198 protein-coding genes, 20 pseudogenes and 1 other annotated feature (1 of these 219 only partly in view) are annotated in these 225724 nt (G+C 32.8%); of the genes and pseudogenes, 75 read left to right on the forward strand and 143 right to left on the reverse strand.

What is annotated here, in order from left to right; genetic code table 11:
• The 11 genes and pseudogenes from B5P42_RS19250 to B5P42_RS19305 all read left to right on the forward strand — a co-directional run.
• Positions 1-245 carry the end of an undecaprenyl-diphosphatase gene (locus B5P42_RS19250; RefSeq protein WP_113734955.1) on the forward strand. It extends 355 nt beyond the left edge of the window, so the window shows 245 of its 600 coding nt (coding positions 356-600); its start codon lies beyond the left edge, outside the window; its stop codon occupies positions 243-245.
• A 237-nt stretch (positions 246-482) separates the two neighbouring features.
• Positions 483-2621 carry a penicillin-binding protein gene (locus B5P42_RS19255; RefSeq protein ID WP_113734956.1) on the forward strand — a complete coding sequence of 713 codons (2139 nt, stop codon included), beginning with the start codon at positions 483-485 and terminating at the stop codon, positions 2619-2621.
• Between the two features lie 175 nt (positions 2622-2796).
• Positions 2797-3054: a binding site (T-box leader), on the forward strand.
• A gap of 65 nt (positions 3055-3119) precedes the next feature.
• The gene (locus tag B5P42_RS19260) at positions 3120-4358 is read left to right on the forward strand and encodes an MFS transporter (RefSeq protein ID WP_113734957.1); all 1239 of its coding nucleotides are present in this window, start codon (positions 3120-3122) and stop codon (positions 4356-4358) included.
• Between the two features lie 111 nt (positions 4359-4469).
• The gene (locus tag B5P42_RS19265; RefSeq protein WP_113734958.1) at positions 4470-5495 is read left to right on the forward strand and encodes a serine hydrolase domain-containing protein; all 1026 of its coding nucleotides are present in this window, start codon (positions 4470-4472) and stop codon (positions 5493-5495) included.
• Positions 5496-5559: 64 nt separating this feature from the next.
• Positions 5560-5685, forward strand: a pseudogene (locus tag B5P42_RS19270) (GNAT family acetyltransferase); the annotation flags it as partial.
• 143 nt (positions 5686-5828) lie between these two features.
• The gene (locus tag B5P42_RS19275; protein WP_113734960.1) at positions 5829-6296 is read left to right on the forward strand and encodes a DUF1453 family protein; all 468 of its coding nucleotides are present in this window, start codon (positions 5829-5831) and stop codon (positions 6294-6296) included.
• A gap of 79 nt (positions 6297-6375) precedes the next feature.
• The gene (locus B5P42_RS19280; RefSeq protein ID WP_113734961.1) at positions 6376-6882 is read left to right on the forward strand and encodes a DUF3189 family protein; all 507 of its coding nucleotides are present in this window, start codon (positions 6376-6378) and stop codon (positions 6880-6882) included.
• Positions 6883-7072: 190 nt separating this feature from the next.
• Positions 7073-7879 (forward strand): DegV family protein, encoded by an 807-nt coding sequence (locus tag B5P42_RS19285; protein ID WP_002141971.1) that lies wholly within the window; start codon positions 7073-7075, stop codon positions 7877-7879.
• Positions 7880-8031: 152 nt separating this feature from the next.
• Complete coding sequence (locus B5P42_RS19290; protein ID WP_113734962.1) at positions 8032-9255, forward strand: methyltransferase domain-containing protein; 1224 nt, start codon at positions 8032-8034, stop codon at positions 9253-9255.
• Positions 9256-9368: 113 nt separating this feature from the next.
• A complete protein-coding gene (locus B5P42_RS19300) occupies positions 9369-10673 on the forward strand; it encodes an MFS transporter (protein WP_088033721.1) in 1305 nt (434 codons plus the stop codon).
• 33 nt (positions 10674-10706) lie between these two features.
• A complete protein-coding gene (locus tag B5P42_RS19305; RefSeq protein WP_165497895.1) occupies positions 10707-11006 on the forward strand; it encodes a winged helix-turn-helix transcriptional regulator in 300 nt (99 codons plus the stop codon).
• Between the two features lie 91 nt (positions 11007-11097).
• Here the strand turns inward: B5P42_RS19305 and B5P42_RS19310 are convergent, their stop codons facing one another.
• Positions 11098-11796, reverse strand: a complete 699-nt coding sequence (locus B5P42_RS19310; protein WP_113734963.1) for a hypothetical protein — start codon at positions 11794-11796, stop codon at positions 11098-11100.
• Between the two features lie 516 nt (positions 11797-12312).
• Between B5P42_RS19310 and B5P42_RS19315 the strand changes: the two genes are divergently transcribed.
• Positions 12313-13113 carry a GNAT family N-acetyltransferase gene (locus tag B5P42_RS19315; RefSeq protein WP_113734964.1) on the forward strand — a complete coding sequence of 267 codons (801 nt, stop codon included), beginning with the start codon at positions 12313-12315 and terminating at the stop codon, positions 13111-13113.
• A gap of 46 nt (positions 13114-13159) precedes the next feature.
• A complete protein-coding gene (locus B5P42_RS19320; protein ID WP_113734965.1) occupies positions 13160-14035 on the forward strand; it encodes a glycerophosphodiester phosphodiesterase in 876 nt (291 codons plus the stop codon).
• 102 nt (positions 14036-14137) lie between these two features.
• Here the strand turns inward: B5P42_RS19320 and B5P42_RS19325 are convergent, their stop codons facing one another.
• Positions 14138-14605 (reverse strand): DUF2306 domain-containing protein, encoded by a 468-nt coding sequence (locus tag B5P42_RS19325; protein ID WP_044441601.1) that lies wholly within the window; start codon positions 14603-14605, stop codon positions 14138-14140.
• A gap of 175 nt (positions 14606-14780) precedes the next feature.
• Here B5P42_RS19325 and B5P42_RS19330 point away from each other — a divergent pair, with 175 nt between their 5' ends.
• Positions 14781-15311: a DUF4269 domain-containing protein gene (locus B5P42_RS19330; RefSeq protein WP_113734966.1), complete on the forward strand. Its 531-nt coding sequence runs from the start codon at positions 14781-14783 to the stop codon at positions 15309-15311.
• Between the two features lie 45 nt (positions 15312-15356).
• Here the strand turns inward: B5P42_RS19330 and pdxR (B5P42_RS19335) are convergent, their stop codons facing one another.
• On the reverse strand, positions 15357-16790 hold the full coding sequence (pdxR, locus tag B5P42_RS19335; protein ID WP_060751178.1) for a MocR-like pyridoxine biosynthesis transcription factor PdxR: 1434 nt from the start codon (positions 16788-16790) through the stop codon (positions 15357-15359).
• A gap of 152 nt (positions 16791-16942) precedes the next feature.
• Here pdxR (B5P42_RS19335) and B5P42_RS19340 point away from each other — a divergent pair, with 152 nt between their 5' ends.
• The 14 genes from B5P42_RS19340 to B5P42_RS19400 all read left to right on the forward strand — a co-directional run bounded on the left by B5P42_RS19340 (position 16943) and on the right by B5P42_RS19400 (position 27645).
• Complete coding sequence (locus B5P42_RS19340; protein ID WP_113734967.1) at positions 16943-17854, forward strand: DMT family transporter; 912 nt, start codon at positions 16943-16945, stop codon at positions 17852-17854.
• Positions 17855-18137: 283 nt separating this feature from the next.
• Complete coding sequence (locus tag B5P42_RS19345) at positions 18138-19061, forward strand: nucleoside hydrolase (protein WP_113734968.1); 924 nt, start codon at positions 18138-18140, stop codon at positions 19059-19061.
• A 77-nt stretch (positions 19062-19138) separates the two neighbouring features.
• Positions 19139-19603 carry a GNAT family N-acetyltransferase gene (locus B5P42_RS19350; protein ID WP_002168287.1) on the forward strand — a complete coding sequence of 155 codons (465 nt, stop codon included), beginning with the start codon at positions 19139-19141 and terminating at the stop codon, positions 19601-19603.
• A gap of 183 nt (positions 19604-19786) precedes the next feature.
• A complete protein-coding gene (locus B5P42_RS19355; RefSeq protein ID WP_113734969.1) occupies positions 19787-20356 on the forward strand; it encodes a DUF4256 domain-containing protein in 570 nt (189 codons plus the stop codon).
• Positions 20357-20728: 372 nt separating this feature from the next.
• The gene (locus B5P42_RS19360; RefSeq protein ID WP_113734970.1) at positions 20729-21160 is read left to right on the forward strand and encodes an NUDIX domain-containing protein; all 432 of its coding nucleotides are present in this window, start codon (positions 20729-20731) and stop codon (positions 21158-21160) included.
• A gap of 214 nt (positions 21161-21374) precedes the next feature.
• A complete protein-coding gene (locus B5P42_RS19365; protein WP_001001869.1) occupies positions 21375-21650 on the forward strand; it encodes a heterocycloanthracin/sonorensin family bacteriocin in 276 nt (91 codons plus the stop codon).
• Positions 21651-21763: 113 nt separating this feature from the next.
• Complete coding sequence (locus B5P42_RS19370; RefSeq protein ID WP_113734971.1) at positions 21764-22792, forward strand: serine hydrolase domain-containing protein; 1029 nt, start codon at positions 21764-21766, stop codon at positions 22790-22792.
• Between the two features lie 31 nt (positions 22793-22823).
• The gene (locus B5P42_RS32070; RefSeq protein WP_002013225.1) at positions 22824-22967 is read left to right on the forward strand and encodes a hypothetical protein; all 144 of its coding nucleotides are present in this window, start codon (positions 22824-22826) and stop codon (positions 22965-22967) included.
• 278 nt (positions 22968-23245) lie between these two features.
• On the forward strand, positions 23246-24454 hold the full coding sequence (locus tag B5P42_RS19375) for an L-lactate MFS transporter (RefSeq protein WP_002032385.1): 1209 nt from the start codon (positions 23246-23248) through the stop codon (positions 24452-24454).
• 180 nt (positions 24455-24634) lie between these two features.
• Positions 24635-25051 carry a GNAT family N-acetyltransferase gene (locus B5P42_RS19380; RefSeq protein WP_016095453.1) on the forward strand — a complete coding sequence of 139 codons (417 nt, stop codon included), beginning with the start codon at positions 24635-24637 and terminating at the stop codon, positions 25049-25051.
• 184 nt (positions 25052-25235) lie between these two features.
• Positions 25236-25679 carry an NUDIX hydrolase gene (locus B5P42_RS19385; RefSeq protein ID WP_002085308.1) on the forward strand — a complete coding sequence of 148 codons (444 nt, stop codon included), beginning with the start codon at positions 25236-25238 and terminating at the stop codon, positions 25677-25679.
• A gap of 30 nt (positions 25680-25709) precedes the next feature.
• Complete coding sequence (gene dnaN / locus B5P42_RS19390) at positions 25710-26840, forward strand: DNA polymerase III subunit beta (RefSeq protein ID WP_113734972.1); 1131 nt, start codon at positions 25710-25712, stop codon at positions 26838-26840.
• 22 nt (positions 26841-26862) lie between these two features.
• On the forward strand, positions 26863-27360 hold the full coding sequence (locus tag B5P42_RS19395; RefSeq protein WP_113734973.1) for an NUDIX hydrolase: 498 nt from the start codon (positions 26863-26865) through the stop codon (positions 27358-27360).
• 39 nt (positions 27361-27399) lie between these two features.
• A complete protein-coding gene (locus tag B5P42_RS19400) occupies positions 27400-27645 on the forward strand; it encodes a hypothetical protein (RefSeq protein ID WP_113734974.1) in 246 nt (81 codons plus the stop codon).
• Between the two features lie 58 nt (positions 27646-27703).
• On the opposite strand, the gene B5P42_RS19405 is transcribed toward B5P42_RS19400, so the two are convergent.
• On the reverse strand, positions 27704-28666 hold the full coding sequence (locus tag B5P42_RS19405; protein ID WP_113734975.1) for an MBL fold metallo-hydrolase: 963 nt from the start codon (positions 28664-28666) through the stop codon (positions 27704-27706).
• A 296-nt stretch (positions 28667-28962) separates the two neighbouring features.
• Between B5P42_RS19405 and B5P42_RS19410 the strand changes: the two genes are divergently transcribed.
• The 4 genes and pseudogenes from B5P42_RS19410 to B5P42_RS19430 all read left to right on the forward strand — a co-directional run bounded on the left by B5P42_RS19410 (position 28963) and on the right by B5P42_RS19430 (position 31723).
• Complete coding sequence (locus B5P42_RS19410) at positions 28963-29964, forward strand: LAGLIDADG family homing endonuclease (RefSeq protein WP_113734976.1); 1002 nt, start codon at positions 28963-28965, stop codon at positions 29962-29964.
• A gap of 147 nt (positions 29965-30111) precedes the next feature.
• Positions 30112-30817, forward strand: a pseudogene (locus tag B5P42_RS32805) (hypothetical protein).
• A gap of 48 nt (positions 30818-30865) precedes the next feature.
• Positions 30866-31256: pseudogene (locus B5P42_RS19425) on the forward strand (histidine phosphatase family protein); the annotation flags it as partial.
• Positions 31257-31327: 71 nt separating this feature from the next.
• Positions 31328-31723: pseudogene (locus tag B5P42_RS19430) on the forward strand (RidA family protein).
• A 711-nt stretch (positions 31724-32434) separates the two neighbouring features.
• Here B5P42_RS19430 and B5P42_RS19435 read toward each other — a convergent pair.
• The 6 genes and pseudogenes from B5P42_RS19435 to B5P42_RS19460 form a co-directional block, all read right to left on the reverse strand.
• Positions 32435-33256, reverse strand: coding sequence for a YwqG family protein (locus tag B5P42_RS19435; protein WP_113734977.1), 822 nt, complete (start codon positions 33254-33256; stop codon positions 32435-32437).
• A 78-nt stretch (positions 33257-33334) separates the two neighbouring features.
• Positions 33335-33742, reverse strand: coding sequence for a DnaJ family domain-containing protein (locus B5P42_RS32810; RefSeq protein ID WP_002136558.1), 408 nt, complete (start codon positions 33740-33742; stop codon positions 33335-33337).
• A gap of 21 nt (positions 33743-33763) precedes the next feature.
• Positions 33764-34939 (reverse strand): annotated as a pseudogene (locus tag B5P42_RS19445) (alpha/beta hydrolase-fold protein).
• Positions 34940-35026: 87 nt separating this feature from the next.
• A complete protein-coding gene (locus B5P42_RS19450; protein ID WP_002127600.1) occupies positions 35027-35389 on the reverse strand; it encodes a hypothetical protein in 363 nt (120 codons plus the stop codon).
• A gap of 266 nt (positions 35390-35655) precedes the next feature.
• A complete protein-coding gene (locus tag B5P42_RS19455) occupies positions 35656-36027 on the reverse strand; it encodes a YxiJ-like family protein (RefSeq protein ID WP_113734978.1) in 372 nt (123 codons plus the stop codon).
• Between the two features lie 12 nt (positions 36028-36039).
• Positions 36040-36891: a patatin-like phospholipase family protein gene (locus B5P42_RS19460; RefSeq protein WP_113734979.1), complete on the reverse strand. Its 852-nt coding sequence runs from the start codon at positions 36889-36891 to the stop codon at positions 36040-36042.
• Between the two features lie 179 nt (positions 36892-37070).
• Between B5P42_RS19460 and B5P42_RS19465 the strand changes: the two genes are divergently transcribed.
• Positions 37071-37448 carry a PH domain-containing protein gene (locus B5P42_RS19465; protein WP_002065713.1) on the forward strand — a complete coding sequence of 126 codons (378 nt, stop codon included), beginning with the start codon at positions 37071-37073 and terminating at the stop codon, positions 37446-37448.
• 121 nt (positions 37449-37569) lie between these two features.
• Here the strand turns inward: B5P42_RS19465 and B5P42_RS19470 are convergent, their stop codons facing one another.
• The 5 genes from B5P42_RS19470 to B5P42_RS19490 all read right to left on the reverse strand — a co-directional run bounded on the left by B5P42_RS19470 (position 37570) and on the right by B5P42_RS19490 (position 41337).
• Positions 37570-38094, reverse strand: coding sequence for a GNAT family N-acetyltransferase (locus tag B5P42_RS19470; RefSeq protein ID WP_113734980.1), 525 nt, complete (start codon positions 38092-38094; stop codon positions 37570-37572).
• A complete protein-coding gene (locus tag B5P42_RS19475) occupies positions 38034-38555 on the reverse strand; it encodes a YfiT family bacillithiol transferase (RefSeq protein WP_088033757.1) in 522 nt (173 codons plus the stop codon). Before B5P42_RS19475 ends, B5P42_RS19470 begins: the two co-directional genes overlap by 61 nt.
• Positions 38556-38578: 23 nt before the next feature.
• On the reverse strand, positions 38579-39100 hold the full coding sequence (locus B5P42_RS19480; protein WP_113734981.1) for a GNAT family N-acetyltransferase: 522 nt from the start codon (positions 39098-39100) through the stop codon (positions 38579-38581).
• A gap of 63 nt (positions 39101-39163) precedes the next feature.
• Positions 39164-40486 carry an FAD-dependent oxidoreductase gene (locus B5P42_RS19485; RefSeq protein ID WP_113734982.1) on the reverse strand — a complete coding sequence of 441 codons (1323 nt, stop codon included), beginning with the start codon at positions 40484-40486 and terminating at the stop codon, positions 39164-39166.
• Positions 40487-40557: 71 nt separating this feature from the next.
• The gene (locus B5P42_RS19490) at positions 40558-41337 is read right to left on the reverse strand and encodes an undecaprenyl-diphosphate phosphatase (RefSeq protein WP_002085334.1); all 780 of its coding nucleotides are present in this window, start codon (positions 41335-41337) and stop codon (positions 40558-40560) included.
• A gap of 132 nt (positions 41338-41469) precedes the next feature.
• Between B5P42_RS19490 and B5P42_RS19495 the strand changes: the two genes are divergently transcribed.
• The gene (locus B5P42_RS19495; protein WP_002141925.1) at positions 41470-41676 is read left to right on the forward strand and encodes a hypothetical protein; all 207 of its coding nucleotides are present in this window, start codon (positions 41470-41472) and stop codon (positions 41674-41676) included.
• 49 nt (positions 41677-41725) lie between these two features.
• Here B5P42_RS19495 and B5P42_RS19500 read toward each other — a convergent pair whose 3' ends face one another.
• From B5P42_RS19500 to B5P42_RS19540, 8 genes and pseudogenes are all read right to left on the reverse strand, one after another.
• The gene (locus B5P42_RS19500; protein WP_001048946.1) at positions 41726-42106 is read right to left on the reverse strand and encodes a nucleotide excision repair endonuclease; all 381 of its coding nucleotides are present in this window, start codon (positions 42104-42106) and stop codon (positions 41726-41728) included.
• 77 nt (positions 42107-42183) lie between these two features.
• Positions 42184-42747, reverse strand: coding sequence for a GNAT family N-acetyltransferase (locus B5P42_RS19505; RefSeq protein WP_002141923.1), 564 nt, complete (start codon positions 42745-42747; stop codon positions 42184-42186).
• Positions 42748-42815: 68 nt separating this feature from the next.
• Positions 42816-43388: a YybS family protein gene (locus B5P42_RS19510; protein WP_113734983.1), complete on the reverse strand. Its 573-nt coding sequence runs from the start codon at positions 43386-43388 to the stop codon at positions 42816-42818.
• 198 nt (positions 43389-43586) lie between these two features.
• Positions 43587-45017: a PQQ-dependent sugar dehydrogenase gene (locus tag B5P42_RS19515; protein ID WP_113734984.1), complete on the reverse strand. Its 1431-nt coding sequence runs from the start codon at positions 45015-45017 to the stop codon at positions 43587-43589.
• A gap of 91 nt (positions 45018-45108) precedes the next feature.
• Positions 45109-46827 (reverse strand): alpha-keto acid decarboxylase family protein, encoded by a 1719-nt coding sequence (locus B5P42_RS19520; RefSeq protein WP_113734985.1) that lies wholly within the window; start codon positions 46825-46827, stop codon positions 45109-45111.
• Positions 46828-47206: 379 nt separating this feature from the next.
• The gene (locus B5P42_RS19530; protein ID WP_044441669.1) at positions 47207-49081 is read right to left on the reverse strand and encodes an ABC transporter ATP-binding protein; all 1875 of its coding nucleotides are present in this window, start codon (positions 49079-49081) and stop codon (positions 47207-47209) included.
• Entirely contained in the window at positions 49078-51324 is a 2247-nt protein-coding gene (locus B5P42_RS19535) for an ABC transporter ATP-binding protein (RefSeq protein WP_002013271.1), read from the reverse strand. Before B5P42_RS19535 ends, B5P42_RS19530 begins: the two co-directional genes overlap by 4 nt.
• A gap of 162 nt (positions 51325-51486) precedes the next feature.
• Positions 51487-51591, reverse strand: a pseudogene (locus B5P42_RS19540) (IS6 family transposase); the annotation flags it as partial.
• 533 nt (positions 51592-52124) lie between these two features.
• On the opposite strand from B5P42_RS19540, the gene pssA reads away from it, so the two are divergent.
• Positions 52125-52616, forward strand: coding sequence for a CDP-diacylglycerol--serine O-phosphatidyltransferase (pssA, locus tag B5P42_RS19545; protein WP_002085344.1), 492 nt, complete (start codon positions 52125-52127; stop codon positions 52614-52616).
• A 446-nt stretch (positions 52617-53062) separates the two neighbouring features.
• Here the strand turns inward: pssA and B5P42_RS19550 are convergent, their stop codons facing one another.
• Both B5P42_RS19550 and B5P42_RS19555 read right to left on the reverse strand, forming a co-directional pair.
• The gene (locus tag B5P42_RS19550; RefSeq protein ID WP_088033777.1) at positions 53063-54178 is read right to left on the reverse strand and encodes an NAD(P)/FAD-dependent oxidoreductase; all 1116 of its coding nucleotides are present in this window, start codon (positions 54176-54178) and stop codon (positions 53063-53065) included.
• Positions 54179-54304: 126 nt separating this feature from the next.
• Positions 54305-54958 (reverse strand): YdeI/OmpD-associated family protein, encoded by a 654-nt coding sequence (locus B5P42_RS19555; protein WP_088033779.1) that lies wholly within the window; start codon positions 54956-54958, stop codon positions 54305-54307.
• Between the two features lie 143 nt (positions 54959-55101).
• On the opposite strand from B5P42_RS19555, the gene B5P42_RS19560 reads away from it, so the two are divergent.
• Positions 55102-55284 carry a hypothetical protein gene (locus B5P42_RS19560; RefSeq protein WP_113734987.1) on the forward strand — a complete coding sequence of 61 codons (183 nt, stop codon included), beginning with the start codon at positions 55102-55104 and terminating at the stop codon, positions 55282-55284.
• A 19-nt stretch (positions 55285-55303) separates the two neighbouring features.
• On the opposite strand, the gene B5P42_RS19565 is transcribed toward B5P42_RS19560, so the two are convergent.
• The 3 genes from B5P42_RS19565 to B5P42_RS19575 all read right to left on the reverse strand — a co-directional run bounded on the left by B5P42_RS19565 (position 55304) and on the right by B5P42_RS19575 (position 57463).
• Positions 55304-56071 carry an arylamine N-acetyltransferase family protein gene (locus tag B5P42_RS19565; protein ID WP_060751159.1) on the reverse strand — a complete coding sequence of 256 codons (768 nt, stop codon included), beginning with the start codon at positions 56069-56071 and terminating at the stop codon, positions 55304-55306.
• A gap of 190 nt (positions 56072-56261) precedes the next feature.
• A complete protein-coding gene (locus B5P42_RS19570) occupies positions 56262-56630 on the reverse strand; it encodes a DUF4180 domain-containing protein (protein WP_113734988.1) in 369 nt (122 codons plus the stop codon).
• 155 nt (positions 56631-56785) lie between these two features.
• Entirely contained in the window at positions 56786-57463 is a 678-nt protein-coding gene (locus tag B5P42_RS19575) for an HAD family hydrolase (protein WP_113734989.1), read from the reverse strand.
• 462 nt (positions 57464-57925) lie between these two features.
• On the opposite strand from B5P42_RS19575, the gene B5P42_RS19580 reads away from it, so the two are divergent.
• Both B5P42_RS19580 and B5P42_RS19585 read left to right on the forward strand, forming a co-directional pair.
• Positions 57926-58591, forward strand: coding sequence for a response regulator transcription factor (locus B5P42_RS19580; protein ID WP_000800741.1), 666 nt, complete (start codon positions 57926-57928; stop codon positions 58589-58591).
• Positions 58584-60056 (forward strand): sensor histidine kinase, encoded by a 1473-nt coding sequence (locus tag B5P42_RS19585; protein ID WP_088033785.1) that lies wholly within the window; start codon positions 58584-58586, stop codon positions 60054-60056. Before B5P42_RS19580 ends, B5P42_RS19585 begins: the two co-directional genes overlap by 8 nt.
• A 57-nt stretch (positions 60057-60113) precedes the next feature.
• On the opposite strand, the pseudogene B5P42_RS19590 reads toward B5P42_RS19585, so the two are convergent.
• The 3 genes and pseudogenes from B5P42_RS19590 to B5P42_RS19600 all read right to left on the reverse strand — a co-directional run.
• Positions 60114-60659, reverse strand: a pseudogene (locus B5P42_RS19590) (hypothetical protein); the annotation flags it as partial.
• 492 nt (positions 60660-61151) lie between these two features.
• The gene (locus tag B5P42_RS19595; protein ID WP_000447830.1) at positions 61152-61829 is read right to left on the reverse strand and encodes an ABC transporter ATP-binding protein; all 678 of its coding nucleotides are present in this window, start codon (positions 61827-61829) and stop codon (positions 61152-61154) included.
• An 11-nt stretch (positions 61830-61840) separates the two neighbouring features.
• Positions 61841-63271, reverse strand: coding sequence for an ABC transporter permease (locus tag B5P42_RS19600; RefSeq protein ID WP_113734990.1), 1431 nt, complete (start codon positions 63269-63271; stop codon positions 61841-61843).
• 478 nt (positions 63272-63749) lie between these two features.
• Here B5P42_RS19600 and B5P42_RS19605 point away from each other — a divergent pair, with 478 nt between their 5' ends.
• From B5P42_RS19605 to B5P42_RS19620, 3 genes are all read left to right on the forward strand, one after another.
• Positions 63750-64211: a GNAT family N-acetyltransferase gene (locus B5P42_RS19605; protein ID WP_002032325.1), complete on the forward strand. Its 462-nt coding sequence runs from the start codon at positions 63750-63752 to the stop codon at positions 64209-64211.
• Positions 64212-64605: 394 nt separating this feature from the next.
• On the forward strand, positions 64606-65607 hold the full coding sequence (locus B5P42_RS19610; protein ID WP_113734991.1) for an alpha/beta hydrolase: 1002 nt from the start codon (positions 64606-64608) through the stop codon (positions 65605-65607).
• Positions 65608-66456: 849 nt separating this feature from the next.
• Positions 66457-67413, forward strand: coding sequence for an alpha/beta hydrolase (locus B5P42_RS19620; protein WP_113734992.1), 957 nt, complete (start codon positions 66457-66459; stop codon positions 67411-67413).
• Positions 67414-67501: 88 nt separating this feature from the next.
• On the opposite strand, the gene B5P42_RS19625 is transcribed toward B5P42_RS19620, so the two are convergent.
• From B5P42_RS19625 to B5P42_RS19655, 8 genes and pseudogenes are all read right to left on the reverse strand, one after another.
• Positions 67502-68956 (reverse strand): pyridoxal phosphate-dependent decarboxylase family protein, encoded by a 1455-nt coding sequence (locus B5P42_RS19625; protein ID WP_113734993.1) that lies wholly within the window; start codon positions 68954-68956, stop codon positions 67502-67504.
• A gap of 55 nt (positions 68957-69011) precedes the next feature.
• A complete protein-coding gene (locus tag B5P42_RS19630; protein WP_113734994.1) occupies positions 69012-76022 on the reverse strand; it encodes a non-ribosomal peptide synthetase in 7011 nt (2336 codons plus the stop codon).
• A 32-nt stretch (positions 76023-76054) separates the two neighbouring features.
• Positions 76055-77032 carry a SagB/ThcOx family dehydrogenase gene (locus B5P42_RS19635; protein ID WP_044440879.1) on the reverse strand — a complete coding sequence of 326 codons (978 nt, stop codon included), beginning with the start codon at positions 77030-77032 and terminating at the stop codon, positions 76055-76057.
• Positions 77033-77543: 511 nt separating this feature from the next.
• Positions 77544-77627: pseudogene (locus B5P42_RS33550) on the reverse strand (DM13 domain-containing protein); the annotation flags it as partial.
• A gap of 276 nt (positions 77628-77903) precedes the next feature.
• The gene (pulA, locus tag B5P42_RS19640; RefSeq protein WP_113734995.1) at positions 77904-80474 is read right to left on the reverse strand and encodes a type I pullulanase; all 2571 of its coding nucleotides are present in this window, start codon (positions 80472-80474) and stop codon (positions 77904-77906) included.
• 482 nt (positions 80475-80956) lie between these two features.
• Positions 80957-82660 carry a M4 family metallopeptidase gene (locus B5P42_RS19645; RefSeq protein WP_044439877.1) on the reverse strand — a complete coding sequence of 568 codons (1704 nt, stop codon included), beginning with the start codon at positions 82658-82660 and terminating at the stop codon, positions 80957-80959.
• A gap of 676 nt (positions 82661-83336) precedes the next feature.
• Complete coding sequence (locus B5P42_RS19650; protein ID WP_113734996.1) at positions 83337-85283, reverse strand: bifunctional metallophosphatase/5'-nucleotidase; 1947 nt, start codon at positions 85281-85283, stop codon at positions 83337-83339.
• 541 nt (positions 85284-85824) lie between these two features.
• Positions 85825-86340, reverse strand: coding sequence for a DinB family protein (locus tag B5P42_RS19655; RefSeq protein ID WP_107886887.1), 516 nt, complete (start codon positions 86338-86340; stop codon positions 85825-85827).
• 536 nt (positions 86341-86876) lie between these two features.
• On the opposite strand from B5P42_RS19655, the gene secY reads away from it, so the two are divergent.
• A complete protein-coding gene (gene secY, locus B5P42_RS19660) occupies positions 86877-88181 on the forward strand; it encodes a preprotein translocase subunit SecY (RefSeq protein ID WP_002141891.1) in 1305 nt (434 codons plus the stop codon).
• Positions 88182-88262: 81 nt separating this feature from the next.
• Positions 88263-88706: a carboxymuconolactone decarboxylase family protein gene (locus B5P42_RS19665; RefSeq protein WP_002189701.1), complete on the forward strand. Its 444-nt coding sequence runs from the start codon at positions 88263-88265 to the stop codon at positions 88704-88706.
• A 215-nt stretch (positions 88707-88921) separates the two neighbouring features.
• On the opposite strand, the gene B5P42_RS19670 is transcribed toward B5P42_RS19665, so the two are convergent.
• On the reverse strand, positions 88922-89839 hold the full coding sequence (locus B5P42_RS19670; RefSeq protein ID WP_044442047.1) for a DMT family transporter: 918 nt from the start codon (positions 89837-89839) through the stop codon (positions 88922-88924).
• 148 nt (positions 89840-89987) lie between these two features.
• On the opposite strand from B5P42_RS19670, the gene pdxR (B5P42_RS19675) reads away from it, so the two are divergent.
• On the forward strand, positions 89988-91427 hold the full coding sequence (gene pdxR, locus B5P42_RS19675) for a MocR-like pyridoxine biosynthesis transcription factor PdxR (protein WP_113734997.1): 1440 nt from the start codon (positions 89988-89990) through the stop codon (positions 91425-91427).
• Between the two features lie 340 nt (positions 91428-91767).
• On the opposite strand, the gene B5P42_RS19680 is transcribed toward pdxR (B5P42_RS19675), so the two are convergent.
• From B5P42_RS19680 to B5P42_RS19700, 5 genes are all read right to left on the reverse strand, one after another.
• Positions 91768-92190 (reverse strand): DUF3995 domain-containing protein, encoded by a 423-nt coding sequence (locus B5P42_RS19680; protein ID WP_113734998.1) that lies wholly within the window; start codon positions 92188-92190, stop codon positions 91768-91770.
• 158 nt (positions 92191-92348) lie between these two features.
• Positions 92349-92882, reverse strand: coding sequence for a TetR/AcrR family transcriptional regulator (locus B5P42_RS19685; protein ID WP_044442053.1), 534 nt, complete (start codon positions 92880-92882; stop codon positions 92349-92351).
• Between the two features lie 236 nt (positions 92883-93118).
• Positions 93119-93622, reverse strand: coding sequence for a DUF421 domain-containing protein (locus tag B5P42_RS19690; protein WP_044442055.1), 504 nt, complete (start codon positions 93620-93622; stop codon positions 93119-93121).
• Positions 93606-93800 (reverse strand): hypothetical protein, encoded by a 195-nt coding sequence (locus B5P42_RS19695; protein ID WP_309251505.1) that lies wholly within the window; start codon positions 93798-93800, stop codon positions 93606-93608. Before B5P42_RS19695 ends, B5P42_RS19690 begins: the two co-directional genes overlap by 17 nt.
• A 154-nt stretch (positions 93801-93954) precedes the next feature.
• Positions 93955-94881 (reverse strand): zinc-binding dehydrogenase, encoded by a 927-nt coding sequence (locus B5P42_RS19700; protein WP_113735000.1) that lies wholly within the window; start codon positions 94879-94881, stop codon positions 93955-93957.
• 119 nt (positions 94882-95000) lie between these two features.
• Here B5P42_RS19700 and B5P42_RS19705 point away from each other — a divergent pair, with 119 nt between their 5' ends.
• Positions 95001-95243, forward strand: a complete 243-nt coding sequence (locus tag B5P42_RS19705) for a hypothetical protein (RefSeq protein ID WP_113735001.1) — start codon at positions 95001-95003, stop codon at positions 95241-95243.
• A gap of 35 nt (positions 95244-95278) precedes the next feature.
• On the opposite strand, the gene B5P42_RS19710 is transcribed toward B5P42_RS19705, so the two are convergent.
• The 3 genes and pseudogenes from B5P42_RS19710 to B5P42_RS19720 all read right to left on the reverse strand — a co-directional run bounded on the left by B5P42_RS19710 (position 95279) and on the right by B5P42_RS19720 (position 97963).
• A complete protein-coding gene (locus B5P42_RS19710) occupies positions 95279-95482 on the reverse strand; it encodes a hypothetical protein (protein ID WP_000290880.1) in 204 nt (67 codons plus the stop codon).
• 452 nt (positions 95483-95934) lie between these two features.
• A pseudogene (locus B5P42_RS19715) lies at positions 95935-96347 on the reverse strand (VOC family protein).
• A gap of 245 nt (positions 96348-96592) precedes the next feature.
• Entirely contained in the window at positions 96593-97963 is a 1371-nt protein-coding gene (locus tag B5P42_RS19720) for an aminotransferase-like domain-containing protein (protein ID WP_107886891.1), read from the reverse strand.
• A gap of 124 nt (positions 97964-98087) precedes the next feature.
• Here B5P42_RS19720 and B5P42_RS19725 point away from each other — a divergent pair, with 124 nt between their 5' ends.
• Entirely contained in the window at positions 98088-99026 is a 939-nt protein-coding gene (locus tag B5P42_RS19725; protein ID WP_044442080.1) for a DMT family transporter, read from the forward strand.
• Positions 99027-99043: 17 nt separating this feature from the next.
• On the forward strand, positions 99044-100735 hold the full coding sequence (locus B5P42_RS19730; protein ID WP_113735002.1) for a M3 family oligoendopeptidase: 1692 nt from the start codon (positions 99044-99046) through the stop codon (positions 100733-100735).
• A gap of 68 nt (positions 100736-100803) precedes the next feature.
• On the opposite strand, the gene B5P42_RS19735 is transcribed toward B5P42_RS19730, so the two are convergent.
• Positions 100804-101880: a helix-turn-helix domain-containing protein gene (locus B5P42_RS19735; protein ID WP_113735003.1), complete on the reverse strand. Its 1077-nt coding sequence runs from the start codon at positions 101878-101880 to the stop codon at positions 100804-100806.
• Between the two features lie 397 nt (positions 101881-102277).
• On the opposite strand from B5P42_RS19735, the pseudogene B5P42_RS19740 reads away from it, so the two are divergent.
• Positions 102278-102627, forward strand: a pseudogene (locus B5P42_RS19740) (protein kinase); the annotation flags it as partial.
• Between the two features lie 114 nt (positions 102628-102741).
• On the opposite strand, the gene B5P42_RS19745 reads toward B5P42_RS19740, so the two are convergent.
• From B5P42_RS19745 to B5P42_RS19780, 8 genes and pseudogenes are all read right to left on the reverse strand, one after another.
• The gene (locus tag B5P42_RS19745) at positions 102742-103197 is read right to left on the reverse strand and encodes a cupin domain-containing protein (RefSeq protein ID WP_002127529.1); all 456 of its coding nucleotides are present in this window, start codon (positions 103195-103197) and stop codon (positions 102742-102744) included.
• Between the two features lie 246 nt (positions 103198-103443).
• Positions 103444-104823, reverse strand: a complete 1380-nt coding sequence (gene lpdA, locus B5P42_RS19750) for a dihydrolipoyl dehydrogenase (RefSeq protein ID WP_113735004.1) — start codon at positions 104821-104823, stop codon at positions 103444-103446.
• Between the two features lie 201 nt (positions 104824-105024).
• Entirely contained in the window at positions 105025-105621 is a 597-nt protein-coding gene (locus B5P42_RS19755; protein WP_113735005.1) for a TetR/AcrR family transcriptional regulator, read from the reverse strand.
• 156 nt (positions 105622-105777) lie between these two features.
• The gene (locus tag B5P42_RS19760; RefSeq protein WP_113735006.1) at positions 105778-106485 is read right to left on the reverse strand and encodes a phosphotransferase family protein; all 708 of its coding nucleotides are present in this window, start codon (positions 106483-106485) and stop codon (positions 105778-105780) included.
• A gap of 116 nt (positions 106486-106601) precedes the next feature.
• On the reverse strand, positions 106602-107396 hold the full coding sequence (locus B5P42_RS19765; RefSeq protein ID WP_113735007.1) for a VOC family protein: 795 nt from the start codon (positions 107394-107396) through the stop codon (positions 106602-106604).
• A 117-nt stretch (positions 107397-107513) separates the two neighbouring features.
• A pseudogene (locus B5P42_RS19770) lies at positions 107514-108347 on the reverse strand (alpha/beta hydrolase).
• A 136-nt stretch (positions 108348-108483) separates the two neighbouring features.
• The gene (locus B5P42_RS19775) at positions 108484-109236 is read right to left on the reverse strand and encodes a class I SAM-dependent methyltransferase (RefSeq protein ID WP_002085407.1); all 753 of its coding nucleotides are present in this window, start codon (positions 109234-109236) and stop codon (positions 108484-108486) included.
• A 287-nt stretch (positions 109237-109523) separates the two neighbouring features.
• Positions 109524-109871: a winged helix-turn-helix transcriptional regulator gene (locus B5P42_RS19780; RefSeq protein WP_002085409.1), complete on the reverse strand. Its 348-nt coding sequence runs from the start codon at positions 109869-109871 to the stop codon at positions 109524-109526.
• Between the two features lie 186 nt (positions 109872-110057).
• Here B5P42_RS19780 and B5P42_RS19785 point away from each other — a divergent pair, with 186 nt between their 5' ends.
• Positions 110058-110774, forward strand: coding sequence for an SDR family oxidoreductase (locus B5P42_RS19785; protein WP_061690195.1), 717 nt, complete (start codon positions 110058-110060; stop codon positions 110772-110774).
• A gap of 128 nt (positions 110775-110902) precedes the next feature.
• Here B5P42_RS19785 and B5P42_RS19790 read toward each other — a convergent pair whose 3' ends face one another.
• From B5P42_RS19790 to yqeK, 9 genes are all read right to left on the reverse strand, one after another.
• Positions 110903-111727, reverse strand: a complete 825-nt coding sequence (locus tag B5P42_RS19790; protein ID WP_113735008.1) for a MerR family transcriptional regulator — start codon at positions 111725-111727, stop codon at positions 110903-110905.
• Positions 111728-111910: 183 nt separating this feature from the next.
• Positions 111911-115081, reverse strand: a complete 3171-nt coding sequence (locus B5P42_RS19795; RefSeq protein ID WP_113735009.1) for an ATP-binding cassette domain-containing protein — start codon at positions 115079-115081, stop codon at positions 111911-111913.
• Between the two features lie 79 nt (positions 115082-115160).
• Positions 115161-115640 (reverse strand): SRPBCC family protein, encoded by a 480-nt coding sequence (locus tag B5P42_RS19800; protein ID WP_002127512.1) that lies wholly within the window; start codon positions 115638-115640, stop codon positions 115161-115163.
• A 439-nt stretch (positions 115641-116079) separates the two neighbouring features.
• Positions 116080-116643, reverse strand: a complete 564-nt coding sequence (locus tag B5P42_RS19805; protein ID WP_033728073.1) for a class I SAM-dependent methyltransferase — start codon at positions 116641-116643, stop codon at positions 116080-116082.
• A gap of 192 nt (positions 116644-116835) precedes the next feature.
• Complete coding sequence (locus B5P42_RS19810; protein ID WP_113735010.1) at positions 116836-117684, reverse strand: GNAT family N-acetyltransferase; 849 nt, start codon at positions 117682-117684, stop codon at positions 116836-116838.
• Positions 117685-117711: 27 nt separating this feature from the next.
• Entirely contained in the window at positions 117712-118452 is a 741-nt protein-coding gene (locus tag B5P42_RS19815) for a class I SAM-dependent methyltransferase (RefSeq protein WP_113735011.1), read from the reverse strand.
• Positions 118453-118500: 48 nt separating this feature from the next.
• On the reverse strand, positions 118501-119211 hold the full coding sequence (gene mtnN, locus B5P42_RS19820) for a 5'-methylthioadenosine/S-adenosylhomocysteine nucleosidase (RefSeq protein ID WP_044440808.1): 711 nt from the start codon (positions 119209-119211) through the stop codon (positions 118501-118503).
• 24 nt (positions 119212-119235) lie between these two features.
• A complete protein-coding gene (locus B5P42_RS19825; protein ID WP_113735012.1) occupies positions 119236-119910 on the reverse strand; it encodes a DUF3885 domain-containing protein in 675 nt (224 codons plus the stop codon).
• A gap of 13 nt (positions 119911-119923) precedes the next feature.
• A complete protein-coding gene (yqeK, locus tag B5P42_RS19830) occupies positions 119924-120532 on the reverse strand; it encodes a bis(5'-nucleosyl)-tetraphosphatase (symmetrical) YqeK (protein ID WP_113735013.1) in 609 nt (202 codons plus the stop codon).
• A gap of 197 nt (positions 120533-120729) precedes the next feature.
• Here yqeK and B5P42_RS19835 point away from each other — a divergent pair, with 197 nt between their 5' ends.
• The 3 genes from B5P42_RS19835 to B5P42_RS19845 all read left to right on the forward strand — a co-directional run bounded on the left by B5P42_RS19835 (position 120730) and on the right by B5P42_RS19845 (position 123770).
• Positions 120730-121425, forward strand: a complete 696-nt coding sequence (locus tag B5P42_RS19835) for a response regulator transcription factor (RefSeq protein ID WP_002016575.1) — start codon at positions 120730-120732, stop codon at positions 121423-121425.
• Positions 121415-122572, forward strand: a complete 1158-nt coding sequence (locus B5P42_RS19840; RefSeq protein ID WP_002085430.1) for a sensor histidine kinase — start codon at positions 121415-121417, stop codon at positions 122570-122572. Before B5P42_RS19835 ends, B5P42_RS19840 begins: the two co-directional genes overlap by 11 nt.
• A 181-nt stretch (positions 122573-122753) precedes the next feature.
• Positions 122754-123770, forward strand: coding sequence for a D-alanyl-D-alanine carboxypeptidase family protein (locus tag B5P42_RS19845; RefSeq protein ID WP_113735014.1), 1017 nt, complete (start codon positions 122754-122756; stop codon positions 123768-123770).
• Positions 123771-123827: 57 nt separating this feature from the next.
• Here B5P42_RS19845 and B5P42_RS19850 read toward each other — a convergent pair.
• The 4 genes and pseudogenes from B5P42_RS19850 to B5P42_RS19865 form a co-directional block, all read right to left on the reverse strand.
• Positions 123828-124061, reverse strand: a pseudogene (locus tag B5P42_RS19850) (DinB family protein); the annotation flags it as partial.
• 20 nt (positions 124062-124081) lie between these two features.
• Positions 124082-124642, reverse strand: coding sequence for a nucleoside/nucleotide kinase family protein (locus B5P42_RS19855; RefSeq protein WP_002168334.1), 561 nt, complete (start codon positions 124640-124642; stop codon positions 124082-124084).
• 49 nt (positions 124643-124691) lie between these two features.
• The gene (locus tag B5P42_RS19860) at positions 124692-125204 is read right to left on the reverse strand and encodes a GNAT family N-acetyltransferase (protein WP_113735016.1); all 513 of its coding nucleotides are present in this window, start codon (positions 125202-125204) and stop codon (positions 124692-124694) included.
• Positions 125205-125328: 124 nt separating this feature from the next.
• Entirely contained in the window at positions 125329-125685 is a 357-nt protein-coding gene (locus B5P42_RS19865; protein ID WP_107888196.1) for a hypothetical protein, read from the reverse strand.
• Between the two features lie 461 nt (positions 125686-126146).
• Here B5P42_RS19865 and B5P42_RS19870 point away from each other — a divergent pair, with 461 nt between their 5' ends.
• Positions 126147-126449, forward strand: coding sequence for a hypothetical protein (locus B5P42_RS19870; protein ID WP_172798757.1), 303 nt, complete (start codon positions 126147-126149; stop codon positions 126447-126449).
• 107 nt (positions 126450-126556) lie between these two features.
• On the opposite strand, the gene B5P42_RS19875 is transcribed toward B5P42_RS19870, so the two are convergent.
• Both B5P42_RS19875 and B5P42_RS32075 read right to left on the reverse strand, forming a co-directional pair.
• A complete protein-coding gene (locus B5P42_RS19875; RefSeq protein WP_002127497.1) occupies positions 126557-126937 on the reverse strand; it encodes a hypothetical protein in 381 nt (126 codons plus the stop codon).
• A gap of 166 nt (positions 126938-127103) precedes the next feature.
• Complete coding sequence (locus B5P42_RS32075; RefSeq protein ID WP_181458814.1) at positions 127104-127277, reverse strand: hypothetical protein; 174 nt, start codon at positions 127275-127277, stop codon at positions 127104-127106.
• A 328-nt stretch (positions 127278-127605) separates the two neighbouring features.
• Between B5P42_RS32075 and B5P42_RS19880 the strand changes: the two genes are divergently transcribed.
• Both B5P42_RS19880 and B5P42_RS32815 read left to right on the forward strand, forming a co-directional pair.
• Positions 127606-127974: an FtsB family cell division protein gene (locus tag B5P42_RS19880; RefSeq protein ID WP_113735017.1), complete on the forward strand. Its 369-nt coding sequence runs from the start codon at positions 127606-127608 to the stop codon at positions 127972-127974.
• Between the two features lie 198 nt (positions 127975-128172).
• Positions 128173-128229: pseudogene (locus B5P42_RS32815) on the forward strand (exosporium leader peptide-containing protein); the annotation flags it as partial.
• A gap of 17 nt (positions 128230-128246) precedes the next feature.
• Here the strand turns inward: B5P42_RS32815 and B5P42_RS32820 are convergent.
• Together B5P42_RS32820 and B5P42_RS32825 are read right to left on the reverse strand one after the other, a co-directional pair.
• Positions 128247-128495 (reverse strand): hypothetical protein, encoded by a 249-nt coding sequence (locus tag B5P42_RS32820; protein WP_258397512.1) that lies wholly within the window; start codon positions 128493-128495, stop codon positions 128247-128249.
• A 45-nt stretch (positions 128496-128540) separates the two neighbouring features.
• A complete protein-coding gene (locus B5P42_RS32825) occupies positions 128541-128756 on the reverse strand; it encodes a hypothetical protein (RefSeq protein WP_002085442.1) in 216 nt (71 codons plus the stop codon).
• A 317-nt stretch (positions 128757-129073) separates the two neighbouring features.
• Here B5P42_RS32825 and B5P42_RS19890 point away from each other — a divergent pair, with 317 nt between their 5' ends.
• On the forward strand, positions 129074-129271 hold the full coding sequence (locus B5P42_RS19890) for a hypothetical protein (protein WP_044440827.1): 198 nt from the start codon (positions 129074-129076) through the stop codon (positions 129269-129271).
• 442 nt (positions 129272-129713) lie between these two features.
• Here B5P42_RS19890 and B5P42_RS19895 read toward each other — a convergent pair whose 3' ends face one another.
• From B5P42_RS19895 to B5P42_RS19955, 13 genes are all read right to left on the reverse strand, one after another.
• Positions 129714-131654, reverse strand: a complete 1941-nt coding sequence (locus B5P42_RS19895; protein ID WP_044440829.1) for an AMP-binding protein — start codon at positions 131652-131654, stop codon at positions 129714-129716.
• A 47-nt stretch (positions 131655-131701) separates the two neighbouring features.
• Positions 131702-133243: an acyl-CoA carboxylase subunit beta gene (locus B5P42_RS19900; protein ID WP_107888194.1), complete on the reverse strand. Its 1542-nt coding sequence runs from the start codon at positions 133241-133243 to the stop codon at positions 131702-131704.
• A gap of 2 nt (positions 133244-133245) precedes the next feature.
• A complete protein-coding gene (locus B5P42_RS19905; RefSeq protein ID WP_002017012.1) occupies positions 133246-134034 on the reverse strand; it encodes an enoyl-CoA hydratase in 789 nt (262 codons plus the stop codon).
• Positions 134035-134038: 4 nt separating this feature from the next.
• Positions 134039-134950: a hydroxymethylglutaryl-CoA lyase gene (mvaB, locus tag B5P42_RS19910; protein WP_044440836.1), complete on the reverse strand. Its 912-nt coding sequence runs from the start codon at positions 134948-134950 to the stop codon at positions 134039-134041.
• A 21-nt stretch (positions 134951-134971) separates the two neighbouring features.
• Positions 134972-135187 (reverse strand): acetyl-CoA carboxylase biotin carboxyl carrier protein subunit, encoded by a 216-nt coding sequence (locus B5P42_RS19915; RefSeq protein ID WP_113735019.1) that lies wholly within the window; start codon positions 135185-135187, stop codon positions 134972-134974.
• 26 nt (positions 135188-135213) lie between these two features.
• The gene (locus B5P42_RS19920) at positions 135214-136551 is read right to left on the reverse strand and encodes an acetyl-CoA carboxylase biotin carboxylase subunit (RefSeq protein ID WP_044440840.1); all 1338 of its coding nucleotides are present in this window, start codon (positions 136549-136551) and stop codon (positions 135214-135216) included.
• Positions 136552-136566: 15 nt separating this feature from the next.
• Positions 136567-137712, reverse strand: a complete 1146-nt coding sequence (locus B5P42_RS19925; RefSeq protein ID WP_113735020.1) for an acyl-CoA dehydrogenase — start codon at positions 137710-137712, stop codon at positions 136567-136569.
• Between the two features lie 216 nt (positions 137713-137928).
• Positions 137929-138897, reverse strand: coding sequence for a YbgA family protein (locus B5P42_RS19930; protein WP_107888192.1), 969 nt, complete (start codon positions 138895-138897; stop codon positions 137929-137931).
• A 4-nt stretch (positions 138898-138901) separates the two neighbouring features.
• Positions 138902-139555 (reverse strand): TetR/AcrR family transcriptional regulator, encoded by a 654-nt coding sequence (locus B5P42_RS19935; RefSeq protein ID WP_002065518.1) that lies wholly within the window; start codon positions 139553-139555, stop codon positions 138902-138904.
• Positions 139556-139579: 24 nt separating this feature from the next.
• The gene (locus B5P42_RS19940) at positions 139580-140599 is read right to left on the reverse strand and encodes an ABC transporter permease (RefSeq protein ID WP_033709125.1); all 1020 of its coding nucleotides are present in this window, start codon (positions 140597-140599) and stop codon (positions 139580-139582) included.
• The gene (locus B5P42_RS19945) at positions 140596-141321 is read right to left on the reverse strand and encodes an ABC transporter ATP-binding protein (RefSeq protein ID WP_002032219.1); all 726 of its coding nucleotides are present in this window, start codon (positions 141319-141321) and stop codon (positions 140596-140598) included. Before B5P42_RS19945 ends, B5P42_RS19940 begins: the two co-directional genes overlap by 4 nt.
• A gap of 184 nt (positions 141322-141505) precedes the next feature.
• Positions 141506-141757, reverse strand: coding sequence for a hypothetical protein (locus B5P42_RS19950; RefSeq protein ID WP_002017002.1), 252 nt, complete (start codon positions 141755-141757; stop codon positions 141506-141508).
• Between the two features lie 216 nt (positions 141758-141973).
• Positions 141974-142816, reverse strand: a complete 843-nt coding sequence (locus B5P42_RS19955) for a metallophosphoesterase (protein ID WP_113735021.1) — start codon at positions 142814-142816, stop codon at positions 141974-141976.
• A gap of 600 nt (positions 142817-143416) precedes the next feature.
• On the opposite strand from B5P42_RS19955, the gene B5P42_RS19960 reads away from it, so the two are divergent.
• On the forward strand, positions 143417-143986 hold the full coding sequence (locus B5P42_RS19960; protein ID WP_113735022.1) for a methyltransferase: 570 nt from the start codon (positions 143417-143419) through the stop codon (positions 143984-143986).
• A 421-nt stretch (positions 143987-144407) separates the two neighbouring features.
• Positions 144408-145823 (forward strand): phosphatidylinositol-specific phospholipase C, encoded by a 1416-nt coding sequence (locus B5P42_RS19965; RefSeq protein WP_113735023.1) that lies wholly within the window; start codon positions 144408-144410, stop codon positions 145821-145823.
• A 153-nt stretch (positions 145824-145976) separates the two neighbouring features.
• Here B5P42_RS19965 and B5P42_RS19970 read toward each other — a convergent pair whose 3' ends face one another.
• A complete protein-coding gene (locus tag B5P42_RS19970) occupies positions 145977-147353 on the reverse strand; it encodes a lytic polysaccharide monooxygenase (RefSeq protein ID WP_088034822.1) in 1377 nt (458 codons plus the stop codon).
• 288 nt (positions 147354-147641) lie between these two features.
• Positions 147642-148217 carry a TetR/AcrR family transcriptional regulator gene (locus tag B5P42_RS19975; protein WP_002085457.1) on the reverse strand — a complete coding sequence of 192 codons (576 nt, stop codon included), beginning with the start codon at positions 148215-148217 and terminating at the stop codon, positions 147642-147644.
• A 147-nt stretch (positions 148218-148364) separates the two neighbouring features.
• Here B5P42_RS19975 and B5P42_RS19980 point away from each other — a divergent pair, with 147 nt between their 5' ends.
• A complete protein-coding gene (locus B5P42_RS19980; RefSeq protein WP_113735024.1) occupies positions 148365-149492 on the forward strand; it encodes an alpha/beta fold hydrolase in 1128 nt (375 codons plus the stop codon).
• 211 nt (positions 149493-149703) lie between these two features.
• On the opposite strand, the gene B5P42_RS19985 is transcribed toward B5P42_RS19980, so the two are convergent.
• Positions 149704-149925 carry a helix-turn-helix domain-containing protein gene (locus B5P42_RS19985; protein WP_088034820.1) on the reverse strand — a complete coding sequence of 74 codons (222 nt, stop codon included), beginning with the start codon at positions 149923-149925 and terminating at the stop codon, positions 149704-149706.
• Between the two features lie 1075 nt (positions 149926-151000).
• On the opposite strand from B5P42_RS19985, the gene B5P42_RS19990 reads away from it, so the two are divergent.
• From B5P42_RS19990 to B5P42_RS20005, 4 genes are all read left to right on the forward strand, one after another.
• A complete protein-coding gene (locus B5P42_RS19990) occupies positions 151001-152044 on the forward strand; it encodes a Fic family protein (protein ID WP_016091364.1) in 1044 nt (347 codons plus the stop codon).
• Positions 152045-152893: 849 nt separating this feature from the next.
• Complete coding sequence (locus tag B5P42_RS19995) at positions 152894-154402, forward strand: spore germination protein (protein ID WP_088034819.1); 1509 nt, start codon at positions 152894-152896, stop codon at positions 154400-154402.
• Entirely contained in the window at positions 154389-155492 is a 1104-nt protein-coding gene (locus B5P42_RS20000) for a GerAB/ArcD/ProY family transporter (protein ID WP_002136423.1), read from the forward strand. The genes B5P42_RS19995 and B5P42_RS20000 overlap by 14 nt, the downstream gene beginning before the upstream one ends.
• Positions 155489-156616, forward strand: coding sequence for a Ger(x)C family spore germination protein (locus tag B5P42_RS20005; protein WP_088034818.1), 1128 nt, complete (start codon positions 155489-155491; stop codon positions 156614-156616). Before B5P42_RS20000 ends, B5P42_RS20005 begins: the two co-directional genes overlap by 4 nt.
• 502 nt (positions 156617-157118) lie before the next feature.
• Here the strand turns inward: B5P42_RS20005 and B5P42_RS20010 are convergent.
• Positions 157119-158555, reverse strand: coding sequence for an MBL fold metallo-hydrolase (locus tag B5P42_RS20010; protein ID WP_016101976.1), 1437 nt, complete (start codon positions 158553-158555; stop codon positions 157119-157121).
• 66 nt (positions 158556-158621) lie between these two features.
• The gene (locus tag B5P42_RS20015) at positions 158622-159821 is read right to left on the reverse strand and encodes an NAD(P)/FAD-dependent oxidoreductase (RefSeq protein ID WP_016101977.1); all 1200 of its coding nucleotides are present in this window, start codon (positions 159819-159821) and stop codon (positions 158622-158624) included.
• A 523-nt stretch (positions 159822-160344) separates the two neighbouring features.
• On the opposite strand from B5P42_RS20015, the gene B5P42_RS20020 reads away from it, so the two are divergent.
• Complete coding sequence (locus tag B5P42_RS20020) at positions 160345-160599, forward strand: DUF5065 family protein (protein WP_078177185.1); 255 nt, start codon at positions 160345-160347, stop codon at positions 160597-160599.
• A gap of 681 nt (positions 160600-161280) precedes the next feature.
• Here the strand turns inward: B5P42_RS20020 and B5P42_RS20025 are convergent.
• From B5P42_RS20025 to hblC, 4 genes are all read right to left on the reverse strand, one after another.
• Positions 161281-163890, reverse strand: a complete 2610-nt coding sequence (locus tag B5P42_RS20025; protein WP_113735025.1) for a putative mucin/carbohydrate-binding domain-containing protein — start codon at positions 163888-163890, stop codon at positions 161281-161283.
• Positions 163891-164401: 511 nt separating this feature from the next.
• A complete protein-coding gene (gene hblA, locus B5P42_RS20030; protein ID WP_113735055.1) occupies positions 164402-165535 on the reverse strand; it encodes a hemolysin BL binding component B in 1134 nt (377 codons plus the stop codon).
• Between the two features lie 31 nt (positions 165536-165566).
• Entirely contained in the window at positions 165567-166796 is a 1230-nt protein-coding gene (hblD, locus tag B5P42_RS20035) for a hemolysin BL lytic component L1 (protein ID WP_142674053.1), read from the reverse strand.
• 62 nt (positions 166797-166858) lie between these two features.
• Positions 166859-168178, reverse strand: a complete 1320-nt coding sequence (gene hblC / locus B5P42_RS20040; protein ID WP_142674054.1) for a hemolysin BL lytic component L2 — start codon at positions 168176-168178, stop codon at positions 166859-166861.
• Between the two features lie 603 nt (positions 168179-168781).
• Between hblC and B5P42_RS32830 the strand changes: the two are divergent.
• Positions 168782-168871, forward strand: a pseudogene (locus tag B5P42_RS32830) (undecaprenyl-diphosphatase); the annotation flags it as partial.
• Positions 168872-168878: 7 nt separating this feature from the next.
• On the opposite strand, the gene bla reads toward B5P42_RS32830, so the two are convergent.
• On the reverse strand, positions 168879-169805 hold the full coding sequence (bla, locus tag B5P42_RS20050) for a class A beta-lactamase Bla1 (RefSeq protein WP_370445721.1): 927 nt from the start codon (positions 169803-169805) through the stop codon (positions 168879-168881).
• A gap of 434 nt (positions 169806-170239) precedes the next feature.
• Entirely contained in the window at positions 170240-172375 is a 2136-nt protein-coding gene (locus tag B5P42_RS20055; protein ID WP_002085480.1) for a peptidoglycan D,D-transpeptidase FtsI family protein, read from the reverse strand.
• A gap of 400 nt (positions 172376-172775) precedes the next feature.
• Between B5P42_RS20055 and B5P42_RS20060 the strand changes: the two genes are divergently transcribed.
• A complete protein-coding gene (locus B5P42_RS20060) occupies positions 172776-174536 on the forward strand; it encodes a peptidoglycan D,D-transpeptidase FtsI family protein (protein WP_113735027.1) in 1761 nt (586 codons plus the stop codon).
• Positions 174537-174547: 11 nt separating this feature from the next.
• On the opposite strand, the gene B5P42_RS20065 is transcribed toward B5P42_RS20060, so the two are convergent.
• From B5P42_RS20065 to B5P42_RS20110, 11 genes and pseudogenes are all read right to left on the reverse strand, one after another.
• Entirely contained in the window at positions 174548-175375 is an 828-nt protein-coding gene (locus B5P42_RS20065; protein ID WP_113735028.1) for an SH3 domain-containing protein, read from the reverse strand.
• Complete coding sequence (locus B5P42_RS20070; RefSeq protein ID WP_002127457.1) at positions 175365-175898, reverse strand: RNA polymerase sigma factor; 534 nt, start codon at positions 175896-175898, stop codon at positions 175365-175367. The genes B5P42_RS20065 and B5P42_RS20070 overlap by 11 nt, the downstream gene beginning before the upstream one ends.
• A gap of 803 nt (positions 175899-176701) precedes the next feature.
• Positions 176702-178675 (reverse strand): penicillin-binding transpeptidase domain-containing protein, encoded by a 1974-nt coding sequence (locus B5P42_RS20075; protein WP_113735029.1) that lies wholly within the window; start codon positions 178673-178675, stop codon positions 176702-176704.
• Between the two features lie 451 nt (positions 178676-179126).
• The gene (locus tag B5P42_RS20080) at positions 179127-179720 is read right to left on the reverse strand and encodes an SGNH/GDSL hydrolase family protein (RefSeq protein WP_113735030.1); all 594 of its coding nucleotides are present in this window, start codon (positions 179718-179720) and stop codon (positions 179127-179129) included.
• 169 nt (positions 179721-179889) lie between these two features.
• Positions 179890-180921: a VanZ family protein gene (locus B5P42_RS20085; protein WP_044440859.1), complete on the reverse strand. Its 1032-nt coding sequence runs from the start codon at positions 180919-180921 to the stop codon at positions 179890-179892.
• Between the two features lie 162 nt (positions 180922-181083).
• A pseudogene (locus tag B5P42_RS32835) lies at positions 181084-181215 on the reverse strand (Fic family protein); the annotation flags it as partial.
• An 89-nt stretch (positions 181216-181304) separates the two neighbouring features.
• Positions 181305-182462 carry an acyltransferase family protein gene (locus tag B5P42_RS20090; protein WP_113735031.1) on the reverse strand — a complete coding sequence of 386 codons (1158 nt, stop codon included), beginning with the start codon at positions 182460-182462 and terminating at the stop codon, positions 181305-181307.
• Between the two features lie 142 nt (positions 182463-182604).
• Positions 182605-183120: a transglycosylase SLT domain-containing protein gene (locus B5P42_RS20095; protein WP_002127445.1), complete on the reverse strand. Its 516-nt coding sequence runs from the start codon at positions 183118-183120 to the stop codon at positions 182605-182607.
• A gap of 754 nt (positions 183121-183874) precedes the next feature.
• A complete protein-coding gene (locus B5P42_RS20100) occupies positions 183875-185188 on the reverse strand; it encodes a D-alanyl-D-alanine carboxypeptidase family protein (RefSeq protein ID WP_107888184.1) in 1314 nt (437 codons plus the stop codon).
• 953 nt (positions 185189-186141) lie between these two features.
• Positions 186142-186291: a hypothetical protein gene (locus tag B5P42_RS32080; RefSeq protein ID WP_002069316.1), complete on the reverse strand. Its 150-nt coding sequence runs from the start codon at positions 186289-186291 to the stop codon at positions 186142-186144.
• A 359-nt stretch (positions 186292-186650) separates the two neighbouring features.
• Positions 186651-188120, reverse strand: coding sequence for an aminoacyl-histidine dipeptidase (locus tag B5P42_RS20110; RefSeq protein ID WP_016102002.1), 1470 nt, complete (start codon positions 188118-188120; stop codon positions 186651-186653).
• 251 nt (positions 188121-188371) lie between these two features.
• On the opposite strand from B5P42_RS20110, the gene B5P42_RS20115 reads away from it, so the two are divergent.
• On the forward strand, positions 188372-188761 hold the full coding sequence (locus B5P42_RS20115) for a YxeA family protein (protein ID WP_113735032.1): 390 nt from the start codon (positions 188372-188374) through the stop codon (positions 188759-188761).
• 19 nt (positions 188762-188780) lie between these two features.
• On the opposite strand, the gene spoIISB is transcribed toward B5P42_RS20115, so the two are convergent.
• The 5 genes from spoIISB to B5P42_RS20140 all read right to left on the reverse strand — a co-directional run bounded on the left by spoIISB (position 188781) and on the right by B5P42_RS20140 (position 191718).
• Positions 188781-188957 (reverse strand): stage II sporulation protein SB, encoded by a 177-nt coding sequence (gene spoIISB, locus B5P42_RS32085; protein ID WP_002017052.1) that lies wholly within the window; start codon positions 188955-188957, stop codon positions 188781-188783.
• Between the two features lie 75 nt (positions 188958-189032).
• On the reverse strand, positions 189033-189158 hold the full coding sequence (locus B5P42_RS20120) for a hypothetical protein (RefSeq protein ID WP_000588712.1): 126 nt from the start codon (positions 189156-189158) through the stop codon (positions 189033-189035).
• Positions 189159-189270: 112 nt separating this feature from the next.
• Positions 189271-190011, reverse strand: coding sequence for a type II toxin-antitoxin system SpoIISA family toxin (locus B5P42_RS20125; protein WP_002032139.1), 741 nt, complete (start codon positions 190009-190011; stop codon positions 189271-189273).
• A 339-nt stretch (positions 190012-190350) separates the two neighbouring features.
• On the reverse strand, positions 190351-191088 hold the full coding sequence (gpmA, locus tag B5P42_RS20135) for a 2,3-diphosphoglycerate-dependent phosphoglycerate mutase (protein WP_002032137.1): 738 nt from the start codon (positions 191086-191088) through the stop codon (positions 190351-190353).
• Positions 191089-191241: 153 nt separating this feature from the next.
• Positions 191242-191718, reverse strand: a complete 477-nt coding sequence (locus B5P42_RS20140) for a MarR family winged helix-turn-helix transcriptional regulator (RefSeq protein ID WP_002017049.1) — start codon at positions 191716-191718, stop codon at positions 191242-191244.
• A gap of 274 nt (positions 191719-191992) precedes the next feature.
• Between B5P42_RS20140 and B5P42_RS20145 the strand changes: the two genes are divergently transcribed.
• Positions 191993-192625 (forward strand): type 1 glutamine amidotransferase family protein, encoded by a 633-nt coding sequence (locus B5P42_RS20145; protein ID WP_002017047.1) that lies wholly within the window; start codon positions 191993-191995, stop codon positions 192623-192625.
• A gap of 176 nt (positions 192626-192801) precedes the next feature.
• Here B5P42_RS20145 and B5P42_RS20150 read toward each other — a convergent pair whose 3' ends face one another.
• The 9 genes and pseudogenes from B5P42_RS20150 to B5P42_RS20190 form a co-directional block, all read right to left on the reverse strand.
• Complete coding sequence (locus B5P42_RS20150; RefSeq protein ID WP_113735034.1) at positions 192802-193215, reverse strand: VOC family protein; 414 nt, start codon at positions 193213-193215, stop codon at positions 192802-192804.
• Positions 193216-193333: 118 nt separating this feature from the next.
• Positions 193334-194044: a class I SAM-dependent methyltransferase gene (locus B5P42_RS20155; RefSeq protein WP_044439620.1), complete on the reverse strand. Its 711-nt coding sequence runs from the start codon at positions 194042-194044 to the stop codon at positions 193334-193336.
• A gap of 106 nt (positions 194045-194150) precedes the next feature.
• A complete protein-coding gene (locus B5P42_RS20160; RefSeq protein WP_113735035.1) occupies positions 194151-194912 on the reverse strand; it encodes an ABC transporter ATP-binding protein in 762 nt (253 codons plus the stop codon).
• 12 nt (positions 194913-194924) lie between these two features.
• A pseudogene (locus B5P42_RS20165) lies at positions 194925-197239 on the reverse strand (ABC transporter permease).
• Positions 197240-197245: 6 nt separating this feature from the next.
• On the reverse strand, positions 197246-198508 hold the full coding sequence (locus tag B5P42_RS20170) for an MFS transporter (protein ID WP_254904890.1): 1263 nt from the start codon (positions 198506-198508) through the stop codon (positions 197246-197248).
• Between the two features lie 46 nt (positions 198509-198554).
• The gene (locus tag B5P42_RS20175; protein ID WP_113735036.1) at positions 198555-199190 is read right to left on the reverse strand and encodes a TetR/AcrR family transcriptional regulator; all 636 of its coding nucleotides are present in this window, start codon (positions 199188-199190) and stop codon (positions 198555-198557) included.
• Positions 199191-199585: 395 nt separating this feature from the next.
• The gene (locus tag B5P42_RS20180) at positions 199586-200065 is read right to left on the reverse strand and encodes a DUF1648 domain-containing protein (RefSeq protein ID WP_113735059.1); all 480 of its coding nucleotides are present in this window, start codon (positions 200063-200065) and stop codon (positions 199586-199588) included.
• A 276-nt stretch (positions 200066-200341) separates the two neighbouring features.
• The gene (locus B5P42_RS20185; protein ID WP_044439603.1) at positions 200342-201694 is read right to left on the reverse strand and encodes a DEAD/DEAH box helicase; all 1353 of its coding nucleotides are present in this window, start codon (positions 201692-201694) and stop codon (positions 200342-200344) included.
• 73 nt (positions 201695-201767) lie between these two features.
• Positions 201768-202037 (reverse strand): hypothetical protein, encoded by a 270-nt coding sequence (locus tag B5P42_RS20190; protein ID WP_044439601.1) that lies wholly within the window; start codon positions 202035-202037, stop codon positions 201768-201770.
• Between the two features lie 18 nt (positions 202038-202055).
• On the opposite strand from B5P42_RS20190, the pseudogene B5P42_RS32840 reads away from it, so the two are divergent.
• Positions 202056-202244: pseudogene (locus tag B5P42_RS32840) on the forward strand (hypothetical protein); the annotation flags it as partial.
• 216 nt (positions 202245-202460) lie between these two features.
• Here the strand turns inward: B5P42_RS32840 and B5P42_RS33155 are convergent.
• The 4 genes and pseudogenes from B5P42_RS33155 to B5P42_RS33160 all read right to left on the reverse strand — a co-directional run.
• Positions 202461-202656 (reverse strand): annotated as a pseudogene (locus B5P42_RS33155) (N-acetylmuramoyl-L-alanine amidase); the annotation flags it as partial.
• A gap of 66 nt (positions 202657-202722) precedes the next feature.
• A complete protein-coding gene (locus B5P42_RS20205; protein WP_113735037.1) occupies positions 202723-203496 on the reverse strand; it encodes an exosporium leader peptide-containing protein in 774 nt (257 codons plus the stop codon).
• Positions 203497-203538: 42 nt separating this feature from the next.
• Positions 203539-204542 (reverse strand): annotated as a pseudogene (locus B5P42_RS20210) (N-acetylmuramoyl-L-alanine amidase); the annotation flags it as partial.
• Positions 204496-204754: pseudogene (locus B5P42_RS33160) on the reverse strand (hypothetical protein). The pseudogenes B5P42_RS33160 and B5P42_RS20210, both read right to left, overlap by 47 nt.
• 218 nt (positions 204755-204972) lie before the next feature.
• Here B5P42_RS33160 and B5P42_RS20220 point away from each other — a divergent pair.
• Complete coding sequence (locus B5P42_RS20220) at positions 204973-205302, forward strand: YkvA family protein (protein WP_002035120.1); 330 nt, start codon at positions 204973-204975, stop codon at positions 205300-205302.
• A 247-nt stretch (positions 205303-205549) separates the two neighbouring features.
• On the opposite strand, the gene B5P42_RS20225 is transcribed toward B5P42_RS20220, so the two are convergent.
• On the reverse strand, positions 205550-205762 hold the full coding sequence (locus tag B5P42_RS20225) for a hypothetical protein (protein ID WP_000416118.1): 213 nt from the start codon (positions 205760-205762) through the stop codon (positions 205550-205552).
• 343 nt (positions 205763-206105) lie between these two features.
• Between B5P42_RS20225 and B5P42_RS20230 the strand changes: the two genes are divergently transcribed.
• On the forward strand, positions 206106-206243 hold the full coding sequence (locus tag B5P42_RS20230; RefSeq protein ID WP_002127410.1) for a DUF3956 domain-containing protein: 138 nt from the start codon (positions 206106-206108) through the stop codon (positions 206241-206243).
• A gap of 127 nt (positions 206244-206370) precedes the next feature.
• On the opposite strand, the gene B5P42_RS20235 is transcribed toward B5P42_RS20230, so the two are convergent.
• The 7 genes from B5P42_RS20235 to B5P42_RS20265 all read right to left on the reverse strand — a co-directional run bounded on the left by B5P42_RS20235 (position 206371) and on the right by B5P42_RS20265 (position 212744).
• The gene (locus tag B5P42_RS20235) at positions 206371-207954 is read right to left on the reverse strand and encodes an aminotransferase class V-fold PLP-dependent enzyme (protein ID WP_113735039.1); all 1584 of its coding nucleotides are present in this window, start codon (positions 207952-207954) and stop codon (positions 206371-206373) included.
• 69 nt (positions 207955-208023) lie between these two features.
• Complete coding sequence (gene plsY, locus B5P42_RS20240; RefSeq protein ID WP_113735040.1) at positions 208024-208572, reverse strand: glycerol-3-phosphate 1-O-acyltransferase PlsY; 549 nt, start codon at positions 208570-208572, stop codon at positions 208024-208026.
• Between the two features lie 135 nt (positions 208573-208707).
• Complete coding sequence (locus B5P42_RS20245; protein WP_113735041.1) at positions 208708-209607, reverse strand: BadF/BadG/BcrA/BcrD ATPase family protein; 900 nt, start codon at positions 209605-209607, stop codon at positions 208708-208710.
• Positions 209608-209625: 18 nt separating this feature from the next.
• The gene (gene anmK, locus B5P42_RS20250) at positions 209626-210777 is read right to left on the reverse strand and encodes an anhydro-N-acetylmuramic acid kinase AnmK (RefSeq protein ID WP_113735042.1); all 1152 of its coding nucleotides are present in this window, start codon (positions 210775-210777) and stop codon (positions 209626-209628) included.
• Positions 210778-210798: 21 nt separating this feature from the next.
• Positions 210799-211065 (reverse strand): hypothetical protein, encoded by a 267-nt coding sequence (locus B5P42_RS20255; protein WP_002136308.1) that lies wholly within the window; start codon positions 211063-211065, stop codon positions 210799-210801.
• Positions 211066-211143: 78 nt separating this feature from the next.
• On the reverse strand, positions 211144-212427 hold the full coding sequence (locus tag B5P42_RS20260) for a PTS sugar transporter subunit IIC (protein ID WP_061689421.1): 1284 nt from the start codon (positions 212425-212427) through the stop codon (positions 211144-211146).
• Positions 212428-212438: 11 nt separating this feature from the next.
• On the reverse strand, positions 212439-212744 hold the full coding sequence (locus B5P42_RS20265) for a PTS sugar transporter subunit IIB (protein ID WP_000865888.1): 306 nt from the start codon (positions 212742-212744) through the stop codon (positions 212439-212441).
• 226 nt (positions 212745-212970) lie between these two features.
• Between B5P42_RS20265 and B5P42_RS20270 the strand changes: the two genes are divergently transcribed.
• A complete protein-coding gene (locus B5P42_RS20270; protein WP_113735043.1) occupies positions 212971-214530 on the forward strand; it encodes a glycoside hydrolase family 10-like protein in 1560 nt (519 codons plus the stop codon).
• 57 nt (positions 214531-214587) lie between these two features.
• Here B5P42_RS20270 and B5P42_RS20275 read toward each other — a convergent pair whose 3' ends face one another.
• From B5P42_RS20275 to B5P42_RS20285, 3 genes are all read right to left on the reverse strand, one after another.
• Positions 214588-215421: a DUF3974 domain-containing protein gene (locus tag B5P42_RS20275; protein WP_002085563.1), complete on the reverse strand. Its 834-nt coding sequence runs from the start codon at positions 215419-215421 to the stop codon at positions 214588-214590.
• A gap of 24 nt (positions 215422-215445) precedes the next feature.
• Entirely contained in the window at positions 215446-216558 is a 1113-nt protein-coding gene (locus B5P42_RS20280; RefSeq protein WP_002085564.1) for a toxic anion resistance protein, read from the reverse strand.
• Between the two features lie 348 nt (positions 216559-216906).
• Positions 216907-217500, reverse strand: a complete 594-nt coding sequence (locus tag B5P42_RS20285) for an O-methyltransferase (RefSeq protein ID WP_113735060.1) — start codon at positions 217498-217500, stop codon at positions 216907-216909.
• Between the two features lie 305 nt (positions 217501-217805).
• On the opposite strand from B5P42_RS20285, the gene B5P42_RS32090 reads away from it, so the two are divergent.
• Positions 217806-217964 (forward strand): hypothetical protein, encoded by a 159-nt coding sequence (locus B5P42_RS32090; RefSeq protein ID WP_002085567.1) that lies wholly within the window; start codon positions 217806-217808, stop codon positions 217962-217964.
• 34 nt (positions 217965-217998) lie between these two features.
• Here the strand turns inward: B5P42_RS32090 and B5P42_RS20290 are convergent, their stop codons facing one another.
• From B5P42_RS20290 to B5P42_RS20300, 3 genes are all read right to left on the reverse strand, one after another.
• Positions 217999-218868 (reverse strand): sigma-70 family RNA polymerase sigma factor, encoded by an 870-nt coding sequence (locus B5P42_RS20290; RefSeq protein ID WP_113735044.1) that lies wholly within the window; start codon positions 218866-218868, stop codon positions 217999-218001.
• Positions 218846-220156: a phytoene desaturase family protein gene (locus tag B5P42_RS20295; RefSeq protein ID WP_113735045.1), complete on the reverse strand. Its 1311-nt coding sequence runs from the start codon at positions 220154-220156 to the stop codon at positions 218846-218848. Before B5P42_RS20295 ends, B5P42_RS20290 begins: the two co-directional genes overlap by 23 nt.
• A 224-nt stretch (positions 220157-220380) precedes the next feature.
• A complete protein-coding gene (locus tag B5P42_RS20300; RefSeq protein ID WP_016120195.1) occupies positions 220381-221913 on the reverse strand; it encodes an SMI1/KNR4 family protein in 1533 nt (510 codons plus the stop codon).
• Between the two features lie 246 nt (positions 221914-222159).
• Between B5P42_RS20300 and B5P42_RS20305 the strand changes: the two genes are divergently transcribed.
• The gene (locus B5P42_RS20305) at positions 222160-222792 is read left to right on the forward strand and encodes a cupin domain-containing protein (RefSeq protein ID WP_113735046.1); all 633 of its coding nucleotides are present in this window, start codon (positions 222160-222162) and stop codon (positions 222790-222792) included.
• 400 nt (positions 222793-223192) lie between these two features.
• On the opposite strand, the gene B5P42_RS20310 is transcribed toward B5P42_RS20305, so the two are convergent.
• Positions 223193-224464, reverse strand: coding sequence for an exosporium glycoprotein BclB-related protein (locus tag B5P42_RS20310; RefSeq protein WP_181458815.1), 1272 nt, complete (start codon positions 224462-224464; stop codon positions 223193-223195).
• Between the two features lie 477 nt (positions 224465-224941).
• Between B5P42_RS20310 and B5P42_RS20315 the strand changes: the two genes are divergently transcribed.
• Positions 224942-225232 (forward strand): DUF4183 domain-containing protein, encoded by a 291-nt coding sequence (locus B5P42_RS20315; RefSeq protein WP_113735047.1) that lies wholly within the window; start codon positions 224942-224944, stop codon positions 225230-225232.
• A gap of 62 nt (positions 225233-225294) precedes the next feature.
• On the opposite strand, the gene B5P42_RS32845 is transcribed toward B5P42_RS20315, so the two are convergent.
• Positions 225295-225724 (reverse strand): DUF4183 domain-containing protein (locus B5P42_RS32845; protein ID WP_258397514.1); only part of this gene is annotated, 430 nt, incomplete at its 5' end.

The following is a 225724-nucleotide window of genomic DNA, read 5'->3' on the forward strand; positions in this document are numbered from 1 at the left end:
TTAGAGGAGAAAAACTTAAATATATCGCGTTAATATGGGCAGTATTAGTCGGTATATCACGCATGTACGTAGGCGTTCATTATCCTCTAGATATACTTGGTGCTGCGTTCTTAACATTTATTACAAGTGGATTAGTAATGCAAAGTGCACGTATATTTGAACCGTTAGTTCGTTTTATTTTCAAAATGTATGCACTAGTAGCAAAACGAGTTCCTTTTTTAGCGAAATATAACCATATAGCTTAATAAAAAGAACCTACAAAAAGTAGGTTCTTTTTATTTGAAAATTCTTAAATTTCACTTACCGTATTTTATGTTAAAAAACATAGAATTAATAAAAAACAAATAGCAACAGAACTGGTTTTCTTATTGTTATAGAGGAATTAGTAAAAAAACTTCGAAAAATATAGTATCTACTATATTAAAGAACATATTTAGTAGCGCATCTTCGCATTAATGCATTGTAAAGGAAAGGAGATTAGTATGCATAAACTTCAAACGAATAAAGGCGCACGATATATGATGATTGCTTTTATTGTTTTATTTCTTACTATGCTTTTACGTATATTTTATATTCAAGCAGTAGGAGTCGTGCATAATGTTAATGTAAAGGATCTTGCGAAGGAACAACAAAACAAAAATGGAGTTTTAGAAGCAAATCGCGGGACAATTTATGATCAAAACGGTAAAGTATTAGTCCAAGACTCAACGACATATCGCATCGTTGTAAACTTAAAAGGAAAAGATAAATTAAAAGATAAAGAAGATACTGCACAACGTTTAGCAGATGCGCTTGAAGTTGATAAAGAGGAGATTATGAAAAATTTTCATGAAGGACGTACGCAAGTTGAAATTGGTAAAATTGGACGTAACTTATCTAGAGAAGCGAAGGAAGAACTTAAAAATTTGAAAATACCAGGTGTATCGTTTACAACAGAAAAAGCCAGAGTATACCCAAATGAAGACTTCGCCTCGTATATACTTGGTTTTGCAAGACCAGACGATAAAGGTAATGCGGAGGGCAAGTTTGGGCTTGAAGAAAGTTTGGATAAATATTTACGCTCTACAAACGGAAATGTAAAATATGTAGGTTCACGAAATGGAATCCCACTTACAAATGATATAGGAAAAATAGAACCTGCTAAAAATGGAAATAACGTATACCTTACGCTTGATAAACAAATTAATAGTTTTTTAGAAGATGCGATGAACAAAGCGGAGCAACACTATGACCCTTCTATGTTAGTAGGAATTATTGCAGATCCAAAAACAGGTAAGATTTTAGCAATGTCTAGTAAGCCTAGTTATAATCCTAACAAAGGAGACATTGAATATTTTTTAAACGATCCAATTGCGAATGCATTCGAACCAGGGTCTACAATGAAAGTTTTTACATTAGCTGCTGCAATTAATGAAGGTGTATATAACGGGAAAGAATATTTCCAATCAGGAAAATATGCAGTTGGTTCAGCAGAGATTAAAGATCATAATGGCGGCTATGGATGGGGTTCAATTACATTTGATGAAGGGTTTGAACGGTCATCGAACGTTGCTTTTTCTATTTTAGAAGATCAGTTACTGAAACCAAATAAATTCAAGCAATATATGAATTTGTTTGGTTTCAATCAAAAAACAGGGATAGATTTGCCTGGAGAAAGTAAAAATACATTATTGTTAAATACTCAAATTCAACAAGTTACTACATCTTTCGGCCAAGGCTCAACTGTAACTCCTATTCAAATAGTACAAGCGGCCACAGCTATAGCAAATGACGGGAAAATGATGCAACCTTATATTGTTGATAAGGTTGTAAATCCAACAAATAAACAAGTTATTATGGAAAATCAACCTAAAGAAATAGGGAATCCGATTAAAAAAGAAACTGCAGATAAGGTAAGGAACTTAATGGAGCGAGTTATTACTTCATCTAAAGGAACGGGAACGTTGTATAAAATTGATGGTTATCCGATTGGTGGTAAAACAGGGACAGCGCAAATTCCGAATCCTGAAAATGGACGATATATGGAAGGGAAAGATAATTATATTTTTTCATTCTTAGGAATGGCTCCAATTGATGATCCGCAATTAGTCGTATATTTAGCCATTAAGCAACCTAAATTAAAGGGGAATGAATACGGTGCTCAGCCTCTTGCTGAAATTTTTAAACCAGTTATGAAAAATAGTCTAGAATATTTAAAAGTGAAACCATATACAGAAAAGAAAATGGCAGATGCAACAAAGCAATCTGAAATAAAAGTACAAAATTATGTAAATCAAACGATGGATACTGTAAAAAACATTGCAGAAAAAGAGAAACTTCAGCCGGTATTATTAGGAGAAGGAAAGATAATAAAACAATATCCACAGACTGGCGAGGTAATGAGTGAAGGAGATCGCATACTTCTAGTAGGAAGTAATGTGAAAATGCCTAACCTAAAAGGTTGGTCAATGCGTGATGTTATGTATTTCTCCAAGCTATTAAAATTAGATTTAAAAACTTCAGGTATAGGCTATGTAACGAGTCAAAGTATTGAAAAAGGACAAGATTTACAAGAGGGTGATACTTTAGAACTAGAATTAGAACCACCGCTACAACCGTTAGTAGAGGCAAATACGAATTAATTTGGACATTTTGAAGGGCCTATATATAATTGGCTCTTTTTTTAGAGATTCAACTAATTTCACGCACCGTAATTTTTAGAAAAAATAATAAATAAGACTATTAACATTGGCATAACTTGAAATATCTGATTATTTGTTATTTACAGTTAAATGGATATGTGATAATATGAAAAAACCAAATGCAGTGAAGAGAAGAGTAGATAAAATGAATTTTTCACAGAGAGCTCCATTTAGCTGAAAAGGAGTAAAAATTCTTTATTGAATCAAGCCTCTGAGCAGCACATCGGAACCTTTTAAAAGTGGATGGTGTGACGGGAGCTCCCGTTATAGAGCTAAGGTATAAGCATGAAAATAGTGCAGTACCTGATAAGGTTAATATGGCGACATATTAACAAACTAGGGTGGCACCGCGATGATAAATCTCGTCCCTAAGACTAAAAGTCTTGGGGGTGGGATTTTTTTATTGTTTTAAAACAATTTAGAAAGCGGGTGCCTAAAGTGAAAAAATTACTTGAAGATTGGAAATATCCTTTATTACTATTGTCCGGAGTTGGTATTGCGAATTTAGGTGCATGGATTTATTTAATCGCACTGAATGTACTTGTCTATAATATGGGTGGCTCAGCCTTAGCTGTCGCTACTTTATATGTGATAAAACCATTAGCCACTTTATTTACAAACGCTTGGTCAGGAAGTATGATAGATCGTTTAAATAAACGAAAGTTAATGATTCACCTCGATATATATCGAGCAGTATTTATCGCTATTTTACCCTTGGTTCCATCCCTTTGGATTGTCTATCTCTTAGTATTTTTTATAAGCATGGCCAGTGCGATTTATGAACCAACTGCTATGACATATATGACGAAATTAATTCCAGTAGAGCAAAGACAACGTTTCAACTCACTACGTAGTTTAATAGGATCTGGTGCATTTTTAATTGGTCCAGCAGTGGCGGGGATATTATTAATAACTGGTACACCAGAGTTTGCTATATATATGAATGCTATAGCATTTCTGTTATCAGGGTTAATTACATTACTTTTACCTGATCTTGATAAAAAATACGATTCTAATACATCAAGTGATAAGTTATCTCTAACTGTACTAAAAAAAGATTGGAACATAGTTTTAAATTTCAGCAAAAAATCTGTGTATATAGTATGTGTTTATTTCCTATTCCAAGGAATGATGGTTTTAGCTACCGCTATAGATTCACTTGAACTATCGTTTGCGAAAGAAGTTTTATTGTTAACAGATAGTGAATATGGCTTTTTAGTTAGTATCGCTGGAGCGGGTTTTATTTTAGGAGCCATAACAAATACAATTTTATCAAAAAAATTAGCACCTTCATTTCTAATTGGGATAGGATCATTATTCATTGCAATCGGATATTTGATTTATGCTTTTTCAAGTGAGTTTTTAATAGCTGCTATCGGATTCTTTGTTTTATCTTTCTCTATGGCATATGCAAATACGGGATTTTACACATTTTATCAAAATAACGTTCCGGTTCATATGATGGGACGAATCGGGAGTATATACGGGCTCGTTTTAGCTGTTTTTACAATTTTTATAACGATTCTGTTCGGCGTTGCAACTCAATTCACTTCTATACAACTTGTAGTCATTGTAGGAGTATTGGTAATGCTACTTATTACTATCATATTGTGCGTGTATACTTTATTACCATCGCGGTCTAAGGTATATTCCGCTGAATCAATAAATTCGAAATAGTTCCCTTGGTTTTCATTTGAAAATTAGGGGGTTGAATAGGAGGTTTCTTTCCCCTATATATGGAAAAGTAATAAGGGGAAAGAACAATACCAATAAACAAGGGTGGTTATTATGATAAAAACAAAAGATCAAATAGAGAAAATTGTAAAAGAAATACATCGGAATATAGATTTTTCTGGGGTAGTCTTAATAAAAAAAGATGATGATATTATTTATGAAAATTCATTTGGATATGCTAACCGAAGTGAATGTATAAACAATACACTACAAACAAGATTTGGAATTGCCTCAGGATGCAAATTATTTACTGCTATCAGTATCTGTCAACTTGTTGAAAGCGGTGTAATTACTTTTCATACAAAGTTAAAAGATTGTCTACATATTAAATTCCCAAACTTTAATGAAGATATTACAGTACATCAACTTTTAACGCATAGTTCGGGTATTCCAGATTATTTTGATGAAAGTATCATGGATAACTTTGAAGACCTTTGGAAACAAAATCCTATGTATCTATTAAAAAGTTTAAAAGACTTTTTACCATTATTCCAAAACAGTAATATGATGTTTACACCAGGAAGTAAGTTTTACTATAATAATGCAGGTTTTATTATACTTGGATTAATTATAGAACAGCAGACAGGACTTGAATTTACGGAATATATAGAAAGAAACATATTTGTTCCAGTTGGTATGAATGATTCAGGCTATTTCTCTTTAGATAATTTACCAAAACATACAGCTCTCGGATATATAAAGGATGTAAATAGTCAAAAATGGAGAACAAATGCATACTCTATACCCATAAAAGGAGGTTCTGATGGCGGTGCTTACATTACTGCACCAGACATGGTGAAATTTTGGGAAGCTCTATTTAACAACGAAATATTAAGCCGCGAATATACGAAGTTACTTTTTACTCCTCATATTTTGGTGAATAATAGCCAGTCTTACGGCTATGGAATATGGATTGAGAAAAGACAAGAAAATATTTTTAAATATCATGTAATGGGATATGATCCAGGCGTGAGTTTTCGCTCGGCCGTATACCCAGAATTAGGAATTACATTAGTTATTCCATCAAATAAAGAGGCAGGACCTGAAAAACTAATGGTGGAAATAGAAGGAGCTTTTTAATTACATGGATATAAAAATTAGAGCATATAAAAAAGAAGACGAAATAGGCTAGGTACGTTGCCGTGTGTTATCTTTTTTAGATACAGCATATTATGACAATGTACTTAGAGAGAAAGAAAAATATGAAAATCCCGCAATTGAACTAGTTGCTATACATGAAGAACAAGTAGTAGGAGACGTACGAGTAAAAAGTACGTCTTTTTACTTTTATAAGTAATGCTTAAGGCTGATGGGAAATCACATTCCATATTATACAAATTAAAGTATCTATCGTATTTCAAACAGAGATGAATATAATTTTCAAAGGTAAACAAGTATATAGGAGGACTCTAAATGGATATTCTATTTGTTATTCTACTTGTTATTCTTATAATTGTATTAATTCAAGGTAAGGAATACAAAGTGAATATTAATCGTATTTGGCTCATTCCGGCTTTGCTGTGCTTTGTAACAATCCAGTCCATTATTCATATGGGACAATTAAATATATTGCACGTACTACTATTCGTTGCAATGCTCGGAATGGGATTGGGTCTAGGAGTTATTAGGGGAAAAGCTTTAACATTTCGATTAGATAGTGAAACAGGTCATGTATTACGAAAAGGAAATTGGTTAAGTACAATTATTCTCCTTGTTATTTTAGGTGCAAAGGTTTTGATTAAGCAAAGTATGTTTCCTGGCAGTACTCACCACACATTAATGGTTGTAACGAATGCCTTTTTATGTATCACATTAGGTACCGTAATTAGTAGACGCTATTATATTTGGAAAAAATATAATGAGTTAATACAAAAAGTGTAAATACATTTATCCCTTGTTTAACAACGCTGTGAACGGTAATACTAAATAACATTGAACTTTTACAACAAGGGATGATAATATGATATTCATTTACACAGATTTCGGCGGAACACATTCAACTGCACTCGCTGCAGCTTATCATTTAAATAAATTACCAACAGATCGTAAGTTAACGAAAGAAGAAATATTAAATGTAGATTACTTTAATAAATTGAAAACAGAGGATATGGGAAAGATTATTTTTCATGGACAAGATGAATATGGGAATCCTGTATATACAATTGGGTGCGGGGCATCCAAAGTCGTTGTACCTGCGATGAAGCATTTAGGAGAGATTCTGCAAAAACATTATCAAAGCCATGAAAAGATTATTTTTTCTAATACATCACCAACAGTTCCTTTACCAATGACTTTCGGTGGTCTGTTTTCTAGAAGGTTCCACATCGACTTTATCGGCGTACCATTACTCGTATGGGGAGCAAAACTTAGCTGTGATAACATACAAAGGCTTGTTAATTATACGAAAGAAGCTGGCCGATTGACGAATGATTATGTTGTAATTTTAGATAACGAAACATTTAAGTAATGTTAAAAAAAGACCGCAAAATTTCGCGGTCTTCTTTTTTTGAAAAATAGACAAAAAATATTCACATTTATTATACATCTTCTATAGCTAAAATATTAAAGTCCTGTTACTATTACAGGGGATATTCTCTTTTCGTAAGATAAATATATAGAAAAGTCAGAAAAGAGGAACAGAATAAGGGAGGAACAACATGAAGCGTGTTGCTTGGTTTACTGATAGTACAACTGCGAGTTTTACAACAGATGGTGATAACTTTGTTATCCCAATTGAAGTTATTATTGATGGAGTGTCTTATAAGGATTGTGAAGAAGGAGTTCATAAACGTCTTTATGAAGCGTTAAATGATGGAAGAACAGTTACTACTTCGCAACCTAACATAGGGGAAATGGTAGAATTATTTACTAAATGCAAAGAAGAATATGAAGAAGGCTTTGCAGTTGCTATTAGCGGAAAAGTAAGTGGGACCTATCAAAATATGAAGCTAGCTGCTGATATGGCAGGTTTCCCTTTAACTGTATTAGATAGTGAAACGACAAGTTATCCAATGGATGAACTTTTGAGAAAAGCTAAAACGTTATACAATGATGGTATGACTTTACAAGATATACATAAAACATTAGTAGATGAAAAAAGAAGGCCTTTTTATGTATTTCCAAAAAGCTTAAAAGGTTTATATGCAAGTGGTCGAGTAAAGGGAGTTCAATTTTTACTTGGAAGTTTATTAAGTGTCAACTTAATCTTAGAAGTAAAAGGCGGAGAACTTTTACTTGAAAAGAAAGTGCGTAAAATCCAAAAATGTAGAGAATACATTAAAAATGAGCTTGAAAAAGAATTACCAAAAGTACTTCATATGTTCTATGCTAACGATAAAGATGGAGCTGAAGAATGGATTTTAGATATTAAACAAGCATTCCCTGAAATGGATTTCAAGCTTTATCCATTGCCGATTTCATTTGCTGTTCATGCAGGTGAAGGAACAATAGCAATAAGTTATTAAGAGGAAAACCCGTGAATAATTCGCGGGTTTTTTTATTATATAAAAGCTTCATTACATCATTCCCGTATCATAAATAATAATGTATAGATAAAAGGATTTTCTACTAAAAAAAAGAAGTATGTATAAACAAATATTATAATGGTAGTGATATTATGAAAATCGGAAAGTTTGGAGAAAAAAATAATATAAGTATAGATACAATTAGACATTATATGGATCTCGGACTAATTATTCCTGAAAAAAAGGGTAGCCATTATTTTTTTGATGAGTATTGTCAAAAAGATATAGAGCTTATATTAGAGTACAAATGGCTAGGTTTTAGTTTGAATGAAATTAAAGAACTTTTTCTTTATCAAAATTTAGCAAAATCTATGAATTACGAAAAAGATACTCTTTACCAATCTTTATTTAAATCGAAATACGAAATGTTTGAACAAGAAATACAAATTTTAGAGGAGAGAAGGGATAAATTAAAAGAAGTGTTAAATGATTTATCGCTAACAAATGAAACTCCGAATTCTATTATTGGGATAGATTTAAGCGTACTTCATTTACTTACATGTTCTAAGTGTAGCAAAAACCTAATTCTTCAAAATGGAATTATTAATTGCAATCAAATTACAGAGGGAAAGTTAATTTGTAACTGTGGGGAAGAATACATTATTACTTCAGGTATTCTAACAGCTGGCAATTTATTTAAAGCATATGAGCGATCTTCACTTGAAAGTTCTATTTCAGATTATATTCATGAAACTGATACTGCATATTTGGAAAATATGCATAGAGAAGGAGAATGGGCGAAAAAGAAACTAATGCAATTAGATTTAAATAACAAAATACTACTTGATATAGGATCGGGTCTTGGGTTCTTTTTGCGAAATATTTATGAAGAACTACCCGAGGATTGCTTATTTATTGCAGTTGATCGAGATTTGAATAAACTACTATTTTTAAAAGATGTATTAGAAAGAAGAAATCCGAAAAGAAACATTCTCTTTATCTGTGCTGATTTTTTAAGTATACCTATTCAGAATCAGTCTGTTGATATTGTAATTGATCACTCTGGTACGAGCAATTATAGTTTTGAGCATGAGGATTTTTTACTTCACGAATTAAATCCACTTTTTAAAACGGATTGTTATTTATTAAGTTTATTTATTTTATTTAAAAATTTTAGCATAAATAGCCAAATTACAACTAGATTTCGAGATAATTTTACGTCTTCAAAAGTGAAGAGAGAAATCCAAAAGCTACAGTTTAATTCCATAGATGAAAGAACTTCAGAATATATAGAACGAGGAGGGAAATACGAGGATTTCTTTGTTCAAGGAGAAGAAATTTATACATATTCATTTTTCGGAAAAAGATGGGTTTAACCCCATCTTTTTTAATTTTTCTTTTAAAAGTTTTTAATAATAGCATATTGATATTGGGTTAACCCGAGAACTTACACTGTACGTAATACAAAGTTCAGCGGGAGGGAAATGTTATGGGAAGTTTACGATTACATATAGAAAATAAAAAAAGAAACCAAGAACTAAGAAATATTTGTTTATATTCAATTGCAAAAACAGTATCAATATCCGGTAGCTCTATATATAGTTTCGCATTAGGATTATATGTTTTACAAATAACCGGATCTGCGTTAAATTTTGCGATTACGCTCATTTTAGGAACGATTCCAATGATTGTTATGAATCCATTTGCCGGTGTAATTGCTGATAAGGTTGATAAAAAGAAACTGGTTATTTGTATGGATTTACTAAGTGGATGCTTATTAATAACTGTTTATATATTAAGCAGCTATTATGGATTAAACTTATTCATCATTTATACTACTACCTTTCTTATGACGGTATTTACAACATTTTTTGGAATAGGATTAGAAGCCGCAAAACCAAATATCGTCTCTAAAGAGCGGCTTATGAGTATTAACTCTATAAGTAAAATTATCGATTCTGTATCTTTAATTCTCGGTCCTATGTTAGGTGGCATCGTTTTTGCAGTCTTTGATATTAAAATTTTTATAATTATAAACGGTATTTCATTTATTCTTTCGGGTATATCCATATTATTTATTCATTTTAAACTGTTCGAGTTCAACATAAATGAGGAATGCCCAAAAAGGAGAATTAATTTTATTAAAGATATAAAAGAGGGGTTTTCATACTTAATTGAAAAGGAAAGCCTAAAGAATACGTTTCGAATTTTAATTTCACTTAATTTCTTCTTAGGGTTTGCTGTAACTGTTCCATTGCCATACATTATTAACACAGTTCTCAATCTTAGTTCTAAGCAATTTGGTATCATTCAAGGGACTTTTCCAGTAGGGATGATAATTGGTGCAATTTTAGTAAAAAAGATAACTAATCGTTTTTCTTACTCTTATCTTTTGAAAAAGCTAAGTTCAATGTTGGCAGTTTTTATGATTATTTCAGGAATTCCAGTTCTATTCAAAAGTTTTGAAGTAAATGATTTTGTATACGTTATTACGTATTGTGTTGTTATGTTTTTTTTAGGGCTAATAATAGCGTTAATTGATATTCCTTTAATTTATTTCATGCAAAAAGAGATTCCTGATGAATATAGGGGGAGGGTACTCAGTATTGGATTAAGTATAGGTAAAATGATGCAGCCAATAGCATTGGCATTATCAGGTCTATTATTAAATTATATTCCAGCCTATACACTTCCAATTGCAGGAGGGATAGTATTTCTTATTTTGAATAAGGCTTACTCAAATAAGTTGAATTTAGAAATTCATTCAAAAGATTACAGTGTTTTGCGTAGCTAAGTATATTGTCCATTAACAGTTACCCAAAATGCAATTGCAGGAAGATGGAAAATCGTGATTTTGTGGCATTTAAGCAAAAATGAAATTATTAGGTTTAATGAATTATTGAGGATGTTACCTGGTATCTCAAAAGGAATCTTAACTAGACAATTAAGAGAGCTTGAAGAGGACGAGTTAGTACACAGAGAAGTTTATAAAGTTGTTCCACCAAAGGTAGAATATTCTTTAACAGAGCAGGGGAAAAAGTTTATACCTGTATTAGAAGCAATGCAAGTCTGGGGTAAAGATTTACTAAATAAAAAAATAGAGATGTATGAAAAGCATAAGGACTAATAAATTATTAATACCTTCCTATTGGTAATAGGAAGGTATTAAGTTCAAATTAAATACTGAAAAATTTATTAATGTAAGTTGTACTGGAAAACTATCGTAATTCAGCCGTCTTTCTAATAACAATCTTATCAATATCATCCTCTTCATCACCAATAAATAACCTTCGTTCTTTTAAGTATGTTTCAAAGTATAAATCTGCTTCTGCACGTTCATCATATGGCTTTACAGATAGAACGAAACCTAATTTATTTTGCTCCTCTAAATGAGAAGTGGAGATGTAAGCCGGTACATTGTGGCGTAAAAAGAGCTCTTTAACCGGAATAATCATATCTTTCATTAATTTCGTTAGCATACCCATTTCAAACTCAAAATTAAAGCGATCTATACTAGATAAATCCGCGAATACTACACCAATAAAACCTGTATTAAATACTTCTTGATATTCTACTTCTTCGTTACCGTAAAAATTCTTTTCAATTAAATAATTTATAAAATAAGAAACACCATCACTTTGTTCAAAAGGTTTTGTTGAAAGAACGAAGCCGATTTTCTTTTGTTTATGTAAATACACACATGACATGTATGCAGCGATATTATGTTCTTTAAATAATGCACTCGTTGCTCCAGATAGACCATCTAGTACGTGATGTACAATTTGAAGTTTTTTACGAGCGAAATAATAGGATTTCTTTTGTAACTCCAATGTATCAATAAAGACAGAGCCGATAAAGCCTGTATTTGAAATAATAGGTGTTTGCTTTTTTCTTCCTCTGCGCTTTGCTTGAGTCATTGTTGAAATCATCCCTTCATGTACAAATAAATTAAAAAGAACGTTTGTTCGTATATTTATATTTTACTATTAAAACGCACTAAAGTAAAGGGTTTTTGACGAAAAAACAATAAAAAAGACACCTATAAAAGGTGCCTTAAACGTTGCAGGGAAGAGGTTTCATCCCATTATTTATATTAAGATACAGATACAATCTCTTCTGTATCTTCTACATCTAAATGACAGTCCATAGTACGAACATCTTGATCTTCATGACTTCCGAAATAAATAGTAATTTTCATATGTATCGCTCCTTTATTCTAGGAATACCTAAAATAATTACTAGTAATGTTAATATTTATTATATACCACTTTTTTCATTCCGACAATGTTATATCATTTTTAATTCTTATTATGCTACATTGTGTGATATAAAGGGGTTAAAAAGGGGAATATCATTGATTAAGTGAAATTTCTTATATGTTATATTTAATATAGGTGTTATTTAATTACTATTTTTTAAAAGGAGCATAATTGATGAATTATCAAAAGTTACTTATAGATAATTTTATATACAAAACTTCATATATTGCTCGTCATGTGCAAGGGATGAGTGTAAAGAAAACGAAGAATTATATTGCAGTTAACTGTGGTTTACCTACAGATACATTTAATATTATTACTTTATTAAACAGTAACTTAACGGAAGAAAACGAGGAATTATGTGCGGAGATAGAACAATTTAATCAAAAAGGGTTTCCTATAAGTGTTTGGTATTGGGATGCAAAGCGAGAGAATACACTTAAGTACGAGTTACTAAAACTTAGATTAATAGAAGCGGAAAATAATATTGCAATGGTTGCAGATTTACAAACAATTCATCCTACATTAGACATACCAGCAAGTTTTATAATACAAAAAGCAACTTCGCCGTTACAAATACAAAAATTTGGCGAAACGTTAGCGGTTTTATTCGGTACATCAGCGGAAGGCTCTAATGTTCAATCCTACTATAATCAAATTTCTTCTTTAGATTTATGGAATAGCGATGAAATGCAACTATACTTAGGTCTTTATAAAGGTGAGGTAGTATCTGTTGGCTCTTTAGTATGTACGAAAGATAGTGTCGGTATTTATGATATAGCGACTAAAGAAGAAATGAGAGGAAAAGGTTTTGGCTCTACTATGTTTAATTTCCTGCTGCAAGAAGCAAAACAATTAAAAAATATGTACTGCGTACTACAAGCTTCACCTGATGGAATTAACATTTATGAAAAATCTGGATTTAAAGCTGTAGGACAAATGACTGTTTTTGAAAACCGGCATTTATTTGGATAATTCATCCAAATAAAATTGCTTTAAATATAGGAGTTAACATACCGTTATGAAAAAAATATCTCTAATTACACTCATATGCTTCTTTATGGTAATAAGCATCTTTGTTTTTCAGCAAATAAATGAACATAAATACATTAAAGCTACTAATACATTAAATCATATAAAAAACATTGCACATAGAGGTGCATCTGCATATGCACCAGAACATACAATAGAAGCTTACAAATTAGGACAACAATTAAAGGGAGACTATATAGAAATAGATCTTCAAATGACAAAAGACGGACGTTTAATAGCTATGCACGATGAAACATTGGATCGTACAACTAACGGTACTGGATTAGTAAGAAATCATACATTAACAGAAATAAAACAACTTGATGCAGGCAGCTTTTTCAATGAAAAATACCCCGATTTAGCAAAAGAAGAATTTAAACATGCTAAAGTTCCAACATTAGCAGAAATTATTGAAACGTTTGGACATAATGCTAATTATTATATCGAAACAAAATCACCTGATGAATATCCTGGTATGGAAGAAAAATTATTAGAAATGATTAATCACTACCACATAAATGATAAAGTAATTATTCAATCGTTTAGTGAAGAAAGTCTGCAAAAGATTCATAGTTTAAATACCAATATATCTCTAGTACAATTATTATCATATAAAAAAGCAGTTCAATTAACAGAACTAGAAATTGAGAATTATAAAAAATACTGCATTGGCCTAGGGATGAACTTTAAATATATTGATGCAGCCTATGTAAAAAAAATAAAGAAATATGGATTAGAAGTGCATCCATTTACAGTAGATAATGAAAAGGATATGAAAAAGTTACTTATATGGGGTGTAGACGGGATGTTTACTAATTATCCGGATCGTTTACATTCAATAAAGCCTTTAAAAAAACAGAAATAAAAAGAATCCAATAAAACTTGGATTCTTTTTATTTCTGTTCTATGTCTTTACTACATTAAATATCATTTTTACAAAACAAACTAGAAAGTAACCAAAATGTAATTAATTTTTCCTTTGTTTTTTATATTTTTTTGATACACTGGCTACGAGAGGAATACCAATTATAGTAGGTAAGAACCAAAACCATATTGGTGGAAGTAGATTTAAAATAGGGATATACATACCAATGTTTACTAAAAGTGCGGTAACTGCACCAATATAAGAGCCTAACATACCTCTAATATGGTGTTGCAACCAATTTCTCCATCGTTTTTTTCTTGCGAGATATCCGTAAATCGCAAATGAATAGGAGATAATTGCTACATAAAATAAATATGCGATTTTATCCCAGTTTAAAATAGACAATATAATTGCAGTAAGGGTTATGACAACATAGGACGCATGGTATATTTCGCCCCATTCCGTATGTTTTCCTTTCTTTTTTTGAGCAAACATCGCTACAATTCCAGTGATTAAACAGATCGTTCCAAATAAAATATGAATGGTCAAAAGGATATTAAAAATACTCATAATAATTCCTCCTTTTTTATTTTTATAGTATTGCAGTATAGGAGAAAAGTTGAAAAATATAGTTAGTTCGGCTTAATATATTGAAATATAGGTACTCCTAGAACAAAATGGAATGATTAAATTTTTTCTCAAATTTAGTGAGACGAGTATTACGTTAAATGAAGGAGAGACTTCTATGTTTACATCTATTACATATTTACAATCTGGGAATGATAAGCAACAAAAAGTTTACGAAGTTATTAATAAACTAAACATAATGGAGGATTTAGCTTTATATAGCCCTGTACTTTGCGGGACAATCCCTATTAGAGTTGATACCCTTTATTCTGACTTAGACATTGTAATGGAAGTACATAATTATGATTTTTTTGAACAGGAAATTAGATCATTGTATGGCTCATACGAAGGGTTTGAAATGAAAAAGAAAATCATTAAAAATATCTTAACAATAAAGGTGAATTTTCAATTTGAAGGTTTTGAATTTGAATTATTTGCTCAACCGCGGCCAGTACGTAACCAAAATGCATATAAACATATGATAGTGGAGCACATGCTATTAATGCAGCACCCACACATTAGAGAAGAAGTAATTGAATTAAAAGAACAAGGCGTAAAAACAGAACCGGCTTTTGCGCAGGTATTAAAAATTGATGGTGATCCCTATAAAGAACTTATTTTATTAGGACAGGAAATGAGATTATGGTAAAAAAGGCACACAAAAAATCCTCTTTATAAAAAGAGGATTTTTTTATTATGCCATTAACTTACGAATCAAATTACTTAATATAATAATACCTTGAGTAATTTGTTCAGGGGAAGAATACCCATAAGATAAACGTATAAACTGATCTGATTCTTCCTCATAAATACGTCCCGGGTTAATAAGAACTCCCTTTGATTGAGCCTCTGAAAATAGTTTTTTCATCGAAATGTTAGGCACTACCCTTAGCCATATAAAAAATCCACCACTAGGAATATCCCATGTAGTAATGTCAGCACAGTACATATTTAATGCTTGTATCATTATTTGTCTTCGTTCTTTTAGATGAATCCTTACATTGGCTACGTGCTCCTCATAAAAACCTCTACTCAACCATTCTGCAGCAACTCTTTGAGATAAAGAACTTGACCCATAGTCAGTTTGCATTTTTATGTCTGATAATCTCTCAATAACAGGCTCTGGTCCGATAATCCAACCAATCCTAAGTCCTGGGCTAAGTGTTTTAGATAGACTACCGATATATAAAACATGTCCATATTTATCCATCGACTTTAAAGGAGGGGGCGGTAGTTCATCCATCCATAACTCACGGTAAATATCATCTTCAATGATAGGCAATTGTTCTTTTTCGCATATTCTTAGTATTTCTTTTCGTCGATCCTTGGACATTAATACACCCGTCGGATTTTGAAAACAAGGAATCGAATATAAAATATTTTTCTTTTGACTATAATTAATTCTTCTTAACAAATCATTAGGGATAATTCCATGTTGATCCATCTGTATTCCAGAAAGGTGAATATTAGCCGATTGAAATACGTGAAGAGAATATAAGTAAGAAGGTCGTTCAAGTAAAACAGTTGACTCTCTATGTAAAAGACCGATTGATATTAATTGTAATGCCTGTAATGCACCAGAGACTATTAATATAGAGCTTGGTGATGTATTTATTCCAAATGATTTTACATAATTACTTATTGCTTCACGTAAAGGGAGATATCCTTTTTGTTCTTCATATCCGAAATAATCTAGTTCCTCACATACGTTACGCATAATGAATTGCATAGTTTCTAACGGGAAAAGATGAGGTGCAAGTTCTCCTTTACTAAGATGAATCAATTTTTTATTTGCTTCTGCTTCATTTATTTCCCGTACCATTAACTTGCTTGGTTTATGAATACCAGCCTTTACATATTCACTCCAATCGGGCGGGGGATTGGTGGCTAATAATGACCATGTATTATTCGTTACAATTGTTCCTGACCCGATTTTCCCTTGAATTAAGCCATCTGCCATAAGTTCTTCTAGTGCGGTTATTACAGTACTACGATTTACATGAAATAATTTCGCTAACTGCCGCTGGCTAGGAACCTTACTTCCAATCGGCCATTCTCCGTATTCAATTTTTTCTTTCATATAGTCTATTATCTGCCGATATTTAGGCAGTTTTTTATCAGTAGACATATTAAAAACTCCCTCATTCATTTTAAAAATGCAAAGTGGTTGGTTTTTTCGAGGATTAACTGGTTGAAGACATTGTATCAACTATTAAATATGATGAAAAGAAATAATTGGTAATTAGAAAATGGCTGGTTTATTGGAGAGGGAGAGAAAATATGCATAATAAAAAATGGGATTTTCGTATTGTATGTGCTCACGCTTTTACGATTCTTATATGGGGAACAGCTTTTCCAGGAATTCGGATGGGGCTTGAAGCTTACACCCCTGAACACCTTACTTTGCTACGATTATTAATTGCTTCTTTGATTCTTTTTCTGTTTTCACTTATATACAAGTTACGTTTACCTGATTCGAAAGATATTCCAGTAATTTTTATATTTGGTGCTCTTGGATTTACAATTTATCATATTGCACTGAACTACGGTGAAAAGAGTGTGAATGCTGGACCTGCTAGTTTAATTGTATCAGTAACACCTATATTAACGGCAATTCTTGCTTCTGTTTTTTTGAATGAAAAAATGAAATTAAATGGTTGGATCGGTGGTGTAATTAGTTTTGTAGGAATTGCTTTTTTATCGTTAAGTCAAGGAGATTCCATTCAATTGAATAGTGGGGGATTACTAATATTATTGGCGGCAATTTCAGAAAGTCTATTTTTCGTTTTTCAAAGGCCATACTTAAAAAAGTACGGTTTCTTGCCATTTACAATATATACAATTTGGTCTGGTACTGTATTTATGCTTATTTTTTTGCCAGGGATTTATCAAGAAATCGTAACAGCTCCTATAGAAATTACTTTGAGTGTTATATATTTAGGTGTGTTCCCGACAGTACTGCCGTATATTGCATTAGCATATATTACATCCCATGCCAGTGCTTCTGAGGCAACAAGTTCTCTATATTTAACACCAGTAACTGCATGTATTATCGCTTGGATATGGTTAGGTGAGGTGCCAACCTTTGTTTCGATAATTGGAGGGGGAATTACTATACTTGGAGTTGTGATTGCTCATTTAACATTTAATAAAGATGATTATAAGCAAATTGAGAGTGAAAAGGTATGGTAAGACATCCCTACGAGTATTTGCAATTTGAATGCAAAATTTCGGATTAATAACAGGTTTTCAATTCTATAAATATAGTGAAAAAAATCTATATTAAAATCAATTAGTCCAATATTTGTACGAGATTTAATTAAACTGGTAGATTATTTATCTGCAAAAGAACTAGCATAATGCTAGTTCTTTTTTATCAATACATTACTCACCATTAATATTTGCTTAGAACTGTATAGATTTAATTTTTTTCCACATATACATAATTATCTTACCTATGAAAGGAGTGCATTTCTTGGAGAAGGTTTTATTTTTTGGAGACCCAGGTATTGATGATTCGTTTGCAATTATGTATGGCTTACTGCATCCTGAAATTGAAATTGTTGGTATCGTAACTGGATATGGAAATGTTGAACATATACATGCCGCTCATAATGCCGCATATATTTTACAGTTAGCAAACAGACAAGATATTCCTGTAATTAGCGGTGCAACAGGCCCGCTTACAAATGAAATTACAACGTATTACCCTGAAATCCATGGACCAGAAGGATTAGGGCCCATCCATGTACCGGAAAGTGTGTTATCTATTCCTATATACAATTTTGGTAGTATTGCTGCGATTCTTGTAAAGTATGGAGAAGATTTAACAATTGTCGATGTAGGAAGATCTACCTCGTTAGCGATTGCTTTTAATTTATGGAACGACTTGATGTTAAATATAAAAGGAATTTATTTTATGGGTGGTGTCTTTTTAGAAGCAGGGAATGTTACTCCATTAGCAGAGGCAAACGTGTACGGAGATCCTATAGCAAGTCAAATTGTATTTCAGCAAGCGAAAAATATAACGTTATTCCCTTTAAATGTAACAAATAAAACGGTTTTAACCCCAAGTGTATTTACTTACATTTTAGTTAATACACAAAATCCATTTAAGTCGATTATGAAACCCCTGTACGATTATTATTTATCAGCATACCAAAAACTCAATCCATCTATTGAAGGGCCATTATTACACGATGTACTTGCTATAAGCGGTTTAGTGAATCCTACATTTTTAAATTATACATCTCGAAAAGTGACTGTAGACATATGTGGCGAAACGAAGGGACAAACTTTTGCTGATTTTCGCCCACACTCTAAATCTGAAGGGGCGCGTATAGCGTTACAATTAGATGAGGAAAAATTTATTCAGGATTTTATGAAAATCATGTTATAAGTTGATGTCGAAAAAGGGAATCATTTCACTCCGTTGAATATAAAAGATAAATTCTCTTTTTAAAGGAGCTTAAAATAGTGAACGTCCAATTAAAAATTGTTACGAGAGAAAATTGGGAAGACGCATTAAAGTTACGAGTTAAAGAAAATCAAATCCATCTTGTTCCCGCAGTGGCAGTATCACTTGCTAAAGTATACATAAAACCAGATGGTGAAAATGTCGAATATATTCCATTCGCTATATATGATGGTGACCTTATAGTTGGTTTTATTATGCATGCTTTTGTACGAGAGTCAACAGATATGTATTGGATTAACGGATTTATCATTGATGAAAAAGAGCAAGGAAAAGGATATGGAAAAGCAGCATTACAGGAAATCATTAACTTAATAAAAAATAACTTTAAAGAGTGTGAGGAAATTAGATTAACTGTCCATAAAGATAATATTTCTGCAAAGAAACTATATGAATGTTATGATTTTAAACCATTAGGAAATGTATATGACGGTGAGGAAGTATATCGCTTATTGTTGTTGAAATAAAGATGTACTGTTTTGAAACAATAAGTTGTTCCGTTAAAGGGTCATATTGCGGAGAATTGGTTGTACTAATTCATATAAATTATCGCAAACTCAATTCACGCAATTATTTAAACATTTTATTATAAAACAGTATTTATATATACTTAAACTATCATTAATAAAAACATCAATGGAGGAACTAATATGAAAGAAAGCAATAAAAAAGAGTTGTCACTAGAGCAACGTGAAAAATTACTACAAACATTGAAAGATCGTTTTGAGAATAATATGAACCGTCATAAAGGTTTAGAATGGGCTAATGTTCAAAAAAGGCTGGATGCTAATACTGAAAAGTTGTGGTCGCTCAACGAAATGGAACGAACTGGTGGCGAACCTGATGTTGTTGATTTTGATAAAGAAAAAGGCGAATATATTTTTTATGATTGTTCAGCAGAAAGTCCTAAAGGTCGTAGAAGTGTTTGTTACGATCTTAAAGCGCTAGAATCAAGAAAGAAACATAAACCAGAAAATAACGCTATTGATATGGCAACTGCCATGGGTATTGAACTATTAACGGAAGAAGAATATCGTACATTACATAATCTTGAAAATTTCGATATGAAGACGTCGAGTTGGGTGCAAACACCTTCTGATATTAGAGAACTTGGCGGTGCCCTTTTTTGCGATTATCGCTTTGGACACGTCTTTGTGTATCACAATGGGGCAGAATCTTACTATGCCGCAAGAGGCTTTCGTGGTTCGTTAAGAGTCTAAAATTTGTACAGGCAGGTAAATTTGAAGTAGAGAATAGATTTGCTTAGGGAATAGTAGTGATTGCATACTTTAGCTACGGATTCGATTTTGAGGCCGCAAAGAATAGGGCTAATCAAACCTTATTGTAAAAGAATGAATCAACTAAAAATATTAAGAGTATGTTTTGATAATTTTCATCATAAACATACTCTTTTTTAGAATCATTTATCAAAATTATTAGTTTTAATTAACGTATAAACGAGAACTTGTAAAAGGTACTCTTGCAATTATCAATGAAATTCACCCATATGAAACACCTATGATTTATATTATCCCGCTTTTAAATGAAAATTTTCGAGCAAGTATAAAGTGAATGATTAGGAGGAATACAAAATGAAAAGTAAATTCCATCATATTGTACGAGCTATCATGATACAAGATGAAAAACTACTAGTTGCTGAATACATAGGCCATCACTATTTTTTACCCGGTGGTCATGTTGAAATTGGGGAATCAGCAGAGAATGCACTAATAAGAGAGTTACGAGAAGAACTTGGAGTAACTTGCAGTATAAAACAATTTTTAGGCGTCATAGAAAATCAATGGCAAGCCAAAGAAACTCTCCACCATGAAATTAACCACATTTTTGAAATAGATTCAAATGAGTTAAAATCCGATTTCACTCCAATATCTAAAGAGTCCCATTTAGCATTTCACTGGATTGATTTTAATAAAGAAAATATAAATTCCTATACAATAATGCCAACACCTTCAGTAAAAGAATTACTAGAAAGAAAATTAAGTGATGAACTATTAACTTGCTAGATTAGTAACTTTTAATTGTCTCTATTTATATTAATTCCGTCCACTAAAAGAATATAAAGAAAATAGGCTCATAAACAAGGTACATCACCTAGTGTAAAGTCATATTTTGTTGATGTACGCATTTAGTCTATAGCCTTATTTCTACTTTATTTTTAAAAGTAAATAAACTCGAAAATTTGGACGGAATTTACATTTGTAAATGGAGGGTTTCATAATGAATGAGTTTCAACAAGAACTACAAGCGTTAAACCTTAATGCTTATCAACCTGGTAATGTTGTGTATTGGGATCAGCAACAAAATCAATATCCATATTACTACATTCAAGACGATGCACGTCGTTGTGGCGGATGCGGTGGCGGCGGACGTTGTGGCGGTTGTGGTGGTCGCTGTGGTGGTTGTGGCGGCGGACGTTGCGGCGGTTGCGTAGGTTGTGTAGGCTGTGTTGGTTGTTTCAGCTGTTCTAATTGCTGGAACTGGTGGTTTATTTAAGTATTATAGATCTATAATATTTCACATGAAAGAAAAGTGCAGATGCAAAGTTATAATGTATTGAAACTTTTCTTTCATGCTGTCATTTTTATATGTTTTAGGGGGATATTTATTTGTACAAATATGAAAAATTAATTTCATGGGTAGAAAGCATTAAAGAGACCAATCAAAGTTCTGCGGCAGCACTTTGTATTATTAAAGATAATAAGATTGTACTAGAGCATTATAGTGGAACGCATTCAAATACTCCTACTAGTAAAAAAGTAACTATATCTTCACAATTCAATGTCGCTTCCGCAAGAAAAAGCTATTTAGGATTAATGGTAGCTTATGCAGTTTATGAGGGGAAAATAAAATCTCTTGATGACGAGGCAGTAAATTATTTTAAAGAATATGATCCTTCATTACTTGGAAAGACAACGATAAGACATTTAGTAACTCATTCACACGGTTTAAATGAAACCGATGATGGGACAGCTTTTCGTGAATTTGAGCCGGGACAAGCTTGGGCGTACAGAGATATTAATGTAAGAATGGTGACGCAGCTTATTTATCAACTGTATAATAAGAGTTTTCCTGAACTATTAAAGGAGCGTGTATTCATACCTGCTGATTTCAAAAAAACTGGATGGAGAATAAAACAAGATGATAATTTAGTTAAGGTTGTTGTAAACCCAGATGAAGATGCAATAAGTAGTGTTGGTGCAGTAGATGACGGCTCCGAGAAAAATCTTTTTGTCTCTGCGAGAGAATTTGCCTACTGGGGGAACCTGCATTTAAATAAAGGGTTTTTAAATGGTAAACAAATTGTGCCAAAAGAAGTTATAGCACTTGCTACGAGCTTACAAAGTCCAGAGTATACAAATAAAGAACTACCTCAAAACGGGTTGTTTTGGTTCGTTCAAAATGAACCTGCTTTATTTAGCGAACTTGGTGAGCGAGTTCCTAAAGGTTCCTATCAAATATTAGGAATTACAGGACCAACGATATTAGTCATTCCAGAATATAATGTCGTCGTTGCTAAAATGTACAATAAAAGATACAACTATGGTGGGGATAATTATTTATATTATTTACGTGAATTTAGCAATTTAGTCGCTGATACATTTAGTAGCAGTAAAAATACTATGGTTAGGGTATAACTACTCCTATAATAAAAAGGAGTGAACTTTAATGAAAAATGAAGTGAATAAAAATAAAAAGCAAAATATAAAGGATGTAAACACAGAACAAAACGCGATTTATAGCGATCCGAAAGATGCAGCTAATATGCAAACTGTACCGCAGCCGAAAGACTTTGAGGAAATTGAATATTAATTTTCTCTCCGACTTATTTATGAAAGAAAAATACGTCTTAAGTCTCATCACTTTCAGCAAATTATTTGATAACATATATACATAAGCATTCGAAAATGTCTTATCTTAACAAAGCTTTCTTTAAATGCTGTATATAACCTACAAAAAGGCACTTCTTGATGAAGTGTCTTTTTGTGTAAGCTAACTCAATTTCCATTTTCCGTACAGTATCTTGCAATTTATCATGGATATACTAACTGTGAAAATTCATGTCATGATAAAAGAAGGGGACAGTTAGCATGAAACAAACATCTATAAATCCATTGCTAATTGTTCTAGGTACAATCATTGTTCAAATTGGCCTAGGAACAATTTACACATGGAGTTTATTTAATCAACCCCTTGTAAGTAAGTTTGGATGGAACCTCAATTCAGTCGCGATCACGTTTTCAATTACGAGTTTTTCTTTATCATTCTCAACTCTATTTGCAGGAAAGCTACAACAAAAATTTGGACTTCGTAAACTTATCGCTACTGCAGGAATTGTTTTAGGACTCGGTTTAATACTTAGTTCACAAGTTTCCTCATTACCATTACTTTATTTATTAGCCGGTGTTGTCGTTGGATACGCTGATGGAACAGCATATATTACATCACTATCTAATTTAATTAAATGGTTTCCAAACCGTAAAGGACTTATTTCTGGTATATCTGTTTCGGCATATGGAATGGGAAGCTTAATCTTTAGATATATAAACGGAAATCTTATCAACAGTCTTGGAGTATCACAAGCATTTTTATATTGGGGTATTATCGTCTTACTATTAGTGTTGATAGGATCATTCTTCTTACGTGAAGCAATTGTAAGTAACACTGCAACTGAAACATTACACAATGATTATACGCCGCGTGAAATGATGAAAACAAAACAAGTATATCTCTTATTTTTCATGTTATTCACATCATGTATGGGCGGACTGTATTTAATCGGTATGGTAAAAGACATCGGGGTGCAGCTCGTTGGTCTTAGCGCAGCGACTGCCGCTAATGCCGTCGCAATGATCGCAATCTTTAATACAATAGGTAGAATTATTCTTGGAACGTTATCAGATAAAATAGGTCGATTAAAAATCGTCTCTGCTACATTTATTATTATTGGATTGTCCGTCTTCACTTTAAGTTTTATTCCACTAAATTACGGGATTTATTTTGCTTGTGTAGCAAGTGTTGCCTTTTGCTTTGGTGGTAACATCACTATCTTCCCAGCAATTGTGGGAGACTTCTTCGGATTAAAAAACCATAGTACAAACTACGGGATTGTTTACCAAGGTTTCGGATTTGGTGCACTTGCAGGATCATTCATTGGAGCACTACTTGGCGGATTTCAGCCAACCTTCATTACAATCGGTGTTCTATGTGTTATATCTTTCGTTATCTCTATAGTAATCCGCCCTCCAAATGCAGAAAAGAAGAAGGAAATCAAATCGTTAAATCGAAAAATAGCTTAATGCTAAGAAAGAGTCCTTATACTAGGGCTCTTTTGCTTTACAAAAAAATGTATAAACAATGGATGACATTCAAAAAATCTAATTTTTTCCCTGTACTTATTTCATAATCTAACATTAAAGAAGATAGGACATTCCGATTATTAAATTGAATAAATAATGTAAAGGGGCGTGATAGTTAAAATGCAAATAGTAAAGCAATGGGTACAAGAAGATAGTGATTACATAAGAGAAAAAGTAATTGAATATAACCAAAAACAACTTTCAAATGAAGAAAAAACACCTTCAGAAAAGATTAGTTTTATAGTGAAAAATGAAAAAGAAGACATAGTAGGAGGGATAACGGCAATCACATTTTGGCACCATGTACATGTTGACTTCCTATGGGTTTCAGAAGAATACAGGCACGAAGGTTACGGAAGCAATTTAATGAATCTTATTGAAGAATTTGCAATTAAAAAAGAATGTAGGCTAATCAAATTAGATACTTTTAGTTTCCAAGCCCCTAATTTTTATAAGAAACATGGGTATAAAGTGATAGGGGTAAGTGAAGATCATCCTAAAGGGCATAATCATTACTATTTAGAAAAAAGGTTATAAATGAATCATTAAAGAGTGTATTATGATTAATCTTTTTCAAAATATGCTCTTTTCTTTTGTGTGTCTATGAACACGATATCGTTTCGTATTAGTTATTTATTCAAATTACTTTTTATGAATCCAAACAATTTAATGATAGAATGAAATAAAGACAGAAAATTTTTACCATTCAAGGGGGTTACATATGAAAAAAGTAAATGTTACATACGCACTTCTATATGATGAAACTCATGAAAAGCTATTAATGGTTAAAAACAAAGGGGAAAATGGTTCTTATTACACTTTACCAGGTGGAGCAGTTAAATTCGGGGAAACGTTAGAAGAGGCAGCAATTCGTGAAGTGAAAGAAGAAACAGGGCTAGACATATCTGTAAAAGGGGTTTGTTCCATTAGTGAAGCCTTTTTTGAGGAGAGAGGACATCATGCAATCTTCTTTAATTTTTTAGGAGAAATAACCGGAGGGGAAATCTGTATATCACGGCCAAAAGAGATTGAGGAGATTACCTGGATGGAATTAGATTCAGCAGAACCTTATTTACGTATACCAGAACACTTAAAAAGCCTTTTACAAAAGAAAGAAACAGTTCCTTATATTTTTAATGGAACTATTATTCATCAATCTTCATAAAGATAGTATTTCATTTAAGGCGGGGGAAAAATGGAGTTTATCGTTAATCACAAACAATTTACACAAGCTCTTTCAGAAGTAAGTAAAGCTATCTCAACAAAAACTTTAATTCCTATATTATCCGGAATAAAGATAACAGCAGATCAATCTGGAATTACTTTAATCGCAAGTAATTCGAATATTTTCATTGAAAAATTTATACCTATTTCAATTGAAGACGAACAAATTACAACTATTTTAAAAGCAGGGAGTATTGTTGTACCAGCAAAATATTTCATTGAAATTATTAAGAAAATGCCAAGTGATATTTTAATAAAAAGCATGAATGAGCAGTTGATTACAATTCAATCTGATGAAATTACTTTAAACTTAAATGGACTCTCGGCAAATGAATTTCCTAATGTACCATTTTTAGACGCACATACAGAAATACAAGTAGAGACGGAACAATTAATTGAAGTCTTTAAACAAACTGTCTTTGCAACTGCTAAAAATGAATCTAGACCAGTTCTTACTGGCGTACATTTCGTTATTGATCATAACAAATTAATTTGTGCTGCTACTGATTCGCACAGACTGGCTTTACGTGAAATACCCATTTCTTCACATGCGAAATTAAATTGCATTGTACCAAGTTCCACTATTAGTGAACTAATAAAATTAATGAACAGTAACTCAAATTTAGTATACATATATCTTTCAGAGAGTCACATTATTTTTAAATTCGGTACAATTACGTTGTATTCAAGACTTATTGAAGGAAAATATCCTAATATATCCGGCCTAATTCCAAATGAATCCCAAACGGTTATTAATATAGATAGAAAAAAGATTTTACAAGGTGTAGATCGGTCAAGTTTATTGGCTAGTGAATGGGCAAACAACAACGTTAACTTAGAAATCATCGACGAATGCACAATACAAATCTCTTCTAATGCTTCTCAGATTGGTAAAATATCCGAGAAACAACAAATAGATGCGATTCACGGTGAAAAGCAATTAAATATATCTTTCGACGGACGATATATGGTCGATACTTTAAAAGCAATAAAAGAAGATAGAGTTACTTTAAGTTTTGGCGGTTCCATGAGACCGATATTAATTGAAGCAGGTGAACAATCTGCAGCAGTATATTTAATATCGCCTGTTAGAACTTATTAAGAACAAAGGAAGGAATTAAATTATGTACAAGCACACTTTATGTTTTATAAAAAGAAATGAAGAAATACTTATGTTAAATAGAGAATATGATCCTGTAAAAGGATTATGGAACGGTGTAGGAGGGAAGATAGAAAAAGGAGAAACACCGTTAGAAAATGCAATTCGTGAAATAAAAGAAGAAACAAATATAGATGTTGAGCAAAATCAAATTCAATTTAAAGGCATTATTAAATGGGAGGATTCCTCATATTCTGGTGGCATGTATGTCTATTTAGTAGAGCTACTTAATGAATTTACATATCACACTCCAAAAAAAGTCTCAGAAGGAATTCTAGATTGGAAAGAGGTATCTTGGATTCTAAGTGACTATAATTACGGCGTAGGAGAGATGATACCTAAATTTTTAACTGAAGTACTTTATAATGAATTAATATTAGAGCACTCTTGCGTTTTATCAAATCATAAATTAGTAGAGTATAAGAATAAAGAATTAGCTAAGCAGACCAGCATAGTAAAGTAGTAATTAGGGGAGATTAGTATGTAATAGAAGGAGGAGCTCATGAAAAAAGGAAATCACTTATTTTGGATATATATAACTAGTATTACTATTATAATACCCTTAATTATTTACTTAGCATTGGCAACCTCTAGCGAAAAAGATACTCTTACTCAACTAAAAAAAGCCCCCGGTATCCCATCTGCTATTCAAGATTCAAACGATATAGAAGACCCTACAGGATATTGGACAACAGAAAAGATGAAAACCGCAATTCCAGTAGATAAAACAGAGAATTTTAATAGATGATTCATAAATGAATAAAAAGCGAACCATCAATATTAAATCGGTTCGCTTTTTATTATAATCACACTTCTCGCCACCAAGCTGACGTAGGATATTCTCTAGATTGTAACGCAATAGCTTCACCGATTTGTGGCGTTGAAATATTAACCCCTAAACGATTTGCTTCTTTCGTAACACGTTCAATAGGATCACTCCATTCATGTAATGCTAACGTAAAAGCACCCCAATGAATAGGAACGAGCAATTCTCCTTTAACGTCAATATGAGCTTGTACTGTTTCTTCTGGCAACATATGAATTGCAGACCATCTCGTATCGTACTGCCCGCATTCCATTAAAGTAAGATCGAATGGACCATATTTATTACCAATCTCCTTAAAGTGCGGAGCATAGCCACTATCACCGCTAAAGAAAACTTTCGTTTCTTGACCAATAATAAGCCATGAACACCATAAAGAACGATCTTTATCTGTCATACTTCGTCCAGAGAAATGCCTTGCAGGAGCGCAAACTAACTTAATATTATCAAACGTAATTTCATCCCACCAATTATGTTCACTAATTTTATTAGGTGAAACACCCCATTTAATAAGATAACGCGCAACTCCAATCGGGACATAAAAATGCTTCGCACGATCTTTTAACCGCATAATACTTTTGTAATTTAAATGATCATAGTGATTATGAGAAATGATAATCGCATCAATTTCCTTGAAATCTTCACGTTCTAAAGAAAAAGCACCACTATAACGTTTACTATTAAAAACAGGGAACGGGGAAGAGGCATCGCCAAACATAGGATCTAACAACAGCTTTTTACCTTCTATTTTCAAAAGAGAAGCAGAGTGACCAAACCATGTAACACTCTCTAAAGACCCATTATCTTTATTCGGTAAAACGATAGGTAAGTCTTTTATAGGACGTAGCTTTGTTTTCATTTTAAAGTAATCAGTCATTAAACCGATAATATCTTTCGGATTAAAACTTACATCAGTCGGAATTTGATTCATATATTTCTTTTTCATTAGTTCTCCTTTTTACGTTTAACAATATACGTATGTTGTTATTGTAGCTAATTGTAGTTTAAACGAAATCATTTTACCTTTCATCTTAAATGCAGTACATTTCATAAATTCTTCAAATTTATTATTTATATATAAAAAATAGAATTCATTTAGCAGCAGCTAAAACTAATATTATGTATTTGTAAATTGTTTTGTTTAAGTAAATTCTTTCTCATAAACAACAAAGAACGTACGTTTCGTTATATGTTATAGAAGCAGGTAGGTAACTAATTATCCAAAGGAAGGAGAGTCTATAAATGCTTGAAGAAAGAAAAAAGAAGTCAAAATGTAAACTATCAAAATCTGAAATGATTCAGCTTTATACAAAAGGGAAGAGCACCTCAGAAATAGCTGTACTTGCCAATGTGTCTGCTGGATATATTCGTATGGTTTTAAAAGAAAAAAACGTGCCCAGACGAGCTATAGGTAGTTGGAAGAGAAAGTATGATTTAATAGAAGATTATTTTAAAACTTGGTCAAATAACATGGCTTATATTTTAGGATTTATAACAGCAGACGGTGTTATACCAAAAGAAAATCAATGTGTCAGTATCTCGCAAAAAGAAAGTGACATTCTACACGATATAAAAAAAGAATTAAACACAAACCAGCCGCTTTATCAAAACAAAAAAACAGGCGTATATATGTTAAACCTCAATAGTAAAACAATTAAAGAAGATCTTATGAATATTCACGGAATCAAGCCTTGTAAATCATTTACTGTAGAATTTCCATTCGTACCAGATGAATATCTGCATCATTTTATTCGAGGGTATTTTGACGGAGATGGTTATGTCAATTATGAAGCATATACAGTAAGTTTTGTAGGAGGATCATATAATTTTATGAACTCTCTAAACCAAGTTCTGCAAAATTACAACTTAAATTCTAACCTTTTAAATCAAAATACACATTATCGTGTCATGCTAACTGGGAGAAAATCAATTCAGCTTTTTGCAAATTGGATTTATAAAGACAAAGATATATATTTGCATAGAAAATATGAAACATTTCATAAAGAACATGTAAGTTTAGAACAATTACAAGATCGAAAATTAAAAAGAACTCAAGCTGCAGTTATGCAAAGAAAAGAAAACTTCCTTAAAGATTATGAGAAAAACAAATGTATTACTACCGCATGTTCAAATATAAATATTAATGAATTAACATTTAAACGTTGGATAAAAAATGATAATCAATTTAAAAAAGAATATGAACAAATTAATTTGGCATATACAAATAGCAATAATACAATATAAAATTCTAGATAACCTTAGTATAGGTATTAACATAGCTATACTAAGGTTTTTTATTTGAAATCATTAAAGGATACTTATTTTTATTTATAGAACATAGTAAATACATAGATTTTACAATTAAATTACTAAAAAAGAAGGGATTTTAAAATGCATGCTAATTATTCTCCCGAGAAAATACTTAAAACAACTTATGAGACAAAAATGATTTCATCAGGTGACAATTATCCAACTCTAAAAATAAGCGGAACAAACCTTCAATATTTACTTGTAATGCTCCATCTGGGCATAGAATCAAATACTATAAAAACGAAGCTAAATTGGACTAACGAGGAATTCGAAAAACAAATGCACGCATTAGAACTAGAAGGTTTATTGAATGAGACAGAAGGGAGTTACTATCCAACATGTATGGTTATAACAGCTTAGAAACAGAATGGCCTTTGAGAAACAATAAAAGATATTATTATGCGATTCTAGAACAAGAACAAACAGACAAAGAGTCCTTTGGAATGTATGGTAATACGTATTTAGATTTAGGAGAAGTTCAAATTGGCCTTTATAGAAACACACGATATACAACTTTGAATTTAATAACTGCGAATAAGGAAATACTTGAAGAATATTTTGCGGAATCGCTAACACAATTAGTGAAGAATTAATCTTATTGTTAAAGGAAAATGATCAACCTCTTAAAGAATATTATGTAAGCAACAGATACTCAATGGAAATAACCTATGAAGAATTTTTTATATGGTGGTATCACTTTTTCTATACAAAAGTAACTAATGAATTAATAAAACAAGACGTAATTAGAAGCAGTTCTCGAGGAAATCAAACATATATAATTCTTTAAACTGTATGTATAGAATTTAACTTCATATTGTAGCAGGAGGATACGTGTATGACTGTTATATGCTTAGTTAGGCACGGGGAAACTGAGTGGAATACTATTGGAAAGCTCCAAGATCGTGAGAACATTAAGCTAAATAAAAATGGTATACAACAAGCTGAAAAATGCGGTTTGTATTTACGTGAAAAACAATGGGACATTATTATTTCTAGTCCTTTATCAAGAGCAAAGCACACAGCTGAAATCATAAATACATACATGTTAATACCAGTAGATCTTATTGAAATGGATAATTTTATAGAACGCGATTATGGTATGGCTTCAGGATTAACGACAGAAGAGCGAAACGAAAATGTTTCCAAATCGTAATTATACAAATCAAGAACCAAGAAGATTTCTAAAAACAAGAATTATAACCGGTTTAAATATAATCCAGAAACAACAGATAATAGTTCAGGAACTAATTAGAATTAAGATATACAGAAAGTATGATATTAAAAGGAGAGAAGTACATTGCAAAAGAAATTTATCAATCCGGAAACTATGCCAGCAACTTTTGGATACTCACATGTAGTTGAAGTTAGTAATGCTAAACGAACCATTTACATATCAGGATAAGTAGCAATTAATACTGACGGTCAAATAGTTGGAATTGATGATTTAGCTACACAAACACGACAAGTATTTGAAAATATTAAAATCGCATTAAAAACTTCAGACTTAAATTTTAATGATGTAGTAAAATTAACATTTTTCTTGACGGACATTTCTCAAATGGCCATTGTTAGAGATATTCGAGATCAATACATCAACACAAACAATCCACCAGCAAGTTCAGCTGTAGAAGTTAACAAATTGATTAACAATAAATTATTAATCGAAATCGAAGCAATTGCTGTAGCAAACTAATTTTAAAAACTTATTCTTAATCATATCAACGCAATTCGTTCACTTTAAACGAATTGCGTTTTTTATTAACTAAAATATAAATTATACACGGAAACATTCTTATCAATAACACAACATAAATAACTTAAAAAACAAATAACCACACAATCTACAACACATTATGAACCCAATTAAAAAGGGGAGCCTAACAACCGTAACTAACATATAATAAGTTTATTACTTTTTACTAGTTAACATAATATATATTATACGAAGTTGTATAGAGTAAGTGTTTACCTGTATCAAAAACCAAGTAAACTATACTTAATGAGACGAAACGGGTATTTTTAATGAGATTCACATAAAATCTTATCTAAATGAATTTCTACAGTTTTTATCGTTTATTTTGCTATAAATTAATCACAGCAAATCTTAATCGATTAATTATCGTTTAACGAGTCAAAAATAATTTTGATTAGCACGGAATTTTTTTTATGCGAAATAAATTTTTCTATACAAATGATAAATTTCATTTTATGTTTTGCTTTATAGATTTATTGCTAATTACATATGTTTTATTATTTTATATTTTTGTTGTTATTTCTTTTATTTACGCTTGACTTTCATTGTATTCTTCATTCTAGTTAACATAACGTTTATTTTTAACGTAAAAAAATCCTCCTCACCTTCAGGAAGATTTCTTTTGCTAGCTAGTAATCCATTTATCTATTTTTAGTAACAATCCCAATTGTAAATAACATTGGAAAAATCTAGATTTAATAAATCGTCTTTCTTTATAAAGAAATTAGCAACACCAGAATCTCCCCACATAATATTTAATGAATCATCTGTATCGATTTGCAGCAATAATATATCATGTTGCTGGTATTTTTCTTCCCATTCCCTTGGATCTGTCTGTGTGAAAAATGGATAACCACCAATTTTATGCCCTTGATCTTTACATAAATCATCATACAGTTCGCCTAATTCTGTATTATTTTCTTCATCAACAATTTCTTCCCAATCAATTTCCTCACTAAACATCTTTTCAAATCGATAATCCCTTGATGTTACGGGCTGATAACCCAATTCAAACTTTAATTTCGCTGCTTCAGGTATGATAAAGTCCTCTAATTCTGAAGTGTTTAAATAACTAAAATCAGTAATAACCTTATTTAAATCTTCTATAATTGTAGAATGATAAATAATTCGAAAGTCTTTTTGGATTGTTGGATGATCAAAATCTGCTCCGTAAAGCTCATCTTCAGCACTTACGAAAAACTGTAGCATACCCTTTTGAGGCATATATTCAACATGCGGCATTTCTTCAAAGTTTAGCTGCGCAAGTAACATCATAGGTTGTCCATTTGAATCTTTAGGATGCTCTTGATCTATAGGTAAATACGGATAACCACCAAATTTACTCTCAAAAAGCGTTGTCTCTGCTAATGTTCCAGACGCTTTAATATAAGGTTTCACACTTTCTTCTAAAATACTACGATACTGCTCTAGTTCTTTCGGAATTTGAATTTGAAGTTGATACGTATTCTTCATTACATTTGCCTCCCCTTAATAATGAATTGAAAATGCCTTACTTAATTATATAGCAACAGATAACTTCATTGAAAATCGTTAAATATCCGTTTTAACCCTCATTTTTTGCGCACTTGGCGGACAAAGTAAATTATGTTCTGAGACCTTTTTATTAATAGTTGTAATTAACATAGCTGCTTCTACATTATCCGTTAGTTCTTTTAAATTTTCTTTTAGATGATCTATTTCCTTTGAAAGTTCAATCCACCTAGGCAAAACATGATTATTTTTCAAAGTTCTATAAAGTTGCTTGTCAGGATTATACGAAAGATCTTTATCAAGATTAAGAGGTTTCCCTTTCCCAGGTAAATCATTAAACGCTCCTGTCTTTTCTGCCTGTTTAACGATAGAGCTAATATGATCCTCATACGTGAACGACCAAACTTTTTCATCTTTAACTAAAATTTCTTGTTTTTTAAGTTTTTTATCTAGCTCATCTTGATTCATAGATTCTCTCTCCTTTTTATTTTATAGTGTGGTTTTTGTATGTTTTAATGCTTTCAACCCATCAAATAACTTTTCTCGCCACCAAACACCGTCATGACCGCCTTGAAACTCTTCATAAGTAATTTGGTATCCTTTTTCTTTTAAAGCTTTATACAGGCGTCTATTAGCCGTTAAAAGAGGTTTGTTTTCAAGTTCTCCTGCTGCTATGTAAAAATGAGGTTGACTCGTATTAGAATCTATAGATGAAATTTGATTTTCATAACCATCCTTTTTCCAATGCACGGATCCAGACATTGACAACACGTTTCCGAAAACATGTGGATTTTGAAGCGCTGCATAAAAAGCTGCTAAGCCACCAAGACTGAAACCAGCAATTGTTGTATGATTCTTTTCTTGATATACGTGATACCTAGCTTGAATCCATGGAAGTAGTTCCTCCGTTAAAAATGTATTCATTTTATCGTTATAAGTTAGCTCTTCTAGTCGATCAACGGGTTCTATTGCAACAGCAATACAAGATGGGATTTCTTTTTCGTATATTAAATAATTGAGTGTTCTTGCGATTGAAAGGTTATTAATGAATGAATTCCCATCAAACACAATGAGAAGTTCTTGAAGATGTGAAGTGTGAGAATAGTCATGAGGCGTATAAATATAAATTTTACGTGTGTCATTTAAAATCGTACTATGAAAAGAATATGTTTCAATTTTTCCAGATGGATAATGATCTGAAGGAAAACGACTGCTATACTGTACTTCCATTCCTATGTTTAACACAGACGCTTTATTGGCATCTTCTCCAAATGTATTTTTATTAAATCAATCTAGTTGGTACTTTTCACTGCGCTTTATCCAATCATTTTCGAAAAAATCGTTTACTGAAAAATAGTACGTTGAAATAAAACTCTCATCCGTCCTAAACGTTACATACCAAATATCTGTCTGTAACAACCGTTGTAGTTGATTTACAGACAGATCCCAACCAGGAAAACTACCGAATACATAAACGTTTTCAGTTTTTTGATCCCCTAACCATATATACGTTATAAGCTTATACTGATTTTCTACAGGACATTGTTCTATTAGTGGCGTATTATTTGACTTTATTTCATGCAAAAAAGTATAAATTGCTTTCTCGTTTCCTATTTTTAATTGATTATTAAGCTCCTCTAACTTAGGACTAATTATTGAAGTCACCCATCTGCCTCCTTTGTATTTCTTTCTTTTCACTAGATTGCTTTTATAAAATTTAGGATTAGTATGTTATGTATTTAGATGAGTTATTTATTTAGAAGGTTTATCAATTGCCTGAATAGAAAGTTCCAACGCTTTTATTCTTCTTTCTAAAAGTGTTCTTTGAGGACTACCAGCCTTAGACTTATCATAGGCTCTCTCAATTGATGGAAGCAAACCAGCAAGGATATTACGAGCTTCTGCTAACTCTTCTTGGCTATACCGATGACTTTCTTGATTCCACACGTTCTCTAACACTGCTAGCCCTATACAAACGGCTTTAAGCCTTTTTTTCACTAAGGTAGTATTTGCTCCTTTTTGAGTCATCTGTGAAAAAGCATTTTCAAGTTTACGAATTGTCGATTGTAAAGATTTTATTGATTCCAATTTATCTATATTTGACACGTTTTCCATGTTACTATTGTTCCTCCTGGCTTAGCTTATTTAATACTGGATATAATAAGTACTTGATTTCACTCGAAATATTTTATCATAAATAACTATATTCGAATTGGATAATGGATTAAAGGAAAACGGTATCTAAACGCCTCTCCCTCCTTTACATCATTCTATATGTACTTCTTTCTTCGTATTAGAATCCCTATATAAACAAGGTATTAAAATTGTATTTTTTATGAACAAAAAAACGCACAAGCAGCATAACTTGTACGTTTTTATTTTTATTCAGTAAGATAATACAGTAATAGTTTCCGGGCCTTCTCATAATTCATGAAATCTCTATACAAAATGGGATACTTCACAATTTCTGTTTCTATAAAACGATATTGCGGAAAACATTCAAAAAACGATTTCTTTAGCCACTTTATTTGATCAAACACAATCTCCTTTTCGTTGTTATTAAGTATGTAACTTAAAGTACCTGCTGTATGCATCCAATAATAATTTAAATCAGCGCTTATGCAATCATCTTCTGTAAACATATTATTAAAATCTTTTCGTATTTTTCGAAGGTCACAATTCGGAAACGGTTTAAGCAGCGGACAATGCATTTTCTGCAATTCATTAAAAATAACCTTTTTACCTAATAGCAACTTTCCACCCCTTTATTTCTCTATCCAATTTAATAATTTTTCATAATGATATTGAGCATCTGTATAGCCGAGATTATATAAATTAACGAGTTTTTCTTTATTTCTTTCTATTCCGCTTATAGGAAGCTGTACGCTAGGCTGAATGATATAAAAATTGTCTTTTTGTTCTATTTGATTCATATAAGTTATCGTCTCATTATAAAAACGATAATGTTCTACTAAAGATTGTGCGATATTCGGATATTTTCTATATAACATTTTAGCCAGCCCAGAAAATTTATTCCGCTGCTTCTCGTATCCATCCGGCTTTGTCATAATAACAACATTCTTTTGGTAACCATCATTTTGCGCTTTTAATACTGGAATAGGATCTATAATCCCTCCATCTAACAATTTTCGATTATCATATTCTACAGCAGGTGCTATAAACGGCACAGAGCTTGATGCACGAATAATTTTTAAAATATCATTTCCGTGTTCTATTTTATTATAATAAACTGCTTGTCCTGATTCGCAATCAGTCGTTCCGATTACAAACTGTTCATTTGAATTTAGGAAAGTTTGAAAATCAAACGGTACAATTTTGTTTGGTACTTCATCAAATAAAAAATCCATTCCAAATAATTCACGTTTTCTAATTAAGTTTCGATAAGATATATACCTGTGATCTGCTACTAGCTCTGTATTCACTTTCTTATTTCTTCCTTTTTGACGTGATAAATAGGTTGCTCCCATACACGCTCCGGCGGATACACCGACTACATACGGAAAGAATAAGTCCCTTTCCATAAAATATTCGAGTACTCCTGCAGTATATAATCCTTTCATTCCGCCGCCTTCTAATACTAAACCGATATTTTTCATGCTATATCCCTCTACTTCTGTTTTCTTAATTATATGTTAGCACAAGATTTTAGGATGAGGTTATATAAATTGGTTGCAATAATAACAAAAAACTATTGAAGCAATGTCATAATCTATTAGCCATTCGCATGGTACAATATAAGAAACTCATTCCACATATTATAAAGGAGGAATTTCATATGGGTTTATTTAGTGGTATTTTAGGAAATGCATCAAGTGCGAGTACAGAAAGCGTTGAACGTGATTTAGAAAAAATTATGCTAGACGATGAGAAAGTTGAGCATGCTTATAAATTAATTCGTGATTTAATCGTATTTACAAATCGTCGTCTTATTTTAGTAGATAAACAAGGAATATCAGGTAAAAAAACAGAGTATCATTCTATTCCTTATAAAAGCATTACACAATTTAGCATTGAAACAGCTGGGCATTTTGATTTAGATGCAGAGCTTAAAATTTGGGTATCTAGTATGGATGATCCAATTACGAAAGAATTTAAAGGTGACGATAGTATTTTAAGCATTCAAAAAGCGTTAGTAACATATACGACGAAATAACGTCTTTCTGTATTTTTATTCATTATCGAAATTACTAACCCGAGTATTTTGGAAGAATATGCATTATTTTTGTATATTTAATCTAAAATAACATAAAAAGGTAAAGCGTATTTCAAATGCTTTACCTTTCTTTTTTGTAATAAATAAGTGTAGTTTTATCATTTAATTTCTTTATTACTTCTGTTCTTTTATACCCCATTTTTTCGTATAGAAAACAATTTCTTTCTTCTTCTAAAATCGTAGCCAGTTCAAAACTCCGTGCTTCTGGAAACATCTCTTCAATTAAAATAAGTACCTTCTTAGCGATTCCTTTCCCTTGATAGATTGGATGAATGAACATTGGACTGATCCAAAATTTATAAGGTCTTTCTTTTTGGGATATACATATCGCTCCAACAAGGTTCGAATCTATTATCATCTTATAAAAGTTGTTGCTCGGATTATTTATTCTTAAAATAGTTTTTTCAATAGATTCATTTGCTGGATTTGTTTCATAGTCTTTATATTTATTTAATAAAGGACTACATGAGTCTATTTGCATTTGAAATAAAACTGCTGCATCAATTTCTGTCGCCTTCTCTAATGTTACCAATTTAAACGCTCTCTTAAAGAAGTAATATGAGCTGTATGATGACGACCGTGCCATGCATATAGTCCAATTGCAGCAGCAAGTTTTGTTTCTCCTGATTCAGGATGATTAAATGTCTTTTCTAAATCTGCCGGTTCTAAAGAATATAATAAGTTAATCCATCTTTTATGTAATGAATCTAGCATTACAAGTGAAACATCTACTGGTAATTTCGAGTCAGGTAGCTCTGCCCATTTTTCTTCTTTGTACGGTTTAATAGTTGGATTCTTTTCTGTCAGTGCTAATTTAAAGCGTATGTAGCTATTCATATGACTATCAACAACATGATGAACAACTTGGCGAACAGTCCATCCACCGACGCGATACGGTGTATCTAACTGCTTCTGATCTAAATCTTTTATCGCTCTTGCTAGTTCATTAGGTAAATCCTCTATTTCTTGAATCCATTTATCAATTATTTCTTCTGTAATAGTTCCTACGTAAGTAAATCGACCTATTGGATAACGTAAATCCTTCATGTACATGTCCCTCCCTATTATTTTTAACCCTTAGTAGTCCTCCAAATATAATGTACGAAATTTACGTTTTCCCCGTTTAAATCTACAGTAGTTGTCTCCGCTTCCTTTTCACGAGAAAATCCGTTCTTTTCTAATACAATTTGTGAAGCTATGTTATTTGTTGTTGTCATAGCATGTATTTCATTAATTTCATAGACTCTTGCTTGAGCCAAAATCAATTTTACAGATGATGCTGCAACTCCTTTTTTTGTAAAATCCTCTCCAACTCGGTAGCCTAACGACCCAATTCGTTTTTTCTTATCTACATCAACTAAATTGATACGTCCTACAATTTCTTTTTCTGTATTACGTATGAGATGAAAATAAGAAATCCCCTCAGTTTGTTCTTTTAATAGTTCGTCAAGTTGCTTTTGAAAGTATTCATACACGTAATAATTAGAGCCACGACTTGGTACCATTGTTTCAAAAAATGATTTGTTCGTGAGTTCAAAGTTAAATAAATCTTCAGCGTCTTGTTTCTTTAATTGTTCTATGTATATTTTCATCTCGCTTACTCCTTCTATATCTACTAACTGTTATATATTCTTTTTTAACCGATTATTTTCCTGCTATTTCTTTCGCATCAGTAATACAGCGAGTAGCACTTTCGGATGAAATAGGTGAAATGGACTACGAATTAAATTCATCACTCTTACTAATCGAATATAAACGTCAGAGTCACTTGCAGATAGTTGATATATTTGTTTCGTATACCATAGCTGAAATTTTTGCTTTATCGTTAATTTTCTTTTTAGCTGAGGATGACGTGATATTTCCGTTGTAGTCATTTCCCAAGGAGTTTGTATGATATTAGCAGTTTCTTTATAAAACTGCTGTGTAAATGCTTTATCAAGCCTTTGTCTCCGTTGTAAAAGCAACTGCAATTGGTGAGCTTCCATAGCCGCAACTGAAACTCCTTGCCCAAAAACGGGATCAAAACGACATTGTGCATCTCCGACTACTAACAAGCCTTCTGGTAAATGATTAACTAAATCAAATCGCCGACGTACTTGATAAGGAATTTTGTATGTTTTGATATCTGAAATTGCCTCCGCTTTGTTTAGAAAATCTGTCACGTTAGGGATTGATAGATTTTCAGCGAAATCATAAAACTCATCATCTGTTTGTGGTGCTTTCTCATTTGCGTATCCGCTGAAAGTAACAAAATAACGATTATCCTCAATCGTTTGAATAAGTACACCATACGGATTGTCCGGGAAACTTGGAGACATTAGCATATTACAGCAGTCTAATTTCTCATTTTCTTTGAGTTTAAACATTTTAGTTGCGTAGAATAAATCGATACGCACTTTCTCTTCTTGCACTTCGATATTGTATTCACGTAACCACGCTATACTTTTTGAACCAAATCCACTCGCATCAACAACAATATCTGCTTGAATTTCTTCTTGCGTGCCAGTCTCTAAACATTTAGCTTTTACTCCACATACTTTGTTAAGCTTTCCATCTACTAATAACCCTTCAACCAATGTTCCAAATTTAATGATTACATTTGAAATTTGATCAATTCTTTTTTGGATATGCCATTCAAGCAAAAGCCTACTTTGTTGAATCATATGCACTTCTCCTATGAATGGTTGTTTCCATAAACCAAATTGATGCCATTTTATATCACGAGTAAAGTTATTTACGATGCTGCCTGCTTCTATTAATTCATTAGTAATAGTAGGAAACAATTCCTCGATTGCATTTTCTCCACCTTTTAATAACACATGAGGATGATTACTTTGTGAAACTCTTTTTCTCAAAGCTTTTCCATCCCATCTTTCGCTGACTTCTATAATGATTACTTCTTTAAAAGAAGTTGATAATGCTTTTGCTGCGAGTTTTCCTGCTATACTTCCGCCAATAACGATAGCCTTATTAAACATATTTACCCCCTTAATGAAAAAAGATCCTGCCTTGTATGAATGAAACAGGATCTAAACGAAGAATTACTAAATTAAAACACATGAGTAAATTGCAACGTTAAAATTAAAATACCTAATCCCCATACGTAATACGCGAATACTTTTAAGGAGTGACGTTTTAAATATTGAATCATCCATGAAACAGCTATGTAACCAAAAAACGCTGCTGATAACGTGCCGACAATTAAAGATGTACTAGAAATAGATTCTGCTTTCCCTTGATAAACATCTGCAAATTGCAAGATGATTGCTCCGACTATTGCTGGCGTAGATAATAAAAACGAAAAATATGCTGCTGTTTCACGGTCTAGTTTTCTCCATAAAGCAGCGACGATTGTCATACCAGAGCGAGAAATTGCTGGGAAAATAGCAGCCGCTTGAAATGAACCGATGATAAATGCATCTTTATATGTAATGTCATCCATTTTTTTACGACCGTTTTTTTGTTTATCGGCCATGTAGAGAAAGAAACCTGTCACTAAAAACTCCCATCCAATCGTAATACCTGTTTTTGAAATATCTTCAAAGAAGTCTTTAAATAACAATCCGATTACAACTGCAGGTATCGTCCCAACAATAAGCAATAACATTAGTTTTGAAAATGGATTTTTAATTAAGTATATAAATTCTTTTTTGTAATAAATAAACACTGCAAGCAAAGTCCCGATATGCAGCATCGTATCTAAAAACAATCCAGCTTCATCTAATTGAAACAAATGCCTTCCTAAATAAAGATGTCCTGTACTACTAATCGGCAAAAACTCTGTTAAACCTTGTATTATCCCTAATATAAAAGCTTCTAACCAATTCATGATGGTCCCCTTTCTCGTTTGCTTGTACCAATATATGAAGGTTCAATTTTCGATATGAAAAAAACTATTTTTCTCTATGAATTTACTTTCATTTTATGGATATATATGTAAAAAGGAGTGAGGAGGGTTACTATGTGGCAACATACAAAATTCGGCAATATATTACTTTGGGCAGGACCTATCCTTGTGTTTATTGGGTTATGTATGACAAATGTTATTTCGGATATTCCTTTTTTTGAAGGGAAACATAAAACGCTTGGAATAATAACATTATTTATAGGGCTTTTCTGTTTAATTGCTGCTAATCATTTTAAAAAAGGAGAAAGAAATGAGGAATGAAACACAAAAAAACAATCCCAGTATATGTGCTAGGATTGTTTTTTGTTACTTATTTATAGAACACTTTATCAACGTTATATTTTGCTTTATATTCATTAATAATGTAAGTTTCGTAAATTTCTCTTTCTGTTGGATCTTCTACGATACATGCATCAATGCGGTATACTTCATCACGGTGATTTTTAATTGGTGAAACATTATCTTCAAAATGCTTTTTAATACGTTGTCTAATTTTACGAGCTTTACCTACGAAAAGAAGTTCGTCATTAATATTGTAAAACATAAAAATGCCGCCTTTATCTCTAGGGAACAAGTGGAAATCGATAAAACCGTTAATTGGAGTAATTAATGGCTCGTCTCCTTTAATAACTTGGTTACGTTCAGTAATGGAAACATCAGCTTCAGGAATATTAATTTTAATCAAGTTCATTCACGTCCTCTTTTATTATAAAGATAAATAATAGCATAAGTATGTAAGAAAAGCTATGTTAAGAGAGATATTTTATTTTATAATTCAAATATTATAGGTATATCATGTAAACTTTTTTTCCAAATCATATGATCGTTTGATTCGCCCCAATAATCCTTCAGCACATAACTAGGTTTTCCAAACTTTTTTGTCCATATACTTTGTGCTTTTTTGTATCCACTATCTAAACAGCATTCGGTTATTCCTCTGCTAAGTAATGTAAGATACATTGTATTTAGTAGTAAACTCCCTATACCTTTTCTTTGATACTCCGGAAGTATAAATACAGTTCCTATTTCATACAAATCCTTAAGTACACCGTCTGTACAACTATTAATCAATGCACTTGCTGGACCGATTTCAATCGTTCCAATGATTTTATCGTTACTTGTATCTATCGCTAATAAAAAATAACGATTTTCTCCATTACTATCAAAATCATTTTTTAAATATTTCTTTTTCGAGTTAATTTCATTTTCTATGTCATCTAATAGATGTGATAAGCCTTCGTTTTTAAATGTATTAGTAATAACAAGACGAAAAAACAAATGTAATTCATCTAAATCATTCGAATTCGGCCTTCTAATTTCAATGTTATACATGGCTTACATCTCCAATTTTTAAAAATATATGAGAAAGTGTATTTGTTCAAAAAGATTTTATGCAATTGTTAAGACCATACTTTATATACTCTATTCATTATTATTCTACACAACTCTGCATAGATCCAGCAGTATAAAAAACTCAGTATAAATATTAATGTAATAACTTTTATATCCATAGTCGTATGAATAGTAGGACCAAGTACAGGAAAACGGAAGATATCGAGAATGATCATAATTCCTATAAGTAGACATATCGCTGAAAAGGAAATTACCCAAATCCTCCTCTTGAATTGTAAAAAGGATACTCCTAACGCTATACCTAATAAGCCTGTAGTAAAGGGAAAGACAATTAGTTCACTTGGCTCAATAATGAATAATAGGAAAATAGTAAGAATATAAGAAAGTACTCCCTCACGAATAGAATAACAAATAGCCAGAAAAATCGGTAGCGTCGCGAAAGGACTAATAAATAACCCAATTCCAGGGATTAAGTTCCCCGCAGATTGAAAAATAGCAGCAAATGAACCGAGTAATGCTGTAATGACTAACCTACTTGCAGGCGTCACCTTTTTTTTATGAACAAAATTCGCATCCTGCTCTATCATCCATTGATACCAATAGCTTCTAAAGCGATTCATCAAATTCCCCCCTAAAGAGACCTAATTCACCACTTTCTATTTTCATTCAAATACTTATTGGTTATGTTTTACTTTCTGCTTGTTAGGAATCACTATACAATAGATGTTTATCCATAGAAGGTTTTTTAAGAGGCGCTAAGTCGTGCGTTTGAAAAAGTATGAATTCCATATATTTTTAGACTAAGAGTTTATACCGTATCATGGAACAATTTCAAAAATAGTACCTTTGTTAAAATCCGTTACTTTCATAGATCCATAAACCCCTAAATATAATCTAGTTTGATCTCCATTTGTTCCCAAGCTCATATAATAAGCTGCTTGAGAATCAAAATCATAATTGGTTTCAATAACATGAAAATCATTACGTTTATCGTCTATACTTGCCCTAGTATATGCTAAAACACCTTTAACTGGAGACTGAGATTCTTCTTTCTTAGCAAGATCAGTAAACACGATACTACCAGTTAAACTAGGAATTGTAGTTCCCATATATGGTTGTACTCCTGTAAGTGAGGTTCCTCCAAACTTATCTGCTCTGGAATCTTTATGAAAATAACTAATTAGGGGCTGTATGCGCCTCACTGATGTTTCTATTGTTTCATTATAATAAGCCATTGTTCTCTCATCCAAAGTAGGATTCTCAGAACAGTGCCTTATAAAAGAAGTAGGAAATTCTCCTTCCCATCCTCGCCAACCAAAATTAATAAATCCATCTTGATTGGGAGTGGATCTCATTAAATGCGTTTGAACAAGTTCGGTAACCGGTATGGGTTTATAATGAACAAACGAAAAAATAGACTCTACAATATCCTGCCCGACATTTCCAGCATATTTGATATATTGATTATAAAACCTTTGAAATGAAATACCTGTTATATTCCGAACTCCTTTCGCAATTACTGTAAGTGTTTCTTGTATAGATAAAGGAAACTCATTAAAGCGTGTAACTACTGGAGGGTTATTTATGAATGTATTTTTACTTACATCAATTTCAATTATTTTGCCCGCTATTTCTAAATCATCCTGGCTTAAATTAAATGGATCATAACCCGATCCACCATCTCCATTTGTAAAAACAAGTTTTCCACTCTCAGGTGAAAAGTTTAAACTATTGACTCCGTTATGATTAAAAAAGGGCCTTCTTATGTTAAGTAATGTCCGCCGTTTTTGAGGTTGACTATGTGATTGTAAAATCCATTCCTCAACCGTATCAATATGATCATATTGAGTATCTCTATTTACCCACTTTAAGTTTAAAGTTTTCGGATCACACGGATTAGGTTTAAAAGGTTCAGAAAGGGCACCCGGACCTTGAGTGCCAGCTACTGAATAATGAAGGTAAAATAAACCGTTTTGATAAAATTGTGGATGAAACGCTAGTCCTAGCAATCCGCGTTCATCATAACCGCTACTAGAGACACCTTCTTCAAACGTGCCTAATTTGATAATTCGCGGGCGAATATCTAAAAAATTCCTTATAACTCCGTCTCCTATGTAAAAGATTTCTCCTACCTGGGTTGCAATAAATAACCTTTCAATTGAGTCACCTGGTAGTATAGTTGTTTTTAACACAGTAGGTAAATTGAACTTACTTGCAATGGGTCGTAAACTAACCTTAACTTTTGTCAACTTACTTTACACCCCTTTAATTGCGTTTTATTAAAAGAATATGATTAGAACTGTTCAATTAGTATCCAATTAGGGACTAGAGAATTGGATATTATTTCTGGCTGCGCTGCATTTCCTGCTTCTCCATATAACTGCGCATCCGTCGCATATATTCAGGTGCGTCCATTCGATTACCTGCGATCATTTCAATTATACAGAGTCTTTCGGCGCTTTCCTTTTCAGCATGGATTATAGCCTGATCAAGCTCTCCATAGGTCCGGACCGTAACGGTAAATGCGTTACCTCCAAAAACTTCGGCCAGCTTGGTGTAAGACCATCGAGGGATTTGGTTGTACTTTTGATCCTCTGTTTTGACATTTAAATATTTCTCAATTGTATAACCATCGTTGTTCAAGACAAAGATTATGGGCTTGCAGCCGTAATAGAGCATAGAACTGATTTCCTGTGCCGTTAGCTGCAAGGCACCGTCACCTGTAAACACCAATACTCGGCGTTCCGGCGCGGCCATAATAGCACCAAACGCCGAAGGGATTGCGTAACCGATGGACTGCCATCCACCTTGTCCAATATATGTTACATTGCCCGGCAGTCTTACCTCTCCCATTCCATAATAGAACGTTCCGGTCTCGGCGATTACAATATCACCCTCTTTCAGCATACGCTGAAAACGCGGATAATAGCCGTCAGCCATTAGAGGTCCGTCGGCAGTAGTTGTGAATTGCTCATAAGGGAATGACAATTTTTTTGTCAAACCTTTGCCCTTATAATTCACCTTCTGAACGGCAAGTAGCATGTCGGCTGCAAGAACATTCGGATATTCCGCCTCAGCGATTTTAACTATATCTGGTTGAATATTGACAGTTATCAGTGGGTTCAGCTTTGCGGTAAAACTTGCGGTGTTTGTATCCGCCCATACCATACCAATCGCAATGATACAATCTGCATTCTCCACTGTACTTTGGACTTCAGTCCTCCCGAAAGAGCCTAAATACATTCCGATATAATTTGGATGGTTCTCGTCGAATCCGCCCTTCCCGTAAATCATCGTTACAACAGGCACATTCATTGCATCGGCTAGCTGCTGAGTCGCTGTCTGAAGGCCGAATCGCATCGTTTTCACATCCACCAGGATAACCGGTCGTTGGGAACGTTCCAAAAGCGGACGGACATGATTCACTGCAGCCTGAAGGGTATTCGGATTGGATGTTGGACGTGGTGGTACCGGTTCTGCCCAGACTTTAATTGGCTTGGTCACTAAATCATTAGCCACAACCAGGTATACCGGCTTTTTCTTTTCCTTAGCAATGCGAATCGCAGTCTGAATTTCAATCTTGGCATTTTCCGGCGTAAGCACCGCGGTATATGCCGTAATCTGCTCATACACCTTGCGAAAAACGTCAAAATTCCCATCCATTAAGGTGTGATGCATAAGCTTATGCTCTTTTTGATCCTTCTCAGGAGGCGCACCCACAATGTGTATAATTGGCACATGCTCGCTGTTGGCTCCCGCTATCGCATTGCATGCACTGAGCTCCCCGACCCCAAATGTCGTAATAAGAGCCGATATTCCTTTGATTCTTGCATAGCCATCTGCAGCGTAGCCCGAGTTTAGTTCATTTCGTCCTTCTATAAAACGGATGCCGTTATAACACTCCAAAGTATCAAGAAGTGTAAAATTATAGTCCCCTGCGACACCAAAAATTTCGGTAATGCCCTCGAGTTTCAGGCAATCGAACAAATACTGGCCAACCGTTTTTTGATCAGGTCCCCTTTGTAAACCAAAGCTGCCCGTATTAATCATGTTGTCCATCGCTTGCTCACTCCTTATCTATTTCTTTGGCTTGTTCTATTTTATAGTACCCTTTTTGATAATTCCCTTTAATTAAACCGGTTATCCGTTGTGCAACAATTAATCGGGAAGAAATGCTCCTTATCTTTGGAGATATTCATAAAACAAGAGAAGGAGGAGAAACACTAAAACATTACAAGAATGTATTAATTAATCTTCTAATGTTCTTTTTAAATTGTTTCCCTTTAAAACATCCCATTTATCATTCTCCTCACTCTGTTTTGCAAAAGTCTAGCTTACTTTTTAAAATTTTGTAACAGAACCTTAAAAATAATAAAAATCCACGAAGAAAATGCATTTTCTTCGTGGGTTTAGTTATTTAAATGGACTTTCACCTAACTCAAGAAGCATCCGCACCTTCAAACTGACTATTATAAAGCGAAGCATAGAAACCATCAGCTTTCAATAACTCTTCATGATTACCTTGTTCTACAATATCTCCGTCTTTCATGACAAGGATTAAATCTGCATCACGTATTGTTGATAATCTATGAGCGATAATAAAGCTTGTTCTACCTTCCATAAGGTTTTCCATCGCTTTTTGAATCAGTACTTCTGTACGAGTGTCAATGGAGCTTGTTGCTTCATCGAGTATTAATATTTTCGGATCCGCTATAAGGGCACGTGCAATTGTTAGTAGTTGCTTTTGTCCTTGGGATACGTTGCTTGCTTCTTCGTTTAGTTCCATTTGATATTTATTTGGTAATGTTTTTACGAAGTTGTGAACGTGAGCTGCTTTCGCTGCTTCAATTACTTCTTCGTCTGTAGCATCGAGTCTACCGTAACGTATATTTTCCATGATGGAGCCGTTAAATAGCCAAGTGTCTTGAAGTACCATACCAAACATGTTGCGCAGGTCTTCTCGCGTGAAGTCTTTTATATCGTGACCGTCGATACATATTGCACCGCTGTTTATGTCATAGAAACGCATTAACAGTTTTACAATCGTTGTTTTACCAGCTCCGGTTGGTCCGACGATTGCTACCTTTTGTCCAGGTTTAATGTTAGATGAGAAATTATTGATGATGATCTTATCTGGATTGTATCCAAATTGAACATCTTGGAAGGTAACTTCTCCTTGAACTTTTTGCAGCTTCACTGGATTTTCTGCTTCTGGCACTTCCTCTTCTTCTTCTAAAAATTCGAAGACTCTTTCTGCAGCAGCTGCAGTAGATTGAAGTACGTTCGCGATTTGTGCTACTTGAGCGATTGGTTGCGTAAAGCTTCTAACATATTGCACAAAGGCTAAAATGTCTCCAACTGCGATGGTTCTCTTTACCGCAAGCCATCCACCTAAAATAGATACAGCGACGTAACCGATATTACCGATAAATGTCATAATCGGCATCATCATTCCAGATAAAAATTGAGATTTCCATGCGGAATGGTAAAGGGTATCATTTACCTTTTCGAATTTTTTCACTTCTTCTTCTTCTTTGTTGAAGGCTTTTACGATATTGTGACCACTATAAATTTCTTCGACCTGACCGTTTACGTGTCCTAAATATTCTTGCTGGGATTTGAAGTATTTTTGTGATCGTTTTACGACTGCCATGATGAGAATCATCGATACTGGCAATATTAAAAGCGCCACTAATGTCATTTGCCAGCTGATTGATAACATCATGATAAGTACACCGATGATTGTAATAACGGATGTGATGATTTGCGACATACTTTGGTTTAAAGTTTGGCTCACCGTATCTACGTCATTTGTAATTCTCGATAATACTTCGCCGTGCGTTGTTTTATCAAAGTATTTCAGCGGCATACGGTTAATTTTTTCATCGATTTCTTTTCTGAAGTTATAAGATACTTTTTGAGCTACTCCAGAAATAATGTACCCCTGGATAATACCAAACACAGTGCTCAGTATATATAATCCAAGGAGTAAAATGACAATGTTTCCGATATAGGTAAAGTCAATGGCCGCACCGGGTGCTCCTGATACTTTGCTTACGAGTCCTTCGAAAAGTTTTGTTGTCGCGTTTCCTAAAATTTTTGGACCAACGATTGTAAAGGCTGCACTGCCGATTGCGAAAAGGATAACGATTAAGATTGATAATTTATAGGGATTCAAGTATTGAAGGAGTTTATTCATCGTTCCTTTGAAGTTTTTTGCTTTCTCAATCTTTCTCATGCCGCCGCCCATATGACCGCCACCGCCAGGACCAGGGCCGCTTTGTTTTCTATTTTCTATTTTTCTATCACTCATGATGACAACTCCTCTCTTGAAAGTTGTGATAAAGCAATTTGCTTATAAACTTCACAGTTTTCCATAAGCTCTTCATGAGTACCAGTTCCAATTATTTTTCCTTCGTCAAGTACAATAATCTTATCGGCATTCATGATTGTACTGATTCTTTGGGCAATAAGTAAAATAGTACTTCCTGTAATCTCATTGTTTAAAGCTCTGCGCAATGCTGCGTCTGTCTTAAAGTCAAGAGCTGAGAAACTATCATCGAATATGAAGATTTCCGATTTTTTCGTAAGAGCACGCGCAATAGAAAGTCTTTGTTTTTGACCACCGGAAACGTTCGTACCACCTTGTGATATTTCTGTGCGGAAGCTTTCAGGCTTCGCGTTAATAAACTCCATAGCTTGCGCGATTTCCGCCGCTTTTTCGAGTTCTTCTTCAGTTGCTTCTTTTTTACCATATTTCAAATTACTCTCGATTGTACCTGAGAAGAGAACTCCTTTTTGCGGTACATAACCAATTTTCTCTCTTAATTCCTTCTGAGATACTTCTCTAATATCCGTGCCATCTATTAATATTTGGCCGCTTGTGACATCGTAAAAGCGTGGAATTAAGTTGATTAATGTTGATTTACCACTACCTGTACTTCCGATGAAAGCTGTCGTTTCACCAGGTTTTGCAGTAAAGGTGATATTGGAAAGCACATCTTCTTCTGCACCTGGGTATCTAAAGCCAACATTTTTAAATTCAACGTAACCTTTCTTGTCTGAAGCAAATGTTTTCGGCTCTTTTACATCACTAATGGTAATGTCAGTATCTAAAACTTCTGCGATACGTTGTGCGGAAACTGAAGCACGTGGAACCATAATAGATACCATTGAAATCATTAAGAAGGCCATGATGATTTGCATTGTATATTGCATAAATGCCATCAAATCACCAACTTGCATATGTCCCATATCCACTTGGTGTGATCCAACCCAAATAATAAGTACAGTAACGGCATTCATGATAAACATCATCATTGGCATCATAAATGACATTAAACGGCTTACAAATAAATTTGTTTTTGTTAAATCTTGATTTCCTTTTTCAAATTTCTTTTCTTCATGTTTTTGAGTATTAAAAGCACGAATAACGAGCATACCGGTTAAAGATTCACGAGTGATTAAGTTAATTTTATCTACTAACTTTTGGATACGCTTAAACTTAGGAATCGCGATGCTAAATAAACCAATGACTAGACTTAAAATCGCAATTACCGCAACTGCGATAATCCATCCCATTGAAAGGTCTGTAGTAAGTACTTTAATAATGCCGCCGATACCTAAAATTGGTGCATAGAATACAATGCGAAGCATCATAACCATAAGTGTTTGAACTTGTTGGATATCATTTGTACTTCTTGTGATTAGAGATGCAGTGGAAAACTTATCAAACTCCGCATTCGAGAAGTTTGTAACTTTCCGGAATACTTTCTTTCTAAGGTCTCTGCCGAGTCCTGCAGCTACTTTTGCAGCAAGTAAACTCACGATAACGGTAGCTGCCATACTTACTAAGGATAAAAGTAGCATTTTCCCGCCGGAAGTAAGGATGAAATTGGATTGAAGCTTATCTATATTGATACCGATCTTTTTATACTCATTCTCAATGAATGAAACGGCTGATTGCGTTACCATGCTGCCTGGCATATTCTTAAACTTTTCATCTGCCTTTTCTTTCATTGCATTGATTTGATCTTGAGGAAGTTTCGCAATGATTGCAAAAGGATCTGAATTTGGCGGAAGTTTCGCTGGTGTGTTGTTGTCACCTGTCGCAGCAGGAGAGAAAGCAGATGAGCCACCTTTTTCAATTCCTTGTGTAATTAACATTGGTTTCCCAAAGATATCGTTAAGTTCGTTAATTATTTTTTTATCTTCTGTATGTAACTTATAAAGTGGCTCTTTATCAAGCTGCGGATAATCTTTTAAGTCATTTTTTAGTTCACTTTGAGAGAGGTTGTTCTTATCTAAAAGCACATAGTTGTCAGCAACTTTTTTCTTCTCATTTTCATTCATAAAGAGCGTAAGTTTATCCATTTCACTTTTACGAATAACCTCAGGTACTGCATTTTCTACACCTTTTTGTTGAATCCCTACATTGACAATGTTAGACATGTAGTCTGGCAGTGATAGATCGCATACTGCCTGTACAGTTAAAAGACATACAACTGCAATGATGGAAGCAATAAATGGTTTTAAATGTTTGATGATCTTTAACATTTAGTTCATCTCTCCATTTTCTTTGTCTAATTTTTTTAGTTTTTACTCCGCTTCTCTCCTTTATTCTTCGTATTCTAAGTAATTCATTCTAGCAGCTCTTTACGTATTTTCGACTACAAATTAATTTTATGACTATATGAAGATATGATGCATCTTTTAGTGTGTAGATGTTGTTTTATAGGACTTAAATCCAAGAATAGAACGCACATGTTTCTTAATAAAACGATGATCTTGTTCCACTATATAATTAATATATCTAACTAATCTTTTCTGGCGGAAAACCAGAATTTCGTAAACTACCTGAATTGATTGATGAATATCGGATTAATATGTTTCCTGTAGTCTTAGGCAGTGGACTACCTTTATTAAAGAAATTACGGACAAAATTAACCTTAAACTTATAAAAAACAATACATTTAAAACCGGAGCGGTTGGTCTTATCCACCAACCGGAGGAAAATGCTTGACTACTCGGCACTTCAACTATCGGGTGCTAATGTTCAACAACGCGTACCGAAAATAATCAAACATATTTTATAAAAAGTGATTCTATAAAATATGTTTAGAGCCTATTTTGATAACTCTTTTTTTCAAAAACATGTTTGATCAAAGGTAAATCAGCAGTAATAGACTTACCTTTGATCAAACATGTTTATAAACCAACATAACGTACAGGAAATCGGTTTTTCTCTTGCCGAAATTTACTTAGCATACAGTGGTCATATTTTTTCAAGAATAACGGAAGAATATATAGAAAATGCTACATAAACGTGAAGTTTGATCAACTTAGGGGGGACAACCTTGTTCAATCAAATAGTAAAAGCTGTACCCAATTTATTTACGATTGGAAATTTATTGTGCGGTGTTTTTTCAATTACCATGAATATGAGTGACTATTTGGAAGTGGCCTCCATTTTTATTTTCTTTTCAGCTGTTTTAGATCTCCTTGATGGAAGAATTGCGAGGAAATTAAAAGTGAACAGTGAGTTTGGTGTACAATTGGATTCCTTAGCTGATATTGTTAGTTTCGGAGTTGCTCCTGCACTTTTATTTCATTCGATAGCAACACCTTCTATTTTAACTTCTTTGGCATTTATCCTTTTCCCAACGATGGGTGCTTTAAGATTAGCTAAATTTAGTGTAAAACCAACCATTGGATATTTTAAGGGATTACCTATTCCAGCTGCTGGATTACCATTGGCCGGTATGGGATTGTTTTCATATAGCAATGCATGGATTACATTAATCCTCGCTCTCTTAATGGTAAGTCCAATTAGGTTTAAAAAACTTTAATTGGGATCCCGTCTATCGCTTTAATTTCATTTGTGGAACGGTTCGCTAATATCCATCAAGTTGAGGGTTTTGATGTTATTCATCATTTTACGAATGCAGCGATGGGACAGACTTTAAAGAGCTTACCTATTGTAATTGCTCATAATAGATTGTGAAATTGAATAGCCTCCAGTTTTTGAGGCTATTGTTTATATTTCTGATATGTATTTTCGCCTCTATATTGAACGAATCCCCCTTTCTTCTCTAATACCTCAAACGATAAAAATGCACTTCGTTGCTATAAAGAGCAAAAAATTTTCGTTTTGTGGATTATTTATTTTTTTAGCTTGATAGCGATGTGGTGATCCCACTTGTTTAAAAGAACTCCTACCTCTCAAAATACTTAGTTACGCCCAAATAACATAACAAAAAGATTAGGAAATCACTCCTAATCTTTTTGTTTATTACTATTCCATTGCCCCAGCAACATCATAATCATTTAAATCTAATTCAATCGGTTGCCCTAACGCAAGTTTCGCAAGTTCTGATCCTAAGTATGGACCTGCTGTTAATCCTGAAGCACCTAATCCGTTTGCAATGAGTATGCCTTCAAAATTAGGGAGTGGGCCAATAACAGGTAAGAATCCTGGCGTAAATGGCCTGAAGCCAACTCTAGTTTCAAGCATTGTACCATCTTCTAAACCAGGCGCTACTGTTAACGCTTTATGGAATACTTCATGTAAACCACCAGCTGTTACACGGTGATCGAAACCAGTATCATTCTCATGCGTTGCACCAATTACGACATGGCCATTGTCAAATGTTAAAATATATTGATCGTTCGGCGGCATAACAACTGGCATATTTTCTGTTGCTGTATTTTCAATTTGCAAATGAACAATTTGTCCTTTTTGGAATGTAACTAAGAAATTAATTCCTAACGGATTCAAGATTTCATTCGCCCATGCGCCTGCAGTTACAATTACCTTTTCTGCTAAAATTATTTCATCGTTTACTGTAACTCCAGTAATACGATTACCTTCACGAACTAATACAGCATCTCCTTTTATAAAAGTAGCACCATGTTTTTTCGCAGCACTTATTAATGCGTTACGTAATGATCTTCCATTTACTCGTGCAGCGCCACTAATATGAACAGAACTGTATTCTTCTGATAATGCTGGGAATAATTTTTTCGTTTCTTCAGCTGATAAGCGAGTGATTTCACCGATCTCTGGTGCATCTTCACGTCGTTTATAAGCTCGTTCTTCCATTTGATCTAGTTTTTTCTCGTCAGTATGTAAACTAATTGCACCTACACGGTTGTAACCTGTATCCGTTTCACCGTCTTCTTCTAATTGCTGGATTAACGAAGAATAGTAACGTGCACCGCCCTTAACGATTTTATACCACGCTTTATTACGACGCTGCGAAAGCCAAGGACAGACGATACCTGCTGCTGCATCAGTGGCTTGACCTAAATCTTGACGATCTACAATAGTAACCTTCGCACCAGCCTTAGCAAGATGATAGGCAGTAGATGCCCCTAAAATCCCAGATCCAACTACAATATACGATTTCATTTCAAACACCTTTTCTCTTTTGCTAATTATTTAAATATAAGAACATACTTTAGTATACTGAAAGGAATCCTTTTTTCAATGTGCTCAACGTAATTAATTGTTGCATCATTGTGACGTTCCTAATCATTATTTTTTCTTCTTACGGAATAATTCAATTGTTTTATAGCCTTGTGAAAGGATTTCAATCATTTTCTCAAGACGTTTATCGCGTGTTTTTTCTTGTTTCACTGAAAATAAATTACGTGCCCAATCTTTTTGATAACCAGGAGTTAAACTTTGATAAAAATTAAGTTCAGCTGGATGATTAGCCAATAATGCTTCAACATCTTGAATACGATCTGCATAATCAGCAACACATTGACTCGCTGCAGGTGTTTTCTTCGCTTTTTTCTTTTCACGTTTTAAACCTACAACTGTAAAGACATCATCCATACTTACCATTCGCGCAAATTTAATTTCGCTTTCCCCAACATATCCATCATCTCCAACGTTTAATGCCGGAAACATCTCATCACGGTGAATAAACGTACTGTAACGAGCATTACCTTTTTTCGGATATGCGAAAAACACGTAACCTTTTTCAATTAGTAATTCTTCATTACTAATAATAAAATTCGTTTGTTTCACCATTTCATCAAGTGTTTCAACAAAAATAAAAATAGCATCATGTTCTTTTGAAAATGAGGTTTCTTTACCTGTGAAAATGTCATAATCACTTGGTTCGTTAATTACGACCATATTTGTATACTTATTTAGTTTCAATTTATCAATAACTGACATTATAATCTTCCTTTGCATCCAATATTCATTTTATATACTTCTTTATACTGTTCTAGTGTATTATATCTATTAAGAAAATTAAACTTGAAATCGTATCATTCTGTTTCAATAGACCATAATTTTTTACTATAAGGAGTGGTTTTATGCCATATGTAATCCGAGATGAAGGGCTAGTTTTGCAAGGAGATAATGGAAAAGAGCCAGTTTTTCATACATATGAAGAAGCTAAGGAAACGTTAAAAACGTTAACTATACCGCAGTTTCCGAAACATATTAGACGAAAACCATTTAAACCAAAAATAATAAAAATAGCCGATTCTGAATAAGAACCGGCTATTTTTATATTCACAACTCAATAGCAAATAAAGTATATAAAAGCTCTTTATATTGATTTTCTGTAATTTCACGCTTCGTTTTTTCTCCATAAATAATTTCAGTTAAACTAGTATTCGTTAATGAGATATGGCCAAAGTTCGTCAATTTTACTGCAATGGGTCCTTTATTGAAAATAGATTTCTCATCTTCTATCACTCTTCTTTGAACATCGTTTACTACTGTCTCATCAATAATATGTTTATAAAAAGCATGACAAACTTTCCATTCTCCATCAACATCTATTCTTTCTAGAACATAGTTTCCTTTACTCGTATCTTTTTGTCTTACTCGATACGAACCGTTTTTAGAAGAAACAAGTTCGCCAGTAAACGGTACTGGCACAAGAGGTACTAATGAAGCAATACCTACATCAATTAAGTACCTTACGTTTTCGTAATTTAAAATAATTGTTATATGCCCATCTTCAAGTGCCCAATCGTTTATATCATTTTTATATACGGTACCTAGTGCGAGTTGTACATCATAACCACTATCTTTTAAAAAATAGTAAAAAAGAGTATTTAATTCATAACAAAGCCCACCTCGAGAACTAGTTAAAATTTTCTCTTGTAAGTTTTTCATAGAAATTGTATTCGCATTACTTGCTATTACATTTAAATTCTCAAACGGGATTGTGTGGGCAAATGCAAAGAGTATTGTACTTAATTCTTCAAATTTTATTTCAGTACGTTTTTCAAGGTTTAATCTTGTAAAGAGTTGATCTTGTAACTTTGTCATATTCAGCACCCCTTAATAAGTTATAAGTTAAAATACTATATGCTGATTGTAAATTTGAAGGGATATTGTAACAATGTACATTTGCAGTTACTGTACCGGTACAAAATTTAAATTTGAAAAACATTTTTATATAAAAATACAAATAAGAGGCACCATCACGGATGCCTCTTTCGAATTACATTTTATATCTTTATTTCAATGAGCTTAATTTTTCAATTGCTTGTTGCTCAGTTGCTAATAAAAAAACATCCTTACCTTTATTACATTCATAAATGAAATCTTTTAGGCTTTTACTAGTGTACATAGAAAAATCCCCGATAATAGCAATTTTCACGCTGTAATTAATAAACTTTTGAAGAATATCACCCGCAAGCCGTGTTTTTAGGTCAAAGAAGCTTTCACTTATACATGATTTATCAATAATAATATGTTTGGCATCCACTTCATATTGAACTGTTGCCATAAGATCCAATGCAGTTTGAACATCGGAAATTACTACCTTATCGTTTTTTATGATCGCAATATTTATTTCATCGATAACTATTTTCTTTATTTCCATAGTATCACTCCTCAATAATTTTCATATCATGCTTTGTTAGTTCATTTGAAAATACTAATGTTTGTAGCAGGAAGAGATTTAAGTGCCTCTTTATTTTTATTTTTTATTTATATTACGGTGAATGAAATCTTTTTAATTATTACTCCATAGCATTTTCACTTATTATAAAAATATTGTGGAGTTATATAACTTAATAAACTATCAAAAGTATCAATCTCAGAATACGGTTTTATTTCAGTTTTATTCATGATTCCATGAGGATTAAACCATATACCTTTTATATTTGCATTTTGACAACCGGCAATATCCTTTTCTAAGTCATCTCCAACAAATAGTACATCTTCTGATTGTACATTTAGCTTATTTAATGCTAGTTCGAATATACGTTTATCAGGTTTACTAAATCCCACTTCTTCAGAAATAATAATCGTATCAAAATACTCATTTAAACCCGTATTCATTATTTTAGCTTTTTGCCTCTGAGTTGAGCCATTTGTAATAATTCCAACTTTAAAGTGCCTCTTTATATGATTTAAGAAAAGAATAGTATTTTGGTCAATTGAAAAACATTTAGGAAAGTTTTCATTCCAAAAATCTTGGATATAATTGCGTGGCAATCTATATTTCGGCGCGAATTCATCAAATAATGATTCTAAAACTATTGTTTTATCACTAATGCCATATTCTCTTTTATCATATTCTTTGAATTTCTGTAACATATTGTTTTTGACTGTATCACTAACATCCTCATAACGCTTCTCTAAAACTAATAAAAATAAGTTATCTACTGCCTTATCCCTATCGAGTAACGTATCATCTAAATCAAACAGCATAGCTTTATAACTCCTCAAATAATTTCACAACCTTTCTCACATGATTTAAATAATCCCTTATTCGCACCTTAGGCCTTTACTAAATTAGCAAAAAAACTACAAAGTTTGTGGCGTACGCTCTAGAATTTCGCTGGCTTCTTTTATATTTAAATTCATCTCCCTTTCCCCTTCTAGTAAAGTATCGAAAGTATATTTTCAAACAGTTAAAAAAACTACATACAATTTACATTATTATACATTAGTTTTTTGTAAATATTAATCGTTCAGCTTTTTATATGATAAGTTTTTTCAAGCACACAAATATTTTTCCATAAAAAAGGAATATGGGTAATAATCCTTTTTTACGGAGAATACACAATCTTGAAAATGGAGTTAATACGTTAAATGTCCTATGAAGTTTCCTACTGTATCTCCACATAAACTCCAGATAGTAAGGCTATAATGACTACCAGAGGTGATATTATGAAAAACTATCATATTCTCGTGGTAGAAGACGATCAAGAAATTCAGGAATTAATTAAACAATTTTTAATGACACAACAGTATACAGTTGTAGTTGCATCAGATGGATTAGAGGGTATGACACAATTTAATAAGCAATCCTTTGATTTAATTCTTCTAGATGTAATGATGCCCAATCTTAATGGATTTGAAGTATCCAAGATGATTCGAAGTCAGTCAAACGTACCAATTATTATGCTAACTGCATTGGAAGAAGAGGAAGATCAAATGAAAGGGTTCGATCTTGGAATCGATGATTATATAACAAAACCCTTTTCGTTTCATGTTTTGATTAGACGAGTCGAAGCTGTACTTAGAAGAAGTTATGATAAAAATGTAAATAATCATTTGGTATTTAAAGAAGTGCGTATCGATGTTGATGCATATAGAGTATATGTAAATGACGTTGAAATTTTATTAACGACAAAAGAGTTTGAAATTCTACAACTACTATTTCAAAATGAGAGAAAAGTACTCACAAGAGAAAATATCGTAGAAAAAGTTTGGGGGTACGATTATTTTGGAGAAACACGAATAATTGATACACATATTAAAAACCTACGTAAAAAGCTAGCTATCCCTTATATTAAAACAATAAAGGGTATTGGTTATAAAATTGATGAATAGTATTGTGAAAATCATGAAGATGAAGCAAATTACTTATAAACTCTTTATGACTACCTCTCTCATTTTGTTATCCTTTGCAGTATTGATTTATTTAACTTTATACTTCTTTCTCCCTACGTTTTATGAGCAATACAAAACAGATCAACTTCAAACAGGGATAAAAGAAATCATTGATAAATCTAAAGATCTTACGTTTCAAGATGCGATACCACTTTTTGATGAATATGCAAAAAAAAATAATGCGATGCTTTATCTTCAAAATAATGAGGGAATAATTAAATACTCTCCTTCATTTTCTTTTACTCAAAATGGTTCGCAAACAACAGTAGTTACTAGAGCCACACGGTTCGAGAATGCAGGTACCCTTAGCAATTCATATAACCTTACGCAACCAATTCAATTTCAAGATGGTAGTTTAACACTTATAGTCTTTGCTACATTTCAACCAATTGATGAAGCTTCACAGGTTTTAGTACGCTTTCTCCCCTATATTAGTATCATTGTACTCGTAATTGGTGTAGGGAGTGCTTATTTCTATTCCAGGTTTATTACAAAACCACTTATTTATATTAATGAAGGTGCACAAAAGATGGCAAATTTAGATTTCTCCGAAAAAATTGAGGTTCGCTCTACAGATGAGTTAGGAGAATTATCTAATAGTTTGAATGACATGTCTATTAACTTACAACAAGCTATGTTTGATTTAAAAAAAGCAAATCAACAATTAAAAAATGATATTGAAAAAGAACGAGAAATAGAAACAAAACGCAGAGAGTTTTTTGCGATTGTAGCACATGAATTAAAGACCCCTCTTACTGTAATGAAAGGATACTTAGAAGGGATGATATACAATATTGGCCCTTATCAAAATCGTGATCAATATTTAAAGAAAAATCATCAAATTATTGAAAGTATGGAACAATTAGTTCGTGAAATTTTAAGCATGTCGAAATTAGAACAACACACCTTTAAACTAAAAGTAGAAGAAGTTAATCTTTCGAAGTTAATAGATACAATCACAAAAGATCTCGAATTTTTTGCTTCTCAAAAAAGCATCCAAATAATAAAAGAAATTGATTCTGATCTTTCTGTTTATACAGATCGTGTTCTTTTTGAAAAAGCATGTAAAAATATTATCCATAATGCGGTTATGTATTCACCACATAATGAAAAAGTCTATATAAAGTTAAGTGAGGATTCTAAACAAGGTCAAATCAAAATGCAAATTATGAATACAGGTGTCAATATTAAAGAAGAGGATATACAACAAATTTTCAAACCATTTTATCGAATTGAAAAATCAAGGAATCGAAATACTGGAGGAAGTGGTTTGGGGCTATATATTGTTAAACAAATTCTTGAAACGCTAGATATAAAATATTCTATAAAAAATATGGAACATAGTGTACAATTTTGCATGAACATTCCATTATCTAAACAAAAAACAAACAAACTCCCCTCTTAGTAGGACGAGTTTGTTTGTTTTTTGTAGTTTTAGTATTGATATTTTTCGAGTTACTTTTTAAGCAATATTGGGATTAGCTTTTTTACCAATCCACATACCTAAGCCCACCATGCCAAGCCAACAGCAAATTGCTAACATAAACATCAATCGTTGTACGGATAACCCTTCAATCTGCATTTGACCCTTCCCAACAATTGTTTGGAAAAGTTGCGACCATTCGACATCGTAAAACACCCCTACTCCCACAATCACAATCAATATAAAAAATTGTAAAAATATATTCCCCATATTTCTCCATGTTGTGTAAATGAGTAAAGAAAGCTCTCTATGTGTAGCATTCACCATATATACTTTCATATTATTTTGAGAAGAAATACTATTAATGGCATAGCTCCCAAATGTAACGCTAAGGACTATAAATATTGGAGAATAAAACCCGAATATCATGATTAAAGTACTTACTAAAAATAAATGGATTGGATTAACTTTCTTAGCAGCTTTGATATCTAAAAATATGGACATCAAAATCCCTAATAGGTATGGTCCAACTACAATGAAAATACAGGTTAACATGTTATAGAAAGTAAAACTATAAAAAATACTACCAATGAGTATCATAGAAACTTGAAATAAAGTAATTGTTTGCTTAGTCATACATACCACCATATTTTGTAATGAATAAATATTACATAGTATAACTGATACATTGCATCTTTATTCCAAATGGTTAGTGCTTAGAGCCATGGACAATTAAACGCTCTTATTTATAAAATCTATCACATGAGATGTAAGCTAGTTCCTTTTTACAGATAAATAATTAAACGGGACAGTATTTAGATCATACACCTAAATACTGTCCCGTTTTTTATATGCAATTCTTCAATGATATAGTAAACCGATCATAACAAAAAGAACCTGTAGAATATACTACAAGTTCTTTTTCAAAAATTGTTAAAAAGGGAATAACAAACTATCTTAACATTCAATACAGGGAGACCATTTTAATTATGGCTTGGTTATATTGTATATCAAATATAAATATTTGAAGAAACTAATTTCGAAAATTATGTGAATTAAAAAACTAGGGTGTTTATATTAAATTTCGTTTACTACCAACTTCTTCTTACTTAAATAGACTGCACGGTCTGATTTTTTAGCAACTTCCTGTGAGTGCGTCACAACAATAATACATTTATTTTCTTTATGTGCAAGTTCTTGAAACAGTTCTATTATATCCATTGCCGTTTCTTCGTCGAGGTTTCCTGTCGGCTCATCCGCAATCAGTAAATCAACATTACAAGATAACGCTCGAGCGATTGCAACACGCTGCTGTTGCCCGCCACTTAGTTGCAGAACATTTCGTTTCGCTTCTACTTCTGTAAGTCCTACTTTCTCTAATAATTCTAACGCCCTTGCCGTTTTATTTTGCACTTTAACACCTGTAATTTCCATTGCTGTTAAGACATTTTGAAGAGCAGTCATATAGGTAATCAAATTATAAGATTGGAAAATTACCGATACATTTTGATTACGGTACCGATCCAAACCAATTTTTCGAATATCCTTTCCATTAAATAGTACATAACCATTTTTAGGTATATCTAGCCCACAACCTAAGCTAAGCGTAGTGGTTTTACCAGATCCGGATGGTCCTAGAATCGTGTAGAAATGTCCTTTTTGAAAAGAAAAGTTAACATTTTCCAGTATCGCTACTTTTTTTCCGTTACTTTCATAATAATAATCTAAGTTTTTAAATTGTAAAATCGTCTCCATATCGAGCCTCCTTATTCATCTTTTAAAAGAATTTGTTTTGGATTCAGGCGTAGAATAGATAATGCTGGAAGAAGCGTTGCTAATATAGCAATAGCTAGTCCAATCCCCCCCATTTTCCCTACATCTTCGCCTGTTACACTTACATTAATTTTATCAATTGGATCCTCTTTTTGATTTTGTACAGTTCCACCAGGTCCAGCTACCATTACAGTTCCATTTTGTGAGGTGTTTGTTTCTTCTCCTGCTGTAGCAATTTCACTCGAAAGTAAATTATTCCCTATGAATTGAGAAATTTTTGCTCCTGTTGTTATAGATAATCCAAATGCTAAAATAGCGATACATACTACTTCTACTACGAACTGCGCCATCAGTTTCCACTTTTTCTCTTCAATGGACAATAGAATCCCCATTTCCTTACGACGTGCTTTAATCGATAACATAATGATTAACCCTAAAATAATCGCACCTGCAATTGATACAATATAAATAATCATTTGAGAAGTAGATGAGATATTTTCGATAGGCCCAATCATTTGTTTGTACAACGAATCATGTGCATCTAATTTATAATAATTAAAATCAATATCAGATTTTTTTGCTTCTTCTTTAAATGCTTCAATGTTTTGTGGATCTTTCAAGAAATACACGACTTGAATGCTACTTATACCTTGATCTATTTCTAATTTTTTCATAGTTGAATGCGGCATATATAGTTTATTAGCTGGATCCATTATAGGAGGAGCTTGTTGCCCCATTGCTTGCTCATTCGTTTCGTAGATACCGATAATTTCAACCTCCAGGGTTTCCTTCTTATCCCCTGATTGCACTTTAACTTTGTCTCCTACTTTCAAGTTGTTTAATTCCGCTAATCGTTTTTCCATTAAAGCTACATTCTGATCTTTCATCTGTTCTGTAATTGGTTTCCCATCAATGATTTTACTTTTTCCATTCTTAGAGCTTTCTTGTAATGCAGTTTTGCGAACTCCCTCAATCATAAAAGAAGAATTCATATCTATTTCTGTACCGGAGCCTGAACCGCCTCGTACAGCCGCCATTCCCACCTTACCTTTTCCTTCTTCTTCTCCTTCTGAAGCTCCTACTAGTTTAAGTCCGTCAGAAATTCCGAGAGTGCTAGTTATGTAATTATAGTCTTTTACATACTTTGACTTCGCTAATTGATCTGATTCTTTTGTATTAAGCTTCGGTGGATTAGGCATCTCTCCAGTTTCCCTAGCTTGTTGACCTAATTTGTCAAAATCAAGACTTAAAGTAACATCTGCACCGAGTTTTTTTCTTGCTGCATCAGCAGCTTTTTTTGATGCATTTTGGATTGTGAATCCTGCCAACACTAAATTTGTAACAATTAGGAAAACTGCCATCAAAATTAATGATGTTCCTACTCTTTTTTTCATACTGAGAATTGCTCGTTTCATAAAGTTCATTTTTTCTTACCTCCTTGATAACTTGTATTCTATATAGGTTATCTAGAGTCTATATGGAGCTAATCGGTAGTTTATCTAGAGATATAAGGAGTTTATGTGTAGTTATTCATTGACCTGGTCAAGAAAAACCGGAATATGTGCAAATATGGCTTTAGATAGCATTGAATGAGAGCATACAAATCCATGCTTATTACGTAATTTCTATACAACAAATAAAAATCACCCTATTTGGATGGTTATATGTGTGCTTGTTAAATATGAAAATTCATTAAAGAATATGGAGGTTTATTGAAGTTGGTCGGATTCTCTAATAATAATATTGTGTTAAAAAGCCTAACTTATAATTTTATAAGTTAGGCTTTTATGCTATCTATAAGAAAAAGTTATAGAGACTCATAATATTTTATAATTTAACCTTTTGTATTTAAACAAGTAAAATAAAAGTAACAAGTGCATACATTAAGGAGGTTTTTTGATAGTGACAGAAACTATAACATTTAGGATTGCAACGGCAGATGATTTAGATGAAATTGTAAAAATGCTTGCTGATGATGTTTTAGGAAATAAAAGAGAGCGCTATGAAACACCACTCCCTGATAGTTATATAAGAGCATTTCATGCTATTGATTGTGATCCAAATAACGAGTTGATTGTAGCGTGTGATGGGACGGAGATTGTCGGTATTCAACAAATTACATTTACGCCTTACATTGTACGTCAAGGGGGTTGGAGAGCTACAATTGAGGGTGTACGGACGGCCTCATCAAAACGTGGTAAAGGTATAGGAAGTAAACTTATTAAATGGGCTATTCAACGTGCTAAATTACGGGGATGTCATTTAGTACAGTTAACAACAGATAAAGAACGACAAGAAGCTTTACACTTTTATAAGAAATTAGGTTTTAAAGATTCTCATGAAGGATTAAAACTCTTTCTCTAATGAATATAGCTATTTATATACCAAAAAGACGTATATTGTAAGGTTAATTAACTATAGGCTTCGAAAATTATGGTAACTATCACTGTATTAAATATACAAATTGACACATTGTCTTTCATATAAATTACGTCACTTCAAAAGGTGTACCTTTTGATACGAAAATAAGCAAGTTAATGTTCTCTTTTATGAATGAGAATATTAACTTGCTTTTTAGGTTTTTGTAAAAGATATTTATAGTTTTATTTTATTGATAGCTTTATAATATAATATACAAATTCCCCACCTGTTTTATAATTCAAGCATCTACTATTAGGAAAAGAGAATATTTTACAATTAATTTACAGCATAAATTTTGTCCATCTTTTAGACGATATGTATTTTGGAGGAGGTTAATTTGATTTTTTCAAAACTCATTGATCGATACGCCTTGTATGATTTGCACAAAAAAAGAAGTGTAAAGTTTCAGTATACTTCTCTTTCTAACACCTCACTATATATAAAGGACATAGAATTTTTTTATAAAGTAAAACCATCTCATATTCATTTTAACATTAAGCATTTAAAACAAGAAAAGGAATACATGGTTGGACAATTCAAATATAAAAGCTCGGTTCAATCTGGTGATTCACGCAACGATTCTGTCACTGGGGAATTATTTTTACATAAAAATGAAGATGCACCTCATGTCATCTTTGTTCACGGTTGGAGAGTGGATTCTAACGAACGTGTAAAAAAAATATTCCACGACCATATGACCAACTTGAAGTGGAATATGTATTATTTCACTTTACCATATCATTTTGACAGAAAACCGAACCAATCCCTATACAGTGGAGAGTACATGGTAAGTACCAATGTTGAACGAACTGTAGAAGCAACTAGACAAGCGGTAGCTGATTTACGAACTTTGATCAAATGGATTAAAGAAAATAAAAATGGCCCCTTGGTTTTAATAGGAATCAGTTTAGGTGGAGTTATTACTAACTTAACATCTCTTGTTGAACCAGAAATTGATGTGTTAGCATCCATTTTCTACGCGAATCGACTCTCTTATTCAATTTGGAAGACAAATCCAGGTAAATTTATTAGAGAAGATTTGGAACATCATGGTGTTACGTATGATGATTTAATAGCTTATTGGAAAATCACTGAACCGAGTCAAGCGTTACCAAAAGTAAAAAAAGAAAATATTTTATTAATTTCAGGTAAGCACGATCTATATGTGCACTCTGAGGATACGGACTATTTGTGGGAATCCTGGGAAAGACCTACAAGATATATTTATACATGTGGACATGCCGGGATTGTTCTTAAACGTAAAAAAATTGCAACTGATACTATCAATTTTATTCAGAATCGATTGAACTCCTCACACTTCCCCAAAAACATACCTTAAAGTGAGGGATTACTAAGTATAGAATCTTATACTTGTAATCTTTCATTTTATACCAAGTTCATTTCATATGGAAAAGGGTTACTCATCATTTTCACCAGGGGCTTATTTTTATAAAAAGAAATTATTGTTGTTTACCCTTTATATGCAATATTACATATAAAAATCTTTAATTGTTCTGTTATAATTTTAAGAGTAAATTATTCATCCATTAATTTACACCATCCATATCTACAGTTATGGAAACCCTAATTACATATAAAAAAGAGAAGAACCTTGGTGAGTTCTTCTCTTTTTTATATTTTTTTAAGATTACTATCCAAAGTAATTATTGCAATTACTTTAAGCTGGCTTTTGAATTATAAATTCTGATTTTCATACTTCTTCATGAGTCTAGATAAGAAAAAAGAATCTACTCCTTTTCTAGCCAAATAAAAGGAATTTTTTTAAACAGTTATTTTAATTTGTACTGTTCTCCTATATTAATGCCTGCCCATGAGTATTTCCCTGAATTATATATTAAGGAATGAAAATGTATTAATTCTTTCCGAGTATGAATTCGAATAGGTATCACTTGCAATATGTCATTAAAATAAAAAGGATTATCACTTGGTTTAATTAGAAAACTAAGTGTACATAAATACAACGACATGAAAACACTTTGCTCCTAAATCCACTACTTGTATAATTGGTTGCGTGAAACTCCTTCTTGAGAAAGGTTTTAATTTCCGAATATTCTGTTGACTGTTGTCGCATATCCAATTTACAATTTAATTGTGATATTTTTTCACAATTAAACTACTTAGAATACACTTCATTTATTTGAAAACAATTACAAATAGAGGTGCTAAAATGAAAACAAGAGTAAATCCAGAGTTATTACAAGGGTTAGAGATGTTTCCAAATCTCGATTTACACCCGGAAAACTTGCAATCAATCAGAGAAGGAATAGCTCAAATGAGACCACCTACCGTTGTTGATGAATCCCTTTCATTAACAGATGAAGTCATTGTTGGACCTGATGATAATCCGTTACCATTAAGAATTTATCGTCCAAAATCAAATAATGAGCCTTTACCTGTCTTATTATGGATACATGGTGGTGGTTATATCTTAGGGTCTATAGATGATAACGATGATACTTGTATGAGGTTTGCAAAAGAAGCTGGCTGTGTGGTCGTGTCTGTAGACTACCGCTTAGCACCTGAACACCCTTACCCAGCACCAATTGAGGATTGTTATTCAGCTTTAAAATGGATTGCTGATAATGCGAAGTCATTAAACATTGATTCGAATCGAATTGGGGTTGCAGGAGTAAGCGCTGGAGGTGGACTAACAGCAGCATTATCATTATTAGCCCGAGATCGAAAATATCCTTCAATTTGTTTACAGATGCCACTCTATCCAATGATTGATGACCGAAATAATACACCTTCAGCGAATGAAATTAAAGAAGAATTTGTTTGGAATCAAAAGGCAAATGAAGCTGGTTGGAAAATGTATTTAGGAGAAATGTATGGAACAGATCAAATCCCTGTCTATGCAGCGCCTTCTCGAGCAGAGGATTATAGTGATTTACCATATACTTACACATTTGTTGGTCAATTAGATCCATTCCGCAGTGAAACATTAACCTATGTAAGCAAACTAGCGCAAGCTGGTGTTGATGTCGAGTTTCATTTATATCCAAATGCCTATCACTGGTTTGAAGGGTTAAATCCAAATGCCGATGTATCTATTTACGCTGTAAACGAAATGGTACAAGCAGTAAAGACTGGTTTCAAAAGAGTCTCTAAGGTTAAGGCTTAATCCCTTTACAAGAAAAACACTCGTAAATAGTATAATAGCCGATTCTCATTTAGAATCGGCTATTAATATGTAAAATCCACCTAATATATCAAGGTTGAGAAACAGATATAAGATGTTTAGGCGATGTGTTTATTTCCTCTGCCAACGCCTTAATGCTCATCATGATTTGAATTATTTCTTCTAATGTTGTCCTCGGGTTGATAGAGCAAAGTCGGATTACTACTTTTTCTTTTAATTTAGTCGTACTTAGCATAGCAAATCCTCTTTGATTAATTTCTTCCACCAGTTTTTTGTTTATTTCATGAATTGTTTCTGTAGACGTTCGCTTACAAGGAATATAACGAAAAGTAACAATTCCTAATTGGGCAGGTGTTACTACTTCCCAATCTTTTTCTTTCCTTAAAAACTCTTCAACTTGTTCAGCCAACATAATGCCATGATCTATTGCCTCACGAAAAGCTGTGACTCCAAATGCTTTAAAAGAAAGCCATACCTTTAATGCCCTAAATCTACGAGAAAGTTCAATTCCACGCTCCCCAAAATTCACTTTTTCTTCTATATTAGTTTCCGTATCCTTAATATACTCTGGGATCATACGGAACGTTTTACTTAAATATTGGCTATTGCGAATGAGTACACAACCAACATCATAAGGCTGAAAAAGCCATTTATGCGGGTCTAACGTCAAAGAATCAGCACGATGAATTCCTCTTAACACCTCCCTTCCTTTTTCACTGAGAATTGCTGCAGCCCCATAAGCACCATCCGCGTGTAGCCATACATCTTCATCACCACATAGATCAGCCAATTCATCGAGGGAGTCCACCGCTCCGCAATTCGTTGTCCCTGCACTAGCAATAACACAAAATGGTTTTTTCCCTTTTAATCGATCTTCTTTTATTTGCTTTCTTAAAGTACTAACTGAAATTCTTAAATCTTCATCTGTTTCAATTCGGCAAATTTGATGATGTTTAAAACCTAATACTTTAAGTGCTCGATCTACAGAAAAATGAGTTTGGTTAGAAAAATACACAACCGCATTTTCTATGTCATTATTCAGCTTGACCTGTCTCGCTACAGTAAGTGCAGTCAAATTAGCCATGGAACCGCCACTGACAAATAACCCTTCAGCTGAATCAGGGAATCCTAGCATTGATTTTAACCAGTTGATTGTCGTTAATTCAATTTGTTCAGCACCTGCACCTACTATCCAAGCTGTAGGAAATACATTAAACCCACTTGCTAAAAAATCTGCTATTACACCAACATAATTATTAGGACCTGGCACAAAAGCCATAAAATGAGGATGATCCACATGAGTAATTTGATTAAACACATTGTTATTAAGAAAATGAAGTAACTCTTTTGGATTGGATCCGTTTTCTGGAATCGTTTCAATTAGCTTGTCTCTAAAAATATTACTATCAATCGTTTCCGAAACTGGTTTACTTTTTAAATGATTCATATGATCAACAATCAAGTCCACCGCTTGATATCCTAACTGACGCATCTCTTCGGCTGATAACTGCAAGTTTTTTGTCATTTGGTTTACTCCTATTCTATTTAAAAAGGCGAGTTCTTGCTCGCCTTTTCATTTTTTATAATTTGTAATCACCGATTGCCTGTATTGGATTTTGAAGAATCATGTTGATTAACTGATGGATGTGATTCAATATTTCCTGTATTTTCTCCGCTTCATATACGGTTTGATCATATCCAAACTTTATTGTAAGTTTCTCTTCAGGGAAGCACATAATTCCATACTTTACATGAGGCTCATCAACAACTTCGTAATCTGTGATGGCAAAATTTCTGTTTTCATTTGAAGAAAAGATAGCTGAGTTAGTCGGATAGTTTTCAAAAACCCAAAGATGGTCAGTCAACTCAGTTTTTAATTCACTTTGTTTTTGTATATCAACAAATGAATAGTATGCATACTCATTACATTTCAATGTTTCTAGTTGTACTTTTTGCAGGAAGTCCACAAAAGATTGCGTTTCTGTCCATGCTAGTCGGATAGGCAAAACATTTGTGAACAGACCGAACATATTTTCAATCCCTTCTACTTCGGGAGGTCTGACTGATACTAGATTAGGTAATACTACTTCTCTCATTCCGTTGTATTTGCCAAGCAATATTCCCCATACAGCTAGTAATGCCGAATTCATAGTTATATTGTTTTTAGTTACAAATGTCTGTAACTGATTAGTCAAATCCTTATCTAATGTTAAATCCATAAATGTGAAATTTAACCCTTCACTTTGAGTTGGTACTTTCTTTTTAGGAATACTAATTTTCCGATTGTATCCTGATAAATAATCCCGCCAAAAATGACGTGCTTTCTCATGATCTCGTGCTACAGTCCAATCTATGAATGTCTCAAAAGGTTTCACCATAGGTAACTCTGCCCTAGTTCCCGCATTTATTGTTTCATAGAGCTGGAATAATTCGTCTATCAAAATGCTGACGCTCCAACCATCACATAATAGATGATGGGAACTCCAAACCACCTTATGCTCGTTATTTTCTAGTTGGAATATACAGAGACGGGTCATGAGTTCATCATTTTTGAATCCTTGACTTAAATTTTCATTCATCCACTGGTCTAGGAATTCTTGCTGTTCTTGTTTCGTCATCTCAATCAAGTTTTTTATCTCTGAAATCATTTGAACATCATGTAGAACAGCTTGCCAAGGTTGTGCTTGTTCATCTTGCACAATTATCGTTCTTAAAGAATCATGACGATCAACTAATTGTTGGAAACACTGAATAAAGAGATTAATATCCAGCTCCCCCTCAAGTGCCCAAATTGTTTGTTCGAAATATGCATTTGTATCAGGTTCAGTCGCAGCATGTTCATAAATAACTTCCTGGAAAGGTGCCAATGGGTAAATACGTTCTATTTTTATTTCTGGCATTTTTTCTTGTATTTTGATAAGTGTATGTTGATTAAGTTGTTTATCTTTAACATTTAGTAATGTAACTTTATTATCGTTCATTTTGTTTACATCACTTGTTTGCGAATTTGGAAGATGATCAAGCTTTTTAACAAATTGAACCATGTCTCCTAATATAGGAAATGAAAATAAATTTTTTGGCTCCAGCTCAAATCCTTGTCTATACAGTCTGACGGAAACTTGAATCGCTTTTATCGAATCTCCACCTAAGGCAAAGAAATGATCATTTACTCCAATCCGATTTACTTTGAGTACTTCTTGCCAAACACTAGTTAATATTTTTTCCATTTCCGTTTTTGGAGCAATAAATACTTCATTTGTTTGTTTCTCCGGAGTAGGGAGCGTTTTTCTATCTAATTTCCCGTTTGGAGTCAAGGGCAATTGTTCCAAATAAACAAAATAAGAAGGAATCATGTAATCTGGCAAGTGATCTCGCAAATGCTTTCGAAGTTCTGTTGTGCTAATATTTTTCTCAGTTACTACATATGCGACTAAAAATTTTATACCATACTCATCTGTCTGATCAATCACTACTGCATGTTCGACTTGTTTGTAAGTGAGAAGACAATGGGCGATTTCTTCTAACTCTACTCGATACCCTTGAATTTTGACTTGATAATCTTGGCGGCCTAAAAATTCAATATATCCCTCAGGATGCATTTTTCCACAGTCTCCTGTCTTGTAAATAAGACCAAAATCAGGATGTGATACAAATGCTTCATTTGTTTTCTGTTCATCATTTAAATATCCTTTAGCAAGGCCCACTCCCCCGATATATAAATCTCCAATTACACCAACAGGGCACATTTTCTTTTCATAGTTCAACACATAATACGTTTGGTTTGCCAAAGGTATCCCGTATGGAATACTCTTCCAATGCGATTCCACCTGTTTGACCGGATAATAAATTGACCAAATCGATGCTTCTGTTGCTCCTCCGAGTGAAACTACTTCCGCAATCGGAAAATGTCGCTTTATTTTTTCTGGTAAAGAAAGTGGAATCCAATCTCCACTATGTAAAACTAAACGCAAGGAAGAATGTTCAAAATGAGAACCTACTTGATCTAATGCCAAATCCATAATTGCAGGTACTGTATTCCAAATTGTAATTCCTCTACGTTCGACAGTACGGATTAATTCTTGCATGTCCCTTGGGTCACGAATCATTACCAACATTGCACCTGTGCTTAACGTTCCGAAAATATCGTATACAGATAAGTCAAAACACATAGAAGAAATACCAATAATACGATCATCTTCATTTACCTGATATTTTTGATTAATATCTTGAATGGTATTTGCAACCGCTTGGTGAGTAATAATTACTCCTTTCGGTTTCCCTGTACTTCCTGAAGTGTAGATAATATAGGCAAGATCTTCCGGACCAGCAATAGCAGGCATATCTTCTGTTGTGTATAATGACAAGTGGTTTTCTGCATAAAGACTAGGTTCTAATAAAAGTTTGCATGAGCTATTTTCTAAAATATATGTTTGGCGATCTGAAGGATGGTCGGGATCAATCGGAACATAAGCGGCACCTGCTTTTAAAATACCTATCATATTAGCAATTGTGTCAACTCGTCTTTGTGCTAAAAGACCAACCTTGTCACCTAGACCAATTCCTTGTTCTTTTAAAAAGTGCGCAACTTGATTGGAGCGCTTATGAAGCTCCGAGTATGTTAAGTAGTCTTGTTCAAAAACTACTGCTACTTCATCCGGTGTACGTTTTACTTGGTCTGTAAATAATTGATATAAAGTAGTCGACGGTATTTTTTCTGTTGTCTCATTGTATTGCTCAATTAAAGCATGGTCTAACTCTTTCATCTGCAAAGATGTTACGTCACTTTGTTTCACTAATTGTTCCAATAAGTCAACAAATTGGTGAAACATCGCTTCTATCACATCAACATCAAACAATTCTTCAACATAGTTCCAGCTAATTAATAACTCTCCATTTTTTTCAATTACCACATTATCCAAATACACTTGTGGAGTCCGAGCATGAATATGGCGAAGTGAACCAAGTTGTTCCCAAGCAAAAGCCCCCGCACCTGCTAGCATCGAGGTGAAAACAATTGGCATAACTGCTTTTGGCGTCATTTGATGATATCGAGTAAAATCTCGAATGAAATTAACTCCATCGTAATGGCGATGTTCGAGACCATCTAATAAAGTAGATTGCGTTTCTTTTACTCTAGTAAAGAAAGATTGATCTGGATTCACATCAACATCCAACAAGATGAGTGAAGTGAAATCTCCCACAATTTGCTCTACTTCTTCATGAACAGGATAACGGTTAAATACAGTCAAATTAATTGCCAATCGACGTTGATTACTCCAATATGCCAATACATCACCATATATTGTACAAAGCAGAGCCGAAGGAGTTACTTCTTTCTCTTGTGCTAACTTTCGTAGCTTTGTCCATATTTCATTGTCCAGGATCTTATTAAGTGATTGGAACTTAGGAGTAGCAATCTCTGCTGGATCCTTTTTTAACAGCAAAGAAGGCGCAAAGGGAAAGTCAGGAAGCTTACTTGTCCAATAATCTTTTGCTGTTTTATATTCTGTACTTTGTTCCAGTTCATCATAGATAAACATGTAATCTTGAAAATCAAAAGATAGAGGTTCTAACCTTTGCTCTGGTTTATAATAATAATGAAACAAATCCTGTCCAACGATGTTCATGCTTGCTCCGTCCATTAATAAAGCATCGTATCGAAAACATAATAAATACGTGTCTTCTTTTAAAAGAAAGGCTTTTAATTCAAACAAAGGCCATTGCCCTAAAGGAAATACATGATTAGTCATTCGAGAACGTTCTTCTTGTAAGCGAGCATTTTGATTCCTATCATCTAAATCTATGAGACTTACTATTTCAATCTCGTAATCAGGAACGCTTTGTAATATTTGCTGTTCTCCCTCTGGTAAAATTACAGCTCGTAACATCGGATGACGTTGAATTACCTTTTGAAAACTTTTTGAAAGACGATTGATATTCAATTCTGTTTCATATTCAAAATAAGTTTGAGGTGAAATACCACTTAATTCAAACTGTGAATTCCGTCCTAACATGTACGCTGTCTGAACCTCTGTTAAGGGAAATGGCTTAGACAAATCTTTAACATGGGTTGGTCTATTTTCAAAGTTTTCCGTTTTATGCTCTAACTTTACACAAGTACTAAGTTGAGCAATCGTGGGATGCTTAAAAAAATCTGTTGTACTTATTTTTAAGCAGTCTTTTCTTAATAAATTAATTACCTGAAGTGCTTTAATCGATTCTCCTTTTAAAGCAAAAAAATTATCATGAATACCGATTCCCTCAATCTCCATAACTTTTTCCCATGCATGCACCAATTTTTGTTCAATTTCATTGCGCGGGGCAACGTATGGAATTGATACATAATCTGTTTGTGTTATATCTAATAACCTTTTCCTATCTACTTTCCCATTTGGATTCAACGGAATCTCTTCCACCTGAATCATTTTTTCAGGAATCATAAACTCAGGTAATTTATCACTTAAATATTTTCTGATTTCATCAAAAGAGACCTTATTATCCGATACATAGTACGCAGCTAATAATTTCCTATTTCCATATACTTGATCAACAACGATAGCTTGGTTTATTTCTGGATATTCCCTTAACTGGCTTTCGATTTCTCTTAATTCAATCCGATATCCCCGAATTTTCACTTGATGATCCATTCGACCTAGATATTCAAGTTCTCCATTAGGCAACCAACGAACGAGATCACCCGTATGATACATCATTTCTCCTGCCGTAAAAGGACTCGGTACAAACTTTTCATCTGTCAGTTTAGATTTCCCAAGATACCCTCGTGCTACCGCCACGCCACCAATGCAGAGTTCACCCGGAATTCCAAATGGTTTTAATTGACCATACTTATTCAATATATAGGAATGATAATTCGGGTTGGGACTTCCAATCGTAACTTCTTTGGCAGAGCTCAAATCTTTTACTGTTGCACAAATGGTTGTTTCTGTAGGACCATAAATATTTAAAATTGTCGCTTCACTGATGCATCGAATTTTTTCAACCAAATCAATGGAAAATGCTTCTCCTGCTAACAAAATAGATTTTAAATCGTTTAGAAAATTTGCCCCTTCTGGATCACTCAAAATCACTTCCATTCGCGATGGCGTTGATTCCCATAAATCCACCTTATGTTCTTTGACCAAATAAGCCAATTCTTTTGTTGCGAACTGATCCTCTGTAGCAATAACTACTTTCGAACCTTGTGTTAAAGGCAGACATATTTCTAACAAGGAGATATCAAAAGAAACACTAGCAAGAAACAAGAATGACTGATTATCTTTTACTTTTTCTCTCATTACACTTAAAAAATGGACAAGAGATTTCTGTTCTACCATTACCCCTTTTGGATTCCCTGTCGATCCCGATGTGTAAATAACATAAGCTAAATCATTAGGATAACTTTCTCGAACTAAATTACTTTCCTCACCTTGGAAGAGATATTCCTCATCAAGATACAGCACTTCACCCGCAAATTGCGGCAATTCTACTTCTGTTCGCTTGCTCAGTAAACATTTCGCTTGACTATCTTGTAACATATATTCAATTCGTTCATTTGGATAGTTAGGATCGATTGGTAAATACGCTGCTCCTGCTTTTAAAATCCCCACCATGCCAATGATCATTTCCAATGACCGATCTACCATAACCCCAATAATACTTTCTTTCGAAACACCCTTACTTTGAAGAATAGAAGCCAATTGATTTGCTTTTTTATTCAATTCTCTATATGTCAAAGATTGATCATTACAAACAACAGCAATTTGATCTGGGGTTTTTAACACTTGTTCCTCAAACAAATCTTGAAATGATTGAGACAATTCTATGTCCGCCTGACCTTGATTCAATTCTTCTAGCAACTCTTTCTCTTCTTCTGAAATGATACAAATATCTTTCACAGCCAAATTCGAATTTGTTGACACTTGCTTTAAAACATAAAGATATGAATTTGCAAACTGTTGCAAAGAAGAGAATGAATGAGACTTGAAAGAAATTTGAATTTCAGATTCATTATGTATTTCATTCCATTTTCTTTGTATCCAGATGGCTAAATTATTCTCTGCATATTCTTCTATCGAATTTTTATTATGTAATCCTTCCATCCCAATAACAATTTGAAAAGGAGTTAAATGGTGTTTCGCTAATAATTCAGAGAGTGGATAACTCTGATTGTCATACCCGAATAAAGTCGTTTGTTCAATCTGATTTACTACTTGTTTAAAGCTGTGATGCGGATGGATTTCACTTCCTAAAGGAATCAACTTATTAAGATTCTCGCTTTGTTCAATATTCTTTTCAATTACAGGAATACCAATAGTAATCCTTTCTTGATCTGTATAGTGTGCCAAACAAATCCTTAACGCGGCCTGTAACCAGCTAAATAATAATAAATCTTGAGACTTAATTACTTTTTGTATACTTTTACTAAACTCTACATTCATTATGACTTGAACGTGCTCGCAAGGATTTTCTTTATTTAGTTGGTAACCGCTATTAAATACAGAAAAATCGAGAACCTCGGAAGATAACTGCTCCTTCCAAAAAGCCTCTACCCCTTTATTTTCATGAATCGAACTTCGATCTTTAATGTGCATTTTTATCTTTATCCCCCTAATATTCATTTCATCTATTCGTTAATTTTCAAGCCAACTTCAAGCCCATGGAGAAATACTTGATGGTTATCCAAACATAAAAATTGCTGAATCTCTTCAAATTTCATATGACCAACTGAACAAACGCCTAAATTCAATGTCTCAGCCACCATATTTAAGGTAGCAGTGATAATACCAGACTCAATACAAGCAAATAAATATCCATCTGAACCGTATTTCGGGATGGAAGCGTTCGCATTATAAACCAAATAAACTGAAAAGGCAGACTGAGTAAATAAATCTTGGTTAATTGACTCATGATCACTTTTGATTACTTGATCAATATTATTTACAATAACAAGACAGTTTTTTGATGGGTTATAATAATAAAACCCAGCTTTCATACCTTCTATACGTTTTGGTTTTATATAAATAAAGATATCAATAGGGTAGAGTCCGCCTGCACTTGCGTAATGATAGTATATATTTTCTTTCCTAACCTGTTTTAGAGTTGATATGAATTGGGAAAATTCTAAAAAACTAATATGTTTTTTCATATCAAATTGGCGACAAGACCTACGTTCCTTGATTATAGTGGGTAACTCATTTGTTGTTTCAAGTTGAATTTCGGTTGACCGCACAGCATGGTGTGTTCGATTCAATTGTTGACTCATATACTTATCTAAATCTTCTTTAGAAAAGCGAATCTGGTTGCTATATGGATTCGGAAAAATCTTTTCTTGTGTGGAAAATACTTCTCTTGGGGGTAATATGTTACTTACTAACACACGATTTTTTATCATAAGCTCTATTGTTTTTTGTGTCTCTTCTACATTTCCTAACGAAAAGTGCTCTACTAGTTCACTAATTTTCACACCTTTTTGAGTCAAAAAATAAAACTCAGGAAACCATTCAGACAGAACGCCTGCAAATCTTGTTTCTCCTATCAAAATTTCATTATGCAACTTCTCCCAATGCTTAATAGGAGACCAGTAATAAATTTGCTCGCTCATATAACCCTCCATAAATGTTTTACTTATTTTCAAAATACAATTTTCTAATCTACAAAAATAATCTTTAGATTCTGCCCCTTGTCTCATAGTGATTATAAATACATGTACTTCAACGAAGCTTGAGAATAATAAAATAACTTTTTCTTCATTAAATTTTTTTATTTCATCATAAAAAATGATTTTTTATTAGACATTTCACATCCTTTCCCATAGTAATCCTATAAGGTATAAAACATTTAGAACATTGAGAATTTTAATGTATTTCCAATGTGAAATTATTGTAATGGATTGGAAAGCAGATGGAAATAGTTATTAAACAAAATAATATTGAGAAAGTTTTATTTGTTATAGCGATAAAATTTTCTAATGAGATTTATTACAAATAGATTAAGAAAAGAATTTGAAATTTTTCTTTAGAAGTTAGTGTAAAAATGCACATACTATTACATACAAGTGAGTTACTAACATATCGGATTTAAAATAGAGAAAAGACNNGTCTTTTCTCTATTTTAAATCCATATACTTTTGCATCTTTGCTATTTTTTAAACGATTTGTAGGAATTAATACAACTCGAACATCTAGCCCGTTAGATGTTCGAATATATAATAAAAATTATATAAATTAAGAATGTGCTTCAGATAATTTTATAAATAAATACAAAGATATCTTCTCCTCCTACTGTTACAATAGCAATAATCTCTTGTCTATTTTCGTTATTAAATTGTAATATAATTACAGTATGTGAAATTATATTACTTTAACTTTAAAAGCGAAGTGAAAACAACCTTCACTTCGCTTTTTTCATTTGCAATCCCTTGCAATCCCTATTCAATTTGCTCAATTCAGTATATACTTTCACATTATTTGCTTTTATTTAATCGGTTTCTCTGTTTTTAAAACTAGTGAACTTAATGCAGGAACTTTAATTTTATTGTCATGGACAACGTAAAGTGTTTTACTTCCCGCCTGATTCTCGTTTACTAGCACTTTCCATGGACCTTTCGATGGAAGTGTTATGTCAACGGCTTCCCTATTTGCATTGTGAGCCACCATAAAGTATTCGCTTTTATTCCCACTTCCCTTTCCATCTATTGTATAAGCTACAACATTTTTGGGAACATCGATAAAAGCTACATACTTTTTAATTTGCTCTGCAGAAGTCATACGAAAAGCTGAGTATTTTTTTCGTAAATCTATTAAGCCCTTCATATACTCTACTTCATTATTAAATGCTGCACGGCGTAACCAATCCATCTGGTTAATAGAATCAGGAGATTTGTAACTATTATGATCACCATATTTTGTGCGCATAAACTCTTGTCCTGCATGTAAGAATGGAATACCTTGTGATGTTAATAAAATAGAAGAAGATAATTTATGCATTTGTTTTCGCATTTCTTCACTGTCACCTGAATTAGTCAACTCAAGTTTATCCCATAAAGTATGATTGTCATGTGCTTCCACATAAGTTAGCACCTGCTCCGGATCTTGATAAGTAGACGAATTTGTATCATAGTCAATACCGGCTGTAATGCCTTTTTTAATACGTTCTTCCATGTTTTGCTTTCCATTTACAAAACCATCTTCTTTCTCCTCAAATACACTACCTTTCAATCCATCACGAATATTATCGTTAAAATGAGCAATCCCTTTCATTTTCTCCGCATTTTTTTGATTTGCTTTCAATTCAACTGCAAGAGGTGTATTTAAATCCCAGCCTTCTCCATGCAGAATAATAGAAGGATCAATTTGATTAACAGCTTTACGTATCTCATTCATCGTTTCATAATCATGAATACCCATTAAATCAAAACGGAACCCATCTAAATTGTATTCTTTTGCCCAGTATGTGACGGAATCTACCATAAATTTTCTCATCATCTTTCGTTCTGAAGCGGTATCATTCCCTACTCCAGTTCCATTTGCTAATGTTCCGTCTTCATTGTAACGATAATAGTAACCTGGAACTAACTTATGAAAATTTGATTCAGCGGCATTATACATATGGTTATATACTACGTCCATCACAACACGAAGATTATTATCATGCAGCGCTTGAATCATTTGCTTTAATTCAGTTATTCGAACAGTCGGCTCATAAGGATTTGTAGAATAGGAGCCCTCTGGGACGTTGAAATTTTTCGGATCATATCCCCAGTTATATTGTGGTTCATTTAAAGTTTCTTCATTTACTGAAGCATAATCAAATATCGGTAAAAACTGAACGTGAGTAACACCAAGATCTTTCATATGATCAAGTCCTGTTTTTACACCTTCAGGCCCTTTTGTTCCTTTTTCTGTTACACCTAAATATTTCCCTTTTTGCTTAATACCACTTTCAGGTTGGATGGAAAGATCGCGTACATGCAATTCATAAATAATAGCATCTTCCGGATTTTTAAATTTCGGTTTTTTGTTTGCTTTCCATTTTTTCGGATTTGTTTCTTCTAAATCAACAACTGCACCTTTATCTCCATTTACAGAAGCAGCACGCACATACGGATCAACCGCTTCAGTCCACTTATCCCCAATTTTCACCTTATACGTATAAAAGAGACCTTTTTGGTTCCCTTTAAGTTCTGCTTTCCAAGTTCCCTTTTCACCTTGTTGCATGTTTATTTCAGTACCTATTTTATCGCTCCATTTTTTATATGTAACTAACTTCGCTTCACTCGCAGTAGGAGCCCATAAACGGAACTTTGTATGTTGCGGAGTATATATATTCCCTAAATCATTACCACCATAATAAAATAAATTATCAAATTCCTCGCTACGAATGACTTTACCGATTTCAGTATTCGCATCAGCTAAGTTTGCTATTTTAACTTTGTATGTTTGTTTTAAATCAATTTTCTGTTCCGTAATTATTTTAACCTTATTAGTAATATCTCCACTATTTTTATCATAAGGACTAATTCCCTTAATTTTAACGCCTTCAATTTCAATTTTCTGTTCCTTACTATTAAACGGAACATTAGTCGTTACAGTAATTTCATTAAAACTATCAATAGTAGCTTTTTGAATTGAGAGATCCGAAGAAGGCTTAGAGTTATATACTTTTTCATCACCCGAAAGGATCCATACTTCAGCACGACCATCCCTTATATTTTCAACCCAGTGATCACTTCCATCTTTTTCCCATTCATTGGTACGAACTATAAATCCTACACGATTATAGTCACCATCTATTTTTATCTTAGCGTATTTTCCAAATTCATCTTCACCAGTAAATTCATAAGATTTACCGTTTGCATTTTCTCCCCATACCCAAAGATTCCAGTCTTTTGTATTTCCAGATTTCTCTTTGTAATGAATGATAACTTCAGTTGTTTTCGAATTTGAAACTGCCTTCACACTCTGAAAAGAGAAAACAGATGATAACATAACGATTATGGCAAGTAATAAAAATGATTTGTTAATTAATCTTTTTGTCATTTGCACCACATACACCCTTTCTTTAAATAGTACGAGCTATTTATTATGCTCATACTAAATTACACTGCTTAAATTAATGTAGAAATCTCTTTTACTTCACCCCCATATTGACTATTTTCACGTATGTATTTCAATGATCTTTTAATACGAAAACGTTTGCATTAATGCTTAAAAAAATAGATTTTTTTGCCTTCATATAGTTGTAAATACTAAAAGATCAGGGAAATCATTTTAAAGCAATCGTTTGTTATCGCTTTCATTTTATAGCACTTACTATTAAAAGGTCAATATATTATTAATTTTCTGTTTTATATCCTTGAAATCTTATATATTTGTCGTAACTTATTGAAGATAGATGCCTGATTATTGCTTAGTAAGTTTATTTTCACTAGTTTATTGCTACGTAAAAAAACAGCTAATATCCTTAAAATGATATTAGCTGTTTTTTCATAATGTATTAATATATGAATGAAAACTATATTTCTAACTTACTTAATTTTTGCTGCATCAAATGCCTTTTGCACCGCTTGAACTTCAGCTGTATTCGCCCCATATTTATTAGTTGCCACTCGAATACATGCTGATTTCAATTCTTTGAAATTAGATGTCATGTTTAATTCATCTGTATTTGCATAATAGAAAATATCAAACATTTTATCTTCACCAATTCCTTTAACAGTTACCCCGTTATGCGTTCCACCTTTTGCAATGAGATACGCAACTTTATTAATAATGCTTGAATTAAAATGAACGCCGCCTTGATCCCATCCATTAAAATCGTTAAATTCACTGTAATCATCTGGATAAGGTACTCCAAGTGAAGATGGAACAGAAGCTGGGTTTTCCATATCACGGAAAACAGATCCAGTTTGTTCTCCCATTGTCCAGTTAAAGCTTCCATTATTTACGTATTTCTCAATAGATGTTCCCATAATATCAGATAGCGCTTCATTAATCGCACCAGATTCACCGTAATATTCAAGATTAGATTCGCTAGAAGTAACAGCATGTGTAAATTCATGTCCAGCTACGTCATATGCCTTGACAATAGGATCACCATATACAAGCATACTTCCATTATTAGCACTTAATGCATTTTGCCAATTTTTCGGATCGTTCGTATCTTCAGAATCCCAAGCATGTACAACTGAAACTACCTTTTGTCCCTTATTATCAAAACTATTACGCTTGTATTTATCTTTATAAAAATCAAATACCTTTGTTGCTAAGTAATGAGCACTTACTGCTTTTGGATCGTTAAATGTTGTTGAAGTGCTGGTTGCTAGTGTACCAGGATAATAGCTTTCTTCTTTAGTAATATCTCTGTAATTCACATCATATGTTTCAATTCCTTGCCCTCTTGTATAATCAGCAAGTGCATATTTGCCATTACTTTGTTTAGAAATACCAAATGAACGAGATATACCTAAATCATCTTTTCCTGTTCCAGTTAATGATGTAAGACTACTTTTTTTACTTTCCTTTAAAGCTCCAACTAGTTTTTCACTTGCTTTTAAGTTAGATTCTTGTACCATATTTTTTAACATATCACCATTTTGTGCATTTACTAAATAAGTTCCGGAAACATAGTTTGGTGTTGCCGCTTCAAAGGTAACTTGGTATGCATTGCTAGCTTGTCCATTATTTTCATCAACAAAAATAACTTCCTTAACTTCTGGCTCAGAAATAAACTTGATATCGTTCCCGTACTTCGTATAAATATATTGTTTCGCTCCATCTTTTGATAGATTAATAGGCTTTTTCAATTCTTCTTGTTTTAAATTTTGCGCGCTATCGCCTGAAACACTTTTAATAACACCCTTATTATCTACGTGTGCAGTTAATTGATGGCCATATATTTCTTTTCCTTCGTATGTTTGCTGCATACGCACAAGTGTTGTTCCATCATACGAACCACGTTTTTGAAGAACTTTATAATCTACTCCTGTTTCTCCATTGACTTGATTTGGAGAAAGAGCTTGTTCAGCTTTCTCCTTAAGAGCATCTTTTACTACATTCTCTGGTGTTTTTTGTGACGGTTGTGTAAGTTCACCTGAACGGAATGAGTCCTCCTGAATTTGAACTTGAAGTTGATCTGTTTCCTCTGCATGACCTATTCCGTATGGTGCCACAGCTGTTAAAGCTAATCCTGTTGTTAATGCTACTTTAGTTAATGTCTTTGTGTTTTTCATTTTTTCACCTCGTATAATTTTTGGAATAGAAAGCTTGTACAAAGTATACTGTCTATTTATGTCGAAAAAAAGAGAAAATACAAAATATATGTAATATTATGCAAAATTACATATATGTGGTCGATAAAATAAAAAATGAGCCCTTTTAGGTGCTCATCCAATTGGTTAGTCGTTAATTATCTATATTCATTCTAATCAAAGTACACTTATATCTTATTAACAACATAAAAAACCACTCTTTACTATTTTCAGAATAGTAGATAAATACTTTAGTGAGGCAACGCATATACAAGTTAGATTTTTCAATATAATTTTGTTATTTATGTCTATAGCTGCATGGATTGTAACGTTTTGAGACTGCTGAAGTCTTATATGAGTTTCATCTTGTCAAAAATATTTTTCAAAGATAAATTTGTCTCCCCATTTAAATATAGAAAAGGACATATCTATTGCATGTTATTAACTTAAGGTATGTTCTTTTAAAGCATATTATAAATATACATAGTGAGAAATGAAACGATAATTATTCAAATGAAAAATCCCCTAAATTTTTAAAGCGATTCAGGGGATTTTTTACCGATGATTTTCTATATTTCCATACCGATCACAAACTTTTTTAGGATAATGGTATGTCCAAGTTTAATAGTTTTTTGCACGAGAGCCATCTTTTTTATATTTATTTAATTATCCTACTAAGTTTTTTGTAAAATTCACCTTTTCTTTTTACATGATTAAACTGATTTGGATTAATATTAGCTTTTTGTGAGAGTGCTACAATCTCTTCTTTTGTAATTGAATCTTTAGTATTTATAGATGCTATATTTGTATATTTTCCATCTTCTGTTTTTGGGATTTCTAAAATCCCTTCATTTATAAGATCAACTACAGCCTTATGCTCTGAAGAATGTGTATCTACACCAGTAATTTTCCAATTATGCATAGCTTTTGGCGTGTATACACCGTTCTTTACCTCTTTTAAATATGTAATAGCAAGGTTACGAATGGTTCCACCTGTTTCTCCGAATGCATTCTCTTGTTTAGATGACCAAGTTTGTTCAAATTTACGTCCCTCTAAAGCTCCCCCTTTTGCCTGAAGAGCCTCCATTCTATACGCATTCATTCCTAGCGTCATAACATCGCTCATTTTGATTGGTTTATTTGTACGAATAGAGCGTAAATTTGTAATTCTACTACCATATGGTTTTGTTAAGTCAATTTCGTATTTTACGCCTCCAAAGAAATCGTTCGTACTGTATTTAGACGCACGACGGTTTTTATCAAAGCTAACTGTTACATCTCCGGCACGAGATGAGTTAAAATATCCTGCTGCCCATTCCATATAGTCTTTTAAATCTTTTCCAGTTACCTTATATACTGTAATTTCTCCCAAAGCATATTGATAATTATAAGCAATATCTTTCTTCTTTATAGGACCTATATCCAAACGGGCATAATCATTATCAATTTGATGGGCTACTACATCCGCCTTACTGTAATGGAGCATGACTTCATGAAAGAAATCTGATAAAGGTGTCTCTTGAATCTGCACACTTGGAATACCCTTTATTTCATTTTCAGGAACAAGGTTTCTACCCTTTAATTGGGCGACTACAACATTTGCATCTCCTCTCGCATACTCATGAAAAGGTGTTAGTGTTTCTTCAAGTGTAGAATCAGATAATACTGTAGTTCCATCAGCATTTTTTACAGGTATAACGGTAGCTGTTTTATCTTTTAAAACAAGCTTCCCATCTTGCTTTGTAAAAGTAAGGTCAATACGTGAAATATGCGTTCCGTATTTATCTGGTTCTGTAATAATTACGCCATTTACAACTTCTTTTTTTACAAGTTTATGCATATGAGCCGCAAAAATAGCGCTTAGTTCCGGACAAGCATTCGCAATATCTTGAACACCAGTACCTGGGATTCCATTCTCATTTTCTAGTCCCATATGCATAACCCCTACCATTACATCTACTTTATCTTCTAATTCTTTAATAGCCTTTTTTGTCTCTTCTACTGGATTTTTCACTACTAAACCATCCAAATGATCTGTCCCTTTTTCAAAATCACTAATCATTGGTGTATTCATACCAATAATCCCGACTTTAATTCCACCTTTTTCAACAATCGTATATGCAGGAAGAAAACGCTCTCCATTTTCCTTATAAATATTTCCTGCTAACGTCTTTCCCTTGTATTGCTCACTAACTTTTTTCAATGTATCTAATCCAAAGTTGAATTCATGATTTCCAAATGCCCAGGCGTCATATCCCATTGTATTCATTGCTACCATCATTGGCGATTGTGGCTTATCGTTGAATAATTCTACTGAGTTTCCTTGAATTGTATCCCCGGCATCTACTAATATGGTATTTGGATTTTCTTGACGTACCTTCTTTATAACCGTATAAAGCTGCGTCAAACTTCCACTCATATTTGCTCCATCAAGCGCATAATCCCAAGGCATAAATCTACCATGAATATCTGCAGTACCTAACAATGTAATATTAACATTAGATTCCTCAGCCTTAGAAATAGCTGGTTTGACTGTTACTGCTGTTACAAGAAGCATAAGAATAATAAAATTGCATACATAGTTCTTCCATTTCATTTTTTGCATAATAACAATATTTCTCCCCTTTTTGTACTGTCATAAAGTTGCTTGAACTTTAAAAATGTAACTTATTATTCAGAGAAATTCAACTACAAAAGATAATTTTGGAGGTGGTTTTGCTGTGAAAATATAGAGAATAAAATGCATATATCCCCTAACAGAATAGTATTTTATCGTTTTCTAATAAAATACTTTTTCCTCCAACGTGTGAAGAGCGCTAAACCCACGGTAGATGTATACGTACTTTCAAAATTTTGGACATACAACTCATTTTCGGATTTTATTTCTAATTTTTTCCTTCTATATGAAAATACTGAGATCACTTCCAAAAATAATAACCCCGCTCTTCATTTAAGACGGGGTTACACTTATACAGCAAATCGGATTCAGATTTTTTTCAAATGTTCGTTTCCTCTTCAGGAGTAAAATCTGCTAGTTTCGTATTTTTTTCTGCTTATTAATTCATCATAATTTTAATCAGGACTTATATTTTATCACTCGAATCCTTGATGCTATCCCAAATCGCTCAATAAATAGATAATGATTTTTACTTTTCAACCTCACAAAGCAATTTTATCTCTTTGATTTGTTCTATATGACGCTGTTCATGCAAATAGATCAGTTCTATCCACTGATCAAGGAGTAATTCTCCAAGAGCTGGATGCATCACTGATTTTTTCGCTAATATAGATTCATCTTCTATTGTACTCAGGAAACGCATCAATTCTTTTCTAGAGTTGTTTAACAAATCAACCATTTGCTGCACTTCAAATGGTTCTATACTTGGTTCAATCATTTCTGGGGCTATAAATTTTATCGATCTATCTAATAAAATAGTGTGAATTTCTTTACGCTCATTTAAGATACTATCCATCTTTTTTAATCCCGATGAAATAACTGTTATAACTCTCTCATCTAATAAAACTAAGTGATGACAAACTTGTGCTATACTCCATTTATCCTTATCTGGTTTCCTATTAAATTGAGCATCACTTAACAAAGTAATTTCCTCAAATAATTGATTTCTAGTTTCATAAAACTTGTCATTTACAAATGTATTCATGTGAATTCTCCTTTCGCTAGAACCTACATACTTAAATTCCTACGCTAGAAATATTCTCTATGGAAAAAAGATTTTCCTTCACTATTATTCCAATCCAATCTTTTCTTTCTTTAGTAGGTTCTCTAATTCATGCTGAAATGTATGAGTTCTCTCAACATCCTTGAAGATTTCCTTGAGGTTATTATGCGCTACAGCTACATCATAATACTTTCAACAGAATCCTTTCAATATAACTACATAAAACGTTCCTAATTATCAATCTAGCATTAAATATATGTAAAAAATCAACCTATTCATTCATTTTTAATGCTTATGTATGTACATTTGTTAATTTATTAGTTATATTATGGGTATTGAATGATTACGAAAAGTTAATAAATCGCTTGTATAACACCTTATATTTTTATATCCGTGAAAACTACAAAATGTATAAAATTCCATTTGTCAAATGAATTTAATGCGGAAGGAGGTTTGTGGTTACTTCATCGGGATATAATAATCAGTTTTGAACTGATAAAAATATAGGAGGCGACATAATGTTTCGTACGATTTCAAATTTCATGAGAGTAGCTGAGATAAGAAACAAAATTCTTTTTACACTAGCGATGCTAATTGTTTTTCGAATTGGCACGTTTATTCCAGTTCCTCATACTAACGCAGAGGTATTAAAAGTACAAGATCAAGCTAACGTTTTAGGCATGCTGAACGTATTTGGCGGAGGAGCACTGCAACACTTCTCAATCTTTGCTGTAGGTATCACACCATATATTACAGCTTCTATCATTGTACAATTACTACAAATGGACGTTGTACCTAAATTTACAGAATGGGCAAAGCAAGGAGAAATGGGCCGTAAGAAATCAGCTCAATTTACTCGATACTTTACAATCATTCTCGCATTCATACAATCCATTGGGATGTCTTATGGTTTTAATAATATAGCAGGTGGACAATTAATTACAGATCAAAGCTGGACTACATACTTATTTATTGCGACAGTTTTAACTGCTGGTACTGCATTTTTACTTTGGTTAGGTGAACAAATTACCGCTAATGGCGTTGGTAATGGAATCTCAATGATTATCTTCGCAGGACTTGTTGCGGCGATTCCAAATGTCGCTAATCAAATTTATTTGCAACAATTCCAAAACGCAGGCGATCAGTTATTTATGCACATAATAAAAATGGTTTTAATTGGACTCGTAATTTTAGCGATAGTTGTTGGTGTTATTTACATTCAACAAGCTGTTCGAAAAATACCGATTCAATATGCAAAAGCTGTTTCAGGAAACAATCAATATCAAGGAGCAAAAAATACTCATTTACCTCTTAAAGTAAATAGTGCAGGTGTAATTCCTGTTATCTTTGCTTCAGCCTTTTTAATGACGCCGCGTACAATTGCGCAGCTCTTCCCTGACTCGAGCGTATCTAAATGGCTAATTGCGAATCTTGATTTTGCACATCCGTTTGGAATGGCGCTTTATGTTGGTCTTATCGTTGCTTTCACATACTTCTATGCATTTATTCAAGTAAACCCTGAACAAATGGCTGAGAATTTGAAAAAGCAAAACGGATATGTCCCGGGTATTCGCCCAGGTAAATCTACAGAACAGTATGTAACAAAAATTTTATACCGTTTAACATTTATCGGTGCGATTTTCTTAGGAGCAATTTCAATATTACCGCTCGTATTCACGAAAATCGCAACATTACCACCTTCTGCCCAAATCGGTGGCACAAGCTTACTTATCATCGTAGGTGTAGCATTAGAAACGATGAAGACGCTCGAAAGTCAGCTTGTGAAACGTCATTATAAAGGATTTATTAAAAAAGTAAATTAATTATGAAAACACACTAGAAGTCCCTATCGCGACCTAGTGTGTTTTTATTATAAAAACTTATAATAACGGAGGTTTTGTCTTATGAGTCAAAGAATGTCTTATTATGATATTTCGCCTGATGGTATGAAAATTATGATGGATATGGAGAAATACACGAAGAAATCTTCAATTAATCGAGCTGTTAGAGAGCTTATAAAAATTAGAGTCTCTCAAATTAACGGCTGTGCTTATTGTATCGATATGCATACTTCTGACGCCCGAAAATTGGGTGAAACCGAGCAAAGAATTTATTGCTTAAATGCTTGGGATGATTGTGATTTTTATACTCCTGAAGAAAAAGTTGCTCTGGAACTATCGGAGCATATTACTCTCATTCCTACTAAAAGAGTTCCTGAAAATCTATATAACCGAGTACGTGAACACTTTGACGAAAAACAATATGTTGACCTTGTGTTAATCATTAATCAAATAAACAATTGGAATCGAATTTCTATCGCAATGGGCAATACCGTAATAAAAAAATAACACTTATCCACCAAACAATATGCGACCGATTTAGTTAAGTGTAAAATAAAATACACCCTATATAAAAACACAGTTGGTTATTTCTCCAACTGTGTTTTTGATTCTACTATCCCTAATCTATATTCTAATGTGTTAATCACTTTCTCTAAATTAACTATTTTTCCTTCTAAAGTTTGAATACGTTTTTCGCTGTTTTCTACATCATTAAACTTTAACTACATCTCTTTTTTTAACAACCTTCCTTGCTTAAAATAAACTCCAAGTGTAGAACGATTCGCTAAAAATACACCAATCAAGATTAAACAAGCTCCAATTCCCATTGCAGGATTTAATGGTTCTCCTAATACAAAATAACCTACAATAACAGCGATTAATGGGGATACATACAACCATGTTGATGGAAATATTGGATTTGTTTTTGATAAGAGCCAATAATATAAACCGTGCCCACCGATTGATCCTACAAATATGAGATATAAAATTGGCCATTGTACATTCCAAGATGTTAATACAGCTAAATTCGGCTGTTCCATTACAACAGATACAATTAATAGCAAAACTCCTCCATAAAACATTTGAATGCCGTTAATGAGAAATGGTGATACGTTAGGTAAATCTGAAAGTATCTCTTTAGAACGAATAGAACCTATTCCATAAAACAACTCTCCTACTAATATAACAAGGCATGCAATACTCCATATGAAAGTAAGTTCTTGATGCATGCCAGGTAAAGATATAAACAAAACTCCTGTAAGTGCTATAACTAAAGCAACAAGTTGTTCTTTTTGCAATTTTGTTTTATTTCTCTTTGATTGTAATAGCAAAATCATCATTGGGGCTGTTGCAGATAGAACTGCAGCTAATCCAGAAGAAATATATTGTTCAGCCCAGTAAAGGGTCGCGAATGTCATAAATGTTAAACAAAAACCAGCATATATAATACGTTTCGATAATAAGTAGGGCATAATATCCTTTCGCTTTAATTTAAAAATAATAATGAGAATAAGGCCCGCCAAAAAGAAACGAATTCCAGCTGAAAATAATGGTGGTGCGCCAGCTTCTATTCCAATTTTTATCGTTAAAAATGTCGTTCCAAAAATAATACATACTAAAATATAATTTAAAATGACCATTTTCCTTCCTCCTTTTTACTCTTGAAATGAGTATAGAGGATATGCTGTATAACAGTGTATCCACGCATATAACAGTTGAATAAAAATATAGTTGATTGTCAGACTGTTTTTCGCTTTAATTAAATTAAAAAGAAAAACAGGTGATTCTATGAAGATAGTACTATGTAAAGAATCCAACATACCATATTACCAACAAATATATATGCAAATTGTTGAGAGAATTCAAAGCGGGATGCTTTCACATGGCGATTACCTCCCTTCTTTACGTTCTATGGCCGATGATTTGCAAATTAGTTTATTAACTGTTCGTAAAGCTTATAAACAGTTAGAAACGAAAGGTTATATACGAATTGAACAAGGAAAAGGTGCCTATATACATAAACGTGTGAATAAAGATTTCAAACCAATCCCATATCAATGGCAACAAACGAAATCCATTAATGTTATGCGTTCTCAATATGTAATGAACCAACATCGTAAATATTTTGATTTTTCACAGGCTGTCCTTTATCCACGTTTATTACCAAATCCGTTTCTTTCAGATGAAATGCACAAATTACTTAATAAGGATCAAATGATACTGGCAACATACGGACCTGTTCAAGGTGACAAAGAACTTAGAGTGGAAATAACAAACTACTTAAAAGAACACCAACAATTAGTTACAGATCCATCTCAATTATTAATTACAAGTGGTGCCCAGCAAGGAATCGATTTAATCGCCCAAACATTATTAAAGCCTGGAGACATAGTGTTAGTAGAAAGTCCGTGTTATGGAGCGGCGCTTGATGTATTTGTTAATAAAGGAGTTCAAATTATCCCTGTTAGTCTTGATAACAACGGCATTCGCTCAGATCTAATCGATGATATTTGTCAAAGAAAGAATCCTGTTTTGTTATATGTGAATCCTACTTTTCAGAATCCAACGGGCACAGTAATGAGTAAAGAAAGAAGAATGGAACTTGTAGAACTAGCAGAGCTATATAACTTCTTCATTATTGAGGATGATTCTTTCGGAGAAATTTATTTTGAGGATTTTAAAATTCCCCCTCCAATAAAAAGCTTTGATACAAATGGTCATGTTATATATTTAAAAGGATTTAGTAAAACGTTAGCACCAGGTCTTCGCATCGCGGCACTTGCAGCTGAAGGACATATCTTTGAATGGTTATACGCTGTGAAGGCTTCTATGGATATTGGTAGCCCTTTATTAACGCAGAAAGCACTACTTCCTTTTTTACGAGCGGAACGAATGAAAAATCATTTAGAAAAATTACGTACAGCTTTACAAATTAGACGAGATTTAACAATTGGTATATTATCTCCATTAAAAGAATTAGAATTTGAAATACCTAATGGTGGATTTAACTTATGGGTTACACTCCCACAGTCAATCGATCCTTTTACATTATTACAAAAAACAAATGAAGTAGATGTTTCTTTTTTACCTGGAACAGCTTGTCTATTAAACCATGAAACTCAATATAATCATTTACGAATTAGTTATTCAATGTTAAATGATAAAGATATGTTGATTGGATTAGAAAGGTTACATGATACCATTGCTAAGTTTAAATCATTGATTTAAACTCCAAAACAACAACTAACCTATTATTCACACAATAAAAAACCAACACTTTAAAATTTTATTAAAAGTCAAGATATAAGCTGAACCTATTATTAATAGTGAATTCTTATCTAATGTCATACATTAGATTTATAAAAATTAAAAGGATAGAAGAGCTTGAATAAATTCGCCCTATCTATCCTCTTTTTAAACACAAATGACTAATCATAGCGGACTTCGCTGTCACCAGAACCCGTATTGCTCTATTGCTATGCTCAAACTTCTTTTTATTGCTACTTGTTCAATAAGAGCTGTTTTCTTCCTGCATAAAATTTATTTTATAGGGAATTCATTATACTTATTAAAACAACAACATGATATAGACAAAACCAAAGAATAAACATAATGGACTATAGAACCAAGTGTCATATCTAGCAAACTGAGAATGTTTAATTTTTTTGAAAAATCCAACAAACTTAAAATCACCAATTGCCCTAATAATGAAAACTAAAGCACAGACAATACTTCCGATTTTAGATAAACTATTTGCTTCGAACCCCTGCAAATAACCTACTTGAACAACAATAATGACACTAGCTAATAGAATAAGAATGGCTACGAATAATGTTCCCCATATTCTCGGAGTAAAAGCAGGCTTATGTTCTCCCTCTTTTACTGGGATAACAGCAGCAGAACCCCATCGACCTCCAAAAGCCCAATAAATATGCAAAAAACTGATAAACCACAGAAGCCTCACAGCTACTACTATTAATAGTAATTTCATTTATTCGCCCCCAATTTCGTAACTTCAAAGATAACATACACTAACGTATGTTATAGTGAAAATTTTGTCCCTTCAGGTTTTATAACCATATTAGGGACATTTATTATCGAATAATCAATTATGCCTCAGCATAATTGCGTCCGGAGGCTTTACTTTTTTCAGTGGATGTTTGGACACCCGCTGAAAGAAGTTAAAAGCTCAACCATTTTATCAATATCAAAATTAAGATTTGCTTCAAACCTTGTCATCCATCCTACATACGTTAAATAGGCAAGTCTCGCTCGATCAATTGATTCAGTTTCGTCTACGCCCATTTTTTGATACAATTTTGCAACACAAGAAATTCTTTGTTCTTCTATATCTACTAAACGTGTTGCCACAACAGGATCATATTTAGCCCAAGCATAAATACCATTCTCAATTTTTTTATCTTGATTAAAACTAATCTGTAATAGCTGTTCTAAAGAGGCATCCTGTTGCTCCATACTTTGAACAATCAGCTTTGTTGCATGCACTTCCCAAAAGTCGAGCATAGAATCTAAAAGCTCTTGATGGTCACGAAAATAGTGATAGAAGCTTCCTTTGCTTATTTTTAGCAATCGAGCAAGTGCTTCAATGCGAACTTTATGTATACCTTCATTAGCTAATTGTTGTAATCCTACTTTTATCCAGTCTTCCCTCGTTAATTGCATATCATCTCTCCAATAAAATACGGTAGCGTATGTTTTACGTTAGATTACTACTATTCTCATTTTTTGTCAATTATTCATTCTGTTTATTTTTATGAACTTTAATGTTGTTGTTAATCGTAATATTAATCATCATCACCCTCGGTAAATTAGATAACACGAAAGTCCCTTCAGGATTACTGAAGGGACTTTTACACGTTTGCGAAAAGTGCCTTTATGTACAAGAAGCGCTTTTCAGTCTAAAACTTTTTTTTCAGATTGCATTGCTCTAGAAGCTTTTCTAGCATTTCCAAAGTAACTGGTTGTGCTTTAGTAGTTAGTTGATACCCAATCCGTCCATTCGTTTCTACAGTTGCTTGTTGTAAATTCTTGATTTCATGTATACCTTTTTCTCTCAGATGCATAAATAATTGTTGTTCTGACATTTTCGCGCGTAATAAATTCTTTTTTAAGATTTCTCCGTTTTCTATAACAATAATGCTATTTCCATTTAGAAACTTTTCTACTTTTCGTGATTTCAATTCAAAAAAATGAATAATAAGTAAAACACCCGCAAAAATAAACGCAGCAAAAATAGATGGGCCTACTTTCCTACTTAATATAGGTTCTACAATAATACGTCCTATAGAAACCACAATAATAATTTCAGCTCTCGTCATTTGGCTAACAGATTTACTACCTGTCAATTTTAAAACAATAATTCCAGTGAGGATTAAAATAATGCTTTCAAAAAGTATATTCATTACAGCCCAATCCTTTAATTGTGAGTGTTACTAGTATTCCCATTAAAGGATTTTTATGATATTTTAAAGTATCCATTCTCTTTACGTGCCTTATTCTTTGAAGCACCTCTCTCTCAGCTAGTACTGGTAAAGCATCAACTTTCTTCATTGCTTCTACTTGTGATTCGTTACGAATCATTGCATACACAGTATGACCTTCTTTTATTGGTATTAAAGAACGTGCTATTACACCTGCTACAAAAATTTGTAAATGTGTTTCTTCTTATTTTAAATATCATAATTGAGACAAAACATATATAAGGTATGTGACAAATATTTGGTTAGTTTTTTCATTATTCATATGAAACGTATACTTTTAAAGGATTAATTATCTCTTGACTCAGTTTCTCAAAACATTGTATGAGTGCAGTATAATGTATTTCATGTTGAAAAATTTCTTCTATAAATGGTGTTTGTTCTATTTTTCTAAAAAACCAATCTGCATGTTTTTGATAATCATATCCGTCACTTGACCCAATGATTTGCAATTCTTTCCGATAAAAGTCGGCGGTTAATGTTAGTTCTTCTTTATTACCATCTGAAAGCATACATATTACACCATTACTATTAAGAGCTTTTTGCAATGTACGAAATCCGCTATGTGTAGCTGAGCATTCGAAACCGTAACTATATGTTTCTATTATTCGCTCTTCTGAATCATATATGTTTTTTGCTCCAAATTTCTGTGCCAATTCTCTTCTATTTCTATTAGGTTCAACAACATCCACATGATCCACACCTGCATAGTATTTTAAGAAATAACATGTGAGTAAACCCATAACTCCCATTCCAGTTATAAGTACTTTTTTATCCTGTTGTGGGTTTAGTTTTAATACTCCTTTAGCGGCATCACATGAAAGAATGGATAATAAGGCAACTTTAGGCTTTATATAACTAGGTATTCGAATTACTTTATGTCCCTTAACTATTCCTATCGTTTGATGCCCATAAAAAGAAACCACTTTATCGCCTATGTTTAAATTTGTTACTTTATTACCAACTTGAATAACTTCACCATAACTTTCATATCCAGTTTCTCTTGGATAAAAAGGATTTGTATCTGTAACATCCGATTCTTTATACTGTGGTAACTCTGCTCCAATACTAATTGCACCTGCGATTGTTTTAACGATAATTTCATCATCCTGTAAAGACCTAATTTTATCCGTTTGCCACTTCAGTTGTTTAGGCCTTTCTAGAACTAATTTATATTGTTCCATTACTACTCTCTCACTTTATAAAAAATATATTCTCACTAAACTTTAAGCTATAATAATCAATAGGAAAGATTCATCCAAAATTAAAGCTATAATGTTGGCTAGCACTCAACAGTGATAACATGATAATTGAATTTGATGGATATGGAATTAATGAGTATGTTATTGGTCATAACTGTTCTATCAGTAAGTTAAAAAAAATGTATTTTAACGTAAAAAATGAAGAGTTATCTAATGAGGAGCTTATAAATTTATTTTGTGTACGTTATCATTTTGAAAACATTCCAAAGTCATTACAAGAAGACATTAAGAGCGATGTCGTCATTGACTTAGATACGGACTATATTTATCTCCCTAATAGATAACAATAACCCAGTAAACTAAAATGTTTTAATGTAACTTACGATTCAGACAAGAATTTAATAAAATAAGTAATTGCCCAAATGGAAGTCGCGAATTGAGTGACAAAATACATTGTCCATTCGAAAGAAGTCAGTTTTCTCTCACGTTTAATCTTCTTTAAGTATCTGTAAAATATTAATGTACTCAAAAACATAAGTAATAAAGAGAATTGTTGTAAATCATCGACTATACGTACCGCCATAGATTTCATCACCCTCCTATACAAAATTAAAAACCTACTTTAAGGATATCATTAATTTAGTAATAATTCCCTATCTTTTGATAAACTTCAAAAAATGTTTTGTATATGTGCAAAGATAAATTATTTGTGTACAGTATAAAGAAAAAGAGCACTCAACTCCTGAGTACACTTTAAACTTTAATTTAATACATTCTTTTCAAAATATTTCCCCTTATTTTATAAAGTAAATATCTACTATATATATTAATATTAGGTTGTATTATAGAAAATGAAGGTAAACTGTTATTTAAAAGCTTACTCTGGGGTATTTTTTACTATATATCTTGGAGTTACTTTACGTTTACGAACCTAAAACAAGCATAACCCCGTTCTTTTTTTAAGAAAGGGGTAAAATAATATGAATTAAATTTGAGTAGCATTGCACCCTATGCCTCGTGGTGCAACAGCGAGGTTCACGCTTTTTTGTTCGAAATCAGCACATCTAAATAGTGCTGATTGTACATAATGCCTAATATGTTTCCGAAGGGATCAACTACAGAAGCGGTGGTGAATCCCACGCCGCGCTCTGTAGTTGCCTCATACTCTTTCGCTCCCATAGACATCAGCTTATTGTAAGTTGCTGTAACATCATCAACATGCCAATACACGATAGCACCAGCTGGACCGGTCACTGTACCAACTGGCGCATAACGACTATCGAACCTAGCTCATGTTGGTAGTCTCCAAGGCGAAATTCGGCATATCCTGGGCGTTCAAAGTATGGTTCGCTTCCTAATAGCTCAGCGTACCACTTCTTCGCAGCTGCTAGATCATTTGTCCAAAAACTAACTGTGGTTAGCCCTCGTAATGTCTGTGTATCGCTCATAATTAATCTCCTCCATGTTGAGTAATACTTCCTTATACTAAATGAAATAACACCCTCTGAATTACCTTAAATTCACATATACATAACCCGTTCTCTAATTCAAATTCAAGAAAACGGCCTTTTAATGGTATATCATGAATGGAACGATGTTTTTGTAATTAAACATTATTATTGTGACTCAACCAGAGCAGTACATACAAACAATGCAATTATTTTCTTTTTCATATTACGCCTCTTAATAAACATTATTCTTTTTTAAACTGAAAATCTACACGGTTCATTCGTTTTATTTCCTCAATTACTTTCCCAATCCCTTCTTCAATCTTTTCTTCTTTTACATTAGATACATTTAACTTTAACAATCTCTCTTTATGAAAGTTACTTAAATAATTTTTATCAATAGAATCTATGCTTATTTGACTCTTGCTTAAATTTTTAATAAATGTGTCCGTGACTATATTTTTTTTCAACTGTAAACAAGTGTGTATTCCAATTGGATCTACTGTTCTAGAAGTAAACAAATGTGGATTTTCATTTTGAACACCTTCTACTACTGCCGCTAGTTTTTTTGACCTATTGTAGTAAGATGCTTTTATTTTATGTTTATGCCGATCAAACATTCCGCTCTTTATGTAAATTTCTAAAGCAGCTTGCGAAATCATAGGACTATCGATATCTAAAATCTTTTTATACTTATAAAAGGCATCTGCAATGGATTGCGGGATGACTGCAACACCGACTCGCAAACCAGGAAAGATGATCTTCGAATAACTTTTTAAATATATAACATGATTACAATTATCTTGGCTGTAAAACGGATCTACTTTTGAATCAGTTTCTAAATCTGCTAAATAGTCGTCTTCTACTATAAATACATTATATTTCTTCGCAAGTTTAATAATCTTTTCTCTCTCTTTTTTAGAATACGAAGTTCCAAGTGGATGATGAAATCTTGGAGTTGTATAAAAGAATTTAATTTTTTCTGTGCTGAATATCCGCTCTAGTTCATTTAAATCTATCCCCTCATGCGTACGCTTAATTCCGATTACAGGAATGTTATTTGTTTCTACATATTCAATATATAAATGGTAACTTGGCTGTTCAATTAGAATCATATTATGTTCATTCGGAAATGGTATTGAAGTTAATATAGCAAGTGCTTGCTGCACACCTGACGTTATAAATATATTATCTTCCTTTGTGAAAACTTGATAGTTTGCTAACTGTTTTTGCACAACCGAAATTAAAGATGGTAACCCTTTCGGTGTTCCGTATATAAACAAATCATTCTTATAGGTATCAATCGCTTTATTAATGCAATGCTGAAAATCTAAGTATGGAAAAACATCTGGATCTGGGGCCGAAGAAGCGAAATCAATAATCTCGTTACTTTCTACGTAACTTCCAGATTTCTTAACAACGTAGTATCCACTTTGAGGTACAGAATAAATAATATGACGCTTTTCCAATTCATGCAGCGCTCGTATTACAGTCGCCTTATTACATTCATATTGTGTAACAAGCGACCGTATAGACGGTAATTTCTTTCCTTCTTTTATCTCACCATTTTGAATCATACTTTCTAAGTCGTTCAAAACATGTAAATATTTATACATCATTACACCTCCTATTTTTTTGTACCGGTACAGTTTGTATTTATTCACATTGTAGCACTAGATCAGAAGGATTACTATGTACGTATACTGGCCAGTAAGAAATCAACTACTATGAGGTGGAATTATGACAAATACAACAAAAGCATATATATCAGCATTACTCTATTCATTTATTATTGGATTTTCATTTATGTTTGTGAAACTAGCACTAACCATTACGAGTCCTCTTGATACTCTGGCTCACCGTTTTACAGTTGCCTTCATAGCAGCAACCATTCCGGTTATTTTCGGTTTTGTAAAGTTAAATATATCATTTAAAAACATACTTACACTTTTACCACTCGCAATATTTTATCCAGCATTGTTCTTTGCTTTCCAAGCATTTGGCTTAGTATATACAAGTTCATCTGAAGCTGGAATTATACAAGCAGCGATCCCTATATTTACGATGATACTAGCTTCCTATTTTTTAAAAGAATATACGAATACATGGCAAAAAACATCAGTATGTATTTCTGTCATAGGTGTCATTTATATATTTGTTATGAATGGTATAGGGGCTCATGAAACGAGCTTTATCGGTGTTATTCTCATTTTATTATCGGCATTATCATCTGCTTGCTACAATGTATTAGCTCGAAAAATGACAAAGAAATTCAAGCTGATGGATTTAACATACACAATGACAGCAATCGGTTTTATTAGTTTTAATTTTATCGCAATCATTGACCATATGAACAAAGGTACAATAACTGTATACTTTAAGCCATTTACGAATGGAACATTCCTTATCTCCATTTTATATTTAGGATTACTATCTTCCTTACTGACAGCATTATTATTAAACTATTCATTATCTTATATTGAAGCAGCCAAAATAAGTGTTTTTAGCAACTTATCTACACTTATTACAATTATCGCAGGCGTTGTATTCTTACACGAGCAAATTGCCTACTATCATATTGCCGGTACACTTATGATTGTTCTTGGAGTAATAGGCACAAATTTTCTAGGAAAAAAAGGAATCATAGCGAAAAAGAAGAATACCTCCTTGAGTAAATAAAAAGTGAGGGGTAAATAATGCAGAACTCTAATACGATCGATATCCGTAATATACATGAGCTAGAGAACGAATTATCTACTTTATTAAGTAAACCCATTTCTTCAGGAGAAGATTTAGAAAATTGGCTGAAAATACAGTCGAAATTAATATGGGAAATCGAAGAACAATTGAGATCACACTATATTGACTTTCAATGTAATACAGATAACAAAGAAATAAAAGATACGTTTGAATATGATCAACAATATGTAAGGCCTCTTTTGAAACGTTATCAAAATTCCTTTGATAATAAATATTTAGAGTCACCATTTCGAATGCAACTTGATCCAAAAACTTATAGCTTACTAGATAAAAAAATAAAAAATGCGCAAACATTATTTTGTGAAAAGAACATTGATTTAGAAGTAAAAGAAGACAAATTAGTAACCGAGTACTTCGAAATTACAGGCAGTTTGACTGCACTATGGGATGGCGAAGAAAAAACAATTACTGAACTACAGTCTTACTTACAAAATCCGAATCGTGATATACGAAAAAAAGCAAAAACGCTCATTTCTGAAAAATTCTTATCTGTTGAAAATAATTTACAACATATTTTAAATGAATTAATTGCAATCCGTCACCAAAAGGCAAAAAACATTCAATTAGATAATTATCGTGATTATATGTTTAAAAAATATGAACGTTTTGATTATACGGCTGATGATTGCTATGAACTTGCAGAATCCGTTCGTAAATACGTTGTGCCACTTATTGATAATATATTTAATGAGAAAAAAGCTGAACTTCAAGTAGATACACTTCGTCCGTGGGATCTAAAAGCAGCCGCACCAAATCAAAAAGTATTAAAACCCATTGAAGACGAGAGTGATTTAATCGAAAAAAGTTCTCATATTTTACAAAAACTAGACCCAGAATTTTCTGCATTATTGAGCCGTATGCATAAAAATGATTGCTTAGATTTAGAAAGTCGTAAAGGAAAAGCACCTGGAGGATTTTGCGAACACTTACCTGCTTCTCAATTATCTTTTATTTTTATGAATCTCAATCATACACATTATGATGTTACTACTTTCCTCCATGAAATGGGCCATAGTATTCATAATGAATGTATGAAGAAGCTACAGCTACAAAAATATTTAGAAATCCCTTCCGAATCAGCTGAGCTAGCCAGCATGACAATGGAATTGTTTTCGATGGAGTATTGGGATACATTTTATGAGAATACAGAAGAATTTATAAAAGCAAAATCAGATTTCTTTAAAGATATTGTTAAGTATTTACCACAAATGCTTATCGTTGATCAATTCCAACATTGGATGTATGAAAATCCAAATCATACTGCTAAAGAAAGAAATGAAAAATATTTAGAATTACATAACACTTACCAATCGAATGTGGTAAATATTGAAGGTTATGAAAACTGGATAGCAACTGGCTGGTTACCTGTACTACACATATTCGAAATACCATTCTATTATATCGAATATGCAATCGCGCAACTTGGTGCATTGCAAATGTATAAACAATATAAAGAGAATCCTAAACAAGCACTACAAAATTACAAAAAAGCATTATCTCTAGGTAGCTCTGAATCCTTACCAGAGGTATATGAAGCAGCTGGAATTCGTTTTGATTTTTCTAGTGAGACAATAAAAGAATTAATGGCATTTGTAGAAGAGGAATTGGAATTACTTAAACAAATATAAATAAAAAAATGCATCTGTCCTTATAGGTGCATTTTTTATTGTTTTTTTATTCAATACAAATTGAATCTTTATCTCGCTTTATTAATAAGCTCTATATATTGTAGGTCCCCATATCCTATTGTTGGAAAAAGATTAAACAACCTTTTTAGTAACTCTTGTGTTGGTAAATCTTTATTTTTGGAGATATACTTTACTACTACATTATTTTCTTTTAGCATCTCTAAATATAAATCTATCGCCTGATACATTACAGGTAGTATCTCATGAGATGGTTTTTTATGATTTACTAGTACTTCATTGTAAACAGAAAAATAGTTCCCTAATTCAAGTTCAATTTGACTTACTTTAAATTCATCCTCTCTGAAGCTATTTAAGTATACTTTTCCCTTATAATCAGACTGTTCAAGGTAAGAAAGTACGGTAAGTAGATTCATTTGGCAAAACATATCCTCACCAAACCATAAAACGATACATTTATACTCTTTCTTAAAAAGATTCTCTAAAGGATGAATAACCTTTTTCATATAATTTTCTACAGTACCTTGATGTCCTTCTGCCCTTGTTTTAATAAACTCATCATCAAAAATCTGTGCAGTAGTCGCATTTACACACATAGCTTCATTAAATGGAGCGTGATCAGACTCTCCCATTAGTCTTTCACTTTTAAATTCTTCATACATAAATTGACCATTTAATATGTTTAGTACATCTTTATCAAACAGCTCACTCTTCGCATTTCGTAACTGATTAACTTCAATTTTTCTAGAAAAATTCATTCTATCCCACTCCTTGCCATCATTGATTGAGAGTTTAATAAATGATTGAACCGGTATTTTGTTAAGTTGGAATTTTCCTGGGGTGATACCAAAAACAGTTTTAAATGCTCTACTATAAGCCTCTTGCGAAGAGTAATCGTAATCAAATGCGATATCAATTATCTTTCTATCATTCGTCAAATCTTCCGTTGATAAATACAATCTTCTAAGAAGAATATATCGTCTAATACTTATCCCTGTTACTTGATGAAATTTAAACGAACAGAAGTAAGGAGAATACCCCATATAATCAGATAATTCATCTAATGAAAACTCCTTTTTTAAATTGCCCTCAATCCATTCAATCATTAGCTGTATATGTTCATTCATTTATCTCCCTCCTCACTAAATATTATAAGAAGTATCCACTTCTTTCTTTTGATATTTCTTGTGGTTTATAACATTAACCACCCTCTAGAACCTTTAAATATCATATGTAATTACTCATTTCATATTTTTTCAGCTATCTTATTTTGACATACATTTACTTAACTTTCTAATAAAGTGAAACTTTAATCAGTGGGGAATTTGTTCCTCCCCACTGATTATTATCCCATACTAATCGGACTTTTACGGGATAAATCTTTTTTAAAGGATTCTACCAAATAAAACACGAAATTTGTAAGTTAAGGAACTAGTAGTTTTGTGAGTGGAAAATTTATGTTTGGAAAGGAAGTTAAAATGAATAATATAGAAAAAGAGATACTTAAACTAATTAATAAACTATATCCAAATGATTGATTTTCAAGACTGTGAAAAACATTTTTACATATTCGATTTAGCTGTTCCAGTCTATAGCGCGATAGAATATTCTTTCGTTGGGAATGGCAACATAGTCGACTATGAGAATTCTATTACAAAAGCAATAATCGACGGATACCAGGAGGAAAATGATCTACCTACAGAAATGATAGAGCAGCTTCCATTGTTTATTAAATTAAAGGAAATATTCGAATATAGTTTAATGCATATGTATTGGAATAAAGAAGAGTTAACTGAGGAACAAGTACGGATAATGAACCTTTATAGAATAAAAATTGAAAAAGCCATTCTTTAAACACAGTTGGTTTCCTATGAAGTACACCCAATTGTTACATTCAGTTTAACAATTGGGTGTACTTTTCTATAGATAAGTTTTCTTCAAAAGACAAAATACAAGGAGCGAAACGATATTTAATCGTACAGTGGCACCTATTTTTCAATCCATTCAACGGATTTATCTAGCTTAATACCATCCTCGATATTACTTTCTTCCAAAGTATTTGCCCTAGCTTGAATACAAATAAAATAGAGAGGTTCACTTGAATTGTTACGCCAAATTCTTTCCCCCTCTTGTGCCACCCTTATGACAGTACCCTCTTTGATTTCAAGAATTTCATCATCAATCTTGAATTCCCCTTGTCCTTTGACGAAAATATACAGCTCTTCATTTTCTCTATGCTTATGATAAAAGGGCATTGAAATGCCTGGAGGGAAAACATTTAGTGAAACTTCCATCCCTGTACATTGTAAGTCATCTTTAAGAAATACCTTTCCAGGAGCTTTAAATGGATTTCCATTTTTATATTGAAGCAGATCCTCCCACTTTCCTACTTGAACAGCACTAAAATTTTTACCTTCCATTGTTGAATTAACAAATTGACTCATTTGTATTCTCCTCACATATTCATTTTCCATAATTTGACTTTTAATTCTCTAATGAATGAATAAATCTTCTCACAAAAAGAAACCGAATAGTCTCTTTTTTACGGTAAAAAAACGGCTCAATTAGCCATAATATGTTATTAAGAAGTTTATTAGTAAAGATTGTTTTTTACATATTTATTTATCTCTACATTTATTTTATTTAGAAATTCTAAAAAACGAAGCAATCCAATTTTTATTAATTAATATTTATTTAAAATTGTAAATTAAGGCCTCAGCAGCTTCCATCACAATCTCACTTAAAGTTAGTTGAGCATGTGGTGTTAATGCAATATCTTCAACTGTCATGCCTGATTCAATTGCTAAACCCATTTCGGCAATTATTTCTGATGCACCATTACCCACGATTTGAGCACCTACTAATACACCATCTTCTTTACGCACCAATAGCCTCAAGAACCCTTTTCCTTCATTTGATACAAGTGCACGACCGTTTGCTGAAAATGGGGATTGAATCACTTTTACTTCCATGCCTTCTGCCTTTGCTCGCTCTTCAGTATAACCAACTGTAGCTAATTCAGGATTTGTGAAACAAACTGCTGGAATTGCCAAGTAATCAACACATGATAGTTCACCAGAAATAGCTTCAGCAGCTACTTTTCCTTCGTAAAATGCTTTATGTGCAAGCTGTGGACCAGCAATAATATCACCGATAGCAAAAATGTTCGGAAGGTTAGTACGGCATTGTTGATCAACTTTTAATAAACCGCGGTCAGAAAACTCAATACCGATTTTTTCAAAACCCATATTTTCAGTATTAGGACGACGGCCAACCGTTACTAATACGTAATCAGCGTCAACTTTCTTTTCTTCACCACCAATTTCGTAGGTAACAATTACACCATTTTCAACTTCTTCAACACCTTTAGCGGATGCATCTACTATTACTGTAACACCTTTGTTTATAAGGTCTTCTTTCACAATTTGAGTCATTTGTTTATCGAAGCCAGTTAAAATATCTTTACCTCCTTCAATAATTGTTAATATAGAACCGAGGGAAGCGTAAGCAGAGCCCAATTCAGTACCAATGTAACCACCACCGATTACAACCAATTTACTTGGTACTTCAGTTAAACTAAGTACACCTGTAGAGTTAATCACACGTTTTGTAAATTTAAATGTTGGAATTTCAACTGGGCGTGATCCAGTAGCTATAATTGCATTTTTAAATGTATATGTTTGAGCTGCATCTTTATTGGTTACTCGTATAGTGTTAGCATCCATGAAATAAGCTTCACCTTTTATCACTTCTACTTTATTGCTTTTTAATAACCCTTCTACACCACCTACTAATTTCTTTACAACGTTGTTTTTAAATTCTTGTACTTTTGCAAAATCAACATTTACACCAGAAGAAAAAATACCCATATCTTCTGAATGCTTTGTTTCCTCAAAGCGATGACCTACAGAAATAAGTGCCTTAGATGGAATGCAGCCAACGTTAGCACATACGCCACCAAGATTCTCTCTTTCTATAATTGCCACTTGTTTCCCTAATTGTGAAGCTCTTATTGCAGCAACATATCCTCCAGGTCCAGAGCCAATTACGATTGCTTCTATTTCTCTCATATCCTTTTTCACACTCCTCCAAAAATTAGAAACAGGTAGGCCGAAATCGTTCATACTCTACACATTTTTCAATTTACTATTTTGTATTAGTACCATTCTTCTCTCATCCGTTTTTTCATAGTTCCGTTATGGAATTTCTATTAAGTGATCACCCTCAAAAAAGAAATCGAACAGTCTCTTTTTAGCGATAAAAATTACGGCTTACTTGGCCGTAATTTGTTTTTCCAATTCATCTAAAAGTCGTGACGATATTGTATCAATATAGACTGTATCTTGGTATAAGCGTGACAAGGCAAGTGCTCCTTCAAGAGAAGAAATCCAGATGATAGCAATCTGTTTTGCTTGAGTATCTGGTTTTAACTCTCCTTGCTCAATTCCATACGTAATAATCTTTTCAATTATTCCAAGTAATTGATTCATCGCTATCTGTGCTTGTTCTGCCATGAGAGGATGGGAATCATCTGCTTCTAACGTTACGTTCATGATTGGACACCCTCCAGGAAGAGGATCATTATGAATGAGAGATGTAAAAACTGAAATAAAAGTTTTTAACTTATCCAACGTATTGGATTCTTTTTTTATCTCTTCGGCATAACGCACTCCCATTTGTGAAGTTGCATGCTGAAAGGCTTGAACAGCCAAGTCATCTTTATTTTTAAAGTGACGATAAATACCACCCTTCTCTAGCCCAGTCTCTCGCATAATATCAGAAATTGAAGAACCACTATACCCCTTTACATTAAACAGGGCAGAGGAACGATCAAGAATCATTCTTTTTGTTAATTCACCTTTACGCATTGTGTCCTCCTAAAAGAAAACGTTTGGTCTCTTTTAAGTATATGACAAACCGAAAAGAATTAGCAAGAAAAATAACGGAGAGAATCAATGAGTAAAAAAATAAATGATTCACTATTTTAATAGGGATCAAAATAAATACTTGCAAACATCTTTTATTTACAGAGGTGTACTCTCTGCCAATCTAGCTGCGTTAATAATAGGAGCCCACTGGAAAATTTCATCTCTTAATAAACCTGTTTTTTTGCAATATATATGTAAATACATTTCAGCTAATTCCACTGAATTCTGTGAATACAATAAGTATGTCCGAAACACATCTGCACGAATATCACCTGAACTAGCATCAACCCAATCTATAATTTTTACATCACCATTACTCATAATTAAATTAAACGGATGAAAATCACCATGACATAATCTAGGTTCAAATGTGATTGAATCTAACTTTTTTAATATATTTCCCTTTTGTTTTTCATCCAGATCATGTATGGAGTTAATTTGACGATAAAGCCTTTCTTCCATCGGTTCTATTTCATCCGAGCTCACAGATATAGCATGAATTTTTTGTTGTACACTAACACATATACTTATGTAATGCTCCGCTTTACTCAAATTATTAAGCAAAAGCTCGCCAACACTTTCCCCTTCTACATATTCCATAATAATAGCTCGTCTACCTTGTATCTCTGTAACTTCAAATACTTTAGGAACGTGTAAACCACATGAATATGCATACTTTTGTTTTTGTGCTTCGTATAGAGATTCTGTATTAGGGAGGTATTCTTTAAACAATTTCACAACTTTATTATCACAAAGATAAATTTCAGCCGTATTTCCTTTGGCTATCGGATTTCCTAGATTCAATTCATTTCTCTCCTTACAGTAAATTAGAATAACGCCTTATAGTCCTCTATAAATTCAGTGTAATTATACTGAAACCCTTCTTCATGAAAACGAAAAAAACTTACCCCTACCTATAATTATATAGAAAGTGGTAAGTTTAATTTTCTAGGAATATCGGAATGAAACTCCGGTATATGCAAAACAGAAAATGAATACCCTTGTTGAATAAACAATACTTCAGTATGTTTACTTTCAAATGGAACACCATTTTTCTTAAAGTTATTTTGGATTTGTTGTAAAAACGCATGATCCGGTGTTCCGAATGAAACATGTACTTTCGGTGGTAAAGCTTTCATCGCAATGGGAATCCAAGGTCGCTGCCACCAGGTTGCGATGATATATGCAGTGCCACCTATAACAAAGTTGAAAATATCCCCATCTTCCTTCGTTTTCATGTCTAGATTTGATTTCAACCATTCCGTAAATACAGGTACACTTTTAACCGGAAGACCAATTTCCCTTACGTATAAAATGTTTAACGGTGAATGCGGGACTAATACCTCTTCTTTAACATAACTATGTGCGATAATTTCGAGAAGATTTCCATCACCATCTTTAAAGTATAAATTGAATCGACCATTTTCCTCATCAATTGTATGACCATCTTTCCATTTCACAATGAGTAATCCAGAACCTTCAAGCCATCTTACTGTTTCATGAAATTTTGAATATGGAATCTCAAAGGCGAAATGTGCAGGTGCAATCGGTTCATATACTTCCTGGAAACTAATTGTTGTGTAAGGTGTGACTTCAAATTGAATAAATGTTGCTGTTTCTGTTTTTATCGGAAAAGATAATATGTCTTTATAGACTTGTTTTATCCCTTCTGTGGAAACCGTTTGTAGTTTTATATCTGATATATGTGTAATCACACTACATTCCCCCTTGTTTCTTACTATCTATTCGTATTGTATTACAATTATAAATAGATAAAATCAAACGGAAGGATTGATTTTTTATATAAAAACTACAACTTTAGTATGAATATGTTAGCTCCAATTACTTTTTATTTCCTCTATAACCACTTCTGGTTTATCCCAGTGTAACAAATGTGTAGTATCAGAGATTAATTTTACTTTCGCGCCAGTTTTTAACTTGAAAATTTTCACTGTTTTATCTCTATATTCATCCCATATTTGTGGAACTGTAGCTCGAAGCAATATAATATTAGCCGGTAACTTCTCGTAAATATCTATCGTTTCATCTTTATGCATACCTCTTATTATATTACCAGCTATTGTACCTCTCGCATGCCAACATACTTCATTATCCATTTCAATCCCTAGGTCTTTTACAGCAACTTCTAATAATGGAGACCACCTAGTATATGCTTCTTTTTCACTTTTGAAAAATCCATCCCAATTATTAAAAATATATTCCTCAAAATCCTTTTCGTAATACGCGATTTCCTCTTCAAGCGTTTCTTCTTGAAGCCTTTTTGTTTGATATCCTCCATCAATAAGAATGCTTCCTAGTACTTTTTCTGGATTATTTAATAAATAAAATAGTGCTACAAAACTTCCCCACGAATGTGATAAAAAATAGAAATGTTCAATTCTCAGTTCATTTATTATTTCATTTAACCAGTTTGCTAAATTCAGCATCTCATAATCTTCCGTTCTTTCAAAGGGCGGTGTTTTACCATGCCCAGGTGCATCAATGGAGATAAATCTATACTCTTCCTTTAATTATTCTGCAATTTCTATAAAACTTAAACTCGTACTACCTAACCCATGTAAACAAAAGATAACAGGCTTTTCATTATTTCCCCACTCAGTAATATGTGCGTTTATTTTTTCGTTGTTAATATAGTAACGTTTCAAAATAATTATCCCCTATATTCCAATTTTCAGATTACCACTTTACCTATTTCTATGATTTTTAAGTTTTCCCTGCATTCTTTTCCACAAAAAAAGCTGATTTTCTTTTAAAGAAAATCAGCTTTTACGTTAAAATACACTATGATTTAACAGCAATAATCATAAACCTTTTTGAATTCGTACGAATACCTTTTTCGGAACTATTAGCGTCAATGAACTTTTGCAAAATATTAAAGTCCTCTTCTTTTTCTCCAAATCTAGGAATAATAGGCGTATGTTTTAATAAAAAAATAAGATCCTCAGGAGTACTGTAATAATCAGTAACATCATATTCACGTACTTGTACGAGTTCAAATCCTGCACTAATAAGTTCACCCATATAATTATCTTTTAACGTACCATCTCTTTCACCTAAACATTGCCCTCTACCAAATGCTTCTTTAAGATTTAATTTATCATGTTCGCTAACTTGTTGTGTTAAGAAAAAAGCACCTTTTTTCATTACTTTTGCCAATTCAGATGCTACAAACGGCGCATGACAACTTGAAGTAATATCAAAATGAGCATGCGGAAACGTTAAAAATTCCGAATCCATTTGAAGAAATTCAACATTTTGTACACCTGCTTTATTCAAATTGGAATGTGCTGTTTTGATCATTCCATTAGAATTATCTATTCCAATCAGTAATGCAGCTGAAGATGCTATTTTTAATATATTCTCTCCTCCACCTGTGCCAACATCAAGTAGAATATGTGATGGTTTACATCTTTCTTGCACTTCGCCATAAAAGTCCCAAGTGTCACCTACAGTTTCACACTTTAGCTTACTAAAGTCCCACCCATTTAATCGTCCCACTTTATCATAAAAACTTTTATACTCTAATTCATTCATTTTATTATTTCCCCTTTGTAAAAATGCATTAACTGTTTAGATGATTCTCGAAATAGACTCATAGTTGATATTATCGTGAAAGGGCCTACGTCTTCTTTTATATCTGCTACGCATTTTTTCAGCCCCGAACAACTAGTTACTTCGAACGATACAGCATTTCATCTATATCACCTCATCTGGAAGACTGCATATATAATAACCTATAACACTATTTAATTATATATTATAAAATACAAATTATTAAAACGATATGTTTCGACAAATCCCATTTAGTTTACATAATAATATTATAGTTTGTTTTTATCGATATATTCTAAATGTCCTCTTCCCCAACCACACATACTATCCAAAACAATACTGACTGTTTTTCCATGCTCAGTTAAGCTATATTCCACTTTAGGTGGTATTTCTTGATAAATTTCGCGTTTTATTAGTTGATCGTGCTCTAATTCACGAAGCTGCTTCGCTAATGTTCCTTGAGAAATGCCTGGTATTAATCGCTTTAATTCACCAAACCGTTTCGTTCCATCTGTTAATAATATAAATAAAATGAGTGGCTTCCATTTCCCACCGATTATTTGTAATGTCGCTATTACCCCTTTTAATTTCGGTTCCTCTAAATTCACTTTCCTCACCACTCCCCTCAAATCATAAATTATAATGAGTAATTTTTTATATTATGTATCCATATAACAAGCGATTAGTACGAAATTTGCGACTATGTACATATAAAGTGCGTACTTTTCACTTACAATCTTTTAGCAAATAATAAAAGCATAGCAGTTTTATTTTAAAGTTTTTATTAAAGGAGGGGCTAAAATATGTCTATTACTACATTAAAAGATACTCGTATCGTTATCATTGGTGGAAGCTCTGGTATTGGATTAGTAACAGCAAAGCAAGCAATCGAACAAGGCGCACATGTTATTATTGCAGGACGCTCGGAAGAAAAATTAAAAATTTCTCGAGAATTAATAAATAACAACCATCTTCAAACTTATGTATTGGATAATCAAAATAAAGAGCAATTACAAGATTTTTTCAAGACAGTTGGGAATTTTGATCATTTATTCACACCGGGAGCCTCTTACACACTTGGACCAATAACCGCTACAGAGGAAATTGCTGAAAGCAGCTTTATCGGAAAGTTTTGGCCACAATATTACGCCGTAAAATATGCGATTCCTTTTCTTTCAAACTCTGGATCTATCGTGTTAATGTCCGGTGCATTTAGTCAAAGACCACTTAAAGGTGCACCTGCTTATGGCGCTTGTAATGGTGCTATTGAAAGCTTAGGGAAAGCTTTAGCTGTTGAATTAGCTCCTATTAGAGTTAATGTTGTTTCTCCTGGAACGATACGAAGAGAGAATGAACAAAATGAGAAAAGACTAGCTGCTTATGAAGATTATAAATCTCTTTCTCTTGTACAGAGACCTGGGTATAATGATGAAATTGCACATACTGTCCTGTATTTAATGCAAAATGGTTTTACTACAGGTAATGTATTATTTCCTGATGGAGGATACACATATCATTAATTTATAACAATTCAATGCCTCCTTAGATTAACTAGTATTAAGGAGGCTATTATGGTTAATCAACGAGTCCTTTGTGCTAAATATTTTCAGATGGAAATAAAGTAAAAAAGGCATATACGATGCCTTTTTTACTTTATTGTTAATTTGTTTATCGGATAACAAACCTCTGTAACCCACTTATTAGGATCCGATTCCATCGCTGGGCTAACATGATAAATATTAAACATCGGGCCTGCTATTTCATATCCTTCCGCCTCAATCCATTTTGCGGCTGCTTCATTTACGTTTGTCATTTGTTCATAACTTCCGTTTACTGTTATAGATGCTACCTTGATTGGCTCTATCTTTTTAAAATGAACATCTTTTTTATTTTCATACTTCCCTAAAATATTTAGCTGTATTTCTACATCTACATCATTTTCTTTATATTCTTGATCATGGAAGACAGCAATACTATAACTCGGATTAGCTATACTAATATTTTTAACATTAATTTCTTGCATTAATATACTCCATAAATCACCTTCGCAATTATACGATGGAATAACCTTTCTAACACTTGCTATATTTCTTTCTGGCATTTCCTTTAATGAAACATGATAGTTCATTTCAATAACATCCTCTCTCATCATTTTCATTGAGTCTTCGAGGAGACGTAATTGTTTTTTGAGATCGTCCATTTCTTCCTTTATTTGAGCACTACGATTTTCAAATTGTGACTTTATTACTTCAATATTTTCACTCTCTACTAATTCTTTAATAGTGGCAATATTAAATCCCATATCTTTTAACACTTGAATTTGATTTACTTTCTTTAATTGGGCTGCTGAATAAAATCGATAACCACTCTGCTCATCGACTTTTACTGGTTGTAATAATTCCACTTTATTATAGTGTCTCAACATACGTATACTAATGGAAGATAGTTTTGAAAAATCTCCTATTTTAAACATCATTTCCTCCTATAAGTTACATCTACTTCGAAGCTCATTTTTATCTTAAACAATGACATTGTGTGAGAGTCAACTATTTTTAATGATTCAAATAACAATTAAATATATTATATTTACATAATTAAAATTGCGTATTTTCGTTTTTATAACAAATTAATTTAATCAATATACTAGTTGTTCAGTTTAATTATTTTTCTCAAGACATTCATAAACCGCCATCATATCTCTTTTATTCAACTCACGAATTCGATTAAATATTAGAATGTCTGCAACATCCTCAGTTCGTAAGCTTTCATCCACAACATCACTAACTTTTCCAGTTAACCATGTTTGTACATCTATGCCATCAACAATTTCTTTAAGCCCTTCATCATTAATACCACTTGCATTACAAGTTATACATGGAATTGTTAATTTAAACACGCCATCATGTAGATTATCCTCGGTTATAACTTTTTTTCCGTTACAGAATGGACATGGGTTGCTTTTTTTAATTTTATTAATTTGGGTAACTAATTTTTTATAACCAAATGCTTCATACACATATGTTAATTTTTTATATTTTCCATTTGTGAAATACTTATCTATGATAGTTTCTCTTGTTTCATTGATATTTTGGAAATCACAAATAGTCACCTTATTATTATTGCTGATTGATTCGATATTACCTTTAATTTGGCTCCAGAATGGTAAAACATTTTGTAACACCATTTCATAATTTGAAAAGCTTGCTTGTTCTAATTCAAACATTTTCAGTGCAACTTGTGTTTTCCTAGGCAGTAAAGAGACATCTTCTGTCATAATCATATTGTCACCTACGATAGATTTCAATTTGATGAGTACAGGTAAATCTCCTACAATTTTTATTATTTCATTAAGCGGCTGATTGATAATTTCACGAATATCTGTATCTCCAAATTTAAGCGGTTTTTGGTGATTTAATACAGTTGCCTCACAAATTGGACATGTCATCATTTCTTTAGAAGTCTTAATATCTTCTTTAATAGCTGCTTTTGAAATAACAATATATCCGCCAATAATTGTATTAAATCCTACCCATGTTCTACGTGTCTTTCCTTTCTTATCATAAAAGGACTTATCAAAATAGCCGTACCAAAATGTATGTTTTTCTTCCTCAGACATATCATTATAGCTTTTCGTCAAATCATGACCAAGCTCATTTTTAATTTCTTCAAATAGAAATTCTATTTTTTCATATTGATAAAATTTTAATACTTTCATGATTTCCGGATCGAATAGACCATCCCAAAATGGAACATTTTTATCTTGAATTGTAATTTCTTTATCAAAAACTTCAATTTGAAGACGTCCCGAACATGATGGGCAATGATTATCCTGAGAATAGAAATCGAAGCTCCTCGTATCTTTATTAGTCGGATGAGCAGCTACAATATGATTGATCAATCCACCAATTTCATATAAGAAACTATATTGACTATACAAATGTCTTTCGAGATCAATAGCAACTACAGGTGCAATTGTATCAGATTCGTATTCACCGTAAATTAAACGAGCCATTGATGATAAACTTTTTAATATGCCACCCTTATAGATGTTTTCTGCATTTTTAAAATAATCAATATGATTTTCTTCTAAGTAATTAATTCCATTTTGTTGATTCAGTGTTGAAGAAATATGTATTTGCTCAGCATTATTCACACTGCTTTTTTGACGATAATAATCATCATGACTTACTACATCAAGATGCTCTATAGATTCAAGCTGTCTTTTCCCAAAATCGACAATATAATCAGAACTTTCTAGCATATAACTGTTATGCTCAATCATTATGATAGAGACTGATTCATCTTGTAATATCCCTCTAACACTATCTATAAATTGATTTAAAATATTTTGCGATAAACCTTTTGAAGGCTCATCAAAAATAAACAATGTATGTGGATTTCTTATTTTTGCAAATAACTCAGAAACTAAATGAACACATTGAAACTCACCCGTTGATAATGTTTGTGTTTTTCGTTCTAATGTTAAATAGCCCAGTCCTAATTTGATTAGTAGGCTCAAGCGTTTATACGCAATATCTTCGTTTGGAATTTCATCAATAATATCCTCAATTGAGCGCTCAAAAATATCATCAATTCCTTCACTATACTTTGTCAGTTTCTTTTTAATATCTAAGAAAGTTGCTACAGTTGATCGACTTGTAATCGATTGGTTTCGATCTTGCCCTACCATAACTAGTTTATCTTTTGGATATCGTTTCAAGAAATCTGTAGCTAAACACTCATTGACAAGTGTAGATTTCCCGCATCCAGACTCTCCTGTAACAGTTACAAGTCTATTTTTAGGAATCTGAAACTCAGTCATTTGGATATTTCGGCAATATAATTCATGGAATGTATAATATTCTGTTGGTATTTTGTAATTTCGTTCCGATAGTATTGGCTTTGGCCTTGGTGATTCTTTTACGATTTTTCCACCATATTTTCCACTACCAGGTCCGAAGAACATTTGCTCATCCGTTGTATCCAGTACTGTATCTGAATGATCAATGAGCCAAATTTGATTTTTGTACCCTAATTTTTCGATTTCTTCTAATATTTGTAATAATGTTTCGTGATCAAGCCCCACGGAAATCTCATCAATAATAATTACAGCATTTTCACTAACTGCCATGAATTCAGCTAAGTAAAGTCGTGTTAATTCTCCACCTGACAACGTACCCATAATTCGATTTAATGTTAAATAACCAATGTTCATATTGATAATATTTTGCAGTATATGTTGTTTTGCTTCACTAATATTTAATTCTTCTGCTAGTGAAAGAATAGATTCAACACTTAAATCGTTAATATCCGAAATTGTATGTGATTCAGCAAATAACTCAATAGTACGTTGTTCAACTTCTTCACTATAACGTTTCCCCTTACATTTTTTACACTCAATATTTTTAGTAGTACCACGCCCTTTACAGCCAGCACACCAACCTAATTGATTATTAAATGAAAAGACTTCAGGAGAAAGATTAAATTCTTCCGCTAATTTTTCACGAATCTCTTTAAAAACACCTGTATGAGTACCAATCGTCGAACGCGGATTGGAAGAAATTGATGATTTCCCTAAAAAAAGTACTAAAGGCATTTCTTCCATTTTAATTGCACTAAAATTAGTTTCCATAATATTAGGAAATAAATATTGATATTCAGCCTTTGGCAATAAGGAAACTAGACGCTTCTTTGATTCTTCACCAATTGTTTGACAAAGAGTTGTTTTTCCAGATCCAGATAAACCAGCAATACCAAGTGATTTATTAAACGGAATAACAGCATCAAGTTTATTTATGTTATTAGCAATTAATTGATTTACTTTCATATTAACCTCTATTCTTATTTTTCCACAAAATCATTTTTACAATATAATAATTACATAATGAATATTACCTATTATACAATTATCCTCTCACTTCTTGAATCTTATCCTTGTATTTTTCGAACCATTGTTGCCATTCGTTTTTAGAAAATTCCTTCTCTTCCTCTTCTAAAACTGAAGAAAAAAGGTCAAGACAAATATGCCAACCAGCTATATCTTTTGGTGTATGATCAGTTAATTCATGAATGTATTCTTTAAGTAGTAAAAGAGAACCATTTTCCTCTTTATGTATTTCAAATCTGACACGATCTTTATCCCATGTGAATTCAAGTACTGAATTTAGTTGGCACTCTAAAATATCAATATTTAAAAATGAACCATCCATCATGTCAAACTTTATAATTCCACCTGTTTTAAGGTTTTCAATCTGTAAATTAGACATCCATTTTTTAAGCTTGCTGTTTTCAGTTAAAACAGACCAAACTTCCTCTATTGTATTGGGAAATTGGCGTTCAAATTTTATAATATAGCCATCAGTTTGTTTCTCTATTTGAGCTAACATATTTATTTCCTCCTACTCTTGTACAGAATGTATGTTCTTGTTTTATTTTACACGAATTTATGTATAAAAGAAATCTCTATGGCAATGAAATATTAATTTAATGTGTGAATGGTATCTTGAACATTGATTGATTTATTATACTCCATGTGTTTATTACAATAGGCGTACCTCAACATTTCCGCAAAAAAATTCAACATGAGAAAACGTTGATTTATTTACTTTATATGATATTTCCATTAAATATTTAAAAGCAATTTCCTTTAAGATAAATGGTGTTAATAAGAGCTAATATAGTATTCAAATCAAGTTATGTAATGTTCAAAATCACTTATTATGTATGTCTAATTCCTTGCTAAACGTAGGTTTACAAAACAAATAAAAAAAGCCGCATTTGCGACTCATGAACTGATAGAACTAACACCTATTTTAGGTGAATGACTTACCTTTTAATCGCGTCAACAATTAGCGATGGAAAACCAAGTTTATCGCCTCTATTTCTAGAATCATACCTTTTCGAACGGAAAATAACGCCGTCATTCGCATCCCATTCTGTGTAATAAAATTGACCATTTTCATCACAATATTCAAGTAAAACTACCTCAAATCCAGCAATTTCAAACATTTTCGTTAATGTTTTATAATTATGTACGATTTTATGGCTTGCAGCTGGGTGGTCTTTCGGGCCAGGGCCGCCTATTTGAACTATATTTTGGTAGGTTTCATCTCGGAAAAATGCATCAGGCACTCCGCACCGAATATGACCTGATGGCTTTAAAAATTTATAACAAATTTCAGCTGCTTTTACACCTTCTTCAAAAGTAAGATGTTCCCATACATGCTCTGCTAAAATAGCTGAAATGGAATTGTATTCAAATCTTTCTTCCCAAGTGGTATTGTCTAGTAAATTAAGTTCATCTTCTTGCGTTTGAACCCAACCTGGATTATTATTAAATACTCCAGCTCCGACTACTACTTTAATTTCGTCTTGCTTAATTGCCATCACTTTCACCTCATAAATCTTTTAATGTATTAATATATTCTATGTTTACTATACATTTTCCTTTTTCAACTAAAGTGCCAGTTAGCTCAATAAGATAGGTAACAAAACTTCTGTTGTTTTTACTTATCCTCCCACATACAGCAAAAACGTTTATAGTGCAAAATAAAAAGCGAAAAGAATAGTTCCTTCCGCTTTTTATAGCAATAAATACATTTCATATTGTGCTAAAGAATTCTTTTCAAATCCAGATTTCTTTAAAAACCCTTTCAGTAAATTGTTGTTTGGAAACCCAATTGATAAACTTGATAACTTTAATTCTTCACTTGCTACCTGTAATAATTTCGTCCCAACACCAATATTTCTATAATCTTTGTCTATGAAAATAAAACTAATTTTACCTTGTTCATTTACACATACAGAACCTTTTATATCACTATCAACATATGCACCGTAAAATGTATGATTTGTTTTTTCGATATAATCAATATCATTTTGCCAATTTATATGGAAGTTTAACCATTTCTGAATTTCAACTTTAAATGTTGGGAATTCTAATTGTTTTACTTCAATATTTTTATTACCTTTATTCATTATTTCAGTTAAATCATTTAAATTATAATAAGAAAGTTCATATACTTTTTCATAACCAAATTTATTATAAAAATTAATCGCTCGGTCATTACCTACAATTACTTCAAGAAAAAGTTGCTTGCATCCATTTTGAATTGCTTCTTCTTTATGCAGTTCAAATAACTTTTGACTTACACCAATGCCGCGATAATCCGGATGAACAGCTAAAGTTCCGCAGCGCATTGTTTTTATACTTTCATAAACCTTTATACCACCAAGTATTACACCAACAGATTTGTCATCATCTAAAGCAAGAAAGGAGTGTTCTAGCGAATTCCCTTCTGGCCCAAAAAATCTTTTTATAAAATCTTCTTTTGAAACTTCCATTTTAATGATGTAATCTGAAAATCCATCCTTAAAAGCTTTATACACTAAATCTATACTTACTTCACTACATCTTTTGTATTGAATCATATAAGTATAATCCCCCGCTTTGACTTGTTATAAACTGCATTCAAATACATGAAATGAATTCCCTTCACCATATCCATCTTTTATTTCATGAACAACAATTTGACTAAACCCATTAGTAATAGGTATATTTTCAAATTCTTTTAAATCATATAGTCTTATAGGAAAATCCATAATCTCAGTTTCTTTTATTTTCTCATCATGAATGATTTCATATTTCAGTATAATATTTAGAAGTTCTTGCGCCTTATCATATGAAACTTTTCTATACTCCACAATTAATTCATTGTTAATTTCTTTTCTATTTGTCTCTATCCAATCTGAAATTTGTTCTATTTCACTTCCACCTTGTACAACTGTAAGAAGTAATTTTCCATTTTCCTTTAAGTTGTTTTTCATATTTTGAAGACTATTGTCTACTAAATTATTTGGTAAAAGTGAAAATGAACCGATAGGAATCATAATAAGATCGTATTTTTTATCACTATGATATTCTTCTATTCTTCCTTGTGATACAACCGGTTTTAAGTTTAATTTTTCTGCTTTATCTTTACAAACTTTAAGCATATCTTTCGAAATATCGAACCCTTCTATATTCACACCATTTTGCATAAAGGGAATTAACATTCTACCATTTCCGCACATTGGTTCTAACACATGTATATTTTTATCTTTTGCAAAAGAAAGATAAAAATCCAATTCTTTTCCACTCGCAATTGATTTATCACTTTCATATATCTTTGTACAAAGTTCTCCATAATACGTATGCAATTATAATTCACCTCTTAATTTGAAATGAGTGGGATATTCCCCCTCTTGTTATCTATTGTTAACTACAGTAATCTCATAAACACGTAAAAAAGTAATTAAATGCTCACATGCTCGTTCACATGCTAACATTTTAAAAACCTTTTGTTCTTCTTTCGTTTTGTCATTCGCTTGATCTGAGGCAGCTTTTAAACATAGAAATGGTTTTTTATTTACATGACATACATAAGCAAATGCTGCCACTTCTTGATCAACGGCTAAAGCACCGTATACAGTATGCAGTAAATATCTCATTTCTGAACTTCGAATACGTTGATCTCCAGATAGAAATGTACCAAAATGGACCGGGTCATACGAACGCAATTTCTTCATCCGTTTTACAAGTGATTTAGTTGTTTCAATGGGTGCTGTTCTACCATCATATAGATTGAAACTATCTTCGCCTGAACCAGCCGCAGTAACATCATGCTGCAAAGTATTAAGAGCTACAACGATGTGTCCATTTTTCACCTTATCTGATAAACTCCCGCAAATCCCTGTCATAAATAACTGATCTGGCTGGAATTCACTTATTAATAGTTGTACACAACTAGCACAACTTACTTTACCGACACCAGTTACAACTGAAATAACTTCTAATTCATTAATAGAATGAAAATGAAATTCCCAAGCTGCTATTTTTTCTACACGCTCACTTGGATAATGTTGATGCAAATACGTAAGCTCTGGTTCCCATGCAGATACAATTGCGATCCTTTTCATTACACACTTCACTTCCTCCTATTTTCATGTAAATAAGTCATCTATACTCTCTCGTTCATATTCTTGTATCCACTCTTTATACTTCTCATATAAATCCCGTATCTTTTCTTTATTCTTCGCAATTACTTCACATCCTCTATCATCGTAAATAAACATGATAATATCCTTTGTTACATTTATAAAAAATACATCTGGATATGAAATTTCTTTTTTTCGTCCTAAGCGTGGACGTAGGTCAGGGAAATCCTCATGATTAACAGCTTCAATAAGCGGTTCATATTTAATATCTTCTGCAAAACATTGTAAAGAAAATTGATATGTACAATATAAGTCAGCTTCTTCATCTTCAAATAGAAAAGGGAATGTTTCTTGTCTTATATGAAACTTTAAATCCCTCTTTTTAATAAACCTATTGTATACATTTATTTTCTGCGCATTTTTTATATTTTCCTGTTTAAATCGATAAACATTTGTGACTAAAAAGACGGTATCTTCTTTTGAAAATATATCTTTAAATAGACTTTTATTATACCTATATAGTTGTGTGAAATATTCCATATTATACGTGTTACCATCTTCTTTGAATTGATATTTATCTTTCCCAAAATCAAAATGAAGATGATTTTCCCACTGAGAGTATATGTACGGTACTAGCGTAACTCCTGGAAATGTTTGATTCATATATTCTTTAAATTGCATTTTTATACCCTTTCTACTCTACAATTTCTTTTAAATACCAATATGCTTCTTCTAACCACGGGTGTATGACTTTTAATGTATCTTTTCTTTCCCACAAATATGAAATATATACAAAAGCAGCATGTTCTAAAGAATTTCCTAAAGCTTTTTTTACATTTATTAAATATGGAGGTGTCCCTATTTGATCCCATTCTAATTTATCAGCAATAAATAATACTAAATCCATCTTCGTTGCATATTTATGCAAAGTAGTGTGGCAACTGATTGCATTTAAAACTTCTTCATCCTCTATTTTGAATATCTCTTTTGCAATTACACTCGATAATTTTTGATGAATAATCATTGGAAACTCTCGTTCTTCTTGTAATATTTCTATGCCAAATTCTTCAGCAACTGCAATCCGCTCCTCATTCGGAAAGATTGCACTAATATCATGTAAACACCCTGCAATCGCTGCTTTTTCTTCATCTTCATAAAATATTTCCGCAATTTTTCTCGCCTCATTTGCCACGCGAATTGAATGTTTATATGTAAATTCTTTATTGTATTTTAATAGAAAAGCTTTAATATCATTTTCTATTTTTCCAGTTGGAGTAAATGAATATATATCATTATATAACATAGCAAGCCCCCCTTATAACTAACTTTCAATATAATGTGAAATTTAAATCTCCTTCTTATTTTGTATTCGTTATAATTGTATTAATTCCTTTTTAATACGATACATGAAATTTTATGTAGAAACATTACTACAAAATACATAAATGTTTGATATTATAGTAATGTTGATTAATTGTAAGGAAAGGAACTAACTATAAAATGAATAAAAACATATTAATTATTGATGATGATAAAGATATTGTAGAATTACTGGCTGTTTATTTACGAAATGAAGGCTATAACATTTATAAAGCTTATGATGGTGATGAAGCATTACAAATGATATGTACATATGAAGTTGACCTTATGCTTTTAGATATTATGATGCCAAAACGAAACGGATTGGAAGTTTGTCAAGAAGTGCGTGAAAATAATACTGTACCTATCCTTATGCTTAGTGCAAAGGCTGAAGATATGGATAAAATTTTAGGACTTATGACCGGTGCAGATGATTATATGATTAAACCGTTTAATCCACTAGAATTAGTGGCTAGAGTGAAAGCTTTATTACGAAGATCCTCTTTCCAAAATGCTACTTCCCAAAAGAATGAAGATGGTATTATTCGTATTCGTTCTGTTGAAATACATAAACATAATCATACTGTTAAAGTAAATGGAGAATATATTAAACTCACCTCTATCGAATTTGATATTTTATATTTACTAGCGAGTAATACTGGAAGAGTATTTAGCTCTGAAGAGATATTCGAACGAGTTTGGAATGAAGACGGTTATGGTTCTAATAAAACGGTAATGGTCCATATTAGTAATTTACGCGATAAACTTGAAACCGTAATGAATGGTGAAAAACTAATTCATACGGTTTGGGGAGTAGGATATAAAATTGAGAAATGAAGCATTTGATATATTAAAAGATATACCAAAGTGGAAGCTTATTTTTTGGCTTTTATTAGCTATCACTCTTACACCAATTACCGAATTAATTATATTTCGCCTCGTAACGAGTGTAATTGAGAGTTCACTTACTCTAAGCGAACTAGGAAAAGAATTCATTAGAATTTTTGGCCATGAAAAATATATTGGATTAAAAGAGTCTTTATGGATGATGATTGTATCTTATTTGTTTTTATTTTCTATTTTCTCATCCTATTTATACATTTTTTATCGTCATGAAAGAAAGGTTTACTATGAAACTTGTATAAAAAAAATGATTGAAGAGATTCGGTATATTGCAAGTGGAAACTTTAATCATAAAGTTTCCATCGTACACCATAATTATTTAGAAGAACTGGCAACTGGGGTCAATCAAATTATTGAGCAATTAAAAGTATCAATTGATGAAGAAAGACAGGCAGAACAAGCAAAAAGCGAACTTATTACAAATGTATCACATGACTTACGAACCCCTCTTACATCTATAGTTGGATACGTAAATTTAATCCATCATGATAATTATAGAGATGAAGTAGAATTACGATACTATATTCAAGTCATTTACGATAAAGTAACTCGTCTTAATGCATTAATGAATGACTTGTTTGAATATACACGCGTTCAAAATAAAGAGTTAAGTTTATATTCTGCTCCCATTGATATTGTAGAATTGCTTGGACAATTAACTGTCCAATTTCGGATACAGCTTCAAGAAGCTAATATTGAATGTCGCCCTTCTTTCCCATCTCAAAAGCTAATGGTACTAGCTGATGGGGATAAATTAGTACGTGTGTTTGAAAATCTAATCATAAACGCTATTACTTATGGAAATGATGGAGATCATATTGATATTACCGCTTACGAAAGCAATAACATGATTACAATTGATATAACAAATTACGGACAACCTATCCCTAGTACTGATTTACCTCATATTTTTGAACGTTTTTATCGTGTTGAAAAATCACGTTCAACAAACACTGGTGGATCTGGGCTCGGATTAGCAATTGCAAAAAGTATTGTTGAATTGCATAAAGGAACAATTGAAGTATATAGCGATGATAAAAAAACAACTTTCACTGTAAAATTACTCCCTTATAAAGCTTAATACCACATATTTATAGGTTCAATTTTTTATCATATAAGAAATTGAACCTTTTATATTCCATCAATATCCAAAATTTAATAATCTTTTATAATTCTTTAGAAATTCTTTACCTTTTCTTTCTTCCTAATTAAGCATTCCTTTTTACAATAATATTATTGATGTAATAGTAGGAGGATCGCTAATGCAATTCTTGAAAAAAATAACAGTTTTATTATTATCTTTTCTTATTACTGCACTTATCGTTTTATATTTTTATCTTTATGTAAATGGTCCAATTATTCAAGCTAAATCAGCTATTTTAATAGATACTAATTCTGGTGAGATTGTTTATAAAAAAAATGAAGAAACTCCTATACAATCAGCTACTTTATCTAAATTAATGACAGAGTATATCGCACTGGAACAACTGAATGAAGGAAAAATACAGTTAGATGAATTAGTAAAAATAAGTAACGAAGTTTTCCGAGCAGAAACGAGTCCTATACAAGTAACTTCGAAAGATAAAACGACGGTTCGTGATTTACTTCATGCATTGTTTTTGACAGGGAATAATCGTTCCGCACTTGCCCTTGCAGAACACATTGCTGGAAACGAAGATAACTTTACACTTTTAATGAATGACAAAGCAAAACAACTAAAGTTATCACAACCATCCCCGTTTCTAAATGCTACTGGAATTAATAACGATATGAATAAACAATCAACTACAACATCGATAGACGTCGCTAAACTAGCAACACAATTAGTAAAAGACTTTCCAGATGTATTGAATGTTACGAAACTAACCTCTTACCAATTTACCTTCAAAAATTCAAAAGTTTTCAATACAAATAAAATGATATATTCCCTTAATAAAAACATTAAACTCCAAGGTATTGACGGCTTACAAACTAGTTTTTCAACTAATGGTAATTATAGTTTTGTCAGTACAGCCACACGAGGAGATACTAGACTTATTTCAGTAATATTAGACGCCGGTGATGAAAACAGTACTTTTATTGAAACAAAAAAGTTACTTCAGTACGGTTTTGATCCTTCCTCGTACTCTGCACTCCAAGCTTTTAAAGATGCTGTTACATCTTGGACAATATTGTTTCAGTTTAAAAATTTAATCATACAAACGATTATGATCTTTTTCATCATTACAATCCTAATGTTTTTATATATACGTCAAAAAAAAGCCGAGGATTTTAACTAAAAATTCTCTTTAATATAAAAACCGACTTGCAATACAAATGCAAGTCGGCCTCTAAATCTACAATCCTCTTCCAATTAAATTCGCTGAAACGGGCTGAAGATTTAATTCTCTTGCCCATATTGATAGCTGACCTATATGATGAATTTCATGTACAATTACATGCCTTAAAACTTCACCGTATTTATATGATTTATCTGTCCATGAAGCTTTCAATATTTTTGATTCGAAGTCGCCAGACCATAACTGCAAAAAGTTATCTAATTCTCGTCTATATAAATCAGATAATGACTTGTACATATCGTTTTATACATTTAACCATTCACAATCACTTCTCTTCGATTAAGTTCCTCTATTATTTGATCAATTATTTCACTTATAGATAAAGATCCATCCAATACAATATCCGAATTCGGCTTAACAGTATGAATTGCCTCTAAATAAGCTTTTCTCGCATGTGTCATGTAATGTTTCAAATTATTATGTATTTCACTCATTGTATCTTCTTTAAAATCTCTCAAAATTCTTCTAGCCATCGCAATATCTAAAGGTGTATCGATAAATATAGTTACATCAATGAATTGTCCCACTTCTCTATTTAAGTATGCAAAAGGATAATCTACAATAATATAATCTAAACTACTATCTTGTATAGAACGCTGAATATCATTCATTAGCGGTGTAAGTACCCATTCATCGTAATTAGCTCCATCATCAATCCATTTGCAAATATCAACCGGACAGTTATCAAATTTATATCTATCAAAATATAGAGCCTTTGAGTTTTTCAACTCATGAGCTAAACTTTCTGTAATGGTAGTTTTACCGCCCCCTGAAACAGCTGCAATTGAAATTATTTTTGTTTTTTTATTCACGATTCCCACCAAACCCCTTTTGTTAACATAATATAATTATAAAACACTATTATTTATTTTTCCATTCATATTCTAACATACTCATTTCCCATAAATTCCAATACGTTTCTCCTACTCTTTTTGACTCTCTTAATAAACCTTCTTTTACAAAACCTATTTTTTCGTAACAAGAAATAGCTGACTTATTAAAGTCATAAACACCAAGAGTTACTCTATGTAGTTTTAATTCATCAAAAGCAATACGAAGTACGGCTTTCATCATATGTTTCCCTATAGAACGCCCTCTCATTTTCGTATTACCAACTAGCACTTTTCCAATTCTAGCAGACTTATTTATATTATCTATTTGTCCAAGAGAAATATGACCAATAACTGCTTTAGTCTCTTCATCCATTATTTTGAATGCCAGTGTGTTTGCACATTCTGTATATTTCTCTAATTGCTGTTCATTTAAAGGATATGTGAATGCATTTCCCGACCATTGTATTAAAAATTCTTCGGAATTAATCCAATTTATTAATTGTTTGAAATCAGTTCTTGTAAATTGTTTCAGCTTGATCACTCTCATTCTCCTTTCACACAACCTTTTATACACCTTCAAATTTATTTCTATATGAAAAATATATTCCCTTTTAAACAAAATAAAAAGCCATTCATAAGAATGGCTTAGCATCAATAAAGCATAATTAATCTTTATTTGCTACGTCAACACCGTTAAAATCAAACTCATCAGTAACAGTTGTAGCAGGTGGTAAAATTGCTTCAATTTTACAAAGAGATATAATTGCTGCAACTGAACCAGGAATAGCAGCTAGCTTAACAACATCGCAAGTTACCGAAGAAACAGTACCTATATAAGTACGTTCTTCAGTGTTAATTCGCACTGTTTTATTAATTAATTTTTTAAGCTCATCTCTAATTCCTTGTACACAAGAGCTGTCACATTTTTCATTCTTTTCCTTTTTACACTCTTCAAAAATGTCCCAACAATCATCATGCTTACACGTACATTTCTTTCTACAATTATTAAATCGAGAACCCAAAACCTCACCCCCTAATCCTTTCTACTAGTAAAGTATGTCCAATAGCTTAAAAGTGTACGAGACAAAAGCATAGAAACAAAAAAACAAACACTTGTACTAAACCTTCTTATTTATACTTTTAATAAGCCGGCTCCTTGAATAGGGACCACCTTTTCCTATTACTTCACATATACATAGGCTTTGTTCGCAGTGATATGGTGTATTTTTCCTTTACCATTGTGAAATATACATTCAAAAAAGCGTACTCCAAAATAAGATATTATTTAAAATCTTAACGTTTCCTTCAACAAGTGTTTGTTGATTAATATCATAACCAGTAGTTCTCTCAACTATCTCCTGAAAATTAGCATAGTTTGTATGAATTCTATATCTAGTAGAAAGCACTCTATCATATAAAGGTAAAATAATAGGTTAATAAACAAGCCATTCTTTTACTAAAACATAGAATAGTATGAATCCTATTGAAGGGAGGTATAAAAGAATGTCCTGGAAAAATGATTGCTGGCGTTCTAAGAAAAAGCATTGTTGTGATGACTGGTGGAAATCTAAAGAAAAGAATCATTGTGATGATGATTGGAGTTCTAAGGAAAAGCATTGTAATGATGATTGGTGGAAATCTAAAGAAAAGAATCATTGTGATGATGATTGGAGTTCTAAACGAAATAAGTGTCGTTGTAAATGTTTCTTTATTTGTTGTCATTGTAAAAGAAAAAATTGGTAATATTTTCAATATCGACTTAAAAGAGAGAACATGTCTTTTGTGACCGATAAATACTAGAATGTAATATACAAAAAGCTGACTAAGTATAGTCAGCTTTTTGTCAATGAACACGTAGAGATTTATTTTAATATAGTTCTTATTAGAAAAGGATTATTTTATATAGATTACTATAAGCATCCATAAAGCCAAGGCGCCAATGATAGCGAGCGCTATACGTGTAGATAGTACCCTTAATTCAAAGTCTGTTTTCTTGGAGGGTTCAGGATATGCAATTATGTAGATTCCCTTTAATAATGCAAGCCATGCAATAACCGTTAGGAACCCCTGCCAATTGAATACCCATACATTATGTAGGATTACACTACCTAACCCTAGGAAAATCGATAGAAAACCATACATAATACCAAATCCTCTGTCTTCAACCACTAATTTTTTCAATTCACGTAGTACCGATGGACGTACGAAAAGTATTCCCGATACGATAACCGTTATCCATCCCCAAAACAATCCTAAAAAAGTACTAGTTTCCATTATTAGTTCACTCCCCTCAATTATTTATATTTCAGATATTCCCCCCTTTAGAACAATTCCAACATCTTTATATATAGGCTAAATTCTGCTCTTTTTTAATACAAACATGGCATATTCTATGCCCATCCTTAATCACCTCATTTCTCTACAAAATGAAATTTTTATATCATTCATCATCATCATCATCTATCCGAATCAACCGAAGTCGCTTTGTACTATTACCGCACACTTTTTCATAGCTTGGAGCTAACATGCACCAACGCCAATATAATGATTTATTCGCCTTTTCACTAACCTCTAAAATTATCCTCTCTGTAATAAAATGATCACCTTGATACAATGTATACTCGCTTGTCCCATGGAATCATCATTATTCCCCTCCCTATTAAAATAGCGTTTTTGTTTCAAATAATGCTCTCATTAATTTGGACGCATTTACCAGTATATTTACCAAAAAATTCATGATATCTTTAACTAGTCGAGTACGTCATTACTTGACGATTACCCTTAGGAGCCCCGCAGACAATCGGGGTTCCTTTTATTAAATAAGGATTTTGTTTAAACTTTACAAAACTCACCTATATTAAACTATCTTCTAAAATTCCCATTGAACATTTATAATACTTTTAAACGGTTTAAATTCTACAATCAGTAATGGAGGCATTTTAATGGGAAACATCCCAAAAATATCATCACAACAATCAAATCCTAAGATACCCTCACAGCAAGTGAACGCTAACACCAAACAAGGTAATAATAAAAAAACAAGACGCCGTATTATAACTACTTTAGCTTTTATATTACCTATAATTTTTGTCCTTCAATATTCTCTTAATAACCAGCAAGAAATGATTAAAGAGAAACAAATCACGGTTAATACGGAGCAACAAAAATTATCTTCTTTAAAGAAGGATGGTCATTCCCTTAAAAATGATGTTAAGGCTTTAGCAGGTAGTGAAGAAGAAATTTTAAAATTCGCAAGGAAACTGTATGGATTTTCCAAACCGAATGAAACTATATTTCAAATAACTGAATAAAATTACACTGCATTACCCAAAAAGGCGATTTGACGATAATCGCCTTTTTATATTTAATTTCTAAAATAAACATACTAATTTCTTTTTCTATCAAATAACTATTTTGTTTAATTTATTAAAATACAACCGCTTGTCCATTTCACATTGCTCTATCATTACATTTACTATTAGTAATACGATTTTTAGAGGTGATAAATAATGGACGAGTTTTTATATTTTGCTGCACTTAATCCGGGTTCTATTGGACCTACACTTCCACCTGTTCAACCCTTTCAATTCCCTACTGGTCCCACCGGTTCTACAGGAGCTACTGGCTCAACCGGATCAACTGGTTCTACCGGACCAACTGGACCAACTGGACCAACCGGATCAACCGGATCAACTGGTTCTACCGGACCAACCGGATCAACCGGACCAACCGGATCTACCGGATCTACCGGACCAACTGGACCAACTGGACCAACTGGATTTAATCTTCCTGCTGGGCCTGCCTCTATTACCTTGACTTCTAACGAAACCACAGCATGTGTATCCACTCAAGGAAATAATACTTTATTTTTTTCGGGTCAAGTATTAGTAAACGGTAGTCCTACTCCAGGAGTAGTGGTCAGTTTTTCATTCAGTAACCCTTCTCTTGCTTTCATGGTTCCTCTTGCGGTCATTACCAATGCTTCAGGTAACTTTACCGCTGTATTTCTAGCCGCTAATGGGCCTGGAACAGTAACCGTTACTGCTTCACTTCTTGATTCTCCTGGAACAATGGCTAGCGTCACTATTACCATTGTGAATTGTCCATAATGGTTTTATTTTTAAGGACTAAGCAATATCTAATAAGATGAGCACTGATTTACAGTGCTCTTTTTTATCATTGGGATGTTCCTTTCAAATAAAATTTCGTAACACCCTACTAAAATAACGCTTTTATTAAGAACTAATGATCTTTATATTTCTTAAGCTTGTCATCACAAGTAATTTTTATAATTAGTTAAATTCTCAATATAGTTTATGTATATAATTCCATTCAAAGATACATAATACCCACATAACTATTTAAAAGCACTTCGTTTTTATATCTAAGTTCAAAAAGGAGCTACATAACATGGATAAAAAAGATTTATTAAGTCAGCAACTTGATCATGTGTCATCAGATGCGCTGAATACTCCTAGTAAGGCCCAAGAGCAAATGCAAGAAACATCTCAGGAGGCACATGATTCAAACAAAAAGGACAGTACTCAAGCTTTACATGGCGAAGATTTACCAATTTCAGATGTATATAGAACAACGAACAAACAGTAAATTTAAAAGGGAAAAATCTTAAGAACGAGTGAACTTAATTCTTTTCCCTTTTCCTATTTAAATAACACTTTTATATGAAACCCGTACACATTTTTGACACATCCACTATCACAATCTCCTGAAAATTCGTGATAATATTAATTTGTCGGATACGCCAAATTTCGACATTGAACGACAATGATATCTCCCTTATTGAATCCCTGTCCCCCAGGGATTTCTCCTTTTATTCATTACTTTTTTCTTCACTAAATTTTCATTCTTAACAAAATTCAATCACTCCATTGAATAGACAGCCATAGTATCCTATTTTGATAAAAACTAAAAACAAACAGATATACTTAACACTAATAGTAGATTTTTTAACTTCAAATTTACTTTTTCTCTCTTATCTTTTTGTAAACATTAAAAATGAGCTCTATGTAAATAGAGCTCATTCGTAATTTTATAGTTTGCTAGACTGTAACCCCTGAATAAACGGAACTACTTCAGGATTTACAAGTGACGATAAATCTCCTAACTCTTTTCCTAAGTAAGCTGCTTTAATAACACGTCGCATTACTTTAGAATTTCGTGTTTTTGGTAAATCTTCTACAACGTGGATGTCTTTTGGACATAAAGCTTTACCAATATGAGAGTTTACTAAACTCATTAATTCTTTCTTTAATTCTCCTGAGAATGTTACACCATCTCGTAATACAACAAAACAATGACAAACTTCTCCTTTTACATCATCCGGTACACCAACTGCCGCTGCTTCTATTACCTCATTATGTTTCACAAGAATAGATTCATATTCAGCAGGCCCAATACGTTTCCCTGCAATATTTAGCGTATCGTCTGAACGTCCTGTGATGATGTATTGCTCACCGTCATAAATAACCCAGTCCCCATGGACCCATTTATTTTCAAAGCGTGACCAATATGTGTTTACATAACGTTCATCATCTTCCCAGAAACTTTTCGTCATACCTACCCAAGGTTTTTCTAAACATAATTCTCCGACTTCATCTCGAATTGGTTTACCTTGATCATCAAGTACAACCGCTGCCATTCCTGGTAAAGATGCGTTAAAACTAATCGGTGCGATCGGCTTAATTAGGACATTCCCGAAAATCCCACCTGAAATTTCAGTTCCACCTGAATAGTTACAAATTGGTACTTTACCTTTACCAACTGTATTAAATAACCACATCCATGGGTCTGGATTCCAAGGTTCTCCTGTTGATGCGAATACTTCTAAACTCTTTAACGAGTGTTTATTTACATATTCATCACCTTTTGCCATTAATGCACGGATTAACGTTGGTGAAATACCGAGATGAGTAATTTCATATTTATCGACTGTCTCCCATAAGCGGTCTGCTTCTGGAAAGTCTGGGACACCTTCATACATAACCATTGTTGCGCCATTAATTAAAGAGCCGAATAGTAAAAATGGTCCCATCATCCAGCCCATATCAGTTACCCATAATACTCGGTCGCCTTGTTTTATATTCATTCCAAATCCTGCATCAAATGCAGATTTTAGCGGGAAACCAGCATGTGTGTGTACTGTCCCCTTCGGCTTACCAGTCGTTCCAGATGTATATATAAGCATTAATGGATCATCACTGTTCATTTCTTCAGCATGTATAAATGGTTTTTCTTTTTCTAACGTACTCCATGAAAAATCATAATTATGCGGTGTAAAATCATTTCCTGCATGACGAACAATTACCACCTTTTCAACAGTTGGACAATGTTCACAAGCTTTATCTACTTCATCTTTTAATGAAACAATTTTCCCACGGCGTGAAAAGCCATCTGCGGTAATAACCATTTTTGAACCAGCTGCTTGTACACGTGTCATTACTGCATCAGCAGCAAAACCTGAGAATATTGGTGAAATAATCGCTCCAATTTTCATTACCGCTAACATAGCAACAACTGTTTCAGGAATCATTGGCATGTAAATTGTTACACGATCACCTTTTTCAATACCAGCATGTTTCAAACCGTTGGCAACACGGCTTACCCAGCTGTCAAGCTCTTCATATGTAAATGATTTCGAAGTTCCGTTTTCCCCTTCATACATAAGTGCTGCTTGTGTTTTCGTTTTATCGTCTGCAAGCCAGCGAGATAAAGCAGATTCTACAACGTTACAAGTTCCCTCAGTATACCACTGTGCAAACGGTGTACCATTTTCTAAATCTAACACTTCTGTATATGGTTTCATCCACTGATAGCCAACTGCTCTCTCAGCTTCTCCCCAAAACCAAGCTGTTTCTTCAATTGACTTATTATAAAAAGCTTCGTAATCTTCATAGCCTAATGATTTCATCCAACCAAATAAACGCGTTTTTTCTTTATATTCTTCTGTTGGAAACCAAACTGCTTGTTTCATGTTTTCCCCTCCTTGATTTTTGAGCAAGAAAGCCCTAAATAGGGCTTTTAAACTGGATATACAGGATGTTTACGATCCGTGAATACTTGATATTTACTCATATACATTTCGAATCGTCCTTTTAACTCTTCACGTAAATTGTTTGGATGAACAATACCATCAATCACCATCTCAGATGCTAAACGGTAAATATCAATATCTTTCTTATACTCTTCTCGTTTTTCAGCAATAAAGCTTGCACGCTCTTCTTCTGGTAAAGCTGCAATCTTATTTGCATATACAGCATTGACCGCTGCTTCTGGACCCATTACTGCAATAGAAGCTGTTGGTAATGCTAAGCAGCAATCTGGTTCAAACGCTGGACCTGCCATTGCATATAAGCCAGCTCCATATGCTTTTCGAACGACGATAGAAATTTTCGGTACAGTTGCTTCACTCATTGCAGAGATCATTTTTGCACCGTGACGAATAATTCCGGCACGTTCTACTTTTGTACCAATCATAAATCCAGGTACATCTGCAAGGAATAATAATGGGATATGGTATGCATCGCATAAATTTATAAACTTCGCTGCTTTATCAGCTGAATCGTGGAATAAAACGCCGCCCTTCATACGCGGCTGATTTGCAATAATGCCAATTGGCTTACCATCAATACGCGCTAAACCTGTAATTAGTTCTTGAGCAAATAATTTTTTCACTTCAAAAAAAGAACCTTCATCAATAATTCTGTTAATGAGATCTTTCATATTGAAAGGAGCATTTTGATTTTCTGGAATGATTTCTTCTAACGTTTTATCGAACTGTTTCGGTTCTTGAGGTGTAATCAAAGGAGTCTTTTCTAAATAGTTACTTGGAAAATAAGAAATATATTGTCTCGCTTGCGTAATTGCATCTTCTTCTGTTTTACATAAAACATCTCCGCATCCTGATACTGAGCAATGCATACGTGCTCCGCCCATTTCTTCCAAAGTTACCTTCTCACCGATAACCATTTCAGCCATACGCGGAGACCCTAAATACATAGAAGCATTTCCTTCAACCATCATAACAACGTCACAAAATGCTGGAATATACGCACCACCAGCTGCTGAAGGTCCAAATAATAAACAAATTTGTGGCACTTTTCCAGATAATTTCACTTGGTTATAAAAAATTCTTCCCGCACCGCGGCGTCCAGGGAACATTTCAACTTGATCTGTAATACGTGCCCCAGCGGAGTCAACTAAATAAAATAACGGCACACGTAATTTCTCAGCCGTTTCTTGAATACGTAAAATCTTTTCAACTGTACGTGCTCCCCATGATCCAGCCTTAACAGTTGAATCATTTGCCATTACGCAAGCAGTACGACCATGTATTTTACCAGTTGCAGTTACAACGCCGTCAGCTGGTAACCCGGTTTGTTCACAATTTGCAAATAATGCATCTTCCACATATTCACCATTATCGAATAAAAGAGCTAAACGATCTCGAACAAAAAGTTTTCCTTTTGCTTTGTTTTGTTCATGATATTTCGTTGCCCCGCCTTGCTTAATTGTTTCAACTCGTTCTTCAAATGAATTAGATTGTTGTTTTTGATCTAACATATTTACTCCCCCTTATACATTGGTTTGCGTTTTTCCTTGAATGCCTGTAATCCTTCTAATCTATCTTTCGTATGGATTACGCCCTCATACGCCTGTTTTTCCATTTGTAATCCGGTATGTAAATCTACTTGAATACCATTTGAAATTGCTTCTTTTGCTAATCGAACAGCAATTGGACCATTTTTAGCAATTCGATCTGCAATTTCAATTGCTTTCTCTTCTAGTAAATCAGCTGGTACTACGAATTCTACTAAACCATATTCTTTCGCTTCTTGCGCCGAAATACGTCTTCCTGTATAAATTAATTCTTTCGCTCTACCGACTCCAATTAATCTCGGTAAACGCTGAGTACCACCTGCTCCAGGTATAATTGCAAGAGAAGTTTCAGTAAGACCTAGACTTGCAGTGTCAGAAGCAATTCTAAAATCACAAGCTAAGCTTAATTCAGTACCTCCACCAAGTGCGATTCCATTAATAGCAGCAATAACTGGTTGTGGTAATTGTTCCACCATCTCCATAGTAGAACGAATCATACCCACAGCATGGCGAACTTGTTCTTCACTCATGTTGGCACGCTCTTTTAGATCAGCACCAGCGCAAAATGCTTTTTCGCCATCCCCTGTTAAAATAACAACGCGCGTATTTGATTCTTCATTTATTTGAGTTAATATAGTTTGTAATTCTTCTAATAATGCCAAAGATAATGAGTTTGCTTGTCTTTCACGATTTAACGAAATCTTTACAACGTGCGGTGTAACATAGTCAACTGAAATGTTTTGTAATTGTAGCATCTTCTCACCTACTTATCGTTTTATGTTGAAGCGCTCTATACACATGACTCGGTAATTGGATATTTAACTTACTTTGAATAAACTGACTAGCTCTCAATAACTTTTCTTCATCAATATTAGTTTGGACTCCCAGCTTATGGAGCATATGGACTAAGTCATCAGTAGCAACATTACCCGATGCTCCTGGTGCATAAGGACATCCTCCGAGTCCACCACAAGAACTATCAAACGTTGTAATACCATATTCTAAAGACTTAACTACATTCGCCAGAGCCATTCCATACGTATTATGAAAATGCATTGCAAACTGCGAAGCATCATACTTCTTTAATAGATGTTCTAATACTTGTTCTACTTGTAATGGATTCGCTACACCAATCGTGTCACCGAGAGAAACTTCATAAATGCCGTATGAAAATAGTTGATTACATATTTCGTCAACTGCTGTGGCACTTATATCGCCTTCATAAGGACATCCAAATACAGTAGAAACATAGCCCCTTACCTTTTTCCCTTCGAACATTGCCTGTTTTGTTATATCTTCAATTACAGCTAATGCTTCTTTAATAGATTTATTAATATTACTTTTATTGTGAGATTCACTTGCTGATAAAAAAACATTCACCTCATCTACATTTTGCAAAAAAGCTCGTTCCAAACCATTTTGATTTGGAACAAGCGCTGCATATGTAACATCTGGATCCCTTTTTAGCTCAGAAAATACATCACTTGCATCTGCTAATGCAGGAACCCATTTAGGGTGAACGAATGAGGAAACTTCAACGTACGACAATCCCGCTTCTGTAAGTAGTTGAATCCATTTTACTTTATCTTTTGTGCCAACAATCTTTTTTTCATTCTGTAAGCCATCACGTGGCCCGACTTCTTTAATGACAGCAAAATTAGGTAGTTTCAATTCGCTTCCCCCTATATCTCCCTATTCAATTTCTAGTAATACATCTCCTTCATTTACAAAATCGCCTTCTTGTACGTTAATTTTCATAACAGTTCCGGCTTCTTCTGAAACGATTGGAATTTCCATTTTCATAGATTCCAAAATGACGACATCCTGCTCTTCCTCTACTGTATCTCCTACTCCTACAACAATTTTCCAAATATTTCCTGCCATCGATGCATATACTTTCGTCATCATTTTTTCCCCCTTAATATTCATAACTCTTATTTTTTAACAAGTTGTTTTGTTACAAAACCTGTTGTATAAATACCACTTTTGAACACATCGTCTCCGAGTACTTGCAGTAACATTGGTGTGTTTGTTTTAATACCTTCTACTTTTAACTCTTCTAGAGCAATTTTTAATTTTGAAATCGCTTCTTCACGAGTTTCACCATGTGCGATTACTTTCGCAATCATTGGATCATAGAAAGGTGTAATCGTTACTTGATTCTCCAAAAAGTGATCAATACGTATATTTGTCGGTAACGTTAAATCTGTAATTTTCCCAGGTGATGGGAAGAATGTTTTCGGATCTTCTGCATAAATACGAGCCTCAATGGCATGACCACTACGTTTTACATCATCCTGTGTAAATGATAGCTTCTCACCATATGCGATAAGTAATTGTTGTTCAACTAAGTCTAACCCAGTAATTTCTTCTGTAACTGGATGTTCTACTTGTAATCTCGTATTCATTTCTAAGAAATAAAAGTTCTTTTGATCATCTACAAGAAACTCAACTGTACCTGCATTTGTATAACCAAGTGCTTTAGCAGCTTGTACAGCAACTTCTCCCATAGCCTTTCGTGTACCCTCATCTAAAAATGGTGAAGGTGCTTCTTCAATTACTTTTTGATTTCGGCGCTGCACTGAACATTCGCGTTCCCATAAATACACTGTATTACCATGTGTATCTGCTAAAAGCTGAATTTCAATATGATGTGCATCTGCTATATAGCGCTCTAAATACATTTCTCCGTTACCAAAGAAATTTTGCGCTCTTGTTTTATTACTTTCAAATGCTTTGGTGAGCGTTTGCTCAGTTTCCATCAACTGCATTCCAATGCCTCCGCCGCCCGCGGATGCCTTAAGCATTAATGGATAACCAATTTGTTTCGCAATTTCAATTGCTTCTTCAGCAGTTTCAATATTTGTAGTAATGCCTGGAACTACTGGCACATCTGCTTCTTGCATCGCTATACGTGACTCAATTTTACTTCCCATCTTAGTAATGATTTCTTCTGAAGGACCGATAAATACGATTCCTTCTTCTTTACAGCGAATCGGAAAAGATGGATTCTCTGATAATAATCCGTACCCCGGATGGATTGCTTCAGCATTTGTCTTCTTAGCTATTTCAATAATTTTTTCAAGGTTTAAATAGCTTTCTTGGACACGTGGACCGCCTACTAAGTAAGCTTCATTTGCCAATTTTACATGAAGGGCATTTTCATCAGCCTCAGAATAAATAGCAACGGTACGAATGCCAAGTTTTTGACAAGTTTTCATAATGCGAACTGCGATTTCCCCGCGATTAGCAATTAATATTTTTTGAAACATAGTGACCCCTCCTTTTTATCTACATCCTAAATGTCTTGCAATTACGAGACGTTGAATTTCAGAAGTTCCTTCACCAATTTCTAAAAGTTTTGCATCACGAATATATCGTTCAACTTCATATTCACGCATATAGCCATATCCACCATGAATTTGTACTGCATGATTTGCTATACGACTTGCAGCTTCAGATGCAAACAACTTTGCCATAGCCGCTTCTTTACCGAAAGGTTTATCGTTATCTTTTAACCAAGCTGCTTTATGTACTAAATTACGCGCTAATTCTACTTCAGTCGCCATATCAGCCAATTTAAATTGAATCGCTTGGAAATTAGAAATCGGTTTTCCAAATTGTTGACGTTCTTTCGCATATTTCAATGCACGCTCAAATGCAGATTGTGCAATACCTACTGCTAATGCTGCAATTGAAATACGTCCTCCATCAAGCGTATATAAGAATTGTTTAAATCCTTTATTTACATCACCAAGAATATTTTCTTTTGGTACACGTACACCATCAAGTACGATTTCACAAGTATTAGAAGCACGAACACCCATCTTATCGTAAGGGCTTGAAATCGTTAATCCTTCACTAGTAGTCGGTACGATAAATGCAGAAATACGTTTTTTACCATTGTCTTCAAAACCGTTGATAGCGGTTACAATAATTGTATTTGCATACTCTGCGTTTGTAATCCAGCACTTTTCACCACTAATAACATATTCATCGCCATCTAAAATTGCTTTCGTTTGTGTGCCCCCTGCATCAGATCCAGCATTTGGCTCCGTTAATCCGAAAGCACCTAACGTTTTACCTGACGCCATTGGAACTAAAAATTTCTGTTTTTGTTCTTCTGTACCGAAATAATAAATTGGAGAAGCACCTAATGAAATTGTTGCAGCATAGCTTAAACCTGTTCCACCACAAGCACGACCAATCTCTTCAACAGCTAACGCGTACGATAACGTATCGCCACCTGAACCCCCATACTCTTCCGGGAATGGGATACCTAATAATCCTAGTTCGCCCATTTTTTGAAATGTTTCATATGGAAATTCCGCAGTTTTGTCATAATATACAGCTTTCGGTGCGATTTCCTTTTCAGCAAAATCACGTACCATTTCTTTAATCATTTGTTTTTCGCGAGTTAGAGTAAATTCCATTCCGCTACACACCCCTTATCGAATATTGAGTTTCGACAGCGTGCGAGTTTCTACTACAAACATTACTTCTTAAAAGACACGAATATTAGTTAGACAATTGCTATAATTCTGTCATAACTTAATTTTAAAACAGATTCTGTACCAATGCACAAAAAAATTCCTACATTGTTCTACAACAACATAGGAGGTTTTGTGTCGAATTATGTAATTTATTGTTTAATAATCTCTACCTTTTCCCGAATCAGAAATTTCTACTAACCCTTCAGGGTATGGTTCGAAATATGTTTGTCTTAATAAATACTTTTCATCAAATCGAATGGCCCATGTTTTTAAAATTACAAGTACACTACTAAGTGGGATTTTCTTTTCAGAATACTTCTGTAGTAGCTCTAAAAAATGATCTTTTTCTTGTTTTTTTAGCTTTGTTTTAAAATATCCAAAAATGTGCTCACATACATTTACATTCGATGTATAGCGAGGCGCGCGAATAAATAATTCATATAAAGTCTTCTCATAGTTATCAAATACGACTTCAATTGTTTCATTTTTTTGATTTGCAATAATACGCCCTAATTCTTTTTGTTTTACCTGATTATATGCCATAAATAAATACTTATAATCTGATTGAAACGCTACGAGTTCTTTTATGTTTTTAGTATGTTTAATCATTTTGTAATGCGCGATTGTAAACAATCTTGTAAAGAAATGCTCTCTAATAATAAAATTCGACAATCTACCTTCTTCTTCAATTGGAAGATGCGAAAATTTTTTTATTACTGCTCCGCCAAATAATCCAGTTCCTTTTCCTTTTACTGGCCCTTTTTCAAAACCAGAATAGATTTTCACATCACGAGTTCCGCAACTTGGCGAACGATTCTTCAAAATAAAACCGTCAACTTCAGGTAATGTTTGTAAAAATGCATTTGAAAATTCATTCATTTTTTCAGTTACATCTTCTCGTATTGACGGTTGTACAAGCCTATTCGCACCATTTTTTTCTACAATACGTATCGTTTCACGAGGAGTCCCTAAACCAATTTCTACTTCAGGACATACAGGTATAAATGTAACAAATGGCTGCAAGTTTCGAATTGTTAAATCTGGAACCATCTCTCCATTATAACGACAGGCATCAAATTCTAAACATTTACTTACAACAATTATCGGTTTAGCAAATTGTCGCATCACATTACCTCCGTGGCGTTAGTCCATACAATATAAATTGAATCGTATTTTCAATTTCCACTTCATCGTCCCATTTCTCTTCCGGCAATAATAAAAACCTCGTTAAGAGCAACCCTAATACAGCTGATAAAGTAAGACGTAATACGGAAGATGGCGGAAGTTCAATAATTTCCCCTTCTTCTTGAAACTTTGCAATCAGCTTTTTAAAATGTACAAGCAGTTCTGTTTCTATTAATTGTTGTATTTCACTTTTTAGTTCCGGCTGAAATGGTACTTCTTGAATTAATATTTTTATCATTGGAAAGTGCTTTTTAGCAAATTCAAATCTATTTTGAATTATTACTCTTAAAAGCACTTCATACGATTCATACTCTGTTTTAAATATTTCTTTTGCAAAGGCTTGTACGAAAAATGGTGCAGCAAACTTTGTTAAGGTCGGCATCACGACTGCAAACAATAAATCTTTTTTCGTTTTATAGTAGCGGAAGATTGTTCCTTCCGCTACACCAGCTCGCTTTGCAATTTCACTCGTTGAAGTTGAGGCGTACCCTTTTTCTCCAAACATATCAACAGCTGCCTCTAATATACGCATTTGACGTTCATTACGTTTATCAGTATTAGTTGCGGCAACTAATTCTTCCAGCCAATCCTTCTTCATTTATTGTGCTCCTTTTTATCATCATTATATTTTGCGATGTTTCTTTAATGCAAATACATTTCCTACTGCAAATAATAGTGAAAAAAGTAGTAATACAGTAAGATCTAATGCAATCTCTGTAAACCCTTGATTCCGAATCATTACTTGTCTCATAGCGTCAGCACCATATGTGAGTGGAAATAATTTACCTAACATTTGTAACCATGTATTCATGGATTCCATTGGAAACAACCCAGAAAAGAAGACTTGTGGCACGATAACAAGCGGTATAAATTGAATCATTTGAAATTCATTATTTGCGTATGCCGATAAAAATGTGCCTAATGTTAGTGCAGTTAAAGAAAGCATACATGTTATAAGTAGCGTTAGCCATATTGAGCCAGCTACATATAAATCTAAAATATAAACTGAAAAACTTACAATTATAATAGATTGTATAAATGCAAAGATTCCAAAACCAATAATATATCCTAAAACTATTTCCCATCTTCTCACTGGTGTGGACAATAATCTCTCTAATGTACCACTTAAACGTTCTCTTACAAAAGATACTCCGGACAATATAAATACAAAGAAAAATGTAAAGAAACCAATTAATACGGGACCAAGCCCATCGAACATCGTAATGTCTTTAGAGCCATGTAAATAATCCACTTCAGGCTTCATCATTGATACATTATTCTTCTCTGTACTCTTTTGCAATACTTGAAGTACCGCACGGTTTTTTGATGAATCACTGCCTTCTAATAGAAGATTCATTTTTCCATTTTCTAAATGAATTACTGCATCTACCTTTTGCTTTTCTAATTCCGAAATTGCTTTGTCTTTACTATATTCATAAATTGATGCTTCTTGATTTTTCATTGCTTTTACTATAGGAGCAGGTACATCGACTACAGCAATATGCGGTATATAGTCTTTTTGTGTAAATATTAGCGATAATAACCAAAGTAATAACATTGGTGCCCCAAACATCATTGCTAAAGAACGCTTATCTCGAAAAAATTGACGAATGATACGGATGACTACACCATTAACTCTCATGATTCAATCACTCCTTCTAACATAAAGACATCTTCAATTCGTCCAGAAGATGTTTGTTTTTTCAATTCCTCCGGTGTGCCAATCGCAACTAAATTCCCTTCTCTAATTAGCCCTAGACGTTCGCAAAACTCAGCTTCATCCATAATGTGCGTTGTTACAATAATAGTTGTTCCTTTCTTTTTAAGGTCATAAAACTTCTCCCAAATCGATTTTCGAAGTAGAGGATCTATCCCAACTGTTGGCTCATCTAAAATTAATATTTCTGGTTCATGAAGGAGTGCTATCGCCAATGATAAACGTTTTTTCATTCCACCTGAAAAATGCTGTACTTGCTTTTTCATATGCTCTGATAATTGCACAAGTTCAAAAACTTCTACGATTCTCTCTTTCTTACGCTTACCTTTTAACCCATACATCGTTGCAATAAAATCTGCATTTTCATATGCCGATAGTTCTTCGTATAATGCATCAGCCTGAGCCATATAACCAATTCTTTTCATTTCATTTAGATTAGGCATGTTTGTATTAAAAACAATTACATCCCCTGTAGTTGACTCATTAATACCTGCAATCATTTTAATGAGTGTTGTTTTCCCTGATCCGGAAGGTCCAACCAAGCCAAAAATTTCTGCTTTTTCTACTTGCAGCGAAAGGTTATGCAAAACTTCTTTTTTCCCAAAACTTTTTGATACATCTCGTAAAATAATTGAAGGTTGCTGCACTAAAAATCCCCCTTTTCTTTAAAATGAGTGAGTACTCACTTTTATTTTACTCTCGAATTATTATATGTCAAACTTTTCAAACATATATTTTTTCTGTTATTTACTAAATCAATGAAACAGAGTCGACATTAGAATATTTTTTCTTAAAGTCGACTCTGTTTCATTGTAAATTATTCGATTTTTGTTATGTTTTTAAATTTAAATACCTTCTAATTCTAGCAACATCTAATGAATATTCGATAACTATTTGCTGTATTGGTAATATAACCGTTTCCGGATATAAATGTGCATATTGTAACGTTTCTGCATACTTTTCCAACCGTTTTTCTAAATACTTTACAATTTGCTCAGGATGACTTACTAATAAAGACGTACTATAATAATGAATTTGCTCCTCAATCGCCGTATATTCTTCAATTTCAAATTCTTTATGCATTTGTACACCCCTTTATATTTTTAATATTGCTTAATAATAACTATTTTAACTCGACTAATTTTTAAGTTTTTTGATTATTTAAACTATAACAAACTCAATAGGTCAAAATTTGTTACTTTATGTAACGTTGAAAAATTTTAACAAAATTGTAATGGAAACTTGTACTCAAGAAAAACTACCTTTAAATTATTCTCCTGAACAAAAAAGCCGTACAGATTAATTTAACTGCACGACTACAATCTCAGGTCTATTAAAAACTCTTTGCGGAATGATACTATTGCCTAATCCTCTACTAACCATCATAGACGTATTTTGTTGTTCATATAAACCCGCTGTATATTTGGGCAGTATTCCTTGATTAGGAGCAACTAATCCCCCGATAAAAGGTAACCGAACTTGCCCCCCATGTGCATGACCCGATAACACTAAATCTACTTTCTCCTCAGCATACTCTTCTAGAAATTCAGGCCTATGGGATAATAATACATTATACCTATCTGGCTGCGTTTCAATTTTTGCTTTTACAATTGCATCTTTTACAATACTTCCTTCATCAATATCTCCAGTATTAAATTCCGGATCATCAATTCCTAACAAGTTTATTTCGTGTCCTCCCTTTTGTATTATTACATGTTCATTTCTTAAAACAGTGACATGCTGTTTCTTTAATTTTTTTTCTAAACTGTTATATTTTCCTGACCATTTTTCATGATTTCCTGTCACAAAATATACCGGATATTCCTTCACAAGTTCTCGTATTACTTGCATACTCATTTCTGCATCGTACGATTTACTGTCTATTAAATCACCCGTAATAGCAATAATATCTGGATTTATGCTTTTTACTTTTTGAATTAAAACGTCTTGATTATCACCAAATTTTTTATTATGTAAATCTGAAATTTGTAGTATTTTATATCCTTTAAAAGAAGAGGGAATTTTACTAGAGGTTATTTTAACCTCAGTTATACTTATTAAATTGTTTTGTAAATATAAAAAGATACTAATGCCTACTAATATACCAATAATTAATATGATTCTTTTAGTCTTCTTGTTCATACTTCCTCCTAAAATCTTAATCAGTACTACAGTTCACAATAAATATTACGTGCCCTTCGCATTCAGAATAACTGAAATTTTTTAATTGATTTGTAGTATTTGTTATAGTTTTATACGCCACTTATAAAATTTTTCAATCGCATGTGTGTATGATGTCATGCTCATTTTTCAGTAATTTTATAGCAGATCACTGGAATCTCTTCATAAGATTAACATTTATCTTACTTAGTTTGATAACTATATCATGATAATTCCTATAGTTTTTTATAAAAATATTGTGTACTTTTCTCGAAGTATATACGACATTTGATTACAAATATATTATTACCACTACGATTTTAATTTGTTTAAAACGTACAAAGAGAGAATTGAAACACTAAATTGCCTTATGAAAAGGTATTACTGTATTATTTGTTAGAAAATTGAAAAAACATGTGTAGATAGCTATCATTGTAAGTGCATATATAATTAACTTTAATTTTCTGACATATTTTCACATAATTCTTAAACTAGTTTTTTGCGTGCATTATGAAATAAAATATTGCCCCGTGTCAGTCTTTAAAAGATTATATATCATAACTTAAAAGGAGGAAGAAAACTATGAAGAAGAAAAGAAAAGTCATTATGACGACTGCGCTTGCAGCTACATTAGCTACAGGTGCACTACCTACTACATCGGTGTTTGCTGCAGAAAAAGAGGCTCCTATCCAACAAAAAGAAGCTCAAATGAGTATTCAACCATTTGCACAAAATAATTTGGAAACAGCAGTTAACGCTGCCTTAAATGGTCCAGAAGTCAAAAAAATAAAAGTATTTGAGCATGAATTTAATGTAAAACCAATTGAAGTAGTAAATTTAGGTGGCGGTAAAACATATGTTAAGGGACAAATTTCTCATCATTTAAGTTTTCGTCCAGATGATCAATTTTATTATGAGTTTACAGTGCAAGATGGAAAGGTAATAGATAAGCCTGTATTTAATATTGATAGAGGTGGTTGGACACCTTTTGCCGCTCCACTTTTATCAATTCTTGCTGCGTATAATGGGATTCCAGTTAATCCAAATGATTTAAATGCACTTGGTCAACAGATTGGAAAAGTGATAGATGGAAGCTGGGAACATGCAGCCCAATCTATCGCAACTGTAGTTAGTTTAAGTTTTAATGAGTAGAATTTCTTAATTTTTGTTAGCCTAACAGAGTCCCATTTTTCATAAGTAACCTTGTTATAAAAAATTCTGAAACAGCTATAAATAGATTTTTACCACTCAGTCACATTATCTTGATTTGTTAACCACCTTATCATTCATTATATATCACAAAATAGAAGTCTTTTTTAAGACTTCTATTTTGTTTGTATACAGTACAGCGGAAAGTTTGTTTTTTACCTATCTATGCTTCAATTCTTTAAGAATCCGTTTGACTATTAGATACAATTTATTACAACAAACTATTAAAATCTCAAATAACTTCCTACCCTATTTTGATTTTTTCAAACACAAAAATTCATTACTTTAAGAATGAAAACAATAGATGTAGTAAAAAATCATCTTGTTTTATTATATCTATTGTTTAAAAGTCAGGAGAGATAAAATGAACAAAATAAAAATGAGGAATTTTTTTAAAATTAGTATCCTTACTTGTTTCACACTAGCAAGTTTAAGTACACCATCTACTATTTTTGCTGATAGTCATCCAGGTTATTCCTATGAATCCAATATAGGCTATCAAAACCCAGCATGGATGTCGAAAGTAGCAGATTCAACAAAATTGAGTGAAACATCTATTCCAGGGACTCACGGTACAATGGCTTTACATGGAGCAAGTTTTCTTGATGAAAATTTGACAAGAAATCAAACTATGAGTCTACCACAACAATTAAATTCCGGAATTCGATATGTAGATATGCGTGTTAAACGTGTAAAAGATTCTTTTGCAATGTACCATGGGATTGTAAATCAAAAAGCAATGTTTGAAGATGTATTAAAAGAGGCAATTCAATTTTTAAAAGATCATCCTACAGAAACAATTTTAATGCGCTTAAAAGAAGAAACTACTCCTGAAAGTGGCTCACTATCATTCGAGGAAATACTTAATAAATACAAAGACCTTAATTCTTCCTATTTTTGGGATCCGAGTTCTGTACCAACTTCAAAAAAAAATAACCCTACTCTAGGAGACATCCGAGGGAAAATTGTAATCTTACAAAACTTTACAGCCTCTCAGCAATATGGTATTAATTACGATAGCTTAAATATACAAGATACATTTGAAATTGAAAACGGACCAGACGGAATGTATGAAAAATGGAATGCGGTGAGAACCCACCTTCAAAATGCAAATAATAATTTTAACAATGATAAAATCTATCTTAACCATTTTAGTGGCACAGGTGGTGCTGCTGCATTATTAAATAATGTTTATCCTTGGTTTGTTGCAAGTGGTAAAGAGAGCAGAAATACTGATAGTAACCTCAAGATGATTCAAAAAGCTACAACTAATGCGTGGGAAGATTTCCCTCGTGATATAAATGGTCAAGTATTTTATGGTGGAATGAATACACTGGGGACCGAACTCTTGCAACAAGGTGGAATTAAACATTCTGGTATTATCGCAGCTGATTTTCCTGGTCCAGGTTTAATTGATAGTATCATTAAATTAAATGGTATACATTCGAATGAAAAAGAAATATTAATTTCGCAAATTTCATCCGAATCTAGCCCTTTATCCGGACAACAAAATCGATCCAGTCAAAACTTTAAAATTGATAGTTTACCTGTAGGTACTAAGGAATTAAAATGGATTATTGAGCCTTCAGAAAAAGATCATCCTTCTTCTATCTCTTTCAATGTAATGATTGACGTTTCCCTAGGTACAGATTCTACTCGTTGGAAAAATATTTCACATGGATCTAGGACTGAAGCTTATACGAATACTAAATATTATATTGCAAGCCCACTTGGTGCCACTAACAAATTTACAGTGAAAATATACGCTATTACAAATTAAAAAATAAAGAATCCCAATGGAATTCCTTTTTGATGGAATACCATTGGGGTTCTTTAATAATTTCATTTCGTATATATTGGGATGAAGAGTAAAAATTGCCCCCCTGTTCCGGTATTGCACATAGAATAAGTGATAACTACCCTTTTCCACTGATCATTTATTTAAAACTGGCTTCCAAAGCGATAGTGCAAAAATCCAATTTGGATCGCCGTTCCCTTGATAACTTTGAATCGCTTCATACACTTTTCCCTCATGTACTACCTTATCACCTTTATTGTATGCTTTTCTTGCATCCCATTTTTCATAAGTAGAGTCCTCTAGTTTTGTTGCTACAGTTAAAACATCACTTCTACTAGACTCATTTCCAGCTAAATCAACCGCCGTCACTACATATTTATACGATGTATTAGTTTTTAAATCTTTATCCATAAAGGATGTATTATCCGCTGTCCCAATTTTATTCATAACCCCAGTGCTTTCTCTATATACAACATAATGATCAACACCTACATTATCTTCAGACGCACTCCACATCAAATCAACAGTTGTCGCTGTTGTACCCATACTATGTAATCCTTTTGGTTGAGTCGGAGCCTCTTTATCTGGAGTTTCATTTGTTGTCTTAACCTTTATTTTTTCACTTTCTTTTGATATGTTTCCAGCAGCGTCTAATGCCTTTATTGTATAGGTATATTCCGTATTTGCTTTTAGTTTTTTATCAATAAAAGTTGTACCTAGTACCGTACCAATTACTTCTCCATTACGTAACACTTGATATTCTTTTACGCCTATATTATCATTTGAGGCCTTCCATGTTAGTTCAACACTATTGGCAGAAACCTTAGACGCATTTAATCCAGTTGGTTGACTTGGAGCTACTGTATCGGGAGCTTCATTATTTACTAAATTTACATCAATTACATTATAAAACGCATTTGACGTATCTGCTACATCCCATACAGCTAAAATAACATGATAACCATTGCGATCAGTTGGTACATTAATTGTATGTGTTAAATTATTTGATGCTGCCGAACCGTCATGTTTCACAGTTCCAATTGGTTCTAATTCAGCACGTGTTAATGGTTTATTAGGATCCCATCCCTTTTTGGTAATGTAATAATGCCATTTACTTGTAGAATGTGCCGCTGTGTATTTCCATGTAAATGTATTTACTCCCCCCTTTATTGTGTTTTTGAACCAGCGATTTGATGTTTGTTGGTCAAGAATCCCTCCAAACAGTTCTCCTGCCGAAGCGATTTTCCCATCAATCGGTCCACCATCTGGGAATCCTTTAGGTGCTTCTAGACTTTGAGGTTCGTACATTACATTTCCACAATTTAAATTTAATGCTCCATAATTCTGACTACATAAAGCAGCACGACTACTCGGCTTTTCAACAAACCCATGTGCATATGCACTTTGAGGAATCATTGTAATTGCCGTCACCCCTGCAGCTAAAACACAAGCACCAATTCCTTTTTTACTTTTTCTTAATCTTTCTAACTTAAATGTTAATTTCAAATTCATACTTGTCCCCCCAATATATTGTTTATGCTAATATAATAGCAATATAGGGATAAACGAACAAATCACCTACTAATATATTAATAGTTCAATAACATAAACACATTTAGTTTATTTATTAACCTGATATGGGGCTAAATTAAGCAAATTAATTCTATTTTGTAACATTATGTAGTAAAGAGTTTATAAAAAACCAATAAAGATTCACAAAAAATCCAAATATCGATTACTTAATTTTTTACACCCACACCCCACACGATAACTACATTATTAAGCAGGTTTCATGATTTATTACATTCTCTCGCCACCTGACAAAATCAGATCAAAAACATATCCCTGCATATTATCGATTAGTTCAACCACATCTGGATTTTTATCGTTGCTCAGCGACCAATTGATTGACACCATTGCGTTTGCTGTATACAACTGAGCTACAAAGTCAATCGGCACACTTACTTCAACCTGCTGCTCTTTCAAATAGGAATAGCAGGCATTATATAAAATGGATTCTAATTCTAAACGTAAATCCGCTGAGGGAACACGTACATGGAGTAAAGTTGCAACCTCTTTTTTTCGCGCTGAGATCTTATCGGTTATCATATTAATAGCTTGAGCCACATTTCCATTCTCTATTAATGCGAAACGAAATTCAATTTCTTCCTTGAACCAGCAGACATAATTTTGCACTAATTTTTCCAAAAGATCATATTTATCTGCAAAATGGCTGTAAAATGTGGACTTACTCACCATAGCATGTATGCAAATATCTTTAGTTGTAATTCGCCCAAACTCTTTTTCGTTCAAGAGGGTAATAAGTGTATTAGAAATATTTTTCTTCGTTTTATAAACGCGAACATCCTCTCCCATTAATAATCAATCTCCTTCCCAAAGTTGCTTATCAAACCATTTATATCCTTATGGTTCGATTTCGTACTTCTTACCCTTTCCTGCTTGTTGTTTCTTTAATATACTTCTCTTATCCTTGCCTTGTAGTCAAATATAAGGAGGGATTTTATGTTTAAACAGTATGTAAACAACGAACAGTTCAATTTGCAAATTAACCGTTTTTTCAACGATTTCTATCAAGACGATGAGCGGGCAAATCAGGATTTGCAAGCCATCATCCCAAGACTTACAGACACGGACAGCTGGTATAACACTTGGATAGAATATGCAGCAATGCGGGAGCATCAGAAAGACTTCGATATAGCTTCGGTTTATTATCAGGCTGCCGAGTTTTATATGGAATCATCCGATCCAAAAAAAGAAAAAGTGTACCAAAAATACCGTGAAACTTTTTATAAGGGCTTTCATGACTTTGAGTATGAAACCTATCAAATTCCTTATGAAGATTCCTATCTTCCTGCAATCAAATTCATGACACCAGGCGCATGTAATACACTACTTTTCTTTGGAGGCTACGATTCCTACATGGAGGAAATGATGAAGATGATGAACTACCTCATAGGAATCAATTATAATATTATAGTTTTTGATGGACCTGGACAAGGAACAGCACTGAAAAACGGCTTAAAATTCATCCACAACTGGGAGAAGCCCGTTTCCACAGTCATTGACTATTTCAAACTTGACCGTGTTAGTATTCTCGGAGCTTCTTGGGGCGGCTACTTGGCAATGCGTGCCGCCGCTTTTGAAAAACGAATCGACAAAGTCATCGCCTTTAATATTTTTTATAGTGGCCTTGATGCACTCAAGATGCGCATGCCGGATAATATCTGGAATAAATTGACCACGCTTCTGGCTACTAATGAAGCTGACAAAATTAATACCATGTTTAAACAAATGATGGCTACCAGCATCGACCTGAACTGGAAAGTTAAAAAAGGTATGGAAAATACAGGTGAAAAAACGCCATTTAACTTACTTAAAAACTTTGAAAAACATACGATGGCAGGAATCGGTCAGTTCATAAATCAAGAAGTATTGCTCCTGGCTGGTGAAGACGATCAGTACGTTCCAATTAGCCGATTACCGCAAATCGAATCGGAGCTATGTAATGCAGCCTCCATCACTTCTGTAGTTTTCACTAAGAAAACTGGTGGTGAACAACATTGTCAGGCTGGTCATCGTCACTTAGCTTTTGATGAAATTAAAAGATTTTTGCGACATAAATTATATTGAGAAATATGAAGCGTTTTAGCACTTTCAAAATTTTTCTTTTATTAGCACATTAGAACATGGTGACATTCTTGCCCTTCTTATAGTGTTCATGGTGACCATCGTGTCACTCCTCAAAAAGACTGATATTATTTTCATAAAAGAAATCCCCCACGTATTTGTGGGGGATTATTCTGCGTTTTACTTATAATGAAATATGTGAAGTTTTGTTTATTTACAAACCTAAAATTCCAACAATCTGACTCGCCTTTAGATTAGTAATATAATAGTACATCTCTAAACCCTTTTTTTCAGCCTTTAGCACCTTACCCCTCATTTTCGATAAATGTTGGGAAACAGTGAATTGCGGAATTTTTAAAAGCTTCGTCAATTGTGTAACATTACATTTTTTATACTGAATTAACTTGTTTATAATTATTCTTACTAAATCTAACAAAAAAGTTTGAGTAGCCCCCCCTATTAACTGCACTAATTATAACTAGAGCTAGCCCTTTTCTTTAAATTCCTACTTTAACTAGACCATACGGAGTTAGTGATATGAGTTCGAAAATTTTTTCACCTTTTCTAAACAACTTATTATATTATTTTTATCTAATAAGGCACAGAAACAAATTAAAAAACTTTAGTGCTCCTGAAAATCTCTTGAGGAAAAACGTTTTTAGGGTGAAACGTTTTTCAGGGTACTTTTATACTGACTCTTTTCCTTAAAATGTTTCTGTACCTAATATTTAAATTAACTTATGTCAAAATATTTCGCAATACAAGCGCTAAATGCTACATGGATATATAGAAAATGACACTTTTTATGAGCATACCCCATCAAATACTTATATTAAATATAGAAAAGTCACCTTAATATTATTAAATTTGTTAAATTAAATAATGAAAATGGAGAATACTAACTTTATAATTGTCACAATTTAATTTATATATCTACTCTTTTATTACTCGTAAAAATCATTTGATAATTCCTTCAATATTAATTTATGAAATGCAGAGACCATCTAAAGCAACAATTTTCTTACATTAGATTGTTTTTCTATTTAATTTATTTTGTCGAAAAAAGTCGATATTTTCATATTTTTTTCATTTAATTATTGTACATTTGCACATTTAGTGTTAGGATTATGCCTATTCAAATTAGATCCTATTGATTCCTCTTTAAGATTTCTTTATTTTATTTGTGAAAATTAGTTACTTTCTAGTAAATTCCCAGCAATAATACAGCAAACTACACTAATAATAATTCTAAAATTATATTTTCATCTCGTAAATTCATAAAAAGGAATTTACGTCAAACTATATTTTCTATCTGTGTATATTCATTCTTTATTCAAACATGATTAATCATAAGTTCTAACTCGTTAATCAAATTTAAATAACAATTTTGATTCTAAAATAAGTTCAAAATCTAAATAAATATATTGTTATTTCAAAATAATGTTGTAAACTATCTTTAGAATGGAAAGATTTATGTAACAGCATGTTAAGGGGTTACAGGGGGAATAAAAATGAGAAATTTTTTCGATGACAGGTATAAAAATATTGAATTAAAAAGGAGACTATTAAATATAATCAGTGAAATTAGTGAATTAAAAGGAAAATTAGCTGCTTATCAGGAACAAAATCCTGATATATTTACTAGCTTAGAAAAAACCATACCACTTCATTACATAAAAAACTTTACTACTACCTATGAAGATATAAAAGTCCCAAATAAAAGATTAAAAGAACTTATTTTAGATGATATAGTACCTCAAAATATTTCGGAAGATGCTATCTTTTGTTTTTATCAAACACTTACTTTTGTACATAAGAATTCCTGTGATTTATTAATCAATCCAGAGACTATACAGGAATTACATTTTCAATTAATACATTACATTACCTCTGACAGTGCCAAATGGCGCGAAAAACCGTTTACTATTCCAGGTATTCCTGAAAACGGAATGCACTTAAATAGTTACCGCATTCTTCCACATGAGCTTATTCCACAAGTAATGGAACAATTATGTGATCAATATAACTCATTAAATTCTAGTAAGGGCCATCATTCACTTTTATTAATAGCTCGTTTTATATTTAATTTTTATTGCATAGTCCCTTTTAATCAGGGTAACGGCAGATTGGCACTTATGTTAATGCAATTGCTATTAATTAAGAGTGGAAATACATTTGTAAAATATGTATGTCTGGATAAATACATTAAGAAAAATGAATCTGAATATTACAATTCGATTTATAAATCTTCGGTAAATTGGTACTGCGAGGAACATAATAGTAGCTTTTGGTTAAAAACGTTTTTAACTATTATATTAGAGGCCTACAAAGATCTTCATAATACAGTTCTAGATTCTATATGTAAGCATACTAAAGTGGAGAGAATTCAGGATTTTATCCTTAAACAAAAACAACCCTTTACTAAGGAGTGTATTCGTAACACATATCCAGACATAGCAGAGAGTACAATCAGTAAGGCTTTAAATTCCTTGCAATTGTTTGGCCATATTAAGCTAGTGACAAAAGGAAGAAATGCTAGTTGGATTAAAGTTTAACTATACTTGTAAAACACTTACAGTTCAAAAAAGAAAATTATAACTTTATCATTTAAATTCATGCCTTTGGACTCTTATTCATTGAATTTCACTTTAATATATTAAGCTATTATTACTAATTTAGTTATTTCTAATTCCTACAAAACACAAAACGGTTCATAGGAATATTTGTCGAAAAAAGTCGCATTTTAATATTTTTTCTTTATTTTCTGGTTGTAAACGTTTCATTTTCGTGTTACCATCTTAATCAAACAATAGATGGTAATAAAAACAAAATATTTCTTTCCCTTAGAAACATATAAACGTACGGTCATATCAAGAAAATAAGGCCAAAGAAATATTTGATACCTATCCAAATTACCAATAGGAATTTTGCCGCATTAACTTTCTGTTATTTCAGAATAAAACTTCACATTTTGTCCCTAAACAAAATTTGTTAGCGTGCAAAATTCAAATACACTAAAACACCCAAATAAATGAAATGTCCTTTTTTATTGAGCATTGAGGTATGAAAAAATAATTCTTCCTACAAAATTCAGCTGAGTAACATAAAGACATCTAAATTACTACCTTTATCGCCATCTATTGTTGACAACATATTTACCAACTATTAAAAAGAACCTATCAAGGGTTCTTTTTTATTATAATCATTCAAATTTCACTTCTATCTTGATACTTAGATTTCTACACAAATTACATCTACTTTTTTACTCTCAATTATTGAATTTATAATATAGTACTTCAATTTTAGTTATTCTTGATCTCAATCCGTTTAAATTAGTGAATAAAATTCAAACATATAAAAATAATAACTACAACTAATCGTTATATATTAAAGAGGTGTCAATTTTGTCCTTAAATGAAAAGACCCTAGAAACAAAGACAGATAAAACCATTGAAAAAATCCAAACAAGTAACTTAAAAGAACTTAAAAATACATTAGATAACATCTTTGATATTAGTGCAGATTTGATTGAACATCCTTTGCAATTAAAAACAAACACGAATATTTTACTATATTATTTTGAAGGCCTTACAGATGGTGTTGCATTAAAAGGAAATGTTGTTACACCATTATTACAAGAAGTGAATGAAGACAGTCAAATATTTAATTCTAATATTATTGCTACTCATACCAAAATAGTATATACGTGGAATGAAATTAAAGAAGGATTACTTGAGGGACAATGTGTACTGTTTATGGAAGGAGAAAAGAGGTCCCTTCTAATAAATACAAAAGGCTGGGCAGAAAGAGCGATTCAAGAACCCATTTCAGAAGTTACTATTAAAGGCTCACATGATGGGTTTATTGAGAATGCCACAAAAAACATAGGCTTAATTCGTCGATATATTCCTTCTACTGAATTGAAAATTAAAAAAATGACAATTGGAGAACGCGCCACTTCTTTAGTCTATTTAATTTACTTAGGGGATGTAGCAAACGAAGATGTGGTCCAAGAAATAGAAACTAGAATCTGTAAAATTAAAACGGATGCGGTATTGAGCATTGGAGAACTATCTAGTTTTACAAAGGATCAAAATTGGACTCCTTTTCCACAGGCTTATTTAAGTGAACGCCCAGATGCCATTTCTAATCATATACTTGATGGAAAAGTAGCAGTGCTAATTGATAGATCTCCTGGTGCGATGATTGTCCCAATGAATTTAATTGGATTTTTTCAGACTCCAGATGATTATAATATACATTGGCTCATTGCATCATTTTTTCGCTTATTACGATTTGCAGGATTTATTATAGCTATTTTTTTACCCGCAATTTATATTGCTATAGTCTCTTTTCACTTTGAAATCATTCCTTTAGATCTATACACTTCTATTGCAACGTCAAGAGTTAAAGTCCCTTTCTCTCCTTTATTGGAAGCTTTTATAATGGAAATCACACTAGAAATGCTACGTGAAGCTGGTATTCGCTTACCACAACCAATTGGACAAACAATTGGAATTGTTGGAGGGATTGTAATTGGGCAGGCGGCTGTTCAAGCTGGTCTTGTGAGTAACGTTATGGTTATTATCGTATCTATTACCGCCATTGCATCATTTATTGTTTCTAATTATGATTTATCAAGTTGTATTCGGCTTATTCGTTTTCCAATGATGTTATTAGCCTATTTTTATGGGATTGTAGGTATTGTTAGTGGATTAATGCTCTTATTTGCTCATTTTGTTTCATTAACTTCCTATGGTTCACCATATGGATTGCCAATTGCACCATTTCGTCTCCAAGAGTTAAAAGATTCTTTTGTAAGATTTCCTATTTCCATGATCACCACCCGCTCGAGTACAGGACAGCCGGAACAAAAAAAGAAAAAAGAAGGTGGTTCGCATGGGGAATCTTAAATTTCAAAACATAACTTTATTTGAATTTATTGTTTTCATCCATTCACTGCAACTTGCATCAGGTATGTTAATTATGCCAAGCCCACTTGCTACTACCGCTGGCACAGATGGCTGGATTTCTATCATTCTGGGATGGATGGTTACTTCTATAATTGGCGTATTTATTGTATTAATGTTACAAAAAAGTCCTAGCAAAAATTTCTCACAGATTTTAAAAACATACTTTGGTAAATGGCTAGGAACAATTTTTCTTCTTTTATATGCCTTTTATCTATTTTTTGCTGGTTTTAATACTTTATTAAAGGCAACTGACATTATAAAAGTGTGGATATTCCCTTCCACTCCTGCTTATCAAATCGCCATATTATTACTATTGCCTTTTATTATTTTATCATTGAGTGGGATAAGGGCTCTTACTAGTTATTCTATGCTTGTTTTCTTCTTCACTGCTTGGATGCCACTATTTCTTCTGTTTTCATTAAAGAGTAACTACAATCCTTTACACCTACTACCTATTTTTAAAGATGGCATATCCCCTATTGTAAAGGCAACAAAAGAAACAATTACCCCTTATGCTGGCTTAGAAATTGCATATTTTATTTATCCGTTCTTACAAAAAAAACAAAAAGCCATAAAAGGAATACTAATAGCGAATACTGGAACCATGTTTTTCTATCTATATGTGACTATTCTTTCTTATATATACTTTAGTCCGGAGGGGATAAAAGACGTAATTTGGCCAGTATTTCATTTGTTAAAAGGGGTTCGTTTTTCATTCATAGAACGATTAGAAATTATATATATCGCTTACTATTTGATTGTATTTTCTACTACAATATATCCGTATTTATTTTTCAGTTTTGAATCTGTGACCATTTTATTTCAAAAAAATGCTCGCAATTGGGTGCTCGTTAGTTTTATGTTTTTAATAGTCGGCTTATTTATTTTTCTAAATCCCGACGTGGATCAATATTTGTTTATATATTCTCTTATGGATATCTTAAATATCATTTTTTTTATTCTATTACCAATCTTTTTTTTCGCATACAGCATTCTTTTCACTTGGTTAACTAGGAGGAAACAACTTTGATTCGAAAATGGATATGGATTGTAACTTGTTGTGTATGTTTAATCGGTTGTAGTCAAAAAATCCCTCTTGAACAGGTTTCATTAATCCTGTTAATCGCCTTAGATAGAACTTCTAATGGAGACATAAAAGTGGGCACAAGCATACCACTCTTTCATCATAAACAGCAAAGAAGTACTATAGAGCAATGGGCGCGGGCATCCACTGTATATAATGGATTCAGTAAAATAGATACGAAGTTAACGGGCTATATGACAGCCTCAAAAGCTGAAATCATTTTAATTGGGAAAAAATTGGCCCAAGAAGCAAATTGGATGCAGGAGCTTGATTCTTCTTACCGTGATCCTTACGCTACCATTAATGCTAAAGTAGTACTTGTTGATGGACCTGTAGAAGAAATTTTCACAATTAATAAGCCCGATAAACCATCACTACCATCTTACATAAGTAGTGTAATCGAATCCTCCATTCAAAATAATCAATCCGTTTCTTCCACGATTCAACAATTAATGAGAGAAAAAAATGAAGAAGGAATGACACAAGCTGTTCCAGTTATAAAAAAAACAAAGAATGAAATCGACACGGTAGGAATTGCACTTTTAGATCGACAAGGTAAATATTTAAGCCGTATCCCTAAAAAAAATGTTAAGTTCTTCAATCTTTTAAATAAGCCCAAAAATAAAGGCCGGATGATACTACACCTTGTGCTTCCACCTAAAAAATCCAGCCAAAAACCAAACACTTCTATATTAATACAGAATGCGACTAGGAAAATAGATGTTAATTTTCAAAAAGGAAAGTTTGTATTTAATTTCGATATAAACGCTAATGTAGCTGTAATAGAAAAAACTAACGTACATTTAATTAAGGAGCATTATGATAATAAAAAAAATATACATAATTTAGAAAATGAGGTTCAAAAAGAAATTAATAAGAAATTACAAAATATGTTGTATGAATTACAAAAGAATAAAATTGATCCTATCGGATTATCGTTATATGCTAGAGCTTTTCAATATAACGAGTGGAAAAAAGTAAAAGGAAATTGGTTGCAAGCGTTAGCAGAGGCTAAAATAAATGTAAAGACACACGTCAAAATAAAAGATACAGGGACCATTAGAAATTAGATTAGCCTATTCTTTTATTTGACAGCATTTCTCAGTCGAATTTCCCTTCCTCAATAATTATGATATAAAAGACGCTAATTCAAAGAAAAATCTTTCGGTTAAATGCTAACCAATAGATTTTTCTTTTTTCTCTAACCAGTTCTTTTAAAAGGGCAACAATTTAACTACGGTAATCAAGTACAAGTTTCTAATTTAAGGAATTTAAGAACTTATAACTCTATTGCAGTAAACATGCCAGATACCATTATCAAAGCCGAAATTCCTAAGTTAAGGGGTTTCGGCTTTTTGAGTTCGTTCGAATATCTTAGTTTTAGTTTTATGTACTTTGATAGAATAGATACACATCAGCATATTTGTGCTTAATTTTATCGTTTAATGCGGCTTTAATAAATCATTTTTAGTTTATATATCCCATACTGATAGTAATTGAATTTTATTATTTATCCCCTTAGATTATTTCAAATGATTCTATTTTCTTTCCATTTGACTCTTTTGATATATTTCAAATTTCTTGATTACATGTTGTATAGGGGAGCCCTTCTTTTTTCCACGTAAGAAATCCTCCCTTTAAATTAACTACTTTCTTTATATCAGCTTTTTGTAAAATGCTAGCTGCTATAGCGGAACGTAACCCCGTTCGACATTGTAAAACTATTGGACAATTTTTCGGTACATCATCTAGCCGTTCAAGTAGATTACCTAAAGTGATATGTATTGCATCATGAAGATGTCCTTCATCCCACTCTTTTTTACTACGCACATCGATAACCTTTACACTTCCATCTTTTATTAACGGATATAATTCATTTGATGTTTTTTCCTTATAAATCTCTAAACTATGGAATCTTTGAATTACCTTTGAAGGTGCAAAAGCAATAATATTATCTAAGCCAATGGACTCAAAGTCTCTAATAACTTCCTCCACTTTAACATTTTCCGCATCTAAAATTATTAAAGTTTCTTTTTTATAATCTAATATCCCCCCACACCAAGTTGTGAAAGAATTGTTATAAGGTATGTTAATTGACTTCTCGATGTGGCCAGCAGCAAAACACTCTACATCCCTTATATCAACTATTTGCTGAACACCCCTCATCACTTCTTGAAGTTCTTCTATTATATAAATAGCAGTAATCTCTCTCTTCTTACGAGTTGGTGGACCATACTTATTTAAATGCTTCATTAATGGAAAATACTTTGGAGGCTCTGGCTGTCCCGTCAATAAATTCGATATAAAATTATCTTCATCATTACATTGAAACGCCCAATTAAACATCTTTTCATAACCTAATGTGGAAGTTGGAATTGCTCCTAATGCTTTTCCACATGCACTTCCTGCACCATGTGATGGCCATATTTGCAAATAATCAGGGAGTATTTTTATTTTTTGTATAGAATCAAATAATTGTTTCGCTCCTATTTTTGCGGTATCTTTAATACCAACAGCAATTTCTAATAAATCGGGTCTACCTATATCTCCTACAAATATAAAATCACCTGTGAATATTCCTATCGGTTTATCATTCATATAATTATTTTGACTTGTATCGGTTACTAAAAAGGAAATACTTTCAGGCGTATGCCCTGGGGTATGAATGACATTGAATTTTATATGACCAACCTTAAACTCTGTTCCCTCTCTAACCAAATTGTATCGACCCTCGTTAAGATTTTGATATTTCCAATCACTATCTCCTTCATCTGATACATATAAATTTGCATTAAAAAGAAGGGAAAGTTCTCTAGACCCAGATAGAAAATCTGCATGAATATGAGTCTCAGCCGCAGCAATTACTTCCATTCCCTCTTTCTTAGCAAATTCTATATATTGTTCTATATAGCGGCTGGGATCAATAACAATTGCTACGCCTTCCTTCTGACAACCAACTAAATAGGAAGCATGAGCTAATTTTTCATCATAAAAATATTTTAAAAGCATAGCTATTCCCTCCAAATGCTTATTTCAAATTACTTCTCGGTTGTTACAACAACTCTCTATCTTTCCTTATAGAATCCCTTTCAACATTAAATTCCAATACATATAGGGCAACATATACCTTTTAAGTAAAAACATACTATACCGTTCTTTCGCTTGATTAAATGGAAACGTTTCTTGAGGCTCATGTTCATAGTTAAATTCAGCGAGTATAAGACTTTTATATCCTGTAACAATCGGACAGGATGTATACCCATCATAATTAGCCTGCAAGTCTCTTCCATTAAGTACGTCCAAAATATTTTGTTTTAAGACAGGTATTTGTTTTCGAATTGCCGCTCCAGTTTTAGATGTAGGTAAATTGGTACAATCTCCAAGTCCAAAAATATTCTTATATTTTACATGCTGCAAAGTATAAGGACTTATATCTACCCACCCCTGATGATCACTTATCTCACTTTCTTTAATAAAGTTAGGTGGCCCCATTGGTGGAACAACATGTATCATACTATATGGTACTGTTTCTCGTTTCAGTGTTTGCGTATCTTCAAAAATTGCTTCTCTCTTTTCAGCGATAATTTCTACTAAGTTTTTATTATAGTTCGTTATAATTTGCTTTCTTTCTAGTACTTGTTCTAATGTTTCAGCATAACGCGGTACCTGAAATATGTTAGCATTCGCAGAATAAAACATTACTTCACTTCTGTTTCTTACACCGTTATTACAAAAATACTCTTCTGCTAAATACATAATTTTTTGTGGAGCACCACCACATTTAATAGGAGTATTGGGGTGAGTAAAAATCGCATTCCCTCCTTTGAATTTTTCGATTTCTCTCCAAGTAGAATCAACATATGTATAAGAATAATTGCTACAAACCCCATTGGTCCCAATAGACTCCTTTAAGCCTTTAATACCGTCCCAATTTATTTGTATACCGGCTGCTACAATAAGAATTTCATATTCAAGCAGCATTCCATCATCTAAAAGTATCTTATTTTCATCTGGGAACAACTTAACGACACTTTTTGGAATCCATGTTGCTCCTTTTGGAATAAGTGATTCTTGATCACGCATCGTACATTCCTTTGAAACAATTCCTCCCCCAACTAAACTCCATAGTGGTTGGAAGTAATGTTTTTTAGATGAATCGATAATAGCTATACTTTCTTTCAATAGGGATACATTTCGTAACAAATGTGCAGTAGAAGATAGTCCTGCAGTCCCAGCGCCAATCACAATAATTTTATAATTATCTCTGGTCTTCATTATCCTCTTCCTATCTGAATTTAATTTTTAAGTTAACTAATTATTAGCCTTATTTCATCGTAGTAACAATATTATAAGATAAAAATACTATTATTTTATCTTATTAAAACGAATATTCCGTTAACTTTATCCGTCGACATTACTATATGCGTAAATCCCTTATGTTACTTCTTTAATTTGTTTCAAACTCTACAAACTTTACATTTCTCAATATTAGCCTGTATCCTATCTCACTTTAATGACATTACACTTCTATAGATAATGAAATGCAAGTTTCTTTGGTATGGTTTGTCCATCCTCCTTTTCAGGAGATAGACAAAAACAATCTTATTCCAATAGCTATATTACCTATTCTTTTTTGAATCTTTGTTATAAATATCTATACATGCATTTGAGAACGTCTTTGTTGTTTTTCCAGTCCCTCAATAATGTGAGAATTGCTATTACCATATTTCCCGTAGCCTTTGATTTATAGGGAGCTGAAAATAGTACATACCAACCCGACTGGAATATTGAACACCTCATAACAGGAGATACTTTCTACTTAACTCAACGTTTTGGTAGAGCGCATTTTGGTGCCAAAATGAAGATTTTCAAGGTTCACCCTGACGGTACTTTACAACGCTTTATTACAATTGAACCAGAATTTATTACTACGCCTAAAGGGTTAGAAATTTGGAGAACACCAATTACAAATGTATATACTAAAGGGACATATATTGCAGTAATTAAGTATAACGGAGAATTTACCTACTCAAATCATTTTCAAATTAATTAACTCTTTCCTACTCAGTAGCTAGAATTGATTAATTAGGTAGCTATGAAGAATTAAGATCTTAACCAGCTTTAATTGGATTTTACCTTTTTTAATATAAACACATTTTACTTTTAATAGAAGTAAGTTAACTATTATATCCACCTACTCTTCGTATGCAATATTGCATACGAAGGGCCTTAAATATTTTGGTATACTATGCATGTGGATTTTTCATCCAAAATTCCACTCAAACGCATATTTATGTATATGCCGACCCTAATTGCTAAAAGTGAGAAGAATGTTATTCATTCTTCTCACTTTTTTTATTTAAAATGTGTGCTTGTACTTAGGTCTTTAGATATTTTACATTTTGAATCTTAATACTAATCCACGTATGTGAATTTCCTTATAAAAATAAACTCCAAAATAGAATTAATCCTCCAAATTCCACCTATGGAGTCAGTTGTTTTCTAAAAAACATTCCAGCGTTTTTATCAATTGATTTTAGAATAGTTAAATAATAATACCGTATACAAGCTCTGCATAAATTATTCATTTTCTTTTATATAATACCTACCTTTTTACTTCTGATAAATCATTAAACATTGGATTATATTTCACTTTTATATAAATAAAAGCCAAATAGCCGTTCATAATGAACGACTATTTAGCATCTTACTAATAATTTGAATGTTCTTCATGTTAATCTATTTTGTTTAATCCTGTAGAAGTAACTTGATAGGTTCTTTTTTTACCTATATATTCTTGTTTATTATTCTCAAGGTTAATAAGTGTAGCCCGTGTCTTTTCCTTTACTGCTTCCCCTTCTATATGGGTAAACTCGATATAATCTCCCACTTTGACTGGCACAGTTTGTCTTTCAGCAGTTTGCTGTCTATTTCCCACTATTTCCTTATTGTACACAACACTACCGGATGAATTCTGTACTTTGATACTTGCATACGTATTATTAAAATAAGAATGTGGTACGCCTGCTTCTAAATTCACCTGCATTTTCTCTGTTACCCTATTATAATCTACTTTTGCGATTTCTCTATCACTATATCCCTTTAAAGACCAACCAAATTGATTTCCGTCTAAAACCGTTGCTTCTGGCATCTTTTCTACTTTCTTCAGACCTTCTTTTGTAACCTCGTACATTGCTTTTTTTCCAAAGCTCTCTTGTTTACTGTTGTCTACATTTGTGAAAGTAGCTCTATGCACACCTTCTAAATGTGTTAACTCAATATAATCGCCTACTTTAACTGGAACTTTTTGCAATTCAGCATTTTGTTGTTTGTTTCCATAAATGTCTTTCTTGTATACTACTTTCCCTGATGCATTTTGTACTTTAATACTCGCATATGTTTCATTAAAATAATGATGTGGTACGCCTGTTTTTAAGTCAACTTGCATTTCTTCTGTCGACTTATTGAAATTGATTTTAGCAAACTCGAAATCACTAATTCCTTTTAGTGACCATGCAAATTGATTTCCATCTAAAATTGTTGCTTCTGGCATTTTTTCTACTTTCTTCAAGCCTTCTTTTGTGACTTCATACATTGCTTTTTTTCCAAAGCTTTCTTGTTTACTGTTGTCTACATTTGTGAAAGTAGCTCTATGCACACCTTCTAGATGTGTTAACTCAATATAATCGCCTACTTTGACTGGAACTTTTTGCGATTCAGCATTTTGTTGCTTGTTTCCATAAATGTCTTTCTTGTATACTACTTTTCCTGATGCATTTTGCACTTTAATACTCGCATATGTTTCATTAAAATAATGATGCGGTACGCCTGCTTTTAAGTCAATTTGCATTTCTTCTGTCGACTTATTGAAATTGATTTTAGCAAATTCGAAATCACTAATCCCTTTTAGTGACCATGCAAATTGGCTTCCTTCTAAAATATTATTTTCATTAGGCACATCTGGTTTAATTGGATTAGAATCCGTACCCTTCCAAATCTCTGCTGTTAAAATTGGATATCCTAATGCAGCCACTTTTTGAATGGTATCGTTATTTGGACGCAATCCCCACTTCTCAAAGAAAGGTATCAAATTTTGTTTGGCTACTTTTGATGCCGAAATCATAAATAATTGTTTTTTATTTTCATCAGTTTGTGGAAGTTCACTTGAAGACATGTCTCTATACAATTGATGCAATTTAGGATAGAAGTCCTCTCCATATGCTAACTGTAGTTGCCAAAGCATAACAAGCTTAACAAAAACATCACTAACTTCGTCATAATTTTTATTAGGTTGTTCTAAGTATTGAAATGCCTTAGTATAAGCGCCCTCCTGTTGCAATCTAAAAGATTGATTAGATGTAAATGCTTTTTCTACAGAAAGGCTGTAAATATTATTTTGTACTTCTGTCATATTATAAAACTTCCAAGGTGATTGCTGTCTCAAATGCCCTGCCTCATGCCAAGGACCCCAGCCATCTTTTATAAATTTATTAATATCTAACATGTATTGGATTGCATCTCCTACATATGCGGTTCGATAAGAAGTTGCATACATATAATAATCGGGAGAATGATTTTCTTCTACGTAATGAATATAATGTTTATCTACTTGTTCCTCGGATAAACCAGCTACTTTGTCTTGAATTCGAGTAGCTTCATCCATCTTTTTTAAGAGTTGTACAGGATCTGTATTAGAACCTAACAAATATTTCTTAACACGTGCAGGGCTGGCCGTAATTAATACACGTTCTCCTTTTAACTCCACTGCATGTGCATTGGGATATTGGTCCAGCATGTTTATTAAATCTTGTTTCGTATGCTTTCCTAGTTCAAAAAAAGGAGTAGTCGTTCCACCTGTTGTGACTGTTGTTCGAATGGTACCACCTTGTTGTTTATTATAAAAATAAATCATCCCCCCATTTGGAGATTGGATTGTGTTTATACCAGGTTTTAATGTAAATGATTTTATTTTAGAATCTTCTCTCCAAGAAGCATCATACGAATACGTTCCAATGTATGCTTGAATATTTTGATTTCCTTCTACATTAATCGTTATTTGTTCATTTGGCTTTGCATATAAACCAGTGGGTTCATATGGACTAAATGCCATACTTTTTCTTTCCTGTTGTTTCAGTACCTCAACATCCCCTTTTCCTGGGACTGTATATATTCTGTTTTCTGATTTAACTGACTTTTCTTCTTGCAGTGATGTCGATATTTTTTTTTGCTGCTTTGTTTCCTCTGCAAAGACATCTGATGAAGAAACCATTCCAGTCGTAAGCATAGTTACTGTAGCAGTAGCTGCAAGTATTTTTCTAGTTTTATATTTTGAGTTATTCCCCATATTATCTCCCTCATTTTCCCTTAGTACATTTAAGGATTATTATTTTATTTATTACGTTTTTACACCAAAAATTTTTTACGCTATTTATGTTGTATCTAATACTCTATTTTTCCTCATAATAGTCTCCTTTTCTTTATTTCTAATTGTTTATAAATGTTATTTGATGACACATAAAATAACAACTTTACGATAAACTCATCAATAACAACCTATTATGTTTTGATTTAGTATTCTTAACTTCCATCTAATTGTATAAAAGTATTCAATTAGGAAAATAAGAATATAAAGCTCACTAATCATAGATTAGGTTTTATGGAAAAATTCATAAAAATCATTCCCCTTAAAAATTCAAACTTGTATAACTACTTTCTACATATAGGATGGAATTATAAAAATATTTCAATAAAATAAAAGACACAGGCCTGATGATACCTCCGTCTTTTCAATTTATAAAGAACAAAAAATCATTTTATAACTGTATAAATGCCCTTGCAACAAATACTGTATTCCGCTATTTTTTTGAAGAAACAGGATCCATTTTTAATGTTTTTATCCCTTCTTTTAATGTAAACGCATCCGCTCTCAATGTTTTCCAACTATCTTTCGCCGCATTCAAATTAGGTTTTAAGAATTTGAATTTATTTTGATCCGCTTTTTGGGATGCTTTATCAATATGACTAAGCACTCCCGAATATTGAGAATCTAAATCATGCCATTGTGCAGACATATAGGTAAGTGCATTAATAGCCGATCCAATCGCATTGTGCATTTCATTAATATTATTATACGCAACACCAACTACACGATTTAATGTTACTTTATAATCTATAGTCTGACGTAATTGTGCTAACAACGGCTCTAACGTACCTAAATTATTTCTTGCTACCCCTATCATTACACCACCAGCAATCCACGTAGGAATTGAGGGAATTGATACAGTTATTATTCCATCTGATTCTACTTGTTTAAAATGTCTCACTTGCTCTAAAACTTCATTTAGGCGCTTTTCATCTTCATCAATTCCAGATGCTTGGTTTTTCAGAATCGAATGCAAAATATCTTTATGACCTGCAAATGCTCGGACATCTTCTCCAATACTATCTCTTAACTTAGCTAGTTCTTGTATTAAATTCTGTGTATATGCTTGATTTTGTTTAATCTCACCTTGTAAATCTGTCATGCCTTCTTTTAATGTGTCTGCATCCCCTTCATTAATCGCTTCTACTAATGTGTCATAATAATTGTCGAATTTAGTATCATACTCTACAATCCCCGTCAGTGTATCTAAAAGTTGTTTTTTTATGTGTGAATCCCATTTCGTAGCATGCTCTCTTGCATTCTTTTGATCTTGTAGAATTTGACTAGGTAGATTTGTATATCCTTTAATGTCAATTGCTTCAAAGTTAACATCTGGGTTTTTAATTAACAAATAAGAGTAATCATTCATGGATTTTGCAAATACCCCAGCATCTTGCAAAGCTTTTTTCATCTTTTCGCTGTTTACCGAAAGAGATATATCTTCGGTACTAGTTTGTTCCATTTTACTTTCACTTGCGAAGGCTGCCACTGGAGAAACTACAGTAGTTGTTGTCAGAGTTAAAAACGTCGATACAGTAAGTAGTTTATAAGGAAAGTTTTTATTCATTTTAATTCCTTCTATACATATATATTGATTTTTAATTTGTTTTTTCTTGTTTAAAAGCAATGTCTTTTGAAATGAATTCTGCATCCTTATGAATATCATTCCAACTTTGTTTTGCAGCCTTTAAATCATCAGGTATTAAAGAAAGTTTATGTTCTTGCATTTGGTCGATATTATCATATAGATCTTTATAATTCGCTCCCATCGTATTCCATTGTTGCTGAATACTTGTTAGAGACATAATTGCTTGATCAACTGTTTGATACAAATATGTTAAAGTGTCTTTTGTATTAGTAAGTGAAATAACTGCTTGGTTAGCTAAATCAGCTTTCATACTTAATTCTCCAATTTTATTCGAAATTTCATTATAGGAGTTCATATGATTAGATGCCTCAACACCAGCTGCTGTTCCTAAACCGATACCAGCTGCCCCTAGAGCTGTTAGACCACCAACAACAGCTGGTGTCGCTGTGCCACCGGTCACAACAATTACTACCGCTCCTGCAATCGTTCCAATAACTAAAATAGTTGCTCCTAATCCACCACCAATTGACCAGGCTAATACATTATCAAAATGTGCTTTCTGCGTAGAACGTAAATTCTCAATTTCGGCCTGAAGTTGTGGGACTAGTGCTTGTTTTCCCGCTAATATAGCCGTTAATCCCCCTTGTCCATCTGGACCTCCAACATTATTTTTAAAATCTACAGTATTTGTATACAACTTTGTTTTGAAAGCTTCTAACATCTTAATAATTTCCGTAACTTCATTTGAATTTGTATGAATTGTACCGATTAAATCCCCTATTCCTTCTTTGAGGCCCGCCTTATCTTTCTTTTTTACAGTATCTACTAGTGTGTCGTAATAATTTTGAAATTGTTCATCATAATTTACAATATTACGTGCTGTCTTTTGAATGTTTGGCTTCGCTGTATCTAGCCAGTAATTTGCATTGATTCGTGACAGTTCTTGATCCAGGTGAATGTTTTTGATGAATTCTCCCCCTCCTGAACCTAAATCAATGTTGGATAAATTTACATTCGGTTGCTTAATCATTGTTTTTGCGTACAAATCCATTACAAGAATATGAGAGCCTGTTTTAGCCAACACTTTCTTTAACCCTTCAGGTCCTAACGCATAATTTTCTATTTTCTGTTCTTGTGCTGTCTGTTCTTGTGCAAGTGCGTGAATAGTACTACCATTCGTAGCAGTTATAACCGTTGCTAAAGTGGCCAAAGTTATGACCTTAAATGGAAATTTCATTATTTGATTCTCCTCCTTATTTTCAATTGATTTATTATCTTTTTATTAAACCTAAATTCTTAATATTAAAATTTATGAACTTGTTCTTCGAGTTGATTTGTTACATTTTTTAGTCGTCTTAATGTATCTTTTTGTGACTGAGTGTTACTAGTATCAACTTCAGTCAATAATTTTGTAATACTATTATTTATTAGATTCAAATCCTCTTTATAACGTTTCATTAGCTCAATTTCTCCATCTACTTGATTAGCAAATGTATGCAAATCATTTTGCATGAAAAGAATCATTGATTTTTGTAGATCTGCTACTGTTAATTTAGTTGTTAAGTCATATAATTTCTGATTTTGTTTCTCTAAATCATTTAAATATACTCTTTGCTCTGCTGTTAGTTTATTAATTTCGGCAAAGGTACTATATGTTTTTTTAATTTTTTCAGGATCAATCACTTTCATAAGATCATACTCTTTCGTTTTTGTAACTGCAGCTGCAGCAATTTCACCTTTTTTACTTTTCTCTATCGCTTCACGTGCTTCTTTTTTGGCAGCTTCAATTTCTATAGCTGATTTTCCCTTTTCTGTTGCTTCCTGCTCTGCTTTCTTCTCTGCTTCTACAATAGTATTATTTATTTCTTTTCCTTTGTTATACGCTACTACCGCTGTTTGAGCAGCCGGTTCAATGATATCTTTTGATAGGCTATAAATTTCTTGGAATACCTTTAGCCCTTGTTCATTTAAAGCTCCTGGTAATAATGCTATTTGCTCTAAATCATTTTGAATTGATTTTTTTGTATTTAGCATTTCATTTTTTAACTTGTCTATTTTTCCTGTTCCCTCTGAACTAAGTACACTCTGTGCTTTTACCACATCTGTATCAAGATTTTTCAGTATCTTATCTACCTGTAGTTTAAGATCTGTTAACTCATTAATCTGACGTTGCACGTTTTCTTTGTTTGTTATAGTCATATCTTGAAGAACTTCCAGTCTATCTATAAACCCTTCTTTATCTTCCTTATTATCTACAAATCCTTTTAATGTTGGATAATAGCTATTAAATTTGGTTGCAAATCCTTTACTTTTTGAATTTAGTAGAATTAATTTTGGATATAGTTCTGATGACCACTCTTTCATATCTTGTTTAATTAGAAATTGAGTTGTATTTAAAGATGGAACTTCTTCAAGTTGCACATTCGGACTTGCTAAGGCTCCATCTATAAAGGTTTGTGTTAATTTGGAGTGTGCACCTATTTTTCGTAATGCTGAGGAAATATCTATGTTTTCTTGTTTCGTTTCTGCCTGAACGATTGGCGTTGCGAGAGTATTGATAGGAATAGTCGCTCCAGTAACGATTGATGTTATTAAAAATCCTGTCATAATTTTATTCTTCATTCCGTACCCCTCTTCACTATTGTTTTTTACAGTTTTAATCGTAAATGTTGTACAACCTAACGTTAGGATTTCTTCACATATACTTGAGGATAGAGATTTTTTCAAAAAAGTAATTACATCTCGTTTTTTATTTATTTTTGATAGAATATAAGGACCTTACTTCCCCCTCATTTTAAACACTATGTTTTTCATAAGTAAACCAGAAAATCGCTTTGATTAAATTTGATTTTTCAGATATTTATTATTCAAATTATAAAATATTATATTTAAAAAAGTTAAATCCAAATTTCATTTCATAAAGTGAAATAATTATACTATGATAATTAAACATAAAAATCCTTTTATTCCCCAAATCCTATATGAATCCCTCATCCAAAAATGATTTTACTATAATTTAATAGTGATTGACGCATATGTGTCTTTTATATGGATATGTAAAATTACATATCCATATAGGAGTAACTAGCATACATACGCCAAAATATTATTATCGTATATATAATAATCATGTTACTACGAACACCACAGGAGAAAACTCCCCTCATGCACTTTAGAGGATAAATTATCCATGAAATAATAATTTTTGCTTATATACTTACTATTATTATAGGAATACAAAAAAGCGATTCTTTTCACAGTAAAAAGAATCGCTTTCTAGGTTCCTATTTTCAATTACATTACATAAAGAATTGAGAAATTATCATTTAAGAGCCTTAACTATAACTTCAGCTGCATCTGCAATTAATTTATTATCATAGGTAGCTTCTTTCTCATCTTTACTAGTTAAGATTGCAATGATAATAGGTGCCCTGTTCGGTGGCCAAACGATAGCAATATCATTTCGTGTCCCATAACTTCCAGCTCCTGATTTATCTCCAACTACCCAGTCAGTTGGTACGCCTGCACGAATAAGTTTGTCTCCTGTAGCATTTCCTTTCATCCACTCTGTAAGAATTTTACGTTTATCAGCTGGAAGTGCATTTCCGACCGTAAAAGCCTTAAGATTGGTAGCAATTGCTTTTGCTGTACTCGTGTCACGAATGTCTCCTGGAATAGCCTCGTTTAACTCTGTCTCAAAGCGATCAGCCATAGTAACCCTATCACCCATCTGTCTAAGCGCTTTTTCATATCCCTTAGGTCCGCCTATTTTATTAAATAGAATGTTCCCTGCAGTATTATCACTGGAACGAACAGCGGCCTCAGCAATTTGTCCTAATGTCATTCCGGTATCTACATGTTTCTCTGTAACGGGTGAATATTCCACCAAGTCGTCTTTCGTATAAGTGATAACTTCATTTAATTTCTCAGTTGAGTTTTGCTGTAGCAATACTCCTGCCGCTAATGCCTTGTAGGTTGATGCAAAGGCAAATCTTTCGTTAGGTCGATAAGCAATTGTTCGATTTGTACCAGTATCAATAGCATACACACCTAATCGAGCATCAAATTTTTTCTCAAGTTGAGAGAATTCTTTATACGTCGCATGATTTTTATGTTTAACTGGTCCGGTCTTTTCTTTCGCTTCAACTTGCAATGCCCCTCCTGTAAAAGCTTCTAGGCTTGTAAGACTTAAACCTAATATACCAACACATAAACCTATTTTTAACATCCTCTTGTTTTTCAAAATCATCATTCCTTTCAAATTTTCAATACTGAAAACAAGTAGTAAATTCAATACACTGTATCCTATTTGAAAACCTGTTTTTATACGTACACATAATAGACCATCTAAGAAACAAGTTTGTTCCATAAAGTGAAACTTTAATCAGTGGGGGTTTTGTTCATCCCCCACTGATTATTAGTTGAACCAATCGGGCTTTTACAGGCAGTTGATCTCCCGCCTAACTTCTTTGCTCCAGCTGAATTTTGAGGTGGGAGTTTTACTGCCCGTTAATGCGGGATAAATTTAAAACCTTTTTAACTAGTAGCCAAGATATTAACAAAAGTAAGAGATAGCAACTATGATAGCCGCTATCTCTTATTTCAAATCTTCCTTTTTCTTTAACTTATAAAGGCTTTTATATAAACAGGGTCTCTTCCCCTGAGAAAAGTGCACAAATTTTACTATCTTTGATTCGAACTATCTGTACTAGCAGCTTCACCATGTATACGTTGCTTTTTTAAATCAAAGTATACATCTAAAATTTCCTTTCCAATTATAGAATTAATTCCATTTTTATCATCATGAAGCCATGGGACTACTACAGAAAATGCTACTTCTGGATTATCATATGGAGCATATCCAACTAATGTTAAGTTGTAACATTCCATACGTTCTCCTTTTGCATTTCTACCAATTGGATCATCTCCACCATATACAGTTTGAGCTGTCCCTGTCTTTCCTGCTGGTTTATATGGCGCATTTTTGAAATACTTCACGCCAGTTCCATCACCTTCTTGGAATACCCATCTAAAGCCTTCTTTTATCCGATCAATATGTTCTTTCTTCATATCAACTCGATTTAATACGACAGGCTCTATAGAGCGTATAACTTTACCGACCTCTTCTTCTTTTATTGATTGCTCTCGTATTTCTTGTACAATTTGGGGTTGCATTCTATATCCACCATTTGCAATAGTTGAAATATATTGTGCCAATTGCAATGGCGTATACGTATCATACTGACCGATAGAAAAATCTAGTAAAAACCCAGGTTGACTATCTACTTTTCTCGTTTGCCCAATTATTTCATTCGGTAAATCAATACCTGTTGGTACCCCTAAACCAAATTGTTTAAAATAATAACGCATTTTATCAAATGCTTCTTGTTTAATATCCAATGAACCATTCGGTACGTAATTAACTCCCGCAATTTTTAAAGCTGTCTGGAACATGTATACATTCGAAGATACTTGTAAAGCTCGTAAATCATTAATATTACCAAATCCGGATACATTCCATGATTTCTTGGCTTGTGTACCTTTAAATTTCATCGGTGCATCATAAAATTGATCTCCTGGCTGTATTGCCCCTGTCTCATATCCAGTTAATAACGTTGCGCCTTTTACAGCTGACCCTAGCTCATACGAAGTTGTCATGTTACCTAATGCCAAATCCTCAATCTCTATTTTCCCTTCTTTTTCTACAATCTTTTTGCCTGCCATAGATAAAATCTGTCCGTTATTTGGATTTGTCATGACGACAAACGCTCGGTCCAACAGTGGCTCTGAACTCTTAAAAGCTCTCAAATTTTTCTCTATACTTTCTTCCACTTTCTTTTGTAATTCCATATCAATCGTTAATGTTAAACTATTACCACTTTTTCCTTTAGAGATTATTTCTGTGTTTATAATGTTTCCTGATTTATCAGTAATGTTTTTCACTTCTTCTTTTGTGCCGTGTAATACATCTTCATATCGTTGTTCAATATAACTTTTTCCTACACGGTCATTACGGTTATATCCACGTACCAAATAAGAATCTAAGTTTTCTTTCGGTAATCCTTCTTCACTACTTGTAATATTACCTAACACGGAACGAAATAAATTACCATTTACATAATTACGTTCCCAATCAACTGTTGTATCTACTCCTGGAAACTCCGCAAGTTTTTCACTTATCCGCGCATATTCTTGATCTGTCACATCTTTTTTTATAATTTGTGGTGTCAGTTGATAACCTGAACTCATTTTACTTTTAATAGCTAACACCTTTAAATCTTGTGCTGTTAATTCTGCCAATTCTACTTCTGTAACGCGACTTCGTCTTAAGTCTTGAATTTTTTTGTCTAGTTCTTTTCCCTCTATTCCCTTTTCTTTAAACTTTCCTATGTCGTTTTTAGTAATCTTTGATTCCGCACGTTTCGTATTCAATTGCATCCAAAAATCTTTTTTATCGATATCGGTTAATTTATTTATATCTTGCTCAGGCATTTCAAGTACCTTCGCCAAGTCTTTTGCTGTTTTTAAAATATCTTCACTCGTAATCCCCTTCACCCTTGTATACGTAATTGTGCGAAGAGATTTATTATTAACGACTGTTTTCCCTTCTCGATCTAGAATCTGTCCACGTGGAACTGGTATACTAGTTGTTTCATTTTGACTGTTTTCCACTTGGTTCTTATAAGCCTCTCCCTCAACGATTTGTACTTTTCCTAGCTGCATAATAATAGCTGAGAATAGTACAAATATGCAAAGGAACATTATATTCAATCGAATAGATATATATGTCTTCTGTTTCTTTACTTTTTGTTCTTTCATAAATCCTCCATATAATTCTTCAGGAAATCCTCACTAATACTTAGTAAATAAATATACTAAAAGCGTTCCCTATATATTAGAAACCACTATTCAGTTATAATAGTGTCTTATCTTTTTTCTAAATCCTTGTAAGCGTCAATTTCTTTTCGTTTAGCCGTGTAATTGATAAATTTCCTTTCCTGTTTTTCTCTCTATTTTTTTGTTGCTTGCATTAGAAATGCTAAACTGTATAATGACTCATATTAAACTTACACATAGACTTGCTAGTAACTTTTCATACTAATTATTCCTTTCTTCATGCTGTAATACTTAATAGACAACCTAAGTAATAAAGTTGTTCCACATTTACAAAAAAAATAATTAACTATAAGATGAAATAGGCTACATAAGGGAGGGTTATATGTTACATACGAAAAGATGGAGATTTTTTGCGGTTCTTTCTATTGTAGGTTTGATTTTACTAATTTTAGTAAAAATCAACTTCATTTCAATTACTATCGCAACTTCTTCAGCTGAAAGAGGAAAAATTTTTGATCAAAATGGTGTAATACTAGCTACAAATAAGAAAGTTAAGTCTCTATATTGCACTTCTAATGATGAAAAGCTATCGAATCAAGATACATCAAACACATTAGCTTTTTTCAATCAATTTTCAAACGAGTTTCAACATGACATTTCTGCAGAGGACATAAAATCACAATTACAACAATCTTGTAAAAAGCAGACTATGAATGATATACCGTTATACTCTGACATAAATGAGAGTGAACTTACATTCATAAACAAAAACAAACCCAATAATGTAATAATTAAAGATGAATTGATCCGATATTATCCTAAACACGAAATTGGTTCACAGCTAATTGGGTATGTAGAAAATGACCTTAATTCTAAGTATGGACCTGTTGGAAAAAGTGGGATTGAGCTTCAATATGAAAATGATTTAAAAGGAAAACCCGGAAAAACTCTGATTTTTAAAATGAATAATAAAAAGTTCTTGTGGAACATTCAAAAAGTACAAAAAGGAAAAGATGTCCGGCTAGCTTTAAACTCTAAATTACAGCAAAAAACAGAGGAAGCATTAAGATCTCAAATTAAGAAAATACCTGATGCTAATGCTGGCTATGTTGTAGTAACCGATGTAAAAACTGGCGCAATTTTAACTATGGCCAACTCGGCAGTTTTTAATCCAAATACATTACATACACATGTATCATCTAAAAATGAAAACATTAAATCACTTTCGCAAAATAAAGCAATTCAAAAATTAAAGTATGGTGAATCTTATGTAAATATGGCCTCTACTATAAAGCCACTTACTATTTTAATTGGATTAAACGAAAAGCTTTTTCAACCTGAAGATACTTATTTAGATAAGGGTACTTTTCAGTATGATAATCAAAATAACATTACGAATGCACCTGGAACGCCAACAGGTGAGATTACACCAAGGCAGGCTATCATTAATTCATCTAACACATTTATGACAGCAAAAGTAGCTCTGCCCTTATTCAACCGAAATAATGGGAATATAGAAAAAGTGGCACATATATGGACAGATTATTTAATGCAATTCGGCCTACGTTCTAAAACTGGGATTGATTTACCTTTTGAAGAAGACGGACAATATGAATTCCATCCATCTAATAAGTTTGAAAATGGAATCTCCGCTTTATTAAATGCCTCTTGGGGAGGAAATGAAGTGCATACTCCTCTTCAACTCGCTCAATATGCAGCAACTTTGGCAAGTAAAGGTGATAGATATAAACCTCAAATCGTAAGTGCTATTATTGGTCAGGACGGTAAGGAAACAAAAAAGTTTAAACCAATTTTAGAAAGTTCAAATCGTTATCCTATGAAATTTTGGAGCGTCATGCAAGGTGGGATGAGTCAAAATATACAGGAGATTAAAAACTTGCCCTTTCATGTCGCAGGTAAAACAGGTATAACAGGCTCTCCCAACGAGCAAGAAAGAATGATAAATCATTCTCTTTTCATTGCATATGCTCCTACCGAAGATCCACAAATCGCCGTTTCTGTCGTTATTCCTGGTAGTAATTCAGAAAAAAATATTGCTGCTCTCGTTACATCAGAAATTTTAGAGTCTTGGCATACACTTCAAAAAGAAAATAATAACAAAGAGGAAGGTTCATTAAAGTGAACCTTCCTCTTTTACCATATAGAATCTATATTTATTATTTTCCATTCACCATTATCATTCTTTTCGAGCATAAATGAATACTTAATATCAGTTAAAACATACTCTTTTTGCACATATCCAGTATTACCGTTAATTGTCGATATTTTTATATATCCATCATTTTGTACTTTTTCTGGAATCCAAGCTTTTACCATTTCATTAGATATTTCATATAAAACTTGTGATTCTCGTTTTGGTTCAGCTAAAATTTTTGTTTTATTTCCAGTAACCGTTGCATATATAAAATGCGCTTGCTTTGATTGGTTACTTTCTGTAAATCCACTTGGTACTTTGTATACTTTTTTTGTATCATTTGCAAATTCTCCCCCGTTTGTAAGAGCGACTTGCAACTCATGAAAAATATCTTCATCAAACTTCAATTCATCCTTCTTATAACTCTTCCCTTTAAATATAACTTCATCATTTAATGCTCTATACAAATCATTTTCATTTTTTGAATTTGTACTTCGATATAACTCATTCATAAATTGTTTTAATGATGGATCTTGAGCAGACTCATCTTTTGTTTTCGGCTTAATTTGAGTACTACTTTGTACCGGTGATTTATTATCATCAAGCCAAGGTTGTTGAACAATAAAAAATAACATTGTACAAACCAAAACAACTACAATAGGCAATGCTTTTTTACGAAATGGTCTCTTGTATGTTACAGAATCTACTTCACTATTTTGGTATATCGATTGCTTTATTTTATAAATAAATGCTTCTTCATCTTTACGACGCTCCATTGGTCCATTTTTTAATTTGCTATACCAGTCAGGATTTTTTTTACTGTTCATCACTTCTACCCTCCCCTATTAATTTTGAAACTTTACTTCTTGCTCTGCTTAACCTAGATTTGACTGTTCCAATGGATACACCTAATGTTTCAGCCATTTCTTCATAAGATAATTCATATTTCGCGTCCAATATTAGTATTTCGCGGTGTTTTTTAGGTAGTTTTAATACAACATCCCACACATCATTCATTTCCTCTTGATTAAAAAATTCTTGTTCTGCCGATGGAGATTGCTTATCGTCACTAAAAAATCCCACTAAAGATATCCTTTTAAAATAAGAGGATTTCAAATAGTTTATTGCCGTATTTCTTGTAATTTTTAATATCCACGTTTTAATAGATGACTCCTTTCGAAACGAATTCCAATGTTTAAAAACCTTAATAAATACATCTTGTGTGATGTCATCTGATAAGTGTGGATCTTTCGTAATAATAAATGAATAATTCCATACATCTTGCCAATAGTCTTTTATAACATAGTCAAGCTCATCATGATTACATTTTTCAATAAACTTCTGTTCCATTTCCACACCTCAAACTTATTTGAATAAACATAAAGCTGCCCTCACTTTTAATATGGTTTCAATATATAGACATGATACAAGTTTCATTTGTTCCATTGTTTATCTTTTTTTCGATAGAAGACTCCTTCTTTAAAAATGTAAAGGTGGGAAATAAATGTTGTTAGATATTTCATCTATACATTCTCTTCAGTGACAGGCTCCTAAAAAACAAGTAAAGCATACAATATTAAAAATTTACTCATAAAAATCTGATTACGATTTTTTGGATTTCATGAAACACTCCACTTATATCACCTATTTTTTCCAAGATCATACTTATTTGTGTGCTCTATTTATTTTTTACTAAATAGCTGTTTTGTTAAAGTTTAAAATTACCCTCACTTATTCATTTCAATTTGTTCTACTCTTATTTTTACTATTAGAAATGCCAAGATTTCAGATATGGAAATAAAAATGAACAAGTTTTTTATCATCAGCTGCATTAGCCCCTGGCCCAATCAGTTCTACACTTCCGACTGAACTCTCTGGTTTTAAATCAGCATTTAGGACTATTCAAACTACTAATCAGCCCGTACTTGCAAATACTATTTCGAAAATTACATTCGAAACCATAGAATTTGATTTAAATAATGAATATGATGAGGTATCAACTTTCTAGAGCCACAACAAAATAGAAAAAGCATTCTCGATTAGAAAGAATGCTTTTTTGAAACTTTATTGTTCTTTATTTTGCCCAATTTATACCTTTGAGTTAAGCAAACATATAATAAATTTAGTAGAAGATTTCACCTTCTAATTAAGTATTATTTCTGAAAAACATGTTTTATTTTTTCACCTGGAACGTTGCTCCCGCCTCTTCCTTTTACATCTTCAATCATCATGGTAACAATCATGTTTGGCGCGCTTGCATCGAAAGCTGCAAACCATCCAAGTTCTTTACCCTCTGCTTCTTTCGATTCTTTCAGTTCTGCTGTACCTGTCTTACCAGCGAGAGTTACACCATCAACTTTAGCAATTCTCCCAGCACCATCAGGATCATTAATAACCTTTATTAACGCACTTTTTAATATCTCTTGATTCTTGGTAGAAATCACATTTTCTTTCCAATTTCCCGCTTCTTTTGTTTTTTTTATAAGATGCGGTGACGGAATGTTACCCTCATTGACAATCGGTGCATAAGTCAATGCTAAATGAAGAGGTGTCATTAATACTTGTCCTTGTCCGTACCCCGTGTCTGCTAGTTGAATATCATTTTTTATCCCATCTTTTGCAATGATTGAAATAGGGAATTCGTATTCAATTGGTAATTTTTCATGAAATCCGTATTTCTTAAATTCATTTACATACTGATCTTTTCCTATTTTCAAAGCTTGTTGAGCAAAATAAATATTATCAGAGTACTTCATTGCCTTATCAAAATCAACTGGACTAGCATCCTTCACACGTGTTACATAATAATTTCCCCAAGATGAATCTTTTGTCCACTTTAATCCTTGAATTTTAAATTCTTCCTTAGGATTTATTGTGTTTGTTTCCAAACCAATTGCACCTGTTATCGTTTTAAATACGGAACCTGGTACAAATGCTTGTGTGAAGCGATTCATCATTGGCAGTTTCGAGTCATTATTCCATGCTTCCCGTTGAGCTTTTGATGCTCCTCTAACTATTGTATTTGGATTATAAGCAGGGCTACTTACAAGTGCGATTGTTTCACCCGTTTTAGGATTGACCGCTGCACTAGATCCTGCTTCATTTTTCATCTCATTAAAGATTTTTTCTTGAATTACAGCATCAATAGTTAACGTAACATTTTCCCCTTGTTTTGCTTCTTGTTTTGCTACATTTTTAATCTCTTTCCCGTTCTCATCTTCCATAAATACGCGTCCACCCTTTTCACCACGCAATTTATTCTCTAATACTTTCTCTAAACCTGTCTTACCCACTAAATCATCTGCTTGATAACCTTTTTTTTGAAGCGATTTTAACTCCTCTGCATTTACCTTTCCTATATATCCCGTTAAGTGTGCCGCTGCTTCTCCTAATGGATACGTACGAATATTTACTGGGCGAGATGAAACTCCTTCTAATTCAATATAATCATTCTGTCTGGTTCCCTCTTTTAAAATACCAATTGGTACAAGGGAATCTGGTTTTATCCATTTCGCTGCGAGCTTTTGATCGACCTCTTCTATAGACATATCAAGTAATTGTGCTACTATTTCTTTCGTTTGCGCTGCCGTTTCACCTAGTTTCTCTGGAATAATTCCAACCTCAGTCGCTTTTCCATTCGTTGCAAGCCCTTTTCCATTTCGATCATATATTTCTCCGCGTTTTCCTTGCTCTGTTTGCATACGTACTTTGTAATCTTTTTTCATACCTGGGAAAATGAAGTCTGGTGTCCAATCTATTTTCCAAGATTCCTTATCTTTATCTTTCACGAGTTTTGCTTCATGGATGAATGAAACTGTTCCTCCATCCGTATCCATATTAACTTCAAAAAGAAAAAGTTCTTTATCTTTAGTATTCTCTCCTTTCGTTTTAATTTTTAAATTCTTAACTCCAATACCCTCATAAATTTTTTGATATTTCTCTGTGAACTCCTTTTTAGAAATCGTTTTTTTTGCATGTTCTGATAAATAATCATACATATTTGTAAATTTTTTATCATTCCATAAATTGATATATTCTTCAAATGCTTGTTTTGGCGGCTCATCTTTATTGCATCCTACCAACATAACTCCAAAACAAAAGAAAAGCAGCATCCATATTTTTTTCAATTCAATCTTCTCCCTTAATTAAAAATGATTATTCCTTTCTAAATATGTTAAATAAAAAATGTTTTAACGCTTAATAGACAGTGTAAGTAATGAAATAGTTCCACATTTACAAAAAAATTAAATTTATGGTTAAGCTGCATTCAAAAAGGGAAGATTTTAAGATTCTTACAAACGACGAATATATTTAGCGAACGTTATCATTATTAGTGTTGTTTTAACAATTCATTTAAAATACCTTTTAGTTCATTTTCGCCAATTTCATCTTTTTTCTTTATAGATTATTGATACAAAAAAAGAATCCTTATACTAAGGATTCTGCAACAGAAAATAACAAAAATATAAACAATAAAAAGAATTACTTAAAGTATAATTTATAGGCACTCTATATCCTTCTTTTTCGCACCAAAAACCCCTGTACAGCATGCGACAGGAGTTTAGGTCATTCTACAGCTTATTTAAAAGAGTCATGTACAGGCAAACTACTAAAAATCAATTCAGCAACTTTTACATATCCTTTTGAGTTTGGATGAATTAAATCCGTAGACCAAAGCGTATTGTCATTAACTAAATGATGATTCCAAAAGTCAACATGATGAAGCTTATACTCTCTACTCAGTGAAAGTATAACTTCATTTGCCTCTAATAATTGTTCTTTTAATACTTGTTTTTTTTCAGATGGAAATGGAAGCCTAACAGTAAAATCTGGAAGGTTTGCTATAATAATATCAGCACCTGCTTTACTTAATGTATCTATCATAAATTCCATATCGTTCTTATATGCATGATGATTCCAACGTCCTTTTAAAACATCGTTTGCACCTGCAATTAGACTAACCAAATCTGGATTAAAAGTTAATGCCTGTTCCAATTGCTGTGAGCGAATTTCTTTAGTTACTAACCCACGTTTTGCAAAATTAGCATATTTTAAATCATCTACACACAGTTGAACAAAATGATCTACCCAGCTTTTTAATGCTATTCCCTCAATTTCATCCCCTATCCCCTCTGTAAAACTATCACCAACCGCTACAAATCGCTTCCACATATATAGTCCCCCTTTTTTGTTATTCATATCTACACTATACAATAGCCCACAGCGTAATTGTTCTTCTTAAATGTTTTTCAATTTCAATTAAATTCCATAGGAGATTTTTCAAATGAGCAAGACAACTCGATTAAACTATTTCACATGAACAAAAACATGAAAATCTACGTTATCTTCTCGCAGAAATAGGTTGAGACCAACTATCTTTCCCATTATCATTTAAGCGTACTTGAAAAACATATATAGGTTGAGAAAAGCCTTTTGTATCAGCGTAGTAATCTATATTATAATCTGTAATGACTAATGTATCACCTGCTTTGAAAGATATTATAGGATCAAAGTCTCCTTGTTTTAGTTTTTGAAATACTTCTTTGGGAGACAGAATTTCGACATCTCGAATATGTGATTTTTTTGTAACTGGCTCATTGTCATTAGGCATTTTTGTAATTTCCTCTTTGTAAACAGGCATTTTATTACCTTCGTCTTTTAACTCTATTGATGTTTTTATAGTGACATCAGTCATGTCTGTTTTTGTAATGGGATCTAAAGGCATATTCCCAAATTCCTTCATTTGATACGAAATCATTATTCCAAGTGCAACAAAACTTACTGTAATCGGAAGAAATAAATATTTGGTCATTTGTGTATCTGTTTCTTTTTTCTTCAACAATATAAGAACTATATTTAACATAGAATATCCTAGCATCATTCCTAAAGTATTATGAAGTAAATCGGCTAGTTCCATACTTCCACGTTGCATTGTAAATTCAAGGATTTCAATCAATAAACTTGCTATAATTGAGCTGATTAACATCCATTTTGTTTTTTGAAAAACATTACTAAATAAAGGTAATAAAATTCCTAACGGAAAAAGCATACCTATATTCACAATGATATGGAAAAAAGAAGAAAATGAAAAGGTATTCCATGCTTTTTTATAAACACTAAGTACATCAAAGTCAATTGTTCTTGCAAAAGTTATATCATCTGGACGACCAAATGAAGTAGCTGATAATACAAGGGAATAATATCCTATTATCAATATAAACAATATAACTTGTTGTACGGTAAATTCCCCCCCTCCTTTACATACCTTTTTGTATACTACAAAGTAGCTAAAAACAAAAATGAGTAGTAACAAGAATGTGAGTTGTATTGTAGGAATTGCAAAGGTAACAAGTAGTTCGGAAATAAAATTCATTTTACACCTCTGTTTTTACGAATAAAATATTCAATAGTTTTATATAACATTTTAGATATAGATAGCGATGTGTTGTTACCCCTAATAATTATTAATACAGAATTAAACCTGTATACATTGAGCATTTCTTCCTCTTGAAACCAGCTTTATTTGACCAAGCAGCTACAAGGAAACTAGCGTTTTACTAATTGTACTTTCGGCTATGTCTGGAAAAACGTTACGAAGATTCTCTTTAGTAAGAGGATTTTTGGAGTTAAGTATAAAATTAAAAATTTGTTCCATTTTAGTATATTTATATAGAATCCGTAATTGACCGATTCCTAATATACTTAGGAATCGGTCATATTCGTATATTTACTAAAGAAATAAAATTCCTTCAAGCATTACACTTTTTTTCGAAAATTTGTTGTTCCTTGTTTTGCCCAGTTGATACATTTCTTTTCAATTAAATGATACGAAACTATAGAAAAAAGTATTGTCAGTGAAATACACAAAGCAAGAAGGAAAAAGATAGGTATCTTTGTATACAAAAGTTTAAATAGTACCATCATGATTGGAAAATGACACAAATAGATACTGTATGAAATTTCTCCTAAGTATACAAATACACTCTTATTTAAAAATGCTTTCACTTTTAGGTTACTCATGGCCATTATTATAAATATACTAACACCGATTACGACACCCCAATCTTTTAATAAGAAAGTAGTATCATTACGGGAAAAACCATAAATTAAAATGGAATATAAATATAGAATAATCCCTAATGCAATAAGAAATCCTTTATTAAATTTTTTCATATTCCTATATAAGTAGATAAGCTTTTCCTGATGCTTAAAAAGTAACATTCCAACCATAAACATCGATGTGAAATGCAGTGTATCGGCATAACCATTATAAAATCCCTCTGCTTTCCCTATATGCAACATATTAAGGAAAACACTAATTAAAGAAAAGCTCAAAGCAAATAGTATCGTTTTCTTCCAACTCAGTTTATAAAAAAGAAGGAATAACAACGGAAACACAATAGATATACGCATTTCTTGAGCCAATGACCAGATAACTGGATTATAATTTTCCGTAAAAAAGTTATTAAGAAGCACCAGATGGTTTATAATATCTATTTTTGTTATAGACCCTTGCCACCTATCATAGAACCAATCCCGTAGTCCAGCCACTTCATACGGCGAGAACAAAATAAATAAAGCAAAGGTAATGATTATCCAAAAATAATAAGGGATATAGATTCGTACAAATCGCTTAATTAAATATCCCCAATAATTTGTTTTTGAATGATAAAGTGCCATAGATAACACAAAACCACTGAGTACATAAAAAACGATTACAGCTTCCCCGCCAGCCCATAAAAACCTAAGCGGGGAAAATTTAATAGAATTAGGCAACGATGGTAGCATTAAACAAAAGTGTCCAAATACCACTGTCAGTGCCGCTAACCCTCGTATGGAATCTAATTCTTTTATTCTCTTACTCATAAATTGTTCTCCTTGTAAATTGTAGATTTTGCTGTTAATAAAGGCCACTATACTATAGTAGTGGGAGAATTATACATATTGTTTCTTTAAATTCCTAATATAAGCAGTACAAAGTCAATCTATGTATCTGTATAAGGGAACTTTCTTATTTAGGCATAAGTTATATAATAATAGAAAGAAAAAAGAAATTTCATTCTATAAAATCGTATTGTCGTTTAGAAAACATTTTAAAACTGTTTTCTAAACCCTCGTTATAGTCTGTCTGCTTATTTGTCCATTGAACACCCTTATTCCCAGGCCACCCTGAGGTATTAGCAACATGTTTTAATAGTTCTTGTCCTTTTAAATTTTGCTGTAAACCACGGTTATATGCATTTTTCATATTAGATATTGCAATTCGGGTATTCGTTTCTATATTTTTCAAATCTTCGTTCGTTAAATCTTTAGGTGCTAGTCCACCTCGATGGAGCTGAAACAGTCCAAATGATGTGCCCTGATCTCCGACTGCATTTTGATCAAACTTACTTTCATGGAATGCAATAGATAAAGGAATCCATGGTGGTATACCATGCTCTATTGATATTTGTTGAATCGTGTCTCTTACTTTAACTCGGTTAGTATGATGGTCATATGCGTATTTTGTAAGATATAGCCCTCCTGTTAAAACTAAAATAAATACTCCACTTTTTATTAATGTCCCTCTCATCGACGTCACCTCACTTGTCAGTATCAAAGATTGTCACTAGTAATCCTATCTTTTGGGGATATTAACTCGTAATCATGTATCATTTTGTTATTGTTTGTTTCATTAATTACCGATTTTCAGGTGAAATTATTAGGGGGTTCCCTCCATATAACATTCGCTTTTATCACTTTCGGTACAATTTACTTTTGTATGGGAGAGCGTTTTCTCTGTATGGTACCGTACTTTTTTCTCGAATACCTTGCTTTTTTATTCGATTGAAATTAAAGAATAACTATATACATAGGGATACACGCTATAAAGAGATACTTAAATTTCTTTAAAAAATTCATTTTCTGGCCTCCATTTCTTTATATAAATAATTTAAAACAAAATATTTAATAGAAAGAAAAGATTTTATTAAATTTTTATAAAAGTTAATAACAGAAATAAGTACCAGGTATCGATTTTAATTGTCACTTGATGGAATAATGAATGTTTTTTCATCATGTAACTTTATTAAACTAGCCTTGCACCAGAACCCTTTGAATCGAACAATTCATAATAAACGCCATCCTTTCTGTATATTTCTACAAAAAGAATAGCGTTTTTTGATTATATGGATACAAATTTATCTTAGCTTGATTGCAATACCGAAAGTTCCGAAGAACCAGATTTGAGAATTAATGCAATCTTCCATTCCAAGCCATCCACATAAAAATCTATAATACTTTGAAACCTTTTATTTCAGGCTAATATTTAGTTTTATCCTACAAAGTTAGCCTTTTACTATATCAACCGCACTATTCCACATACCGCTAAAGAAAGATCCTATTTCGCGCATTAAACGTGTAAACCAATTTGCTTGTTCTACTTCAGATTTTGTTACAAGGTCTACTTGTAATGATTTACCTGATAAAAATCCAGGATCTGTACTATCTTTAGGTGATATAGTCATTTTACTAATTGTTACATCTTTTTTAATAGGCGCTTCTTGTTCTTTATTCGATACTTTAAATTCTTTTTTATAAACATCTTTGTTGCCCTTTGGCATTGGAAGTGAAACAGCTTGCTTCGTTTGAACAACCACATCTTTGTCCTTTGCATTTGCTACTCGCACTGTTTCATGACCTTTTACTACTGAATCTTTTCCATAGACCTTCTTCACTTCAAAATTTGCAAATCCATAATCATATAATTTCTTTGTTTCATCAAAACGTGCTGTATGAGAGTTTGCTTTTATAACTACAGAGATTAGACGCATACCGTTTTTTTCTACTGTACCAGTAAAACAATCTCCGGCTTCTGGAGTAGTTCCTGTTTTTAACCCATCTACACCTTCGTATTGCTTAATTAAGCCTTTTAACATCCAGTTAAAGTTCGTCATATCAATCGGATACTTGCCACCCTTTTGGAATGTTTTTTTAGGGATTTTTGCTGTATCTAATATTTTCGGGAAATCTTGAATAAGACGTTGTGCTAAAATCGCACAATCTCTTGCGGACATTTTATTTTTCTCGTCTGGAGTTGTCCCTTCTGGGTGATGTCCTTTTAAATCATGGTTTGTTAAACCTGTAGAGTTTACAAATTTATAATTTTTCATTCCAAACTCTTTTGATTTATCGTTCATCATTTTCACGAAATTGACTTCTTTTCCAGCAATCTCTTCAGCTAAAGCAATTGTTGCACCGTTTGCAGAGTAAATTACCATTGCCTCATATAACTCTTTGACCGTATAAGAGCCACCATTTTCTAATGGAACGTTTGATAATGAGCGATCTTGCGAAATCTTATATGCATATTCAGAAATTTTAACTTTTTGATCCCATTTAAGTTTTCCTTTATCCACCGCTTCATGAACTAAGTATTCACTCATCATTTTTGTCATACTAGCAATTGCTAATAATTCATCTGCATTTTTTTGATATAAAATTTTTCCGGAATTTGCTTCTACTAAAATTGCTGATCCTGCTTCTACGTCTAAAACAGGGACTGTTTCCGCTGATGCTCTTCCAGATGTAACAACCATGCTACAAAATAGTGTAAGCACTGTTCCTATTGCAATAAATCTCTTGTAAAACATACCTTTCACTTCTGTTACCTCCAATATCTTTGTGCTCAAAAAAACGTTATTTTAACATAATCCTCCAAAAAATAGACAGTGTTATCAAATTCTATATACATATAAGACATTAGGATCGCTTTCATATAGACCATCTCATCACACCCTTTTAGGCGCACTGACACTTAGTATTCCCACACACATCCCTATTTTTAATACCCTTGTATTTTTCAAAATGATCCGTACTTTCATATTTTTTAGGATTACACTTAATAGACAATCTAAGTAATACATTTGTTCCACATTTACAAAAAAATAAAACCAGTGCGCCCCGATTAAATATCGAAACACACTGGTAGCTTAGCCGTTTTCTTATTATCTACTTGACAGGGTCTGTCGGTCTCTTTTCAAAAATTACTATATTTGCACCATTTGCTAGACTCATACCAAATATAATTACACAAGTCAAATTAACCAAGTTATAATAAATCCGAGAATGCGGACAAGAAAACCATTTTATATTTTTTTGAAACTCTTTATTTTTTTATTTAAATTACGGTACATGAAATTCACATGACACTTGTGTAGTAATACTTTCTCCTTATCAAGAGGATATAATATTACAGCAGCACTTTTACATAGGTGTAGCTTTAGAATAAAGTTTGATTAAATTAACTTAATAAACCTTGATAAAAGAGCGAATAGAAAAGTTTGATGATTTTTGTGAACCTTACTCAATTAAAGCGCCCGACTGTGGTAGATACATTATCCTCAATTACTTCTTGGGGTAGCGTCAGGAAAATGCGGATTTACAACGCTAAGGAAATGTCACTTATTAAAAAAGCCGATTTCCATCTCAAGGAATCGACTTTTTAGTTCATTAAGTAAGAGGTTTGAAAAAATAGCCTGTATATATTTGAACGATGAATAACTTACCTATTTTCTTGTGTTTGTTTGCATTACATAAAGAAAAACATAACGTATTATTTATCTGTTTGTTTTTGCTTCTTTTTCAAATACTCCGCACGCAATTTTTCAAGTTGCTGCTTTTTATCAAATTTGGCAGGCGTCTGTTTTTCATGAAACTTTGCCACAGCTGCCTGACCTTTGTAATCCAATTGATATTTCCCCACTTTATTCACCTACTTTTCTTGTCTTTAAAGAGAATCTATTCAACAAATATAATATACCTTATTTTACTGAAGTAAACCTTATTAGTCAAAGGAACTTAAAGTAAAAAGCTTGATAATAAGGGGAAAACCAATCTAAAAAGTCGCTTTCCTTAGGTAAGGGAAAGCGACTTTTTGTGTAGTCTTATTCAATTAAATGGCCCGATTGTTGAAGAAAGAGATACTCTGCAAAATAGATCTTTTTATCAAACTTTATTTTAAATCAACAATAGGTAAATTTCTTGGCCATTATTTTGCTTCACATAAAATTCTATACAAAAAAGCAACCTATAAATTTAGGCTGCTTTTTATTCCGTCTTTTATTACTTAGCTAATTCTTTCGTTCCCTGCATTACATCAACGAAAAATCCCCAATTATTCACAACAGAAGAAATACTAATATGTTCATCTGGAGTGTGAACATTAAAGATATCTGGACCGAATGAAATAGCATCTAACTCAGGCATTTTTTGAACAAATACACTGCACTCAATTCCTGCATGTACTGCGAAGATTTCAGCATCTTTGCTGTATTTTTCTTGGTGCACTTTTTCGAATAAATTACGGATAGGCGAATTAGGATTATATGGCCACTCTGGATATTCAGACTCTTTTTCAAATGTTGCCCCTACTAATTCCGCAATATACTTAATTTCATCTACAATATGTTGTTTTAAACTACTTACAGAACTTCTCACTTCGCTTCGTAATTTAATCTCATCTTGCAGTGTTTGAATAACTCCTAAATTAGTTGAGCTTTCTACAAGACCTTTAATATCCATGCTCATACTTTGTATACCATTTGGAATTAAGAATAATGAAGAAATAAGCTGTTTTTGTGTTTCTTTAGAAAAGACTTTTTCCGCCTTTTCTTCTACTTTTGTAAGTGAAACATGAACATCCGGATCAACAGCACGTAGCTCTTCTTGTAACATACGTGTCCATGATTTTAGTTTTTCTTCTACTTGCTGTACATCTTCTGCACGTAATAAAATTGTAGCTACACTTTCACGCGGAATTGCATTTGTTTTTAAGCCGCCATGAACTTCACTCATATTAAACTGAATGTGAAGTGATAAATCACGTAAAACTCGTCCTAATACTTTATTCGCATTACCGCGTTGTTTATCAATTTCCAAACCAGAATGTCCACCTTTAAGTCCCCCAACATATAGTCGGTATGTGTCCATATCTACTGACGCTTCATCCCAAATCACTGAAATCGTTTCAACTGCTTTCGCACCACCTGCGCTACTCACTAGTAATTTATGATCTTCTTCAGAATCAATATTAATAAATATTTTTCCGTCAAAATGATTTGAATCAACAGCGAATGCACCTCCCATTGTCGTTTCTTCTTCAGTTGTAATAACAACTTCTAAAGCTGGATGCGGGATGTCTGTTGAATCCAATAATGCTAATGCATATGCAACGGCAATACCATTATCAGCACCTAAAGTAGTTTCGTTTGCATATAACATATCTCCAATAATTCTTAATTCAATTGGATCTTTCTCAAAATCATGAACTGTCGCTTGGTTTTTTTCACACACCATATCAGAGTGCCCCTGAATGATAATAGCTGGAACATTCTCATAACCAGAAGTAGCTTCTTTTTTTATAATGACATTTAACGCTTCGTCTTGAATAACTTCTAAATTACGTTCCTTTGCGAAACTCACTAAGTAATCACTAATTTCTTTTTCATTACCTGATCCTCTAGGAATCTTTGAAATTTCTGCAAAATGATAAAATACAGGGTGCTTTGTTAATTGTTCTAAAGTAGAATACATTTTTAAGCTCCTCTCCAATTGACAAAATAATATGTACGTCCTTTATTATTATACCATGATTCATTATTTTACTTTTATTTTAAGATTTCAAAAATTCATTATAACCTATTCATTCCATCCTCATATTTTTTAATTTAGTGTAAATAAGCTATACTCTTACAAGATTGTAAGAGTGCTGTAATCAAAATCGATTTTTCTATTAAAAAAATAACCGTATACTTTAAATACATAATTTAAAGGAGATAATGAAAATGAAAAAATTTTTATCTGTCATTACACTAAGTTTATTATTTTGTAACTTAACTATCGGGTGTGAAAGAGCTTCTCTAAATAGAATCGGTAAGGATGTATATTACGTACAGATAAAAGGTGAAGGGTTTATTGAAAAGATAGAAGGTAGAAACTTACGGAACTACACATTGCCGGCATATGATGAAGATGGAGTAAGAAAACAAATTACATTTAGAAGTAAAAAACAATCAAACGATCAAAAATTAAATGAAAAGGCATTTTTGTGCATTTATGTAGTCCAAGAAAATAAAGATAAAAATGAAATATCATCGATTGAAGTAAAATCCTATGAAGAAATTCAAAAAGCGGATTTACCTTTAAAAGTAAAAGAAAAGTTTAATGTAAAATAAAAAATAAAGGAAAATGCTCTTATGCATTTTCCTTTATTTTTTTCACTCGAGCATATTTCGAACTATTACTATCCATAAGTTTTTCTAAACGATTTATATTTTCTGTTAATGCACCTTTCACAAGAGAGAAATCTGTATTTGATTCTTCTTTTTTAGTTTTAAAAAACGAAGATTTTTGAGCATTTACTTCTGCCATCTCTTCTCCCCCTTTTCAAAAAGATACAACCTTTTATTTATATTATATAGCAAATGCAGACAGAGTGTACACGTATCATTTTCTTTTTAATTCTTCTTCTAACTCTTCTACTTGCTGCAAAGTATCTCCTTTTATTAAAGAGAAATCTGTTGTATCTTCATTATCTTCTTTAAAAAAATCATTGTCATAATCTTTTATCACTACAATCACCTCTACGTGCTAGTGTAGGAATGATTGTCCAATTTTATACAAGCTTGTCTGAATTTGTTCTCCCTTTATGTATAGGTGAAAAGGACAGAAAAAGATTCTGTCCTTATTTACTAAAATAACTATGATGAATTGTTAAATTATATACATTTTCAAAATCTCGATCTTGAAGGTTATTTTTCTTCCCATCAATAACAATGAAAACATCACTAACTATTTTTGCTGGTATAATTCCGACATTTTCTACTTGCACCGCTTTCTGCTCATTCAATTGCTCGATGTGTTCTAATGGAACAATAATACTAAATTGAGAGCGGATACCACGAAAGTTTGTATTTAATTCCTTCACCGCTTCAAATACAACAATTTTCGCACCAATCTTTTCCCCATATGAATCTAAAAATGTGTTTAAGCTTTTTGTATATTCCTCTTCCGTATGCCATTCCATTGTGCCAAAGGCTGTTGGATTCACATTTTGAATAATTGTCGTATATATTTCTCCTCTTGCTTTTGAAGCAATTAATGACCTTTTAATTGATTGGACCGTCTTTCCAATATCGCTGAATTTTGCGCCCCATATTTCTGAAATATTTGGTGTCAAAATGAATGCAATATCAACGAAAATTACCATCGCAGTAAACATTAAAAGATTTTTCCAGAGGGTTAAATCTATTCCTTTTATCGTGAAATAAACTGTGACTGATGTTATGAACAAACCGTACCACGTTTTTCGAATTCGTTGTTTCTTCTCCTCGTACAACTCTTCATTTCTCCAATAAAAGAAAACAAGAACAATAAAGACGATTGCTAAAATAAATAAGCCAATTCGAATGTTAGAGATCGTCAATCACATCACCCTCCATTCCAAAACTACTCACGATACCATTACATGCACAAACAGCTCTCTTTATGACAAAAGACGTGGACAACCTTCTAAAGTTAGCAACATCGCATATACATTAGAAGCAGGCCACGTCTTTTATCCCGCATTAACGGGCAGTAAGACCCCCCCACCTCAAAATTCAGCGAAAGCAAAGACGTTAGGTGAGGGATCAACTGCCCATAAAAGCCCGATTGGTGAAGGCTAATAATCAGTGCGGGATGAACACCCTCCACTGATTAAAGTTTCCCTTTATCATGAATCTACATTGTATATGTAGACAAGCATGTGTTTCAAATTTTCATGTTAAAAAGAAATATGTTTCGGAATTTCCCCTTCAGGTACTTCTCCATCCATACTTAAGTAATAATGACGAATCGGACGTAATTTTTCATCTAACTCATAAACAAGCGGAATGCTAGTTGGAATATTTAATGAAACCACACCATCACTTGAAAGGTTGTCTAAGTATTTCACTAGCGAACGAATTGTATTACCGTGCGATGAAATAATTACTTTCTCACCACTTTTTAATGACGGTGCAATTTCTGAATGCCAATAATCAACTACTCTTTTCTCCGTATCCTCTAAACATTCAGTCAATGGGAATTCATCTTTTTTTAACGTTTTATATCTTGGATTGTTCGCCTCATATCGAGGATCATCTTCGGTAAGTGCAGGCGGTCTCACATCTATACTTCTTCTCCAAATATGAACTTGTTCATCTCCATATTTTTTTGCAGTTTCGTCTTTATTCAATCCTTGTAGTGCACCATAATGGCGTTCATTCAACTTCCATGAGTTATGTATAGGGACCCAAGTGAGATCCATTTCATGCAGTACAATCCATAATGTACGAATTGCTCGTTTTAGTACCGAGGTATACGCAACATCAAATGTATATCCATTCTTTTTTAATATTGTTCCTGCTTCTCTCGCTTCACTTAATCCATTCTTTGATAAATCCACATCTGTCCATCCTGTAAATCGATTTTCAAGATTCCACAAACTTTGTCCGTGACGAATGAGTACAAGTTTTATCATTATAATTCCCCTCTCGGAAATATGAATTTTAAAATTTCAATACGTACACATATAAAGTTTTTGGCAATGTGAATTTTTTATCCATAGTTGCCAAATATACAGATAAAAATTTATGATTTTTCAAACTACAAAACAAGATACTGTTTCTATCTTTTATTCTACTGGTATTTCACGCTTAGACGTCCATGCATCAAATCCTGAACGGCTATTTGCCATTTCATTCATAACTTGATGCCAATTTTCTTCACATGATTCGCCAAACTGTGAGAAAATAGCTCCCATTTGTTCTCTTTGAACATCGCTCAGTTTTTTCTCTAAGTCTGTTCCTTCTTCTGTTAAAGACAGCTGTTTCACACGACGATCATGTGCAGCTTCATTACTCTCAATAAGTCCTTTATCTAACAGTTGGCGCAACGGTCCGTGAAGAGCTTGTTTACTTATTTCTAAAAGTGATAGCAGTTCATTTACACTAAGCCCTGGAAAACGAGCGATAAAAAACAGAATTCTATGATGTACACGCTGTATACTATACTCTTTTATTATTTCATCTGGTTTTTCTGTAAAAGTTTTATATGCAAAGTAAAATAATGCTAATGCCTCATTCATTTGCTCTTCTTTATGTTGTGTCATCTACTTTCCCCCTGTATGTAAATTATACCACAACTCAATTATGAATAATTAAGTTGGTATATTGAGCCTAATTTCTTCATTCTAAAACCAACAAATTTCAACTATTATATTTTTTGAAGGTTGTTTAATTCGTAAACCATACCTTCAAATAAAGTATCCAAATTATTTTTTAAAGAATTCTTAAGGAAATAGGTTAAATTCAAATGATAAATATTGTAAAATTTATTTATTAATATTTTTTTGAAAAACTCAATTGTGATTGGAGTGTTATTGTATGCAAACAAAAAAAGTTTATCTTTATGTATTTAATACGATGTCAGACTGGGAATATGGACATTTAATTGCAGAACTAAACTCAGGAAGATATTTCAAAAAAGAGTTAGCCCCTTTAAAGGTAGTTACAGTAGGAGCTAATAATGAAATTATTACTACGATGGGAGGACTAAGCATAAAGCCAGATATTTCCCTGGATGAATGTACTCTTGAGAGTAACGATCTTTTAGTTTTACCTGGAGGGACTACTTGGGGGGAAAGCATTCATCACCCTATCTTAAAAAAAATTGGTGAAGCGTTAAAACTCGGCACTATTGTTGCTGCCATTTGTGGTGCAACTGAGGGGTTAGCGAATTTTGGATACCTAGATTCTAGAAAACATACAAGCAATGATTTAGAATATATTAAAATGGTTTGTCCTAATTATAAAGGAGAACAACTTTATAAGATGGAACCTGCAGTATGTGATGAAAATTTGATTACTGCATCAGGAGTAGCTCCTCTGGAATTTGCAATGGAAGTATTGAAAAAAATTGATGTATTTGCACCAGATACGTTACATTCATGGTATAACCTAAATAAGACTTATAAGCCTGAATACTTCTTCCAGTTAATGAATTCAATTACTAGATAAGCTGAAAAATTAAATTAGCAGTTTTATATTATATAAAAAACTTAAAAAGCACCCCTAAAGTCGTTATAAATACGACCGATGACGGTTGTAAAACAAAAAATAAAAGGGATGATACATATTTATCTTGTATCATCCCTTTTATTTTTTATAACATTAATATCACCATATTATTTTAATTATTCATCTCCAGCAAGAGTTAACTGCCAAGATACACCATACTTATCATTTAACCAGCCAAACTTTTTACTAAACGGATATGAACCTAAAGGCATAAGAACTTTTCCATCTTGTGCTAGTTTATTAAAAACTGTTTCGATTTCCTCTTCCGTATCACAAGTTACATAAAGAGACATAGCTGGAGTGAATGTAAAATCATGCTTTACATAACTATCAATACACATGAACTCTTGTCCATTTAGCGTAAAAGTTGCATGAATTACAGTTCCATCTTTACCTGGTCCATTCTCATCATAACGAGAGATACTTACAATTTCTGATTGATTAAATAGCGATGTGTAAAAATTCATCGCTTCCTCAGCTTTGCCCTCAAACATTAAAAACGTAGTGATTTTTTGATTTGTGTTACCCATTTAGAGACATCCCCTTGTTATGTATTTATGCAAAACATACATCGGACAATAAAACCGAACGTATATTCTTATAAGTGTATTGTCTATAAAAACGATGAGTTTGTCAATTATCTATGTTTTATTTCTTCTTAAATAATGCTGTCCAAAGAAATGATTCTCCAAACATATTATTTGGTTGTTCAATTTGCTTCATTTTTCTAATTTCAATTACTTCAAATTCTTTAAATATCTCTCTTAATTTTTCTTCAGAATATGCAAGACCACCTTGTAGACTCCATCCTCTATATACGTCCCAATCTGTTATTTCTGATCCGTTTCGCTCATCTAAATCGCCAGCTGCAAAACATGTTAATCCGAAATAACCACCAGATTTCAATGAGTTTTTAATTAAATCCACATAATTTATTCTTCTATGCGGTGGAATGTGATGCAAACAGCCCGAATCGTATACAAAATCAAATTCATTTTGACCCTCTAAATTAAAAATCGAATCACAAATAAAGTGAATTTTTATTCCTTTTGCCAACGTCCTCTCTTTCGCCCAATTAATGCCCTCTATAGATAAATCCACTGCTGTAACATCAAATCCTTCAGTCGCTAAATAAATTGCATTTCTTCCTGGACCACATCCAAGCTCCAACACTTTCCCTTTGGAAACCCATTCTTTTTGTATATACGAAACTAGGTTCTCATCTGGAACATTTTCAAAAAACGGAACATCTTTTTCTCTATCCGCATAAAATTCATTCCAAAACGGTTCTGCAGGTCTTAATATTGAATCAAGCATTTTTAATATATCTTCTTGAGTGTGTAACGTTTCACTTTTCATTTATACCCCTCCATAATCAATAGTCAGAAAATTATTATATCTCTTTTTAAACTTTCAAACAAAGAAAAAACTCCTATATTCAATAGGAGTCAAAAATATTATCTCTTTAAAATCCAAGTACAGTTAACCATTTTAACAACTGCTCTTCTCGCACCTTCAAATCATCGTTTCTATACTTACCCATCTGTATTTCGCTAACAATTTCTCCGTCCACCATAAAAAGAATTCTTTCTGTTTTAGCTGCTACCTTTACGTCATGAGTAACTAGCAAAATTGTAGTTCCCATACGGTTTATATTTGCTAAAATATCCATTACCTCTTCTGTCGCTTTTAAATTCAAAGCACCCGTTGGTTCGTCAGCAAAAATAATATTAGGTTTATTTATGAGTGCTCTACAAATAGATACCCTTTGTAATTCTCCTCCTGATGCTTCAGTTATATTATTAGTTGCAATTTGACTAATTCCCATTTTTTTCATCAATTCAAGTGCACGTTTATTTATTATTTTCCTGCTCTCAAATTTTGCTAAATACGCAGGCAAAACTATATTATCAAAAAGATTCAAATTTCTAAGAAGATTGCTCTGTTGAAAAATAAATCCCATTTCGCTGAGTCGTAATTTTGCTAACACCTCTTCTTTCATACATGTTATTTCTTTACTATCAACTTTCACACTTCCTGATGACATTTGATCCATTCCGCTAATATTATATAGTAACGTCGATTTCCCTGAACCAGAAGGTCCCATGACCGATATAAACTCTCCCTCATAAATCTCTAAATTTATATTTTTTAACATATGGTAAGTTTTATTTCCATCCATTGCGTATTTTTTATTTAATTGTTTTACTTCTAAAATTTTTTTCAAATTACACACCTCCTACTCCCCATTTAGCTTTAAATCATTTGTTTGTTTCACTGTAAAGCTACTGAAAAGTGTTGCTACGGTCACAGATATAAATAAAATAGCTGGACATATTACATAAGAAATGATCGGATTAACAACAAACTTTATGTGAGCTGCTCCCATAAATGAACCTAACCAGCTTATTAGTGTTTCTCCAAACGTAGCAGCTATAAATGTCCCTGTTAAAATACCTACTAATACTATAGAAATAGAACGAGTAACATATTGTATACGAATATCTTTGTAGGAAAAGCCGATACTTTTCATAATTAATATTTGCGAAGAATCTTTTACCAATAACATTTTAAAAAACATCGCAGTTATTAAAACCGATATCAATATAGCAATCAAAATTGCCACTTGTGTCACGAGTCTTAATTGTTTAATTGTCTCTCCTAAAGTTTGAGATAAATAATTATCCGTATCTGTTATTTTTGCAGAATTAAAATTTTGTTTATACTCCTTCACTTTTTCTTGTAGATTCACTTTGGGTTTCATATCTACATTTACTACGTACCATAATATATTTTCTTTATTATAAGAAAAACTCGCTTTAGCTGTTTTTCCTCCATTCGTTACATCTTGATATATACCACTAATAGTTAGCATTTTCTCTTTTCCTTCTACAAATAAAACGATTTCATCCCCTATATTCTTTTTTAATTCATTTGCGTTCATATAAGAGAGAGCGATCTCATTTTCATTTTTTGGTGCCATACCTTTAACATATTCTATTGGAAATTGGGCGAAATCTCCCACTTCTACATTTAAGTTTTCATGTGTACCATCAGCTTTCACCATTTTAAATGTACTCGTTACAAATGCTGCATATTTCTCTACCTCTTCATCGTTTCCGACATACGATATAACGTCATTAAACCGTTTTTCTATATTTTCAGATTGCTGTAAATCTATTCGTATATCACTCTTTCCTGTTCCCATATAATTAACAAATTGCGGTGACTGAATCGTGTACAAAAAGTTAACTGGTACAACAATCATGAACACTGCAATAATTAAAACGATACTTAATACTCGATATAACTTAAATCGTTTCACTACATCTTGTATACCAATAAATATATTTACATTTGTAATTTTAGTTTGATAGAGAGAAAAAAATCTTCTAATCTTTCTTTTTCCTAGTTTATCTCTTGATCGTAAAGCGTCTATTGCTGTAATTCTCCTGAAATTCCGTAAAATGATGCGGCAAAAAAGGATAACGGCTAGAAATAACAATGTTGTGACTATCAATGGCACAACATAATATAAAATACTTTTATTAGCTGTCCCCATATAAAGTGCGATGTTAGAGGTAAATATTTTTGTAACAAATAACGAAAGGATATATCCACATATACATCCGATAGCGGAAATAACAACATATTTTGTTACATATAGTTTTTGAATATCTTTACTTTGAATGCCGATAGCTTTCATAACACCAATTTCCCGATAATCTTCTTCCATTGAAGTCATAATCGTAAATCTAATACATAAAATCGCGATTAGCATTAATAATGCACTTATTATGATAAGTACTGCAGCTATTATTCCATCTGTTAATGAATTGAGTGTTTTAAAGAGTGAATACGTAATAGAGGGACCTTTTTGAGGTAAGTTTGATGACTGGTATAAAGTTTCAAATGCATTTATTTTATTTAAATCTGTTAGCTGGAATTCAATAAGATATTCACTTTCTCCAAAATTCCCCTTTATTCTTTCGAAGTCTTCATCGCTTATTACAAATCGTTTTGAACATCACGAACAAATGCCGAAATAGTAAATTCTAGCTCATTATTATTTTTAACAACCCAAATTTTATCTCCAATACGCAAATTATATTTTTGCATATAATAAATTGGTACACCTATTTCCCCTTTCCTAACATCGATCAATTCATTATTTAAATCTAATAAAAAGTCAAAATTACTATTTTGCTTAACGAAGCTAATGTCCATTACACTATTATGTTCCGCTTGATTTTTCTTCTTTATAAAAATGTTAGATCCGCCTATTTGAACCATCTCTGCTGTTTGTTGTTTTTTTACAAAAGGAGTTTGCGCTACAAATGAATCAATTGACTTTTGGTTTATTTCTCCGGCATGCATTTGTACGAAGTGCGGTGCGTTTGATACTTTAAACAATTGATCCGTTGAGTTCAATAGATTTATAACGTTACTTGAAGCACTTGCGATTAAAAGACTTGATAACATGATAAACATAAATAGAATGGTAATTATCATTTTATTTTGAGAGAAATCTCTTTTTAACATTCTCCTAATCATATGGAGCTAGTTCCCTTCATTCCATAATATTTTCTTCGTCACTATCGCTATTATTATCATTATGAAACTAATAACTAATATAGGTAAATAAATTTTCATACTGAATCCTTCAAACATAAAACCATAAATGACTTGCCCAATTGGTGCCATACATTGAGATACCGCTGTTATAATTGCCATTACTTTTCCTAGGTTTTCATTTGGTGTTTTCTTTTGGACTACAGTAATCACATAGATGGATACAATTGTCACGATCATTGCAATTAGAATAGAAGAAAGTATAAAGAGGATAAATGGTGGATAGTATCCTAAATTAAGAATAACTGGCGTAACTGATAGTGCCATTGGTAGTACTAATAAAGCTATTAAAAGCATCCAGTAATACAATGTTTTCATCTGTAGCTTTTTCGCAAAAAAACCTATCGATAATGCACCTAAAATAGTAGCAAAATCGATCAATCCCATTCCAATTCCGTATAACGTGTCGCTACTTTCCATTGTTACTCGTATAATAATTGGAGCACCAACAACAAATAGCGGTGTAAGTATTAAATTTAGTAATGCAGCTAAAAGCATAGATTTCAAAATAAATGGTTGTTTTAAAACATATATAAATCCTTCTTTCATATCCTTTACAATTGTCGGTATTATATGGCTTTCTCGTGCTCTTTTTATAAAAGGTATTTTAATAAACATTTCTAAAATCGCAGATAAAAAGAAAGCAAGACAACTTATTATTACGAGCATTTTCAAACCAATTATGCCGTACAATATTCCTCCAAATACAGGAGCAACTATATTTGACAATGCTTGCACACCATTTACGATACCGTTCGCTTGCTCTAACTTATTCTCTGGAACTAATTGCGGAATACTCGCCATTACAACAGGTGAATACATTGCACTAACGACTGCTAGTAAAAACATAATTGTTCCAATCAATATAATAGATACAGGTCCAGTAAATAACAAAACTATAAAGCTTAATACAATCGCAGCGTTGATAAAGTCAAAAATAACCATTAAATCACGGCGATTGAAACGATCTGCTATCGCTCCGCCGAGAGGAGCTAGTAAAAACGGAATACTCGTTACCGCATATAATCCTGCGAATATATCAGCACGCCCTGTTATATCTAGCACATATAATGACAGGGCAAAACGTAAAAGTGTTGAACCTAAAATAGTAATAATTTGTCCACTCACCATTAAGTGAAAATCTTTCATCGAAGACCTTATACTAGCTGACATCCTTATCACACCTTTCATTCGATTCAGACCGACTGTCGGTCGATAATATCCAAACAGAAAATTACTATTTCTGTTTGATTAAAACCTCCACCATGTAATCAAAGGCTCCCTCTTTCGCTCCAACAGATGCTTCCATCATTTTGATATAAGCTTTAGCCCTCCTCATCATTTCTTCCGGCTTCCACTGGAATAAACCCTCATCAAATATGACTTGTGCTGAAGAGAGTAATAATTCAATCGTTTCTTGTGGGTATGGAGTAGAAAATATGCCTTCAGCGATTCCTTGTTCTAAAATCTCTGCTAAAACAGGAGATAAATGAATAATTGATTGTACTATACTTTTTTGATGCATTTCCGCATTATTTGGCTGATGAAATTGTTCAATCATTTTATCTTTTACATCTCCTGATTTTGGTGATTGTTCCATTAAAACTCGAAATAACTTATCCAAAACTGGGATATTAGGGTTAGAGACAATTGCTTTCGCTTTAGCAACATCCGCTTTAATAATCCTCATAATAATTTCATCCATTACTTCTTCTTTCGACTTAAAATAATGATAAAACGTCCCCTTTGCTATACCAATCTCTTTTAAAATGTCATTTACTGTAGTTTTCGCATACCCTTTTGTAACAAACAAACGTTCAGCAGTTTCTAAAATTTCATTTCTACGTTCCCCATATTCTTTTACGATCCTCATTCATGTACTCCTTCCTACGGACCGACTGTCGGTTTATTTAAAGTATATGTTTAGTATGTAAAAAGTTTCCTGTTATCGTACATATACAACAACCTACTTTACATTTCCTTTATGAATTTTAAAATTTATTTTTAATACGGTGAATGAAATTTTAAAATTTCATTTTTGGTATCCCCTGTAGAAAGACATTAAAGTTATTAAATTTTAAAACCGCAAACACGCATACCCCCGTCCTAAAATTAGGATGGAGGTAAAATAAAATTGTTTAATTTTTGATTAAACAAACTTCCCTATACGAAATTTATAATAAATTCATTTAAAATTCTAAATTGCATCCCATAATAGCGCCCGATAACGAAATAAAGTCATAAATTAGAATGTTTATTCAATCCGTATTATTTAATTTTCCGTTGCCTTATTATTCCTATAACAATTGGAATAACTGTTCCGATAATTATTATTGGTAAAAATAATTTACCTAAACCCCCGCCCCAACCTAAAACTATTGAAATTGTCTCAAATTGGATTAAAGCAAAAATAACTAAACAAACATTTTTTAATTGATTAATCATTTTTCGGCTATTTAAATAAAACTGCTTAGCATTCAATTCATTAAGTCTTTGTGGATAGTTATTAACTTCTGGAAACTTCTCTAAAGTCTGCATTAAAAGTATTATAAATGTCCCGATTCCTGGTAGAATCAAAAGTTCCCATTTTGACCCCCAGCGATCTACAACCCCATTTGCGTTATAATGTCCCGGTACTTCCTCAGGTAATCCTCCCCAAATGGTGATCAAAAAAATTATTGATCCTAAGAAAAATGAATATCCAATGATATCCCAAATCCATTCACTTTTTGTTCTTTGGATTTTCATTCTAGGTCTTCCCCATGAATTCACTATATTTCTCCTCCCCCTTCTACGATATCTATAGTAATACATATCCTGTATTACATTTTAAATTCCGATTCATATAACCAAATTATCTCAAATTTACGATATTTTCTCAATTGATTATTATAGAATATGTCCCAATTATTAAATAACAGGACTCGTGTTTTTTAGAAAATCTCATTATCTTTCAAACGACTTCATTGTATAAAAATAAAAAAGAGCCGCAATTATTTGCGCCTCTTTTAAAATTATAACTATTTAACGGCCACGTCTTTGCTGACCTTGTTTTGCACTACTTTTCTTATTACTTGGCTTATTAAATGATCGATTGTTATCATTTCTAGAACTATTTCTTGAATCGTTTCTTGGTCCACCTTTTGAACCACTTCTTGAACCTTCACGGCTATCTCTTTGACGATATTGACCTGATTTCTTTGGAGCCGGCTTTTGTACCGGTTTTCCATTTTCATCTACATTTTTTATCATCGGTTGTTCGATTATTTCTCTTTGTATTGGTGCACCAAGCGTTTTTTCAATTTCTTCTAAATGTTTTTCATCTTTCGCTGCAACGAACGTAATTGCAAGACCTGATCCACCTGCACGTCCTGTTCGGCCAATGCGGTGAATATAACTTTCTACATCTTCAGGGATATCAAAGTTAAATACGTGCGTTACACCATCTACATCAAGTCCACGAGCTGCTACATCCGTTGCGATTAAGTACTGAATTTTAGCTTCGCGGAAACTCTTCATAACTCTTTCACGTTTCGCTTGAGGTATATCACCATGAAGTTCAGCACAATTATAACCAAGTCCCTTTAAATCATCATAAAGCTTACTTGCTCTAACCTTTGTACGACAGAAAATAACTGCTAAAAATGGCTGATCACGATCCATAACAAAACGAAGTGCATCTGGCTTTGCACGATCTGTCGTCTCAATGACACGCTGCTCAATTGTATCTACCGTTACTTCTTCACTTTGTACTTGAATCATTTGCGGCTCTTCCATATAACGTTTCGCCAATTTTTTAATATCTTTTGGCATCGTTGCTGAGAATAACATCGTTTGTTTACTATCAGGTGTCTCATCTAAAATATCTTCAATATCATATAAGAATCCGAAATAAAGCATTTGATCTGCTTCATCTAGTACAATCGTTGAAAGATTACTTAAATCAATTGTTTCACGTCGTATATGATCTAATAATCGTCCTGGTGTCGCTACAACAATATGTGTATTACCTTTTAATTTTCTCAATTGTTGTGCTACATCTTGTCCGCCATATATCGCTAGTACATTAATATCTTCTCTTTGAACAAGCATTTTTTTAATTTCAGTTGTAATTTGCAGTGCTAGTTCCCTTGTTGGTGCAACAATTAAAGCCTGAACATCACTAGACTCTGGATCGATTTTTTCTAAAATCGGTAACACGAATGCTAACGTTTTACCCGTTCCTGTTTTCGCCTGCCCAATAATATCTTTACCTGACATAATAACAGGAATTGCCTTCTCCTGAATCGGTGTTGCTTCTGTAATTCCATTTTCACGTAATGTATGATTAAAAGTTTCACTAATTCCTAATTCTAAAAAGTTTTTCAAATAGACCACTTCTTTTCCTTATTTTTCACATTAGCTTTCATTGTACCATTTGTTTCGCCAAATATGAAAAATAAAAAAATTCTTATCTTCTTTTTTTATATTCATCCTGTACTAGATGAACAAATTCTTTTTGTTTTTTCTCGGATTTTATTAATGCTTCCATATTTGCCGAATTCAAAATATACTTCTTAATTTTTCTATTACTCCAAATTAAACCTGTATATTTCGGATCTTCGTGTAACCTTCGAAACCACTCAAATTCGCTTAATTTGGCAATATGGTGTTTTAATTTCATGTCATTCCGAGGATAAAATAAAATAATATCTGCTATTACATCAAATAATGATCCCAAGTTATTCCCTCCTATAACTTCTTTAATGAAGATATTAACGTAATTTTAAAAATCATTGTTTCACCAATTCAAAATAAATTACACCAATATGTACATCAAGGAACTAAGTTCTACAATTTAATATGTAATACGAAAGCATTATATAACCTTCATTTTGATTTAGCATATGAGCTTATCTTTCAGAAAGATGGTTTGCAATATAAAATGGAAAAATCCTAATAGTGCATTAGAGATATTTATTATTTTTCATTATAATTTTTATATCCTTACCATATCAATTTGGGAATTTTGTGCGTTTAGAAAACCATTTAGATACATTTAGCCATATATTGTACGCCAATAATATAGTAGTAAGAAATTTACAAATGAAGGATATAGAAAGAGTAAGGGGGCATGGTTAATTACTCATGAAGGTATAGTGCGTTAGATGAATAAATAGGCTTCATTTGCAATAACATAGTATGTTTCACTGCTGTGTGCTTTGTACTGTGGCGAACCATTGACACTCACTTTTGCATCAATCATAAATCCCTGCATCTACAGAACCAGCTCCATCTTTATATTTCCAAGATGGAGCATCCTAGAAATGTAGATTGTCCACTTTGAAAACAATACGTTTTCAAGGTGGACAAATAAACTGTGCTTTTCTTATCGAGTAGCAACAGATACTTCTGAAAGAAATAGACTACATCGTAATAGGGGTTATATTCACAGCTGTAATTTTACAAGTTGAAATTGCAAACCTAACGGTTGTAGTTGGATTTATAGGTAATGTCCCTAGTACTATCCCAAGTCCTGTTTGTTCCACGCTAAAATCTGCTGCAATAGAACCATTACTTGCTAAAAGACTTACTGTAGATCCGATAAACGCATCCAGTAATTGTCTAATTGGTCGTTCACGACATTCACACTCGCATCCTACATCGGTAGGTGGAAGTAATGTAATAGGTGGTCCTGGTGGTAAAAAACCTACCCCTGTTACATCAGATATATTGACCACAAAGGTTGTGGTGCCATCTGTAACTGTAACTAAAAAATCATTCACAGAAGTGATAGTAAATAGAAAGAAAAGCGGGGGCGTGTTTGGTGTGTCTGCAATAGTGCCAAGAATAACAGTTTCTCCAATAAGTTGTTGTAAAACGCTTTGCATAGGTAAAACACAGCAATCACAAAGACAACCTTCAGTTCCTCCTGTTGGGCCTGTCTCTCCTGTTGGACCCGTTACTCCTGTTGGACCCGTTACTCCCGTTGGACCCGTTACTCCCGTTGGACCTGTCCCTCCTGTTGGACCTGTCCCTCCTGTTGGACCTGTCCCTCCTGTTGGACCTGTCCCTCCTGTTGGACCTGTGGGTAAAGTAAATGGTGGGATTGGTGGAAGTGTAGGGCCAATTAAATTTGGATTTAATGCATTAGCTTGAAGTATCCCATTTATCTTTTGTATTTCATTTTTATCAAACACATAACTACCTCCTATGAGTGTACTATACTGTAGTAATACAGTTACATACACATAAACTTCATTGATCGTAATATGTTTTCCCTATACTATTGTGCACCTTAAATTGTACTGAACCTTCCATATTTAACTTCCTAAAAATTGTAAATACCTCACCTACATCTACAAAACCATCCACGTCTTTATCCTGCCAAGATCGAGCATCATAGAAACGTAGAATGTTAACTTTAGAAACAACACGCTTTCCTACAATAGAAGAATCTACTGTACTTTTCTTACTAAACTTCACATAGGATGGATTGTTCTTAATCCATTGCTCTCCACCAAGGTTTAACCAACCAGGCTTTTCGCCTCATTCAACATAAGCTTCTGATTTATTTAGTTGACGAATCTTAGAATAGCTTGTGTCTGGTCCTTTACGTAAATTAACGTTGTAGCCTTCAATATAAGCTATACCATCGGTTACAGCTGTTGGTACTTCTGTTGGTTTAGGTGGCTTTTAGGTACAGAAACATCCACACTAGAATTATTGTATGCGCGTTGTACATCAGCACGGGATTGAGCTCCTGATCCCCCATGAGATTTTAAATAATCAAGTTGATCTTCATGAGCTGTACCACCAAGATATTTAATCACATCGTAGTGAATCCACAATCCTTTTCCTACAGATAACTTGTTATCTTTTAAGATTTCCGCTAAAAGTTTTACGTATTTTTCATATGAACGCTCGATCTTTGTATGGTCTGCTGTTTCACATAACTCTACATGTACAAATCGTTTATTAGCAGCAGGTCCACCGCCATATGCAATGTATTTTATATTAGCGATTTGGATTGTTTCATCTCAATCAACAGCATATTGAACAAATGCGTTTCTTCATGTACGAGATTCATACTTTTGAATATTTCAGAAGTCGCTGTACTATGAGCTACTACGCCCTCATAAACACCTACGCCAAAACGATATGATTGTTTTGGTAAATTAGGGATAAAAAACGTTCTATCAGCAAAAATACTTGTAGCAAATGAACCAGTAAGTACTAGAATCATAAGGAACGAGGTAATTAGCTATATTAAAACCAGCTAAAATTGGAATGAATGAATGTAAGTGATTGATTATTTATATCCTTAATTCCTTTCAACATTATTGTTGTATTCGGATTCATATACGCTATAAACAATCTAATAATTATTGGCAAGATAGCTGGTATTATGAAATCAAAAGTTTTTTCTGCCTTCGTTGCAGAACGCAAATAATTCATTGAAACCTCTATCGGAAACTTATTTGCTTTCCAAAACAGATTTTCTCTTCATCCATCTCCATAATCGTATCCGCTTAACAAGCATTGTTTTATTTTGAACAGGTATTCGCTTATAAATATCGAAATATACAATAAGAAAAAACAATAAAATTGATTATTCTTTCGCTTCTTTGTCTATCCTTTTAAAAAATCTATGTTTTTGTAAAAGGAGTGTTTATATGGAGAAACAGACACTTTGGAAAAAATTCAAAAAAAGCTCAGTAAACCTCGGTAAATCCAGCGTATATGAAAGTATTATTTTATTTTACACAATGAAAAAGAAAGAGTTACCTACTAAAGCGAAACTCATTATATTAGCCGCTTTATCCTATTACGTATTAACAATCGATTTCATTCCAGATATAGCTGCTATTATTGGGATTGGCTTATTAGATGATGTTTTAGCAATCGCTGTGGCGCATAAATATGTTATGCGACATGCTGATGCTGAAATTAGAGAAAAGAGTAAAATAAAAATGGAATCATTATTTACTTCAGCACACATTTAACGAAGAAAGATAGGCTCTTACTTGTCTTTGCTCACTGCCTAACCATCATCTATAGCTTTTAAACAAATGATTTGAACAATGTTAATACAGAAAAAAGAACTAAAATAATCTTTTAGTTCTTTTTTGTCAACTCAATTTATTTTTGAACAATAGTTAAAAGAGCCTATTTTAATTTACCAACTAAAACAGGCTCTTTACTAATTTAAATTTACAAGATCATCATCATTTTACGCTATACTTTGCTACTTCAACAACATTTCTCTTTCATCGCTTTCATCATAGACATAGTAGTCTTCATCATTTCATCACATTCATTCATTTTCACCATCATTGCCTTATCCATTTCTACATCCATTTGCATCATGTTATTCATCATCATTTTCATACACTTCATTTCACACATCATTTTTTCCATAGACATCATCATGTTTGTTGTTTCTACCATCATAGTTTTTTCCATATTAACATCCCCCTAGAATTTTTATGTTACAAGTATAAAAATTCCTTTTCGTTTTTCTAAAACCTTCTTAGTTTACCTCCTACAAATATTTATCAATATATTTCCCTCTCAATTCGTCATTGATTAACTTTATTTATTGTCACGCTGAAACGTAAATATAATAAAAAGCATCTTATTATAGATGCTTCCTTGTCTAACAATTAAATTATTAACACTATGAAACTCCATTTGTTTCGTAAACATAGGGTAAATCTATTATTTTTACAAAATTCATAAATCCGACTATAGCGTATTATAGTTTCATTCATATACTGTAGTAGATCAATAGAAAGGAGGCGTATATATGGAAAGTTGTATTGTGTTCGTAAACGGCCAACCTTTTTTAGTACTCACAGTTGCTGGCATCGAAATTGCTAGATTGGAAATTACTCTTCAAGTAGCACTAGCTTTGAGAGTTCTCGGTATTCCAATCTGTGGGTAATTCATTTAAGTAAGTTTAAAAGAGAGCTTTCGCTCTCTTTTAAACTCTTGTCAAAAAATGCACTTCTATACACTTAGCAAGTGTGACTCATAGCCTTGTAGAAATTATATAATAAATATACAAGCATTTACGTTAAAAGAACTTTCTTTAACACACACATCTGCAAACAATTTAACATCCTCTTCATATCACGTTCTTTATAGTGATTCAGACATGCTATTTGAATCCAGTTATTCTTTTGTAAATATGCTGATTCATAATGAACAATATATCCTTGTAATGCTAATGCATCACCTACTGCCTTAGAACACTGCCCTTCGTTTAATTGAATGATAATAACAATTTGAGCGGCATGATCTTTAGGTGAAACAAGCTTTAAACCCATAGTATTAATAGTTTGTTCAATATAAGCATACGCCTCTTTTATTTTTTCAAATGCCTCTTCATCTTCAAGTCGCTTCAATGCTTCTTGCAATGCATAAATTAAATTCCATGAATGGGAGTATGGAATACTATCATTCATTTCATACATACCAATATCCATATACGTAGGTATTGCTTCGTTTTTCTCTATCATGTGATTATGAAAAACGAAAGATAATCCTGTATATGATTTAATAGCTTTTCCGCTAACACCACTTGCAAAATATACATCCTTCAAATTTATTGGTATTGCTCCAATTGAGCTTATACAATCTACACATAGTTTCATCTGATATTTTTTACAAAGAATGTTTAGTTCTTCTAAATTATTTAACATTCCAGTTGATGTTTCATGGTGAACAAACCAAAGCCATTCATAATTTCCAGTTGCCATTATTTTTTCTAATTCTGTATAAAGAAACGGCTCTGCCATTTCTTTTTTATGCGTATCATAATGTAATTGCGCACGTGTTGCATGTCCCACTAACCTATTTCCAAATTCCCCATTTGTTAAAACTAGTCCTTTCCCTTTTAAAGAATTCAACTGTAAAGCAATGGCATCATTCGCTAACGTCCCTGTTCCTAACATTATTTGCACACGTTTTGCTTTTGTCATTTGCAATAAATGTTTTTTTACATTTTCCATTGTCACTTGAAATGACTTAGAACGATGCGAAATAGGCTTAGTAGAAAATGCCTTTCGAACATTTTCTTCAATATCCACTGGACCAGGTAAAAACGTATATTCTTTCGTCATAATACCCCCAACACTCGACTCTTCAAACATAGCTGGGGTAACATACATTGGCTGGAAGGCTGCTTCTTCAGTACCAACTAACGTATGGAAAGATTTGAATCCCATTTGCTCATATAAAGGTAGTTCACGTGTTGTAGCAGAAATGAGTGCCAATTCATATCCATTTAGAAGCAAATAACGATGTAAAAAGCGAATTAAACCTAACAATGCTCTTCCATTTCGATATTCACGTTCTACTGAAAGTAAACGAATTTCATATACATTTTCTCCATGTTCTTGCAAATAAAAATCTAGATTTGGAATTTTATAATCTAACGAGAATGGTCGTTTTCCTCGCAATGCAACCATACCTACTAACTTATCGTCATCTAAACAAATTAAATATGTATTTTCTTCATGGAAACGATCTATACGAACACGATCTTTCGTTTCTTCATGTTGCGGAATTTCTTCTACAAATGTTTTATAATTCAATTTATGTATACTTTCAAATTCCCAAGCTTGATCAGCAACTTTATAAATTAACCCCATGTTGTATCTCCTTTATGTATTTAATAAAAATTATAAGTGGAGATTAACTCCACTTATTAAAAGTTCATTTCATTCTCGATTTACATATAAAATAAGTACAATGATAAGTGCACTTAACATAGTCGTAACAATAGAGTAACAATACAAAATCATGCAAACTGGTAAACAAGCGATTGTAATTAGTCCGGGCTTAGTAAATCCTTTAAAGATTAAATAAAATATAATGAAAACAGCAATAAGAGTAAGCGCTATCAAATAATCAAATGCAATTAATCCTCCAATAAATGTTGAAATGCCTTTTCCACCCTTGCCTTTAAATAAAATTGGGTAAATATGTCCAAGTATAGCAGCCAGTAAAGCTAACATTACAAATGTAGAATCTTCAAAAAGGTATTTTGCAATAGAAACTACGATTGCCCCTTTGATCGCATCACCTAAAAATGTAGCGACGAAAGACCCTTTTCCATATACGCGCCCCATATTTCTTGCGCCAGGATTACCACTTCCTTCTTCACGAATATCAACATTATGTTTCCATTTCGTTACTATATAAGCGGTCAATATGTTTCCAAATAAATAAGAAGCCACCAAATACAAAAATTGCATACTATTAATCATGTAATCATTCACTTTCTACATGGGAGTACTTATACAATATTCAATGACTATGTATATTGTACTTTTTCTTGCTTTACATCCCTTTGTATATTTTAACATCATATTTTTACAAATCATACAAAAATTCTCATACTTCTATTTTATAAAATATACACCCTTCATTAAATGATATGTTCCTTTCACTGCCATTTCTGATGGTGGTACGAATATCACTTCTCCCATACTTTTCTCACAGCATTTCTTAAATTCAGCATATATTTCAGGAACGAAACGCAATATACTGCCACTTACTGCAATTAAAGGTGATAAATCAAACTGCATCTTGTTATAAATATTCACCGTAATTATCGTTAATTCCTTAGCCGCTTGCAGAATAATTTTATGTGCATCATCATTCCCATTCCTCGCTTCCTCTATAATTAATGGTGCAATTGCTGCAACTTTATCTTTTGAAGAACTATATACTAGTCTTTTTATATGAGATGATGTTAAAAGTCGAAACTCGTCTTGAATCCTTAAGCTTAATGGACAAAGTCTAACTCCTTGATCAAATTGATTTGCCATTCTCTTTAAACCTTGTAACGCAATCCAATATCCGCTTCCTTCATCGCCTAAAATATGTCCCCATCCACCACTATACTCGTACACTTCTCCTTTCTTTCCAATACAAATTGCACCTGTACCGCCAATCGTTAAAATTCCATCCTTCCCTTTTAAAGCAGCTGCATGTGCAATCATTGCGTCATTAAAAACTTCAATTTTCGTTTCATATTTCTTTATTAATCGTAATGTTAATTCATTTGTATTCGCTCCACTTATACCCGCTAACCCTAAACAAATACAAACGCAGTGCCCATCTATTAAAGCTTTCTTGCATTGATCGATCGCCTCCATAATATGCGAAACTGCTTTTTCATAATCTATTAATATATTTCCAAACCCACTCGTACCTCTTACAACTTCGTTTCCGTCTTGATCAAATGCAATTGCTTCTGTCTTCGTGCCCCCACCATCTACTCCAATCATATACTTCATATGTTCGCCTCATTTTCATCATCTTATTGGAGGGAATGTTATATTCCCTAAAACTACAGATTGCTTTGCACCTGTTGCGCTTGGCACATTACTCGGATTACGATGATGCGTTTCGTTTGCTAATATCGCAAAGGCGATTGCTTCTTTCGCCTCTGAAGAATAGCCTATATCTTCTTGAATGAATATCGCGCACTTTTCTTCCTTCAATCCATTTCGTATCATTTCAACAAGTGTACGATTATAACTGCCCCCACCACCTAAAATTACTTCATCGATTTCATAATACGGCAGAATAAACTCCTTATAATGATGAACAATTGAACTTGCTGTAAACATCGTGACAGTCGTCAAAAGATTTTCTTTACCATGCTTTTCAAACCGCTTCAATAATTCACTTACAAACTCTTCTCCAAACTGTTCTCTACCAGTTGATTTCGGTGGATTCATTTTCAAAAATGGATGGTTCATACAATATGTCAAAATTTCATCTACAACTACTCCTTGTTTTGCAATCCTACCATTTTGATCATATGGCAACTGAAATAATCTTTGACATACATCATCGATTACCATATTTCCTGGGCCAGTATCAAAAGCAATAACGCTCTTATCACTTAGATGACTTGGTATTACTGTAACATTACCGATTCCGCCAATATTTTGTAGTAATCTATTTTTAGTTTGATGACGATACAAAATGACCTCTGAATATGGCACAAGTGGCGCACCTTGTCCCCCTGCTGCCATATCCATCGTTCGAAAATTAGAGATAACCGTAGTGTTCGTTTCATACGCAATAACTGCTGGTTCCCCAATTTGAAATGTTGAAGAAATAATATTACCTTCTGGTGCTGGTTGATGATAAATCGTTTGTCCGTGAGAACCTATTAAATCTAATTGTTTTAGCGACAAATCAGCCTGTTTACAAACTTCCTTTACAGCATTGGCGAAACATAAACCAAGTTTAAAGTTCAAACTGCATATCAATTGAACATTAGATGTATCAATTGATAAAGCCTGCAGTATCTCATTTTTTATATCCTTACAAAATGGAACAGTAGTAAAATGTATGAGTTCGACTTTAGAATCTACACCGTTTCCTTCTATATGAACGAGCGCTACATCTATTCCGTCTAACGATGTACCGGACATTATCCCTGCAATATACATAATATGCATGCCCCCTATTCACTAAAAAACAATTATGTAAGTAAACAACGTACAACCTACAGAAAACAATATAAATCTAAAAAACAACTGTGCTTTCGATGCAAACGATCCATCAATGAAAGAAACAACTACCGTAAGCAAAATACTTGCCGCAAAGCTTGTAACGAGCCATATACTATGCATTTGTGATAGATTTAGCATTCTTAATAAAGGTACGAAAAGTAAATTTGCACATATCACTCCAAATAACAACAAAAATACACCTTTATAGCTAAATTTTATATTCATTCTATTTCACCCTCTCTGGACTTAATGTGAAAGAAGTGATAGACAAAATGCCTATCACTCAAAAATAAAATATAAAACTTACGGATTAACAGATTCCCCATCACCATTTTTCTCAATTTCAAGCATGTTTTTGTCGTACATTTTAAAGAATGGTAGGTAAATAAGGAATGATATTGCTATATTTATAAAAACTAATACTACTGCACGCCAATCTCCACCTGTGGCTAAATACGCGCCAATTGGAGCTGGTAATGTCCACGGCGGCATAATATGTGTTGGCGTTACAAATCCCATCGCAGTTGCTGAATATGCAACAGTTGCTGTTACTAGTGGTGTAATGATAAACGGGATAATTAAAATTGGATTTAGTACAATCGGTAATCCGAAAATAACAGGTTCATTAATATTAAAAATACCAGGAACAATACAAGTTCTTGATAATGCTTTCGAATATTTTGATCGACCAAATACAATCATAGCTAATACAAGCCCTAACGTCGCACCAGAACCGCCAATCCATATAAACCATTGGTATAACGGCTCTGGTGATATGAATGGCAACTGATCTGCTCCACTAGCAACTGCTTCACCATTTTTCCCTAAGTATACTTCCCATAATGGCCGAGCAACAGTTCCAACAACCGACACACCATGGATTCCGAATGACCAAAAAAATGTAATTAAAAACACTGGAATGATTACACCGAAATAACTATCACCAGCTTTTACTAACGGTGCTGCTAATTTATCAACAACATGGTGTAAATCAATACTAAAAACGACAGTTACTAAACTCATTAAAATAATTACGAATGCAGCAGGTATAAGTGCTTCAAACGAACGTGAAACAGACGGCGGTACTTGTTCTGGCATTTTAATCATTACATTTTTCGTCTTACAAAATCTTAAAATCTCTACTGATAAAATAGATACGATCATCGTTACGAATAATCCATGCCCCCCGAGATTTGTCATCGGAAGCATAAATCCTTTTTTATCGATTAATTCGGGCGTCAATGTTAAAAGTAGTGAGCATACTGCTAACTGTGCCCCTGATAAAGCATCTAACTTATAACTTTTCGCTAAATTGTATCCTATACCAAATGCTATATATAAAGACATAATAAACATCGTTAAACGATATGGTATTAATATACTTGTTTGATTTTTCAATGCCCAAACTGATATGAAACTATCTTTCGGTAATGGTGGAAATGCTACTATTAAAAAGAAACTCCCTACGATAATAAATGGTAACGCCGAAATAACTCCATCACGGATTGCTTGTAAATGCCTCTGTTCAGAAAGCCTTGCCATCGGTCCAGATAAGTTTTTATCAAGAAACGTGACAAACTTATTCATAACGCTTCCCCCTAACTAATTAATTCATTTACAGTTTTTAATAAAGTCGGTCCACCAAGCGGCGTGTATGCTTGCGGCGGAATAATACCGCACGGAATAGATTCTTGTTCTGTAAGTTTTTTTACAGCGTCAAATCGATGTCTAACTTGAGGTGCAACCATTACAACATCCCAACCATTCTTTACTTCTTCCTCCACCTCACTTGTTCCAATAGCATGCACTTCCATGTTCATACCTTTTTTCTCTGCTTCTTTTTTTAAAGCGTTTACAACAATTGCGCTGGACATTCCTCCAGAACAAACGAATAAAACTTTCATTATTGAATCCTCCTATACTTATAAATTGTTTCTTTCAAATGAAAGAAAGTTTCACTTTACTAACAAGCATATGAAGAAATGAAACGATTTAGTTATACTGAAAGTAAATTTCACTAAAAATATTTTTCCTATTAAATTAATGTTTCAATATTTATTTTTCTCAATTGCAGGGCCAACCTAACATCATATATTATTTTAAATAATCGTATAATAGGGAGGCGTATAAATGATTATGAAACGTTTAGTAATGATGTGCTGTATCGTCATATTGTTTACTCCTTTCTCTTTCATTTCCCCTCACTCTACTTATGCTGAAGTAAATACTACTTACAAAAAACATGAATTACGCGCTGTATGGCTAGCATCTGTTCTCAATATTGATTGGCCTTCAAAAACTGGCTTACCTATTGAAAAGCAGAAACAAGAATTTATAAGACTATTAGACGATGTAAAAAACACTGGTATGAATGCAGTCGTTGTACAAATTAAACCGACTGCTGATGCTTTCTATCCTTCAAATTACGGTCCTTGGTCTGAATACATTACGGGTACACAAGGAAAAGACCCTGGATACGACCCGCTCGCATTTATGATTGAAGAAGCACATAAAAGAAATATAGAATTCCACGCATGGATTAATCCATACCGAATAACGATGAATCACACTGATATAAATCGATTATCAAATAATCACCCTGCAAGACAACATCCCGATTGGGTTGTACCTTACGGCGGGAAGCTATATTACAACCCTGGTATTCCAGATGTAAAAAACTTTATAACGGAAGGCGCTTTAGAAATCGTAAAAAATTATGATGTTGATGCAATTCATATGGACGATTATTTTTATCCTTATAAAGTAGTTGGCGAAGAATTTCCTGATCAAAAAACATTTGAATCATATAATAATGAGAATTTTTCAACTATCGAAGATTGGCGTCGCAATAATGTAAATGAACTCGTAAAAGGTTTAAATACTGCTATAAAACAAGAAAAATCATACGTGAAATTTGGCATTAGTCCATTTGGCGTATGGCGAAATATAGCTGACGATCCAACTGGCTCTAATACAAGCGCAGGTCAAAGAAACTACGATGACCTTTATGCTGACACACGTGAGTGGATACAAAAAGGGTACATTGACTACATTACACCTCAAATATATTGGAATATAGGTTTCACACCTGCTGCATATGATATATTAGTAGAATGGTGGGTAAAAGAAACAAATAACAAACCGATTCACCTATACATCGGTCAAGCGGCTTATAAAATAAATAACAACTCTGTGCCTGCTTGGTCTGAGCCAGAAGAATATCCAAAGCAAATCGCTTTAAACCATCAATATCCACAAATAAAAGGTAGTATGCATTTCAGTTTAAAAGATATAAATAACAATCCACTTGGAATTAAAGATAGACTCTCAAAAGACATATATAAACACCCTGCATTAATTCCACCTATGCCTTGGCTTGATCATGATCCACCAAAACAACCTACTTTAAAAGGTGCCATTCCAAGAGATGAAGGTATTGCCGTGGGAATAATTGACAATAGAGATAATGACTCTTCTTATTACGCCATTTACCGTGTGAATGGAAAAAATGAAGTGGATATACAAAACCCAAAACATTTACTTACTACTGTAAGAAAAACAAAACTTGGAGGAATTTACGTAGATAAAACGGCTATTTCTGGAGAAACGTATACGTATGTGGTAACTGCAGTTGATCGATTGCATAATGAAAGCATTCCTTCTAGTTTTACTACCGTTAAGGCAAAATAAAATCTCAAAAAAAAACGCCTTAAAGCTGAGAAATACTTAGCTTTTAAGGCGCCTTTTTTATTTATTCTTAAACTTCTCAGTCGCTGCTCTCATCTTCACATTCAAATCATGATCAATGGAGTCACGAATATCACGCTCTACTACTTCCATTTCCTTTTGGAAATTTTGCAAGTATATTTTTAGTTCTTCTTCTTTTTCAGGACGTTGTGATGGTGGTAATTGTACCACTAATGATAACATCGCTGTTAAATCTTTCATTAAGAACGTTTCAAGTTTATGTTGTTGTTCAAACATGCGTTGTTCTTGATAGTACGGAAGTGCATTTAATACTGAAATTGTAATGTCATCAACCGTTCTTTGTAGTGAAGGATTAATCGAGCGTTTATATGCTTGAATTGTATTTAATGCATCTGGATATCGATCATAGAAATACAATTTATAGAACGATAAGTCTGTCGGTTTAACAGTTTGCTGTGATTCTTGTCTCAAGAAATCTTTCACTTTCATTGTTGCAATATCAATATCTTCATTCGTAAGCTTTTTCGTTGTTTTTGCCATCACATGCACTTTTTTCTGCTTTTCTTTCGGTAACATTGAGAAAACTTGCTCTCTCGTACGTTGGCCCGATGAACAGAAAAGTGTATTTAATGTATTTTGTTCTTTTTTCCCTTCTGTACGAATCCAGCGATAAAAGAGTGGGTGCTGCGTAAATTCTTGTAAAAACGGTGTTGATTTGTTCGATAATTTTTCAATAGAATCTTGCGCTCTCTTATATGGTTTCGTCCATGAAAAATAAAGTTTACGTCCGAAGTATACAACTAAAACAACGACAGTAAATGCGATTAAAAGTAATGACCCTAATAGTAATAATACTCCTTGAATGAAACTCATTTTTTCACCTCCTCAAATAATCTGTTATTTCCTCGGACGCTGAATGAGTTTCTGCTTCATCTCATCATTAAATGTGTCAAGTTCAATTACAAACTTCTTACTAGACTCAATAATACGCTCTGACGATTTCTCAGATGCTTCAATAGCAGCGAATACATTTTGGAATGATTCACGTAATTTATCCATGCTAATTGCAGGATTTTCTAGTAGTTTTGTTGTTTCTTCTGTATTTTGTTTTAATGCTTGAGAATTGCTTAATACCATTGATTCAATCGCTTCATTTGTCGCATTAACTGCATCAATTGTTTTACGTTGATTTGTTAATGCGAGCTGAATTGCAGCTGAAACCGTTATAACGTTTTGCGTCATCGTAATTGCATTACGAATTGCCTCTGATAGCTTTTCATTATTTTTCTTAATGATGTCTACAGATGCGATAGATTGTAATAATACACTTTTTGCTTGTTGCATATTACGAGTACGCACAAGTATCTTTTCTAATGCATCATTTATTAACGGAATATCCCTTTGACGTTCTGGATTTTGTTTCTCAGCTTCAAGCATACCAGCAAGTTTTCTTCCTAAGTATACTTGTTTATCAAGAGCGTGAATTTTATCGTGTGATTGCTCTTTTAACATTTCAAGACCAACCGTATCCTCTTGCAAGTTATCACGGCCAATGAGAAGTGATCTTATAATCTCCTCGATTTGCTTATCTATAGATTGATATTTATGCACGTAATTTTCAAGCGGATTTTTCTTAAACACTTTAAACATAAGTTTCTTCATACCAGTTGCTTTTAATGAGTTTGGATCAAGTTCTGATACCACTTTTCGTAATTCTAACAATGTATTTGGAATTTCTTCATTCTTTCCATTCATCATCGCTGTCACAGGACGTTTTAAAGCTGATAACGTTTGTCCTGCCGCTTGCTGCTCTTTATCCCCTAAGTCTCCTAGCTGCGACAATACTTTTGATAAATCTGTATTTTGCTCGCTATTTAACTTTTGTACATAAAGATCTGCTTCTTTATTCAGTTCTTCAAGCTCTGCATCTTTTATTACTGTATCCACTACTACTTCTACATTATTATCTTTCACAATCGATACAGGTTCTTTTTTCTCGAGTTCAGTCAACAAAATCGCTCCTTTATTTATATGTGCGAATTTATGTGCACTATATTTCATCTAATATATCGTATTTCATATACATTTTTGCTTGCTTGAAATCGATTTTTCAAGAAATACCTGCTTATGCAGTCATTCCCTGTTTCATAGTATAAGTATACCTGTTCTCGTCATTATTTTCCTCAGACTTAAGACCTAGAGAACAACATGCTGAAGACGGATTCTTCACAGCTTACCTTACTTATCACCACTGACTATTAATTTGAAATTCCATTTAGTTACCTTCTTAAATTCATACAATGCTCTATCTTTTGACATATACTATCTTTCAATGTGATAATTATATTAGGTCCACTTCTAATTATTCTTCCGCGCAACAAATGCTCCCTTTTGAAAAGCTAATAACACGGTTTCAAACGTAACGTCTTCTTCAATCATCTTTATAAATCCAGCTAATTCCCCCGCATGAGAAGTTGCATTATCAATTACAAGAAAACCTTTTGGCTCTAAAATACGTTTTATATGTTCCCACCACCACATGTATTGCGTGCGCTCTGAATCTAGGAAAATAAAATCAAATGAACGATCTACTTGCGAATCTAAAAATGCCCCAGCCTCTTGATTATGAATATCGATTCTCTGTGTAAGATTTGCCCTTTCAAAATTTCCAAGTGCCTCTCCAACCCGTTCTGAAGAAAGTTCTACAGTTATAACATTTCCATTTGTTTCTTCTACCGCATTTGCTAGCCACAATGTAGAATAGCCATTTGAAGTTCCAATTTCTAAAATTTTTTTTGCATTGCACCCCTTTACTAATACTGATAAAAACTGCCCCATTTCACGAGAAATATTTCTTAATTTTTCTTCTCTTTTTTCTTTATGTCGATCATGCTCTTCTCCATATTGTTCAAGTTGCAATAATAATGAATCTAGATTATTCATTTTCTCCATCGCCTTTCCAAGCAATATGATGAAAAAGTACATGATGCCCGTCTACTTTTCATTATATGCGAAATGCACACCTTTTTCCTGTTATACGACAAAGAATTAAAATTTTTTATAGCATATTGTTTCGTTTTTTGGTAAAGTTAATTTCTACGTGCAATTATTTAATTCACATTATTTTACAATCAGTTTTCAATTATAAGATAATCTAAACCCCATTTAAATGAATCGGTATTTCTAATTCAACTAAGCGCCCTTTTCGGACGCATTTTCTTTTGTTTATATATTTCTGTAAGAAAGGATGCTTACACATGAACGTGATTAACTTAGATGCTGCTAGAAGACGTAAACAGCATAAAAAACTAATGATAACTATACCGATTATTAAACGCATTTATGAAGAAGACGGGGAAATTAAATTCGAGGTAGCCGGCGAAAAAGATGTACCTCTTGAAATGTTAGAAAAATAAAAAAAAGACGCACTTCTAAAGAAATGCGTCTTTTTTATACTATTACATTTAAGTGCATAAGTTTTTCAGAATTAACCATCATATAAATGTTTGAGATTTTCTCATCCTCAAATATGAATGAAAGTACATACGTCACTTTATTATTTATTGTAACTATAACGCCTGGTGCACCATTTACTATTTTGAAATCAACACTATACTTTTCTGGCAATCGTTTTGCAATTCCAAAGAACAAACGTATAATTTTATCTGCAGAATAAATCGGATTAATTGCAGTTGTAACTTTACCACCACCATCTGCTTTAAATATCGCATCTGTTTTTAATACCTCTAACATGCCTTGCGTATCCCCACACTGTAATGATGATACAAACTTTTCCACATAGGCAGCCATTTTCTTCGTACTTAATGTTGATTGCTTCGGCTTATCTAAAATACTTTTTCGTGCGCGTTGAAAGATCTTCCGGCAATTCACACTACTTTTATCAACAATTGAAGCTATTTCCTCGTAGTCATAACTGAAAACCTCTCTTAATATGAAAACAACCCTTTCTACCTCAGACAATTGTTGTAAAAGTAATAAATATGCCGTAGAAATTGATTCTTTCATTACAAATGACTCTGCTGGCTCATCAGACTCTTCCACAAATGGCTCTGGTAACCACATCCCTACATATACATTACGTTTATGCGCTACCGAACGTAATGTATCAATTGAACGATTTGTCGCCATTTTACACAAATATGCTTTCATATTTTCTATAGATTGAACATCCTCTATATTATTTACCGCGATAAATACGTCATGAACGATATCTTCAGCGTCCATAACACTCCCAAGGATTCTATATGCTAATGAAAATAATAATGGTTGATACGCTTCATATAATTGCTCCGTTTCCATGATGAACTGCCTCACTTTCTAATTGCTTTAAAATGTGTAACGCTGCACGTTTCCCGCTTGCTACCGCAGCATCAGCTAATATTTCATCATGCCCAGCCCAATCTCCTGCAACGTAAACACCTGGCATTTCAGGTATATTAGGGCCTGGTTTTTCAACACGGTCAATATGAGGAAAATCATGTACTACCGTAATTTTCGGTAAATATTGCTGTGCAACAGCTTCTCTTTTCCAATTCGGATGTAACAATTCCATCATATTTTCTAACTGTTCTTTCTCTTCTTGAATATGATTCAGTTCTAGTACAGGGTTATGGTATTTAATTAGACTCACTACAATTGATCCATCTTCACTTAATTTAGCTGCTCTTGATTGATTCGTGAAAAATATAGGTTGATCTAACCCTAATGCAAATTGATGTGTAGGGTTGGTTAAGCGTCTTAAACCAATATCTAATGCAGCGACGGTAACCGGTACCGATTGTTCACTCCATCTATACAAACTTGTTCCTTCTGCACCTTTTATTATTTTACAAGCCTCTTTTGGTGGAGTCATCACGATGACTGTACCTACTTCAAATAACCTATCGTCAAAACAATGTATTCTTTGTTTATCTTCGTAATGCTCTATTTCCAAAACATGTTTATTAGCCGAAAATTGCACCCCGACATTATTCGCTATATCTCTTAATTTTGTTATTATCGTCTCCCAACCACCATCTACATAAAATACTCCTTCTTTCATAGACAGCTGTATTTGCTTTAGTACAGATGATGCTAATTGTATTGTAGGAGCAAACGTATATGTTGTTGTTCGGCATAGCGCATAAAACATATTTCGTACCATAGGATCCTGTATTTCTTTTTCTGCCCATACAGAAAGACTCATTTTTGGAATCATATTTATATCCAATTTCCCTAAATGAATCATAAGGCGAGAAAATTGTATTTTAGCTGACCATGAAAGTAACGGCGTTGATAAAATGGAGCGAAAATCCGTTGGGATAGTATATACGTCATCTTTCCATATTCCGTGTGCTTTCGTGGACGGCATTCCTCCCGTAAGATTCATACCAAGCTCGTTAAATGTTAAGAACGCTTCTCCTCCGCGGTATAAAGCGTGTGCTCCAAGGTTCATATATATGCCATTTTTATTTATTGTCATCGCTCTGCCACCAAAACGGCTTGATTTTTCTAATACAACAACTTTCCTTCCTTCTTTCGCTAAATATATAGATGCTGTTAACCCTGCAAGCCCCCCGCCAACAATTGCTACATCAAAATTTTTCATAATAAAATCCCTCCTTATCGTTCTACATACAAGACGAACGAATTAGGAGGGATGTGACATTCAGTTACACATAATTTATTTCTCCTAACCACTCCATTGCAGAATTAACTGTCAAACAGTGGCTTAAAACTAATTTATATTCCAGAAAGTGTTGGTGAACATTTTCAAAATAGTAACAGTGACAACTTCTACAAACAATCTTGTTTACATAATAATATTATTTTCTAATCACTTAAATGCTGGTACCAAACTTCACTTTCTTCTTCACTCATTTCTCCTATTATTTTTGAAAAATCTATTTTTCTATCAAATGAGTCTTTTAACATATGAAATTGTTCAAACGAGCCTGTAAATGTTTCTAATGACTTAGAACAACAAACCATTTCAATATTTTCAATTGTTGCTCCATCTAATTCTAATTCCTTTAGTCCTCTCATTCTACCTAATGCCGATCCATCCTTTACCTTTGTATCTTTCAACTTTATATTTTGAATTGACGTATTATGTTGAAAGCAATTTAAATTATCAATGGTACTATTTTCAAATTCAATTGTTATTAAGTCATTTAAATTTTGTAAAACAAGTAAATCCAATCCACTAACATTCTCTAAACCTAAAATATACAAATGCTTTAAAGTATCTACTTTTGAAATTGCATAGAGCTGCTCGCGATTTGAAATATGTACAGTAAGCGATTCTAACTTTTGAAACTGCGATAGTAACGAAAAATCTTGAATATTAGTCTGTGAAAAATCTAATTTTTTTAATGATGATATTTCTACAAGTGCCGATAGATTATTTATCCTCGTATTCTTTATATTCATTTCTTGTAAGTGCTGTAAATGTATGATTGGCGTTAAATCTTGCACCGGATTATTAACTAAATATAACTTCTTTAAAGAATTCATTCGTTCTAATCCTGTTAAATCTTTAATTTCATTTCCAGATAAAATTAGTTCCCTTACTTCCGTACATATATGTAATGGACTAATATCTACTAATCCCTTTCCACCTAAATATAGTCTCTTCTCTCTAATAAATTTATCCGCACGTTCAGAAGAACCCACAATGTTTTTCCATTCTCCATCTAAACTATCGTACCAATCTTTAACATTATTTTCAGACTGAAATATAAATTGAGGATGTAAAACAGGTAATTCAATATTAAATAATGCGTCTAAAAAATGTATATTGTTGTTAGCACCATAACTCCAATATAAATAGTCTTCCTCTTGGTGAATGGTGAAATTTTTATCTTTTAGCGTTTGTAAAATAAATAGTAAAAAATCTGAAATTCTATTTGCCATTACATATTTTACTTCTTCATCTCGTCCAAAATTAATAACTTGTCCCATTTCCCCCTTTTCATCCGGATCAACATCTATTCCTATATTGTTACCGCCATAATCCTTACTAATAGGTATCCATTTGTAATTCACATATGTTTCCTTAATACATTTTGCTGGTATTGAAAATGCATCAAAATTTAAAAACTCCTCTTCTTCAATTCTTTTCCATACTCTCCACTCATTCAAAACTTCATCTAAAGAGAGAAATGGCAAACCAAAAAACAATCCTGGTCCCGATTTAACTTCACCGTTATGCGTGAGATAAAGCATACGTAATTCATCTGGAAACGAAATTCCCATTTCGCTTTCGACATATTGAATTTCTTCTATTGTTGCAGGTGCATTCAAAAATGGTTTAAAGTGATTTTTCAATTCAACTTCTAACTCTTTTATAATTAGATTATTCATTTCCCACACTCCCTTTTTATTAACTAATAAAAAAGCTCCTTTAATTACATTAATTGTAATTAAAGGAGCTTTTTCTCGCAACCAAACTTATTTTATACTATTTCATCGAAATTCAATCATACTGCATATGTACTTGCAACTTTATTATTTAACGAACTAAAACCATCCTCACTTTCACATTTCAATAACTAGACTCATACCCTAATTTCAGATTGCATTAAAACATAGGAAAGGCGGGTAATACAATTGACTTCTAATATCGACTACACTTCCCCCTCAACTAATTTCACTCATGATTTAAGTAAAAGTAATTTTTTTAAGAAAGATGCCCAAAATTATATAAATGTACTTGGCATGAAACAAGTAAATACTTTAGAAAATACTTCTTTATTAGATATTTATTTAAGTACAGGGAATGTTGTAGAACCACATATTCATCAAAATGCAGCTGAACTCGTTTACTGTATTTCAGGATCTGCAGTTGTTTCTTTACTTAACCCATTTACGAATCAAATATTAAACTTACCAATAAAACCAGGCCAAGTTGCCAACATTCCACAAGCTTGGTGGCATTATGAAATCGCCACAACAGATGACACACATTTATTAGCCATTTTTAATGCCCCAACACCAGAAGTTATTTTTGGATCTGATATTTTAAGATTAACTCCTGCCAATATGATGGCCCATACTTATTGTCTTGATGAACAACAATGGAAACAAGCCATATCTCCAATTCAATCTACTACAGTAATTGGACCACCAACAAATTGTAATCAAAACCGAGGAACGATAAACCAATCAACTCAAGCCCCTTCTCAACAACAAGATCTATATTACCAAGACTCATACTATTTCCCTCCTTATTGGGGGTATTAAATTCAGTCATTACTAGCAAAAAAATTATTCATCTCCTTGGAAAATACCTCGGAGATTTTTTATTTATATACCAATTACGTATTCTCTTTCGTAACAATTAATAGAGTACATACATATAATATTTATATATTTCATTGGAGGTGATAGCACTATGAGTAATTATAACTATCGAAAAAACTACTCTAATAATAGAAATAGTAGTTCATCAGCGTCCTCTCAATCTTCGAATTCTCAATCTTCCAGTTCCCAATCGGAAAGAGATTTAGCTCAACAAGGCTACGTAAAGAAAAAAGGATGTAATTGTAATAAAAATAAATAAGATCTTTTTTAGCTATACAAAAAGGAATACTCTTAAAAAGAGTATTCCTTTTTTCAATGCTCACCATTTAAGACGCGATGCTTAGACGAATGTTATCCCTGCACTTGCGAATCCTGTAATAGCAGTAGCTATATCAAAACCTGGTGTAGTTGATGAAACAACAAGTAATATCTTATCTTGTGGAGCGACCGCAATTGCTTGTGCGCTAATACCACTCGAAGTAGCACCGATAGCAATAAGACCACTGAATGCTGGTGTTAATAGTAACGGTGTACCTACTGGCGTGAAAGTATTACTTGCTGCTGGTGCGCTGTACAACTGCATTTGAATTTGTATGCTTCCTAATGCTAAAGCAACCGCTACAGTTACACTAAAGAATCCTGCTAACGAAGTAATTGTACCTGCGCGAGGAGCTACAAATGCGAAATCAAATACTGGAGGTACAGGACCTATAGTAATTGGGCCACCAGGTGGGACAATTACAGGGAAGAATGAACTTCCAAATCCAAGAAGTGCTCCTGTGTTTGCTAATCCACCTAAAACAGTTGCTAACGTTACTGGTCCACCTGATGCAAACGGAATAACAGCTCCGCCTCCTGTTGCACCAGTTGCTCCTGTTAGGCCTGTTGGACCTGTTGCTCCTGTTGGGCCTGTTGCTCCTGTTGCTCCTGTTGCTCCTGTTGCTCCTGTTGCTCCTGTTGCTCCTGTTGCTCCTGTTGCTCCTGTTGCTCCTGTTGCTCCTGTTGCTCCTGTTGCTCCTGTTGCTCCTGTCGCTCCTGTCGCTCCTGTTGCTCCTGTTGCTCCTGTTGCTCCGCCTCCTGTTGCTCCTGTTGCTCCTGTTGCTCCTGTTGGACCTGTTGGACCTGTTGGACCTGTCGCCCCTGGAGTAGCATTGATTAATTGAATTAATAAATTAAAAAGAAGTTGTAAAGTTGCAGAATCAACATTTGAGTTGCAGGATATAGGGATAAGATCTAAAGCAAAGAAGAATTGTGCAAGGGCGCTATAAAATTGTTGCAATAATGTTGACAATTGTCCTAAATTAGGTGCTGGAGATTGTAATAAAACTATAATACTTTGAGTTAATTGTTTCAAAAAATTAACTTCTGGAGAAGGTAATAAGGAATTTAAGAAAATTAAAAATTGATTAAATAAATCGAGTAACACTAATCTGTTTGCATTACTTGGATTTGCAAAAAATGCTGAAATAGCTGATACTAGTGAGTTTAGTAAAGTAATTAATTGACTTAATTGTTCCCTAGTAATAGGAACTGACTGTGGATTTTTACAACAATCTGCTGAAAAAACAATCGGATTGCAGTTATTATGACCAAAACAATTATTATTTGACATTTATTTCCTCCTTACTTTTCTTATAGTTGAGTGTTTTCCTATTCTAAGAACTATAAAAGATGCGATTGTAAAAAGTAGTTGAGTTATATGTTTCTCTTAAAATAGGAAACATGAATTATAATCAAACTTGAAAACGTAATTTAATTATGTTCATGACTCACATATTAATTATATGTTTTTAATAATTGACTGCTTAGATTAAACACCTAAACTTAAGAGTTTATTTTATTTTTCCACGTTTATCTATTAGGTCCAAAAGCACATTTTCATTTAAAAATTAAAACATAAATAAATCATTAGCATATATTCCACAAGTAACAACATCATTCTTTCAAATAATTAAAAATGATACCTTTACTAATATTTTGTTCCTTCTATAATCATGAAGCCGTTTCTATTATAAAAAACTTTCATACAATATAGTGGACAAGTTATTCTATACTTCGTTCAAAAAATAATTAAAGGAGTGAAATTTAATTGCCAATTATTCAACCATTTATCGCTTCTAGAAGATTTACATCTACACTAGGAGCTGGAACAGGAACAGGTGCAGCTTTTGCAATTGCTGCAACAGCTTGTTTAAACGATGCCGGTACTACTGCAACTGCCTTTCCGACTTTTACGTATTACAACCTCTATGTAAACGGCATAATTCAACCTAGCGTGAACTCCAGTGTCACCACAGGTCCTACTGGTGCTATTATAATTCCTGGCGGAGATGTATTAGACGGTGGAATTCCAATTACAATTGAATTTATCGTCACTTAATTTTAACTAACCAAATTTAGAACAAAAAGGGCAGATTTCTCTTTATAGGAAATCTGTCCTTTTTAATTGATAATAATAAATTGTAGGATAATTGAAGATCCTTGTGAGGGTGGTTCAGCATCTAATAAAGTTAACTGACCAGCTGTAACTTCATAAAAAGGTTGTGGTTGAAGAATTCCATTTATAAATAGATTAATATAAGAAACTTCACTTGGTGATAAGATTTGTGTTGTACCGTATTGTGCTATACCATCTGCATTAGTATATATAAGTTTTTCCCCATCTGAAAAAGTAAAATATAATAGGTTTGTTGTTGTGATTGTTTCCGGTATTCCCGTTGGGCCGGTTATTCCTGTTACTCCTGTTGCTCCCGTTGCTCCTGTTACTCCCGTTATTCCTGTTACTCCCGTTATTCCTGTTATTCCTGTTATTCCTGTTACTCCTGTTGCTCCCGTTATTCCTGTTACTCCTGTTATTCCTGTTACTCCTGTT

Origin of the sequence: Bacillus sp. SRB_331, assembly GCF_003264175.1 — a bacterium.
GTDB lineage: Bacteria > Bacillota > Bacilli > Bacillales > Bacillaceae_G > Bacillus_A > Bacillus_A mycoides.

What these genes read in the sequence shown, in the direction of transcription:
- B5P42_RS19255 (WP_113734956.1), top strand. Translation starts at nt 483, where the DNA reads ATGCATAAACTTCAAACGAATAAAGGCGCACGATATATGATGATTGCT.
- B5P42_RS19265 (WP_113734958.1), top strand. Translation starts at nt 4,470, where the DNA reads ATGATAAAAACAAAAGATCAAATAGAGAAAATTGTAAAAGAAATACAT.
- B5P42_RS19275 (WP_113734960.1), top strand. Translation starts at nt 5,829, where the DNA reads ATGGATATTCTATTTGTTATTCTACTTGTTATTCTTATAATTGTATTA.
- B5P42_RS19280 (WP_113734961.1), top strand. Translation starts at nt 6,376, where the DNA reads ATGATATTCATTTACACAGATTTCGGCGGAACACATTCAACTGCACTC.
- B5P42_RS19285 (WP_002141971.1), top strand. Translation starts at nt 7,073, where the DNA reads ATGAAGCGTGTTGCTTGGTTTACTGATAGTACAACTGCGAGTTTTACA.
- B5P42_RS19290 (WP_113734962.1), top strand. Translation starts at nt 8,032, where the DNA reads ATGAAAATCGGAAAGTTTGGAGAAAAAAATAATATAAGTATAGATACA.
- B5P42_RS19300 (WP_088033721.1), top strand. Translation starts at nt 9,369, where the DNA reads ATGGGAAGTTTACGATTACATATAGAAAATAAAAAAAGAAACCAAGAA.
- B5P42_RS19310 (WP_113734963.1), bottom strand. Translation starts at nt 11,796, where the DNA reads ATGACTCAAGCAAAGCGCAGAGGAAGAAAAAAGCAAACACCTATTATT.
- B5P42_RS19315 (WP_113734964.1), top strand. Translation starts at nt 12,313, where the DNA reads ATGAATTATCAAAAGTTACTTATAGATAATTTTATATACAAAACTTCA.
- B5P42_RS19320 (WP_113734965.1), top strand. Translation starts at nt 13,160, where the DNA reads ATGAAAAAAATATCTCTAATTACACTCATATGCTTCTTTATGGTAATA.
- B5P42_RS19325 (WP_044441601.1), bottom strand. Translation starts at nt 14,605, where the DNA reads ATGAGTATTTTTAATATCCTTTTGACCATTCATATTTTATTTGGAACG.
- B5P42_RS19330 (WP_113734966.1), top strand. Translation starts at nt 14,781, where the DNA reads ATGTTTACATCTATTACATATTTACAATCTGGGAATGATAAGCAACAA.
- pdxR (WP_060751178.1), bottom strand. Translation starts at nt 16,790, where the DNA reads ATGTCTACTGATAAAAAACTGCCTAAATATCGGCAGATAATAGACTAT.
- B5P42_RS19340 (WP_113734967.1), top strand. Translation starts at nt 16,943, where the DNA reads ATGCATAATAAAAAATGGGATTTTCGTATTGTATGTGCTCACGCTTTT.
- B5P42_RS19355 (WP_113734969.1), top strand. Translation starts at nt 19,787, where the DNA reads ATGAAAGAAAGCAATAAAAAAGAGTTGTCACTAGAGCAACGTGAAAAA.
- B5P42_RS19360 (WP_113734970.1), top strand. Translation starts at nt 20,729, where the DNA reads ATGAAAAGTAAATTCCATCATATTGTACGAGCTATCATGATACAAGAT.
- B5P42_RS19365 (WP_001001869.1), top strand. Translation starts at nt 21,375, where the DNA reads ATGAATGAGTTTCAACAAGAACTACAAGCGTTAAACCTTAATGCTTAT.
- B5P42_RS32070 (WP_002013225.1), top strand. Translation starts at nt 22,824, where the DNA reads ATGAAAAATGAAGTGAATAAAAATAAAAAGCAAAATATAAAGGATGTA.
- B5P42_RS19375 (WP_002032385.1), top strand. Translation starts at nt 23,246, where the DNA reads ATGAAACAAACATCTATAAATCCATTGCTAATTGTTCTAGGTACAATC.
- B5P42_RS19380 (WP_016095453.1), top strand. Translation starts at nt 24,635, where the DNA reads ATGCAAATAGTAAAGCAATGGGTACAAGAAGATAGTGATTACATAAGA.
- B5P42_RS19385 (WP_002085308.1), top strand. Translation starts at nt 25,236, where the DNA reads ATGAAAAAAGTAAATGTTACATACGCACTTCTATATGATGAAACTCAT.
- dnaN (WP_113734972.1), top strand. Translation starts at nt 25,710, where the DNA reads ATGGAGTTTATCGTTAATCACAAACAATTTACACAAGCTCTTTCAGAA.
- B5P42_RS19395 (WP_113734973.1), top strand. Translation starts at nt 26,863, where the DNA reads ATGTACAAGCACACTTTATGTTTTATAAAAAGAAATGAAGAAATACTT.
- B5P42_RS19400 (WP_113734974.1), top strand. Translation starts at nt 27,400, where the DNA reads ATGAAAAAAGGAAATCACTTATTTTGGATATATATAACTAGTATTACT.
- B5P42_RS19405 (WP_113734975.1), bottom strand. Translation starts at nt 28,666, where the DNA reads ATGAAAAAGAAATATATGAATCAAATTCCGACTGATGTAAGTTTTAAT.
- B5P42_RS19410 (WP_113734976.1), top strand. Translation starts at nt 28,963, where the DNA reads ATGCTTGAAGAAAGAAAAAAGAAGTCAAAATGTAAACTATCAAAATCT.
- B5P42_RS19435 (WP_113734977.1), bottom strand. Translation starts at nt 33,256, where the DNA reads ATGAAGAATACGTATCAACTTCAAATTCAAATTCCGAAAGAACTAGAG.
- B5P42_RS32810 (WP_002136558.1), bottom strand. Translation starts at nt 33,742, where the DNA reads ATGAATCAAGATGAGCTAGATAAAAAACTTAAAAAACAAGAAATTTTA.
- B5P42_RS19450 (WP_002127600.1), bottom strand. Translation starts at nt 35,389, where the DNA reads ATGGAAAACGTGTCAAATATAGATAAATTGGAATCAATAAAATCTTTA.
- B5P42_RS19460 (WP_113734979.1), bottom strand. Translation starts at nt 36,891, where the DNA reads ATGAAAAATATCGGTTTAGTATTAGAAGGCGGCGGAATGAAAGGATTA.
- B5P42_RS19465 (WP_002065713.1), top strand. Translation starts at nt 37,071, where the DNA reads ATGGGTTTATTTAGTGGTATTTTAGGAAATGCATCAAGTGCGAGTACA.
- B5P42_RS19470 (WP_113734980.1), bottom strand. Translation starts at nt 38,094, where the DNA reads ATGGCACGGTCGTCATCATACAGCTCATATTACTTCTTTAAGAGAGCG.
- B5P42_RS19475 (WP_088033757.1), bottom strand. Translation starts at nt 38,555, where the DNA reads ATGAAGGATTTACGTTATCCAATAGGTCGATTTACTTACGTAGGAACT.
- B5P42_RS19480 (WP_113734981.1), bottom strand. Translation starts at nt 39,100, where the DNA reads ATGAAAATATACATAGAACAATTAAAGAAACAAGACGCTGAAGATTTA.
- B5P42_RS19485 (WP_113734982.1), bottom strand. Translation starts at nt 40,486, where the DNA reads ATGTTTAATAAGGCTATCGTTATTGGCGGAAGTATAGCAGGAAAACTC.
- B5P42_RS19490 (WP_002085334.1), bottom strand. Translation starts at nt 41,337, where the DNA reads ATGAATTGGTTAGAAGCTTTTATATTAGGGATAATACAAGGTTTAACA.
- B5P42_RS19495 (WP_002141925.1), top strand. Translation starts at nt 41,470, where the DNA reads ATGTGGCAACATACAAAATTCGGCAATATATTACTTTGGGCAGGACCT.
- B5P42_RS19500 (WP_001048946.1), bottom strand. Translation starts at nt 42,106, where the DNA reads ATGAACTTGATTAAAATTAATATTCCTGAAGCTGATGTTTCCATTACT.
- B5P42_RS19505 (WP_002141923.1), bottom strand. Translation starts at nt 42,747, where the DNA reads ATGTATAACATTGAAATTAGAAGGCCGAATTCGAATGATTTAGATGAA.
- B5P42_RS19510 (WP_113734983.1), bottom strand. Translation starts at nt 43,388, where the DNA reads ATGAATCGCTTTAGAAGCTATTGGTATCAATGGATGATAGAGCAGGAT.
- B5P42_RS19520 (WP_113734985.1), bottom strand. Translation starts at nt 46,827, where the DNA reads ATGGACAACATGATTAATACGGGCAGCTTTGGTTTACAAAGGGGACCT.
- B5P42_RS19530 (WP_044441669.1), bottom strand. Translation starts at nt 49,081, where the DNA reads ATGAGTGATAGAAAAATAGAAAATAGAAAACAAAGCGGCCCTGGTCCT.
- B5P42_RS19535 (WP_002013271.1), bottom strand. Translation starts at nt 51,324, where the DNA reads ATGTTAAAGATCATCAAACATTTAAAACCATTTATTGCTTCCATCATT.
- B5P42_RS19550 (WP_088033777.1), bottom strand. Translation starts at nt 54,178, where the DNA reads ATGAAATCGTATATTGTAGTTGGATCTGGGATTTTAGGGGCATCTACT.
- B5P42_RS19555 (WP_088033779.1), bottom strand. Translation starts at nt 54,958, where the DNA reads ATGTCAGTTATTGATAAATTGAAACTAAATAAGTATACAAATATGGTC.
- B5P42_RS19560 (WP_113734987.1), top strand. Translation starts at nt 55,102, where the DNA reads ATGCCATATGTAATCCGAGATGAAGGGCTAGTTTTGCAAGGAGATAAT.
- B5P42_RS19565 (WP_060751159.1), bottom strand. Translation starts at nt 56,071, where the DNA reads ATGACAAAGTTACAAGATCAACTCTTTACAAGATTAAACCTTGAAAAA.
- B5P42_RS19570 (WP_113734988.1), bottom strand. Translation starts at nt 56,630, where the DNA reads ATGGAAATAAAGAAAATAGTTATCGATGAAATAAATATTGCGATCATA.
- B5P42_RS19575 (WP_113734989.1), bottom strand. Translation starts at nt 57,463, where the DNA reads ATGCTGTTTGATTTAGATGATACGTTACTCGATAGGGATAAGGCAGTA.
- B5P42_RS19580 (WP_000800741.1), top strand. Translation starts at nt 57,926, where the DNA reads ATGAAAAACTATCATATTCTCGTGGTAGAAGACGATCAAGAAATTCAG.
- B5P42_RS19585 (WP_088033785.1), top strand. Translation starts at nt 58,584, where the DNA reads ATGAATAGTATTGTGAAAATCATGAAGATGAAGCAAATTACTTATAAA.
- B5P42_RS19595 (WP_000447830.1), bottom strand. Translation starts at nt 61,829, where the DNA reads ATGGAGACGATTTTACAATTTAAAAACTTAGATTATTATTATGAAAGT.
- B5P42_RS19600 (WP_113734990.1), bottom strand. Translation starts at nt 63,271, where the DNA reads ATGAACTTTATGAAACGAGCAATTCTCAGTATGAAAAAAAGAGTAGGA.
- B5P42_RS19620 (WP_113734992.1), top strand. Translation starts at nt 66,457, where the DNA reads ATGAAAACAAGAGTAAATCCAGAGTTATTACAAGGGTTAGAGATGTTT.
- B5P42_RS19625 (WP_113734993.1), bottom strand. Translation starts at nt 68,956, where the DNA reads ATGACAAAAAACTTGCAGTTATCAGCCGAAGAGATGCGTCAGTTAGGA.
- B5P42_RS19630 (WP_113734994.1), bottom strand. Translation starts at nt 76,022, where the DNA reads ATGCACATTAAAGATCGAAGTTCGATTCATGAAAATAAAGGGGTAGAG.
- B5P42_RS19635 (WP_044440879.1), bottom strand. Translation starts at nt 77,032, where the DNA reads ATGAGCGAGCAAATTTATTACTGGTCTCCTATTAAGCATTGGGAGAAG.
- B5P42_RS19645 (WP_044439877.1), bottom strand. Translation starts at nt 82,660, where the DNA reads ATGAAAAACACAAAGACATTAACTAAAGTAGCATTAACAACAGGATTA.
- B5P42_RS19650 (WP_113734996.1), bottom strand. Translation starts at nt 85,283, where the DNA reads ATGCAAAAAATGAAATGGAAGAACTATGTATGCAATTTTATTATTCTT.
- B5P42_RS19655 (WP_107886887.1), bottom strand. Translation starts at nt 86,340, where the DNA reads ATGAATACATTTGTAAATGACAAGTTTTATGAAACTAGAAATCAATTA.
- secY (WP_002141891.1), top strand. Translation starts at nt 86,877, where the DNA reads ATGTTTCGTACGATTTCAAATTTCATGAGAGTAGCTGAGATAAGAAAC.
- B5P42_RS19665 (WP_002189701.1), top strand. Translation starts at nt 88,263, where the DNA reads ATGAGTCAAAGAATGTCTTATTATGATATTTCGCCTGATGGTATGAAA.
- B5P42_RS19670 (WP_044442047.1), bottom strand. Translation starts at nt 89,839, where the DNA reads ATGGTCATTTTAAATTATATTTTAGTATGTATTATTTTTGGAACGACA.
- pdxR (WP_113734997.1), top strand. Translation starts at nt 89,988, where the DNA reads ATGAAGATAGTACTATGTAAAGAATCCAACATACCATATTACCAACAA.
- B5P42_RS19680 (WP_113734998.1), bottom strand. Translation starts at nt 92,190, where the DNA reads ATGAAATTACTATTAATAGTAGTAGCTGTGAGGCTTCTGTGGTTTATC.
- B5P42_RS19685 (WP_044442053.1), bottom strand. Translation starts at nt 92,882, where the DNA reads ATGCAATTAACGAGGGAAGACTGGATAAAAGTAGGATTACAACAATTA.
- B5P42_RS19690 (WP_044442055.1), bottom strand. Translation starts at nt 93,622, where the DNA reads ATGAATATACTTTTTGAAAGCATTATTTTAATCCTCACTGGAATTATT.
- B5P42_RS19695 (WP_309251505.1), bottom strand. Translation starts at nt 93,800, where the DNA reads ATGATTCGTAACGAATCACAAGTAGAAGCAATGAAGAAAGTTGATGCT.
- B5P42_RS19700 (WP_113735000.1), bottom strand. Translation starts at nt 94,881, where the DNA reads ATGGAACAATATAAATTAGTTCTAGAAAGGCCTAAACAACTGAAGTGG.
- B5P42_RS19705 (WP_113735001.1), top strand. Translation starts at nt 95,001, where the DNA reads ATGATAATTGAATTTGATGGATATGGAATTAATGAGTATGTTATTGGT.
- B5P42_RS19710 (WP_000290880.1), bottom strand. Translation starts at nt 95,482, where the DNA reads ATGGCGGTACGTATAGTCGATGATTTACAACAATTCTCTTTATTACTT.
- B5P42_RS19720 (WP_107886891.1), bottom strand. Translation starts at nt 97,963, where the DNA reads ATGTATAAATATTTACATGTTTTGAACGACTTAGAAAGTATGATTCAA.
- B5P42_RS19725 (WP_044442080.1), top strand. Translation starts at nt 98,088, where the DNA reads ATGACAAATACAACAAAAGCATATATATCAGCATTACTCTATTCATTT.
- B5P42_RS19730 (WP_113735002.1), top strand. Translation starts at nt 99,044, where the DNA reads ATGCAGAACTCTAATACGATCGATATCCGTAATATACATGAGCTAGAG.
- B5P42_RS19735 (WP_113735003.1), bottom strand. Translation starts at nt 101,880, where the DNA reads ATGAATGAACATATACAGCTAATGATTGAATGGATTGAGGGCAATTTA.
- B5P42_RS19745 (WP_002127529.1), bottom strand. Translation starts at nt 103,197, where the DNA reads ATGAGTCAATTTGTTAATTCAACAATGGAAGGTAAAAATTTTAGTGCT.
- lpdA (WP_113735004.1), bottom strand. Translation starts at nt 104,823, where the DNA reads ATGAGAGAAATAGAAGCAATCGTAATTGGCTCTGGACCTGGAGGATAT.
- B5P42_RS19755 (WP_113735005.1), bottom strand. Translation starts at nt 105,621, where the DNA reads ATGCGTAAAGGTGAATTAACAAAAAGAATGATTCTTGATCGTTCCTCT.
- B5P42_RS19775 (WP_002085407.1), bottom strand. Translation starts at nt 109,236, where the DNA reads ATGAATGAATTAGAGTATAAAAGTTTTTATGATAAAGTGGGACGATTA.
- B5P42_RS19785 (WP_061690195.1), top strand. Translation starts at nt 110,058, where the DNA reads ATGTCTATTACTACATTAAAAGATACTCGTATCGTTATCATTGGTGGA.
- B5P42_RS19790 (WP_113735008.1), bottom strand. Translation starts at nt 111,727, where the DNA reads ATGTTTAAAATAGGAGATTTTTCAAAACTATCTTCCATTAGTATACGT.
- B5P42_RS19795 (WP_113735009.1), bottom strand. Translation starts at nt 115,081, where the DNA reads ATGAAAGTAAATCAATTAATTGCTAATAACATAAATAAACTTGATGCT.
- B5P42_RS19800 (WP_002127512.1), bottom strand. Translation starts at nt 115,640, where the DNA reads ATGTTAGCTCAAATAGAGAAACAAACTGATGGCTATATTATAAAATTT.
- B5P42_RS19810 (WP_113735010.1), bottom strand. Translation starts at nt 117,684, where the DNA reads ATGATTCAATACAAAAGATGTAGTGAAGTAAGTATAGATTTAGTGTAT.
- mtnN (WP_044440808.1), bottom strand. Translation starts at nt 119,211, where the DNA reads ATGAAAAGGATCGCAATTGTATCTGCATGGGAACCAGAGCTTACGTAT.
- B5P42_RS19825 (WP_113735012.1), bottom strand. Translation starts at nt 119,910, where the DNA reads ATGCAATTTAAAGAATATATGAATCAAACATTTCCAGGAGTTACGCTA.
- yqeK (WP_113735013.1), bottom strand. Translation starts at nt 120,532, where the DNA reads ATGTTATATAATGATATATATTCATTTACTCCAACTGGAAAAATAGAA.
- B5P42_RS19835 (WP_002016575.1), top strand. Translation starts at nt 120,730, where the DNA reads ATGAATAAAAACATATTAATTATTGATGATGATAAAGATATTGTAGAA.
- B5P42_RS19845 (WP_113735014.1), top strand. Translation starts at nt 122,754, where the DNA reads ATGCAATTCTTGAAAAAAATAACAGTTTTATTATTATCTTTTCTTATT.
- B5P42_RS19875 (WP_002127497.1), bottom strand. Translation starts at nt 126,937, where the DNA reads ATGGAAACTAGTACTTTTTTAGGATTGTTTTGGGGATGGATAACGGTT.
- B5P42_RS19880 (WP_113735017.1), top strand. Translation starts at nt 127,606, where the DNA reads ATGGGAAACATCCCAAAAATATCATCACAACAATCAAATCCTAAGATA.
- B5P42_RS32825 (WP_002085442.1), bottom strand. Translation starts at nt 128,756, where the DNA reads ATGGTAATAGTGACGCTAGCCATTGTTCCAGGAGAATCAAGAAGTGAA.
- B5P42_RS19890 (WP_044440827.1), top strand. Translation starts at nt 129,074, where the DNA reads ATGGATAAAAAAGATTTATTAAGTCAGCAACTTGATCATGTGTCATCA.
- B5P42_RS19895 (WP_044440829.1), bottom strand. Translation starts at nt 131,654, where the DNA reads ATGAAACAAGCAGTTTGGTTTCCAACAGAAGAATATAAAGAAAAAACG.
- B5P42_RS19900 (WP_107888194.1), bottom strand. Translation starts at nt 133,243, where the DNA reads ATGTTAGATCAAAAACAACAATCTAATTCATTTGAAGAACGAGTTGAA.
- B5P42_RS19905 (WP_002017012.1), bottom strand. Translation starts at nt 134,034, where the DNA reads ATGCTACAATTACAAAACATTTCAGTTGACTATGTTACACCGCACGTT.
- B5P42_RS19915 (WP_113735019.1), bottom strand. Translation starts at nt 135,187, where the DNA reads ATGATGACGAAAGTATATGCATCGATGGCAGGAAATATTTGGAAAATT.
- B5P42_RS19920 (WP_044440840.1), bottom strand. Translation starts at nt 136,551, where the DNA reads ATGTTTCAAAAAATATTAATTGCTAATCGCGGGGAAATCGCAGTTCGC.
- B5P42_RS19925 (WP_113735020.1), bottom strand. Translation starts at nt 137,712, where the DNA reads ATGGAATTTACTCTAACTCGCGAAAAACAAATGATTAAAGAAATGGTA.
- B5P42_RS19930 (WP_107888192.1), bottom strand. Translation starts at nt 138,897, where the DNA reads ATGCGACAATTTGCTAAACCGATAATTGTTGTAAGTAAATGTTTAGAA.
- B5P42_RS19935 (WP_002065518.1), bottom strand. Translation starts at nt 139,555, where the DNA reads ATGAAGAAGGATTGGCTGGAAGAATTAGTTGCCGCAACTAATACTGAT.
- B5P42_RS19940 (WP_033709125.1), bottom strand. Translation starts at nt 140,599, where the DNA reads ATGAGAGTTAATGGTGTAGTCATCCGTATCATTCGTCAATTTTTTCGA.
- B5P42_RS19950 (WP_002017002.1), bottom strand. Translation starts at nt 141,757, where the DNA reads ATGCATAAAGAATTTGAAATTGAAGAATATACGGCGATTGAGGAGCAA.
- B5P42_RS19955 (WP_113735021.1), bottom strand. Translation starts at nt 142,816, where the DNA reads ATGAACAAGAAGACTAAAAGAATCATATTAATTATTGGTATATTAGTA.
- B5P42_RS19960 (WP_113735022.1), top strand. Translation starts at nt 143,417, where the DNA reads ATGAAGAAGAAAAGAAAAGTCATTATGACGACTGCGCTTGCAGCTACA.
- B5P42_RS19965 (WP_113735023.1), top strand. Translation starts at nt 144,408, where the DNA reads ATGAACAAAATAAAAATGAGGAATTTTTTTAAAATTAGTATCCTTACT.
- B5P42_RS19970 (WP_088034822.1), bottom strand. Translation starts at nt 147,353, where the DNA reads ATGAATTTGAAATTAACATTTAAGTTAGAAAGATTAAGAAAAAGTAAA.
- B5P42_RS19975 (WP_002085457.1), bottom strand. Translation starts at nt 148,217, where the DNA reads ATGGGAGAGGATGTTCGCGTTTATAAAACGAAGAAAAATATTTCTAAT.
- B5P42_RS19980 (WP_113735024.1), top strand. Translation starts at nt 148,365, where the DNA reads ATGTTTAAACAGTATGTAAACAACGAACAGTTCAATTTGCAAATTAAC.
- B5P42_RS19990 (WP_016091364.1), top strand. Translation starts at nt 151,001, where the DNA reads ATGAGAAATTTTTTCGATGACAGGTATAAAAATATTGAATTAAAAAGG.
- B5P42_RS20000 (WP_002136423.1), top strand. Translation starts at nt 154,389, where the DNA reads ATGGGGAATCTTAAATTTCAAAACATAACTTTATTTGAATTTATTGTT.
- B5P42_RS20010 (WP_016101976.1), bottom strand. Translation starts at nt 158,555, where the DNA reads ATGCTTTTAAAATATTTTTATGATGAAAAATTAGCTCATGCTTCCTAT.
- B5P42_RS20015 (WP_016101977.1), bottom strand. Translation starts at nt 159,821, where the DNA reads ATGAAGACCAGAGATAATTATAAAATTATTGTGATTGGCGCTGGGACT.
- B5P42_RS20025 (WP_113735025.1), bottom strand. Translation starts at nt 163,890, where the DNA reads ATGGGGAATAACTCAAAATATAAAACTAGAAAAATACTTGCAGCTACT.
- hblA (WP_113735055.1), bottom strand. Translation starts at nt 165,535, where the DNA reads ATGAATAAAAACTTTCCTTATAAACTACTTACTGTATCGACGTTTTTA.
- hblC (WP_142674054.1), bottom strand. Translation starts at nt 168,178, where the DNA reads ATGAAGAATAAAATTATGACAGGATTTTTAATAACATCAATCGTTACT.
- bla (WP_370445721.1), bottom strand. Translation starts at nt 169,805, where the DNA reads ATGATTTTGAAAAACAAGAGGATGTTAAAAATAGGTTTATGTGTTGGT.
- B5P42_RS20055 (WP_002085480.1), bottom strand. Translation starts at nt 172,375, where the DNA reads ATGAAAGAACAAAAAGTAAAGAAACAGAAGACATATATATCTATTCGA.
- B5P42_RS20060 (WP_113735027.1), top strand. Translation starts at nt 172,776, where the DNA reads ATGTTACATACGAAAAGATGGAGATTTTTTGCGGTTCTTTCTATTGTA.
- B5P42_RS20065 (WP_113735028.1), bottom strand. Translation starts at nt 175,375, where the DNA reads ATGAACAGTAAAAAAAATCCTGACTGGTATAGCAAATTAAAAAATGGA.
- B5P42_RS20070 (WP_002127457.1), bottom strand. Translation starts at nt 175,898, where the DNA reads ATGGAACAGAAGTTTATTGAAAAATGTAATCATGATGAGCTTGACTAT.
- B5P42_RS20080 (WP_113735030.1), bottom strand. Translation starts at nt 179,720, where the DNA reads ATGTGGAAGCGATTTGTAGCGGTTGGTGATAGTTTTACAGAGGGGATA.
- B5P42_RS20085 (WP_044440859.1), bottom strand. Translation starts at nt 180,921, where the DNA reads ATGAATTTTATTTCCGAACTACTTGTTACCTTTGCAATTCCTACAATA.
- B5P42_RS20095 (WP_002127445.1), bottom strand. Translation starts at nt 183,120, where the DNA reads ATGAGAGGGACATTAATAAAAAGTGGAGTATTTATTTTAGTTTTAACA.
- B5P42_RS20110 (WP_016102002.1), bottom strand. Translation starts at nt 188,120, where the DNA reads ATGTATTCTACTTTAGAACAATTAACAAAGCACCCTGTATTTTATCAT.
- B5P42_RS20115 (WP_113735032.1), top strand. Translation starts at nt 188,372, where the DNA reads ATGAAAAAATTTTTATCTGTCATTACACTAAGTTTATTATTTTGTAAC.
- spoIISB (WP_002017052.1), bottom strand. Translation starts at nt 188,957, where the DNA reads ATGGCAGAAGTAAATGCTCAAAAATCTTCGTTTTTTAAAACTAAAAAA.
- gpmA (WP_002032137.1), bottom strand. Translation starts at nt 191,088, where the DNA reads ATGATAAAACTTGTACTCATTCGTCACGGACAAAGTTTGTGGAATCTT.
- B5P42_RS20140 (WP_002017049.1), bottom strand. Translation starts at nt 191,718, where the DNA reads ATGACACAACATAAAGAAGAGCAAATGAATGAGGCATTAGCATTATTT.
- B5P42_RS20145 (WP_002017047.1), top strand. Translation starts at nt 191,993, where the DNA reads ATGCAAACAAAAAAAGTTTATCTTTATGTATTTAATACGATGTCAGAC.
- B5P42_RS20150 (WP_113735034.1), bottom strand. Translation starts at nt 193,215, where the DNA reads ATGGGTAACACAAATCAAAAAATCACTACGTTTTTAATGTTTGAGGGC.
- B5P42_RS20155 (WP_044439620.1), bottom strand. Translation starts at nt 194,044, where the DNA reads ATGAAAAGTGAAACGTTACACACTCAAGAAGATATATTAAAAATGCTT.
- B5P42_RS20170 (WP_254904890.1), bottom strand. Translation starts at nt 198,508, where the DNA reads ATGAAAGGTGTGATAAGGATGTCAGCTAGTATAAGGTCTTCGATGAAA.
- B5P42_RS20175 (WP_113735036.1), bottom strand. Translation starts at nt 199,190, where the DNA reads ATGAGGATCGTAAAAGAATATGGGGAACGTAGAAATGAAATTTTAGAA.
- B5P42_RS20180 (WP_113735059.1), bottom strand. Translation starts at nt 200,065, where the DNA reads ATGAAAATCCAAAGAACAAAAAGTGAATGGATTTGGGATATCATTGGA.
- B5P42_RS20220 (WP_002035120.1), top strand. Translation starts at nt 204,973, where the DNA reads ATGGAGAAACAGACACTTTGGAAAAAATTCAAAAAAAGCTCAGTAAAC.
- B5P42_RS20225 (WP_000416118.1), bottom strand. Translation starts at nt 205,762, where the DNA reads ATGGAAAAAACTATGATGGTAGAAACAACAAACATGATGATGTCTATG.
- B5P42_RS20230 (WP_002127410.1), top strand. Translation starts at nt 206,106, where the DNA reads ATGGAAAGTTGTATTGTGTTCGTAAACGGCCAACCTTTTTTAGTACTC.
- B5P42_RS20235 (WP_113735039.1), bottom strand. Translation starts at nt 207,954, where the DNA reads ATGGGGTTAATTTATAAAGTTGCTGATCAAGCTTGGGAATTTGAAAGT.
- plsY (WP_113735040.1), bottom strand. Translation starts at nt 208,572, where the DNA reads ATGATTAATAGTATGCAATTTTTGTATTTGGTGGCTTCTTATTTATTT.
- B5P42_RS20245 (WP_113735041.1), bottom strand. Translation starts at nt 209,607, where the DNA reads ATGAAGTATATGATTGGAGTAGATGGTGGGGGCACGAAGACAGAAGCA.
- anmK (WP_113735042.1), bottom strand. Translation starts at nt 210,777, where the DNA reads ATGTATATTGCAGGGATAATGTCCGGTACATCGTTAGACGGAATAGAT.
- B5P42_RS20255 (WP_002136308.1), bottom strand. Translation starts at nt 211,065, where the DNA reads ATGAATATAAAATTTAGCTATAAAGGTGTATTTTTGTTGTTATTTGGA.
- B5P42_RS20260 (WP_061689421.1), bottom strand. Translation starts at nt 212,427, where the DNA reads ATGAATAAGTTTGTCACGTTTCTTGATAAAAACTTATCTGGACCGATG.
- B5P42_RS20265 (WP_000865888.1), bottom strand. Translation starts at nt 212,744, where the DNA reads ATGAAAGTTTTATTCGTTTGTTCTGGAGGAATGTCCAGCGCAATTGTT.
- B5P42_RS20270 (WP_113735043.1), top strand. Translation starts at nt 212,971, where the DNA reads ATGATTATGAAACGTTTAGTAATGATGTGCTGTATCGTCATATTGTTT.
- B5P42_RS20275 (WP_002085563.1), bottom strand. Translation starts at nt 215,421, where the DNA reads ATGAGTTTCATTCAAGGAGTATTATTACTATTAGGGTCATTACTTTTA.
- B5P42_RS20285 (WP_113735060.1), bottom strand. Translation starts at nt 217,500, where the DNA reads ATGGAGAAAATGAATAATCTAGATTCATTATTATTGCAACTTGAACAA.
- B5P42_RS32090 (WP_002085567.1), top strand. Translation starts at nt 217,806, where the DNA reads ATGAACGTGATTAACTTAGATGCTGCTAGAAGACGTAAACAGCATAAA.
- B5P42_RS20290 (WP_113735044.1), bottom strand. Translation starts at nt 218,868, where the DNA reads ATGGAAACGGAGCAATTATATGAAGCGTATCAACCATTATTATTTTCA.
- B5P42_RS20295 (WP_113735045.1), bottom strand. Translation starts at nt 220,156, where the DNA reads ATGAAAAATTTTGATGTAGCAATTGTTGGCGGGGGGCTTGCAGGGTTA.
- B5P42_RS20300 (WP_016120195.1), bottom strand. Translation starts at nt 221,913, where the DNA reads ATGAATAATCTAATTATAAAAGAGTTAGAAGTTGAATTGAAAAATCAC.
- B5P42_RS20310 (WP_181458815.1), bottom strand. Translation starts at nt 224,464, where the DNA reads ATGTCAAATAATAATTGTTTTGGTCATAATAACTGCAATCCGATTGTT.